Origin of the sequence: Pandoraea aquatica (assembly GCF_902459565.1) — a bacterium.
GTDB lineage: Bacteria > Pseudomonadota > Gammaproteobacteria > Burkholderiales > Burkholderiaceae > Pandoraea > Pandoraea aquatica.
Map to the genome: position 1 here is coordinate 459,480 of NZ_CABPSN010000001.1, position 230,686 is coordinate 690,165.

The window sequence follows — 230,686 nt, forward strand, 5'->3', positions numbered from 1 at the left end:
CACCCCCCGATATGTCGAATCAAGGAAATCCGTCCATGGCACAACTGTTCGTGACGCCCGGCACCCTCACGCTGGCGCAACTGCGCGACGTCTATCAGAACCCGACCACCGTTACGCTCGACGAGAAGGCGTACGCCGCCATCGACAAGAGCGTGGCCTGCGTGGAGGCCATCGTGGCCGAAGGCCGCACCGCTTACGGCATCAACACCGGCTTCGGTCTGCTCGCCTCGACGCGCATCGCACACGACGACCTCGAGAACCTGCAACGCTCGCTCGTGCTGTCGCACGCCGCGGGCGTGGGCGCGCCGCTCGACGACGCGCTCGTGCGTCTCATCATGGTCCTCAAGATCAACAGCCTCGCACGTGGCTTCTCGGGCATTCGCCGCAAGGTGATCGACGCGCTCGTCACGCTGGTGAACGCCGAAGTCTATCCGCGCATTCCGCTCAAGGGCTCGGTCGGCGCATCCGGCGACCTCGCCCCGCTCGCCCATATGTCGCTGCTGTTGCTCGGCGAAGGCCAGGCGCGCTATCGCGGTCAATGGATGAACGCCCGCGAAGCGCTCGCCATCGCCGGTCTCGAACCGCTGACACTCGCGGCCAAGGAAGGCCTCGCGCTGCTCAACGGCACGCAAGTCTCGACGGCCTACGCACTGCGCGGCCTGTTCGAAGCGGAAGACATGTATGCCGCTGCCAGCGTGTGCGGCGCGATGACGGTCGAGGCGATGCTCGGTTCGCGTGCACCGTTCGACGCCCGTATTCACTCGGCACGCGGTCAGCGTGGCCAGATCGATGCAGCGGCGGTGTTCCGTCACCTGCTTGGCGAGACGAGCGAAGTCGGCCAGTCGCACGCCAACTGCGAGAAGGTGCAGGACCCGTACTCGCTGCGCTGCCAGCCGCAAGTGATGGGCGCGTGCCTGACGCAGATCCGTCAGGCCGCTGAAGTCCTGGCCGTCGAAGCGAATGCCGTGTCGGACAATCCGCTCGTCTTCTGGGAACAGGGCGACGTGATCTCCGGCGGCAACTTCCACGCCGAGCCGGTGGCGATGGCGGCCGACAATCTCGCGCTGGCGCTGGCCGAAATCGGCGCGCTGAGCGAGCGTCGCATCTCGCTGATGATGGACAAGCACATGTCGCAACTGCCCGCGTTCCTGGTCGCCAACGGCGGCGTGAACTCCGGCTTCATGATCGCGCAAGTGACGGCCGCCGCACTCGCGTCCGATAACAAAGCCTTGGCACATCCGGCCAGCGTTGATAGTCTCCCGACCTCGGCCAACCAGGAAGACCACGTCTCGATGGCCCCGAACGCCGGTAAGCGGCTTTGGGAGATGGCCGATAACGTCAAGGGCATCATTGCGATCGAATGGCTGAGCGCCGCGCAGGGACTGGACTTCCGCGAAGGTGTGAAGACCACGCCGGCCCTTGAAAAGGCACGAGCACTGCTGCGCCAGTCGGTTCCGTTCTACGATAAGGATCGCTACTTCGCCCCGGACATCGAGGGCGCTAGCGAACTCATTGCGCAACGACAACTGAGCGCACTTGTGCCCGCCGGTACGTTGCCGAGCGCTTGATTCGCGTTTGAATTGGCCCCTTGCCGGGGCGAAACGAACAGTGATTCGCGCACCGGCATTGTGGCGTACCGGGTTGCCCCCTCGTTCGCCGGTCCACGGGTTCGCCCCTCGGACCGGTCCACGCACAACCCGAGTTCACCTGCCGCCCGCACGCGCGGGCCGGCTCATTAGGCATTCAGGAGACAGCTTGAAAAACCTGCAACGCAATCTGAGCGCGCGGCACATCCGCTTTCTGGCGCTCGGCTCAGCCATCGGCACCGGTCTGTTCTACGGCTCGGCGTCGGCCATCCAACTCGCAGGCCCGGCGGTCATTCTTGCGTACATCGTGGGCGGTGCCGCCGTCTATATGGTGATGCGTGCCCTCGGCGAAATGGTCGTTCGTCAGCCGGTATCGGGCTCGTTCGGTCGCTACGCCCGCGACAACCTCGGCCCGCTGGCCGGCTTCCTCACGGGCTGGACTTACATTCTGGAGATGGTGATCGTCTGTCTTGCGGACGTGACCGCCTTCGGGATTTACATGGGATTCTGGTTCCCGGACGTCCCCCAATGGATCTGGGTACTCGGCATCGTGATGCTGATCTGCGGGCTGAACCTCTGCAACGTCAAGGTGTACGGCGAGATGGAGTTCTGGCTGGCGCTGGTGAAGATTCTCGCCATCGTCGCGATGATTGTGGGCGGGGGTGTCATTCTCTTTACCGGTGTGCAACTGCACAGCGAGCACGCACCGGCGGTGAGCAACCTGTGGGCGCATGGCGGCTTCCTGCCCAATGGCTGGGGCGGACTGGTGGCCTCGCTGGCGGTGGTGATGTTCGCGTACGGTGGCATCGAGATCATCGGCATTACGGGCGGTGAAGCGAAGAATCCGGAGAAGGTGATTCCGCGTGCGATCAACGCGGTACCGGCCCGTATTCTGCTGTTCTACGTGCTCACGATGTGCGTGCTCATGACGATCTTCCCGTGGACCGGCATCGGCAGCCAGGGCAGCCCGTTCGTGCAGATCTTCTCGGGTCTGGGCATCAAGTCGGCCGCAGCGATTCTCAACGTGATCGTGATTTCGGCGGCGATCTCGGCCATCAACAGCAACATCTTCGGCGCGGGACGCATGATGTTCGGCATGGCCGAGCATGGTCAGGCCCCGGCGGCGTTCTCGGCGACGTCGCGTCATGGCGTGCCCTGGGTCACGGTGCTGGTGATGACGTTCGCGCTGCTCGGTGGCGTGGTGCTGAACTACCTGATTCCGGAAGGCGTGTTCCTGATCATCGCGTCCATCGCGACGTTTGCGACGGTCTGGGTGTGGCTGATGATTCTGCTCTCGCAGGTGGCGATGCGCCGTCGACTGTCGGCGGAGGAAGTGGCTGCGCTGAAGTTCAAGGTGCCGCTGTGGCCGGTGGGCCCGGCGCTGGCCATCGCCTTCATGCTCTTCGTGATCGGTGTGCTCGGGTATATGGAAGACACGCGCGTCGCGCTCTACGTCGGCGCAGGCTGGATCGTGCTGATGTCGATTGCGTATCAATTCGGTGTCAAACCCAAGGAAGCGCAACTGCGCAACCATATGAGTCTGGAATAAGCCTCACATGAAACGTACCTACTGGAAGCACTGCCATGTCGCGACGATGCGCGACGGCCGCTACAACACTATCGAAGACGCCGTGATCGTCACGCGCGGCAAGCAGATCGAATGGGTTGGTCCGCGCGGCGAGCGCTCGGCTTCTGGCGCGGATGAGTGCATCGATCTTCAGGGGGCGTGGGTCACGCCCGGTCTGATCGATTGCCACACACATCTGGTGTTCGGCGGCAACCGCAGTCTCGAGTTCGAGCAGCGCTTGCAAGGCGTGAGTTACGCGGAGATTTCGGCGGCGGGCGGCGGCATCAAGCACACGGTGCGTCACACCCGCGACGCCACGGAGGACGCCCTCTTCGAGTCAGCGCGCAAACGTTTGATCGCCTTGATGCGCGACGGCGTGACCACCGTCGAAATCAAGTCCGGGTACGGGCTGGATCTGAACAGCGAGCGCAAGATGTTGCGCGTGGCACGTCGCCTCGGCGAGACGCTGCCGGTCACGGTCAAAACGACGTGTCTGGCCGCGCACACGGTGCCGTCGGAGTTCGCGGGCAAGGCGGACGAGTATGTGAACTACGTCTGCTCCGAAATTCTGCCGACGCTGGCGGAAGAACGTCTTGTCGACGCAGTCGATGCCTTCTGCGAAACGATTGCATTCTCCCCGGCGCAAGTGATGCGCGTGCTGCTTCGTGCGCAAAAGCTGAAGCTGCCCGTGAAACTGCATGCGGAACAGCTTTCCCCGCTCGGCGGATCGAGTATGGCGGCAGAGCTTGGCGCTTTGTCGGCGGACCATCTGGAGTACATGACGCCGGAAGATGCCGCCGCAATGGGTCGCGCGGGCACGGTCGCCGTGCTACTGCCGGGCGCGTTCCATATGTTGCAGGAGACGCGTCGGCCGCCGGTGGATTTGCTGCGACGTCACGGCGTGGACATTGCGGTCGCCTCGGACCTGAATCCGGGCACGTCGCCCGCGTTGTCGCTGCGTCTGATGCTGAACATGGCCTGCACGCTGTTCGGGCTAACGCCGGAAGAAGCGCTTGCAGGCGTGACGCGCAACGCGGCCAAGGCGCTCGGCATGCTCGACACGCACGGCACGATCGAACCGGGCAAGGCGGCGGACTTCGTCGCCTGGGAAATCGAGCGTCCGGCGGAACTGGCGTACTGGCTGGGCGGCGAGCTGCCCTCGCGTACGGTGCGCAACGGCGAGTGGCGCGACCTGCCGACGCGCTGAGCATCCGCGAATTGGAGACCTCTTCATGGCAACACAATTGAAACCGGTATCGGGCGACACGCCGATCTGGCAGGGTCGTACGGACGTCGGCGAGCGCGGTGACACGCGCCGTCTCTTTAATGTCGTGCGCGAGATCGATACGCTGACGGAAACCCCGGCGAGCGGCGCGCCCGTGTTGCTCGGGTTCGCGAGCGATGCTGGCGTCAAGCGTAATCAGGGACGCGTCGGTGCCGCCGAAGGCCCGCTTGCGATTCGTCGTGCATTGGCGAATCTGCCCGCGCACGACATCGCCTGTCTGTATGACGCAGGCGACGTGATCTGCGACGGTGACGCCCTCGAAGCCGCACAACAGGCCCTCGCGGATGCTGTGCGTCGACAACTCGACGCCGGTGCACAGCCGGTCGTGCTTGGCGGCGGACACGAGATTGCATGGGGAACGTGGCAAGGTCTGCGCGCCCATCTCGATGCGCAGGGCGACCGTTCACGCGTGCTGATCCTGAACCTCGACGCGCATTTCGATCTGCGCACGGCCCGCCCCGGTACGTCCGGCACGCCGTTCGATCAGATCGCGCAGGCATGCGAGTCCGCGGGGCTTCCGTTTGACTATGCATGCCTCGGGGTCAGCCGGCTGAGCAATACGGCATCGCTGTTCGAACGCGCCAACGCGTTGAAAGTGACGTATGTCGAAGACACGGAGATGCAAGACCGTCATCTCGACGAACGTCTTGCCCAAATCGATGCGCTGATCGCCGACGTCAGCCACGTCTACCTCACCATCGATCTCGACGTGCTGCCCGCCCCCGTCATGCCCGGCGTCTCCGCCCCTGCGGCCTACGGCGTACCAATCTCCGTCATCGAAGCCATCGTCACCCATGTACGCCGCTCCGGCAAACTGCGCGTGGCCGATCTCGCCGAATACAACCCCCGCTTCGATCCACAAGGCACCGGGGCGCGTGTTGCCGCACGGCTGGCTTATCGGTTGTTCTGATTTGCCTTTCTGACGTCTTTCGCCGGGGCGTTGTCTTATGCCCCGGTGCTTATCTCTTCGCATCACCCGGCTCACCCGCCTCACCCACTTCCACCGCCCGCAGTCCGACGGACCGCCGCCCCCTTCCGCCTCTCAGACATAGACCCAACTCGATTCAGAAGGGGGCGCCGATCCGTCCCTCTCATCGCCCTCAGTCCCTCAAACGAAACCTCCCCCTCCATTTCTCTTTTCGTTGATTTCACCTACTGAGACCGACGTCCCCGCTTTTCCCCTTCCTTCTGCCCTCGATTCCCACCACCTAATACAAAGTATTAGTTTTACTTAACTTAGTTTTGTTTTGGCCCACCATATCCCTACAATCGCCAGAAATTCTTATACCGATTCATCGCAGCGCCTCAGGAAAGCCCTTCTCACCCCCTGATACACGCCGCCACGAATGGAGACACGCCGATGAAAAAACGCGCAGACCTCGACGTCCGTTCACTCCGGATTTTCGAAGCCGTCGCCAGCGCCGGCAGCCTCTCCGGTGCCGCCGAAACCCTCGGCGTCACCCAGTCCGCCATCTCGCAAGCCATCGCGCAAATCGAGCAAACCGTCGGCACCCGTGTGCTTGATCGGTCGCGCCGTCCGCTGAAACTCACGCCCGCCGGTCTGGCGCTTTCGCGTCACGCACGACAGATCGTCGATGACATGGATCGGCTCATCGCTCAGGTGCAGGACGCCGACGTCGCCAGCCGCGCCGCCGTGCGCGTCGGCATGATCGACTCGTTCGCCGCCACCGTCGGCCCCTCCATCGTCAAACAGATGTCTGGGAGCACCAGCGAGCTGCTTCTCTGGTCCGGTCTCGCCAACGGTCATGCCCAGGCGCTTCTCGCCCGTCAACTCGATCTGATCGTCACCAGCGATCCGATGCACGACATGGAACGCCTCGTGCGCCGTCCGATTTTTACCGAACCGTTCATCGTCGTGGTGCCGAAAGCGCGCGAAGCCGAGCTTGCGAACGCGGATCTCAGCGAGTTGATCCGGTCGATGCCGCTGATTCGCTTTTCCGGACGCTCCCACTTCGGCGCGGTGATCGAGCGACATCTTCGCCGCACCGGACACTCGCCACGCATGCACCTCGAAATCGATACGTCGGACGTGGTGATGTCGATGGTCGCCGCCGAGGTCGGTTTCACGATTGCGACACCGCTCTGTCTGCTGCAAGGCCGCGCTTCGCTCGCACAAGTTGCCGCGCTGCCGCTGCCCGGCCCCGCACTCTCGCGAACGATCTATCAGGTCTCGCGTGAAGGTGAAGTCTCGGAGATGGCGTCGCAATGCTTTCTTGCCGGACGTCTCGCGCTCGCGCAGGAAGCCTTCCCCGAACTGCGCCGCGTGATGCCCTGGCTGGGCGAGCGGCTGGCGCTTTGCTGAACCACAGCCCGGGGCGCCGGGCCAGATGAATTTCACACCGAACCTCACCTGAAGTGCGCCCACCGTTCAACGCGAATAACACACACCCTATAAAGGAGACACGCATGAACCTCTCACGTCGCAAGTTCCTTCACACCAGCGCCGCCCTCTCGGCTCTGCCCGCCGCGGCCGCCGTCGGCGGTCTGTCGCTGTCGGGCATCGCCCGCGCCGCAGACGCCACGACGGTCCAGTACGGTGGATCGGCATGGCTGGGCCACTATCCCGCCTATCTCGCGATGAAGTCGGGTGCACTGAGCGCAGCAGGCATCGACCAGCAATGGCAATCGTTCGGCACGTCGTCGGCCCGCATGAGCGCAGTGCTCTCCGGCGGCATTGACATCGCCTGCACGGGGATCGTCTCGGCACTGGCGCTGATGGCGCGTGGCTCGAAGCATTTCTCGATTGTGGCCGTGCCGGAAAGCTTCGGGCGCGTGGAAGGTCTCTTCGTGCGTGACGGCGTGAACTCGCTTCAGGACCTCAAGGGCAAGAAGCTGGGCGTGACGTTCGCGTCGAGCGCCCACCTGCTGGTGCTGGATCTGCTGGGCAACGCCGGGCTGTCGAACGACGTCACGGTGCTTAACGTTCCGGCCCCGGAAATTCCGGGCGCGATTCAGTCGGGTCAGATCGACGCCGCAGCCGCCTGGACGCCGCAGTTCAACCGCATCCGCGCAATGACGGGCATGAAGCTGCTGGCCGACGACACGCAGTTCTCGCTCTACAAGAAGTACAACGTGACGCCGGGACCGGACGTCCTGATCGTGCGCAACGCCTGGGCAGAAAAGAACGCCGACGTGGTTCGCAAGTATCTGAAGGTCTATTTCGACGCCTGCCAGACCCTGCGCGACAAGCCGGACGAAGCGGCACGCACGTTGGTCGGCCTCACCAGCATGTCGGCACTCGACCAGATCGAGACGATCAAGGGCGCGGAGTGGTACAGCCACGCGCAACAGACGCAGTTGCTGAAGTCGCCGGGCAGCTATGTCGACGGCCTCCAGCGTCTGGCCGAAATGCTCGTGACGTACAAGCAGATCGACAAGGCGCCTGCCGTGCGCCAGTGGATCAACACGTCGTATCTGTAAGCATCCGCGCGCCGGTACGTCCCTCTTTACACCCCCGACACGTACCGGCATCCGCCTGAGGAGTCTGATTGTGAATCATCGTCAACCGTCCCGCGCCACGCTGCTGAGTGTGGGATTTGCGTCTGTGGTCGTCTTCCTGCTGGCGTGGGAAGCGGCCTGCCGCACCGGGGTCATCGATCCCCTGTTCCTGCCGCCGCCCTCCGCTGTCGGTGAGCGCATCGTTGCCATGCTGAGCGACGGCACGCTGCTCTCGAACGTACTCGCCTCCACGCGTCGCGTGATGACCGGTTTCATCGCCGCAACGATCGTGGCGATTCCGCTAGGCATCGTGCTGGGGACGTCGAGCTACGCACGCGCCGCGTTCGATCCGATCCTGTCGTTCCTGCGCCCGCTGCCGTCAATGAGCTGGATCCCGCTCTCGCTGCTGTGGTTCGGCATCTCGGAGACGCAGAAGTACAGCATCGTTTTCATGGGGACGTTCGCCCCGGCGCTGGTCTACGTGATCGAAGCCACGCGCAACGTCGACCCTCTGCTGGTACGTGCCGCGAAGAACCTCGGCGCGAGCAACTGGCAGGTCATGCGCGAGGTCATCCTGCCCGCCAGCCTGCCGCAGATCCTCTCGGGGATGAAGATCATTCTCGGCCTGTCGTGGACGTGTGTGATTTCCGCCGAACTGGTCGCCGCGCGTGAGGGGTTGGGCTTTCTCATCATGAACGGCAAGGAGTTCTTCCAGACGGAAGTCGTCGTGCTCGGCATGGTGATGATCAGCGTCACGGTGCTCGTGACGGATATCGTATTTCGCGCCATCGAGCGCAAGGTGTTGAGGTGGCAAGCATGAACGATCGCATCGATTCCCACGCCGGTGCACAAGCGGCGCATCACGGCAACGACTCGTCCAACACGATGATCGCCATCGAAGGCGTATCGAAGCGGTACGGCGACTTTCAGGCGCTGGAGCGCGTCGACATGGACATCGCCCGCGGCGAGTTTGTGGTGCTGCTCGGCGCGTCGGGCTGCGGTAAGTCGACGCTGCTCAACCTGATCACCGGGTTCGACGAGCCCACGACCGGCCGCATCCGCGTGAATGGCCGTGAAGTGAAAGGCATCGACCCGCATTGCGGCATGGTGTTCCAGCAGTACGCGCTGTTCCCCTGGCTGAGCGTGCTCGATAACGTGGCGTTCGGCCTGAAGATGAAAGGCATCGACCGCGCCACGCGTTACGCCACCGCACGACGCTATATCGATATGGTCGGCCTCAAGGGCTTTGAGGACCGCTATCCGAAAGCGCTCTCCGGCGGCATGCGTCAGCGCGTGTCGATTGCGCGCGTGCTAGCGAACGATCCGGACGTGATTCTGCTCGACGAGCCGTTCGCCGCGCTCGACGCCATGACGCGTCAGGTATTGCAGGAAGAGCTGCTTCAGATCTATCAGAAGAGCGGCAAGACCATCGTCTTCATCACCCACTCCATCGACGAAGCACTGATGCTTTCGACGCGCATGGTGATCATGAGCGCCCGTCCGGGTCGCGTGGCCTGCGATCTGACAAACGATCTCCCGATGCCGCGCGATGCACAGGTGCAGCTCTCGCCACGTTACAACGAACTCAAATCGCAAATCTGGAACACGGTGCAAACCGAAGTCATGCGCAGCCTGGAGAGTCAGGCGGCTTAAGTTCGGCATAACGCGTCACTCCCTCAGCAACGTTTCGCAAGCCCCGCAATTCAATCGTCATGTCCAATCAAGTCACTCGCTCCCGCGCTTCGCGGGGTACTTTCCCCGCCTATCAGGCGGGCGCTGGCTGGAACGCGCTGCTGCCGTCGCGCGTCGCCCACACGCAAGCGCCGGTCGCGCGCAGCTTCGACGTCATCGTCATCGGTGCGGGCTTCACCGGGCTGGCGGCAGCGCGTCGCGTGGCGGAACTCCGCCCGGATGCCACGGTGCTCGTGATCGACGCGACCACCGTCGGCAACGGGTCGGCGGGACGCAACTCGGGCTTTCTGATCAACCTGCCCCACAACACCGGCATGGGCGGACACGGCAGCCCGGTCGAGGTCGCCCGCAAGCAGATCCACCTGTACGACCTCGGTCTGAAATGGCTGCACGAACTCGTGACGACGTACGGCATCGATTGCGGATGGAACCCGGTCGGCAAGTATCATGCGGCCGCCACGCCCGATGGCGAGCAGCGTCTGCGCGATACGCTCGCGCAGTACCGCGAATGGGGGGTGACATACCGTGAGTTGTCGCGCGACGCCCTGCGCAGTGAGATCGGCACCGACTACTACGGCTACGGCTACCACTCGAACAACAACGTTTTCGTGCAGCCGGCCGCACTCGTGCGCGGACTCGCCGACAGCCTGCCCGCGAACGTTCGTCTCTGGGAAAACGAGCCGGTGATGTCGCTCGACGGCACCGGCCCGTTCACTGTGACGACGGCGACCACGCAACTGCGCGCCGGACAAGTGATCGTCGCCAATAACGGCTTCGCCAGCAAACTCGGCCTCGCACGCGATCGCGTCTTCACGATCTACACGTATGCGGCGATGACGCCCGCACTGTCCGCCGACGAACTCGCCAAGCTGGGACCCGCCGCCGAATGGGGTGTGATCCCGGCGAACCGTCTCGGGACGACATTGCGCAAAACACTCGGCGGCCGGTTCGTCGTGCGTAGCGCGTACTCGTACGAGAAGGAGCGTCCGCTGGGCGACGTCAACGCCATGCTCACCGACGCCTACCAGCGCCGCTATCCGCAGATGGCTTCGCACAAGTTCGAGCATGTGTGGGGCGGTGTGACGGCGCTCACCCGCAACGGCGCGCTGTATTTCGGCGAGGTCCGTCAGGGCTTGTTCGCCTCACTCGGATGTAATGGCGCAGGCGTGCTCAAGGGCAGCATGTTCGGCAAGCTGCTCGGTGAGATGGCTTGCGGCCAGCAGTCGCCCGAGTTGGCGGACGCGCTGGGCTTCGAGCGGCCGACGTGGCTGCCGCCCGAACCGATCCGACGCGTCGCCATCGTCTCCGCGATCCAGTATCAGAAGCACCGCGCGGGGCTGGAGCGCTAGGGCCGCACTTCTTTCGTCCGTCCCCCGGTCACAGCGATAGCGGCCGCGCAGCAAATCGGTGCGCGCCGCCTTAATGCGACGTGCAGTTCGGATGCGGCCTCGCTAAAATGTCCGGCTTCACGTTCGCGTCTGCCATGTCATGTCAAACCATCGTTCTCAGCTCTCGTCCGCATTGGCTCAGGAAGTCATCGACGCTCACATCGCCATCGAACAGTGGCTGGGTGGCCGCGCGGAGCCCTCGGCGCTCGAAACACTGCTGGCCCGATTCTCACCGGCGTTTTCAATGATCGCGCTCTCCGGGGCTCGTGTGAATCGCGCCGCGCTCGACGCGTTGTTCGGTCAGGGGCACGGCAAGCGGCCCGGACTGCAAATCGTCGTCGACGAGGTCGACACGATTGCGCAGTGGCCGACGGGTGGTGTCGTGGGGTATCGCGAAACGCAAACCGACGATGAAGGCTGCACGACGGTGCGTCGCTCCACCGCGGTGCTGGAGCGCGAGGCAGACGGACACATCGTGTGGCGTCATCTGCACGAAACGCCTGTCACCGGCAGTTGACCTGCGTGGCGCGGCGACCGTCTGGCTCGCGCGCCCACAGGTGAATTGCTACACTGCCCATCAAGCGGCAATCGCCGTGTTTTCCTGATGGGGCACCCTGATGTACATCGTCGAACTGACCTACATTCAACCGCTGAGCGCCATCGATGCGCAGTTGCAGGCGCATCGTGCGTTTCTCTCCACGCAGTACGAGCGCGGGATCTTCATCGCCTCAGGCCCGAAGGAGCCGCGTAACGGTGGCATCTTCATCGTCTCCGGCAAGGTTTCGCGTGATGAACTCGACGCGCTCATCGAGCAAGACCCGTTCCGTATTCATGGCCTTGCCGACTATCGCGTCACTGTCTTCGATCCGGTCAAGTTCCACCCGCAGATCGCCGATCTGATCTGAGCGGTTTGCACGACCGGCCCGCGCTTTCGCCACGCTCCGAAGCGTGTTCGTCACGCGAGCCGGTTGACGTCCCGCTGTCACCACTCAACCATCCGTCGAGACCGTGACCGTCTCCCACTGGCTGAACTCGTACTCCAACGCCGTGAGATTTTCGCGCACGAGTTTAAGCGCGTCGCTACCGAGCAATAGGTGCGCGGGCGGATGTGCGGAGTCGATGGCGGCGAGCATGGCGCGCGCTGCCTTCACCGGGTCGCCAAGTTGCTTCCCACTCTTCTCCTCGCGAGCGCGACGCACCGGATCGAAGCTTGCGTCGTAGTCCGGAATCGAGCGCGGCGTACGGGCCATCGAGCGCCCCGCCCAATCCGTTCGGAACGACCCGGGCGCGACGGCCGTCACGGCAATGCCGAACGGCTTGACCTCTTTGCCCAGACTCGACGAAATCCCCTCCAGCGCGAACTTGCTGCCGCAGTAGTAGGCGATGCCCGGCATGGTGATGTGCCCGCCCATCGACGTGATGTTCAGAATGTGGCCGCGACGGCGCTCACGCATGAACGGCAGCACCGCCTTCATCATCGCCACCGCGCCGAAGACGTTGACGTCGAACTGACGGCGCATCTCGGACAGCGGGGACTCTTCCATAATGCCTTCGTGCCCGTAACCGGCATTGTTGATCAGCGCATCGATCGGACCGACGTTGGCTTCGATCTCCGCCACGACACCCCCGATCGCATCGAAGTCGGTGACATCGAGCAGGCGACCGAACGCCGATGACGGCGCAAGCGATTCGAAGTCGCGCTTTGCCTGCTCGCTTCGTACCGTTCCGACCACTTTGTGACCCGCTGCAAGCGCCTCTTGTGCCAGCGCGCGACCAAAGCCGCTGCTCACGCCCGTAATGAGCAAGATCTTTCCTGATGACATCGTTGCCTCTCCCAAACGTTAAACGATGGGTGCATACTAGTCTCATTGAAAACGACGTTTAAGTCGAAATTCGCTGATTTTCTTGCCTAAAACTATGAAACCCAAGATGCCTTCGCAGAAGCCATCGTCGGTGGCCACCGACGTGCGCTCGCGCACAATTGCGCTGTTGCGCGACCTCGCGCCTGCCGAGGGCTACAACCTGACGGCACTGCCCAGCGTCCGTATCCTGCGCTCTGACCGGGCGCTGTCACGCACGCCGGTCCTGTACGACCCGGGCATCGTGATCGTGTGTCAGGGGCGAAAGCGGGGATATTTCGGGGAGCAGTTGTACCAGTACGACGAAGACCACTATCTCGCGGTCTCGGTCCCCGTCCCCTTTAGCATGGAGACGGATGCGACGCGCGAACGGCCACTGCTCGCGCTCTATCTGCATCTGGACTTCACACTGGCCGCAGAACTGGCGTCGCAGATCGACCGGGAAGGGATTGCCGCCCATGAAGCCGCACCGCAAAGCATGATGTCCACGCCGATGGACGGGCGGATGCAAACGTCCGTGCTCCGATTTCTAGAAGCGATGCGCGACCCGCTCGAAGCTGCCGTCCTCGGACACGGTCTGCTGCGTGAACTCTACTTCCGGGTACTCACAGGTGCACAAGGTGGCGCGATGCGCGAGGCGCTTTCGATGCGGGGCCAGTTCGGCCGGATCGGCCGTTCGCTACGTCTGATTCATGCCGGTTATGCTCAACCGCTCGACGTGACGCAACTGGCCGACGAGGCAGGCATGAGCGTGCCGAGCTTCCACAGTCATTTCAAGACGATCACGCAGGTCTCGCCGATGCAGTACGTCAAATCGACACGCCTGCACCAGGCAAGGCTGTTGATGGTGCGTCAGGACCTGACAGCCGAAGCGGCAAGCCACGCCGTGGGCTATACCAGCCCGTCTCAATTCAGCCGGGAATTCAAACGACTATTCGGTCTGACACCCGCCGCCGAAACGAAACGCATGCGCGAGAGCTTTGCGATTCCGGAAGCGTTCGCCGGTGCGATATACGTGTCGTCTCACTGACGCATGTGGGTGCCATCGATGTCCCCACGCCGCAGTCGCAAGGGGCTACTCGCCGTGCGACGTCCAGCTCGTATTGGGATAGCCAGCGTTGTGCCAACCCTCGAAAGCCTCGTCCTTTGACGATTTACCCGGATGGTAATGGCCGCTTTCGTTGTCGAGCATGACCTCGTTCGCCTTTGATACAGCCAGCGGCTGACGATCGGCGTCGAGCTCTGCGAGTTGCCCGCTCCATTCTTCGATCTGCTCCAGCCCGGTCCTGTACGCCTGCACGTCTGCCTTTTCTTGCCCGGTGACATCGGGTTGTCTGGCCACATCCTCCAACGACATGTCCGGATATCGACCGCTCACGGCTAATGCAGCGACCTGATGCTGGTCTCTCAAAGCCGTAAATCGGACGATCTTCTCCTGATAATCCACCGCGTTTCCGTAGTTAATATTGGCCTGCGAGCGCCTGACGTGAGCGTGCCCTGCAGCCTTCACCGATTCATTGCCCGCGACAATAGCGTGTTTGATCGGTCCGGCATTGCTGCCGATTCTCAGCACGCTGTTCTTATCGTAGGTGTACAGGACGTTACCCTCGTGAAGCAGGGCATTAAAGGCCGCGCTGGTGGCAGTGCTGTAGGTAATGATGGTGCCGCTGGCGTAGGCGGATACTGCCGCCTGTTGCTGCTGAAGTTGAAGCTGAAATGCATGAAAGGTCGCCAGTTCGTTGGCGTAATTTGCCTTTTGCGAATTCTCGTAAATGGTTGGCTTGCTCGCCAGATAGCCCCCGATGCCGCCCACCACGGCACCGACGGCACCACCTATCGCAGTGCCGATCACGGGGACTACACTGCCGATGGCGGCGCCAGCCAGTCCGAGCGCGGTCGCACCGCCCAGCGTCCCCACCGTGTTCTTGAGCTTCGTCTTCTGAATGGTCACCGAGTTGGCGGCCACCACCCTACGACCGCGGCCATAGTCGACGCCATCCGCACGGCGCTGTACCAGCGCGTCGCCATGTTTCAACGCTTCTTCGCCCATCGTATCGGCCTCGCCTTCGAGACCGACGTCGTCGTTCACCGGCACTTCGCCTTTCATCTGTGCCGTGGCTTGGACACGCCCCTGCGCTTGCTGCACCACATGCCAGGCTTCGTGAGGTAAATGTCGTTCCTGCCCCGGTGCGAGGTGAATCTCGCTACCCTGCGCATACGCATGCGCCTGAAGCTGCGCGGGTCTGGACGAGTTGTAGTGCACGCGAACGTGACTCATGTCCATGCCGGAGAGTGATTCGATCCCTGCTTTGAGCGACGTAGGGAGACCGGTCTGGTTGCCCCGTATCTGATCCGCGAGGGCTTTGTGCTGCGCGTGGCGAGGGCTGCCTTGCGCAATCGCGTTCAGTTGTAGCGGCGGCGGACGGTGGTCCGCGATGTGGGCAGAACCGAGGCCAACGTCGTTCCCTTTGCGCACCTTGTCCGCATGTGCTTTGGCCTGCTTCGCTACCGGAATACGTTCGTGACTCATTGGGAACACCCTTGAGGAAGACGTCCGACTCTTCTGGAAACTTCACGCTTCGGCAAATGCCTGTCGCCAACTACGTTCGACCACCGACGTTCGCGATTCTACCTCCTGAACGTTAATGTGCCGATCTCCCCGGTCACCCTCTCGCCCAATGTGAAACGGGCTGAGATCTGCATGAGGCAGAACCCAGCCCGTTTCAGGCGAACAAGCCGCTCGACAATGCCGGGCACTTGTACCCGGCATCGCCTATTGATGCACTTCAGGCACCTCATGCGCCCTTGTACAGCGTCATGTTCAGGTGGTCGATCTGGCCCGAGGCTTCGGCACTCTTCAACTGCGCCTGCACTTGTGCCGTGCTGAGCGTCGGACCGTTGTCCGGCGTCCAGTGCGCGGCGGACAGGGAATTGCCGGTGCTCGTCAGGATTTCATCCGTGCCAGCAGCGTAAGCAACGCCAGCGGTGCCGAGGGTAGCGAGCGAAACAGCGATCAGAAGGGCTTTCATGGTGTAACTCCAAAGGATGTAGGTCATTAACAGTTAAGTAACGCGCGGTGTGGTGTGACTGCGCCGCCGTTGAAACCATTAGACCCATTGGAGGTATCTGGGATTTGTCCGCTGCGGTGTCGAGTGCAATCGTAAGTACCTGCGACACCGTCAGACACACTGCGATACAAAGTCGCCACCTAAGTCATCGTTCAGGCTCACGCCTTGAGCGATAACCGCGCCTCCAACCCGCCGCCCTCGCGATTGCGCAACGTGAGCGTCGCGTCCATCGCCTGCGCAAGCTGACGTGCAATGGCCAGCCCCAGCCCCGTGCCGCCGGTATGCCGGTTGCGCGACGTCTCCACGCGCACGAACGGCGCGAAGACCGCCTCCAGCATGTCCTCTGGAATGCCGGGACCGCGATCGGTGACGATCACGTCGATCCCCCCGGCACGTCGCGCCACGTCGAGATGCGCCTCACTGCCGTACTTGAGCGCGTTGTCCACGAGGTTGCCCACGATGCGGCGCAACGCCTGCGGACGCGTCACGATCGGCTGTCCCACCTGCCCCGTCAGTGTGACGGGCGACCCCGCATCGACGTAATCGCAGACAAGACTGTCGAGCAGCGAATCGAGGTCCACCTTGCAAGGGGCTTCCGAAGCACCGTGCAGCGTTCGGGCGTACGTCACCCCCTCCTTCACCAGCGACTCCATCTCCTTCAGATCCTGCTGGAGACGCACCGCCGAGGTTTCGTCGTCCATCGTGTCGACGCGCAGACGCATGCGCGTAATCGGTGTCTGCAAATCGTGGGAGATGGCCGCGAGAATCTGCATGCGCTCGGTCATGTAACCGCCGATGCGATCCTGCATCGCGTTGAACGCCCGCGCCGCGCGCGCCACCTCCGACGGACCGTCCTCGCTCAATCGCTCCGCACGCAAATCAGGCCCGAGCGTATCGGCCGCCTTCGCGAGTGCGTTCAACGGGCGCGTCGCCACTCGCACCGCCAGCCAGCAGCACCCGGCAATCAACACCAGTTGCAGGACCAGAATCGCGGGCAGCCAGCCTGAGAGCGGCAAGGTCGGCGTGGGGAAGACGTCGATAGTCAACGGCGAGCCGTCGCTCAGACGCAGATGCGCCTGAAGCTGATCCGGGTCGCCGGGCACGCTATTGACGGTCACGGGATACGACACCCCGATGGCATCTTCGATGACGCGTGCGACCTGCGCGGCCGCGCCTGCGTCGGGCTTACCGCCGGTCGCACCGGTGCCGAGTTCGAAGCGATAGCTGCGGCGCGCGAGACGCGGCAACCACTGCGCGCGCTCGGCGGCTGGCAGATGATCGAGCAACGCGACAGAACTGGCGACTTCGCTCTCGATGTACACGCTCATCATGTTCGACGTCACACGATTGCGCTCGGTCATGGTGAGCCAGAACGAGAGCGCCTGCGCGAGCGCCAGACCGACGAACAGGATGAGCGCGAGCCGCGCGAACAGCGAGCGCGGCCAGTGCCATTGGATCGCCCCGGGTGCGGGGCCTTGTGTCATGGTGGTAGTCATTCAGGCGCGCCGACGACGGTCACTGCCGCGCAGAACACATAGCCTTCATTGCGCAGCGTCTTGATGTAACGAGGCTCACGTGCGCCGTCGCGCAACCGCTGGCGCAACCGGCTGATGAGCAGATCGATGGACCGGTCGAAGGCGTCGGCCTGTCTGCCCTGTGTGAGATTGAGCAACTGATCGCGCGTGAGCACGCGTTGCGGATGATCGAGCAATACACGCAGCAGACGATACTCCGCGCCGCTGAGCGCGACCTGTGTGCCGTCGGTATCGAGTAAGTGACGCGCCGTCGTGTCGAGCTGCCATTCGCCGAAGCCCAGAATCTCGGCCGTCTCCGTGACTTGCATGCCCGGCGGCAACATGCGCGTACGGCGCAGCACCGACTTGATACGTGCCAGCAACTCACGCACGGCGAACGGCTTGGCAAGGTAATCGTCCGCGCCCATTTCCAGGCCGACGATCCGGTCCGTCTCTTCGCTGCGTGCCGTGAGCATCAGCACCGGCACCGCCTTGAACTTGCCCGCGCGAAGTTCGCGGCACAGCACGAGGCCGTCGTCGCCGGGCAGCATCAGGTCGAGGACGATGAGATCGGGCGCGCCGTCGGCCAGCACGGTGCGCATCTCACGTCCATTGGCGGCCACGCTCACGCGCATGCCGTTCTTTTCCAGGTATTCAGCGAGCAACTCCCGAATCCCGCGATCGTCGTCGACGATCAGCACATGATCGATTTTTTCCATGTGAACGATTATAGCGACGAGCCCTCACACTCACGACCGGCACCGACGCCCGTCAGATCGGGGGTTTTGCGACGTCGCGCGCGCTCCGTCTCAGGCATCGAACGACGGCTTGCTGGCGCGAGATCGCATTGCAACGGATGGACGACCTCGGTACTGAGACCGCCCGCCAGAAATGCCAGCAGGCTAAGCAGGCGCCTCATGCGTCCTCCACCACGGAGTGTTTTTGACCGTCGGACACCGAGTACTCCAGCGCATACGGATCCACGCCTTCCAGACAGCCGATGTTCGCGCGCCACATCCCCGGCATCATGCGTGACGCATGGAACGGGTAAATGCCGCAGTGCTTGCAGAAGTAGTGTTGCGCCTGGCGAGTGTTGAACTGATAAAGGGTCAGATCGTCCTTGCCGGACAGAATACGCAGATTCGCTTCGGGAAACGGCGGCGTCATCAGTGCGCCCTTGCGGCGGCACAAGCTGCAATTGCAGCGGGCGGCCGGCTCGACCGGCGTAACAACTTCAAATCGGACGGCCCCGCAATGGCAGGAACCTTGCAACGTTTCAGACATGGATCAACTCCCGGAGTCAGTCCGCGCCGGCGGCACGGTCGTTGAGAGCTTTATAGCGCAATCGGCCCTCGCCCCCTATCCCCGTTTGTATCTCAATGTATCTGGACCCCACCCCGATACACGTTATTGCCGAAATGCTGCATTTTGCACACATGGCAGATACGCGCGGACAGTCAAATACGGCTACCGACTCACCAAAACCGTTGCACTGTTCCCAGGAGAAGAACTGCCATGTTGACGCTACTCAGAAGTGCCTTCGTCGCCCTCGCCCTCAGCGGCCTGACCGCTTGCGCGCCGTCGCAGGCCCGGCCGCTCTCAGGGGGCACCGCGCCCGAATTCACCGGCATCGATAACTGGATCAACAGCCAGCCGCTCACGCTGTCGCAACTGCGCGGCAAGGTCGTGCTGGTCGATTTCTGGACGTACTCGTGCATCAACTGTATCCACACGACACCATATGTGAAGCAGTGGTACGAAAAGTACAAGGACAAGGGGCTGGTCGTGGTCGGGGTGCACACACCGGAGTACGCCTATGAGCGCGACACCAAGAACGTGCAGGACGCGGTACGCCGTGCAGGCATCACGTACCCGGTCGCACAGGACAACCGCTATGCGACGTGGAAGGCCTACGACAACCTCTACTGGCCCGCGTTCTATCTCGTCGACAAGTCGGGCAAGATTGTCTACACGCACTTCGGCGAAGGCGACTACGACAAGACGGAAGCGGCTATCAAGGCGCAACTCGCAGCGCAGCCGTCGTAAATCGGTCGCAAAAGAGCCAAATCCATAAGCGCAAACCCTTCCGTGGCGAGAGAGTAGACAGCTCTCGCCACATTCTTTTGGAGGGTTGTATGCACGGAATTCAGGGGGCGTTCCCCACCAACATCGTCGCCATTCGCGATAGCGCGGACGACGTTGCTATCAAAACACTATCCATCACGCTAAAGGACGCGATCGAAGCGCGGCCTTCGCCCGGCGAGCCTTGGACGCCACACGACGCCGCGTGGAATGCACTCACGGAACTCGACAGGCGTGCAAAGCCGCTCGCCCCAACCGAGACCCGCAACTTCGCAGACAGCATTCGGCAATGGCTGAACGAGGTTCCAAGATTCTCACCAGACGTCCTGCTGCTGGACCGAATTCTCGATAACGCCCTCGGCAATACGCAAAGACCGCTGAAGCAGTATCTCGGGGAAAAAGCCTTCGAAAGTCTGGAATTGCCGCGCCTGAACGTGCTTGAGCCGGGCGAAGTCGAACCGAACTCACGAACATTCGATAGCGTGCTGCCGTCACTCGCATTGGGCGTCCATGAATACGGACCGTTCGGACGCACGTTGCTTTGGCATGGCGCACGTCATTTGCTCGCTGGCCCGTCCGGCGACGCGTCCGAATCGAGGGTCGAAGCCTTGCAAAAGGTGATGTTCTCGTTTCCCAACAAGTCGCATCTCGGGGATTCGGAGGTGCCGACAATCCAAGAATTCGTGGCTGAACTAGATTTGCTGGACAGCCGCGAGGGCATCTACGAGGGCACCCACTTCGATGCCGGGCTCCCCCCAATCATCGTTTAATTCGCTGTCGCCTCATGCTGTGCGCACAGCACATCGAAGTTCTGCGCCAGATCGGCGAGCGACACGGCGCCGAGCCTCGCGATAAGGATCGCTTCCGCTTCACGCAACGCCCCGTCGAGCGCCGCATTCACTGCGCGCTCGACAGCGCATTCTGGGTTATCGCTCTCCACGCCGATGGCGAAGATGTTCGGGCCACCCACCGCGCGGTGGATATCGAGCAGCGTCACCTTGTGCAAATCGCAGGCGATCGTCCAGCCGCCCCCATGTCCTTTATCCGAGCGAACGTATCCCGCATCACGCAACCCAGCCATCGTGCGACGGACCACGACCGGATTGGTGCGCAGCATTTGCGCAAGTTGCTCGGAGGTAAACGGGGCGTCGTGCCGCGCCATATGCAGCAACACGTGGAGCATGCGTGAGAGTCGGCTGTCGCTTCTCATCGTCGCCTCCGCTCACAGCGCCTGACGCGCAAACCACGCGTGAATCAAGCCGCTCTGGAAGAAGCGCACCGGCTCGTCGAAACCGCCTTCCCAGATGATGTCGTCCATCGCCTCCGGCGGCACAACAGCCACCAGCGTCCCATAGATGGCCTTCGCGCGATCACGCGCCTCGGGTGACACCGACATCATGCTGAACCAGACCTCCAGCAGGCGTCGCCCTGCCTCGGACGTCATGTCGCACGCCAGATCCGCACTCGCGAGATAGCCGCCCGGTTTCAGCCGGTCGGCAATCGCACGGAAGAATGCCCGCCGCTCAGTCGGGTCCGTCACGAACTGGGAGACGAGGATCGACGTCGCGCCATCGAACGGTTCGCTCTCGGGCAATGCGTCGAGAAATCCCTGATGGAAGACGCACCGCGACGCAATGCCCTGCGCCTCGGCTTTGCCGCGGAAGACCTCCAGCATCGGCCCCGACGGCTCGACCGCCGTGAAGCGCCAGCCCGGATGGCGCTCTGCAAGATACAGAATCTCAGCGCCCGTGCCCGCGCCGACACACAAGACGTTCGCCTCCGACGGCAGCGGCGCGAAAACGTTATCGAGCACCATTTGCAGCGCGTCGCGCAAAGGCGTCATCGCGCTCCAGGTCTGGTCGTACGTGGCCGCGTGCTGGTCGAACATCGCGATGGTGTCTTGTTGCATGGCCGGCTCCACATTCATGTAACTTTTGATGTTTCATCATGCCATGGGAGATGCGACGGATGCAAGCGCCTTGTGCGACAAGGCTGCGCCGAGACCGCCACCCGGGCCCATGCAATTTGAGGGGTACCGCTAAATATTGGCGACTTCGGGTCGTTAATGCATAGGATTGGCCTGATTTCCTTACCGGGCCTTACCAGAACCCTTTCGACGACACGCCCCCCGATGACGTCTATCAACACAGCAACGAACCTGATTCCTCTGACGACGAGCGACATTGCCTCGCGGGCCGCCAGCCCAAGCGCGGTGTCCAGCACGGGTGCCGCTGGATCCGGCGCTTCGGCCGTCGCCGAATCCACCCGCGTCACGCTCACGCAGACCCCGCCGGTCGCTAACTGGCCGACGTACACCCAGCCGGTCGCCAACGGTGCCGCGCTGAACTGGCGGCAGTTGCCCTCGGACGCGATCTCGCTGCTGATGTCCGGCAACCTGTCGACGACTTCGCTCGGTAATCGCCTCGATCAGCTCGGATCGAAATTGATGTCCGCCATCGCGACGGGTGCTACGTCGTTCTCGCAAAGCGTGGTGCGCTCAACGTCTGCCACGCCCGCCACCGACGCCGACCTCGCATTGCAACAGTTCAAGCTGCAAACGAGCGCCGACAATCAGTTCGCGCTGACGGTCACGACCGCGAGTGGCGCTCAGGTCAACGTCAAGTTGGGCAGTAGCGACGACGGCCTGTCCGTCGAGTTTTCCGTCACGAAAGGTACGCTGACCGACGCCGAACGCGATCAGCTCGGCAAGCTGGGCGACGCTTTCCAGAACGCCGTTAACGGCCTCGCCAAGCAGCCACCGGTCGTGGACTTCAGCGCACTCACAGGCTTCGACACCTCGGTGCTCACGTCGGTGGATCTGTCGGCGACGCTTAACGCCAACGGCACCACGCCGCAGAACTTCGTGTTCCATGCGGACGCCACGCAACGCTCGATGCATGTCGACGGAGCAAGCGGCAAGTTCGACGTCAACGTCGACCTGAAGAACCTGCAAGCCATCGGCAGCCCGAAGGCGCAAGCCGCCGCACTCGACGCCTGGCTCGGCCGCTTCGACACGGCGCAGGCGCGAGGCAACGGCGATAAGTCGCTCATGAACATGTTCAAGGCCGCATTCACCGGTCTGAACAGCCATTACCCGCCCGCGCCCACCCTGCCGCGCATCACGCTTAGCAACGCGGACAAAGCCACGCTGAGCGGTCTGGCAGACTTCAGCGCCTCGTTGTCGCAAACCAAGACATCGCCGAACCCAATGCGTCCGTCGGAAGTCGACGGCTTCGATTACCAGATCTCGCAGAGCACCCAGATCGGCGGCACCGACACGCTGAACCGCAAGATTGCGCAGCAAACGCAGGCCTCGCTGACGGCGAGCTATCACCGCTCGCTCTGGGCTGGGGTGCCGTTGCAACTGACGAGCGATCCGAAGTCGCAGAACTACGAATATGTGAAGGTGCAGGATTCGGCGTCGAGCAATGTCGACGTGAGCTATCGCGACGGCCTGCTCGCCCACGCTCAGGTGAGCCGTTCGGCCAGCCAGAAGACGCAAGTGCAACGCTATGAGATGGCCAAGCTGGTGAGCGATGTCACCACGCCGCTGTCGGCGTCGAGCACGTCCGATCTGATGACGTTGCTTCAGTCCATCATGCAAAACGATGCGGCGCATGCGGCGCGTCCGTCCGGCAGCGATACCGGCGATACCGGCGATAACGCAGCTACGGAAGCCGTACGCAAGCGCACTGCGCTGGAGATCGATCCACTCCAGCTGGACGGCGCACATAAGGCATAAGCCCGTCAGTCGCTCCGCCGTCTCCACCCTCGCTTGACGCCGCGCTGCTGTCCACAGCGCGGCGCGATCCTTCCTGACGCTTTCCTAATACTTTCCCGGCGGCCTCAGTGGCTCTGCTCGCGCGCCGTGACGGCGGCAGCGCCGTCACGCTGGCGGTACCAGACGGCATACACCACCGACAACGCAATGACGAACGGCACGCCGTAGACCAGCGTCATGCGGAACTCGTCGGTGAAGTAGGTCGTGACGAGCGTTGCCAGCATCAGCAATGCGCCCGCCAGACTGGCGTACGGATACCCCCACATGCGGAAGCTCAGCGATTTCGCGTCGTGCGCACGGCGGAAGAACAGGTGCGTGACGAAGATCATCAGCCACGTGAACATCGCGCCGAACATCGAGACCGACATCATCAGCGTGAACGATGCCTGCGGCGCGAGCACGTTGAGCGCCACGGCCAGCGCAATGCCGATGGTCGAGAGCATGAGCGCGGCGACCGGCACACCGTTGCGGCTGACTTCACCGAAGCGGCGCGGTGCGTAACCCGCACGCGAGAGCGAGAACATCATGCGCGTCGTGATGTAGAGCTGGCTGTTCATCGCGGAGAGTGCCGCGACCAGAATCACCAGATTGATCACGCCCGCTGCGCCCGGAATATGCGTCGCGGCCATCACCTTCACGAACGGGCTGCCGTCCTCACCTGCGGCGTTCCACGGCACGATGGCGAGCGTCAGCGCCAGCGTGAGCAGATAGAAGAACACCAGACGGAACATCGTCGCGCGGAAGGCTCGCGTGATCGCACGCTGCGGGTCCTGTGCCTCGCCCGCCGCCACGGCAATCATCTCGATGCTCAGATAGCTGAAGATCGACACGATCACCGCCACCCACATGCCCCACGCCCCCTTCGGGAAGAAGCCGCCGTGCGACGTGTAGTTCGCCAGTCCAATGCCGCTTTCCGCCGGGGCGCGGAACACGATGTACGCGCCGAGGATCAGGAACGCGACGATGGCCACGATCTTGAGCATCGAGAACGCATACTCGACGGCGCCAAACACCTTGACGCTCGCGGCATTGATCGCAATGAGGCCAACCGAGAAGCCGACGATCCAGTACCAGCCCGGCACGGCCGGAAACCAGTACTTCATGTAGACGGCAATCGCCGTGACTTCCGTGCCGACGGCAAAGACAATCGACGACCAGTAGCCGTAGCGCACCAGAAACCCGGCCAGCGGCCCGATGTAGTGCTCGGCATATGCGCCGAACGAGCCGGACGTCGGATGCGCCACGGTCATCTCCGCGAGGCAGCCCATGAGCAGCAGCGCAATCGCACCGCCAATGGCATAGCTCAGCAGGACGCTCGGCCCGGCAAAGCCGATGGCGAACGCGCTGCCCAGAAAGAGGCCAGTGCCGATGGCACCGCCAATCGCAATCATCGATAGCTGCCCGCTGGTGAGGCCGCGGTGCAGTCCCTTTTCTCGCTCGACAATGCTGTCGAAGCCCGGTTGTGTCGTACTCAAGATCGTCTCCTATCTTCCTTGCGTTACTTCGCTATTGCGGTATTGAAATGACTAAAAAGTGTGTTCGATGCCGAAGCCGATGCCCCGGTAGTGCGCCCCTGGCGGCGCGGCACCGCCATTGGTGGCGCTAAAGTTCGGACGTGGCGAGAAGCCATAGCTGCCCCACGCCCGGTTGATGACCTGGTAATAGGCGAGGTAGACGTCGGTGCGTTTCGAGAAGTCGTAGCGATAGCCGAGGTTCATTTGCGTCGCGCCGAGGTCAGCGGTGCTGCACATCGCACCGCCCACGCGCGAGCACGAGCCGTTCATGGCATAGCCGCCACCGAGCCAGACCGAATGGCGGCCACCACCGAAGAAGTGCTGGACCATCGCGTAGACGGCGTCGCGTCGGTAGTGGTTGAGGTTGCCGCTGGTGCCGTCGTCCGTGCGATAGGTCAGCCGGTCCCAGCCCGCCACCCACTTTGTGTTGGCGTACGTGAAGACGACCAGCACTTTGTGCCCGTCGTCGCGAGAGCCCGTGGCACGTGAGCCGGCGTTGGACGGATTTGCACTCGCCGGTGCGCCGAGCCACGCGAGACCGAAGTAGTCCTTGTGCATCTCGTACGCGTAACGCACGCGCAACGGACCGTTCACGTACTCCAGCCCGGCACCGAAGACCTGTGGCGAAATGCTGCCTGCCGGTGTCGACACGCTGCCGTTCGACAGCGAGTACGAGAACCGCATTTGCAGCCCGTACCACTCGGGTGTCCAGTACTGAAGGCTGTTGCCCTGACGCCGGTTGAACGTCGCATCGGATGCGTTGTTGACGCGCCCCGATTGCGTCGTCGTATTCGGCACGTTGAAGCCGGGATTGCTCAGGATCGTGCTGAGGTCGCCCGTGTAGGGATTACGCACCGGCGAGCCGACAGAGAGCGTCGACCATTGATACGGCGTATCCCAGTTGCCCATAAACGCCGTGCCGAACGGCCCCTTCAGCCCGACGTTCGAGTTGCGCCCGCCGATGGAGCCCGTAGCTTTGCCGTCGATGGAGACCGGCGTTTCGATCTGCCAGATCGCGGAATAGCCGTCGCCGAGATCTTCCTTGCCTCGCATACCGAAGTACGAAATGCTCGAGAGCATGCGTGTGCCGCTCAACTCGGGCACGTTGATCGCGCCTGCGGGCGCTTGCGTCGGACGCGGCGCGGAGGCCGGCACCTGACGTCCGCTCACGCTGACCCAGTCCGTCATCGGCGTGAGATGTCCATAGATCTGCACCTGCGCCTGCGACATCTCGCAAGCGCCGAATCCGACGGCCATCGCCAGCACCGCACCGGGCATGCGCGCGCCAGCGCGCGCAGACCCCGAACGTGCCGTATGACTCATGTTCCGTCGACGTGAGAACCAATACCGCAACGCGCCGCGCATCGTCGCTTAACCCGGCAACGCGAAACCACAAGCGGCCAACTGCGCAAGCAGCCGCTCGTGTTGCTCATCCGACAACGGCGTGAGCGGCGGACGCACGCGCGACCACGAGGGGTCGTCGCGATGCGACGCCAGCACCGCCTTGAGCGCCGGAATCATGGGGTACGACTGCACGATGCTGCGCACGGCGTCCGCTTGCGCCTGAAGCGCTGCGCCCCCGTCACCCGCCCACTCACGGCACAACCGTCCGATGATTTGCGGATTGACGTTGACCGTCGCCGAAATGCACCCCTTCGCGCCTTTGGCCGACGCGCGCGACACGAGCGACTCGGACGCCGGGAAGATGCCGAAGCCGGAGAAGGCGTCGAGCATGGCGTTCAGGTTGTTCCAGTCGCCCGAGCTGTCCTTGATGCCGACAACCGTTTGCGGAAAGTCGCGAATCAGCCGCTCGATCACCGGCAGCGTGATCGGCACGCCCGACAGCGCGGGGATGTGATACAGGTACAGCCGCAGACGCGCATCGGCCACTTGCCCGATCACGCGGGCGTAGTAGTCGTACAGACCGCCGTCCGAGATGCCCTTGTAGAAGAACGGCGGCAGCATCAGCACACCAGCGCAGCCGCGCTCGACCGCATGACGCGTGAGCGCCACCGTTTCCGGCAACGAGCAGCAACCGGTGCCCGGCAGCATGCGGCGCGTGTCGAGACCGTTGTCGACGAGCAGGTCGAGCAACGCCATGCGCTCGCTGAGTCCGAGCGAGTTCGCTTCGCTATTCGTGCCGAACGGCGCGAGACCGACACCTTGCGAGAGCAACCATTCGCAATGCGCGAGAAAACGGGGGGCATCCGGCGTCAGATCCGCGTGAAACGGCGTGACGACGGGCGCAAACGCCCCGGTCAATTCGTGATCGACCATGACAGTTCCTAAGAGAGAGGGAGAGAGTTGCGGCGCTGCCGTCGCCGAACGTCCCCGTTCAGCGATTCAGGCAGGCACGGACCGCATCAGGGCGATGGGTTGATTTCGTGCAGGAATTGCAGAATTTCGCGGCCGAGCGAATCGTCGCCCGTGTCGAGATGCGCAACGACCGACGTGTGGTTGTGGTCGTGCACTTGAATGAAGCGCGGCGCGTGCGCATCGCGCTTGGCGAGCCGATGACAGAATTCGAGCGCGTAAGTGTCGAGATGGGGATTCTCGAACTCGGCAACGACCGTCATCACCGGCACCGGCATGGCATCGACGTGCGCCATCGGCGCGTCCGCTTCATAACGCGCCGCGTCCTCGCCGTAGTAAGCGATGACGCCCGGCGCGTTCGGATTGTCCGGCAATACGTCGGCACGCAGCCGCGCGCTGATCAGCACGGCCCCTGCCACTTCAGGTGCCGCCGGACGAACACGCGGATCGCACAGATAGCTGGCGACGTGCGAGCCGCCCGCCGAATGTCCGATCAACAGGATGCGGGACAAGTCCGCGCCGCCCTCGCCTGCGTAACCGGCGATGTGCTCGCGGACCCATCGCATCGCCAGCGCAACGTCCTGCGCGCCGCCCGGGAACGTGGCTTCCGGTGCGAGCCGATATTCCACGTTGACGGCCACGCAGCCGTGACGCGCGAAGTAGCGCGGCACGTTGCCGTAGATCTGCGTGTTGGCGTTCATGTCACCGCGCACGAACCCGCCGCCATGAACGAACACCACGACGGGTGCGGGGGCACGCGTCGGTCCGTCCGGTGCTGTTGATGCTGTTGGACGGTAGACGTCGAGCCGGTGCCGCGTATGCGGGCCGTAGGCTATATCCCGCACGACGGTGAAGTCTTCCGTCGACGCCTTCGCCAGCAACGGCGTGTAGGTGTCGAGCACAGCGCGGCGTCCGGCGGCGATATCGTCGGTCCACGAGGGACCGAGCACCCGCATGAGCGCACGCGCGACTTCCCACTCGGCGGCGGCTGACGTCTGTCCGTCCATCAATAGACCCCCATCAACTGCGAAAGCTGTGCGATGTACCCGGCGTAGCGCGGATGCTGCTTGATCGTCTGCGGCGAGCGCGGACGCGGCAGATCGATCACCACTTCCTGCTCGACCTTGCCCGGACGCGCCGACATCACGATCACGCGATCCGACAGGAACACCGCTTCCTCGATGCTGTGCGTGACGAGCAACACCGTCTGCCGATGCTCCTGCCAGATGCGCAGCAACTCGACGTTCAGGTTGTCGCGGGTGAGCGCGTCGAGCGCACCGAACGGCTCGTCCATGAGCAGCACTTTGGGTTCGAGCGCCAGAATCTGGCCGATGGACGCGCGCTGACGCATACCACCGGACAGCTCATGCGGATGGTGGTCGGCGAACTGCGCGAGTCCCAGCATCTCCAGCAGCGCCGCCACGCGCGGCTCGCTCTTCTCCTTCGGAATCTTGCGCAGGCTGGTGCCGAGCAACAGGTTCTGACGCACTGTGAGCCACGGCAGCATGTTGCTCGTCTGGAAGACGACGCCGATCTCGGGCACCGGACGCGACACGCGCTGACCGGCCACACGCACTTCGCCGCCGTCGTGCGCCACCAACCCCGCCACGATGCGCAGCAGCGTGCTTTTGCCACAGCCGCTCGTGCCGAGGATCGACACGAACTCCTGGTCCGCGATGGAGAGCGACACGTCGTCGAGAATCTTCACCGGCGCAGTCTTGCGGTTCTTCGCCGGAAAGGTCTTGTCGATGTGGCGCACTTCGATCATGGCGTCCGACGTCTGGGGGGCCGCAGACGGCGCTTCAGCAGCGCGCGTCGAATGCAACGGCGTCACGATAGTCGCCTTCGAATTAGTCAGACCGCTCATACGTTGATCCCCCGCCACCAGACAAACCGCGCCAGCCGTTCGATGGCCCAATACAGCACCACCGCCAGCAACGTCACCATGAGAATCGCCGCGAACATCACGTCGGTGCGTGCGGCAGCCGATGCGAACACGATCAGATGCCCCAGCCCTTCTTCCGACCCGATGAACTCACCGACGATGGCGCCGATGACCGCGAGCGGCATGGCGATCTTGAGACCGTCGGCAAACGCAGGCAGCGCCGCCGGGAGGTACAAGCGCCAGAACGTGTCCCACGGGCTTGCCCCCAGCGCACGGAAGTGCTCGTCGAGATTGCGGGCAACGGACGCGAGACCGCCCATCGTCGCCACCACGACAGGGAAGAAGGCGAACAGGAACGTCGACGCCAGCTTCGACCCGAAGCCATAGCCGAACCACACGATCATGAGCGGTGCGAGCGCGATCTTCGGCATGCTCTGCAATGCGGTGACGAGCGGGTACAGCGTGCGGCGCGCGAACGCGCTGTAGCTGATGACCACACCGATCACGAGTCCGCCAACGACGGCCGCGACGAACCCTGTCAGCACTTCGACGGTCGTCACCCAGGTGTCCGCCAGCATCTGCGGATGCACTTCCCACGCGGCGCGAAAGATGGCCGAGGGCGGCGGCATCAGGTACGACTGCACCTTGAAGTACGTCACGGCCATTTCCCACAGGGCGAGCAACACGCCCCAGAATACGATCGTCTGTGCGATGCGTTTCATTCGAATGTCTCCTCCGGATGGGCGAGGCCTTAAGCCTTGCCGCCCGACTTCTCCTTGACCATCCCCGGCGGGGGCGGCACGACGAAACGCTCGAAGCGGAACCGGTCGAAGCTCTCGATGTTGCGCTCCCACACCTTCGCCTCGTAGGGATGCTCGGCGTCGATCTGCGTCATCTCGCAATACAGCTCGACGTTGTTGCCGTCCGGATCCTTGAACACAAGGAAGTAATTCGCGCCGGGGCCGTGGCGACCGATGCCGCGCACGATCTCGACCTCGTGCGCACGCAGCACTTCCACCGCCTTCTCCATCTCTTCGACGCTGTCGACCAGATACGAGAAGTGCTCCATGCCGGGACGGCCGTAGCGCGGCAGATCGTCGATATCGGGCGAGTTTTTCGGAATCTGCGAGAGCGCCAGATCGTGGTGATCGCTGCCCGCACGCAGGAACACCATCTGGTCGTCAATCCAGTCGGAGACCGTGAGGCCGAGCACTTCGGTATAGAACTTCACCGACTTCTGAATATCGCGCACGACCAGCACCAGATGGCCGAGACGCTTCGGATTGAGTTTGGGTTTGGGGCTTGTCATCTCCACTCCTTGCATTGCAACAGTTCAACCATTCGCGTGGGATCTCGATCGGATTCCCAGCAACCGGGAATCACTCGACGAACTGATTGGTATAGATGTCGGTGGCTTTGAGCGTCGGCGCGAGATTGAAGGCATCGCGCACGAACTTCGCGGTGGACTCCATACGCGGCACCGGCAGCCAGCCCGGCTTGTGACCCTTCGTCTCGCTATCGGTCTCCAGCACGCCGATCTGGCGAATCTGTTCGACCATGACCTGCTTGTCGAGCATCGGGTACTGCGAGACGATCACACCGGCGGACTCATCCGGGTGCTCGCGCATCCAGGCATAGCCCCGGTAGGTCGCCTGCACAAAGCGACGCACCACGTCCGGCTTCTGCGCGATCATCGTTTCGGTCGTGACGATGCCGTTGCCGACCATGTCCAGCCCGAAATCTCGGTAGCGCAGCGAACCGATCTCGCGGCCCTGCTTCGACGCCAGTGACTTGAGCACCGGCAGATTCGCGCCTTCCCAGCATTCGGTCAGATCCACACGCCCTTGCAGGAACGAAGGATTGATCGTCGACGGATCGAGACGGAGCAGCTTCACGGCGGTGGGCGGCAGGCCATTCGCCTTGAGCCACGCCGGCACGATGTTCTGCAACGGCGACGCGCCGCCACCACCCATCGACATGCCTTTCAGGTCGGCGGGTTTGGTGATGGTGCGTCCGGGCTTCGCGAGGTAGCAGATCGCGCCGGGCCAGACCGCGTTGATCGAACCGACCATGCGAGTCTTGCCGCCCTGTGCGCGATTGAGCATGACGCTGATCGGATCGCCGTAGCCGAATTCGAACAGACCCTGATCGACTTCATTGACGGTGCGTTGCCCGCCGTGACCGACGATGGCCGACACCTCCAGCCCCGCCTCGCGGTAATAGCCCTTGTTGATCGCGACGAGCACGCCGCCGGTACTGCCCTGCGGCAGCCATGAGAGGTTGAACTTGACCTTGTCCTGTGCGGCGACCGGCGTCGCCCACAACGCGCCTGCGCCGACAATCCCTGCCGTGCCGATCGTGCTGGCACATGCGAGCGCCGTCCACCAGCGCCGGGTCCACTGCCACTGCTGCATTGCTGCCTCCTCCTGACCGCCACATGAGCGGTCTTTCTTATTTGCGTTGTGCCACGACGCGGTTCTCGATGGCGCCGATGCCCTCGATACCCGCCACCATCACGTCACCCGCCTTGAGATACACGCCACGCCCCATACCCACGCCGGTCGGCGTGCCCGTGGCGATCAGATCGCCGGGCTTGAGCGTGAGGATTTCCGACAGGTAAGCGATCTGCTCCGCAATGTTGAAGATCATTCCTGCCGTCGTGTCGTCCTGCATCGACTCGCCGTTGACCGACAGCGTCATGCGCAGGTTCTGGGGATCGCGAATGACGTCGCGCGGCACAAACCACGGCCCCAGAGGAGCGAAGGTATCGAAACTCTTGCCGCGAAACCAGTCGTGCGTGAACGGATAGTCGGTGCGACGATTCAAATCCCGCGCGCTCACGTCGTTGATGACGGTGTAACCGGCGATCCATTCATGCGCCCGTTCGACCGGCACGTGACGGCCCGGACGGCCGATCACCACGGCCAGTTCGACCTCCCAGTCGACGCGCTCGGCATGCGGCGGCAGGACCACGTCGGTGCCCGTCGCGGTCACGCTTGTCTCGGCCTTCATGAACATGTACGGCGAGCTTTCGCTGCGCGGCGCGAGCTTGGTGCCCATTTCCGCCGCGTGTTCGTAGAAGTTGGACGCCGTGGCAAAGATGCGGCCCGGCTGATACGGCACGCACAGGCGGTAGCTGTCGGTGGCCAGCGCGCCCACCTTGGCCGGAACGCCCGCGTCCAGCGCACGACGCACAGCGGCCGACACGGCTTCGCCATGCACGTACCAGTCCGAGAGCAACGCCGTCAGGTCCTGCGCCGACGCGAGGCCGTCTTCTGCACCCGCGCCCATGTGGCGCAGCACCGCTTCGAGGTCATACAGACGACCGTGCTGCACCAGTGCCGTACGACGCGCGGCCACGGCGCCCGGCGCCAGCGATTCATAAGTTGCCAATCCAAACCAGGTCACACCTTCCTCCTTGTCTTCCATCGGTAACCGATCTCGTTTTCACGCATCGGTTGTCTTTTTGATTGCTATGTTGAAACACAATACATAGCATATGTATACATAGCAACTGATTTGTATTTTATTTTTCAATCCATCTCGTCGAGACGATTAAGACCCATGAACGACACGCCGCTGCTGCTCAATCTCATCCCGCTCGAACCCCTCGCCCGCGCGCAATTGCTTGCTGCCGGATTGCGTTTGCACGACCTCGACGCGAGCCAACTTTGCAACGCTGGCGACCCCGTCACGCCGCACGTTCGGCTCGCGCTGACCAACGGCACGACTGGCCTCACGGCGGCGCAAATGGATGCGCTACCGCAACTCGAACTCGTCTGCGCCTTCGGTGCGGGCTTTGAAAACATCGACGTGGCCGCGGCGACGCAGCGCGGCATCGCCGTAGCCCACGCGCCGAACACGAACGGCGAGACCGTCGCCGATCACGCGCTCGCGCTGATGCTTGCCAGCGCACGCGGGCTCGTCACGCTCGACCGCGCGGTGAAAGCCGGCGGCTGGGCGAAACATCGCGCACCGCGTCCCACGCTGAGCGGCGCACGACTCGGCATCGTCGGCCTCGGCAACATCGGACAAGCCATCGCAACACGCGCAGAAGCCTTCGGCATGACCATCGGCTATCACACGCGCACGGCGCGCACGGACTGTCGCTGGCAGCACTTCGACGACATCGGCACACTGGCCGACATGAGCGACTTCCTCGTACTCGCTTGTCCCGGCGGCCCGGCCACGCATCACCTCGTGAACACCGACGTGCTGGCACGTCTGGGCGCACACGGCTTTCTCATCAATGTGGCCCGAGGCAGCGTGGTCGACACCGTGGCACTCATCGAAGCGCTATGCGATGGCGTAATCGCCGGTGCCGCGCTCGACGTCTTCGAAACCGAACCCGAGGTGCCTTCCGCCCTGCGCATGCTTGAGAACGTGGTGCTGACACCGCATATCTCAGGCCGCTCTCCCGCCGCACAGCAAGCACAGATCGACTTGCTGCTGGCCAACGTACGCGCCCATCTCGCTGGCACGCCGCTCCCGGCCGCCGTCAACTCCGTCGGACATCGCAACGCGTCGAAATAAGAAAGAAGCAAAAAAAGAAGCGGGCAACCGGGAGACCATCGGAGGTTGCCCGCTTCAACACTTCACGCTTTGGAGGCCCTGTGAAGTCGGCGGTGACGGCACGAACCTATGCATCCGGTCGCGCCGTCCTTGACGTCGAATCGTTCGATAGTCGTTCGTTAGCGTGCCGGGTACGGCTTCGCCGGCGCACCCATCACCGGCTCACCCAGCAACGGGCTCGACAGCGCGTAGGCACCGTTCTCGGTGAAGGCCCACATGATGTTGCGGTCGTACTCGGTGTACATCGCAAACACGCCCTTACCCAGCGTGTAGACCGGCAGTTCCGTCTCGTCGGCCAGACCCGGCACGAAGTAACCGGCGATGCGCGGCTTGGTCGGATCCTTCACGTCGAAAATCTGCACGCCCGCGTTGTAGAACGAGTACGGCACGATGCCCTGACGCCACGTGCCAGGCTGACCGATGGAGTTCGAACGCTTGGGACCGTAGTTGCCGCCACGCTGACAGAAGCTGGTGAACGGCGCGCCTTCCGGCACTTCCGGCTCGGGCAGCTTGCCGGCCACTTTCATCTTCGCGGGATTACGCGCGTCGACGACGAAGATGTCCTTGTACGGCTCGTAGCAGTCGCGATTCATCGGGTAGCCGCTGGTGAGCACGTAACCGGTGCGCTCGTACTGGCTGACGTCGGCGTTGTCGTACTCCGTACCGGCGAAGCTCGGTGCCGTGTTCACGTTGCCCACGACCTTCGGATGTGCCGGATCGCTCAGGTCGAACGACCACAGTCCGAGACCCCCCATCGCGCCGAAGCCCACCTTGCCACCCTGCTCCAGCGGCTTGGGCAGGAAGATCGGCATACGCGAGCCCATCCACGACGTACGGTTGCCAGCGCGCGGGTTTTGCAGATAGGCCTGCTCATGCTCCTCGTTGCCGAGAATCTGGCCCGGCACGGAAATCTGCGAGATGAACTTCGGATTCGCGGGGTCCGACATATCCCACACCTGGTAACCCGGCGAGTAGAGATAGTTCGGATATTCCGTGAGTGCGTAGCTGTCGTCCGGCGCGGACGAGAGAATCATGTACTTGCCGCCGTAGAACTCCGGCGAGTCGAGCGAACCCGAACCCTGCTGCTGGCCGACGGGCGCATTCGGATGCTTGTAGTCGGTCGTGCGCGTGGCGATCAGCTTCCAGTCGGACGGCAGCGGGCCATCCATCACGAAGACCTTGAAGCCCTTGAGCGAGTTGTAATTGCGTTGCGCCGCCACCTTGTCCGGTTGCTTCGACTTGTCCTGCATCAGTCCATAGCGGCCAATTTCGAACGACGCGACGAGGATCGGCTTGCCCAGCTTCTTGTTCCACACGATGGTGGCACCGCCGAGGTAGTCCTGTACGTTGTTGGCGTCGAACTTCTCGCTCGATCCCTTCGGACCCCACACGCCGCCCTTCGAATAGACGACCTTGCCGTTGGCCGGATCGGTCACGTCCATGATGCGCAGATAGTCGCGGTCGTGGATGTACAGATAGCGCTTGCCGTTGAAGTCGGCGATGTTGTTCCATGCGTGGAACGGCGAATCGACGCCCGGATAGAACGCCAGCACCTTCACGTTCTTCGAATAGCTCTTCTTGTCCCACGTGGTCAGTTCGCCGGGGAAGCGCTGGCCCGTGTGAATTTCGGGCGACGCCTTCGGCCAGATGAACTTGCCGGTGGCCGGGTCCATCCCATAGTCGACGCCTGCCTTGAGCGGCTTCGGTTCGCGATCCGGCGTGAGGCGCAACCATCCGGCCAGATACGGGTCCTTGACGTTCGGCGTGCCGGGCGTGCCCGATGGATTCTCTGCGGCGGCCGGCTGTGCGACCGGCGCGCTCTCAGGGGCCGAAGCGTGCGCGGCGAGCGTCATCGTGAGCGCCGCGAGCACTGCCGTGGCTGTCAACATGGCGGGGGCTGCACCGCGTGTCTGCATGCGAAACATGTCTTCCTCCTTCGTCTCAAAAGTCTTCTCGCCGGCGCTGTGAACGACCCTCGCCGGCGGCGTATTACTGAAAAGCGGATGGCGTATGACGTCTGCGTCAGAACGCGTGACGAATACCGAACTGCACGCCCGACGGGTTCTGCGTGCCGGTCGGCGTCACCTGGAACGTCACCGGGTAATGAACCGTCGTGTCGTTGCTGTGCTGCACGCGAGCGTAGGTCGCGTAAAGCGTGGTGCGCTTGGACAAGCCGTACATGTAGCCGACGACGAAGCCGTTGGCGTTGGAGAGCGCCTTGTTGTCGTCGTCCTGACGGTGGACAAAGCTCGCGTAGAAGCGATGGCGGTCGGTAAGCGCATAACGCACGCCTGCCTGAATGTCCCAGCCGCGCACGTTGAAGGCGACGTACGGGGGATAGGCGTAGTAACCGTTGTACGTGTGATAGATCAGGGTCGGCTCGACGCTGCCGAATTTGTACGTCGCCGCGAAGTAGTTGTCGCGCGACGAACGGATCTGGCTCGACGAATAGATGTCACGCGTGTATTGCAACTCGCTGACCGCACCGAGGAAAATGCCGCCCTGGCGATATTCGAGTGCAGCGGAGTAGAAGCGGCCGGAGCGTGTGCCGTCGCCCACACCGGTCGTCGCCATGAAGCGCGCGTTCAGGCCGTACCAGGTCGGCGTCTTGTACTGGATGGAGTTGTCGACGCGATACGACGCGTAGAAGAACTCCATGTTGTTGACCATACTGAAGTCGGCCGCCCAGCTCGGATCGGCATAACCCGCGATCCAGTACGACGGCGTGAACTGACGGCCCAGCGACAGATCGCCCCACGGCCCCTTGATCCCGACGAACGATTGACGCGCCTGCGCCGATTGTGTGCCGTTGTTGGCCGAGAACATCGGCTCGTACGTGAAGAACGCGCGGTTTCCGCCACCGAGTTCTTCATAGCCGCTCAGGTTGAATCGCGAGTTGTTCAGCCCACCACTGGACATTCTCGTGACCTTGCCGCCATTTGCGCCCGACCCCCACAGCTGCTCCATGTTCAGGTCGATAAACCCCGAGAGCGTGACACCCCCGGAAGCCTGCGCATACGCACCGCCCTGCATTGCACCCAGCAGCAATGCACACAACACTCGCTTCTTCATGCTGTCTCCTGATGTTTCTCGTTTTATTTGCGACGCCTCCCCTGTTTAACTGCCGGGATGTCTGCCGCTCGCCCGTTGTATGTATACAATCTTTCGATGGATTATACATATCAAAGAAATTGAATTTCTACTGCTATTTGCTTATACAAACGGGCTATTTTTTTATAGCGGGTTACCCCTTAGGACTTCGGATGATGAATCGCCGCCGAGACACCAGGCGCGATGCACGCGAGGTGGCCGGCGGCGATTTGAGGCACTAACGTGGGGAATATCGAGATGCGCAGCGCGCGGATCAAAGTCCGCTGCGGTCGGCCTGGAGGCCTTCGTGGCGCAGCTTCGGTGCGTTGTCGTTACCCGTGCCGTCTTTCGAAGCGCCGCCCCAGCCGTGCGCGGTGACGTCGAAGATCACGCCGTTCGGGTCGAAGAATTTGACCTCGTAGAAGATGTTGCTCTTCACCGGCACTTCGCCCATGTAGTAGCGCCCACCGGCCGCTTCGATCTTCGCGCGCGTGGCGGCTACGTCTTCCACCCAGATCCCGATGTGATGCAGGCCGACGAACTCGCGTCCGCGATCGCCTGCCGCCTCGTCGTTCTTATAGTTGAGCAGCGCAAGATTGATGACGCCGTCCGAGAGGTAGACGCCTCGGGCGAGCGAGGAGTCCGTCTCCCCGACCTTCTTGAAATCGAATGCCTGCATATAGAACTCGGCCGCCTTCCAGGGGTCCGGCACGGAAAGCGCAATGTGACGCAGTTTGGCCATGATGAATGTCTCCTTCGGATTGAGGTGATAGGCCTCGCCGGCTCCTCCGGCGAATGGCTTATGTATACTATCTCAGCACATTGCATTCAAAAACGTATTTTTGAATGCACGTCGAGCTTCCCATCGTTCCGAAAATCGATCAGACCCCGTCCCTTATGGCGTTGCGCCCTTTTTACACGAGAACATGAGGAAAAATACTCGTATAATCCGCATGTATACAATCCGACCCAAACGACGCATCTACGGAGCGAGATAAACCAGCATGGCCGAAACCATTGCCGCACGGATCTGCCGCGTATTGACGGGCGAAATCATCGACGGCCGGCTGCCCCCCGGTCAGAAGCTTGAAGAAGTCGTGCTGGCCGAGCGCTTCAAGGCGTCGCGCACGCCCATTCGCGAAGCGCTGCGCGAGCTGAACGCCCGCGGCCTCATCGAACTCACGCCGCACAAGGGGGGGGTCGTCGCAAGCATCAGCGTCGACGACCTGTCCGACATGCTCGAAGCGATGTGCGAACTCGATGCGCTTTGCTGCCGACTGAGTGCACAGCGCATGAGCGCCATGCAGAAGAAACAACTGGAGATGATTCACGTCCAGAGCAAGCAATGCATGGACGCGGGCGACGAAGCCGGATATCTCGCGCTCAACCGCGAGTTCCACCAGTTGCTGAGCGCTGGCACGCAGAACAAGACGCTGATGGCCCTGATCGACAGCCATCGAGAACGGCTCGCCCCGTTCCGGGCGGCGCAGTCCGACGTCGAAGAGCGTTTCACCGTGTCGTTCGACGAACACGACCGCGTGGTGGAAGCCGTGCTGGCCGCCGATGCCGAAGCGGCCTATAACGCAATGCGCAGCCACACGGCACGCCTGAGCATCCACGTACTCGAACGTCTGCAACACAGCCGCAAGGACGACTGATCTCGCGCGCGCACCACCCGTCGCCCGCACCCAGCCCATGCCCGCCCCGCGCGCATGGGCTTTTCTTTTGTCTGTCCCCTTCCAATTCGTCGATTGGTCAGCGCCCGGGCCGCAAGTGCCAATCCAGACGCGACGCCGCTTCGCGCGGAGGTGTCACTAATAGTGCGCATCCGTCGCGAGGTTGAACATCCGCCACCGCTGCCTACCCTCCACAACAGAAACGCTCCGTCGTTTCGTCAATTCGGCGCCGTCGTCGTTCTCATCGACGGCATTCAATTCAGCCTTTCGTGGAGACTCACATGTCGCAAATTACCGATGTGCTGGTAAGCATCGACACCAAGACCATCGTCGACCGGTACGGCAAGAATTCCAGCATGGCGAATCCGCCGGTCATCGACTTCAAGCACGTTTTCATGATCGTGACGCAGGGCAATGTGGTCAGTGGGCAGGCCGGCGGCGAACTGGACGTCGCGGCCACGGTCGGCGATGTCATCCGGTGGCGCGAATGCTCGCTCTCGCTGGGTTTCGAACAGTCGTGCATCTTCTACAAGTTCGTGGGCAATCAGGGCAACGAGCTGATCTCTCCGCCCTCCCCGCGCGAGGCCGAGGTCACGATCCCCGTGCCGAACCCGCCGGACCCGACCAAACCGAAGAAGCAATCCTGCTCGAACTACTTCTGGTCGAGCGAGACGCTCAAGACCGGACGCGTCACCTACCACTTCCAGTTCATGATTCTCGACCGTAGCGGCAATGTCTGCGGCTGCTATCAGTGGGATCCGTTCATCACCATTCGCAACCATTGAGTCGCCACGTCATCATGCCGGTCCGCCATTTGTTGTGCGTCTTTAGCGCTTTATGGCGCGCAACGAGTGGCGGTCGTCGCGGCCCACAGCAAGGAGCCTCCATGTCCGAAGCGAAGCCCTGCGGCGATACCGGGGACGATGCCCGCAGCGCCGCCGGCACCGACGTCTTGCTCGTGGTCGATACGGTGACGCTACTCGACCGCGCATCCGTGAGTGACGGGAAGCCCCAGTCCGCCCCGGACGATGCTTACTACGCACTGGCGCCGAACGCCGAAGCGTTGAGCGGTACCCACGGCGCAAAATGGGTCATCGATGCGCAACCCGGCACCCGGCTGAAGCTGCGCTGGACACCGCTCGCGATGCGCGGCGAACACGCGGCGTTACTGCAATTCGTGCTCGCCGACGAAGCCACCTTGGGACGAGCGAGCCTGCACGTCGAAAGCCACGCCTCGCGGTACGCGCCTCAATCGGGAAAGCCCGAGGAACCTGTTGCGCGCGAAGCGCCGGACGCCTACTGGGCGGCGGAGGTGATCGCCCGTGGGACAGCCGACGTCAATGTCGAGGCCACGGTGACCGACCGCGACGCCAACGTCCTCGGGCGCTTCATTTTGTCGCTGCAAATCGTCGTGCCGTGATGCGTTCGCCTGTCGCCCATCGCGCAGTGCAGCACCTCCGCCAACTATTTAGAAATTGAATGGCATGCATTTTGATATTTAATTTGTCGATGCTGGATCGGTTCGCTATCTTGTAAGTCTTACCCCGCAGTTTCACCCCCCACGAGACCCCGCAGCGCAGCTGCACCCCTCCACACGACCGGTTGACATGACGCGTTGTGAGGCAGCGCCAGCGAGGCCCCGGGCAGCATAGAGGCGTTTCCAATGACTCACCGCGTTTTCGTCGGCGCCGTCGGTGCCGACGGCAACCCCATCACCCTCGCTGTGCGCGACGGACGTTTCACCTACGTCGGCGCGCCCGAGTCGTACACCCCCGACGCCACCGGCGCACAGATCATCGATCTGCAAGGCAAGCTCGTGCTGCCCGGTTTCGTCGACGGCCACATCCATCTCGACAAGAGCTTCGTCGGCGATCGCTGGCGGCCGCACCGCCCTGCGGCGACCCTGCGCGAGCGCCTTGCGGCCGAGAAGCAGGAAATCGCCGCCGCAGCGCCAATGGCTCAGCGTGCCGACACGCTGATGCGTCAGACGGTGTCGTTCGGCACCGTCGCCATGCGCTGTCACGTGGACGTCGACGCCAGCACCGGCCTCACGCACCTGAACGAAGTCCTGGCTATGCGCGAAAAATGGCGTGAATGGCTGGATATCGAACTCGTCGCCTTCCCGCAAGCCGGTGTGATGACGTGCCCCGGCACGGTCGAAGTCCTGGAAGACGCCGTTCGCGCCGGTGTGCAGGTCGTGGGCGGCATCGACCCGACCACGCTCGATGGCGACCCGCACGGGCAATTGAGCGCGATCTTCGGCATCGCCGAGAAGCACGGCACGAAGATCGACATCCATCTGCACGAACCGGGCGACATCGGTCTGGCGCAGTTGCACCGCATTGCGGCGCGCACGCAAGCGGCCGGTTTGCAGGGACGTGTTTCCGTCAGCCACGCCTACGGTCTGGGTGACATCGGCCCCGAGGAACTCGACACCATCGCCCGTGCCCTGGCCGACGCAGACGTCTCGATCATGACCAACGCGCCGGGCGACCGCGCTTTCCCGCCGATTCTGCGCTTGCGCGAAGCCGGGGTGCGCGTCTTCACGGGCAACGACAACATTCAGGACAGCTGGTGGCCTTACGGCAACGGCGACATGCTGCAACGGGCGATGCTCATCGGCTATCGCTCGGGTTTCTATACGGATGAAGATCTGCACGTCGCACTGGACATGGCGACGACGGCGGCGGCGGCCGTGATCGGCAAAGCCGACTACGGCCTGCACGCGGGCAACGAAGCCAGCTTCGTCGTCTTCGAGGCACCGAACGCGGCCGCCGCAGTCGCGGCCGCACCGGCGGCCCGCGCAGTGATTCGTCACGGACATTACTGGGGCGGCCCAGCGCAACTCGCGCTCGACCCCGCCCTGCTCAAGGACACAGCAGGGACCACCCCGACCTGACTGTCATGCGCGACGCTGCCGCCTGCGCGAGGCGACGGCGTCGCATGCGTTCGTCGCACCGAGGTGAAGCGATCCGTGCGCGCCCCCAAGCGTGGATCGAGAACCAGGAACCCGGCGGCGGACGATGGGGAGAAAAAACAGAACGATGCATCGGAAACATCAGGAGCTAACAAGCATGTCGAAGACTACGTATTACGCGCCGCACGGCGGGCATCCGGCTCAGACGGAACTGCTCACCGACCGCGCCATGTTCACCGAAGCCTACGCCGTCATCCCGAAAGGCGTGATGCGCGACATCGTGACCAGCCACCTCCCGTTCTGGGACAACACGCGTCTGTGGGTGTTGGCACGTCCGCTCTCGGGTTTTGCCGAGACGTTCGCGCAGTACATCATGGAAGTGGGTGCCGGCGGCGGTAGCGACAAGCCCGAGCAGGACGACAAGGCCGAAGGCGTGCTGTTCGTCGTGGAAGGCGAAATCACCGTGACGATTCAGGGCAAGGCGAACACGCTCACTCCTGGCGGCTACGCGTTCATTCCGCCCGCGACCGACTGGCAACTGCGCAACAACAGCCAGAGCACCGCGCGCTTTCACTGGGTCCGCAAGCACTATCAGGCCGTGGAAGGTCTGCCGTATCCGGAACCGTTCGTGAAGAACGAGCAGGACGTCGAGCCGATCGCGATGCCGGGCACCGAAGGCCGCTGGGTGACCACGCGCTTCGTCGACATTCAGGACATGCGTCACGACATGCACGTCAACATCGTGACGTTCCAGCCGGGCGGCGTCATTCCGTTCGCGGAAACGCACGTGATGGAGCACGGCCTGTATGTGCTCGAAGGCAAGGCCGTCTACCGTCTGAATCAGGACTGGGTGGAAGTCGAAGCCGGTGACTTCATGTGGTTGCGTGCGTTCTGCCCGCAGGCCTGCTACGCCGGCGGCCCCGGTCCGTTCCGCTACCTGCTGTACAAAGACGTCAACCGTCACATGAATCTGACGCTGGGCGCTCAGCCGAAGTAAGCGGCGTTCATTCGTCGTTCAGCCGCGTGCGCCGTGATCACTTCGACGCACGCGGTTTCGATTCCAGCATCCCGACAAGCACCTTGGCGAGCGCGACCACCATCGGGTCGGCCGTCGGCCGGTGAAAGATCGCCAGCTCGAACGAGTCGACGACAGGCAGTCCCTGCGCACGACCGAGCACCACATGCCCCGGCAGCACCGCGCGCGGCGGCACCAGACTGATCCCCATGCCATCGGCCACGGCGCCCTGAATGCCGCTCAGACTCGAACTGGTGAAGCTGATGCGCCAGTTACGCCCCATCGCTTCGAGCGCATTGATCATGTCGTCGCGATACAGCCCACGCGTGGGGAACGTCACGAGCGGGACCGGATCGAGACCGAACGACGGATGCTTCGCGCTATCGATCCACGCGAGCTTTTCCGGGCTGCTCGCCACCGACTCGCGACTGTTGCGGCGCTGCTTGACCAGCACCAGGTCCAGTTCGCCGTGATCGTAACTGCCTAGCAAATCGCGACTCAGGCCACTCGTGACTTCGAGTTTGACCTGCGGATACTGACGATTGAAACGGGCAAGCACCTGCGTCGTCGCGCCCGTCGCAAAATCCTCCGGCACACCGAGGCGCACCGTCACGGCCACCACCGCCCCCGAGAGTGCCTCGAACATCTGATCGTTGAGCGCGAGCATCTGGCGCGCGTAGCCGAGCAACAGTTCGCCCGCGTCGGTCGCGTGCACCTCGCGATTGCCCCGGTCGAGCAACTTGTGGCCGACCATGTCCTCCAGGCGCTTCACCTTTTGACTGACGGTGGACTGCGTCGAATGCAGACGGGCGGCCGCCGTCGTGAAGCTGCCGCAATCGGCCACCATGATGATCGAGCGCAAGAGGTCCAGATCGAACAGCGGTCGATTCGATTTCGCACTGCCAGCCATGTCTCGTATTTATTTTTGCGATGAATGGCTGAACTTGTATCACGCGCGACGAACGCCCGGCAACTGGGGTTTTCGGCGGTGCCAGCGCCACGATGACTACCGGCACCGCGTCGTGCTTGTCGCGTGGGTCAGACGCCCAGCGCGCGTCCGTCGCTACGCGGATCGTGTGCGCCGCTCATCTGGCCTTGCGGGCCGATGCGAATCGCGCCGGGGTGCCCGGCCAGTTGGCTTTGCGGCGGCAACGGGCTCATCTCGTGCCCACGCGCGGCGAGCGCAGTGAAGACGCCCGGCCCCGCATCCTGCTCCAGCTTGAGACTGTCGCGCGAATCCGAGAACGTCTTGCCCAGCAGGAAGCGCGGACGCTTCAATGCCGTCAACGGGTCCATGTCGTAGTCGATGAGGCGGGTGAGCACCGCCGCAAGCGTCTGCGGCTGCCCGTCGGCACCCTGCGTGCCGTAGAGCAATTGCGGACGTCCACCCTTCAGGTACATACCGGGATTGAGCGTATGGAACGGGCGCTTGCCGCCACGCAGTACATTGGGACTCGTCGGGTCCATGCTGAACGACGCACCGCGGTTATGCCACAGCACACCGGTGTCACCCAGCACCACACCACTGCCCCAGTCGAAGTAGACGGTTTGCAGCATGCTCACGCAGTTGCCCTGACTGTCGGCCGCACCGATGTACACGGTGTCGCCCGTCTTGAAGACGTGCGGCCACGGCATCGCGCGGTCCATGCGAATGCTGCGCGCATGGGCGTCGAGATTCGCACTGGACAGCAGACGATCCACGGGCACGTCGACGAAATCCGGATCGGCCACGTAGCGGTTGCGGTCGAGAAACGCGAGCTTCACCGCTTCGACCAGCACGTGATAGTAGTCGGCGCTGCCCTCCGGCATCGACTTCAGATCGAAGCGATTGAGGATGCCCATGATCTCAAGCGTCGTCACGCCTTGCGTCGGCGGACGCAGCCCGAGCAACTCGCCGTCCCGATATGCCACGCGCAATGGCACTTCCTCACGCGCCTGCGCACGCGACAGATCGCTCGCGCGCAATGGCGAGCCCACCTTCTTCAGGCCGGCGGCGATGCGTCCGGCCAGATCGCCTTCATAGAATTCACGGCCGCCATGGGTGGCGATGCTGTCGAGACTTCGCGCCAGTGCAGGCTGATGAAAGCGCTCGCCGGCCTGCGGGATGCGGCCGTTCGGCATGAAAGTCGACGAGAAGCCCTCCCAACCAGACAACTCGTTGGCACGGAACGTCTGCCAGAAGTGCTGCGACGGCGTTACGGGAAAGCCGTTCGCGGCGTACTCGGTCGCACGCGAAAAGAGCGACGGCCACGATTGCTGACCGCCCCACTGCGTGCGACTCAATTCGAATGCCTTGTCCCAGATGGCGACGGTCGCGGCTGTCGTCAGCGTCGCACCGGGGCCGCGCACAGGAATCGTGCTGCCGTACTCGGGTGGCTGCGCGGCGGCCTGACCAATGCCCGAGAGCGTGCGCACGTTGCCGTCACGATCGCTGATGACCATGAAGGCGTCACCGCCCAGGCCGGTGAAATGCGGATACGTCACGCTCAGCACCGCACCGATGGCAATTGCGGCTTCGATGGCGTTCCCGCCCGCGCGCAGCACTTCCAGCCCCGCTTCGCTTGCCAGCTCATGCGGACTGGTCACCATGCCGCGCGACGATTGCGCGAGACGTCCATCCGGCTTCGTGTTCGTCTCGGCTTTGGCCGTCACCGAGGGTGCGGCCGCTACGGCTTCGGCGGCTTCCACTGCCGAGAGCGGCAGAACGGCACTGCCGGCCAGCGCCGCCGTGCCCATCAGAAAGTGGCGACGCGCGTTGCTGCCGGTCGCGTCGCCGCTGGTAGACGGCGTCGATTGAGGTGGTGTCGGAGTGAGGCCATTGGCCAGTTTTGGTGCGAACGTCATGCCGTCTCCCTTGGGGATGTCATTGGAAGGCGAAGCGCACCCGACACTGGCAGCGCTTCGCCCTTACATCGCTAGATCGTCAAATCGTCGATGGATTGGCGCTCAGACTTCTGCCTTCCAGCCCTTCCAGTTGCGCTGATGCGAGACTTCCGGGGCGGAGTAGCGCTCCTTGACCCAGGCGTAGACCGGACCGAGGGCGTTCATCGCCACGGCGGCGGCCAATGCGGCCAACGGGTCCTGAGCCACTGGGCCGAAGCCGCCGAACAGCGTCGCGAAGTAAGTCGCAAAGCCGAAGAACATGCCCGGAATGAAGTTCAGGCCGGGGAAGAAGCGCGCCAGCGCCATCATCGAACCGTTGCCTGCGAACAGAATCACCATCTCCGCGACCACCAGCGTGTTGCCGCTGAATTGCGTGGCGGCCTGCTTGAAGCCCAGCACGATCAGGAACGCGAAGAACGATCCGATCGGTAGCGTCGCCCAGATGCGTTTGAGGTTCACCAGCGTCGGGCCGCCCATGGCGAAGGTGGCCGCCCAACTGATGAAGATCGCCCATGGCGGCAGATGCAACGGCAGCATCGCAATCGGGATGGTGGTGACAGCAAGTAGTGAGGCAACGACTTCCGCAGGCAGCTTCTTCATGATTGTCTCCTTGAGTTTTATAAGAACTTCATTGCGCACAACAACATGAATGCCGGTGAATCTCGCAGCTGTGCTGCGTCACGACCGTAATGCGGCCGCGTTTGATGACCCACAGACGTGGCGGGATATCGAGCAGCGCGTCGGCCACCCGGAACGTATCGAGAATGATCAGATCGGCCTGCTTGCCCACGGCGATGCCGTAGTCGTGCGAGAGCCCGATGGCACGCGCAGCGTTATGCGTGCCCATGTCCAGAATCGCCTGCTGATGCTCGGGCACACCGAACTGCGCCACATGCGCGAGCAGATTCCCGATCTGCAACATGTCGGCCTTGCCGAACGGCGTGAACGCGTTGCGCACGTTGTTCGACGAATACGCGACGTTCACGCCCGCGCTGTGCAACGCCTTCACAGGCGTGAGACCACGACGCTGGTTCTGCGCATCCTTGCGTCCGCCGAGATACAGATCCGTCGCAGGCAACGTGACGATGCTGATGCCCGCCAACCGGATCTGCTCGATCACCGGGGCGAGTTCGTCGTTGTCGAGTGCGCCCAGACTGGTCACGTGGCCGAGGGACACCCGTCCCTGATAGCCCGTGTCGATGGTCCGCTGTGCGATGTAGGAAATCGCCGCGAAGCGCTGATCGCTGGTGTCGTCCGCAAAGTCCGCGTGCATGTCGATGGGCGCATCGAAGCGCTGCGCCAGCTCGAAGACGATGTCGATGTGGCGCTTCGTGTCTTCCCAGTTCAATTCGTTGTACGGGCAACCGCCCACGACATCCGCGCCCATGCGCAGCGCGTCGATCATCAGTTCATAGGTGCCCTTCGACTTGAGAATGCCCTCCTGCGGGAACGCCACGATCTGCAGGTCGAGCAGGCTGTCGTATTCGTCCTTGAGCGTGAGCAGCGTTTCCACGCCGATGAGGCCCTGAATCAGGTCGACGTCGGGGTGCGCACGCACGGCGACGGTGCCGTTCTTGACCGCCATGTCGAGCACCTGACGCGAGCGGTCGAGCACGTCTTCGCGCTCCTGCTTGCTCTTAAGGATGCCGGTCACGCGGATGGCCTCGTCGAGCGTGCCGAAGCGCGCGGGCAGACGACGGTGCAGCAACGCCTTGTCGAGATGCAGGTGCGCTTCGACGAGGCCGGGAATCGCGGCCCGGCCCTGCGCGTCGATCTGCTCATCGGCGCTGGCATCGATGCCCGGCTCTATCGCGGCGATGCGTCCGCCCTTGATGGCGATATCCACGAGCGGCGCGTCGTCGCGAATGCACACGTTGTTGATCAGCAGGTCCACATGCATGGTTCGGGTCTCCTTACGTCACGAAAAGCACTTGCGAACGGCGTCGCAGAGTGAGGTTGATGGACTTGGCCGGAATGCGTGGAATGCGAGCGATGCATCGGCGGCCGGGGTGGCAAAGGTTCTGAAAGGCTTGAACCAAGATTAGAAGAGCGCCCGAGTACGGGGCATCGGGATTTGCTGGTTTTCGTCTAAGAATTTCCCTAGACGCGGTGCAGCAATCAAAACGTGGGGAAGGGTTTGACCGGACAGAAGGTCCGGTCAGGGGAATCCTGCGCCTGATCAGGCGTCGGTACCGGCAACGATCAGGCCGTGTTCGATGGCGTAATGCACGAGCCCCGCCGTCGAGGGAATGTCCATCTTGGTGAGGATGTTGGCCTTGTGCGTGCTGACGGTCTTGGCCGACAGCGACAGGCAGCGCGCGATGTCGTTGATGCCGTTGCCCTCGACCAGCATCTGGAAAATCTGAAACTCGCGCGCCGTCAGACGCGTATGCGGCAGCGCCTCGGCCGGTTGCTGCAACTGACGCACGAGCTTATCGGCCACCAGCGGCGAGACGACCGTGCCGCCGCGCGCCACACGCCTGATCGCGCTCATCAATTGCTCGGACTCGGCGTTCTTCGTGAGATAACCCGATGCACCTGCGCGTATGGCCTGCACGGCGTACTGCGACTCGCGATACATGCTGAGCACCAGTATCGGCAGCGACGGATAGCTCGCCTTGATCTGAGCAATGAGCGCGATGCCGCTCTTGCCTGGCATCGACATATCGAGCAACAGCACGTCGACAGTGGTCAGGCGCAGTCGCTTCAGGACATCTTCGCCATCCACCGCCTCGGACACGACGGCCATGTCGGGGGCCATCGAAATGATCTTTTTCAGACCGTCGCGAATGATCGCGTGGTCGTCGGCAATCATCACACGCATGGCCACCCCGCGTCGTGAGTCGCCGGAATCGTCGAAGCGTGCGTGGCAGGCCGCGCCGGAATCCGTACGACAATGCGCGTGCCCTGCCCCGGTGCGCTTTCGATGTCGAAGGCACCGCCCAGCATCAGCGCCCGCTCGCGCATGCCCATCAGGCCAAGCCGCTGGCCGTGCCCGGCGCGCGACGGGTCCATGCCTCGGCCATCGTCGCTGATGCACACGTGGCAGTGACCGTCGCGCAATTCAAGCGTCACGCGGACTTGCGTCGGTTGCCCGTGCCGGCTCGCGTTCGTGAGCGACTCCTGCACGATGCGGAAGATGGCCGTGCTGCACTCGCTGTCGAGACACGCCGTCACCGCTTCGGGCATCACCAGCTCGCATGGCAAGCCGTGACGCTGCGCAAACGATTCCGTGAGCCATTCCAGCGCAGCATGCAGCCCGAGTTCGTCGAGCACCGCCGGGCGCAGGTCTGCCGCAATGCGATGCACGGCGTCAATGGTCTCGTCGACCAACGCCTTGAGCATCTGGATCTGGGCGGACTGGTCGGCTGCTGGCAGGTCCGGTTGCGTCTCCAGATAGTTCAGACCGAGACGCAGGCCGCCCAGCCACTGGCCGAGTTCGTCATGCAACTCTCGCGACAGGCGCGTGCGTTCGGCTTCACGCACGGTTTGCAGATACGCAGAAAGTTGACGCAGTTGTGCACGCGAATCGAGCAACGCCATCTCGGAGCGCTTGCGGTCAGTGATATCGCGTGAGATGCCGACGGTGCCGACGATGCGTCCGTGTGCATCGCGCACGGGCATCTTGACGGTGTCGAACCAGCGCGGTGCGCCGTCCGCGCCGGGGCGGCTCTCTTCGTAGCGACGCCGCACGCCGCTCGCGACGACAGCACGGTCGGTGGCGAGGTACACACGTCCCCACTCCGAGGACCAGACCTTGTCCGGCGTGCTGCCAATGATGTCAGCCTCGGTGCGCCCGCATGCGGCCATGAAGGCGTCGTTGACGAGGATGTAGCGCGACTCGGTGTCCTTGAGCCACGCCTGATCCGGGATGTTGTTCAGAATCGCCCGGTGCAGTTCGCCATGCGTCTCCACTGCGTCTCCTTGCCGTACCGATGAAATGGCGCGGTGCAGCACAGTCAGAGGCTTGCAAACAAGGCGTGAGCCTTGCCAGAGGTACGCCATGACGTCGGCACCGGTCCGCAACCAATATAGCCAGACCGGCGCGCGGGCGCGCCTCTAGTTTTCCCGCATATCGGCATGCTGCGGCGTTTCATGATTATTTCTGATGGTTGCCGCAGCGTGCCGCGAGCGACAGGCAGGTGTCGTCCCCCTTCAGCCGAACAGCGCCTGCGGCCAGCCGACGATCTGCTTGCGGCGCGGCGGCGCATACGTGCGCACCTTCGACGTGCTCAGGCCGAGCCGCACCAGCGACTCCGCGAGGGCGACGGCCGCGGACACGCCGTCGACGACCGGCACGCCCGTGCGCTCGCGAATCTTCGCATCGAGCCCCGCCATCCCGCCGCATCCGAGGCAGATGACTTCGGCATGATCGTCGCGCACGGCGATCTCCGCCTGTGCGACAACCGCCTCGATGGCGCGCTGCGGATCGCGCTCCAGCTCCAGCACCGGCATGCCGCTCGCACGCACCGAGGCACAACGGGCGTCGAGTCCCGCCAGCTTCAGGCGATCTTCGATGAGCGGCACCGTACGATCGAGCGTTGTGACGACCGAGTATCGGTGACCGAGCAACATCGCCATACTCGCGGCGGCTTCGGTAATGTCGACGACGGGCACGTGCAGCAACTCCTGCAAACCTTCGCGTCCGTGTTCGCCGTAACCGGCCTGAATCACGGCGTCGTACGGCTCGTCGTAACTCATCACGCGCTGCATCACGGCAATCGCCGCGAGATAGCTTTCGAAATTGCCTTCGACGGATTCCGCACCGAAGTGCGGCGTGAGTCCGACGATTTCCGTGCCCGGCGACGCGCTCGCACGTGCATGGTGCGCGATGGCGTCGGTTATCGCGGCCGTCGTGTTGACGTTCACGACAAGGATCTTCATAAACACTCCAGAAGAGATGAATGCAGAGGTAAGACTCGCCTGCGCTACCGGCGCAGCGCAGGCGGGGGATCAGTGTGCGGCGCTGTCGACGGCGAAGTGCTCGCCCGAGCAGTCTTCGAACGCGCGGCGACGGTCCGAGATTGCGTAGTACATGCCACCGGCAATGCCTGCACCGAGCAGCCAGGAGAACGGCGTGAGTGCACTGAACGCAGGGACGAGCGCCGCCATGACCGCCACCAGCGCCGAGGGCACCAGCGCAATCACCGCCTTCGGGTTCACGCCGCGCACATAGTGGTAAGTGCCGTCGCGCAGTTCGCTGTACAGATGCGGCACGTGCACGCACGTCTTGCGAAGCAGCCAGTAGTCCACGGTAATGATGCCGTAGAGCGGTCCGAGCAACGCCCCGAGACCGGACAGGAAGTACACGATCACGATGGGGCTGTTATAGAGATTCCACGGCAGGATGACGACGGCAATCGTGGCGCTGATCAGACCTGCACGTCGGAACGTCAGCCGGTGCGGTGCGAGGCTCGTGAGCACGAACGCCGGGGCGACGAAGTTCGCCATGATGTTGACGGCGACCGTCACCACGAGGAATGCGAGGCAGCCGAGCACGAGGAACGTCTTGTCGGGAATCGTGGCGATGATCTCCGTCGGGCTGTGGATGATCTGACCGTTCAGGCTGAACTGTGCACCGGCGAGCACGAAGCTGATCACCGCGAAGATCAGAATGTTGACGGGCAGCCCCCAGAAGTTGCCGGTACGAATGACCTTGCGGCTGGGCGAAGCCCGCGTGAAATCGCAGAAATTCAGCACCAGCGTGCCGTAGATAGCGAGCCATAACGCGCCGCCCGCGAAGACCTTCGTCCACATCGCGACACCGGTGAGCGGCGTGCCGACCGACATGGCGATATGCCCGCCGGCACGGTGGTACATCCACACCGCAAGACTCGTGACGGTGACGAGAATGATCGGGCCCGCGAACGCTTCGTACTTGCGCACCATCTCCATGCCGTACGCGAGGATCGCGAGTTGCACGAGCCAGATGGCGATGAAGCTGATCCAGCCGAGCGTCGACAGACCGAGCATGCTGTTGTGATCGAAGGCGTCCACCGCAGGCCACACAGCCACGAGCAACACGCGCAGCACGACCGACGCGAGATACGTCTGAATGCCGAACCACGCAATCGCGATGACGGCACGCACGATGGCAGGAATCTGCGCACCAAAAACACCGAAGCTCATACGGCTGATGACGGGGAAAGGCACGCCCGTCTTCTGGCCCATGTAGCCCGTCAGGTTCATGAAGACGTAGACGAGTGCCGCGCCGATGCCGAGCGACGCGAGCATCTGCCAGCCCGTCAAACCCAGCGCAAAGAGTCCGATAGCGAAGGAATAGTTGGCGATGTTGTGCACATCGTTGGTCCACAGCGCAAAGATGCTATAGCGGCCCCAGCGCCGTCCTTCGGACTTTGTCGGGGCCAGATCGGCGTTGTGCAAGCGCGGGCTGAGTCCGTGCGTTGCATGATGCGCCTGATGCGCGGGAGTTTGGGCATGAGCATGCCCGGTCGTGGGCATACCGCCCAGGACCTCGTTCGAAACGTCCAATTGCATCCGCATTGTCTCCTTGATTGAAGCAAGGGCGACCTGACCATTCGGTCTGACCGCTTATTGGCGCGGTCTATGCATCGCCCTTGCTGAATGCGTGTTGGTGCAATGGAGTATGGGTGGGACGTTTTGAATTGGGAAATTAAATGTTTGGTTAGTGGGTATTCGAAAAATGGATGCGAACAGGTGGCGCAAACGTCAGGCGTCGTAGCCACGGAACAGGCCGCACAAGCGGAATACGTCTTCCGTGTAAGGCAGCTGCTTGACCTTGCAGTAGCGGCTCGCGAGTTTCATCAACTCCTTGATGTCGCGCCCGCTCGCTTTCGGATATCGCGCTGCCAGTGTCTCGATCAGCCCGTCGTCGAGATACGCGCCCACCTGCTCGGCCTGCATACGCCAGAGCCTGCGCGCATCCGCCGCCGACGGCACTTCGTAGTGAATCGTCGCAATGCAGCGCGAGAGGATGGCGTCATCCACGTCGCCGATCCGGTTCGTCGTCATGAACAGCAGCCCGTGGAAGTACTCCAGCGAGCGCAGGAATTCCGCGACGATGGCGTTGTGCTCCAGATCGTTGTCGCGACGCCGGATGTACACGTCGGCTTCGTCGAGCAACAGGATCGCGTTCCAGCGCATGGCGCGTCGCAAAATGCTCATGAGCGTCGCACCCACGGACGCCGCCGTCGTGCCCAACTGCCCCGAGTGCACACGGTACAGCGGCTTGCCGACCACTTCCGAATAGATCTCCGCCGTCAGCGTTTTGCCCAGCCCCGGTGCCCCCTGACACAGGATCGTCGCGCCGCCCGATTTTCCCGGGACGAAGTCCGGCATCATCGCGTCCATATTCGACGTCAGGATGTCGATCAGGTCGTGGTGGTGTGCGGGCAACACCAGCTTGTCGCGCAGACTCGGCTGATATTCGTACTCGGTCATGTTCTGCACGTGGACCCAGAGATTGCGGTGCCAGTCGAGATGGAACACATGCACGTAGCAGTGCAGCGGAATCGTCTCGAATGCCTGCCCGATCTCGGCGTTACGCCAGAAGTCGGCATCGCACGCCATCTCGAAGTTGCGCTCCAGCCGCTCTTCGTCGTTGACGCACTTGGCCGTCACGCCGTCGCCCACACGAATCAGTTCCGTGACGCCCTTCGGATCGACGGAGAACGCCGCGCGGCTCAACACGAACTGTGCGCCGAACGCTCGCTGCACGCGCAGGAAGCGTTGCGCATGCTGCTCGTATTCGGTCTTGAACTCCGCGCACTCTTTGTAGAAACCGAACTCCGCAAGCAATTCGGGAATCGTGCGATTCGCAATGTCGTCGCGGGTGAAAACGAGCGACGTGGTCATGCCCGAGCGACGCGGACGGTGCTCCGTCGGACTCAGGTTCGCCGACTGCATCGTGTTCGCCAGCATGTCGACGACCACATACGGCGAGCCCTGATCCGGCTCCACATAGCGCAGACGTCGCACCAGCCACGGCAACAACGCACCGTCGCGATGACGCTGATACAGCCAGCCGTCGATCACGTCGCGTGCGAGGTAGGCGACCAGCCCCGGCACGAGTTTGTCCAGACTCGGAATCACGCGCGCTTGCGGCGCGTTGTAGACGTTATCGAGCGCGAGCATCTGGAACATCAATGCGCGCTCGTTCTGCGACTTACTCAGCACGTAGAGCGTGTTAAGCGACTTCGCGTCGAACCATTCGCTGGAGACCAGCATGTTGCCGCGACACACGCCGTAGGCCGTCAGTTGCTTGCCCAGCGGCGAGTCGGTGCCGATCAGTTGCATCAGCGGATGAATCAGTGATTCAGGAATTTCGAAATCCATGGACGGCACTCCCCGTATGGCGTGTCGGTTCAGGCGAGGAAGAAGTCGATGGCACGCGCCACGACGCCCGGCTCAATGATGTGCAGCCCGTCGAATTCGACGTATTGCACATCGTAGCCCGCCGCTTTTAGCTTGTTTGCGTTTTGACGCCCGCTCGTGGCGATCGGCAATTGCTCGTCGATCAGCCCATGCGCGATGAACACTTTCGGCAGCCCTTCCTGCACGAAGATCGACATGAAACCGCCCGAGAACGCGATGACGTGGCTCGCAATGTCGCCGTTCGTCACGCCAATCGACAACGCGTAGCTCGCACCGTCGGAGAATCCGGCGAAGGCCACACGCTGCGCGTCGATGCGATAGCGTGCGGCAACAAGGCGCAGCGCCGCTTGCAAGCGTTCCAGATCGGGACCGTTGCCGCCGATCACGATGTCCCACGTTGGGAAGGTCGAATGCGGCGCGAGCACGAGAAACTTATGCTGATCGGCGTGCGGCTCGATGAACGGCAATACCTTCTCCGGGAAACCGCCCGCGCCGTGAAACATCACGAACAGCGGCACCGGTTTGTCAGTGGGCAGATCGGCAGGAACGTATAGGACTGCGTCGCGTGTCTCGCTCAGGCCCAGCGAATGGCGGCCAGGTGCGAACGGTTCAGGCGAAGGATTGGAAGATGCGGATGAAGCAGAGGCCGACGCTGGCGCGCTCGGGGCGGTGGACGCGATGACGTCCGGTGGCATGCGTCCGAACAAGGAAGGGTCGAACATGGCGCGTTGATTGTCCCGTAATCGTTGATGTTATTGATATATTGTATATCACACTCTTCTTCGATTACGTCGGTAATTTGCCCCGTTGCCGACTTCTCCGCGACTTATCCGGCCATGTAGGTGGTTAATCCGGCCACCAGCGCGTCGAACGCGACTTTGCAACGCGGGTTGGCACGCAGATCCTCGTGCATCGTGACCCACGTCTGTAGCCGGAATCGGAAAGCGCTCGGCAACAGGCGCACCAGTCGCGGGTCACGTCTGGCCAGCGGCACCTGACACCCGCCTATCCCGTATCCGGCGCGAATCATCGCCAGTTGCGCCAGATCGCTGTCGGCCCGAAATGCGAACGTCTCGCGCGCCCACATCGGCACGCCTTTCGTCGCGTCTCGCAGGAACGGCGTCAACTTGTCGAATCCGATCACGGTGTGATGCGCGAGATCCGCCAGCGAGGCCGGTACGCCATAGCGGGCGACATAGTCGTCGCGCGCGTGCAGGCCAACGTCGACGACGCCGACGCGACGTGCAATCAGTGCGTCCTGCTGTGGAGGCGCCATGCGAACGGCAATGTCCACTTCGCGATGCAACAAATCCTGAATGCGGTTCGTCGGTACCAGTTCGATGGTCAGATCCGGGTGCGCGCGACGCAGCGCCGTCAGGATCGGCGGCAAGACTTCCACCCCGACGACCTCGCTCGCCGAGATGCGCACCACTCCATTCACGCCGTCGCCATGACTCGCTGCGGCACGCTCGAAGGCCAGCGCCGTGTGCTGCATCGCCTGCGCGTGCGAGCGTAGCGACTGCGCCGCATCCGTCGGCAGCAAGCCCGTTTGCGAGCGCGTGAAGAGCGTCTGTCCTAGCGCCTGCTCAAGCGCTGCGATATGCCGGCCCGCTGTCGGCTGTGTGATGCCCAGCGCGCGCGCCGCGCCCGAGAGCGAGCCCTCTGTCAGCACGGCAAGAAATGTCCGATAGAGATCCCAGCTGAGATTTGACGTCATACAAAAATGTATAGTCGATAGATTGTTTTAGGCAATTTTATTCTAATTGCCTCGCGTGGAGAATGGCATTACCGACAACGAACGAGGAGCCTCCTCATGAGCCATTCCACTCAACAGACAACATCCCGTGCGCTGGTGCTAGGTGCTACGGGCGGCATCGGCGGCGAAGTCGCGCGGCAGTTGCTCGCGGCAGGTTGGCAAGTGCGTGCGATGCGTCGAGGGGGTGCCCCCACCTCGGTGACGGACACTGGCCTCGAGTGGATCGACGGCGACGCCATGCGCGCCGACGATGTCCTCGCCGCCGCCCGCGATTGCGCCGTGATCGTGCATGCCGTCAACCCGCCGGGATATCGCAACTGGAACACGCAGGTGCTGCCCATGCTGGACAACACGATTGCTGCCGCCAAGCGCTTTGGCGCGACCATCGTCCTGCCGGGTACCGTCTACAACTACGGCCCGCATACGTTCCCTGTGCTGCATGAAGACGCACCGCAACGGCCGCTCACCCGCAAGGGCCGCATTCGCGCGACGATGGAGGGTCGTCTGCGAGATGCCAGCCAAGCCAGCCAAGTCAGCGGCAACGGCATGCAGACGATCATTGTGCGTGCGGGCGACTTCTTCGGCCCGCTCACCCGCAATAGCTGGTTCGCTCAGGGACTGGTGAAGCCGGGACAAACGCCCCGTGTGGTGCAGATCCCTAACGCTCCCGGCGTCGGCCATCAGTGGTCGTATCTGCCCGACGTGGCCCGCGCGATGGTCATGCTGATCGAACGTCGCCACACACTCGACGCGTTCTCAAACTTTCACATGGCCGGGCATTGGGATGCCGACGGCACGGAGATGGCCGCAGCGATCACGCGCGTGATGTCGCGTCATGGCGTCAACGTCAAGACGCGCCGTTTCCCGTGGTGGCTGATGACGCTCGCGTCGCCCTTCGTCACGACGCTGCGCGAGTTGCAGGAGATGCGCTATCTCTGGAAGCAGCCGGTTCGCATGGACAACGCGCGTCTCGTCGACGCCCTTGGCGAGGAGCCGCACACACCGCTCGACGACGCCATCCGCACGACCCTCGAAGGCCTCGGATGCCTGCCGGGGAAGCCGTCCACCAAAGGCTTCGCATACCCCTGATTTATACAAGTGTTAACTTGCATAAATAACGATGCGCTCCTATCCTTTGGCCTACTTCCCCATGCTCGTCTTTGCGAAGACGTGCGATCCCAAACCCCAGGAGCCGTTATCGATGCCCGGTGCTGCCAGTGTTCTTGATGCCTTCGATGCTTTCGTGATTTTCAAGTTGGTTCTGGTGACCGGTCTGACGTTATGGTCGGCCATTGCCGCGCTGAACAATGTGGTGGCATTCGGCGCGTCGTCGTGGGCCATCGGACGAACGCTGAACATGTCGCCCTTGCGCGAAGCACCGGCCATCGAGATTCCGTTGCTGCGTCGCGCGCTGCATGCGAAGGGCTGGTCGGTGTTGGCGTTGCTCGTATTGATCGCGCTTCAGCTCGCGGCGACCCTCTGCCTGGGATGGGGTGGCATTCAGTTGGCGGGCGCCATCGGTGTGGGTGCCGCGCATGCCACCCACACCGCCATTGCATGGGCGACGCTGGGCCTCTCGGCCCTGAGCGCCGCGTGGCTGATGATGATGATCGGCGGCTTGTGGTTCGGCTACTGGATTCGTCAGGAGGGCCTGCAACTCACGCACATGATGTTGCTGACGCTGACGATCGCCGCGGCCGCCGTCTTACGGATGTAAGTGATGTAGGTGATGTGAGGGATGTGAACGCGGCGCTCAGTTGCCGCGTCCGCTCCCGAGCAAACGCGAGATGCGCCGTGCCGCGTCGGTGAGCGCTGCGACCGTCTGCGGATTCGGGTGCGCCGGCAAGTAGTGAATCGAGCCGACGATGGCGAGCGTGCCGAAGAGCGAACCGTCGTCCTGCACAATCGGTGCCGCCAGCGCGTTCACGCCGAGAAACACTTCTTCGGGCGCATCCGCCCAGCCGCGCTCGCGCACCAGCGCGAGTTCGTGCGATAAGCGCATCGCGTCGGTGATGGTGTGCGGCGTACAGGCGTCGAGCGGGCCTTCGAGCACGGCGTCGCGCCGCTCTTGCGAACCGAACGCAAGGGCAATCTTGCCCTGCGCCACGCTATGCAGTTTGAACTGCGTACCGGGGTGCAGCAGGATCTCCAGCGGACTGCGACCACGCATCACATCGAGCACGACCACATCGGTTTCGGTGAACGAGCTGATGACGATGGTCTGCCCCACGGCGTCGCGCAATTCTTCCATGACCGGGCGCGCCAGCCCCACCACGTCGAACTGTTTGACGAGCTTTTGTCCGAGCAGAAAGAGACGCCAACCGATCCGGTAACGGCTCGTGCGCGGGTTCTGCACCACATAGCCTTCCTGACGCAGTGCCGTGAGATGCCGGTGAACCCGCGCTTTGGGCACACCGAGCGCTTCAGCCAGATGCGTGACGCCGCACTCGGCATTGCGCTCGGCCAGCAACTCCAGAATGCGCAACGAAATGACCGAAGTCGACGACGTGTTGATTTCGTCGCCGCCCGGCTCGTCGCCGACGGCACTCGGCACAGCGGCGGCGCGCGGGCGACGGATAACGTCGTTCGGGGTGTCCTTCGATCCTTTCACTGCGTGTCCTTTGTCACTGTCGTCGCGCGCCGGTTACTGTGCGTCGAGCGAGATGAAACGCTCGCCGAACACGTGATAGCGCTGCGGCTTGTTCTTGTTCGCGTCCTCGGGGCGCACGTAACGAATCGAGCTGCGATTACGGCACGCCCGCGGCAGGATGAAGCAGCGGATGAACGTCGTATCGCGGGCTTCGGTCGTCGGCGCCAGCACCGGTGCATGACCCAGTTCGAGCCAGGCTTGCCCTGCCGCATGGGTATGCGACGCGCCTAACGTCTCGATCGTGATCTCGCCTTCGAGCGTGCAACGCACGCCGGGCCCCTGATGCACGTGCGTGTGCGCCACGCCGCCGGGGGGGAATTGTACCTTGTCGCAACGCATGAGCCACTGTTGGCGCGGGTCCAGCTCGACAGGCGCATCGAGCTTGAGCGTCGACGACGCCCCCGGTGCCGAAGCGATCTCACCCGGCGTCGGCTCATTGCCCGACATCAGTTCCCAACGCCACAACGTCGCCCCTTCACTCCCCGCGATCAGCGCGACGCTGTCGTCGCCCAGCCAGGCACTCTCGGCCGGATGATGCTGCGCGCCCGTGTCGAACTCGACAGCGACGTCGCCACGCACGACATAAATCGCGCGACGCGCGGACGGCAGATACACGGGCGGATGGTTCGGTGCGATGACATCCTCGTACAAACGCAATTGAAACGGCTTCACTTCGATCTCCTGTGACCAGTCGATTGCCCCGACCATCGAGACAACACTGGCATTGAGTATCGATTATCGATACGCAAAGCACCATTTATGGTTTACCACGAGACATGACTTTGAAATGTCCTGCTACCATTCAAACGAAATCATTCCCATGCGTATCGATAGTCGATACACGAGGTCTGACATTAGGATGGTTCCATGAAGGAGACAAGAATGGACACTGGCACGACCGCCCTGAAAGCGGCGGGCACGGCACGCCGACCGTGGTATCGCGGCGCGAGCCCTGCGCAATGGCGGGCATTTGGTTCGGCCTATATCGGCTGGATGCTCGACATCATGGATCTGATGCTGTTCGCGATGGTGATTCGCTACATCAGCGTCGACCTGCATTTCGACAAAGGCGTGGCGGGCATCATCGCTTCGCTTACGTTGCTGGCAACGGCCTTCGGCGGTTTGTTCTTCGGCTTCCTCGCAGATCGCATCGGCCGCACGAAGTCGATGATTCTCTCGATCCTGTGTTACTCCATCGGTACCGCGCTGTGCGGCTTCGCCGATTCGGTGACCTCGCTCCTCATTTTCCGTTTCCTGCTGGGTCTGGGCATTGGCGGCGAGTGGTCGGCGGGCGCTGCGCTGATTACCGAAACGTGGCCGGCCGAGCACCGCGCCAAGGTGATGGCCTGGGTGCAGAGCGCGTTTGCCGTGGGTTATGCAGTCGCAGCCATCGTGGCCGCCGTTATCCTCCCGCACTTCGGCTGGCGCTGGGTGTTCGCCTTCGGTCTGGTGCCGACGGTGCTGGCGTTCTGGGTGCGTCGTCACGTGGAAGAGCCCGCGATCTGGCGCGAGCAACGCGTGCGTCTCACGCTCGGTCAGACACTCGGCATGCTGTTCGGGCCGTATGCACGCAACACGATCGTCGGCCTCGCCTTCACGGCGGCGGCGATGTGCGGTTACTGGGGGTTGTTCACGTGGATCCCGGCGTATCTGTCGACGCCGGTCGATCAGGGCGGCCCGGGCTTCGATCTGATGCGCTCGACGACATGGATCGTCATCATGCAGATCGGTGCTGCGGCAGGGTTCGTGTGCTTCGGCTACATTGCGGATCGCATCGGTTGCCGCAAGTCGTTCCTGCTCTTCTTCATCGTGTCGGCAATTACTGTGCCGCTTTATGTTGCGATTCGCGAACCGATGCTGTTGCTCGTGTTCGGCCCGGTCGTGGCGTTCTTCGGCACGGGCTTCTATAGCGGCTTCGCCCCGACGTTCGCGGAGATGTTCCCGACGCAAGTGCGCGCCACGGCGCAAGGCTTCATCTACAACACGGGACGCGCCGCGAGCGCCCTCGCCCCGGCTGCTGTCGGCCTGCTGTCACGCGGCGAGAACGTCAGCGTTGCGCTGGGTGCCACGGCCGGCTTCTTCCTGCTGGCCGCCATCATCGTCTACTTCTTCCTGCCGGAAAGTCACGGCGAAGCACTCGCCTGATCGCCTGGCGCAGGCGCACAGCGCTGGCGATTTGGCGCGCCGGTGGCATTCCCCGCCACCGGCGCGCCGTCGCTCTCACTTCCCCCATCTCTCGAGTTGTCGCATTTACCTCATGATGACGATAAGCGAATGACCGACGGGCAGTCCGAGTAAAGCCGTGTGACGTCGTCGGCGCGCAGCGTCAGCACCGCGCGCTGATTCACGTATCCCTTGTCTGTGATCTCCCCTTGTTCCAGTGACGGCGACGACGCCAGGATGGCCGCGCGCGCCGCGCGCTGCGAACTCCCGGCGTCATGCGCCAGTTGTGCGAGCGCCTGTGCGATGAACGAGCGGACGTCGTCGTGCATCGCGAGTGTCTTGCCTGCGTGATCGTCTGCGGACACTAGGGCGGATGCCGCCTTCGCCCGCATCGCCGGACTCGGGAAGATCAGCAATCCGATTTCGTCGCGATCATGCCCGGCGATCACCACATCCGACGCATAGGGGGCCAACGCCGTCACCGCACGCAGTCTCAATGCGCCCACGGAAACCCACGTGCCGCTTGTCAGCTTGAAGTCCTCCGACACACGGCCGTCGAAGATCACGCCCGCGCCGGGATCGTCCACATCGGACAGACGGCCCGCGTCGCCGGTGCGATAGAAGCCCTCTTCGTCGAACGCTTGCGCCGTCGCCTCCGGATCGCCTGCATAACTACGAAACACCGACGGGCCACGCACACGCATCTCCAGCTTGTCGCCGTTGGGCACGAACTTCAGCTCGTTACCCGGTGCGGGCAGACCGATGTTGCCCGCGCCCGGGATCGGGAAGTGAACGCTGGTGATCAATGGCGACGTCTCGGTTGCGCCCCATGCCGACGTGAAGAACGGCAGCGTTTCGCAGTGCCGCGACGCCAGTCGCTCGAAGCGCTGCCAGACCGCCGGGGGCAAACTCGCCGCCGCGTAGAACAACACTTGCAGACGACCGAAGAAGCGCGCAGCGAACGCGTCGTCGTCTTCGAGAAACGGGGCGAGCGCTTCGAACCCTTTCGGGACGTTGAAGTGCAACGTGGGCGACACATCGCGTAGCGCCTCGACTGAGCGCCCCACGAGTTCGGGCACCGGGCGACCATCGTCCACGTAGAACGCCCCGCCGTTGCGCAACGCCATGTGGAAGTTGTGATTCGCGCCGAACGTATGACTCCACGGCAGCCAGTCGACCACGACCGGGGGTGTCTCGTCGAGGAAATGCCAGCACTGCGCAATCATCTGCTGATTCGCCGCCAGCATACGGTGCGTGTTGACGACGATCTTCGGCTTGCCTGTCGAACCGGATGTCAGCAACAGCTTGGCCGTATCCTCCGGACGCACTTGCGCAAAAACGGCATCCAGCGCCGCCGATGCCGACGTCGATGCAAGCGTGTCGAAGCGCAGCCAGTCCGCACGTGCATTACGCGTGGCGACGACAGGGCAACGGATCGGCGCACCGTCCAGTGCCCGTGCGTAGGTATCGCCGTCTTCGACATACACGAGCGCCGGATCGAGCCGCGCGAGAATGCCGTGCAGCTTGCCCATGTCCTTGGCGATGCGCGAATACGCAGACGACACGATGGCCGTCTGACGCCCCGCCATCATCGCGCCGAGCACGAGCAACGCGTGATTGACACTGTTATCCGACAGAATCACCACGGGACGCTCGCGCGGCACGCCGAGGTCGAGCAACGCCTGCCCGATGCCGCGCGCCATCGCCAGCCCCTCGCCGTAGGTGACTTCACGCCAGAGGCCCGTGCCGGACACGGCATCGCCAGGCTGTCGACGCTCGGCGACGAACACCGCGTCCGGCGTCCTCGATGCCCATTGCACGAGCCAGTCGGCCGGGCTGCGCGCGAACTCGCCGAGCACCGTGCGCGAGCGAATCACGAAGCTGCCGTCCGCGCGCACCTCGCGTTCGATATCGGGCCGGGCGAGGCGGCGCGCGCCCGCCGCCGCGAGGCTTACTCGATGGTCCACTTTCCGCCCTTCACCGTGACGAGCACGCGACCGTCTTCGCCATAAGCCGAGTGGTCCTGTGCGTTGACATTGATCATGCCGTGCGTGGCCGCCAGACCGCGCGTCTGTTCGACGGCGGCGACGAGCGCATCGCGAAACGCCTGCGTGCCCGGTTGTGCCTGCTTCGCCGCCACTGCGACGGCGCGGTCGAGAACCAGATAAGCGTCGTACGCATAACCCGCAAACAGATTGCGCGAGCCTGCCCCGTACTGCGCTTCGTAACGTTTCGCGAAGTCCGTGGCGACGGCCTTGCCCGGATGGTTCGCCGACAATTGCTCAGCCACCAGAATGTTGCCGACCGGCAGAATCGCGCCCTCGGCGCTCTTGCCCGCGACTCGCAGGAAGTCGTTGTTGGCGACACCGTGCGTCTGGTAGATACGCCCCTTGTAGCCCCGCTCGCGCAAGGTACTCATGGGCAGCGCTCCCGGCGTGCCGCTCGCCGCGATGATGACGGCGTCTACGTTCGACGACATGACCTTGAGCACCTGCGCTGTCACGGACTGATCGTTGCGCGCGTAACGCTCGACCGGTGCGACCTGAATCTGACGGGCGACGGCGCGTGCCTGAATGTCCTTGAGCCACGCTTCACCGTAAGAATCGTTAAAGCCGATGAAGCCCAGCGTCTTCACCTTGTGCGCCTTCATGTCGTCGAGCACGGCATCGGCCATGACGGCGACCGATTGCGGCAGCGAGAAGACATAGCGCATCTGCGTGGCGCTCGGCACGAACGGACACAGGCCCAGTTGCGGTGTGCGGGTATCGGCCGCCACGGCCGCGACGGCCAGACACGCAGGCGTCGTGGACGAGCCGATGATTGCGTCGACCTTGTCTTCCGTTGCGAGACGGCGCGCGTTCTTCGTCGCCGTGGTCGGATCGGTGGCGTCGTCGAGCACGATGTAACGTGCGGGCAAGCCACCAAGCGTGGGCGGCAGCATGCCGATGGCCTGCTTCTCCGGAATGCCGAGCGACGCGCCGGGGCCGGTCGTCGAGAGCGTAACGCCGACGGTGACGCCCGCCGGTTGGGCGCTCGCCGGCGAGGTCGCGCAGAGCATCGCCACACCGGCGAGCGTCGACAACGAAAGCATGCGAGATAGCGCGAAACTGCGTGTGAACCTGTTTGCCGCCATGTGACTTGTCTCCTGGGATTTTTTCGTTCTAGACAGCTTGCGACGCACACCCGTTCGTTAGCGCACGGCGAACTCCGGCAGTACTTCGCGATTTCGCGGCAGGCCCATGATTTCGCGGGCTTCGGTCGGTGTGGCCGGTTCGTAACCCATCTCTCGCACGAGGCGCACGACGCGCTCGGTGAGTTGCTGGTTCGTCGCGGGCACGCCATGCTCGTAGTACAGGTTGTCTTCCAGACCCACGCGCACGTGCCCACCGAGCAGCAGCGAATTCATCGCCGACGGCAGTTGCGCCGGACCGATGCCGCTCACGCAGAAGATGCTGCCCTTGGGCAACAGGTCGACCATCGACTGCAACACGCGCGGCGTGTACGGCATGGCGTTCTGGAAACCGCGATGCACACCGAGCACGAGGTTGACGAAGAACGGTTCGTCGTCGAATCCGGCGGCTGTCAGCGTGGCAAGGTCCTGCACGATGTGGGTGGGACTGAAAACCTCCCACTCCGGCTTGATGCCGCGCTTCTTCATCTCGATGGCGAGATGCTTCGAGCGCTCCGGCGAGGTGTGCATCAGCAGCTCCTTGCCGCCGAAGCTCGCGATGATGGTCGTGGCATCGAGCGTGCACATCTCGGCACCGGCATCCATGCCTTTCAGACGTTCTTCCCAGAGGATTTCCCAATAGCCGTTGTCGGCCTGCCCGATCATGTCGCCGTGGACACCGCCGCCCGTCGAGTTGTTGATGACGATGTCGCACTTGTCGCGAATGCGGCGGTTGATGTCGCGATAGATCGCCGGATCGCACGTCGCACCGTCGTCGCCCGGACGCCGCGCGTGAATCGCCACGACGCTCGCGCCAGCGTTGTAACAGTCGTAGACATCGCGCGCGATTTCGTCCGGCTGCGTGGGCAGATGGGGGTTCTGCGACTTGTACGCCATGCCGCCGGTGGGCGCGATGGTGACGATGACTTTGGGTTTGCTCATGCGTGTCTCCTTCTTCGAATCAAACGTTCGTTGGATCGGAATGCGTTCGGGTACGGGGGTCAGGGCTTGCTCGCGAGAATGCCGAGGATGACGGCGTCGCGCTGCGCTTCGAGTCGCGCGTTGCCCCGCCCGGCCAGTTCGGCTTCGACACCCGCGGTGATTCGCGCCTTGAGGTCGTCCGTCAGCACCGGCTCGCCAAGGTCGGCCCACCACGACTCGATGGGCGGACCAAGGTGGTCGAGCAGATGGGCAATGCCGCCCGCGCCGCCGGACAAATGAAGATTCAGAAACGGCCCCAGCGCCGCCCAGCGCAGACCCGGGCCGTAAGCGATGGCGTCGTCGATATCCGCGACCGAGGCCACGCCGGTGTCCACCAGATGAATCGCCTCGCGCCACAGCGCCGCTTGCAGGCGGTTCGCGATATGCCCCTTCACTTCCTTGCGGACGTGGATCGCGCGCTTGCCGATGGCGCGATAGAACTGCATGGCGGTGTCGATCGCCGCTTGCGACGACTGTTCGCCACCGATCACCTCGACGAGCGGAATCAGATGCGGCGGATTGAACGGGTGCCCGAGCACCACACGCGCGGGGTGCGCGCACACCGACTGCACCCGGCTCATCAACAAGCCCGACGAACTCGACGCAATCACGACCGACGGCGGCAACGCATCGTCCATCTTGCGGAAAAGATCCTGTTTGAGGTCTTCGCGTTCGGGGCCGCTCTCCTGGACAAAATCGGCCCCTTCGAGCGCAGCGTCGAGCGTGTCGTGAAACGTGAGGCCGTCGCGCGTCGCCCCCGCCGTCAGCCCGATGCGGATAAGCGTGGGCCAGTGCGCATCGACGGCTTCACGCAGGCGCTCGCGGGCGCCCGGTGCAGGGTCCCACGCGCTTACGCGCAGACCGCGCGCCAGAAAGTACGCCGCCCAGCTCGCGCCGATCACACCGGTGCCGATGACGGCGACCTGCTCAATGTTGTCGTATTTCACATTCGTCTCCGTGGGGTGGCCGGACGGCTAGCGTGCCGCGCGGCCCAGAAAGCTTTCCATACGCTCGCGCGCTTCGGGCGTGGCGAGCATGAGTGCACTCGTCACCGATTCGGTGAAGAGGCCGTCGGCCATCGACATATCGTGAATACGCGACAGCGCATGTATCGTCGCCCAATTCGACAGCGGACTGTTCGCGGCCGTGTCGCGCGCCAGTTGTGTCGCCAGCGCGAGCCCGTCGCCGACGTCCGCCAGATAGTGGCCGAGGCCCAGACGTTCACCGTCGACGGCGTCGTAACGGCGACCCGTGAGCATCATTTCCGTCATGCGGTCCGGGCCGAGAATGCGCGCCACACGCACCGAAGCACCGCCGCCGACAAAGATCCCGCGCTTGCCCTCGGGCAGTTGGAAGAACGCGTTGCGCTCGATCACTCGAACGTGAGCAGCCAGCGCCAGTTCCAGCCCGCCGCCAATGACCGCGCCTTGCAGAACGGCGACCACCGGACGTCCGCCAAACTGAATCTCGTGGAAAACCTTGTGCCAACGCTGGGAGACGCGCAGCACGTCAATGGGATCGCGCGTGCTGTTCTCCGAGAGATCGAGTCCGGCGCAGAAGTGCTCGCCGGCACCGCTGAGCACAACGGCTCTGACGCTGTCGTCGAAATCGCGGAAGGCGGCTTCAAGCGAATCAATGGCCGCGTCGCATAGCGCGTTGCGCTTCTCGGCGCGGTCGAGAGTGACGAACGCGATGGCGTCTTCGACGCGCACACGCAGGTGGGGATAGGTCATGGTCTGCATCGCTCCAAATCGTGAAAAGTATCTTATAAGATATTTTTCACGTTGCGCAGCTTGTGCAATGCAATTCAGGGTTAACAGGGATATTTCGGCACAAAAGGCAATTTAATGCATATTTTCCAATCTCAATGCAGGGAGTGCGCAGCGGGATGCTTCTGCATGTGCTATCTCATAGTATATTTATCACCAACTACACCCTGCCTCGTCCGTTCATGAAAAAACCGCCTTTCGACACGCCACCGTCCGATCCGGCCGAAGACGCCGACGCCGGGGTGACGTCGCGTCTGGCGTCGCTCGCCCGGCAGGTGCGCATGCTGCGCGCCCAGCGCGGCATGACACGCAAGCAGCTCGCCGCACAGTCGAGCGTCTCGCTGCCGTATCTCGCCCGTGTGGAAGCCGGTACCGGCAATGTGTCTCTGGCGGTGCTGCACAAGCTGGCCGAGGCCCTGAACGTGGGCATCGAAACATTGGTCGCCGAGCGTTCCATTCATGACGGCGATCTGCTCATTCTGATCGAGTACCTGCGGCAACAATCGCCGGAGGTGCTCTCGCGGCTGCGCCGCCAGCTCGTCGTGCCCGTCTCGGCCGACGCAGGACGCATGGGCCGGCGCATTGCGCTCATCGGTCTGCGCGGCGCGGGCAAGTCGACGCTCGGGCCTCAACTCGCGCAAGCCATCGGCGCGCCGTTCATCGAACTCGATAAGGAAGTCGAACGAGAAGCCGGCATTGCCATCGGCGAAGTCATCACGCTTTACGGGCAGGCCGCGATGCGTCGCATCGAGCGGCAGTGCATCGAACGGATCATCGGCGAGCATGAGCATGTCGTGCTGGCCACCGGCGGCGGCATCGTGTCGGAAGCCCCGACCTTCGAGCGCGTGCTGCGCGCATTCCGTACGGTATGGCTGCGTGCGCGGCCCGAAGTCCACTTCCAGCGGGTAATGCAGCAGAACGATGCACGCATCGCCACCGAAGCCCTGCGCAACGAGGCCCTCGATCACATCCACCGGATGCTCGACGCCCGCGAGTCGCTGTATCGGCTGGCCGACATCACGCTCGACACCTCCGACATCACGCCCGAAGCCGCGCTTGCAGACCTCCAGGCCCGCCTGTCCCCTGCCCGCGCGGCCTGAATTCCGGACACGATTCCCAGCCCCGTGTCACGCCTATTGCGTTGCCCCACGATTCACGCTTAGAATTAATAAGAATCATTATCATTTGCGGATCAACGTCCTTTCGTGAGCGGCATTGCCCGTGGAGTACGCCGCATGTGAATACGGGCAAACACGGGGAATCATGGAAAGTCATTTTCAGCGCGAGATGGGCGCGCTTTACCGCGATCATCACGGCTGGCTGCGCGGCTGGTTACGCAAGAAGCTCGGCAATGCGTTCGACGCCGCCGATCTTGCGCACGACACCTACCTGCGCGTGCTCTCCACCGGACGTGCGCCGCACGACGACGATTCCCGTCGCTATCTGGCGCGCATCGCCAACTGTCTAGTGATCGATCTGTTCCGGCGGCGTCACATCGAGACGGCCTATCTCGAGACGCTGGCCGCCCTGCCCGAGCCGGTCGCGCCCTCACCCGAGACACGCGCCCTCGTGCTCGAAGCGCTCATCGAAATCGATACCCTGCTCTCGCGTCTGCCCGCCAAAGCGCGCACCGCGTTCCTGCTGTGCAAGCTCGAAGGGCTGGGTTATCGGGAGATTGCCGAGCAGTTGCAGGTCTCTGTCTCGTCCGTCGAGAAGTACATCGCACAAGCATTGCGTGAGTGCTATGCCGTGCAGTTCGGGAGCGACGCATGAGCTTGCCGACTGCTGCCACACCCCTCGCGCCGGAAGTCGTTGAGCGCGCCAGCCTCTGGCTCGCGCGGCTCTGGTCCGAAGCCGTGACCTTAGAGGACATCGCCGCGTGCGAGCGCTGGCGCGCCGCGCATCCCGATCACGAGCGCGCGTGGCAACGACTGGGCATCATCGGCCAGAAGTTCGAAGCGCTCGACAAGCTGCCGCCACGTGTGGCTTTCGACACGTTGACCGCCCGCCCGGCCCCTCGTGTGAGCGATGCCGGACGCCGCCGCGCGCTGCGCGTTTTCGGTGGTCTTATCACGCTGGCGGGCGCGGGTTACACGCTGCGTCGCTCGCCGATGTGGGACACCGTGACAGCAGACTATTCGACCGGCGTGGGCGAAGTGCGTCGCGTCATGCTGGCCGACGGCACGCAGCTGTGGCTCGATACTGCCTCGTCGGTCGACGTGCGCTTCTCGGTGGACGAGCGACGCATCTCGTTGCGACGCGGTCGTATCTGCATCGAGACCGGACCATCGAGCAACAGCCACGGCGCGCCGCTGGCCGTCACGACCCGCCAGGGCGAGATTCGCGATATCGGCACGCGCTTTACCGTGCGCGACGAGGGCGCACATACACAGGTCGCTGTCTTCGACGGCATCGTGCTCGTGCGTCCCACGCACGGCGCACACACGCAACGGCTCGACGCCGGGCAAGCGGCAAGCTTTTCGTCCAGCGCCATCGAGCCGTTGGTCGAGTCCACACCGTTCGACGAAAACGCCGCGGCATGGACGCGCGCGCAACTCATCGTCGAACGCATTCGCCTTGGCGATCTCGTCGAGACGCTCTCGCACTACCGGCGCGGTGTCCTCCGCTGCGATGCCGCCGTCGCCGATCTGCGGGTAAGCGGCGTGTTCTCGCTCGCCGACACCGACCGTGCGCTGGCAAGTCTGGCCGTCGGCCTGCCCGTGGAGACGGTCTATCGCACGCGGTACTGGGTGACGGTCAAGGCGCGATAAAAAGATTTTTTCAAATCGGTTGAGGGTTTGCCGATCTCGTTCGGAATACCTGTATGCGCCGGTGCGACATGACCGCACTGGCATCCCTTTCCGAACCTTCTGGCTCTCCAGACCCGACCACCGTGTTCACAACCGTGTTGACTCCCGAAGCCGCTTTGCTGCGTCCGACGCTGCGCTTGAAGCCCTCTTCCGCAGCCCTTCGTCCCGCTGTCGCCCTGCTCATCGGCCTCGCAGCCGCAAGCGTTGCCGAGCGCGCCACCGCTGCTCCCGCAGCCACGCCCTCGCCCGTCGCGCAGAGCGCCGCCGATGCGCATCGCGCGTGGCAGATCGCCCCCGGCACACTCGACGCCGTACTCAACCGCTTTGCCAACGCAGCCGGCATCGAGCTGGTCATCGATGCGTCGCTCACACAAGGACGTCAGAGCACCGGCCTGCACGGCGATTACACGTTGACGCAGGCGCTGTACCAACTGCTTTCGCCGCACCAGTTGCAGGCGATGCGCAGCAGTCAGGGCGTCTATACCCTGCGCGCCGCGTCGCAGGACACTGGCGCGGCGGTCGCGGGCGACGGCGTGTTGCTGCCGACCACGCACGTCGTCGCGCAGGCCGTCGGTCTACCGGAGGCGTACGACGGCGGACAGGTCGCGCGCGGCGGACGTCTCGGCCTGCTCGGCAACAAGGACTTCATGGATGTGCCGTTCAACGTCACGGCATACACCGCGAAGACGATTCAGGATCAGCAATCGACCACGCTGGCCGACGTGCTCGACAACGACCCGTCGGTCCGCTTCACGACGTCGAGCGGCCACATGTACGAGAACTTCAGCGTGCGCGGCTTTCCGCTGACGGCCGACGAAGTCTCCCTCAACGGCATGTTCGGCCTGTCGCCGTACGGCCACGTGCCGACCGAGTTCATCGAGCGCGTCGAAGTGCTCAAGGGACCGAACGCGCTGCTCAACGGCATGTCGCCCTCGGGCGCAGTCGGCGGCGCGATCAACGTGGTGACGAAGAAGGCGGAAAGCACACCGCTCACGCGCGTGACGGCCGACTACCTGTCGGACTCGCAATTCGGCGTGCAGGCCGACATCGGCCGACGCTTCGGCGACAGCGAACAGATCGGCATTCGCTTTAACGGCGCACTGCGCGACGGGCGCACCACGCTCGAAGGTCAGAACAAGCGCCGCGAGTTCGGCTCCGTCGCACTGGACCTGAAGACGGATCGCGTCCGTATCGGCCTCGACGCCTACACCGACTCGGAGAAGTACACCGGCGGCAGTCCGTGGATGGCGACCTTCGCAACGAAAGTCGTCGCACCGCCCGCCTCCGGCACCAACGTGCTGCGCGGAGAATTCGGCAATCTGGAAAGCACCGGCGTGCAGTTGCGCGGTGAGGTCGACGTGACCGAGGCCATCACGGCCTACGCGGGCATCGGCGCGCTCAGCTACCGCTACTCCGGCTTCATCACCGGCACCCGCACCGGTCCGATCAAGGCGGACGGCAGCTACACCGGTGCGACTTATTTCCAGCGTGGCTGGACCGATACCCTCTCGCTCGACGCGGGCGTGCGCACGCGCTTTCGCACCGGCCCGCTCAAGCATGAGCTGACGCTCTCGGCCACGTCGCTCGACACGACCAGCGGCAACGTCTTCACGACGAGCGCGAACTACAACTCGAACATCTACGCCCCGGTCAATCCGACGCTGGCGAAGGATCCCGGATCGGCACCGAAAACCGCCGAATCCACGCTGTCGAGCTTCGCGCTGGCCGACACGGTCTCAATGTTCCAGGACCGCGTGACGCTGATCGCCGGTTTGCGAAGCCAGCGCGTTCGCGCAGCCGCTTTCTCGGCGACGACAGGTGCGCGCACGTCCAACTACGACGAGAACGCGATCACCCCGGCCTTCGGTCTGGTGCTCAAGCCGTTCGGGCCGAACGTTTCGCTGTACGGCAATTACATCGAAGGCCTCACGCAAGGCGGTATGGTCACGGACGTGAGCGCCGCCAACTACGGACAGGTCTTCGCCCCGTATCGCAGCAAGCAGGCCGAGTTTGGCGTGAAGTGGGACGCCGGCAGCTTCACGAACACGCTCTCGTTCTTCCAGATCACCAAGCCAGGCATGATCAAGGACGTCGCGACCAACACCTACAACCCGGACGGCGAACAGCGCAACCGTGGCGTGGAGTGGAACGTCTTCGGCGAATTCACGCCGCGCTGGCGTGTGCTGGGCGGTGTGGCCTACACGCGCGGCGAGCTGACCAAGACGGCAGGCAATCTCTACAACGGCAACACCCCTTATGGCGTGCCGAAGTGGACAGCCAACCTCGGCACCGAATGGGACTTGCCGTGGGTGCCTGGCGTGACGCTCACCGGTCGCATGATCACGACCAGTTCGCAGTACGTGAACTCGGCCAACACACAGCAGATCGGTGGGTGGACACGCTATGACGTCGGTGCGCGCTATGCCACGCGCGTCTACGGCAAAGGCGTGGTGTTCCGGGCCGCCGTCGAGAACGTGACCAATCGCATTGCATGGTCGGGCACGTTCAACGACGGTTACGTGATCCAGAACGCGCCGCGCACGTTCAAGCTCTCCGCCAGCGTCGACTTCTGAGGTCCACGATGACACTCCTGAAATTCACTGCGATTCGGGCGACGGCTGCGGCTGTCATGCTCGCAGGTTTCGGTGGCGCATCCGGCATGGCGTTGGCGGGACCGGCAACGTCCGACGCCGCACGTGCGGCTTGCACAAGCGATCCTCAAGCACCTCAGTACCGGCTCGGACTCGTGAGTCCGCGTCTGCTCGCGTTGAATGCGACGCTATGCGCTGGCGGCAATACGGACGCCTTCTGGCAAGAAGTCAGTGCGACGGGCACGCCGATGATCGAAGCGGCGGCACCGGGTGCCATCACCGGCGACGAAATGGCCTCACCGCTCGCGCCGCCGCCCGGCAAGGTGTCGCTGATGACCTTCCTCTGGCGCGGTCACCCGCACAATGTGCGCATTCTGGGCGCGCCGTCCGGCGATCACGACGACATGCGCCAGCTGGGCAACAGCGACGTCTGGTATCGCAGCTATGTCGTCCCCGACAGCACGCGGCTGTCCTACCAACTCGCGCCGGACGTCCCCGACATCGAAGGCACGCCCATGGAGCGTCGACGGGCCGTCATGAAGACGTTGCAGGTCGACCCGCTCAACCGCCATCCGTTCACGGTGGAAGGCTTCGACGGCAAACGCAGCGTGAAATCGTCGGTCGTTCTGCCCGACGCTCCGCCGCAGCCGTGGATCGAACGTCGTGCCGACGTACCGGCGGGCACCCTGCAAGCCACGCGCTTCACCAGCAAAATCCTCGGCAACACGCGTGACGTCTACCTCTATCGTCCTGCGGGATATCGCGTGGATGACGCTTCGCGAGGCCTGCTCGTGGTGTTCGACGCGCACGCCTATGTGAACACCGTGCCCACACCGGTCATTCTCGACAACCTGATTGCCGAGGGACGGATTCCGCGAACGGCTGCGCTCATCGTCGGCGTAATCGACGGCAGCACCCGGGGCAAGGAACTGCCGCCGAATCCAGCATTCGCGCGCTTCCTGGCCGACGAACTGATGCCGTGGGCCAAAGCGCAGGGCGTCTCGGCGTCCGCCGAACACACGGTGGTCGCCGGGTCGAGTTACGGAGGATTGGCGTCGGCATGGGCGGCGCGTGAAGCACCGCAGTGGTTCGGCAATGTGCTCTCGCAGTCGGGGTCGTACTGGTGGGCACCGTCGACGGGGGACGCCGACGCGCGCGAATCCGGCTGGTTGATCCGTCAGTACGCCGAAGGCCCACGCTTGCCGGTGAAGTTCTACCTTGAATCCGGGTTGTTCGAAGATCGGCGCGGGCCGACGGGCATCGGCACGTCCGGCCGTCACATGCGCGATGTATTGCGCGCGAAGGGCTATCGCGTGACGTACACGTCGACCGCCACCGGACACGACTACCTGCACTGGCGCGGCTCGCTGGCGTGTGGGTTGATGGCGCTCATCGGCACACCTGACACGCAACGCGCCTTGCAAGCACGCCCGGCCGCACCGGGAAGTCTGGCGGCCGTGTGTTCGATGGCGTCGTTCGGGAACGGTGCCGACCGGCCGTAGCCTCACACAGCTTCAGCCTGCCTTCGTGACCTTGCCGGACCGGGGCGAGCGCGTCTCCAACGGGGATGCGTTCGTGCCCCTCGACGCCTTGATCCCCTTCACTCCCTTCATGCTGGCAAGCCGCATCAGGCGCTGAAACTGCGGGCATGCCAGATGCTCCGTCGCAGGGCACTCCGCCGCGTGGCGCAAGCCGTCACGCAATGCGCTCAGTTGCCGGATCGTCTTGTCGATGTCCTCCGCCTTCGCCTGCAACCGCTCGCGGTCGATGTTCGCCTTGCCTTGCGGCAGCAACATCTCCGCGATGTCGTCCAGCGAGAATCCTGCGGTGCGGCCCAGCGCGATGAGCGACAGGGTCTGCAAGACCGACTCGTCGTACTGCCGTCGCAAACCGCGTCGGCCCGTCGCGGCAATCAGCCCCTTCTCTTCGTAAAACCGCAGCGTGGACGGCGGCACACCCGCACGTGCGACGACGTCGCCAATGTCCAGTGTCATGTCGAGACTCCCGCTTGACTTCAAGTTGACTTGAATTCGTATAGTGCCCTAATCGCGCACTCGCCGTCTCGGCGCAGAGGCACTATCGATTCAGGAGATTGACAATGACAACGCTCACACTCGCCGCGCAGATCCTTGCGATCGGCGTATTCGCCACGGTCGTGATGGACCTCTGGGCGCTGCTGCTTCGCCGGGTCTTCGGCATCGCATCGCTCGACTTCGCGATGGTTGGACGTTGGCTCGGGCATATGCGTGCCGGTCGCTTCACGCACGCGGGCATCGCCCGTGCGACGCCCGTCGTCGGCGAGAAAGCACTCGGGTGGTTCGCGCACTACGCCATCGGTGTCGGCTTCGCGGCCGGCCTCGTGATGGTCACGGGTGCCGCGTGGCTGGACGCGCCGACGTGGCCCCCGGCGCTCGCGGTCGGCATCGCCACCGTCGTGATGCCCTTCTTCGTCATGCAACCTGCGTTCGGTGCCGGCGTCGCGGCGAGCAAAACGCCGAAACCGGCACAGGCACGACTGCGAAGTCTGCTGACGCACACGGTGTTCGGGCTGGGTCTGTATGCAGGCGCATGGATGATCAGCGCCGCAACGACCATAATCGCCGCCTCGGGCTGAACGTAAGTCTGCGCGAACGGCCCCTTCGCGCTTGAGCTGTCACGGACGCCGTACTATAGTGGCCGACGCCATGTCGCACTCGCTGCGCCTTGGCGTCCTCACAAAAATCGCATGGCGGCACAGGGCACCGTGGCACGCCGACTCAAGGATTTCGCCCACTATGGACACCACCGTCGTCGAAAGCTGGAAGGATTTCATGGAGCTGTCCTCCCGCTTCGAAGGCTGGGCGTTTCGCGGGCAGCAAGACGCTCGCTGGCATCTGCAAAGTTCGCTGTCCCGCTACCTGCACGCCTACGTGTCGGACAAGGAACAGTGGCGCAGCCGCGAGGCCCGCGCAATTCGCATCTTTCGTCGCAAAGCGCACAACCATGTGCCCTGGCCCGAACTGCTGCACGACGATCTGCGCTGCCTTGGGCTGATGCAGCACCATGGCGCACCCACCCGTCTGCTCGATTTCACCAAGTCGCCGTTCGTCGCGGCGTTTTTCGCCCTGGAACGCGCAACGTCCGACTCCGCGATCTTTGCGCTGAACACCCCCGCGCTGTACGACGACCGCGCACGCCCGCGCCATGCGCCGTGGCTCACGCGCGATACGATCGACCCGCGCGTCAAGGGCAATATGGAGAAGTACTTCCTCGGCAACGACAACGAGGTGGTCTGGTTCGGCGAGCCGGAGGAAATGGATGGCCGCCTGATTGCGCAGTCAGGCACGTTCGTCGTGCCGGGCGTGATCGACCGGCCGATGCATCGCATTCTGGACGGCTACGAGAGCGACGAACCGCTGCTGCGCAAGATCGTGCTGCCGGTCGCGCTGCGCGCCGACGCCATGAAATGGCTCTACCGGATGAACGTGACGAACGCGTCGCTGTTTCCGGACCTCGACGGTCTCGCGCGCTCGATTGCCGTCGAAATCGAAATGGTCTGGCCGACGCAGACGTTGGGATAACACTGGGGGCATGCAGGCGACGCGGCACAACGAGGTTCAGTGCGGCGTCACATCAGCCGTTCGAGAAAACTGGCGCCACCTGACTTGCGCGCTGCCTTGTTGGCGTACATGCGCTGATCGGCCACGCGGATCAGTTCGCTCATCGACTCGCCATCGTCAGGGAACACGGCCACGCCCACGCTCACCCGCACCGTCAGGCTCGCATCGTTGACCGAGATCGCCCGTTCGATCTCCGCGCGTAGCCGGTTCACGGCGAAGTCGATGCGCTCGACGATCTCGGCGTCCTGCACGATAGCGACGAACTCATCGCCCGAATGGCGCGCCACAAAGCCGCAGTCGGTCACTCCGGCCTTCATGCGGCGTCCGATCTCCTTGAGCAGCAAATCGCCGGTCGCGTGCCCGAGGCTGTCGTTCACGTCCTTGAATCCATCGATATCGGCAAAGAGCAGCGCCAGCTTGCCGTTGGTGCGCTGCGCGCGGCGTACCGCTTCGCTGGCGAATTCGCCGAACGTGCGGCGGTTCGGCAGTCCGGTCAGCTCGTCGAACCGCGCCGCCTTGTAGAGATCGTCGATGAGCTGCTTGCGCTCGATGGCCAACGCCGTCTGATCGCAGACGAACGCCAGCAGCCGCTGTGCCGCTTCCGCCTGCAACGCCTTCACGGGACCGTAAATCATGAGCGTGCCGACGGCGCGGCGCGCCGTATGCATGGGCAATACGGCCAGCGCGTGCCGTGCGGCTTCGACGCCGTCGTGCAATGCGTCCAGTGAGAGCGGTTCCGTGCGCACGTGCACGGCGTCCGTCGTGGGGTCGGTATCGGGCACCGTCTCGATCAATTGCCAGAGCGGTTCCTGCGCATTGGTCGCGTGCGTCGAGAGCGATTCTGCCTGCGTCCAGTCGAGCAGCGGGACCTCCGTACTGTCGCGGTACTGATATGCCTTGTCCCACACGCGCAGCTCGGCGTCGCAAGTCGCGACGACGATAGCGTCGATGGGAAACAACGTGCCGAGCGTGTCGTGGACGGCCTTGCAGAGGGAGCGGATGTCGGCGGCGTCGTGAGCCGCTTCGGAGATCGAGTAGGTGGCGCGCTGTAAGGCTTCGGCCCGCTTGCGGGCCGAGACGTCGCGGGCGACGCCGATACGCATGCCGTGCTCTTCGGACCAGCGCGCCGACCACATGATGTGGACGTAATGGCCGTCCTTGTGGATGTAACGGTTTTCGAACCCGATCCGCGGGCGTCCCGCCATGACCAGCTTCGATTCTTCGATGGTCCTGTCGCGGTCTTCTTTCGCCACGAAATCGATCATCGAGCGCCCCATCAACTCTTGCGAGCTATAGCCGAGAATAGCTTCGCAGGCCGGACTCACATACACGAGAGTTCCGGACCGATTGACGAGAAATACGGCGTCCAGCAGCAACTCCATGCAACTTGCCAGGACGTCTTTTGTTACGAATTCCATTTATTTCGAACGGCCATGAAGCGCCCTGCCCGCATAAGGCAATCTCAACATGTGAATATTTCATCACCATGACAACGCAAGACTTGCGATTGCCTTCCTGCGACGGTCATTGCCCGGACCGGCCGGCCGGGCTGACCGAATTCGCTTAAAAAATCAATTGTTTGACCCAACGCGGCGTGACGACATCGGCCGCGCATTCCGCCTGCACCCTGTTGCATGCCGCCGCGTACTCGGTGCGCAGCAGCTTGATTCTTGCCGCCACCAGATGACGGAATTCCAACTCCCGTTCGCTGAAGCCCACCCGGTCGACGTATCGCGTGCCGTCCGGTAAAGCGCCTCGAATTTCGTAATAAATTACCCCGTCGCGCGAATACTTCACTACTTTGGCTGCCATCTTGTCCCGATTCTTATTCGTTATTGCCCGCCCTTCTTCCCCCCGATATTTTTGACTGCCCGGGTTTCGGTGATTGTCACTTGGACTTTTCAAATAAGCAACCGGCAAAACAGACCCGTGGCGCCCGCGCGACGGGGCTTTCCGGGCGACGGAGGTCACCAGTTACCCCACGGTCCATCGATTGATATCGACGCGATGACCCCGAGAATTCATCAATTATTTTTATTCTCTTAACTACATCGGAATACGAATTAAGTACCCTGCGAAGATCAACGACTCACCACCGATAGCTGTTCTGCGTTGCGATATAGTGATCGCTCGATGCCTTCGCAGGACATTCAGGAGAACGATTCATGGTCGACCGACGTGATTTTCTTCGGATTTCCGGGCACCTTGCCGGGGCCACCGCAGGTGCCACACTCCTCGCAGGCACGCCGGTGCGCGCCCATGCGGCGACGGACCCGGCCTACCTCAGCGCGACCGATCTGATCGCGCAATTTCGGCGAGGGAGCCTCTCGCCGCTCGACGTCCTCGACGCACAAATCCGCCGCATCGAGGCACTCGACAGCAAGGTGAACTGCATCACCGTCCGGCATTTCGAAGACGCTCGCGCCGCTGCCCATGAGGCCGCCGCGCGCTATCGGCGCGGCAATCCCCGGCCACTCGAAGGCGTGACCATCGCGGTCAAGGACGAATATGCCGTCAACGGCTGGCGCACGACGATGGGCTCGACCCTGCTCAAGGACGCGCCACCCGCATTGGATGACGGCCCGGTTGCCGAACGCCTTCGCGCGGCAGGCGCGATCTTCCACATTCAGACCACCGTGCCCGAGTTCTACGTGTGGATGACGACGGCGACGAAGCTGTGGGGCACCACGCGCAACCCGTGGAATCTCGCCTACACGCCGGGTGGCTCGTCCGGTGGGTCGGGGGCCGCACTGGCCGCCGGATTCACGACACTCGCACTCGGCTCCGACATGGGCGGCTCGATCCGTATCCCGGCGTCCCAATGCGGTCTGTACGGCTTCAAGCCCCCCTTTGGCCGCGTGCCGACGAGCGAAGTGCCGTATGAAGCCGAGGGACCGCTCGCCCGAACGTTCGACGACATGAATCTGCTCACCGACGCGATGGTCGGCCCGCATCCGCTCATTCATAGCTCGTTGCGTCCGCGTCTGCGCTATCCGTCGCGGTATGAAGGCGTGTCGGGTTGGAAAGTCGCCTACGACCCCGCCACGCATCTGACGCCGCTCGACCCTGCCGTCACCCGCGCGATGGAACAGGCCATCGCCACGCTGCGCCGCCTCGGCGTGACGGTCGAGACGGTGGACATCGGATTCAGTGCCGACGACATGGAGACCTACCTGATCGGCCTGATGTCGTCTAGCATGGGAGGCATGATGACGGAGGCGATGCAGCACCCGGATCAGCTCATGCCCTACACCCGCATGATGTTCGAACGGATGCGGGGCAAGACCGGGCCACAAGCGCTGGTGCGAGCGGAGGAATTGCTCAACGAGTACCAGCGCCGCGTGCAGGAGACTGTGTTTCTGAAGGGCTATCGCGCGCTCATCATGCCGACGCTGGGCACACCGCTCATCCCTGCCGAACACGGTCTTCAACCGGGGACCGACGCGGTCAAGATCGGCGGCCAGCCAAGCACCGGCCTGAAGTTTGTGATGACGTGGGTATGGAATCTGCTAGGCCTGTATCCGGTGGTCTCTGCGCCCGCCGGTATCGGTCCGGGCAACGTCCCGATAGGCATGCAGATCGTGTCCAACACGCTAGACGACCTCACGGCTTTCCAGCTGGCGGCGGCGTACTCACGCGCGGCACCGTCGCTCTACACCGGCCGTGGGATGCCCGACTTCCGCAACGAACCGGTGTAGTAACCTGACTCACCTTCGCCCGCTTTTTAGCCCGCTTTTTTAGCCCGCTTCTTCGCGTTGGCGAATCACGACAGGAGACATTCATGACGAAGCTCGTCACATGTGTTTGGTTCAACGGCGAGGCCCGCCAGGCCGCCGAATTCTACGCAGCGACCTTTCCCGACAGTCACGTTCAGGCACGCCACGTCTCGCCCATTCCGGGCATTGGCGCAGGGCAGGAACTGACGGTCGAGTTCACCGTGCTGGGCCAGCCGTTCGTCGGCCTGAATGGTGGTCCTGAGTTCAAGCCGAACGAGGCAATCAGCTTCATGGTCGTCACAAAGGATCAGGAGGAGACCGACCGCTACTGGAACGCCATCATTGGCAACGGCGGCGCCGAATCGGCTTGCGGCTGGTGCAAGGACCGCTGGGGATTCTCGTGGCAGATCACCCCGAAGCGGCTGCTCGACCTCATGGCCGATCCCGACGTCGCCAAAGCGCGCCGTGCGATGGAAGCGATGATGACCATGCACAAGATCGATATCGCCACGCTCGATCGCGCCGCAGCAGGCTGATTTGCTTGACGTCCCACGCGCATTGCGTATAGAGTCACCGCATGACGAATTCCGCCACCCACCGCTCGCAGGCTTTGCGCGTTGTCCTTTCGGGACAACGGGGTGCGTTCGTCAAAAGCAAAAAACAGTCGCTCAACTGACCGGAGCGTGCTGTTCCGTCAGTTGAGCGACGGAATAGCCACGTGGACCGGCAGTCCCGCCCAGCGCCCAGTGCGCGCCTGCAATACCTGCACCGCCCCGCATCACCGGCCAATCTGCCCCGAACACGCGTCAAATCTTGCGTCGCCCTGCTGAACGGTTTCCGTACAAGGTCACCCCACGTTCATCGCATTCGTATCAGGGAGACACCATGCAAGACACGCAATCGCCTAACGCCGCCGCCCAGCCGGCCTCGCTTTGCGCACCGTCCGGGTTCCGAGGAATCTGGCTGCCGCTCATCACGCCGTTCAAGCGCGAAGGCGCACACACGCCTGTTGATCACACCGCACTGCGACGGCTCGTCGCGCACTATCGTCACTCGGGGATTGCGGGCTTCGTGATCTGCGGCACGACCGGCGAAGCGGCCGCGTTGGAAGACAACGAACAAATTTCCGTGCTCGAGACCGTATTGGCCGAAGCCGATGGGATGCCGGTTATCGCTGGGCTCGCAGGGAATCACCTCGGGCATACGCTCACGCGCATGGACGCCCTGAACGCGCTGCCGCTTGCGGGCGTGCTGACGCCTGCGCCGTATTACATCCGCCCGTCGCAGGCGGGGCTCGTCGACTGGTTCCACGCGCTGGCCGACCGTTCGGCCGCGCCGCTGGTGCTCTACGACATTCCGTATCGCACAGGGGCCACGCTCACCTTGGAGACATTGCTCACGCTGGCCGGTCACGCCAATATTCGTGGCATCAAGGACTGCGGCGGCAACGCGCACACAACGCAGGCGCTGATCGCCGACGGGCGTCTATCTGTGCTCGCCGGTGAAGATCATCAACTGTTGTCGACGCTCTCGATGGGCGGTCATGGGGCAATCATTGCGTCGTCGCATTGCCGTCCGGCCCATTTCGCGGCGCTTTATCGTGCCGTACGCGCGCAACAGCTCGACGTCGCACGTGTGCTCTTTCATGCGCTCATGCCGGTTGTGAAGTTGCTGTTTGCCGAAGCGAACCCCGGCCCGGTGAAGGCGTGGCTCGCGCGCGAAGGCTGGTTGGAAGACGTGCTGCGCGCACCGATGACGAGTGCGTCGCCGGCGCTTGCGCAGCAGTTGGTGGAGGCTGTCGCCGCCATCGACACCGCGTTCGGTGCGAAGGCGGCTGATGGCGCGACGGTCGCCGTCGCCGCTTGACGAGAAGACGGCGGTGCGCGCGTCGTCAGGCGACGGCGCGCAGATGCCTGTCGTCCGGGACTGCGAGTCGCGGCGTCGTCGACGCCTGGCGATACGCAGCTTCGCCGCGTGCGCCGACACCGCTATCCACGCGGAACTTCGACGTCTCGCTCACAAGGTCGGCGGCCTGCTGGCGCATATGCTCGGCGGCCGCCGCAGCCTCTTCGACGAGCGCAGCGTTCTGCTGCGTCACCTGATCCATCTGGGCGACGGCCTGATTGACCTGTTCGATACCGCGCGCCTGCTCGTCGCTCGCCGCGGCGATTTCCGTGATGAGTTCACTCACACGACGCACGGACACCACGATCTGATCCATGGTGCGACCGGCGACTTCCACACGCGTCGAACCATCTTGTACCTGCTGAACGGATGCTGCGATCAGCTCACGAATGTCCTTGGCCGTGCCCGCCGAGCGCTGCGCGAGTGTGCGCACTTCACCAGCCACAACGGCGAATCCGCGACCTTGCTCGCCCGCACGCGCCGCTTCCACCGCCGCATTGAGCGCAAGAATGTTGGTTTGGAAAGCAATGCCTTCAATAGCGGTGATCATCTCGCTCATGCGGGCCGAGGCGCTGGCCATGGCCTGCATCGTTTCCACGACGGCACGCACGCTGTGCGCCCCGGCATCGGCCACGCCCGACGCCTCTTGCGACAGACGCTTCGCCTCGACAGCATGCTCGACGTTCTGACGCACGGTCGACGTCAGCTCTTCCATCGATGCCGCCGTCTCCTCAAGCGACGCGGCTTGCTCTTCCGTACGCTGCGACAAATCCGTGTTGCCCTGCGCGATCTCGCGCGCTGCGGTGTCGATGGCGCCCGATGCACCCTGAATGTTGCGCACCAGATGACTCAGTTGTGCGATGGCCGTATCCAACGCGTTGGCCATCTCGCCAATTTCGTCGCGGCTTTCCACTTGCACGCGATGCGTCAGATCGCCGTTAGCGAGCGCCGAAGCGCCCTCCGAGACGGCGCGCACAGGACGCGTCACCGAGCGTGCGATCGCCACACCGGCCACCACGGACAACGTCACCGACAGCAACAACGTGGCGAACAGCCACACGCGTGCGGACAGATAGGCGTCGTTTGCATCGGCGGCTTCCTTCGCACTGACCGCCTTGCCGACGCCCATCAGGTCGTCGAGCGGCGAGAAGAACGCCAGTTGTGCCGTCTGGAGACTGCCCAGCAGTTGCGCCTTCGCGCCGGCATAGTCGCCGTTGTGCACGAGCGTTTTGAACGTATCGAGCTGCTTGCCGTACTCCGCGCTGGCCTGTGTGAGCGTCTGATAGAGCGCCTTGCCCTTCTCCGTGTAGAACATCGTCGCCATGCCGTCGATGCTCTTCAGGTTCGCCTGACGCAACTCGTCGATCTTCTTCAGACGCGCCTCGAGCTGCGACGCATCTTCGGACATCGCGATGTCGCGCAGCAGCACAGCCACATAGGCCGCGCGATCCTTCAGGTTATGGAATTCGAGAATCTTGTTGTTCAGGTCGGACACGATGAGCTGCGTGTTCGTGTCCATCGTCGCCATCTTCGTCACGGCGACGACCGCCACGACCAACAGCATGAGAACGTTGAGGGAAAAGGCGGCGGCGAGCCGTTTGCTGATACTCAGATTCTTGAACATCGGTGGTTGTGCGATTCGTCCTGGGGGCTTGTTTTCAACCTGCCGTCGGCACGCGCGGCAGGTCACTGTCTCTCTCGTACCTCAGAGGTACCGCTTTCGGTACCTCTGACGAGACTTAACGAGTGCTTTTGACGAAACTTGAGCCTTGCATCGACAAATTCGCGCGAGGCCCCGCAAACGCCCGCCAGACAAGGCGTTCCACCGGTGGAAACATGCAGCGGAATGGGGGCAGACACCGCTAATTGCGTATCCATCACATATATCAAGCCACCTGACTACATCGACGTTGAATGCAATGCCGAACGGGTGACGACGATGCGGGTGGTGCGTCCCTCAGGAAACGACAGACTTCGCCGCGACCGACCCTGCCGAACCGGCCGACGCGGTCGACGCAGCACGCGTTCCCCATTGCACGACGAGCATGCCGAGGACAATGAGCGCGACACCTGCAATGCGCGCGAGATTGACCGGCTTGGTGGCAAGTCCCATCAGCCCGAAGTGGTCGATGACCAGCGACGCGACAACCTGCCCCGCGACCACACAGACGATGAAGTTCGCCGCCCCCAGACGCGGCGTGAGCACCAGCGCCGCCGTGATGTAGGCGACGCCGGCAATGCCGCCGATCCAGAGCCACCACGGCCCGCGCGCGGCGGTGCCGATGTCCGGCAAGCCGGCCCGCATACCGATCAGCACGGGGAGCACCACAATGAGGCTGACGAGCAACGACGCCACCGTCGCCCACAGCGGGTGCCCGAGCGCACGCCCGAGCGCCGCATTACTGCCAGCCTGAAACGGAACGACAGCGCCCGCCAGCATCGCGATGACGAGCGGCAGCAGGACTGTCGCGGGGATTTGGGGGGTTAGGGATGCATTCATGAGGTGACCTCTCTATTCGTAAATTTCGCTTGCCTTCAGCATGAATCATCCATTTCAATAATGGAAATTCGAATTGGTCACACAAACTATTCGTGAAATGGATGATCTGCGTCGAATCGACCTCAATCTGTTGCTGACGCTGCATGCCTTGCTGGCAGAGCGTCATGTGTCGCGCGCGGCGCTGCGGCTGCATCGCAGTCAGCCGGCAGTAAGCCATGCGCTCGCGCAGTTGCGCGGCATCTTCGACGACCCGCTGCTGGTACGGCGCGACGGTGGCCTCGCACTGACTTCGCGAGCGCTGGAACTGCAACGTCCGCTCGAAGACGCACTCGATCAGTTGCAAGGACTGTTGCACGCACCGGCATTCGATCCTCGCCGGGCGAAGCGGACGTTTCGTATCGCGCTATCCGATTACGGCTCGCGCGTCTCGCTGCCGCAACTGACGCGTCGCGTGCGCGAGCAGGCACCGGGCATCGATCTCGCCGCCACACAGGCGAGCCGCGAAGCGATGCTCACCCAGCTACTCGACGGTGAAATCGATTTGGCGTTGGGTGTGTTTCACGAGTTTCCGGGAGAATTGGAGACGCAGACGCTGTTCAAAGAAGCGTTTGTCTGTCTGGCGGATCGCGCAACGTTGCCTGCGCGTGGCGCCCTGACGATGGAGGCCTGGCTGGCCCGTCCGCATGTGCTGGTCGCGATGCGTCCGGGGGCGGACAACGAAATCGATCAGGCGCTAGGGGAACTGGGACACACGCGGCGCGTCGCTGTTACGTTGCCGCACTGGAGCATCGCGCCGGAGCTGATTGCGGGGACGGATCTGATTCTGACGGTCGCGCAAACGGCCGTCGCGCATCTGCGCCACGACCGTCAGTTGCGACGCTTCGCCGCGCCGTTTGCGATCCCGCCATTTCTGTTTCAGGCGGTATGGCACGCCCGACGCGACGTCGACCCCGCGCACCGATGGCTGCGCGAGCAGATCGCGGAGATCTGTCGCTAGATTCGGCCGCTAGATTCCGACGCCAGCGGTCAGTTGTCTTCGAGGAAGCCGCTGTCGATAGCGTCGGCGATCATCCGGTCGGCGAGTTGGCCGAGCGCGGGAGATGCGTCGCCGATCACATGCATCAGCTTGCGCACCTGCGACGCCTTGATCGAGCGCTCGCTCCAGACACGACCGTGCGTGTGATAGCTGTGAAGCAACGGCTGAAGCCGGTCCATTGCGCGCGCGAACTTGGCGTCCACCGTCTCGCGCGCTTCGAACTCCTCCCACAACGCACGATACGATTTCGCCTGATCCGAGGGCAGCAGATTGAAGATGCGGTCGGCCGCGGCCTGCTCGCGTTCGTGCTGATCCTGAGCTGCCACAGCGTCGTACGCATACGTGTCGCCTGCGTCGATCTCGACCAGATCGTGAATCAGCAGCATCAGCATGACGCGGGCAATCTGCGTGCCCTGCGGCGCATACTCGGCCAGCACCGTCGCCATCAACGCCATTTCCCAGCTGTGCTCGGCATCGTTCTCGAAACGCTTGCCGGTGATCAGCAACGTGTTGCGCCAGGTCTCTTTGAGCGCATCCACTTCGCGCATGAACAACAACTGCTCCTTGAGACGCGCGGGCACCTCAATTCTGCTGAAATCGCTCGGTACGTTCACGCTCACCGCCTCCGGCCCCGCGTGCGCTACATCGTGTTGATTGCGCTTGTCCATCTGATGCTCCATTGGGTAGCCCACGATTATCGCCGCGATTCCCGTTCACGGCGCATCAACGTGAGCGCTTATCCCTTGCCCAGCGGCGGACGGCTCGGAAAGCCCGCCATATTGCTCAGTTGCGCCAGCTCGTTGGCCGCTTCGAGCATCAGTCCCGAGAACTCGTGGATCTTCTTCGCGGTGAGCCGCACGCGGGGCCCGGCGAGACTAATGACGCCCACGCAACGCGAACCGCTCACGACCGGCACCGCCACCGCCGCCATCCTTGGTGCGAAGACTTCGTCGATCATCGCGTAACCCCGCACGCGTGCGGCATGCAGAAAACCCAGCAATGCCTTGAGCGTCGTCGGTGCGTTCGGTCCGAACTCGTTCGGCGGCCCGAAGCCTTGTTTGAGCACGAGCGATGCCGCCTGTTCGTCGGTCATCGTCATGAGCCACGCATGGCCCGTCGACGTGCACGAGAGTTGAGCCGCATGCCCCATGTCCGGATCGTAGCGAAAGCCCGTTCGCTGCCCGTCGGCGCGGCCGACCCAGATGATCGCGTCGCAGTCGACCAGCGACAAGCGCACCAGCCCGGCCGTCTGCGCGGCGAGACGCTCGATGATCGGCTGTGCGATGTCCGCAATGCCCGTCAGACTCAGGAATTCGAGTCCGTTCGACGTCATGCGCATCGTGAGGATGTAGCGGCCGTGATCGACCAGTTGCCTGACGTACCCGCTCTCGACCAGTTCGGTCAGCACGCGATGACAGGTGCTACGCGGCAGCGACAGCGCTTCGGCAATCGCGACAAGGCCTGCGCCCTCACCTTCCGACGCCAGCAAATCGAGAATTCTCAGCCCGTTCTTTAGTGACATCCGACGTCATCTTCCATAATGTGGAATGGAGTTCCGGTCTGGAACGACCTCTCCGGTGCGCGCAAACAATAGCACTTGTTCGTCGCCAGAAACGAACGTTTCAATATATCGAGAACTCAGGAGACAACATGTCAACTTTGGTGGATTCGGACCTGAACGTGGAAGCACAATCCACGCAGGCCCAATTGATGGCGCGTCGGGCGGTCGCGGGGGCGACGGTCGGCACGGCGCTCGAATGGTTCGACTTCGCGCTCTACGGTGTGGTCGCGGCCACGATCTTTCCCAAGCTATTCTTTCCGTCGCTCGACCCGACGGCGTCGCTGCTCGCTTCGCTGGCGAGCTTCTGGGCCGGACTGGCAGCACGCCCGCTCGGCGCAGTGATTTGCGGCATGCTCGGCGACCGCTGGGGACGCCGCAAGCTGATGCTGATCACCGTGTCGGTGATGGGCGCTTCGTCGTTTCTGATGGGGCTGCTACCCACGTACGCGCAAGTCGGCATCATTGCACCGACGCTGCTCGTGACGCTGCGCATCATTCAGGGCTTCGCCCTTGGCGGCGAGTCGACCGGTGCGCAACTGATGGCCGTGGAACACGCAAGCGCCGAGCGGCGCGGGTGGTATTCGGGGTTACTGGGCATCTGCTCGCCGCTGAGCCAGATCCTCGCCAACTTCTCGCTCTTCGCGCTGGCCGGTCTGCTCTCGCCGGACGCCTTCGAGTCGTGGGGATGGCGCGTGCCGTTCCTCGCCAGCTTCGTGCTCGTGCTGCTGGGGATCTACATTCGCCGCAAGGTCAGCGAGACGCCTGCGTTCGAAGCACTCAAAAAGGATGGACAGCGCGCGCGCGTGTCGAACCCGCTCGGCATCGTCTTCAAGCATCACTGGCGCACGGCGCTTCGTCTGACGCTGTTCTTCTGTGGCCCGGCTGCGCTGTTCTACCTGATCGTGGTGTTCTCGCTCAGCTACCTGACCAAACAGCTCGGCGTGCCCAAGCAAACGGGGTTCATGCTGTTGATGGTGGCGAACGTCTGCGCCATCGTGGGTGCGCTGGCAGGTGGCTATCTGAGCGACCGGATCGGACGCAAGCGCGCGCTGCTGCTCGGTTCGTTCTGTACGCTGGTCTGCTGTCTGATCTACTTCCCGATCCTGGGCCAGAACTCGCTGGCCCTGACGATGGCCGTGATGGGCGCGTTCCTCGGTTTCACGCAGTTCCAGAGCGGCATTCAGCCCGTGTGGTTCGCGGAGTCCTTCCCGACCGAAGCCCGTTACACCGGGTCCGCCCTGTCGTATTCGGGAGCCAATCTGCTGACGGGCGGACCGATGCCCATCGTCGCCGTGGCGCTCCTCAATGCCTTCCACGGTTCGCCCTGGGCCATCGTGGCGGTGTGCGGCTCACTGAACCTGCTTTCCTTCCTGATGATCGCCATCTCTCCCGAGACGAAAGGCACGCCCCTGGACCGATCATCCACTCACTGACGTCATGACCCGAAAACTCTACATCCTTAACGGCGCCAACCTGAACATGCTGGGTTTGCGAGAGCCGCAGCTCTACGGCACCACCACGCTGGCGGACATTGAACAGAACTGTCTGAAGCTGGCCGCGACGCTCGAATTCGACTGTGTGTTCCGTCAAACGAACAGCGAGAGCGAACTGGTCGACTGGATTCAGGAAGCGTTCCTTCAGGACGCTGCGTTGATCCTGAATCCGGCCGGATTTTCCTTCGGACGGATTCCAGTGCTCGATGCGGTCAAGCTACTGGTGCGACCGGTGGTGGAGTTGCACATCACCAACATTCACCGGCGCTCGGAGGAGTATCGCCATTCGACGATTTCGGTCGCGGCGACAGCGGTGATCTGCGGTGCGGGGGCGAACGGGTATCTTCTCGCCATCCGCGCGATCGACGACCTGTGGAACGCCCCGCGCTGACCTCAGAGACCGAGTCCCGTCAACAGGCCATCGATCTGGCGCACATAAGCCGGTTTGTCGTACTTGACCAGCGCCATGCGCCAGAGGCCTTGCAGGAACGTCACGAGGATCTGAGCGATGGTCTCGACGTCCAGCGTCGAAGGTAATCTGCCCAACTTGCGATCCTCTTTGAGCCGTTTCACCAGCGCCGAGCGCAACTGATGCAACCCCAGCTCGGCGCGCTCGCGTAGCTCCGGCTCGGCCAGCACCTCGTCGACTTCCATCGCCGCCAGCATGCAAAGACGCGGCGTCTGCGGGTCGTCGAGGCAGTCGAGCACGGCGGCAAAAAATGCGCGTATGCCCGATGCGGCATCCGGCGCAGCGGCGAGCGCATGCATGCGCGTGCTCACGACCTGATCCTGATAGCGCTGCAAACACAGCAGATACAGGTGCTTCTTGCTCTTGAGCGTGTTGTAGAACGAGCCCTCCCCGATCTCCATCACTTTCAGAAGATCGCGCAGCCCGGTCGCGGCGTATCCCCGTTGCCAGAACAACGTGGTCGCGCGGTCGAGCGCCTGCTCGTAGTCGAATGCGAGTTTGCGTGCCATGACGCGAAGTGTACTCCAAATGTAGCGACCGCTAAAAAACACTTGATGCGCGTGCCGTCGCATGTTTAATATTGTGGCACTCGCTACATTTTAGCGTCCATTCCCCCTTTTCGATGTCGCTCACTTCGCTGATCGACATCGGTTCATGGAGTTTTTCATGTCTGTTTTGCCGCAACTCCTGACGCTGCCCGAAGCGACCGAAGCCGTCACGCCGTTCGAAGTTCATGTGCCCGACGCCGCCATCGACGACCTGCACCGCCGTCTCGCCAGCATTCGCTGGCCCGATCGCGAACTCGTGGACGACTGGTCGCAAGGCGTTCCGCTGGCCGCCGCACAGCAACTGGTCGAGCACTGGTTGCATCGCTACGACTGGCGACGCTTCGAAGCACGACTGAACGGCTTCCCGCAATTCCGCACGCGTATCGACGGCGTTGGCATCTACTTCATCCACGCCCGCTCCCCGCACGAGAACGCCATGCCGATTTTGCTCACGCACGGATGGCCGGGATCGGTCGTGGAATTCGTCAATGTGATCGAGCGGCTGACCGACCCGGTCAAGTTCGGCGGCAAGGCGGAAGATGCTTTCCACGTCGTCGTCCCGGCGATTCCCGGCTACGGCTTCTCCGACAAACCGCGCGATCTCGGATGGAACCCGGCGCGTATCGCACGCGCCTGGGGCGTGTTGATGACGGAACGTCTCGGCTATCGACGCTGGGTCGCACAAGGCGGCGACTGGGGCTCCGCCATCACGACGGCACTCGCCGGTCAGAAGCCCGACGGACTGCTCGCCGCGCACGTGAATCTGCCGATGGTGGTGCCTGCTGAACTGCCCGAGCACCCCACCGAAGCGGAAGCCCGAGCGCTTGCAGGCATCGAATACTTCGTGACCAAAGGCACGGGTTACGCCGACCAGATGAACACGCGTCCGCAGACCATCGGCTACGCGCTGAACGACTCGCCACTGGCCCTCGCGATGTGGATGTACGAGAAGTTCTGGGACTGGACCGACAATCAGGGCAAACCGGAAGACGCGCTAAGTCTCGACCAGATGCTCGACGACATTTCCCTCTACTGGTTCACCGGCACCGGTACATCGGCATCGCGGTTGTATTGGGAAGGGGTCGGCGAGACGATCCGCAGTCACGAATTCTTCTCGCCGGGCCGCTCGGGCGGCGGCAAGATCGAGATTCCGATGGGCGCGAGCCTCTTTCCTGCGGAGACGTTCAACCCGCCGCGTCACTGGGCCGAGCAGGCGTGGGAGACGGTGTTCTACTGGAACGAAGTCGCCGCAGGCGGACACTTTGCCGCGTTCGAAGAACCTGAGCTTTTCGCGCAGGAAATGTGGCGCGCTTTCCGCTCGTTCCGAGGGCAAGTGCTGGGGCAGTAAACGATCCGACGTCGCTCGTGGCGAGGATGGCCGTTAGGTCTTCGCCGTAAGCGACGTCACAAAGTCGAGAAACGCCCGCGTCTTGGCGGGCGGATGATGACGCGACGGATGATAGGCGTAGAGTGGAAACCGCTCGTCCGGCCAGTCTGGAAACAGATCGACGAGTTGGCCGCTCTCACGCCAGCTTTCCGTGCCGAAGCCCATCACCTGCGCAACGCCGTAACCGGCCAGACAGGCGCTAAGTAGCGTACCCGCATCGTTCACGACGAGTCGCCCGTTCGTCGGCACGACCAGACGTTTGCGTTTGCGATGAAACTCCCAAGGGAACGGACGTCCTGTGCGCGGATCGCGAAACTCGATGCAGGTGTGCGCGTCCGACGCCAGTTCCTCCGGCTTGAGCGGCCGCCCACAGCGCTTCAGGTAGGCGGGGGCGGCGACCGTCAGAATCGGCGTGTCGAGCAGTTTGCGCGCGACGAGCGTCGAGTCGGGCGGCACGCCGAAACGCACCGCCAGATCGAAGCCGTCCGCAATCATGTCGCCCAGACTGTCGCGCGTGATCAGTTCGAGGTGCAACGCCGGATGTTGCGTGAGGAACGCCTCAAGACTCGGCCCGAGAATCAGACGCGAGAAGAAGGGATCGATATTCACCCGCAGACGCCCGCGCACGGCCGTGGCACCGCCGGACGCCGTCGCTGCGGCATCCTCCAGACCGGCAAGTAGCGGTGTGACCTGCGCGTAGAAGCGACGCCCTTCGTCCGTGAGCGACACCACGCGCGTCGTCCGGTCGAAAAGCCGGATGCCGAGCCGCCCCTCCAGTCGCGACACGGCGCGACTCACACCCGGTTGCGACATATCCAGCCGCTCGCCTGCGGCCGCAAAGCTGCCCGCCTCCACAATCGCCACGAACACGCTCATGCCGTTGAGCATGCGTTCATCGAATCCGGCCACGTCGCACTCTCCAGCATCGGATGCCAAATTGGCATGAATCAAATGCCATTGATGTTATCGCGAAATGCACGACATCTGTCGAGAATAGCGACCAGCGCGGTAGGGACCGCGACCTCTTCAAGGATTCGAGATGTACGCCATTACAGGAATTACCGGACAAGTCGGCGGTGTCGTCGCACAAACGCTGCTCGATCGGGGCGAGAAGGTACGCGCCGTAGTGCGCAGTGCCGCCAAGGGCGCGGCATGGCAAGCCCGGGGCTGCGACGTCGCCGTTGCCGATGTGGCCGACGCCGACGCGCTCACCCGCGCATTCACCGGTGCGCACGGGGTGTTCGTGCTGTTGCCGCCACACTTCGATCCGTCGCCCGACTTCGCCGAGTCGCGCGCCAATATCGCGGGGATCGTCAAAGCACTTCAGGCCGCCCGGCCGGCGCGCGTGGTCTGCCTGTCGACCGTCGGTGCGCAGGCCACCCAGCCCAGCCTGCTGTCTCAACTCTCGCTGCTGGAACAACACCTCGGCGCACTCGACCTGCAGGTGACGTTCCTGCGCGCGGCATGGTTTATGGAGAACGCGGCGTGGGACGTGGCACGCGCCCGCACCGACGGCGTGCTGGAGAGCTACCTGTCGCCGCTCGACCGGGCGATCCCGATGGTCGCCACCGCCGACGTCGGCACGACCGCCGCTCATTTGCTCCGCGAACCGTGGGAGAGTAAGCGCGTCGTCGAGTTGTGCGGGCCCGAACTCGTCTCGCCCGACTTGCTGGCGAAGACGCTGGGTCACGCACTCGGCCGCGACGTCGCCGCGCAAGTCATCGCCCGCGACGAATGGGAAGCCCGATTCCTTGCACAGGGCATGCGCTACCCCACGCCGCGCATGCAAATGCTCGACGGCTTCAACGAGGGTTGGATGACGTTCGAGGGCACACCGCGACGTGGCACGACGTCGCTTGCCGATGTCGTCAGGACGCTCGCCGCTTGCCACTAAGGCGACCTTGCCGCTTGCCATTGAGGCAACGTTTGCCCGACACTGGCTGCATTGCATCGCGTCCGGCCGTCTGCGTGGTCGGCGCGACGCGCCCTCAGGGAGCGTCGAATGGCGAACGGCAAGCGCGTCAAAGCTGGCAAGAACAAGCAGTGGGCCACACCGAAGGCTCGGTTGGAACGACTCACGCGTGAGCGTGATCGCAAGATGGCGCGATCACCCCATGCGTATGTGCGGGGCAGCACCGCGCGATTCTACGAATGGCTGGACGAAGCCGACGTCAATCTGCCGCAAGGCCCCGCGATCTGGATTTGCGGCGACTGTCACACCGGCAATCTCGGCCCGCTCGCGGACGCCCACGGGCACGTCGACGTGTTGATTCGCGATCTCGACCAGACCGTCATCGGCAACCCCGTGCACGATCTCATCCGCCTCGGCCTGTCGCTGGCCAGCGCCGCACGCGGTTCGGCGCTCTCCGGGCTGACCATCATCCACATGCTCGAAGCGCTCACGCATGGCTATATGGCAGCGTTTGAGCGAGGCGACGGCAAGGACGATCCGAAGCGCGGCAAATCGCGTGGCACGAAGGCCGACAAGGGGCGTGGCAAGTCGCACAACGCGAAGCGACAGGACGAGCGCCCGGAGATCGTCGATCTGATCATGCGGCGTGCGGTCAAACGCTCGTGGAAGCATCTGGCGCTGGAGCGCATCGAGGACATCCGTCCAAAGATTCCGCTGGGCAGACGCTTCTGGCCACTCAGCGCGACGGAGCAAAAGCAGATCGACGCGTTGTTTCAGCTCGACACCATCGCCAGTCTGGCCACGTCGTTGCGCGGACGCCCCAACGACGGCACCGTCGAAGTGCTCGATGCCGCCTACTGGGTAAAGGGATGCAGCTCGCTCGGGCGTCTGCGCTACGCCGTGTTGCTCGACGTGGACGGTGGCGTCGTGCAAGGCGACGACCTCTGTCTCATGGACCTGAAAGAAGGCGTGAAGGCGGCCGCACCTCGCTACGCGGGCGTTCGCATGCCGCGCGACAATGCCGAGCGTGTCGTCACCGGTGCGCGGCATCTGTCGCCGTCGCTTGGCGAGCGCATGCGCGCAGCGCGTCTGATGGATCGCTCCATCGTGATTCGCGAGCTGCTACCGCAGGACCTGAAGCTGGAGATCGACACCCTCACGCAGCACGACGCCTCCGAAGTGGCGCAGTACCTCGGCGGTGTCGTCGGTCACGCACACGCGCGGCAAATGGACGATGCCACCTGCCACGCGTGGCTAACCGACCTGCAACGCAACCGCTCGAAGACCATCGACACGCCGGTCTGGCTCTGGAACAGCGTGGTCCAGCTCACGAGCGAACACGAAGCCGCTTACCTCGAACACTGCAAACGTCTGTTCTCCGGCGACGCACCCGGCTAGCGCCGCCGCGCGCCGCCAAAGCGGCCATCAGAACATCGAATTGCCGCTGACGGTCTTCGCGGGCGTTTGCTGCGAGACGTCCCAATGCTCGACGATCTTGCCCTTCTCCAGACGGAAGATGTCGACGATGGCAATCGGCAGATCGCCGGGATGCGGCACCTTGCGCACGTGCAGGATGACGAAGTCGCCGTCGGCAAATGCACGCACGATGTCGCTGTGCGAGTCCGGCTGATTCTTGCGCAGGAAGTCGACGAACTTGCCGAATCCCTCGACACCGTCAGGCGCATTCGGATTGTGCTGAATGTACTTGTCGCCCAGATACTGACGCGCGGCAGCGAAGTCCTTGCGGTTCAGCCCCGCTTCATAGAAGGCCAGCACGGCCTGCTTGTTCGCGGCCAGTTGGGACGCGGGCACAGCAGGCGTAGCACTGCCGGATGCCCCAAGCCCTTCGGTGGCAGCCGCTGAAATCGCTGAGCCGGGTAACGGCGCCATGCCTTCGGCAGCATGGACGGACGCCGTTGCGACAAGGCAGACGGCGGCGGTGGCGAGCAACGAAGCGATCGGATTTTTCATAACGTTTGGCGGATGTGTGGTGTGACACAGGCGGGCAATCAGCTTAGCAGTTCGTAAGGACCGCCGCGCGTCAAGGCACGCTGATAGGCGTCGCGAGCATGGATACGTTCGAGGAAATCGGTAATGGCGGGCCAGCGACCTTTCGCGTCCCCACGTGCCGCAGCGGCCTCTAGCGGAAAACTCATCTGAATATCGGCCGCGCTGAAGGTGTCGCCGACGAACCATCCGGTTTTGGTCAAGGCATCGTTGACATACCCGAAATGCAGCGCCAGTTGCGGATCGACGAAACTCGATTGCAGCGTGCCGCTGATCTTGCGTGCGATGGGCCGGACGAAGAACGGCATCGGCGCGCTGGCAATGCGCCGCGCGACCAGCTTGAGCAGCAACGGCGGCATCGCGGATCCTTCGGCGTAATGCAACCAGTACGTCCAGCGCAGACGCTCAGGCGTGTCGCGCGGCGGCGCGAGACGCCCCTGCCCATAGCGGTCGGTCAGATACTCGATGATCGCGCCCGATTCGGCCAGCGTCAGATCGCCGTCGGTGATGACGGGGGATTTTCCAAGGGGATGAACGCGGCGCAGTTCCGGCGGCGCAAGCATCGTCCTGGGATCTCGTTCGTAGCGTTTCAGATCGTACGGCACCCCAAGCTCTTCAAGCATCCACAGCACGCGCTGTGAGCGGGAGTTGTTCAGGTGATGAACCGTCAGCATGGTGTCTGGCTCCGGCGGGAAATCCGCACGCCATTGTCGCCGCATTGGCCGGTTTCGGGGGTTTCGGGTACGCTTGGCCGTCTTCGCCCTCATCTATCGCTCATATCGCTCATGGACCGAATCGACGCCATGAAGGTCTTCGTCGCCACCGTCGACGAAGGCAGCCTCGCCGGCGCTGCCCGGCGTCTCGGACGCTCGGCGGCCGCCGTGAGCCGCGCCATCGCCTATCTCGAGACGCACACCGGCACCGCGCTACTCCATCGCACCACGCGCACGCTCAAGCTGAGCGCCGCCGGAGAACGGTATGCGGCCGCCTGCCGGCGCATTCTGCTCGACCTCGACGAAGCCGACGTCATCGCCGCCGGTGAGCGCTCTGCCCCGCGCGGACAACTGACCGTCTCCATGTCGCTCGCCGCGGGTGAGACGTTCATGCGCGAGATCGCCGAAGCGTTCATCGAGCGCTACCCCGACGTCGTGGTCCGTCTGCAAATGAGCGACCTGCCGGTGAACCTGATCGACGAAGGCGTCGATGTGGCGGTACGCGTGGCGCACCTGCCCGACTCGTCGCTGGTGGCGACGCAGGTGGGAGAAGTGCGACGCATCATCGCCGCTTCCCCCGAATATCTCGCCTCGCACCCGCCCATCGAGACGCCTGCCGATCTGTCGAAACATCGCATCGTTTCCATGACGTACTTCGGCATCGACTCGTGGCGCTTCCCGCCCACGGGGCGCAGCACCGTGCCGCAGATCGTGCAGTTCACGCCGCGTCTGATCGTCAACTCGATCCGGGCGGCCATCGCATCGGTCGTGGCCGGGCACGGCGTGGCGCGCATGCTTTCGTATCACATCGTCGACGAACTGGAGCGCGGGACGTTGAAGATCATCCTCCAGAACTACGAGCATCCGCCGATGCCGGTGCACGTCATCACGCCACAGGGACGGCTGGCGGTGCCCAAAGTGCGTGCGTTCGTGGACTTCGCAGTGCCGCGTCTGCGCAAGCATTTCTCGCATGCGCACAAGCTGGCGGCGGGCAAGCGTTAAGGGGTGACCGGCCCCGTTGGACGGACAAAATGCGCGCCGATTCGTACGCCGTGCGGAAGAATGACTTCCGACGCACAGCCGTTCTCTGACGCACCGCAGCAACCTACACTGACTCCATCGCCTTTGCGCGCCGCGCCGGTTGATGCGCGACGCAGCGTCCCCCGGAGTCATCATGTCCAACGCAGTCCTCGGCGGCACATCGACCGCCCCCTTCAACGCCTGGCGCGCCACGCTTTGCGCCGCCTGCGCGAGTCTCATCGGTATCGGCTTTGCCCGCTTCGCTTACACCGCCCTGCTGCCCGCGATCATCGGCGCGCACTGGTTCGCACCCTCGACGGCGGCGTATCTGGGGGCCGCGAATCTCGGCGGTTATCTCGCCGGTGCGCTGGGTGCTCGCGTGCTGTCGCGTCATGCGTCGAACGTGACGATCCTGCGCGTGATGATGCTGCTGGTCGTCGCGGCATTCTTCGCCTGTGCGTGGCCGCTCTCGTTTCTGTGGTTCTTCGCGTGGCGTTTTGTGTCGGGCTTCGCGGGCGGCGTGTTGATGGTGATTGCCGCGCCGTCCGTGCTCGCACACGTCACACCGTCGCGACGTGGCATCGTGAGCGGCGCGATCTTCGCGGGCCTTGGGTTGGGAATCGCCGCATCGGGCACGCTCGTGCCGCTGCTGCTGCGCCAGGGACTCGCGCAAACGTGGATCGGGTTGGGCGTGTTGTCGCTGGTCCTGACAGTCGTCGCATGGCGCGGCTGGCCAGCGAGTGCCCCAGCGGCAGCAGCGACGGCCGCGCATCCGAAACATCGCCCAGCCGCCCCGATCACGCTGCGCTCGCTCTACATCGAATACGCGCTGAACGCCGTAGCGCTGGTGCCGCACATGATCTTCCTGGTGGATTACGTGGCACGCGGGCTGGGCAAAGGACTCGACGCGGGCGCGAATTACTGGGTGCTGTACGGACTGGGGGCCATTGTCGGTCCGCTCTTCGTCGGGCACCTCGCCGATCGCATTGGCTTTGCGCGAGCCTTGCGGGTCGCGTACGTCGCGCAGATGTTCGCCGTGATCCTGCCCGTGCTTGGCCTCGGACTGCCTGCGCTGATCGTCTCCAGCATGGTGATGGGCGCATTCACGCCGGGCATCGTGCCGTTGGTTCTCGGCCGTGTGAACGAACTCCTCGCCCATCATCCCGCCTCGCAGAAAGGCGCGTGGAGCACCGCGACGACCAGCTTCGCCACCTTTCAGGCAGGCGCTGCGTACGGGCTGTCGTTCCTCTTCGCGGCGACGTCCGGTAACTACTCGCTGCTGTTCGTCGTGGGCGGCGTCGCCATGACGCTCGGGTTGGCGGTGAACCTCGTCGCGGCGAGGATGGCACGGGCCTGACGCATCACCTATCGGTCTCGTACGCGAGACCGTACGCGCCCTTCGCACGACGAATCCTCGCGAAGCCGGGTTCGCCCAGATGCATCCCTGCGATCAGCACGCCGTCAGCGCTGACGCTATCGAGCAACCGCGAGCGGGTTATCGCTGCGAGCGACGCATCCTGATCGAACGCAATCGTGACGTCGGGCCGCTGGATCTGGATATGCGGGAAGTGCACGATGTCGCCCCAGACGAGCAACCCCGCCTCACGCGATTCGACGAGAAAGCCGGTGTGGCCTTCCGTGTGCCCGGGCAGCGACATCGCCTGAATTCCGGGGAGCACTTCACCGCCGCTGAAGGTGCGCAGTTGTTCGCGGTAGCCGTCGAACACGCCGCGCGCGATCTGGAAGTTGCCCCGCGCCCGCTCACTGGCGCGCGCTAGATTGGCATCGTCCTGCCAAAACGCCATCTCTCGCTCGTTGACGACAAGCTCTGCGTTCGGGAACGCCCGCTGTCCATCCGACGTCATCAACCCTCCGACATGATCCGGATGTGCGTGCGTGAGCAGCACTGTGTCGATGGCATCCGGTGCGATGCCCGCATGCCGAAGATTTGCGTTCAGATGGCCACCCCATTGCTTGATGCCGCCCGCCCCGCTGTCGATGAGTACAGTGCGTCCGCCGCCTTGCACCACGTAGCAGTTGATGTGGATGACAGCGGGATCGGATTCACCGGCAGCACGCTGGATGCTGTCGGCGTCGACGGCGTCGATGTTCGACAGGAAGTCGAAACTCGCCGTGAGATAGCCGTCGCTGATGGCTGTCACGGTGAAGTCGCCGATCTGCTGGCGCGGCAGGTGCTGAACGTGGGGGAAAGACATCTTGCGACTCCTGAACGGGTAGTTACGCGTGCCGAAATTCGGCGCGCCTCAGCGGGGCATTCAGCGGGACAATTCGCTGCGATTAAGTTGTTCGCCCATCGGCACGTAGAGATGCACGCCTTGCGGCGGCTCCGCGAGACGCATGGCTTCGTCCGCCGACACCACGGCAAGCCAGCGGTGCGCCGGCGCTTTCTCCAACGCCACCGCTTGCATGGCGATCGGCTTCAGCCCCATGTCGATCAGCGGCTCGGGTCCGCTCGCGCAGAGCGCCAGGCGCTCGCTCATCCGCACGGCAGGGGCCAAGCCGATGTCGCTGTACAGATTTCGATGCCAGTCCGTGATGTGTTGCTGCCACCGTGCGAAGTTGCCGCCGCCTTTCTGGCGGTATTCGTCGCCGGTCAGCACGTCCAACCCGTCGACCGTATGCATGGCGAGATACACGGGGCATCCCGCGGTGACGGCCTTGAATCGTTGTGACGATTGAAAGCCCGTCACCGAAATTAGGGCGGGCAGCTTTTCGCGACTGTAGAAGTCGTTCCATTCGGCTTCGCTGGCAGCGTCGGCGAAGGTGCACTCGACGGTGTAGATCATGGTGTGTCGTCGCTCCCGGAGGTTGAGCATTCGCGCGTGACTTGCGCGGGATTTGTGCGTTTTCATTGCATGAACGTAATGCTAATCTGGCGTTTTCGACGTCCATAACGACTTCCGATCAGTCTTCAGTGATATTTAATCAAGCTGACGACCATTACCCTCCCACCGACCGAACCCAGATGCGACGCAAGATCCCGAGCCACTCCGCCCTACTCGCCTTCGAGGCCGCTGCTCGACACGGGAGCTTCGCGCGTGCTGCCGACGAGTTGGCCCGCACCGAAGGTGCCGTCAGTCGTCAGATCGGACGGTTGGAGGACTTTCTGGGCGTGACGTTGTTCGAGCGCATCGGCAACCGTGTGCGTTTGCTGCCCAACGGTGCGCGATACGCCGCGCAGGTGCGCGAAACGCTGGACCGGCTGGAGCGGGACAGCCTGTATCTGATGGGGCAACCGTCCGAGGGCGCGAGTCTCGATATCGCCGCGACACCGACTTTCGCCACGCGCTGGCTCATCCCCCGGTTGGCGCGCTTTCAGGATAAACATCCGAACATTACCGTCCACCTCTCGGAATGTATGGCGCCCTTCCTACTGGCGGGTAGCGGGTTCGATGCGGCGATCCATTTCGAGCATCCGGCATGGGCCGGAATGCACGTACACCGTCTGCTGGAAGAAGTGTTGATTCCGGTGTGCAGCCCGTCGCTGTTGGCCCGTGCGGGGGAAGGCGCGTCGCTGGACGACTTGCCGCGTCTGCATCGTCGCCAGAATCCGGACGCCTGGCAGCACTACGCGCAGGGCACCGGCATCATGCTGACCAACTCAGCCGTAGGCGCGCGTTACGACCTTCACTCGATGCTGATCGAAGCCGCATTGGCAGGTCTGGGCGTGGCGCTGGTGCCGCGTCTTTACGTCGGGGCCGAGCTTGAGAAAGGCCGTCTGGTCGCGCCGTGGCCGCAGGACAGCGCTGTGGCGAAGAACTTCTGTCTCGTGCTACCCGAGCCGCTCGCATTGGCTCACGGACCGATTCGCACGTTCTCGGATTGGCTGCTTGATGAGGCTGGTGCGACACCTTCCTGAGGCTCGAAGCGCCCTCACTCAACTCATCGCCACGCCGCACTCAACATCACGCCGCCGGAGACGATCAGCATCGTATCGAGCAAGCGCTGGAAGACGCTCGGCGTAATGCCGAGGACGAAGCGCTTGCCAAGCATGGTGCCCAGCATCAGCGTCATGCCGACGATCAGGCCATTGGCCCAGGCTTCGGGCGGCAGCGCACCCAGCCCTGAGAACATCAGCACCTTGGCGACGTAGATGAAGACGGAGCTGGCCGACTCAGCGCCGAGGAACGCACCGCCCGACAAGCCGTACGCGGCGAATGCCGGAACGCTGAGCGGCCCCGTCGACAGCACGATGCCCGTCAGAAAGCCGATCACCGCGCCCACCGCCGCCAGTTGCCACAGCGTCAGACGCCACTGATGGCGTCGAAGGAAATGACGGGTCGGCACCATGGCGATAAAGAACGCCCCCAGCGCGATATCGACGGCGGTCGACGGGAGGCTCCAGAGTGTCTTCGCACCGAGGGCGGCCGCCGGTGCACCCGGCACCGAGTAGGCGAGCACGGCGCGCCAGTCGATCTCGCGCCACCACGCCACCACCTTCGAGAGATTGCCGACGATGGCCGCAACCGCCATGATCGGCACCGCCTGTTTCGGGCCGTACGTGTACACCAGCACCGGCAGCAGCATCATCGACGATCCCGTGCCGACCACCCCGCTGACCGCCCCCGCCGCCGTTCCGACGATGGCGATCATGACCATGCCCCACGCGTGTCCCGCCAAGAATCCTGCCAACATCCGTGCCTCGCGATTTACCGATCCCTTCACGCTATCGAGCCGTCTAAGTATCAAGCCCTCTAAGTATCAAGCTCTCTAAGTATCAAGCTCTCTCAGGCAGCGTGAACCCTAGCCGCGACGATAAAGCATGATGCATGCTCACACCATCGACGAATTCGCCGCCCTTCTGTGATAAAAAGTCACAGTTCATTGACGACGTCGCCTTTCAGAGCCCCAACATGTCGCGCCAACTACCGCCGTTGCATGCCCTGCGTGTTTTCGAAACCGCCGCACGCGCCGAGAGCCTCAGCGCCGCCGCGCAGGAATTGTCGATCACACATGGTGCCGTGAGCCGTCAGATCGCCTTGCTCGAAGAGTGGCTGGGGCAAACGTTGTTCGTCCGTCAGGGCCAGCGCAATGTCGCGACGGACCACGCGCGGGCATTCGCCGCAGAGATCAGCGCCGCGTTCGACCTCATTGGCGACGCGGCGCTGCGCTTCGGTAAAGCACCGCAAACGCGCGTGGTACGCGTCAACGCGCAGACGACGCTTGCCATGCACTGGCTGATCGCGCGGCTGCCCACGTTCCATGCGGCTCACCCGGATGTGCAGGTGGTCGTCACCACCTCGAGCGGGGCCGATCCGGCATTTCGCGGCGGGTTCGACGTCGCCATCCGGCGCGATCCGCCGCCGCGTCCCGAATGGCAGCCTTACGAGAGAACGCTGTTGTTCTCCGAACGCGCGAGCGTCGTGGCCGCGCCCTCGCTGCTGGAAGCGCTCCCGTTACGACGGCTGAAGGATCTGGCGAAGCACACGTTTGTCGCCACGCAAACGCGCGTCGGTGCCTGGGAAGACTGGTTGAGCGTTGCCGGTGTGCCCGCGCTTCGGCCGGTGCGATTCCATCGCTTCGACCACTATCACGTGAGTCTGCAGGCGGTTGTAGATGGGCTGGGGCTGGGCATCGGCTGCACACCGACGCTCGATCGCGAACTGGCTGCCGGTCGCCTCGTCATGCCGTTTCCGGACATTCAGGCCGACGGCGCGACCTACGTCACGCTCGTGCCGCGCGATGCCGACAAATCGAGACCGTTACGGGATTTTCTGACGTGGGTGCATGAAGCCACGCATGAAGTTGCAAGCGCCCCTGCGACCGAGGTTACGCCCCCGGCCCGACGCTCCACTTCCCGGGCGACACGCCGAACGCGCGACGGAAGTACCGGGTGAAGTGCGACAGGTCGTTAAACCCCTGTGCGAGCGCGACGTCGGTCGCCGAGGCCCCGGCGCGCAATGCGGGCAACGCACGCACGAGACGCAACTGATTGCGCCACGCATGCGGCGCGAGCCCGGTCTCGCGCGAGAACAGGCGCGCCGCATGGAACGGCGAAAGATCGACGGCTTCGGCGAGTGCCGTGAGCGATAGCGATTCGGTGAGATCCGCCGACAGACGCGCCTTCATCGTCTCGACGCGCACGGCGTCGCGATGCATGGTCAGCGTCGGCACACTCGCCTGCGCGTGACGGACCAGCATCATCGACACGGCGTCGATCAGCACGCTTTCAGCCAGCAGCGGATCGGCACCGATCTGAAGCAGCCGGTGCGCTTCGAGCAACCGATCCAAGGCCTGCACGTCGTAGATGACCTGCTCGCCGAACCACGGCATCGCATCGTCGACCGACGCCGGTCCGATCGGCACTTCCAGCGGACTTTCCAACTGACGTTGCACGCCCTGCACGAAGCCGACCGGCAGGTAGAACACGCGGTAGCGCCACCCGAAGTCTGTCTCCCGCGCGCCCGTATGGACTTCGCCGGGATGGATGATGGCGATCGACCCGGCGTCCGCCACGTGCTCGCCGCCTCGATAGGCATAGCGCTCCGCCCCGGCCACGATGCACGCGAACGTGTACGTGTCGTGCCAGTGCGGCGCGAACGTATGGTCGTTGTATTCGGCCGTGAGCATGTCGCCTCCGGGTACGAGCGTCGAGCGCCAGTACAAAGGGGCATTGCGGAACGGCTGAAATGGTTGAACGGGCTGAAACAAGGCATCCATGCCCGCTACTTTACACTGGGCCGCACACGGCCGTCCGGCACGCACCGGACAGCCGGGGCGCGGCAGCAGTCACCGCCATCGCGGCTCATTGCGGCCCATTGCAGCTATACGTCCGCCCACATCCGCAACAGGTTGTGATAACTGCCGGTCAGCTGCACCAGCGATTCGCCGTAGACCTGATCGGCCCCCTGCTGCGTCATCCGTTGAATCGCCACGTCCATGTCGAACAACACGCTGCGCTGGGCGTCGTCACGCACCAGACTTTCGATCCAGAAGAACGACGCCAGCCGCACGCCGCGCGTGACCGGATTGACCTTGTGCACGCTCGTGCCCGGGTAAAGCACCATGTGACCGGCTGGCAGCTTGACGGCGCGCTCGCCGAAGCTGTCGCGCACCACCAGTTCGCCGCCGTCGTAGCTGTCCGGCTCCGCGAGGAAGAGCGTAGCGGACAAGTCCGTGCGCACCCGTTCGCGCACGCCCTTGATGCCGCGCACGGCGTTGTCGACGTGATAGCCGAACGCCTCGCCGCCTTCGTACCGGTTGAACAGCGGCGGATAGATCCGACGCGGCAACGCGGCCGACATGAACACGGCATCCTGCGACAGACGTCGCAGAATCTCGTCGCCGAGACGACGTCCCCACGGGTCGTCCTCAGGCAACTGCCGGTTCTCCTTGGCCTGCGCCGACTGCATGCCCGCCGTCGCTTTGCCGTCGACCCACGTTTGCGCCTGCAATTGCTCGCACAGGGCACGCGCTTCGTCGCGGCTGAATACGCCCGGAATCTCGATCATCATGGTGCTGACCCCTGCGCTTAAAACGCGATGTCGGCGCTAACCGTCACCGTGCGTCCTGCGCCCGGCACGCCGTACAACTGGAAGCCGTCGAGCGACGCACCGATCTGCGCGTAGTAGAACTTGTTGAACACGTTGTTCAGGTTCAGGTTGACGTGCACGTGGCGATTCACGCGATAACGCGCCGCGAGGTTATGCACCCAGTAGCTCGGCGCTTTCTCGTTGTCCGCCGTGTAGATCGGGTTCACCCCCGACGGACCGGACGCGTTGCTGCTGTTGTTGTTCTGGCCGCCGACATAAAGGTTGTCCGTATAACGGCGATGTCCCACGTACTGCACGCCATAGCTGAGCGCGAGGTCCGGCGTGACCTTGTAGGACGTCCAGATCGAGCCGCTCCAGTCCGGCACGTTGGCCGCCTCGGCGCCCTCGTTCGCCCCCTTGGTGATACGGCTCTTCATGCGCGAGATGCCCGCGAAGATCGACCACTTGTCGGTGATGTTGCCCTGCAAGCCGAGTTCGATACCGTCGACGCGCTTGGCCGGCAGCGCACGCACGGGCGACGTGTCGTCGCTCGTGTACTGCCACGAGTTGCTCAGCTCGGTACGGAAGACGGCCGCCGTCAGGCCGAGTGCGCCGCCCGCCAGATCCCACTTCGTGCCCAGTTCGTAGGTCTGCGAAGTAGCCGGGTCGTACTTGGCCGTCGTTGCCGTGCCGTAGATCAGGTTGTTCGTGCTCGCGCCGATGGCGGTCGGCTGCGTCGCGCGGCTGTACGACACGTAGATGCTGCCCGGCTCGACCGGCTTGTAGACGAGACCCGCGCGGCCGCTCCACGCGCCGTTGGTGCTCGACGTGAGCGTGGCACCCGTCGGCGAGTTCGTCTCCGCACGCCAGCGGTCGTAGCGCAACGACGCCAGGACCTGCCAGTGCGGCGACAGCGTGATCGTGTCGCTGGCGAAGATGGCCGCATCGTTGACGGTCGAACTCGACTGGTTGTTGCCTTCCATCGACCACGTGCCCGCGAACGAATTCGACGGATTCGCCATGTTGAAGAACATGTCGCCCGCCGGGATGTAGGCCGCGCGCGGGTTGCCGCCGTAAGTCTCGCGATACAGCTCGAAGCCGGTCACCACGTCGTGCTTGAACGGCCCGGTGTTCGCCGTGAACTTGAGATCGGTCTGGTTATCGAGAATCTGATAACGCGTGGAGTTACCGAAGTTACTGCCGCGCAGAATGCCGTACTGCGCGCCCGTCAACGTGTAATCGGTGTACGAATTCACGCCGCCGATGCTCGATAGCGGCCCGACACCCGCATAGCCGAGCGTGGCGCAACGCGTGCCGGTGCAGACCTTGCTGCCGTTGGCGTTCGCCGCAAAGAAGCGCGCGGGCGACAGCACGGAGAAGTTGTCCGTACGCTGCCAGCGCAATTGGCTGCGAATCCGTGTGGTGTCGTTGAAATCATGCTCGACGCGGCCTGACAGCGACGTGCTTTCAGTCTGCTGCGTGTAGATGCCCGCCGCGCCGTACCAGTTGCTCTGCTGCACCCCCGGCATCAACTGACCGCCGGTGCCGCGCTGAATCGGCAATCCCGTATCGGGCACGTTGTTGTCCTTCTGATGGAAGACGTCGAAGATCACGCGCGTGCTGGTGCCCAGCCCCAGCCCCAGCGACGCCGCAATGCCATAGCGGTCGTTCTTCACTTCGTCGCGCCCGGCTACGCCGTTGTGGTGCGACATGAGGTTCAGACGCAGCGCCGTGGAATCGCCGAGTTGCTGATTCAGGTCGGCGGTCATGCGACGGTAGTTGTCGCTCCCCAGTCCGAACGAAGAACGATAGAAGCTGCCGAGTTCGGCTTCCTTCGACACGAGATTGACGGAGCCGCCCAGCGCCGCCACGCCTGACTCGATGGTGCCAGTTCCCTTGTAGACCTCCACACGATCCAGATCGAACGTGTCGTTGCGGCTCGACAGACCGGCGTCGCGCACGCCATCGATGGTGATGCTCTGCTCTGCGGAGAAGCCGCGAATCGAGAACAGATCGCCCCACCCCAGATTGCCCTCGCCCGACATGAACGTGATACCGGGGACATTCTTCAGAATGTCCTGCAACGACTGCGCGTTCTGCTCTTCGAGCACCTTTTTGGGCACCACCGTGATGCTCTGCGGGATGTCGCGCAACGGTGCCGTGTACTTCGACGACGAGACGGTTTCGGCCTTGTACGGGGCATCGACTGTGGCCGTGACCGACGTTGCGGGTAGCGCCACCGCGTCTGCGGCGACTTTCGCCGGGGCTGCGCTGCCGTCGGCGGATGTGGCGGCCGGTGCGGTCTGTGCAGCGGCATGCAACGACGCGGCGGCCAGCGCGGCGGCGAGCGTCAGACGGGTATTCAGCCGCAGGCGGGATTGACGCGAGACTGTCTGCGTCGCCGCCCCCAGCGGCAAGGCAAACGTCAATGTGGTGCCGGTGGCGTCGGGTTCCATCGAATTCAAGTGCTTCATCTGGTGTTGTGCGTTATGAGATGAATAGACAAAAAGCGTCCCCGCGCGCCGGGGTGTGCGACACCACCGATGCGTTCGGACTGACTCGGACTACAAGGAAAAAACGACGCGGCCGGCGTGGCGATGTGGCTGGGCGCGCCGGTGCTGAGGCTGCTGTGGAGATAAGGCTTGAGCAGCGAAGCCCGGCGGGCCGCGTCGTGGTGGCGAACGGCGTCTAGACGGGTGTCACGACGTCGTCCACGATCAGTTGCGGCAAGCCGCGCGAGCAGCGCTCGACCCGGGCCTGCACGTCGAAAACGCGGGCGATGGCGTCGGCCGTCACCACGTCCTCGACATTGCCTGCGGCGACCACGCGTCCGTCGCGCAGCATGACGGCCGCATCGGCGTGCCGCATGGCAATCGACAGGTCGTGCATGACCACCACCGTGATCATCTGACGCGCCACAGTCTCACGCGCAATCAGCCGCATGACCTGAAACTGGTGGTGCAGATCGAGCGCCGAAAGCGGCTCGTCCAGCAGCAAGATGCGCGGCGCACGAATCAACGCCTGCGCCAACCCGACGAGTTGCCGCTGGCCGCCGGAAAGTTCGTCGAGAAAGCGCATGGCCAGCGCTTCGATCCCCAGTTGCGTCAGCAAGGCCATGACGACGGCAGGCGTGGGGGCGGTCGCACTGACCGAGTCACGCGCGGCACGGCGCGCGCCGTGGCCTGCGGCCAGCACCGATTCGAGCACGCGCAGATGCACGCCCGCAGGCAGCGCCTGCGGAAGATAGACGACATCGCGCGCGGGAGCGCGGCCCGTGCAGCGGTGCAGGACTTCACCACCGAGCGTCACGTCACCGCGCCCGGACACGAGTCCGGCAAGCGTGCGCAGCAGGGTCGATTTCCCCGAACCGTTCGGGCCGAGCAAGGCGGTCACGCTGCCAGCAGGCAGCGGCGGCAGCGACACGTCATGCAGGATGTGACGACGGCCGAGCGTGACGTCGATGCCCGTCGCCGACAAGACAAGCGCTTGAGATGAGGTGATCACAGGGACCTCCCGCTCGAACGCACCACAATCACGAGGAAGAATGGAATACCGACGAGCGCCGTCACGATGCCCACGGGAATGATCACGCCAAGCAGCAGCGTCTTCGACGCGATCGATGCAAGCGACATGACCAGCGCACCGACGATCACGCAACCCGGGAGATAGAAGCGATGGTCTTCGCCGAAGATGCCGCGCGCGATGTGCGGTGCAACCAGTCCGACGAAGCCGATGGTGCCGACGAACGACACCGTCAGCGCCGAGAGCAACGACACGCGCATCAGCGTGACGAGCCGCAACCGCGTCACACGGATACCGAAGCTCGCTGCGCGGTCTTCGCCGAGCCGCAGTGCCGTCATCGCCCACGACTGACGCCATGCGAACACCGCCATGATCACGAGCACGGCGCCCAGCACGCGCACCTGTGTCCAGTCGCTGCGCGTGAGGCTGCCCAGCGTCCAGAACACGAGCCCCTGTAAGGCGTCTTCCGTGGCGACGAACTGCATCAGCGAGACGAGCGCATGGAAGACGAATACGAGCGCGATGCCCATGAGCACCACGCCCGAGGTCGGCAGACCGCGCCAGCGCGCCACACCGTCGAGCACCAGCGCGGAGATCAGCGCGAAGATGAAGGCGTTCACGGGCACGACCCACACGTCCGGCACGCCAGGCACGTGCAGATTGAGCACGATGGCCAGCGCCGCGCCGAAGGCCGCCGCCGCCGACACACCCAGCGTGTACGGACTGGCGAGCGGGTTGTCGAGGATCGTCTGCATCTCGCCGCCGGCCAGCCCCAGCGCGCCGCCGACCAGCACCGCCATGAGCGCGTACGGCAGACGAATCTGCCAGACGATGACCTGCGCGTCGGGACTGGCGGTCGCAGGCGATACGATCGTTCGCCAAAGATCTCGCCAGCCCAGCGCGGACGGCCCGTGCGTGAAGTCCATCGCCAAGGCGAAAACGATCAGCGCCGCCAAGGCAACGAGCCAGAGGGCACGACGCAGATTCAACCGGCGATAACCACTCGCCACGCCCGCGTGCAAAACGTCTTCTGCCGCCAGCTTTGCCGACGAATCACCCGACAGCGCGCGCTCGGATGCGTGAGACATATCCGCAACTTCCCCTGCAAAACTCACGGCTTATCTCCGTCGGTCCAGTAGGTGCCGTTGAACGGTACCGCGAGAAAGCGCTTGTGGATCTCGGCAAACGTCGCGTTCGCATCGATCTGTTTGAAGCGGCCCGGATAGAACCAGTTGAGCATCGCTTCGACCGCCACGATGTTGTACGGCGAATCGTAGAAGTTGTGCCACAGCCCATGCGTGCGGCCGTCGCGCACGGCCTTGATCGACGCGATGCCCGGCGACTTCACGAACGCGTTCAGCGAATCACGCGCATCGCGCGCCGATGTCTGCGCCCCAACATGAATGCGCAACTGATTGGCGTTGCCGCGCGTGCCGGTTGCGATGTAGACGTCCGGCTGCGACGCAATCACATGTTCGATATTCAGGTCGCCGATCACGCCGGGCAGCAAGTCGCGCGCGATATTCACACCGCCTGCCGCGTCGACGAACTCGCCGATGTTGCCGTTGCCGACCGTGTGGCAGCAACCGGGCCAGACGCCTGCAAGCATCTGCACGAAGACCTTCGGATGTTCGTTCGCCGGGATCGTCGCCACCGCGTCGCGCACGGCTTTCAGGTGCGATTCGTAGAGCGAGATGTACGCCTCGGCCTGCGCTTCGCGGTGCATCGCTTTGCCCATCAGGCGCAGACTCGGCACCGTGTCTTCGAGCGGCTTCTGGCGGAAGTCGACGAAGATCACCGGCACGCCCGCAGCGGCGAACTCCTTGACCAATGCGTTGTGTCGCCCGGGACCGTGACCGCCGATGCTGAAAATGGCGAGGTCTGGCTTGAGCGCCAACGCCTTCTCTGCACTGACGGTCGCTTCCGACGACTGACCGATCTTCGGAATGGTGTCGATCTTCGGGAAGATCTTTTCGTATTGCTGCCACGTCTGCGGGTCGAGCGACTGCAACTCGCCCTGCCAGCCGACGATGCGTGCGAGCGGCTGTTTGCCTTCGAGCAACGCCACGGCATAGAGCAGTCGGCCCTCGCCGAGCAGAATCCGATCGACGTGGTCGGGCAACGTGACCTGTCGTCCGGCCATGTCGGTGACGACTTCGCCCGCGTGGGCCGGGGTGACAACCGCCGATGCGGTCATGGCCGCGAGGGTTGTCGACAGTACGACGCTCGCCGCGCACACAGTGCGTCTGACGGCCTGAGAGAAAAACATCCGCATCACGGTGACATCCATCATAGAATCAAGAACCATTCTCATTTCCATTAGAATGTAGCGTTGCGTTGTGTTGGCTTCGTGTTGACGGAATTTCGGTATGTATTGGTTTGTATTGGCGTGTATCGGTATATGGGCGAGGCTCGCAAAACGGGCGTCCGCCGGTAGACTCCCGTTCTTTGGAATGTCCTTGTGATGTCGTCCGCCCCCTCTTCCTCCGCTGTTTCCCCTGTCGCTGCCGCGCATCCGGTTGCCCGGTTGCTGATCGTCGACGACGATCCGCAGATTCGCGACCTGCTCTCGGACTATCTGCGCGAGTCGGGCTTCGATGTCGCGACCGCCGCCGACGGCGTGCAGATGTGGGCGCAACTCGCCGCGCAACCGACCGACGTGGTGGTGCTCGATCTGATGCTGCCGGGCGAAGATGGCCTGTCGCTTTGCCGACAGTTGCATGCACGCGGCGACGTCTCGGTCGTGATGCTGACGTCGCGCAGCACGTTGCTCGATCGCATCGTCGGCCTCGAAGTCGGTGCGGACGATTACCTGCCCAAGCCCTTCGATCCGCGTGAGTTGCTCGCGCGCATCAAGGCGGTATTGCGGCGCGGGCCGCGTCTGCCGCCGGGGAGTGCACAAACGGTGACGCCCGAGAGCGTAACGGCAGCGCGCGCTGTACCGCTGTCATCGCCTCCCGCGCCGCACCACACCCCGCCCCAGCCTTCACAGGCGGCGTATTTCGATTTCGATGGATGGCGGCTCGATACGCTTGCGCGCCAGCTCATCTCGCCGGAAGGACGCGTGATCACGCTGGGCGGCTCCGATTACCGCACGTTGCAAGCGCTGGTGATGCATCCGCACCGGCCGCTCTCGCGCGACTTTCTGCTCGACTGCGCATTCGGTCGTCATGGCGCGGCCAACGATCGCGCCATCGACGTGTGCGTGAGTCGGCTGCGCGCGCATCTCGATACGCGAGCAAGACCGTCGCCGCTAATTCGCACCGTTCGCAACGAGGGCTACATGCTCGCCGCCGACGTGGTGGCCTCGCATGTCTGAGGGGTCGCGCACGCAAACGGCACGTCCGTCTGTCGGCCAGTCGTCTACCTCACGATGGGCACGCTATGGCCGCTATCTCGGCTGGCCGAGCACACTCTCCGGCCGCCTCGCGCTGATTCTCGTCATCGGGATGCTCGCGACGCAACTCGTCACGGGCACTGTCTGGTTCGACGCCCGCTACGGGCGCGTGGCCGAAGTACCGGTGCGCTCGGGCGGCGCACGCATCGCCGACGCCGTCAAATTGTTCGACGTCGTACCGCCCGCCGAGCGTAGCGCGCTCATGCAGCGACTACGTGCGACCGGCGTCGAGGTGCGCAATATCGACGCCCCCGCCGCGCAGCACCGCATGTCGCACTTCTCCGACGATCTGTTCGACAGCGTGCTTACGTCGCAACTCGGGCCGATGCATCCGTTCGTCGCGCATCCGGTCGTGCTGTACGACGACACCGGCGAACCGCTAGCACTCGCCACGCTGCTCCGTGCGCACGCCCCGACCGCGCACCTCGCCGCCGACGTGCGTCTGCAAGACGGTCAATGGATGTCGCTCGCCGTGGTGGCCGGTCAGGCCGGGCTCGATCTGCGTCCCGGCGCAGCGTTCGCGGATTACTTCGTCCGTATCTATCTCGCGCGCATTTTTGCAGTGATCCTGATTGCGGTGATCGCCGTGCGTATCGCGTTGCGTCCGCTGGCGCGCATGTCGGCGGCGGCCGACCGGCTCGGACGCGACATTCACAGTCCGCCACTCGATGAGAGCGGCCCGATAGAAGTGCGACGCGCAGCGCAGACGTTCAACGCCATGCAGCATCGGCTGATCGAAGCGATGCAAGCGCGTACGGCGTTCCTCGCGTCCGTCTCGCATGATCTGCGCTCACCGCTCACTCGCCTGCGGCTACGCGCGGAAACGCTCGGCGACCCGACCCAGCGCGAACGCTTTCGTCAGGATCTGATGGAAATGGAAGCGATGATTGCCGCGTCGCTCGATCACGTGCGCGGCGTGCCGAGTGGCGAGGCGTTGCGCGACGTCGACATCGAAGCGTTGTTGCGCGCAGTGGCCGAAGACGCGCGAGAAACAGGCGGCGACGTGCGCGTGCGCGACCAGAGCGCGAGCGGCACGGTACGCGGCTATCCGCGCACATTGCGACGCTGCGTGCAGAACCTTGTCGACAACGCGTTGCGCTACGCCGGTGGATGTCGGCTGTCGGCGCATCTGTCGGCCCAGGGCACGCATCTCGAAATCGTGGTGGAAGATCGCGGCCCCGGCATTCCGGAGGCCGAGCTGTCTGCCGCTGTCGAGCCGTTCGTGCGCGCCGGGGTCCATCGTCGGGGCGCTGAGCAGGGCCATGACGGCGTGCCTGGCGGCCCGGACGGCGCCGGTCTGGGCCTGGCCATCGCCCGCACCATCGCACAGGCGCACGACGGCTCGCTGATCCTGTCGAACCGCCCCGGTGGTGGGCTTCGCGCCGAACTGCACCTGCCGGTCGCCGGTCCGGACATCACACTCGACATCCATACGAAATAATCATAAATATCAACGCAACATTCATTTCTCTTATGTTGCGTCGCGCCATACACTCCGGGTATTCCCTGATTAACGGGGATGACCTCAGTATCCGGAGTTAAGGCGCAGCACGATGAACACCCCGCAAGCCACGCAAATCCCAACGCAACAGACCGGGCAAACGACCCCGCGCATGGCCGTCGCACCGGCCGGCCGCGAGATGGTGCAAACGGCGCAGACGGAGAGCGTGCGAGCCACGCCGCTCGTCACGCTGGCCGTCGTCACTGTGCTGACGGGGATTGGCGCGGGCATCGGCGGCACACTGCTCGCCGCCCTGCTCCACATCGTTCAGCATCTGGCTTTCGGCTATGCCGAGGATCAGGTCTTCGGTGCGCAGAGCTTTTTAAGCGGTGTTGCAGCCGCCTCGCCCGAGCGCCGCTTTGCCGTGCTGACGGTGTGCGGCGTTGTTGCCGGGCTTGGCTGGTATGCCGTGCACCGGTACGGCGCAAAGCTCGTCTCCATCAAGGAAGCGGTCGGACGCTCGCGCCCGATGCCCGTCGGCAGCACGCTCGCCCATGCGCTGTTGCAGATCGTGACGGTTGCGCTCGGTTCACCGCTCGGCCGCGAAGTCGCACCGCGTGAAATCGGCGCGCTGATCGGCGACCAGTTGGCGCGTCGCGCCGGGTTGTCTGCCGAACAATGCCGTCTGCTTGTCGCGTGCGGCGCAGGCGCGGGACTCGCCGCCGTCTACAACGTGCCGCTCGGCGGCGCGATCTTCGTACTGGAAGTGCTGCTCGGCTCGTTCGCGTGGCGCGCGGTGCTGCCCGCCTTTGCCACCTCGGCGATTGCGGCCGCTGTCGCATGGATCGGCATGGGGGCGGAACAGCAATACACCCTCCCCGCGTTCGACGTCACCGCGCCGCTCGTCGGTTGGGCGCTCGTGTGCGGCCCGCTCGTCGGGGTCGCCGCGTGGGCGTTCGCACGTCTGACGGAAAGCGCCCGGGCCGCTGCGCCGCGCGACTGGCGTGCACCGGTCTTCGCACTGGCGAACTTCATGGTGCTGGGTCTGGTGATCGCCTGGTACCCGCAATTGCCGGGCAACGGCAAGGGCCCGGCATCGCTCGCGTTCAACGGTGAACTGGTGACGGCACTCGCCTTCGTGCTGCTCGTGCTGCGCGTGGTCTTTACATGGAGTAGTCTGCGCGCCGGGGCGGCAGGCGGTCTGCTCACGCCGGGACTGGCGAACGGCGCGTTACTCGCGGTCGTGCTGGCGGGATTGTGGAACGGCGCGCTGCCGCAGGAGATGGAAGTGGCGCTCGGCGCGGCAGCCCTCATCGGGGCCACTGCTTTCCTCGCCGTGTCGATGCGCATGCCGATCACGGCCGTGGTGCTGGCGCTGGAATTCACGCACGTGAATCAGGATTTCCTCGCGCCGATGTTGCTGGCCGTGGCCGGTGCCGCCTGCACGGCGCGCTGGCTCGATCAGCGTGTGGCGACCACGAAGAGTCGCGGGAACGGCAGCAGCACCGTACCGTCGGCCAGCGCCGGATAAGCCTTCGCGATTTCGTCCGTGTAACGCGCGAGGAAGGCCTCGCGCGACGCATCGTCCAGCTTCGTCAGGAACGGACGCAGGGCGCTTCCCTTGAACCATTCGACGACAGCCGGTGCGCCACCAGCGAGTGGATGATAGTAAGTCGTGCGCCAGATATCGACACGCGAGCACAGGCTGCGCAGCATCGGGTAGTAAAACGATGCGCCATGACGCGCCGTGCGTTCCGTGCCCTTGAGCGTCTCGGCCCAACGCGGGTCCGCGGCGACTTCGCGCATCAACTGGTGCGCCGGTTCGTCAAGATTGTCGGGCGTCTGTACCGCGAGCGAACCACCGGGCGCGAGGCACTCGACGAGACGCGGGTACAGCACCTCATGATCGGGCAGCCATTGCAGCACGGCGTTCGCGAGAATCACGTCGAACGGACCGTCTTTCCACGCGCCGATATCCGCGACGTCGAAATGAAACTGCGGCAGACGTTTGCGCGCCGCATCGACCATATCCTGCGAACTGTCCAGCCCGAGCACTTGTGCCTGCGCATAACGCGCGGCCAGCACTTCGGTCGAGTTGCCGGGGCCGCAGCCGATATCCACGACGCGCGTGGCATCGCGACCGGGAAGCTCAGGAATGGCGGCGACGAGATCGCGCACGGGACGCGTGCGCTCGTCTTCGAACTTGACGTACTGCGACGCTTGCCACGCCGGGTTGGTCGGGGCGTGCGAAGTATTCGACGGCTGGTTTTGCGACATGAATCACTCCATCGGGGGGCTATCGATCAACAGCCGTCACGATATCAGGTCGCCGCCTGCAACGCCTCCACGAAGACACGCAGATGCGAAGGCTCCGCGTCGGTGATCGCCCAGTACGTCATGCCGTTGCGTCGCCAGCGGGCAATCGCATAGCCGTCGCTGCCGGTGATCATGGGCGCTGCCGACGCCTTGTCGCGTGCCGGATAGACGTACACATCGATCGGATGCTTGTCGGTGTGATAGATGAGCACCGACACTGTGCGCCCCCCGACGTAGTCCAGACGTCCGCCTGCCAGCGGGAACCCTTTGTCCGCCAGATCGACGACCGGCGGTGCGTAGTCGAGGCGTCCGTTGAACCACGGCTTGACCGTGTGCTGGTCCGTCGAGATCACGTCGATCGGATGCTGCGACAACAGCGCACGCACGTGACTCGACACGATTTCCTGCGGCTGCAAGCCCGTTTGAGCGACCGGGTCCTGCACCTGCGCAGGCGCAGGCGGACGCGTCACCAGCAACGCCATCGCCACGGCCAGCCCACCGAGGATCGCACCGCCCGCGCCACCGAACAGCCACGGCGCGAGACTCGGCCCCCATGCGGCTTCCGTGCCGGTGGACTTGGCGGGTTTCGAGGGTCGGGTCTCCGGCTTCGCTTCGTGCTTTGCGTCTTGCCTCGGCTCGCGCTGGACGTCAGACGTCGACGACGCGCTCACCGTCTCCTGAGCAACGGCATGGCGCTCGGCATTCGCCAACTCGTCGCGAAGCCGTTCACGCAACGCCTGCGGCGCTTTGTGATGCAACGAGCCGTCGCGCAGCATCTTGCCGAGCGTGGTCGTTTCGCTTGTCGTCGGCGGGTCGTTGGGCGCGACGTGCTTGTCGTCGTGCATATCGTCATCCTTACTCATCACGTCCTCCCCGGGTCGTGCCATCGGCAGGCAAGCGTGTCAGACGCGTCACTTGTGCAGACGAGGACGAGGGCGCCGACGAAGAAGATGACGTCGCCCCGCTCTCCTGCGTCGCGCGCAATGCGGCCGCGAGCATCTGTCTGCCGCGCGCGAGCCGCGACATGACCGTGCCCGCGGGCACGCCGACGATCGTCTCGATTTCCCGGTAGCTCATATCCTCCATCTCACGCAACACCAGCACTTCGCGGAACACGACAGGCAAGCCTGCGAGCGCTTCGCGCACCCGCGCGCATTCATCGCGCCGCACGGCCAGCATTTCCGGATCGCCCGACGAGGCGTCATCCCAGCCCGGAAGACGATCCGCCTCGTGCAAACCGTGCATGGCTTCGTCGAACGGCGTGCCATCGGCGGCGTCGGAGCGGCGTCGCCACTCGGTCATCCAGGTGTTGCGCACGATGGCCAGCAGCCACGCCCTCGCGTTCTCGCCACGAAAGCCGTCGAAGAAGCGCAGCGCACGCAGATAGGCCTCCTGCACGATGTCATCCGCATCACTGGCGCTGCCCGAGAGCCAGCGCGCAAGGTTGTACGCCGCATCGAGGTGCGGCAAGGCCAGTGCTTCAAATCGTCCTGACGGTCCTGACGCCTGAGCGCCGGGGGTATCCGCATCGGTCACCGGGATCTCCCGAGATCGGGCCACACTGTGCCCGCGTGAGTCGGACTGACGCTGCACTCGGCATCGCGAAAGGTATCGCAAGTATCCGCAAACAACGTCAGTGGGCTCATTGAATCACATCTGCACGTGCGAACGGTCATTTCACGACGATGACCCCCGTCATATGGGGATGAATCGCGCAGTAGTACGGGTACGTTCCCGGCTTGTCGAAAGTGAACGCGAATGTGCCGTCGGTATCGAGTGCGCCCGACGCAAACGTGCGAGGGTTCGACGAACTCGTGACGGTATGCGGCTCGTCGTCGCGATTGGTCCACGTCACGCGCGTGCCGGCTTTGACGGTGAGCGTCGCGGGCGAAAAGGTGAAGTTGTCGATGTGGACTGCGCCCGGGTCTGTGACCGCCGCGGCAGCCTCGGTTCGTCCGGCGAGTGCGAGCATACCGGTCGCTACGACGGCGAGCCCCGCCAACAGCGTGCGACGTTGCGCGGCATGCGACCCCAGGCGGGAAGACGGAAACGAATGAGACGATTTCATGGCAGCCCCCCCGAGTCATGACGCCAGCGTGGTATCGCCCAGCAGCGGCGCACCGTCCAGCGAGGTGAAATCGACGCGGCGAATGCCCAGCGTCTGCCGCAATTGCGATGCGTCGACCTTCAGCGGCCCCGGGCCCGGGCCGCCACCCGGCGCGGGCTGCGGAAATGCCGTCGACATCGCCGTCTGCAATCGCACGTTGCCTTCGACCTTTTGCAGCACCTGATGGATGTGGCCATTGAGCACCGTCACCGATCCGAACGGACGCAGCAACGCGAGCGCACGGTCACCGTCGTCGGTCCCCCATCCCCACGCCGGATAGACCGACCAGAGCGGCATGTGGGTGAACACAACGAGCGGCGTGCTACGGGAGCGGCCCTTGAGATCTGCGGCCAGCCAGTCGAGCTGTGTGTCGCCGAGATAGCCCATGCCGCCCGCCTTGAGATTGAGGACGTTCACGAGCGCGATGAAATGCACGCCCTGCTGGTCGAAGCTGTACCAGCCGTTGCCGCCGCTACGCGGGGAAAAGCGCGAGAAGAAGGCGCGACCGTCGTCGCCGATGACGTCGTGTTCGCCCGGGACGTAGTGGGTCTCGAGACCCGCGCCGTTCACGATCTGCTGCGCCGTGTCGAACTCTTCGGCCCGGGAAAGATGACTGACGTCTCCGGTGTGCAGCATGAACGCGGGCCGCTGCGCGGCACTGCGGATGCGCTCGATGGCGGATTGCAGCGTAGCCGCCGGGTCGGGGTTCGGGGCCTTGTTGAAACCGATGTGGCTATCGCTGATCTGGACAAACGAGAGCGTGCCGGATGACGGATTCTCGGCAGCGGAGGCCGTCGTGCCGCCCAGCACCGTCGCGAGCGGGAGCCCGCGCGGCACACCACCGTCGAGCGTCCACAGAATCCCCGCCCCAGCCCACGCCAGGCAGGCCATGGCACGCCGACGCGACATCGCTGGCGCGTCGGCAACGTCTTTCCCATCGTCCTTTGGATCCCGACCGCTCATGGCACACCTCCATAGAATGAGGGCGCCCGGTTCGTCACCATGACGGGGTATCGCGTGCGCCGTTATTCGTAATACCGGCGCACACGACGATTTATTCCCGAACGTCTCCGAAACGTTGCGAAGGAACGAACTTTGAAGGGATCAGAGCGGTGCGTAGTTCCAGCGAGGCAGTGCGCCGGTACGACCATGCGTGTGCCACGACGGCACGACATTGAGCACGCTTTGACAACCGTTGCCGGGCGCGGCATGCGCATGCTTTTTGACGATATCCGCATCGCGCACGGTCAGCAACTGACTCGGGTCGACCGGATTGCCGTTACGGCGTAGCTCGAAGTGGAGATGCGGACCGGTCGCCATGCCCGTCCGACCGACCTCACCGATCTTCTGGCCAGCCACGACGGTATCCCCGACGCGAAGGCCACGCTCGGACGCGGACAAGTGCGCGTAAAAGGTCTCGCTGCCGTACCGGTGCGAGATCACGACGTAACGCCCGAACCCGCGACGCTCGAACCCGATGAACTTCACCTGACCGTCGGCCGCCGCGCGCACCGGGGTCCCCGTCGGCGCCGCAAAATCGACGCCGCTATGCGTGTGCGACACGCGTCGGACCGGGTGACGTCGCTTACCGAATTCCGATGTCAGGCGCGCGCCGACCACCGGCATCACGAAGAACTTCCCCGATTGCGGCGCGCGGGCGCTTGCCGGTGTGTTCAGGGGAGCAAACAGATTCGGGCGGCCCTGCAATGCCGACATGTGCCAGCGGCTCGCCGCGGACACAGGGATCGGCGACAAGGGCGTGATCTTGCCGCAGACCGACTGGCTGATCGACACAGCCGGCAACGTGGTGGGTGGCAAATGTTGACCAAACAGCGGCGTGGTGAGACGCGGATGCAGATGCAACGGAGCCCCGGCGGCAGCCACAGCCGTTAGCGGCACGACCGTCCAGAGACCGAGGATAGAGACCAGCGCAGCGCGGCATAAGGCGACGTGAGCGCACCTGCTCTGCCCTCGCAGGCTTTGCGCGCCGCCGTCCAACGTGACGCGCACGCGCCCAACGAAAGGAGTAGAGAAAGACATCGCTCGACAGACTGAATCGGAAACGACGCAGTCTACGGGGCGCAGGGGCGAAAATTGGTGGGAAATGCCCCAATTTGACCGCAGATCACGGCCAAAACCGGGCAAATTGGGAATTTACACAACGCAACGTGCGGACTTCCGGGCACCGAGCGCGGCACCCGGGGGCCCATCAGCGGCGCGTGCCGGGACGCGTGCGCTTAATCGCGTACATCGCCTCGTCGGCGTGGTCCATGAGTTGCGTCATATCGGTGCCGTCGTCGGGCAGCATGGCAATGCCCACACTCACGCCCAGTTCGAGCGACTTGCCTTCGAATTCGAACGGCGCGCCCACTTCCTGTGCCAGTCGCTGGCTGTGCGCTTCGGCGTCCTCGCGCGAGTGAATGCCACACAGAATCATGCCGAACTCGTCGCCGCCGACGCGTGCGATCGTATCCGAGCGGCGCGCCGTGGCGTTCATGCGCTCGGCGGCGGCACGAATGGCTGCGTCGCCCGCACGATGACCGTAGCGGTCGTTGATGGGTTTGAGCCCGTCCATATCGATGTTCAGAATGCCCAGCCGCGACGACGAACGCAGCGCCAGATGCACAGCCTGACGCAGGCGGTCGTAGAACAACGCGCGATTGGGCAGGCCGGTGAGCGCGTCGTGCGTGGCTTGCAGATAGAGCTGACTCGTCTCGAAGCGCGCCGCGTGGAACATCGCCGCCGCAATCAGTTCGCTCATCAGTTCGAGCGTGCGGACGTCGGCATCCGGGAACGCCGACGGGGTCGGCGCGAAGACCTTGAGCACACCGACGGTCGTGTCCAGATGCTTGAGCGGCGTGACGATCATCGAGCGCAGGCCGACCTTGCGGCAAGCATCGCGGTCGACACGCGGATCGGTCTCGGAATCGTCGCAGCGAAGAATCTCGCCTGTCTTCACGCACTGGCCCGAGAGTGAGCCGTCGCGCGAGAGGCGCATGCCCAACAGGTTCGCCGCGACACCGGACGCCGCCCGGTACACCATGTCGTCGCCCTCGGCCAACTCCACGACCGCGCCGTTGGCCTGCGTCAGATGCTGCACCCGCTCCGTCACAAAGGCCATCACGCCGCCGAGATCCAGGCCGAGTTTGGCAATTTCGGTTTGGGTTTTGACGATCTCCAAAAGCGTATTGCTTTCGGGCATAACGGCGACGGCATGTTGGCTCACGACCTATCCTGTTCTTCAAAAAGCGTGAACCCGCAATGTACCATCGCGCGTTTGGAATTTCATTTCAAAACGCGCGACGCGGCACCGCAAGCGTCGGCGAATCACAACGCTGCGGCTGGCGCTGTGCCTGGCTGACGCGGCAGTAGACGCCGTGCGGCCGGTCCGCTCACATGCCGGTGCAGCGCGCCGCCGAGCAATGTGCAGACGATTAGCACGGGGACGTAGACGAGGAAAGTCCAGCGCATGTCGTCACCCGCGAGGGCTCGGTACGCCGGCGTCACGGCCAGCACGACGAACATGTGGCTGAGGTAAATCTCGTAACTCCAGCGGCCCATTTGTGTCAGCCAGCCGAAGCCTCGCGGTAGGGCGCGTGTCGAGCCATGGGCGGCCGCGAGCCACAGCGCAGCACTCACGCACAGCAGCAACATGACGTGATCATGCAAACGCGGCCACAACACATCGTTGAAAAAAACCACAGCGAGCAACCCCGCCACACCCAGTACGCCAAGGCCTCGGGCCACTCCGCGCGAGAGCGTCACGCGCTGCATCAGCAATGCCGTGAGCACGCCCCAGGCGATCGCCGCCATGCCCGGAAGATAAGCCTTCTCCTGCCAGATCTCGTTGCCCGCCAGCGCCGCGCGCGTCCACGGCAGCGAGACGGCAAGTGCTGCGAGCGCGAGCACGCGCCATGGCCCGCGCAACACCAGACAGAGCACGGGAAACGCCAGATAGAAACACTCTTCGATGGAGAGCGACCAGAGCACGTCCCATCCGCCCGGTAGCCAGTTCGTGCGGCCCTCGTACCAGTTGAGGGTCATCGTGAGCGCGGACGTCACGGCACCGACCAGCGATTGCCCCGGCTTATTAATGACGAACGTCGGCACGCCAAGCAGGTGCATCACAGACAGCACCGCTAGCAGCAGGAGCAGCAATGGGAAGATGCGAACGGCGCGCAACGCGTAGAAGTGACGCCAGCGCATGGCATCGAGCGAGCCGTAGCGTTCCAGCGAACGACGCGTAATCACAAAACCGGAAATCACGAAGAAGACGAACACGGCTTCGTAACCGTTGAAGCTGATGCCCTTGATGATCCGTGCCGGCAACACGTCGCCCAACAAGCTGGGGCCGAGCGGCAGACGAAACTTCAGGGCGAGGTGGTGAACGACCACGAACAGAATGGACAAGCCGCGCAGCAGGTCGATGCCGTCGTTGCGCGTGCGCAGCGCAGGCGCTTGCGCCGGGGGTAAAGCCATGAAAACTCCGGAAGGTGTGCGGGGGGTCACACCGCAGACATCGTACTATGGCGTTGTCCCGGTGACACCCCATCGAATTCGACGGGGTTACCGGGTGCATATTACGCGGTGACAAACCGGTACCTTCCGGTCGAACGAACCGCCGTCGGCGCTGTCCGATGCCTTTCGATACCCAAGATCGCGCCGCCACATGACAATTTGGTTTCGTCACGGCGGCACGCGTAAGATAGCGCTTTCGCCCGGAGCGCCCTGCTCCCGGGCCGTCATTCGGCAGTCATGTCTAACTTCTGGATCACCATTACCGATTTCGGTAGCGCCGCCGTCACGGTGCCGCTGGCCGCCGCGCTCATCCTCTGGTTGCTTTCGGCACGCGCATGGCACGCCGCCTTCGCCTGGATTGCGCTGTTTGGCGCCGGCTCGCTCGTCGTAGCCGTCTCGAAGGTCATGTTCCTCGGCTGGGGGCTCGGCGTTCGTGAGATCGATTTCACCGGCGTCAGCGGTCATACGTTTTTTGCCGCGACGGTCTATCCAGTCATGGCGTGGTTGTTGCTGAGCAAGCTGCCGTGGCCGTGGCGGGTACTCGGTACGCTGGTGGCAGCGGCCGGGAGCGTCGCGGTGGGCGTCTCACGGGTCGCGCTGTCGGCGCATTCGGTCTCGGAGTCGATTGCAGGCTGCATCGTCGGCTTCTCGGTCTGTGCGGCGTTCGCGTGGTACACGCGCGGCGACGACGCGCCCAAGCTGAAGACGCTGCCGATGGCCGCGAGCCTGTTCGTGCTCATGATGTGGCTGCATGGCGAGAGCGTGCCGACACAACGCTGGATCACCGACATCGCGCTCATCATGTCGGGCCGCGAACAGCCCTTCAAACGCTATAGCTGGCTGGCCCGCAAGCCCGCGTCCGCTCCGGCCATACCGGTGACGCCTGCGCTTCCGACGCCAAGCCCAGCCCCAGTGCGCTAGGCGGTCGCTGCGTCCTGGCGCAACTTGTCGTAGATCAGAGTAGTCATACGTGGCGTGCGTTATATTCAGTGAAACGCACGACCCACGTCGTGCGACCGAACGGAGTCCGCCATGCCTGCTCGCAGTGACAAGACGTCCCGCTCCACGACTTCCCGATCCACCAAGCCCCGCAAGACGGCGGATGTACCGCCGCCGTCCGTGTCGTCCACCGCATCAAGGTCTCGCGGCGCACCGAAGACGGCTAACCCACCCACGCGTCGGACTGTGCCGCATGGGGCGACGGCTGACTCCCCGGTGACGCATAAGGCAACGCCGGCCGCACCGGCATCGAAACCACAAGCCACGCCTGCGCCTTCCCCCTCAACGTCGTTCACCGATCATCTGGATCGCGCCGCCATGGCGACGACCGCGCGTTTCACCGGCAACGTCTCGCCCGCCGCCGTCGCCCTCGCGTGGGCCGACTGGGCCATGCACGCAGCGACCGCCCCCGGCCATCAGCTGAATGTGTTCAAGGCGTTCGCCGCTATCGACAAGCCTGCAAGCACCGATGCCACGAACGCCGGTGGTCCGCATGAGACCGACCGGCGCTTTCGCGATCCGTCATGGGACAAACCGCCGTTCTCGTGGTGGCGCGAGCGATTCCTGCGCACGCAGGCGTTTGTCGATGAGATGACCGGCGAGATTCCGGGCGTCGATCCGCATCATCGCGACGTCGTGCGCTTCATGGCGCGGCAGTGGCTCGACGTCTTCTCGCCGAGCAATCAGTGGTGGGCGAATCCCGAAGTGCTCGCATCGATTCGTGAGACGCAGGGACAGAACCTCGTCAAGGGTGCGCAACGCTGGTGGTCGGATCTGCGGGATATGGCGGCGGGCAACGCCCCCGGTGCAGGCCCCGAGGCGTGCAAGGCGTTTCGCGTGGGACACAACATCGCCGCCACGCCGGGCAAGGTCGTCTATCGCAACGCGTTCTTCGAACTGCTGCAATACGCGCCTGCTCAGGCGCAGACCTGGCGCGAACCCATACTGATCGTGCCGTCGTGGCTGCTGAAGTACTACATCCTCGATCTGGAGGCGCAGCATTCGCTGGTTGCTTATCTCGTGTCGCAAGGCCATAGCGTCTTCATGATCTCGTGGCACAACCCCGCCCCGGAAGACCGTGACCGGGGCCTCGAAGACTATCTGGAGTCGGGCCTGTTGACGGCCTTGCGCGAAGTGCGTCGCATGACCGGAAACGTACCTGTGCATGCCTGCGGCTACTGTCTCGGGGGCACGCTGCTCGCCATCGCAGCGGCGACGCTGGCGCGTGAATCGGGGTCAGCCGGTCAGTCCGGGCAAACGAAGCGCAAGACAGGCGATGCCGACATGCTGGCCAGCGTCACGCTGCTCGCCGCGCAAACCGACTTCAGCGAACCGGGGGAGTTGGGCCTGTTCATCGACGCGAGTCAGGTCGCTTATCTCGAAGCGATGATGTGGCGGCAGGGATTCATTGGCGGCGAGCAACTTGCCGGCACCTTCCAGTTGCTCAATTCGCGCGACCTGATCTGGTCGCGCCTCATGCGCGACTATCTGCTCGGCGCCCCCGCCCAGACGACCGACTTCACCGTCTGGAACGCGGACACCACACGCATTCCCGCGCGCCTGCACAGTCAGTGTCTGCGCGAACTGTATCTGAACAACGCACTGGCGACGGGCACGCTCAAAATCGGCGGGCAACCGGTGGCACTCTCGGATATTCGTGTGCCGATGTTCGTCGTGGCGACCGAGCGCGACCACATTTCTCCGTGGCGCTCCGTCTACAAGATGCATCTGCTGAACCACGGCGATCTAACGTTCGCCCTCGTCTCGGGCGGGCATAACGTGGGGGTGGTGTGCGAGCCGGGACACGCACGCAGCCATCACCGAGTCGCTACGCGCGCGGCAGGCTCGGCCTATCGCGACCCGGACGAATGGTTCGACACGACCCCCGCGATGCAAAGCTCATGGTGGCCCGCATGGCAGGCATGGCTGCTGGCACAAGGAAAACACGGGGGCGGCGACAAACCTGTCGCCGCCCCCTGGCCGCCGACGACTTCGCTCGGCGACGCGCCCGGCACTTACGTGCTGGAACGCTGAGCGTGACCACCGCCGCGCTTGGGCGGCACGCGACCGTTAAGCGGCGACTGCTGCGACACCGCAGCTTCGGTCGCCTGGACGGCTTCCGTCGACATGCGACGCCATGCATCCATCGTGCCCTGCGTCGCCTCGTTGAACGCCTGGAACCACTTCTGCAACGGCGCTTCAGCCGCCTGCGTCGCCGCACCTGCGGCCGTACCCGCACCGATCAGATCGGGCAGCGTCATCGCTCCGGCCATGCCGTGCTGTAGCTCTTCGCCCGTCTTGCGGCAATGCTCCGCCCACAGCAACTGGTTGTTCGCACACACGGCCAGCCACTCGCGCCAGAACTCGTTCTGCTGAGCGATCTGACCGTTGAGCAGTTGCAGATGAGCCGTCAGCAGACCGTTGAAGTCCTTCGCGCCGCCCAGCGATTTGGCGGCTTCCGAATGGGCCTTGAGCAACTCGCCGTCGCGCTCGACTTGCAACTGATGCGTGCGTTGCGCGGCTTCGAGCAGAATCCCGTAAGCACCCAGCGCGCTCGCCGTACCCAGTTTGACCAGCGCCAGTGCCGGATTCGTTTCCTTTGACATCGTCAATCTCCTAAGTCAGTAGTTTTGATGCGTCGCTGCACGTCACTCCATATGCATGCCGCCATTGATGGCGAGGTTGCTGCCAGTGATGAAACCTGCGTCGTCCGACACAAGAAAGGCGACGAGCGCAGCCACTTCGTCGGGACGACCGAGCCGGCCGACCGGAATCTGCGGAAGAATGCGCGATTCGAGCACGTCTTGCGGCACGGCCGTGACCATCTTCGTCGCGAGATACCCGGGCGAGATCGTGTTGACCGTCACGCCCGACTTGGCGACTTCCAGCGCGAGCGCCTTGGTGAAACCATGCATACCCGCCTTGGCGGCCGCATAGTTCGCCTGCCCGAATGCGCCGCGACTGCCGTTGACCGAGGAAATGTTGACGATGCGTCCCCAGCCACGCGCGACCATGCCGCCAAACAGCGGCCGGGTCATGTTGAAAACGCTATCCAGATCCGTGCGCAATACCGACTGCCAGTCTTCGGCCGTCATCTTGCGCATGGTGGCGTCGCGCGTAATCCCCGCATTGTTGATGAGAATATCCACCGGACCGGAGTCCGATTCGACGGCTTTCGCACAAACCTCGCAGGACGCGAAGTCGGCAACGTCGACACGATAAGCGGCGAAGTCGCGGCCGGTGGCGCGCATGCGCTCGACCCATCCTTCGCAATCGTGATTTTGGGGTGAGCGGGTGACCGCCACGCGGTACCCGGCATCGGCAAGACGCAGGCTGATTGCCTCGCCCAAACCGCCCATGCCGCCTGTCACCAATGCTGTTCGTGTTGTCATGGCTATCCGTCTCTGGTTAACGTCTGTCGTTAAACTTCGGATACATCCAGCATAGTCGCGAACGACCGACCTGCTGTAGCAATCGACACCCCGGCAAAGACTTCGCTTGACCCTGGTCAAGCCGCAGCGCTACTCGGCACCGTCAGCATCGAAAATGCGTGCTGTCGGCATCGACCTCCTGTGCTGCTCTTGTTATGAACTGCCGGGTGTCGACGCTGCGATGTCGCCAGTCGTTGCAACTGGCCCGAGTGCGACTCGATGCGCGTGACAATGTTCCTCGCTTGTGACAATTTGTCCCGGAGAGTAGCCTTTCTGACATGCGCGTCAGCACGCACCATCACCGCGTCGATTGCATGCAATGTGACGATCTGCTGACACCACAATCGCGTACACGCTTGCGCGCACGCCTGTCAGGCATCGTACTCCAAAATAATTTGTTGGTTGGTCATTCGCACCTCATCAACAACAATCCAATGACCCGCCCCTATCGATAGTCACAGGGGTGCGCGTCGAGGGCTTTCATGCCCGTTGCAGCGCACCGGCAATCCATATATCATCGCCCGTAGATTTTTTACGGATCGCGCGGAGACGGCCGTCCTCGGGGCGGACACCAGCATTGCGATCACGTCGTTAAAGTCGTCGTAACTCGTTGTTTTTCCTACCCGAATTCCTATCTTGTGGGTCACGAGCGCATGATGTCCTTTCTGCCCGATACCGCTAATATCGCTCCCCGACGCCGGCTCGCGCTGGCTGTCGCCACCACCGCCATTGCCGCCGCCGCATTAGCCGCCTGCTCGCGCAAGGCACCGCCGGAACCGCCACCGCGACCGGTGGTCGCTGTCGCCGCGAAGCTCACCGAACAGACGCCGATCGCATCGCTGCCCGCCCAGATCGAAGCGCGCTACACCACGCCGCTGTCGTTCCGCGTGGCAGGCAAGATCGTCGACCGCTCGGTGCGACTTGGAGACGCCGTGAAAGCAGGCCAGGTCGTCGCCAGACTCGACCCCGCCGACTTGTCGAAGAATGCTGCCAGCGCGCGGGCACAGCTCGACGCCGCACAGCATCAACTCGATTACGCGACGCAGACGGTCAACCGCGACCGTGCGCAGGCGCGCGAGAATCTGATCGCGCCCGCGCAGCTCGAACAGTCCGAGAACGCGTATGCCAGCGCCCTCGCGCAACGCAATCAGGCCACGCAACAAGCCGCCCTCGCGGGTGATCAGTTGAGCTACGGCAATCTCAAGGCGGACCGTGACGGCGTCATCACCGCTGAGCAAGCGGACACAGGACAGAACGTCAGTGCCGGTCAGCCGGTGTATCAGTTGGCCTGGACGGGTGACGTCGACGTAATTGCCGACGTCCCCGAAGTCGCGCTCGGCGCGTTCCGCATCGGGCAGACGGCCACCGTTTCGCTCCCGGCGATTCCGGGCAAGACGTGGCAGGCACGCGTGCGCGAAATCTCGCCCGCCGCCGATCCGATGAGCCGCACGTATCGCGCGAAGCTTTCGCTGCTGTCGCCCGGCCATGAGGTCAAGCTCGGCATGACGGCCAACGTCGCCTTCGCCCAGCCGCTGCCGGCGGGCGCGGCCCCCGTGGCCAATGCATCGGCACCTGCTGCGGCGTCCAGTGCGACGGCTGCGACTGTCGCCACCGCCGCCACCAATGCACAGCCCATCACGCTGCCCTCCACCGCACTCTTCCACGATGGCAATCAACCGGCCGTGTGGGTCGTCAAACAGGACGACACCCTCGCGCTGCGCCGTGTGACGATCGTTCGCTACGGCGAGCGCACCGTCACGGTCGCGGGCGGCATCGAGCCCGGCGAGCGCATCGTCTGGCAAGGCGTGCACACCGTGACCGCCGGCCAGAAAGTGCGCGTGGTCGCGCCGCTGCATCCTGAGGACTTCGCGTCATGAGCACGCTGGACGGGAAGCCGCCCGTACCCCAGGACCCGCAAGCGGCGCCAGCCGCCCCGAACGATAACGATGCACCGAAGGACTATCGTCACGAAGAAGGACATTTCAACCTTTCCGCGTGGGCGCTACGTCACAAGTCGCTCGTGATCTTCCTGATCGCGATGGCGACGATCTTCGGCATTCTGGCCTACTCGCGTCTCGCGCAATCGGAGGATCCGCCGTTCACCTTCCGCGTGATGGTGATCCGCACGTTCTGGCCGGGTGCAACCGCCAAGCAGGTGCAGGAGCAGGTCACCGACCGGATCGCACGCAAGCTTCAGGAGATGCCCAATATCGACTTCCAGCGCAGCTATTCGCGCCCCGGCGAGTCCTTGTTGTTCTTCTCGATGAAGGATTCGGCACCGCCCAACGAGGTACCCGAGGAGTGGTATCAGGTTCGCAAGAAGGTCGGCGACATTGCCTACACGCTGCCGCAGGGCGTGCAGGGCCCCTTCTTTAACGATGAGTTCGGCGACGTCTACACGCACATCTTCACGCTCGAAGGCGACGGTTTCGGCCCGGCCCAGTTGCGTGACTATGCCGACGCGTTACGCACCGTGCTGTTGCGCGTGCCCGGCGTGGCGAAGGTCGATTACTTCGGCGATCAGGATCAGCGCATCTACGTCGAAATCAGCAACACGCAACTCACCCGTCTGGGCATCTCACCGAACCAGATTGCGCAGGCCGTCAACGGTCAGAACGCGGTCTCGCCGGCCGGCACCATCGAAGCCCCGAACGATCGTGTGGTCGTACGCCCGAGCGGTCAGTTCCGTAATGTCGACGAACTCGCCGACACGCTCATCCGTGTGAACAACCGCACGTTCCGTCTCGGCGACATTGCGACGATCAAGCGTGGCTATGTCGATCCGCCCGTCTCGGAAATGCGCTTCGGCGGCAAGCCTGTGCTCGGCATCGGCATCACCATGCAAAAGGGACAGGACGTCATCCACCTCGGCAAGGCCCTTGCGGACACCATGGGCGAGTTGCGGGCACAGTTGCCTGCCGGGTTGAAGCTGACGGAAGTCGCGAGCATGTCGCAGTCCGTGTCGCACTCGGTCGACGACTTCCTCGAAGCCGTGGCCGAAGCCGTCGCGATCGTGCTGGTCGTGAGCCTCGTCTCGCTCGGCTTCCGCACGGGCATGGTGGTGGTGATTTCGATTCCGGTCGTGCTCGCCGTCACGTCGCTGTTCATGTACATCTTCGACATCGGGCTGCACAAAGTCTCGCTCGGCACGCTGATTCTCGCGCTCGGTCTGCTGGTGGACGATGCGATCATCGCCGTCGAAATGATGGCGGTGAAGCTCGCGCAAGGCTGGGATCGCAAGCGCGCCGCCGCGTTCGCGTACACCAGCACCGCGTTCCCGATGCTCACCGGCACGCTCGTGACCGTCTCCGGCTTCCTGCCGATCGCGCTCGCGAAGTCGAGCACCGGCGAATACACGCGCTCGATCTTCGAAGTCTCGGCCATCGCGCTGCTCGCCTCGTGGCTCGCGGCCGTGGTGCTCATTCCGCTGCTCGGCTACAAGATGCTGCCGGAGCGCCCGCGCGAAGCGCATCACGGCGACGATCACGAGCACGAGGTCTATGACACGAAGTTCTACAACCGTCTGCGCGGCTGGCTCACGTGGTGCATCGAGCGCAAGTTCATCGTGCTCGTCATCACTGTGGTGCTGTTCCTGATCGCGATGGCGGGCTTCTCGCTCGTGCCGCAGCAGTTCTTCCCGAGTTCCGACCGGCCCGAACTGATGGTGGACCTGCGCTTGCAGGAAGGCGCGTCGTATCAGGCCACGCTGCGCGAGACGGAACGCCTTGAAAAACTGCTCGAAGGCCGTAAGGAGATCGATCACACGGTGAGCTTCGTCGGCACCGGTGCGCCCCGCTTCTATCTGCCGCTCGACCAGCAACTGCCCACGCCGAACTTCGCGCAACTCGTGATCACCGCCAAGTCGGTGGAAGAACGCGAGGCGCTCGCGCAGTGGCTCGAGCCGAAGCTGCGCGAGACCATGCCGGGCGTGCGCACCCGTCTGTCGCGTCTCGAGAACGGCCCGCCGGTCGGCTTCCCCGTGCAGTTCCGCGTGAGCGGCGACGACATCGGCACCGTGCGCAAGATCTCCGAGCAAGTGGCGGACGTGATGCGCAATAACGGCGATACCGTCGACGTCCAGTTCGACTGGGACGAGCCGTCGCAACGCTCGGTGCGCTTCGAAGTGGATCAGCAAAAAGCACGCGCGCTGAACGTCAGTTCATCGGACATCGCGAACTTCATCGCCATGACGCTCACGGGCTACGACATCAGTCAGTATCGCGAACGCGACAAGCTGATTTCGATCACGCTGCGCTCGCCGAAGGCCGAACGCATGGACCCGGCGAAACTCGCAACGCTGGCCATGCCGACGCCCAACGGCCCGGTGCCGCTCGCCACCCTCGGCCGTGTGGTGGACGAACTGGAATACGGCGTGATCTGGGAGCGCGACCGTCAACCGACGATTACCGTTCGCTCCGACGTACGCGCCGGCAAGCAAGGCATCGACGTGACCGAAGCCGTCTACAAGAAGCTCGGCGATATCCGTCGCGCGTTGCCGGTCGGCTATCGCATCGAGATCGGCGGGTCGGTCGAAGAGTCGGGCAAGGGACAGGCGTCGATCAACGCGCAAATGCCGATCATGGTGATCGCGGTGCTCACGCTGCTGATGATTCAGTTGCAGAGCTTCGCACGCACCATGCTGGTCGTGCTGACCGCGCCGCTCGGCATGATCGGGGTCGTCGCCACCCTGCTGCTGTTCGGCAAACCCTTTGGCTTCGTTGCGATGCTCGGTGTGATCGCCATGTTCGGGATCATCATGCGTAACTCGGTGATTCTGGTCGATCAGATCGAGCAGGACGTCTCGGCCGGTCATCCACGCTTTGACGCCATCGTCAGTGCAACGGTGCGACGCTTCCGTCCGATTACGCTCACCGCCGCTGCCGCCGTGCTCGCGCTGATTCCGCTGCTGCGCAGCAACTTCTTCGGGCCGATGGCGACTGCGCTCATGGGCGGCATCACCAGCGCGACCATTCTTACCGTGTTCTTCCTGCCGGCGTTGTACGCGACGGCGTTCCGTGTCCGTCACGACGAACGTGCCGATCATCCGTCACACGCCTCATCCGGCAGTTCGCAAGGAGACCGCTCATGACCTCGCGCATCGTTTCTCGCGCCCTGCGGTGTGCCCCGCTCGCCCCCCTCTTCTGGCTGAGCGCCTGCTCGTTCACGCCGGGCGACAAACCACCCGCGATGCCGTCGCCGTCGCACTACGGCGCGAACGCACTGCCCGAGCGCACCGTCACGGCGCAAGGCGCTTCGCAACGCTTCGAAGTCGGTGCCCCGCCGGTGAAAGCCTGGTGGCAAGCCTACGAGTCGGACAAACTCAATGCACTGGTCGACGAAGGCCTGCGCAACAGCCCGAATCTTGCGGCGTCCGACCATGCGCTACAAGCGGCGCGTGAGCAGTTGAAGGCGCAGATCGGTTCGTCGCTGTTCCCTTCCATCGACCTTGGCGGGGAAGTGGCCCGCGAGCGCAATCTCGGCATTCCGAACATCCGTCCGCCGACAGCGCTGTACAACATGTTCGTCGGACAGATTCAGGCGCGCTACACGTTCGACTTCTTCGGCGCGTCGCGCTTCGCCAATGCGTCGCTCGCCGCGCAAGTCGATCAGCAGGCGTTCCAGCTGGAATCGGCGCGTCAGGCACTCGCGGCCAACATCGTCTCCGGTGCGATTGGCGCGTCGGTGCTCGGTGCGCAGGTCAAGGCGACCGAGCGGCTCGTTGAGCTGGCGCAGGCGGATGCCACCGATATGGCCCGACGCGAAGCCCTCGGGGCGGTGTCGCGCGCCGATGCACTGGCGTCGGCCCAGAATGCCGAATCGCTTGCCGCGTCGCTGCCGGGGCTGCGCGCGCAGTGGCAGTCGACACGCCATGCGCTCGCCGTCCTGCTCGGCCGTACGCCCGATCAGGCACCGGACGATCTGGCGTTGGGTGAGCTGAAGGTGCCACGCACCGTGCCGGTATCTGTGCCGTCGACGCTGCTGCAATCGCGTCCCGACATTCAGGCCGCGGAGATGGCGCTCAAAGCGGCATCGGCCGAGGTCGGCGTGGCGACGGCGCAGATGTTCCCGAGCTTGTCGCTCAGCGCGTCGATGGGCAAAGGCGGCTTCAACTGGCCGACCGTCATGTCCAACGCCGGGTCGCTGTGGAGCATCGCGGCGTCGATCTCGCAGCCGATCTTCCACGGTGGTGCGTTGCTTGCGCAGCGCCGCGCGGCACAGGCGACGTATGAGGCGGCCGTCGAACAGTACAAGCAGACGGTGCTGACGGCGTTCAAGAACGTGGCGGACACCCTGGCGTCGCTCGAAGCGGACAATACCTCGCTGTTGCACGCCGATAGCGCCAGTGCAGCGGCCGAGCAGATCTATCGCGATACGGCGGCACGGGTGCGTCTGGGGGCCTTGCCGGTGTCGTCCGCGCGCGGACGCGAGCAGCAGTACTGGAATGCCTACCTGACGACGGTGCGTGCAACCGGCGCGCGTTTGTCGGATACTGCGCTACTGTTTTACGCGATGGGCGTGCCGCCCGAGCCCGCCGCCGATGCTCCGGCGCAGGCACCGGCAGCGGCGCAACCGGCCCCGTCGCAAGACGTAGCCAGACGATGACCACCCGAACGACGACCCGGGGCCGACGCCCCAAACACCTCCCCGATGGCCGCGCCGCCTTGCTCGACGCGGCCATTGACGCTTTCTCGCACCTCGGCTACGACGGCGCGAACCTGCGCGGCATCGCGGCGGCCGCCAAGGTCGACGCGAGCCTCGTGCGTGTGCATTTCGGCTCGAAGGAGCAGCTTTGGCGCGCCTGTGTCGATACGCTCGAAGCCGCGCTGGCCGCCCCTGTCGAAACACTCCGTGCGATTTCGGTCGACGAAACACGGCCGGTCAGAGACCGCCTTCGCGACGCCATCGGGCTCATCGCGGCCTACGCGGTGCAGCACCCCGAACACAAGTGCTTCATTTCGCTGCATGCGTCCGAGACGGGCGAGCGTGGCGCGGTGCTTTACCGCCACCTGCTCGAACCGGTCTATAACTGCATGGAAAAGCTCATCGTGGAAGGGATGGCCGCAGGCGTGATTCGCGCCGAGCATCCGGCAATGTACTTCTGCGTACTCGCCCATGCGCTGCATCCGCCGCCCGGCTCGCCGGTGCTCATGCAGGTGATTGCACCGGAAGTCGGCGGCGAAGCGTTCGGCCCGGCGTTGCTCAAGCAAGTCGAGATGGTGTTCTTCACGCCGCCACAAGCAGACGAGCGAACCGACGGTTGAACGTGAGTGCGGTGCATGCCGGTGCAGTCATCTCCGGCACGCACCCATCGCTATCGCGTCAGTGCGACATCGATGCGCCCGGTGGCATCGCCCCTGCCTGCGGCGTGTCGGCACCGGTACCCAGCACCACGCCGCGCCGCTCGCGTCCGAAGTAGATCATGACGGCGATCACCACCGCGACCGTCCCGGCCACGAGCGCCATCGCCAGGCCGAAGTTGCCGTCGTGCGCCTTCGCGATGGTCGTCTGCAAATTCCCGTTGACCGACGCAAACAGATTGCCCAACTGGTAGACGAGCCCCGGGAACGTGGCGCGAATCTCGTCGGGCGACAACTCGTTGAGGTGCGCCGGAATCACGCCCCACGCCCCCTGCACCGAAATCTGCATCAGGAACGCGCCGATCGCCAGCAACACGGCACCGCTGGAGAACGCCCACAACGGCAGCACCGGTAGCGCAATCAGCGACGCGATGATGATCGCGCGACGCCGTCCGATCTTCTCCGAAATCGCACCGAAGAACAGCCCGCCGATAATCGCGCCGATGTTGTACGTGATGGCGATCCAGCTCACGGTGTGGGTATCGAACTTGTGCTGCACTTGCAGGAAGGTCGGATACAGATCCTGCGTGCCGTGCGAGAAGAAGTTGAAGGCCGTCATCAGCACGATGGCGTACAACGCCAGTTTCCAGTCTCGCGACAGCACCTGCACGAAGTTGGCGCGGGGTGCGGCGCTGGCCGCTTCGCCTTTGCGCCAGGCGGGCGACTCGGGCACGTGCCGTCGGATGTAGAGCACGAGCAACGCGGGGAGTACGCCGACGAAGAACATGCCGCGCCAACCGATGCTGTCGTAGAACAGCCCGTAGACGACCGACGCCAGCAGATACCCGCTCGGATATCCCGCCTGCAACAGGCCGGAGACGATGCCACGCGAGTGCGTCGGCACACTCTCCATCGTGAGGGCCGCCCCCACGCCCCACTCACCGCCCATCGCGATACCGAAGAGCGCGCGCAGAATCAGCAGGACGGTGAGACTCGGTGCGAAACCGGAGGCCAGTTCAAGCAACGCGTACAGCAGCACGCTTGCCATCATGGCCGGGCGGCGTCCGACTTTGTCGCCCAACCGACCGAAGACGAACGCGCCGACCGGGCGCATCGCCAGCGTGAGCAACAGCGCGAACGCCACGCTGCCCAGCTCGGTATTGAACTCCTTCGCGATGTCCTTGAGCACGAACACCATCAGGAAAAAATCGAACGCGTCGAGCGTCCACCCAAGATAGCTTGCCGTTACCACATGCTTCTGTTCTTTAGTCCAGGCCATGGTGTCCCTCCATCGGCGGCAATGTTGCGCGACGAAATCACTCTACGCCTGAAAACCGACCATCATGCAAGCGGCCGTGAAACCGGCCCGCAGCCCGCATGGATGCTTGAACACCTTGAGATGACGGGGGTTTTGTCTGACCAAACCGGTCTGCGATGCGAGCGAAAAGCGTGCCGTCGGACCACCGCCGACATCTGCCAAATCGAGAGACGCAAGCGCCATCTGACGGTATCCGAGACGCCTTGATGACGCCGATGCATTACACTGGCGGCCAAATTCACTCGCTTTGTTCAAGCTTCCTACGTTTCCAATTCCATGTCCGAAGCCACCTCCACCACCGTCATTCTCGGCGCCGGTCAAGCCGGCGGCGAAACCGCCCTCGCGCTGCGTCAGCTCGGCTACACCGGCCGCATCGTGCTTGCTGGCAGCGAAACGCATCTGCCGTATCGCCGTCCGCCCCTCTCGAAAGCGTTCCTCGCCGGTCAGGCCGACGAAGCCAGTCTGCTGATCCGCCCGGCCGACGCGTATGAGAAAGCCGAGATCGACGTACGCCTCGGCGTGACGGCCACCGCCATCGACCGCACGGCGCGCACCGTCTCGTTCGACGACGGCCAGACGCTCGGTTACGACCACCTCGTGCTCGCCCTCGGCGGCCGTGTGCGTCCCCTGCCGATTCCCGGCGGCGATGCAGCCAACGTCTACTACCTGCGCAACATCGCCGACGCACAGCGCCTGCGTGAAGCGCTCGCGCCGGGCAAGCGCGTCGTGGTCGTCGGTGGCGGTTATATCGGTCTGGAAGTGGCGGCAAGCGCCGTCAAGGCAGGCGCTTCGGTGACGGTGCTCGAAGCCGCGCCGCGTCTGCTCGCGCGCGTGGCCGAAGCGGATCTCGCAGGCTTCTTCGCAACGCTGCATCGCGAAAACGGTGTGGACGTGCAAGTGGGCGTCGGTGTCACCGCCCTCGAACAGGATGCCGCTGGCAATGTCGTGGCCGTGGTGGCCGGTGAGAAGCGTCTGGAAGCAGACGCGGTCGTCGTCGGCATCGGTCTGATCCCGAACGCCGAACTCGCGCAAGCCGCCGGTCTGGCCGTCGAGAACGGCATCGTCGTGGACGAATTTGCCCGCACCAGCGATGCGGCAATTCTTGCCGTGGGCGATTGCGCGCATCACGAACACCCGGCGCTGGGTCGTCGCATTCGTCTCGAATCGGTGCCGAGCGCCAGCGAAATGGCGAAGGTGGCCGCCAGCGTCGTGCATGGCGACGCGCCGAAGGCCGTGGCGACCGCACCGTGGTTCTGGTCGGATCAGTTCAACGCGAAGTTGCAGATGGTCGGGATGACCGACGGTCACGACACCGTGATCGAACGCCGTCTGCCCGACGCGCAAGGTGCCGCCGTCTTCATGCTGTTCTACCTGCGCGATGGCGCGATCGTGGCCGCCGCGAGCATCAACCGCGCGCAGGAATTCATGACGGCACGCGAACTCGTCGGCCGCCGTGCGGTGGTCGATCCGGCGCGCCTGGCCGATGCCGCCACGCCGCTCAAGACGCTGCTGACCGAGCTCGGCTGATCGCGACCGCCTCGCGCCGCCGGCCTTACTTGGCGGACGGCGCGTGGGCGGGTAACAGCAGTACCGGACGGCCCGCATGACGGGCCGTATCTTCTGCCACGCTGCCCAGCGTGAAGCGCCGGAATCCGCGTCGGCCGTGCGTGCCCAACACGATCAGGTCGACGTCGGCATCGCGGCCCGCAGCGATGATCTGATCGGCCACGCCCTCACCCACCGGCTGAATCTCCCGTATCTCGATTTCACCGGGCACTTCCGCCTCTTTCAATCGCTTCTGCGCCCAGCTTCGCACCTGTTCGGCCACGGCACGCACAGCGTCGAGCAACGGCTCCGGATCGAAGCCTGCGAGGAACGGTCCCGGCAAGTCCAGCACGTGCACCACCCGCATCGACGCGCCGTGCGTGCGCGCCAAGGCCAACGCATATTCGAAGGCGAGCCGCGACGTCTCGCTGTCGTCCAGCGCAACGAGAATACGTTCGTAATGGCCGCCCGCGCGCAGCGGCTGATGCGGACGCGCCTCGCCCGCCACCAGCATCACCGGCACTTCCGCGCTGCGCAGGATCTGTTCCGCAACGCTGCCGAGCATCGCCCGACGCACGCCACTGCGGCCGTGCGTGCCGACGACGATGATGTCTGCCCCCCACTCGATGGCCTCGCGCGTCATCGCTTCGGGCACGGTTTCGCCCGTGGTGCGCAAGTCGAGCAAATGCGCCTGCGCGTCGAAGCCTTCTTCGCGCAAATACAGCACCGCCCGTGCGAGATGTTCTTCGCCTTCGCGCTGCATGTCGCGACGCACCTGTTCCAGATCGATGAGTTTGCCGAAGACCAACGTCAGCAGAGTGACGGGGTCTTCCACGGTGTGAATGACGCGGATTACGTCACCGCGACGCGCAAAGGCGGCAGCCTCGCGCAATGCGCGGCGTGACGACTCGCTACCGTCGGTCGCCAGCAGAATGCGTTTTGTCATGAGCAGCCTCGCGTTGAGAGTCGAAGGAATGCCATGCGCGTGTCCGGCCATCCCCATGTTTCATCTGACGAACCTTGCACGACGCTTCCACTATACCGCCCGATAGGGCGCAAAGGCCACCCTCCTCGCGCCTTGTCAGGCCGAAATGGGCATCGGACTTCGCTTCCTTTGACGCGACGCAAAAACGCCACAGGCCCGGCATAGCGGGCCTGTGGCGTCAGGGTGAGACGAAGCTTGCGGCGACGGCTCAGCGTGCGGCGTCGCCCCAGCGATAGGCATGCGACGCGTCGTCGAGCTTGGCCTTGAGTTCCGGCGGCAACGTGTAGTCGATGGTGCCCAGCGTCTCGGTCAGTTGCTCGACGCGGCTCGCGCCGATGATCGCCGAGGTCACCGTCGGGTTCGACAGCACCCATGCGAGCGACAGACGCGTGAGCGATTCGCCGGCGTCCTTCGCAATGCCCTTGAGCGCTTCGATGGTCTCGAACTCGCGTTCGTGCCAGTAGCGTTGCTGGTACATCGCCCCTGCCTTGCCCACGGTGGCCGACGTGAAGCGCCCTTCGGTCGGCGCAGCGTCGTGGCGATACTTACCGGTCAGCAAGCCGCCTGCGAGCGGGTTGTAGGGGATGACAGCCAGCCCTTCTTCGCTCGCCAGCGGCAGCAGTTCACGTTCGATCTGGCGAAACAGCAGGTTATAGCGCGGCTGAACCGACACGAAACGCGCGACGCGCAGCACGTCGGCGCGGCCCAATGCGCGGGCCAGACGATAGGCGAGATAGTTCGACACACCGACGTAACGGGCCTTGCCCGACTTCACGATGATGTCGAGCGCTTCGAGCGTCTCGTCGATGGGCGTGTCGGTGTCGTCCGAGTGGAGTTGATACAGGTCGACGTAATCGGTGCCGATGCGGCTGAGCGACGCGTCGATGGCGCTCAGCAAGTGCTTGCGCGACGCGCCTTTGTCCCACGGGGACGGCCCCATCTGACCGCAGGCCTTCGTCGCCACGATGAACTGATCGCGACGGCCCTTGAGCCAGCGGCCCACCACTTCTTCGGTACGGCCGACGAGCGAATTATCGGCCCCCAGCGGATAGACGTCGGCGAGATCGATGAAGTTGACGCCGGCCTCTGCGGTGCGGTCGAGAATGGCGTGGCTGGCGGCTTCTTCGGTTTGCAGACCGAACGTCATGGTGCCCAGGCACAGGCGGGAAACAGTCAGGCCGGTGCGGCCGAATTTCGTGTATTGCACGGTAACTCCCGGAGGCAAGTACTGGTGAATAGCGATGCCCGACGTCGCGGACAAGGTGCACAGTATGCGCGATTCCAGGAAAACGCGTGCGCCGCCCAACGCTATCGCGGCGCACGCGCATCAAACGTTATTCCAGCGACTTCAGATCGAGCCAGACACCGTCCGCGCCGCGGATCATCATCTTGCCGCCGTACTTCATGACGGTCGTCTGTTCATTCGCCGACACGAAGGCCGTCTGCGGCAGATCGTTGGCGTACTGCGCCAGATCCGGCGTGCCCGCGAACGGGTTGTTCGCGATCAGATGCGAGATGAGCGTCATCATCGCCAGATAGCTCGTGGGTGTCGAGATCGTCACCGGCGTGCCGTGCGAGGCGGCAGCGCCGTCACCGAAGCCGACGAGCTTCACCGCCACCGGCACGTGCGTAATCTCCGGCAACGGGATCTCGCGCATGCCAGAGATCTGCAACTTGCTGCCGCGTATTGCTGCGCCGTGCTCAGGCACGAATACGACGACGGCCTTACGTCCCGACTTGGCAATCGTGTCGATGAACTGGCCGAAGTCGTCGAACATCGTCTTAGCGCGCAACGGGTAGCTCTGCACGCTGCTGAGCTTCGAGCCTTCGAGACGGTTGCCGTCGTGCAGCGAGATCGTGTTGTAGTACAGCGCGACACGCTTGTCCGGCATGGCCGTGCGTTGCTTCCACCACGATTGCAGCACGTCGCCGTCCGAGCGGATCGGCGTCTCGTCGAACGCGCGCATCGCCACACGGGCATGCGTGTTGTCGAAGGGCGTGACGCCCTGCACGTTGAAGTTCTGTTGCACTTCCTGCATGAAGTTGTCGAAGTGACCGTCGTGGTTCATCGCGAGCGTCGGCGTGAAACCGAGGTTCTTCAGATCGCTCATGACATAGCACTGCGGTCCTGCCGGGTCGTACAGCGCCTTGTGTTCCGGCTGCCCGCAACCGGCGCGCAGCACACGAATCGCTGCCGGGCCGCTGTAACTCGCCGCCGAGTTGAAGTTCTTGAAGACGAAATCGAACTTCGAGAGCAACGGCAGGTTGTCGAGATTGTCGACGTCGAGATCGTCCTGCGCGAGCGAACAGATGTGCAGGAAGATGATGTCGTAATCGGGGCCCGCACCCGCCTGCGCAGGCAACGAGACGGAGCGCGTGAGTTCGCGCGAATAGAAGCTGTTGAGCGCCGCGTTCGGGTTCGCACCCGGTGGCACCTCGCCGTCGCCGGTCAGGAACTCGCTGCTGCCGCTGGCCGCACCGGCTGCGGGTGCCCCCGTCGCGGCACCGGACGCCAGCGCCGTGGTGTCGCCCTGCGCAGCCACGACCGGCGAGACGGACACAAGCGTGCCGACGCGCAGCACCCCCGGCACGATCAGCAAGGCCAGCAGGACGAACGTCGTCACGCGCACCCAGCGGTTCACGATCCAGTACGCCAGCACCATGATCGCGAGCAGCAGCCAGTCGCGTGCCGACACGAAGCGGCCGAGCAGCTCGATGATGTACGAGAAGCGGAACTGCAACAGCGCGGGCAACTGCTCGATGAAGCGCCCGAACGGCGGCAGATTCGAGTCGTAGTACAGCAGCGCCGCGCCGACCGGGATGGCGATGACCTGTCGCGTGATGCGCGCCCAGCGCGGTCGTAGGCGCACCACGAGGCACAGCGCGAAGACGAAGTTCAGCAGCACGTGGAAGCCAAGGATGCCTGCCCACAGCAGCAACAGCTTCAGAATGAAATAGAGGTTCCAGATGCCCATCGTATGGTTCCCTTGGTGCCGGATCGCCCCGGCTCACGTCCCGCTTATGTCTTTGTGTCTCGTCCGTGGGCCGACTCAGACGCGCGTATCCGTCGTATCGCGCCACGACTGCCGTGCCCCGCGCAGACTGTTCTGCCAGCGCGTCACCAGCTTGCTCAGCAGGTAATTGGCCAGCACCTGATACCCTCGCAGCCCCATCGCCAGCATTTCGAACAGCGCCTTGATCGGTTCGTCGCGCGTGCGCTCGGCGTCCCAGTCGCGCCAGGCATCGGCACGCCCGAACGTGAACTGCACGAGATGCTTGTCCTGCTCGGCGGTGAGCGGCATGAACGCGAGGAAGAGCTGATTGCCGCGCGCACCGACGACACTCACCGGGAAGCCGTACTCGGTCGCGCCCCGTGCGAGCGCCACGTGCGCCTCGGTCCCCACGGCCGGATCGACCGCCACCGGCAACACCAGCGCCAGCCCGCCGCCCGAGAAGTCGCGGGTGTGACAGGCCACGGTGCGGCCGTCCGGCAGATAGAGCGTGGCGGGCATGCGCATCGACACCCGGTGCGTGCGTCGCACCTGCTTCACTTCCGTCGCCACGGCCACCGCCGCGCCCAGCACGGCGAGGTTGAACATCACCCAGAGCAGGTTGAACACCAACGCACCCGACTCGTGGGCGGGACCGTAGAAGTAGCGCAGAATGCCCGCGAGAAAGCCCGCGACGTTAAAGCCGAGCAGCACCAGATACGGCTTCGAGATGCTCCAGTCGAAGAAGCTCTGTTCGATCAACCCGCCCTTCGCGGTCACGTTGAACTTGCCGTAACGCGGGTTGATGAAAGCGACGGTCGTCGGCAGCGCGACGTACCACGCCAGCACCGCTTCGTAGACATCCGACCAGAACGAGTGGCGGTACTTCCCTTGAATGCGTGAGTTGGCGATGTTCGCGTGCGCGATATGCGGCAACACGTAGGCACAGATGCTTAACGCTGCCGCCTGCACGATATGCAGCCCGAAGAACAGGTAGCAGATCGGTGCGAGCAGGAAGATGATGCGCGGAATGCCGTAGAAGAAGTGCAGCATGCCGTTCGCGTAGCAGATGCGCTGACCGAGCTTCAGACCGCGTCCGAACAGCGGATTGTCGACGCGGAAGATCTGCGCCATGCCGCGCGCCCAACGAATGCGTTGCCCCACGTGGCCCGACAGCGATTCCGTCGCCAGACCTGCGGCCTGCACGACCTTGAGATACACCGTGTTCCAGCCGCGACGGTGCATCTTGAGCGCCGTATGCGCGTCTTCCGTCACCGTCTCGACGGCCACGCCCCCCACCTCGTCGAGCGCCGTGCGACGCAGCACCGCGCACGAACCGCAGAAGAACGAAGCGTTCCAGAAGTCGTTGCCGTCCTGCACGATCCCGTAGAACAGACGCCCCTCGTTCGGCACCGCACCGCGTGTGGCGAGGTTGCGCTCGAACGGGTCGTCTGAGAAGAAGTGGTGAGGCGTCTGCACGAGCGAGCAACGTTCGTCCTTGAGGAACGACCCCATCGTCGTTTGCAGGAACGAGCGCACGGGAATGTGATCGCAGTCGAAGATCGCGATGAACTCGCCCTGCGTCTTGCCGAGCGCATGGTTGATGTTGCCCGCCTTCGCATGACGATTGTCGGGGCGCGTCATGTAATGCACCCCGGCTTGCGCGGCGAACTCGCGCATCTCCTCGCGGCGTCCGTCGTCGAGCAGATAGATATTGAGCTTCTCGGGCGGCCAGTCGATACCGCATGCCGCATATACAGTCGGGCGCACCACATCCAGCCCCTCGTTATAGGTCGGGATGTAGACATCGACGGTCGGCCATTCGCGGGTGTCCGGCGGCAGCGGCGTGATGCGGCGATGTAACGGCCAGATCGTCTGGATGTAACCGAACAGCAGAATCATCCACGTGTACATCTCGGCGGCGACGAGCGTGTAGCCGACGGTGGCTTCCGCCACGGTGTCGAACGCGAGCGACTGCGTGAGACGCCACCACACGTAACGCACCGTCGAGGTGAGCGACAGGCCGATCAGCACCAACACCGAGTACTGGCTGTCGAGCCTGCGGAACACCAGCGCCAGCGTGAGCGTGCAGATCGAGAACAGCAACTGCGAGAACGGATCGAACGGCGTGGTGACAATCCAGAACACGCCGAACAACCCCAGCAATGCAACGATGGTCGACGTCACACGCCACTGCATGACCTTTTCCAGTTTGCGGTCGAACTTATGCGCGAGTTCGGCCGGTGTATCGGGCGGAATGCCGAAGAGCGACTGCACGAGCCACAGACGCAGCCGCTCGTTGCCTCGTCGGAACGCGAGCCATGCGGTGTAGGGTGGAAATGCCGGACGCCGGTCGGCGCGGCGCCACAACATCGCCCCCACGACCTGCCAGAAGCCCGCATCGGCAGGCACGTCGAGCCGTTGGGTCAGACGTTCGTTGAGCCAGGAGAAGGCTCGACCCGGATAGTCGGGACGACCGGCGCGCGCCGGTTGAAACACGGCGCGAAGCCACCAGTCGCGCCATTGGTCGAGCTGACGGACGTCGAGCCGCACGGCCAGACGCGCCACGACATGATCCGACATCTGCGAGATCCACAACCGGTGCTGCGGCGAGCGCACGGTCGCCGCCAGTATCCACTGCATGACGCCCGGTGCACGCCCGTCCGGGCGATGCGGCACGACCAGACGCACCGCGAGGATGTCGCGTCCGAGCCGATAGAGGGAGCGCAGCGCGTCGCTGATCATCGGCGAGTGCCTCCCTTGGCGCTGCCTTCGGGGCCGGCGTTTGCGTCGTCAACTTCTGTCGCGCGCTGCAACCACGCCTCGAGATGAATGAAGTCGAGGGCGGCCTGCGAACCGTTGCCCGCTTTGGCAAGCGTCACACCGTTCGCCGCCGCCATGCCCACGGCGATGTCGCGATGAATGCGCACGGGGACGACGGCGTCGCCACCACGTCCCTGAATCAGATTCAGCAGATCGTTGTTGAGCGACGAATTGGCGGCCGCCACGTTCGGCACGATCTGCACGCGACCGGCGCACGCGGTCATCAGGTCCGGTTGCGTCACATAGCCTGCCGTCGTCACGGGCACTACACCCAGCACCAGATCCGCCGCCGCTACGGCGGCCAGCGCGATGGCATCGGGCAGGCGTTGCGTGTCGATGAGAACCCGCGCGCCTTCAGGCAAGCCGACGGACATCAACTGACGACGCAATCCACCGACATCGCCCTGCAACCATTGCGCCATCGCAGACAGATTAGCGACGCTCGTGCGGCCCGCAGGTAACAACGGCACCCCGGCGGGCGTCTCGCGCAACACTGCGCGCCAGCCGTCCGGTGCCACGTCGGACGACAGCACGCCTGTCTCGCACGTCACTTGCAGTCCGAGCAGCGCACCGATGGCGTTCTGCGCGTCGAGTTCGAGCACGGCGACAGGCTGTCCGGCGTGGGCGAGCTGCGCAGCGAGATGGGCCGTCACGGTGCTTCGCCCCGCGCCGCCGGCCGTGGAAACGATGGCGATAAGCGTCAGCATGCACCCTCCCCGGCCGAAGCCTCAGGCCGGACGACGTCATCCGTCATCATGAATTCGGTATCGACGCGAGCGCTCATATGTCAGTAACTCCAGATCGGGCGAACCGGCGACGGTGGCATCGGCACGTCGCCACGGCGGGCGTCGAAGTGATAGCGCATGTAGACGAGGAAACGATTCGGCGCGTAGTAGTCGGAACGCTCGAACTGCACCTGGCCGCCGATCACCCAATGGCGATTGACCCAGTACTCGGCGCGTCCCGTCACGGAAAAGCCCACGCCGAAGCCGCCGCCGGAGCCGTAGGTCAGATCGCCGCTCGCGGCCTGCAACGCGCCGTTCGTCGGGAAGTACGGCATGGCCTTTTCCTGACTCTGCGAGAACGACACCGAGCCGCGCAGGTAATACGACCAGCGTTGCGTGCGTCCATACCATTCGAGCGGCAGTGTGAGCGACACATAGGTCTGCGGGCTGTAGTAACCGCCATGACCATACGTGTAATAGCGCTCGTTCTGCGCGAAGCTGTCGAAGAACAGCGTAAGGCCGGTATTCAGGCGCATATCGCGCTTGTAGATCAGCGGCAGGTCGACACCGGCGCGGGCCGACACTTCCGAGTTGTTCAGCACGTTCTCGCCCGTGAGACGCGCCACGCTCGCCTCGCCGAAGATGCCCCACTTCGTGAAGTCGCGCGACGCGTGGAACGTGATCGCGTCGCGACGCACACCGCCCCACTTGCCGTCGCCGAACACGTCGGGCAACGGCAGATACGCACCGGCGTAGGACACCATGCTGCCAGTCATCGGTCGACGTGACGCGTCGACCCAGTAGTTGTAGCGCCCGAGATTGCCGAACAGTCGCACGCCGCCCGTCACATAGGAAATCGGGAAGCCGACCGGCGTGTGGCCGATATCGGCGCGAATCCAGTCGTTCTCATAGCCGAGCATGAGCGCCTGCCCGTGCGCCTTCTGACGCTTCGTGCCGTAGTCGCTCAGCACGCCGGGATTCGCCGCTCGGAACGACGGCACGTTCAGGAACGGCAGCGTGCCGAACTCGGACGTGCCATTGAGCGGCAAGTCGCCCGAATCGGCGCTGACGTAATCCGTCTGCGCGAAGACATGGCCGTCGTAACCCACGGCGTACTGACCGTAGAGCGGGACTGCGCGGGCGTTGAACATCGAGATGCCACCGTCGCCCTTCTTCTGGTCGATTTCGTAACCGGCCGCGACGTAGCTGTTGCGGCGCGACTCCAGCGAATCGATGGCCGACTGGGCCGACGTCATACCGTCGTACCCCGGCAGCGCGCCCTGCACGATCTCCTCTTTGCGCGCCTGGTCGTACCAACCCTTCGCTTCGTTGTAGTGACGTTGCGACTGGGCAATGCGCCCGCGCTGCACGGTGACGGCCGAGGTGTCGGGGAACTGCGTGCGCAGCCGGTCGTTGAGCGCGATGGCTTCGTCGTAGCGCTCCATGGCGGTCAGACGCCGCACGGCGGCGAGTTGCGTCCAGACGTCGTCCGGCGAGGCTTCGGCGAGCGCACGGTCGAGTTCGCGGTTGGCTGCTTCGTCGTCCTGCTGTTCGTAGAGCACGCGCACGAGCGACAGACGCGCATCCTGATTCGTCGGGTCTTGCCGGATCTGGTCTTCGGCGATCTTGCGGGCGTCGTCGAAACGGCGTTCGTCGAAATAGATGTCGCCCAGCGTCGACAGGGCACGCTTGTCCGGCGGCTGCCGCGAGAGCAACGGTTCGAGCTTTTGCTGCGCCGTATCGAAGTCGCCCAACGCGCGGGCGCGGTCCGCCTGACGCAATGCCAGCCGGTCCTGAAGATCCTGCCATTCGTCGCGCTGATCGGCACCGAGCGTGGACGGGTCCATGCTCGCGAGGAAGGTGCCCAGTTCCTCGTCGCGCTCGGCGGTGCTGAGCAACTCGGCGTAGCGCAGTTGCGCGTCGGGTTGCGGCTTGTCGGCGTGCGCCGCGAGCCAGTTGCGCATGAGCGCTAGTCCCTGATCGGGCTGCCCCGCCGACACGCGTGCCCGTGCGACCTCGCCGATCAGCTCGGGATCGTCGCCCGCCATCGCGAGGGCTTCGCCATAGCGGCGTTCGCTCTCGTCTTCGTTGCCCGCCGCATGCGCCTCGCGCGCCAGACGCGCCGTGTCGCGAATCGCCAGCGTCGTCTGCATGCGCTTGATCGACGGCGTGACGTTCGCCGCCGGAATCTGCGCAAGCGATTCGCGCGCACCGGCTTCGTCGTCGATCACATTGAGATAGATGGCCTGCGCGTAGAGCATCTGCGCACGGTCGTCGGCCTCCATTGGCTGACGCATGCCCTCGGCCATCACTTCGCGACCGATCTGCGGCAGACGGAGTTTGCGATAGAGGCTGGCGAGCGAATAACGCGTCCACGCATTGCCCGGATCGAGGGCGACGGCACGCTCCAGCGCGGCCAGTGCGGGGCCGTTGTGACCTTCGGCGATGGCACGGTCGGCGTCGTCTGATAGCGCCGCCGCTTCGGCCTTGTCGAAGCGTGCTTTGTCCTGCGGAAAACGACGCCGCAGATCGCCCAGCAGGTTCGCCAGCTCCGTGCGGCGTTGCTGACGCGAATACAGCGTGATCATGCCGCGCAGCGCCGTGTCGTTGTCCGGCTCGATCTTCAGTGCTTGCTGGAATAGCCGCTCGGCATCCTTATCGCGCTTGTCGTCCAGCGCAATGTCGCCAAGCAGCGCCAATCCATCGGGATTGTTTGGATCACTGGCGAGTGCTCCGCGCACGAGGCGGTCTGCTTCGTCCAGACGTCCGGCGTCACGGGCGTCGCGCGCCTGCGACATCGCGCCCCAGAATTGCGACGTCTTTAGCAGGCCACGCCATTTGCCCGCGTTATCGGGGTCCTTTCGCAACGCCTGCGCGAACAGTTCCTGCGCGCCTTTGTGATCCCCCTGACGCATCTTCACCAGCCCCAGCGAGCCGAGCAGTTCGCCATCGTTGGGACGCTTGACGCGCGCGGCATCGAGCGACTTCTCGGCATCGCCCAGACGCCCCTGATCCAGCGCCTTGATGCCCGCCTGACGCGACTTGTATGCGGGATCGTTGAGCATGCGCGTGCGCGCGGCCTGCTGGGCGTTCAGCTTATCGTAGCCGGCACGGATGTCGGCGTCGTTCGGTGCGAGCGCGAGGTAGCGCTGATAGAGCGGCAGCCATGCGAGATTGCCGTCGGCCTTGGAAAGCCCCTTTTGCCAGAGCGGCAGCAAGGCGTTCAGGTCGGCGTTCGGACGCGCCGCCAGATCGGCCACCATCCGCGTGCCCGCCAGACGGCTCGACGGCCGGTCGATCATCAGCTCCGCCAGCGACTGCGACGCACGCGAATCCTCGGGCGATACCTTCGACAAATTTGCCAGCCCCTGCTGCGCCGCAGGCCAGCCGTTGGTGGCGTTGGCCTGCGCCCGGTAGTACTCGACGCCGAGATCGCCACTGGGTGGACCGTCTGGGAACAACGCCTTGTATTCTGCGAACGCGGCATCCGCCTGACCGCTGCGTTGCAGCAGCCGCGCACGGGCGATACGAGATTTGTCGACGGTGTTGATGCGAATCACATCGGCCAGCGCTTTCGTCGCCGGGGCGTTCGGATAGCGCGCGCGCAGCGTCTGCAACGCCTTGTTTGCTTCCGCTGGTTTGTTCTCTTCGATGTCGATCTGGCCGAGCAACGACAGGACGTCCGGTTGCTCCGGCTGCACGAGCAACGCCTTTTCCAGCGCGGCGCGCGCGAGATCGTTGCGATGACGCGAATGCCACAGCGTCGCGCTCGAGAGCAGGTTGCTGACGTCGCGGTTTGCGGCGACGGTCGGCTTGGCCGCGGGGTTTGCAGGCGCAGGCGCAGCACGCACGTGCCCACCGCCTGCGGCCATCAGCAGGCACGTCATGCATGCGGAGCGGATCAACGTGTCGCGCAAACCGCCTCCCAGGGCACCAGCAACGTGCCGTCAGCCGCAAAGCGGAATCGCGCTTCATGCCATCCCAGTCCGAACAGCGAGAGCACGGAACTGTAGTAGCCGGGAGGCGACTGGGCGTCCAGCGAACGGGCGCGGTCAGCTTGCCCCCGTGCGAGCGCGGTATCGCCGACGGCTTGTAGCAGCGGCACGAGCGCCGCCGAGAACCCTGACCCGCCGTCTTGCTTCGCCGTGCCGTCGCGCGTGTTCACCCGCTCGGGCGGCGCGCCATGCGCACCCACGTACTTCAGCATGCCGGGGAAGGTGTTCATCAGTGCCCGAAAATCGTCGCTCCCCGGGGCGAGCATGCCCGCCCACAGGTAGACGCGAATGGCGTTGTAACTGCCCTCGCCCTGCGTCTCGGGATCGATGTCGAAACCGCGTCCCGCGCGATACATCGCCCATTCCGGCGCGAAGCCCAGCGGCGGCGCCGTCAACGTAATCTGCTTGAGGGAGGACGCAATCAATTGTCCCCAACCGCTCTCGGGAAAGAGCCCCGCCAGACGACGCACGACTTGCATCGGTAGGTAGCTGGGATTAAGACGCCAAAGGTCTTTGGCCGGATGGAAGCCCACGGGCGCGGGCAACAGCGTGCGCCCGAGTCCGGGGATGAAGTCGGTTTCTTCCGACGCAATGCGGCGGGCGACGAGCGCGCCAAGCGCCGTATAGCGACGCACGTTCCAGAGACGTCCCGCCTCGCCCAGCGCATAGGCGATCCACATATCGGCATCACTCGCCGGATTGCTGTCGAGCACGCCCCACTGACCGTCATCCTTCTTGCCCCATAGCCAGGCGGGCAGATGCGCCGTGAGGTCGCCCTGTGCGAGATTGTTGATCGTCCAGTCGAGGACTTTGTCGAAGGCGGCGCGATCGTTGGCGATGACGGCGAACGTCAGTGCGTACGCCTGCCCCTCGGAGACGGTGCGCTGGTCGGCCATGCTGTGATCGACCACACGGCCATCGTCGCTCAGAAAGCCGGTCTTGAAATGCGTCCACGCGGGCCAGTCTACCGGCGGGCACGCCTTGCCACCGGCGGCTGGCGTAGCCCCCGGCGCAGATGCGCCTGATGGCTTCGCTGCCGCAGCGGGAGCGGCATGCGCGACGGGCGTGAGACCAGCAAGCGCCGGCCCCGCACCACAGGCGACCAGCGCCCGCAGCACGGCCCGACGGCGCCGTCTGTCAGCATCGGCGCGTGTCATTTACTTCTCCAGTCGACGCGCGGCGCGACGCTGCAACCAGCCGAAACACTTGAGCGCTATCGCGAACGCCGCAAGCAACGCGACGAGACCGACCAGAATCGGATGACTCGAGAGGTGGTAACGAATGCGTGTCCACCAGCTCACGTCGCCCACGAAGTACGTCTTGCCCAATCGGTACGACGCCGTGCGGTCGCCGTTGACGACAGCCAGATCACCGTGGATCGCATTGCCCTGTGTGTCGATGGCATCGACCACGCTCAGCAGTCCGTCGTCGCTCGACGCGTTGATCGCCACCACCGAGCGCGAACTGCTCACCGGCGACTCGAAGCCGACCAGCGCCGCCAGCGGGCCTTGCGAGACCGCGTCCATGCGCTGCGGGCCGATGCGGCTGGCTGCGAGCGCAGAGCCGGTCGCGCCGTCACCTCGGTAGCCCTGAGGCTCAGCCTGCATAACGCGACGCGTCTGGTCGATCACGAGCGGCAGGTTCTTGCCCCACTTGGTCAGCAGATCCGCGGCGTCTTTACCGCCGACGACCAGCAGGTCGCGATCCTTGAAGCGGTCCGTCTGCGTGGTATCGAGCACTTCGAAGCGATCGGCATACACGCCGGTGGAGCGGCCGAACTGACCGAGCGCCGAGAACACCGTTTCCAGCTCCGCCTTGTCCGGCGTCTTCGACATCACGACAGCCGTCTGTGCAAGGTCGGCGTACTTGGTGAACGGGAAACCGCTGCCCGCGAAGAAGCTCAGATTCGGCAGCTCGGCGTAATGCGGCAGGTCGCTGAAGTCGATGGTCGAATCGGCGTCGATGGCCGAGCGCGCCGCATTGGTGATGGTCTGGCTGCACATGCCCTCCTTGTGCGGCTCCATCGCGAACTGGAACGACAGCGAGTTGCGCGAAGCGACCTGGAACGCCGGGATGCGCACTTCCTTACGATCGGCCATCGTGCCGTCGGACAGCAGTTCGACGAGCATATGGCTCTTGTCGCTGCTCGCACCCGCCGAACGCAGACGATAGGCGCGCACGAACTGGTCGTTGATCGACACGCTCATCGACGAGTCGTCCGGCTTGACCGGCGGCGTGTAGCGATACTTCAGATCCATCGGCACGCCGGTGTTTTGCCACGTCAGCAAATCGGCCGGGAGATTCAGTTGGATGCGGATCGGCCACGGCATATAACCGTTCGCCTGTAAGTCACTCGGGTTGTCGACCAGCTCACCCAGCTTCACCGGGCGGTCGGTGCGCACCCAGCGCGGCGCGTCGTAGGCCGGACGCGGCGGCAATTGCTGAAGCTCGGCGATGCGCGTCGCGTCGCCCGAGAGCGCCGCCCGGCCCGACACCAGCGCCAGCGCAGCCGTCTCCAGATCCTTGGCGTCGCGCCCCTGAATCACCAACAGCTTGAGCGACGGATCGTTCGGATTCGACACCATGCGCAACGTCGGCGCATCGACCTTGGGCAGATCGAGGCCGGGCAGCATCGTGTCGTTCGTCACGAACGCAATGCCATGCTTGGACGGGAACGCATTCACGCTGACCGGGAAGCGCGTACGACGGTAGTCGCCAATCGCGCCCGCCCATGTCGCCACCACGCCCGCGGCGTGGACCACCGCCAGCGACGGCGGCGCGCCGAACACGAACGGCACGGACTGATCGCGGTTGTCGTGACGGTCGAAGAACGGCGCGGGCAGCGTCGACAGATCGTTGCGCAGCGTGAGCGGCTGCGTGCTCGTGACGATCTCGCTCTGCGGGCTGATATCGGCCCACAGGCTCGAATGCATCGGATCTTCGCACTCCATCGTGTAATGCCCGATGAGCACGAGACGCACACGATTGAAGCCCGAGAGCATGCGCGCGTCGAGCGGAATGTCGCGCACGAGATTCTTGCCGCCGTCCTGCTTGTTGAACGGCAACGTCGCGATCAGCTCTTCGTTCAGATAAACCTTGAGCTGCGAGAGATCGGGAATTAGCGCGGGGGAATAGGTGTAGCGCAATCGGAGCAAGGCCGATGCGACCGACTGATCGAGTCGGATTCCGAAGTTGACGTCGCCCGACCCCTCGGTGCCGCGCAGACGCAGCCCGTTCGTCTGCCCCAGTTGGGCGAACGTGACGGTGCGCTGACTGGTGCCGGGCACAGGCGCGATGACCGCCGCCGTTGCGCCGGACACATCCGCTGCCGCACTCGCGCCAGAGGCGACTTCCGGTGCGGCGGCCGGTGCCGGTGCTTTGCCTGTTCGGCCTCCGGTGGGCGCTGCTCCCGCAAGCATGACACCACCGGGGTCCATCGCTGCGGCAACCAGCAGACAGATGGCTGAGACCTTCGTGTAACGCGACCAAGACGCTCGAAGCTGCATGTGTGATGCCTCGTCTGTTCTTGCGCTGCATGTTCGCCACATCCACACAAACGACGCCCCATTGACCCGACGTCACATCACGTCGTCACGCAATCCGAAGATTGCCGAGGTCCGGCGGGACAGCGCAGTTCATGTGTCTGGAAATGGCACGTTGCGCCATGCTAGCTTGCCTCGGTGGGAGTGAGCAAGCAGACGTTAGGGTCTGTTCACATTAATACGGGCTCGTGAACGTGTTCTACCGGCTGGCTGGCAAGGCGCTCGCAGCGCAGCTTGGTCGCCCCAAGCAAGCTGCGGGCAACGCCGCCAGACGGCCGGTAGGGCACGTTCCCTTCGGGTTGTCCACCCAAAGGGGCGATCGCGGCGTCATGATCCTCACGAATATTACCGATATTCGCTTCGGCTCATTCCTTGCGCTCGCCCCTTTGGCCGGGCAACACGAGCCCGTATCAATGTGAACAGACCCTAGCCTTCAAGTGTCGTGCGGCGGGTACATCGGTCGACCGGCCGGCATGGGAATTGCCCTGTGTGCGACGCACCGTATAGAATGCCCGGCATGAGCCAGACCGAACTCTCCTCCTCCGCTGCCGGCCCGTCCGACGCGCGCATGGTCGAACATGCGGCTGGGTCTGTCGCCGCCCCTGGTGCCAGCCTTCCCGTGGCTGAAGCCGCGGATCAGCACGCAGATGGGCACGCGGCAGAGCATGCCGCCGATGCGATGATCGAGCGCCGTTATCCGTCGGATATCGACCGGTTGCGGGAAGTCGTCGGTACCGACGTGCTGCCCCACTACCGCGACGAGCAGGCCATCGTCGCGAGCGAGCAGGCCAGCGAACAGTGGCCGCATCTGGTGGCCGTCGCGAACGCCCGCGCAGGCGCTGCATCGGCCTCGCCACTCTCTCGATCTTCGAAGCATTCAAGCCGGACGAGCTGACCCCGCATGCGAGACGCTTCCATCGTCGCCGCGTTCGATTTCGACGGGACCATTTCCACCACCGATAGCCTGCGCGTGTTCGTGCGCCGCACCGTCGGCACACCGCGCTTCGTCACGGGCGCATTGCTCGCGTCGCCCTGGCTGATCGGGGCTGCCCTGAAATTCATCGACCGGGGCACGGCCAAAGCGGCGTTCCTGCGCGCGGTCTTCGCGGGACGCTCCCGAACGCAACTCGAAGCGGACGCACAAGAATTCATCGCACATCAGTTGCCCAGCCTGCTCCGTCCCGAGATGCTCGCGCGCGTGCGTCAGCACCGGGCGCTAGGGCACCGAATCGTGCTCGTGAGCGCTTCACCCGGCCTGTATCTGCGTCCGTGGGCGGCAAGCGTCGGTTTTGAGACCGTGCTCAGTACCGAACTGGCCTTCGATGCACAGGATCGCTTCGCCGGGACCTTCGCCCAGCCGAACTGCTGGGGCCCCGAAAAGGTGCGACGCCTCGAAGCGTGGTGGGGCAACACGCCGCCGCGTGTGCTCTTCGCTTATGGCGACAGCCGGGGCGACAAGGAAATGGCCGAGCGCGCAGACCATGCGTGGATCCGGGGTCAGGGCAAGCTGATGCCGCTCACCGACGCCGACGCCCCTGCGCGCGCCCTGTGAGTGCCGGAGCGCTTGCATCGCGATGACGCCCACGCCGCCGACACCGCCGCCCCCTGAATTGCCGCCGCCGGGACGCCGCGTCGCATGGATGTCGCGCCTGGCACGTCTGGAGCCGGTGGCATTCTCGCGCTGGGACGCCGTTCACGCCGCCCTGTCCGTCGCCGTCCCGACGGCCATCGGTGCTGCCATCGGCTACGGCGCCGACGCGTCGCTCATCGCGCTCGGCGCACTGCCCGCCATCACCGGTGACCGCACCGGCCCTTACCGCTCGCGCGCCCGCTCCATCCTGATCACTATCGTGACGGGCGTGCTCGGCTTTCATGCCGGGATGCTGATCCACAGCGTAGGCGAGACCCATCCGTGGCTGGCCCACGTGCTGCTGCAAATCGCCATCCTGCTCTTCAGCTTCATCGGCACGTTCGGCAACGTGGCGTCCGCCGCGACGTTGCAGGGCGCGGTCTACTTGATCGTCGGCTGGGGTCTGGCGCTGCCGCCGCCCGAATGGCGCGCGCCGTTGCTGCTCGCCGCCGGCGGCATCTTCAGCATGCTGCTCATGGCCGTGCATTGGTTCCGGCACCCCGGCGCGGCCGAGCGCGATGCCGTCGCGGCCATCTACCAACAACTGGCGAACGTGCTCGACGCGAGCGGCACGCCGCGCGTGAGACTGGCCCGACGCTCGCTCGAAAACGCCATTGCCGCCGCTTACGACACCTTGCTCACCGCACGGGCGAGCACGTCGAGCGGCTGGGAAGTGCTGGAGCGCCGCGCCGCGCAGATCCTTGCCGCCGAGCCGATTACGTCAGCCGTGATCGGGCTGGTGCAGAGCGGACAGCCAGTGCCCGCGCCGCTGGGCAAAGCGCTCTATGGTGTGGCACGCAGCATTGCGCGGGACCGGCCAGTGGCGCTCGACACCGCCGTCTCGGCAGCCAAGGAGAACGACGCACCGACGCTGGCTGCCGCCTTGCATCGCTCCGAACCGCTGCTCACCGGCGTCGTGCATGCGTCCGAAGCCCCGCTTGTGGCACTGGCCCGTCATCAGGCGCGCGCCGCCGTGCATCCGAGATGGATGCCCAAATGGCCGTGGCCGGACGTCTGGCGTTACCTCGTGCGCATTGGTTTGTGCGTGCTCGTCGCGCAGATCTTCATCGCCGTGACGGCGCTGCCGCGCTCGTACTGGGTGCCGCTGATCGTCGTGGTCATCTTCAAGCCGAACTACGGCTCCGTGTTTGCACGCGCGTTGCAAAGCGGTGTGGGCAGTATCGTCGGCGTGGCCGTGTCGGCGGCCGTCGTCGCCATCGACCGCAACGGGTGGTTCAATCTCGTCACGCTGATACCGCTGGCGGCGTGCTTACCGTGGGCTTTGCGACGGAACTACGGGCTGTTCAGCGCGTTGCTCCTGCCGATTCTGATGCTGGTGATGGGGGCGTTGCAGCCGGGCAATCAGGACATTGCGCTGGCGCGCTTCATCGATGCTGTCGCGGCCTGCGCCATTGTGCTGCTCGTCGGCTATCTGCCGTGGGCGAAGTGGGAGCGCCGTCAACTGGACGAGCGGGTCGCGAACGCGCTCGATGCGCTTGGCCGTTACGCGGCCCTGGCGGACACGCATGACGCCGACGCGGCGTTTGCGGCGCGACGCGCGGCATACAAGGCACTGGACGACACACGCGTCGCCTTGCAGCGGGCGCTGTCCGAACCGCCGCTGGTGAGCCGACGCGCCGCGCGTTGGTGGCCGGCGCTGGTGTCGATGGAACGCGTGGCGAATGCGATCACCGACACCGTCCCGCATGGGGATGATCACGATGCGCCGGTGCATCCCGGCGCGGCGATTCTCACGCACATGGCCGCGGCGTTGCGTCATGGTGGCCCCGTGCCCGTGCTGCCCGACGGGCCCATCGACGGCGTCGACCCGATCCTCGACCGCGTGCTGCGTGAGGCCATCGGCATGCTCTTCGGCGCACCGGACAAATCCGACTGAAAGACCGGCTTTCGGTTCGCTCTCGGCCGGCTTTCGGCCCGGACACGTGCCAACGCAGGCATAATGCGGGCTTACGGCGCGCCCACGGTGTGCCGCCACGCCTTTCAGAAGACCTCGCATGAACAATACCCCGACGCTAGACTGGACCGAAGACGGTCGCCCCGTCACCGCCCGCTGGCGCTCAGAAGCCGGCGTCACGCCGCCGCGTCGCGTCGAAGTCGTCGACGACACCGTGACGGCCGACGAAGCCTATCAACTCGCCTGCGGCGGCACCGCTCTGCTCTATCGCGGCGATTACCAGAACGCACGTCAGCTGATGCAAGCGATGGCACGTCGCGTGGACCGTCCGCCGCATCGCCCGCGTCGCAAACCGGCTGCCAAGGATGCCCCGGCCCCAAGTCCGGCCGACGCGTTCCACAAGCACCGCATGGCACAGGCGCAACGTGCGCGCATTCTCGGCATGGTGTTGATCCCGCTGGACGCCGACTACGGCATCCCGCTGCGTCGCGCGCCGGAAGTTCGTGAAGCCTGCACCGAAGCATGGGGCGCACCGGACGCTAACGCCTCGGTCGCCTCGCTGCGTGAAATTCTCGGTCTGATCGGTGCGCACGAGTGGCGCAAGAAGGGTGTCGCGATCCCGGCACTGGGGGCTTCCATCCACCCGTGGTACGGCGTGTTCTCGCCCGTGCGCGGCGAGTATCTCCAACTGATCGATCAGGCGCCGCTGCCCGCCACGTCGCTCGCTTTCGACGTCGGCACGGGTACGGGCGTAATTGCTGCGCTGCTCGCCCGTCGTGGCGTTCAGCAGGTCATCGGCACCGACCGCGACGCCCGCGCACTGGCCTGCGCGCGGGAGAACATGACGCGTCTTGGTTACGACCGCTCGGTGAAGATCGTCGACGCCGACCTGTTCCCGGAAGGCAAGGCACCGCTGATCGTTTGTAACCCGCCGTGGCTGCCGGCGAAGGCCAACGCGCCTATCGAGCACGCCATCTACGATCCGGACAGCCAGATGCTCAAAGGCTTCCTGAACGGGCTCGCTGCGCACCTGAGCCCGGGCGGCGAAGGCTGGCTGGTGATGTCCGATCTCGCCGAGCATCTGGGCTTGCGCACGCGTGAGACGCTGCTGTCGTGGATTCACGGTGCGGGGCTCGTGGTGCAGGCGCGTCACGACGTGCGCGCGAATCACCCGAAGGCGGCCGACGCCAACGATCCTTTGCATGCAGCCCGACGCGCCGAAGTAACGTCGCTGTGGCGTCTGGGTGTGCGTCCCGCCTAAGCTCGGGGACGCATGACTGGTGCATGACTCGTAAGTGATCCAAGAAGATCCGACGGCGAACGCCGTCGGTGAACATCGGATCAGCGGTGCGCTTCAAGGTAAGCGGCCGCGCCATCGCCCGCGACACAGGCGCTCGCAAAGCAGGCCGTCAGCAGATAGCCGCCAGTGGGTGCCTCCCAGTCCAGCATCTCGCCTGCGCAGAACACGCCGGGCAAAGCCTTCACCATCAGGTGGGCATCCAGTGATTCCAGCGACACACCACCGGCGCTGCTGATGACTTCGGCAATCGGCCGGACCCTGAGCAACGTCAGCGGCAAACGCTTGATGCCTACGGCCAGCGAAGCGGGATCGTTGAACGTCTCGCGAGACAAGCATTCGCGCAGCAGTGCCGCCTTCACGCCCGCGATACCCAAACGACTCTGCAAGTGGCTCGCCATCGAACGTGACCCGCGCGGACGCGCCACTTCACCCGCCACGCGCTCTGCGCTCCAGTCCGGCAGCAAGTCCAGATAGACCTGCGCGCTGCCGCTCGACCGGATGGCATCGCGAATCGGCGCGCACATCGCATAGACGAGACTGCCTTCGATACCGTGTTCGGAGATCACGAATTCGCCCTGCCGCGTGGTGCCATCGGGCAAGGTCATCGTGACGGACTTCACGGGATGACCCGCGAAGCGCTCGCGCATGTGCGGCGTCCAGTCCGCCTCGAAGCCCGCATTCGCCGGAATCAGCGGTGCGACGCTAACACCGTGCTCGCGTAGTGACGGCACCCACGCGGCGTCCGAGCCCAGTTGCGGCCAGCTCGCTCCGCCAAGTGTGAGCACCACCGCTTTCGCACGGACCTGACGCTCGCCGGACGGCGTAGCAAAGCGCAGATGATTCGGCCCCGCAGCGGCGTTCTCGTCCCACCCTAGCCAGCGATGCCGCACGTGCAGACGCACCCCCGTCGCGCGCAGGCGCGATAGCCACGCGCGCAACAAAGGTGCCGCTTTCATGTCGACGGGAAACACTCGACCGGACGTGCCCACGAACGTGTCGACCCCCAAGCGGTGAGACCACGAACGCACGTCGTCCGCGCTGAAGCGACGCAACCACTGACCGACAGCCCCGGCGCGCTTGCCGTAGCGCGCCACGAACGGCTCGGCGGATTCGCTATGCGTGAGGTTCATGCCGCCCTTGCCCGCCATCAGGAACTTGCGCCCGACCGAGGGCATGGCGTCGTACACGTCCACGCGCCAGCCCGCTGCCGACAGCACTTCGGCCGCCATCAGACCGGCCGGTCCCGCGCCGATCACCGCCACATCGACAACATCGATGGTGTCGGTCGGTGCAGCGTTCGGATCGTCGGATGCGGAATGGAGTGCGTTCAATGGGGGCATGCTGGAATAGGAGGAAAACCGGCGCGGGAAACCCACGCGCCGAAGGCCGTTATTGTCCCACATCGGTGACGTATGGCGACGTCAAAAGCCCTGTCGATGTGACGCAAGAGCGCACTTTCGACGCGTTGGCGTTACAATCGCTCCCCCCGCATTTTTCATCCGTCCTGTCGCCATCGACACGCCTGTCCGGCAACCGTTGCCAGTGCATGCGCGTCGTTCATGCTCAGGACGTTCAAACGTGGAGTCGCGCATGTCGTCATCCGAACCGTCGTCGATGGGACGTACCGCTTACGCCAGTTTCGCCGAACGTTACGCCGAGATTGCCGTCACCAAACCGCACAACGCGCTGTACGAGCGCCCTGCCACACGCCAGTTGCTGGGCGACGTCACGGGTCTGCACGTGCTCGATGCGGGCTGCGGACCGGGCATCAACAGCGCATGGCTTGTCGAGCAAGGGGCGACCGTCCATGGCATCGACGTGACGCCCGAAATGATCGAGCTTGCGCGCAAACGCTGTCAGGACATGACCGCCGACTTCGACGTGCAGGATCTCGGCACGCCGTTCGGCACACTCGCTGACGACAGCTTCGACGCGATCGTCAGCGCCCTCGCACTCGATTACGTGGAAGACCTCGGGCCTACGTTCCGTGAATTCGCACGCGTCGCCAAACCCGGCGCAACGCTGGTCTGGTCGATGGGACACCCCATGCGCGACTGGCTCGACGAGCGCACGCGACGCAACCGCAGCTACTTCGAAATCACACGCTTCGGTATGTACTGGAGTGGGTTCGGCGAGCCGAAGCCCTTTGTGGAGTCTTACCGTCGTCCGCTGGCAGGCATTCTCAACGCCGCCGCCGCGGCTGGCTGGCAGCTCGAACACATGGTCGAGCCGCTCCCGCTGCCGGAGATGAAAGCCGTCAGCCCCCGGCTCTATGACGAGCTATCCCTGGCCCCCGCGTTCATGTGTCTGCGGGCACGGCTGGAGAAGCCCGCGCGATAAATTGGGTGCGGGTTTGGGCGCAGGCCACGCTCAGTTGAATCGTCACGATTCGTCGCGCGCACCCCACGGAATCAGCATCGTGGCGGTGCACGTCGCCCCCGCCAGTACGGCGGCCACGCCGTAGCGGGACACCTCGGGCAGGTTGAAGAGCAAACCGTGGATTGTGGCGAAAATGCCGCCCAGCATCACGAACGCGGCGATGGAGGCAATGCAGACGCGGGTATCGGAGCACATACGGCACCTCGCAACGAGGCCACGCCCGTTGCGAAGCCAATGCTTCAATCACGAGATTTCACGAGACCGGCGGCGACGCCACATCGGCGCATGCCGGGGCCGCGCGAACTTCGGATGGCTTCGACGGCGTCCCTCGATTTCAGTGTAGGACGCCGTTTCGCAAACGGTAAGCCGTGCTTATACGGCCCGGCCTTCGTGCAGCGAAAATATCGGAAGTCAGGACTTTGACTTGGTCTCGGCCTCGCTGTCGCGCGGCCAGGGGGTGAGCATCACAACGACAAACAAGATGCCGAACATCACTGTGATCACCCCGCCATGCATGACGTGGGTTTTGTCGTAGAGCAAACCGTGGATGGTGGCGAATGCCCCGCCAAGCGTCATGAAGGCCGCAATCGAGGCGATGACGACGCGAAATTCCGAGCCCATAGCGACTCCTTATAGTTATCGGCAATGGTGCCGCGCGCGAAGCTTCGTCAGTTCGCTACATCGGTTTGCTTCGTAACTTCTTGCGGCAACACCAGTGTACGCCGAACGCCATGACTCGCCAATTGAGTCGTATGCCTAACCATCCGGGGTTTGATGCGCGTCAATATCACGGCTCTTTGTGGTCGTTTTCGGCCATGAGGCAGCCCGCCGAACCCCACCTTCACCTCATGGGAAGAAGGCTGCCTGGCGGGCAGTTGCTCAACTGTCGCTCGGCGGTCGCTTAGCGACGCGCGCTCTGACTTTGCGCCCAGCGGAAATGCCCGCTACGTAGCAGGACGGGACCGGGAAGTCCCATCGCCAGATATTCGCGCGTGAGGGCATGGATGCGGCTGCGGCCGTGTTCGAACGCGTGAAGCAGGTCGTCGGCGCGTGCCGAGTGGGCGTGGAAGTGGGATTCCAGCGCTTCGGCGGAGACGGCACAATCGATCGGCCGACCATTGACGACGACAGCAAACTCGATCGTCAGCTCTTCGTAATTGAACATGGGACGGTGATCCGGAAACTCGATCTGCATGGCGGCACCCCCGGGTTGACGAAAGGACGCAATCGACGTGTCGGCCGACACGTTCCATCCAGCATAGTGCATCGCTGAACGATCGGAAAATTGCATCGCTTATCGGTTCGTCACGATCGATTGGGGAAGGTTCCGGATCACTCGAATTTCGACATTTAGCGTTAATTAATCATCGCAAGCTCATGATTACCAACAAGTAACTCAACCAGCGACGTTGCGCCGACCGAGAAACTCAACGAAGCCTGCGACAAAATCCCGCAGTTGCTGACGCACGGCGTCGTCAACAAGATTGCCGTCCGCGTCGACGGCCTTGTTCGCGTGCGACACCATCAACCGCCCCTGCCACCACGGCGTGGTTTGCAACGTATGTAGCACCGGCAACCAGGCGTTCTGGCTGAGGATGGTGCCGAAGCCACCGGGCGATGCGCCCATGATCGCCACCGGCTTGTCGCGGAACACCCGCGCACTATCCGCCGGCGGACGCGATAGCCAATCCAGTGCATTCTTGAACACGCCCGGCATGCCGTTGTTGTACTCGGGCGTCGCGAGCAGCAGGCCGTCGGCCTGTGCAATGGCGTCCTTGAGCGTCGTCACAGCCGACGGAATCCCGTCGCTCGCTTCCAGATCGCCGTCATATAGCGGAATGCCGTGAAGCGTTCTGACGTCTAACGTGACGCCCGCCGGTGCTACCGCCTTGGCTGCCATCAGCAAGGCCGTGTTGTAAGAGCCCTTGCGCAGGCTGCCGGACAAACCAATGATCGTCGTCATCGAATCGACTCCTTTCGTTGCAAAGCGGAATGGGTTGACGGTGGCGTGATGCTCGGTGCGGCTCAGGACACGCGTTGGAAGGGGTACAGGCTGCTGCCGAGACCGAGCAGTTGCGTGAGTTCGTCAAGCGCGGTGCGGCACTCGTTCAGCAACGCCGGATCGGCCAGATCGGCCACCGCTAGCCGGTCGCGGTAGTGACGTTTCACCCAATCGGTCAACGTGGCGTAACGTGCGTCGTCCATCCACAGCCCCGCGTGCGTCGCCTGACGCTCCTCGTCGGTGAGCACCACGCGCAGCCGCAGACACGCGGGCCCGCCGCCGTTACGCATGCTTTCGCGCAAATCGAAGACGTGCAGCTCGCGAATCGGCCCGCCGCTGGCGACCAGCGACTCCAGATAACGCCATACGGCCGGGCGCTCGCGGCATTCCTGTGGCACAACCAGCCGCATGCCGCCGCCCGCCTTCGGCGAGCGTGCCAGCAACTGGCTGTTGAAAAGGTAACTGCCGACGGTGTCTTCCATCGACACGTCGGCCGCCGAGACCTCGACGACTTCGAGCGACGTGCCCTGCGTGGCCAGCCGCTCGCGCAGTGTGGCCAGCACGGCGGCCTGATCGAGGAACGCCTGCGCATGGCAGAACAGCACGTTGCCGTTGCCTACCGCGATCACGTCGTTATGGAAGACGCCTGCGTCGATGGCGTCGGGATGTTGCTGGGCGAAGACGACATCTGCCTCGTTCAACCCGTGCAGGCGAGCGATGGCCTGACTCGCTTGCAGCGTTTGACGCGCAGGAAAGCGCCGGGGCGCTGCGGCGGTGGCGAGGTCGTCGCGACCGTAGACGAAGAATTCGACGCCGCGCTCGCCGTACGCGCCGCACAGCCGCGTGTGGTTGGCGGCACCTTCATCGCCGAGCGACGGCCAGCCGGGCAAAGCATCATGATGGGCAAAGCGAGCCTCGTCGGGAAACGCGGCACGCAGCACGCGCGACGTGGTTTCGTGCTCGATGGCGCGATGCAGCTTGCTGCAAAGGTTCGCTGCGGTGAAGTGCACGCGGGCGTCGGACGTGTCGGCCGACGGACTAACGGTGGCGGCATTGGCCGTCCACATACTTGCCGCCGAACAGGCAGCCCCCAACAACGCCGGCGCACTGCGGGCGACCTCGCGGATGACGGTGCCGTCGTCCCCCGAAAACCCGAGCGTGCGCAACAACGCAACCGACGGACGCTCTTGCGGCGGCAACACGCCCTGCGCATAGCCCATGTCGGCCAGCGCCTTCATCTTGGCAAGCCCCTGCAACGCGGCCTCGCGCGGGTTCGACACCCGATTGGCGTTGTTAGCCGACGCCACATTGCCAAACGACAAACCCGCGTAGTTATGCGTGGGGCCGACCAATCCGTCGAAGTTGGCTTCGAGGGCAAAACGCGTCATGTGAAATCCTGAGAGAAAAACCCAAACCCGGAGACGTATATCCTACGGCACTGCGTACAGCAATCTGCGGCATTGTGCCCGAATCAGGCCGTGCCAAAATCCAGTCCCGGACTCAGTCGCTCCGGCATCACCGCGCGTTCGGCCTCCATCGACGCTATCGGGTACGCGCAGTAATCGGCGGCGTACCAGGCACTTGGCCGATGATTGCCCGACGCCCCCACACCACCGAACGGCGCGGCCCCCGCCGCTCCTGTCGTCGGACGGTTCCAGTTGACGACGCCCGCCCGTATCTCGGCGAGAAACTGTTCGTATCGTGCGGGATCGTCGGACAGTAACCCGGCGGCAAGTCCATAACGGGTGCGGTTCGCGAGCTGGATGGCGTCGTCGAACGTGTCATAACGCAACACCTGAAGCAACGGCCCGAAGTACTCCTCGTCGGGTAACGCATCGCGTTCAACAAGGGCGGTCACGTCGATCAGACCCGGCGTCAACAATGCCGAGCGACCATCGGGCTGGGACAGCGGCAAGATGGCACGCGCCCCCATCCCCAACAAGTCGGCCTGTGCGGCCGTCATGCGTCGTGCGGCCTGCAACGACACCACCGCGCCCATGAACGGCTGCGGTTCGGCGTCGTAGCGTCCGACGCTGATACGTTGCGTGACGGACACCAACCGCTCGATGAATGCATCGCCCTGCCCGCCTTTGGGTACCAGCAACCGACGCGCGCAGGTGCATCGCTGTCCGGCGGATAGAAAGGCCGACTGAACGGCGACGTGTACTGCCGCATCGATGTTCGCCGGCGTGTCGACGATCAACGGATTATTGCCCCCCATCTCCAGCGCAAGCATCTTGTCCGGCCGGCCCGCGAATTGTTGGTGGAGGGCGCGCCCCGTGGCGGAACTGCCGGTGAAGCACACACCGTCGATATCGTCGTGCGCGGCCAGCGCAACACCAGTGTCGCGCGCACCTTGCACAAGATTGAGAACACCCGGCGGCAAGCCGGCTTCGATCCAGCATGCCAGCGTGCGCTGTGCGACGCCGGGTGCCAGTTCGCTCGGCTTGAACACCACGGTATTGCCTGCGAGAAGCGCTGGCACGATGTGTCCGTTGGGGAGATGTCCGGGAAAATTGTACGGACCGAAGACGGCCATTACGCCGTGGGCGCGGTGCCGCACGGCACTTTCGCCGTCGGCGACGGGACTGCGGCGCTCGCCGGTTCGCTCCTGATAAGCCCTCGCCGAGTTGACCACTTTGGCCGACATCGTTGCGACCTCGGTGCGTGCTTCCCAGAGCGGCTTGCCGGTCTCGCGGCCGATGGCGTCCGCCAGTGTTTCCGTGCTCGCTGTGACGATAGCCGCGAAGCGTTGCAACACGGCCAGACGCGCATCGACGCCTAGCCGCGCCCAGTCGCGTTGGGCACGACGCGCCGCCTTGACGGCTGCATCGACGTCGGCAGCATCGGCGGCATGCCCACGCCAGACGACGTCACCCGACATCGGATCGAGAGAGCGGAATTGCGCACCGTTGCCAGCACGCCAGACACCTTCGATGTACAGATCGGTCATGAGTCGCAATCCCGGAGGCCACGCCCGATGATGCGGCGTGCGATGCGGACCATGATGACACGGATTCGACAGACGGAACAATGCGCAGCCGTTGGATGCGGCGGCAAACGCTTGTCCCCGGGTATGCGCGACGTCACATGACAGTCACGCCATGGACACGCATAGAATACGAGTCAGCTTTAGGAGAATGCTCATCATGACCGACGCCAAACGTTCGGCCCTTCGTCATTGGCTCAGTGACGTACGCGAATCGCGAGATCATCCCCATGACGCCGGCATCGATCCTTGTGGTGTGCGCTGGCAGCGACACGCAGAAGGCGTGTTGGAACTGACGCCGCCCGGACTGGCGGCTAACGCCGACACGTCAGATGCGTCGGATTCGTCCGATGGCACCTCCCCATCTGCGGCAGGCTATCGTTATGACGCGATCCTGTCCTGCGGCATTCACGGCGACGAGACGGCCCCCATCGAAATCGTCGACGGTATTTTGCGCGACATCGCCGACGGAAAGTTGACGCTGCGCGAGCGTGTGCTCGTCGTGCTCGGCAATCCGGATGCCGTGCGTGCAGGTAAGCGCTATCTTGAATACGATCTCAACCGCCTGTTTCAGGGTGCGCATGCCAAACGCGCCGAGTCGCCCGTCGTTCAGCGCGCACGCGAGCTGGAAGTCATCGTGGCGCAGTTCTTCGCAGGGGTGGACGGCGTACGCCGTCAGCGACGTCATGTCGACATGCACACTGCGATTCGCGCTTCGCTGTTTCCCCGCTTTGCCGTCGTTCCAGGCACCCCGGAGCGTCCCCCTCAGGCGACTTGGTTCGACGCCCTTGCCGCCGCCGATATCGAAGCGACGATGCGCACCGAACAGCCGTCCGTCACGTTCTCGTACTACACCTGCGCGCGTTTCGGGGCCGAGAGTTGCACGCTGGAACTGGGCAAGGTCGCGCCCTTCGGCGAGAACCGGCTGGAGGACTTCGCGGGCATCGACGCCGCGTTGCGCCGATGGTTGTCCGGCGGCGACATGGCCGCGCGCGACGATGGGCAGGTGTTGCAGGCGAAGCGCTTTCGCGTGGCGGCCGAAATCGTGCGTCGTACGGATGCCTTCGTCCTCGACGTGCCCGCCGACACGCCGAACTTCACGGCGTATCCCGCAGGCACCGTACTGGCGCGCGACGGTGAGAACACCTACACCGTTTCGCACCCGGAAGAACGCATCGTGTTTCCCAATCCGAATGTGGCGAACGGCCTGCGTGCAGGCGTCATGGTCGTGCCCGAGTGAATGAGGTGCGGGACATCCTGACGATTGGCGACGTTTTGCGTGATGACCCGTGTCGTGTCACAGGTCACGCTCGACGGCACCTACGCAGGATTGCGAATGAACGTTTTTAAACGCCTGTTCAGGCGTCGTCGTCGCGCAGGGATACAGGTAGCATCGCCCACTTCATTTCTCCTGCGAAACGGCCGCGGGCGGCGCGGGTAAAGGGAATTGGGAAAGCGCGCGTGTCCGGCCGTCCACCGACGACATGCCTTACGAACTCTCGCTCGCCTCTCCTTACTTTTCACGCGTCAACGCGTTGAGCGTCGACCGCGCGACGGCCACACCATCGACCGAACCGGGGTGTCATCTCGTCGACGATTTCACTCGCGCGCAGCAGGCCGCCCGCCTTCTGACGCAGGGCCATCGCGCCGCCCGGATCACCGCTGTCGCACAGGCGATTCCCCGTGAACAGGGTGACGAACTCTCGCTGGTGCTGCGCCGCACCGCCAACCTGGCATCGTCGCGTAGCGCACAACGGGAACGCACCTTTGCGTCAGGCATCTCCATCGCACGGGACGCCCCCGGCGCGGCCGATCAGATCTACACGATGCTGCGTGACGAGGTCGCCGTGCCTGCCCTTCGCCGCTTTGAGCGCATGCACGGCAATGACGCGTCACGCGCCAGGTCCGTAGCGCCCGCATCGCGCAATGCCGCACGGCCCAGCACGATGACGGCCACACCGCCGTGGTTCGATGAACTGCTCCCGCATCTGCGCACGGAATCGCAACTGCTGGCGCAGCGCGGCCTGTGCGTCGACAAGGTCCGGCATCGGCTCGATGCGCTCTTTCGTCATGAACATCCCGGCATCTCCTGGCGCGCGATGCAAATCGGTCTGGCGCGTGACGCGTTTCCTTTCGCCCTAGGCTCCACGGTGCTCTCCGTACTCGCGGACACCGTCGATCCTCAACGGCGTCTGGCGCTCATGTGGCCCCCCGTCGAAGCGATGGGGGTCGTGCTGATCAACCTGATCGGCATGGCGCGCTTTACCGCCGGGCACCCGGAGCTGGCGAGCCGGTTGGGGCACCTCACCCCCACGCAATCGCTCGAAGCCGTCAGCATGATGCTGCGCCATCCGGTACGCGACGTGGCGGCACATGTAATCGGCTTCGTGTTTTGCTACGGCGTCGTGCGCAATCTGGCGCGAATCGCTGCGGAAGCCGGGCTGTCGACTGCCGTGCCGGGCATCATGGCGTATCGGTTCGGCAACACGATCCACGCCGCGCTCGAGATCTTGTTGTGTCCGATTCCCGGCGCATTCCTCGGCCCGATCATCGACCGCATCGCGCTGGACCCGGACCATGCCCGGCTCGAACCGCTGTTGCAGGATCGCTTTGCAGACCTGATCTGCAAGATGAGCGACGACGTCCCGCCGGCGGGCGGCGAGTCGTTCTGGCCCGCGTTTCAGGCCGCCTTCGGGGGATTGCTGCGCTCCGGTGCCCCCAAGGCCATCTGGCTCACGCTGACCCTCGGCTTCTATTTTCTATCGACGTTTCACGGTGCGGCCTCGACGAATGCGGAGATCGACGATGCGCTCGCCCCTTCCGGCACCGACGAGACTGTCTGGGAAAACGCGCTTGCGCTGCGCGCTAACACGACCGCGTCCCCGGAGACAGGCAGCGCTGCGGGGGGCGGCGTCGACTGGCACACGCAGGCGGTGCTCAGCGTGCTCTACGGACTGATCGCGTCCTTCGTGTCGATGCAGGGCATGGCGTCGCGGCATGAGGCGATTACGATGGCCTACACGCGTCGGCGGGGACGCCCGAAGATCAGCACCGTCACACTGACCTCGCAGGGTGATTCGGGGCATTCATCCGGCAGCTCACACTCCGATCTGCCTGACAGTCCGGTCAGCTCAGTCAGCCCGGCCAGCGCCCGCGTGAACGCCTTTTCCGTCGCCAATGGGCAACACGCCGATGCCGACGACACCTCCGGCGACGACGCCGTCTTCCTGCCGATGAACGACGCTATCAGCACGTCGTCGGGCAGCGACGTCAGTAGCCCCGCGTCGGCTGGCCCCCATGATCCGCACCCCGGACTTCAGAGCTTTCAGGGACGCAAGCGAGGGACGTCGATCCCGCCCGCCGGTGTGTCGCCGCCCGCGAGACATAAGACTGGCATGGTCTCGGACGAAGACGGCGGAGGCAGTGAAGGCGAGGTCTTTCAGACGGCTTTGTGACGAAGTGTTGCGTGCACTTGCCGTGAGTGCCCCGGCGTGGCATCGTGCTCTCCAAGCGCGTTCTTTGCGCATGACACTTCAGACGGACGCACCGCACGACGCGTCATCCCCTGCCTGCCGGAGCGCCTATGCTTAATTCCACGCCGAGCGAACTCGCTCGTAACCTGCTGATCGTTCTGGTCCTCGGACTGCTGATCGTCGGCACTTTATGGGTGTTGCTGCCGTTCCTGCCCGCCTTCATCTGGGCCGTGACGATCGTCGCCTCAACCTGGCCGTTGCTCATCGGCCTCCAGCGTCGCCTATGGGGCAAGCGGTGGCTCGCCACGACGATCATGATCGTCGGCATGCTGATCATTGTGGTGGCGCCGCTCTCGGCCGCGATCGGCACGCTGATCGGACACGCCTCGGACATCAGCGATCAGGTGCACTCCTTCGGTCAGAACGGACTGCCCATGCCCCCCGACTGGCTCGCGCGCATTCCCGTAGTCGGCCAGCGCGCCAGCGAAGAATGGCAGTCGCTCGCGGCCGCCGGTCCCGGTGGCCTGGTCTCCAAGGTTCAGCCGTATGCCGTCAAGGCAGCCTCGTGGGGCTTCTCCAAGTTGGGGTCTATCGGCCTACTGGTGGTCCACCTTGGCCTCACGCTGATCATCTCAGGCATTCTTTTCATGCAGGGTGAACGCGCCGCACGGGCGCTGATCCGCATTGCGCGACGCCTCGGTGGCGATCGCGGCGAGGAGTCGGTGCGGCTGGCCGGCATGTCGATTCGCGCAGTCGCGCTCGGGATTGTCGTGACGGCCGTCACGCAGTCGTTGCTCGGCGGGCTCGGCCTCTGGCTCACCGGCGTGCCGCTGCCGGGCTTCCTGACGGCGCTGATGCTGGTGTTGTGTATCGCGCAGATCGGGCCGTTCCCGGTACTGCTCTCGAGCGTGGCGTGGCTCTATTGGCAAGACAGCCCTACGCTCGCCACGTTGCTGCTGGTGCTGTCGATCTTCATCGGCATGCTCGACAACGTCATGCGTCCGATGCTCATTCGCCGGGGTGCCGATCTGCCGATGACGCTGATTCTTGCGGGGGTACTCGGGGGAATGTTGACGTTCGGCATCGTCGGACTGTTTGTCGGCCCGGTGATTCTCGCCGTGACGTACACGCTGCTGATGGCGTGGATCAATGAGGGACTGAACCGCCCGGCAACCGCGCCTAGCGGTGCCCCGCTGGCGTCGCCTGCGGGTGGGAAGGCCTTGCCTGAAGGTGGGCCGGACACGGCACCGAAGGCGCTCTCGACGGCCGCATCGGACGTCAAGAAGCCTCGCTGAGCACGCTGTCAGCGGACCGAACGCGGGGCGCGTACGTCACGCGCCCCGTACCCATTTTTCGGATTCCTTCACCTGTCGCGCATCACCGCGACGTGGCTAAATGGCTCCCACACCCACCCGCCTTCGGGAGCCATGCAATGCCATCGACCAAGCCCACCCTCCAGACCACCCCACGCACCCGGCGCTCGCTACGCGTGCCGCGTCGCGCCCGCCTGGGGGATCCACCGTTGCTGCGGCGCGTCGCCAATGAACTGGCCTACACGCCGACACGTTGCCGTGTCACCGCAAGCCTGCTGGTGGGACGCGTCAATCCGTGGTGGCAACGCTTCCCCGCATAACGTGATCAGGTGGGCATCAGGTCGGGATCAGACCAGAACCAGGCCTGCCTCGTGCGCTCAGCGCGCCTTGGCCGGCAGGATCTTGCCGGACACGTTGCCGAAGCCGACCCGATAGCCGTCGCCCTGACACCAGCCGCTCATCACGACGGTGTCGCCGTCTTCGATGAACGAGCGCTTCGCGCCGCTGGCCAGCGTGATCGGATTCTTGCCGTTCCACGTGAGTTCGAGCAGGCTGCCGAAAGAGTCCGGCGTCGGGCCGCTGATCGTGCCCGAGCCCATCAGATCGCCCACACGTACATTGCAGCCCGAGACCGTGTGATGGGCAAATTGCTGCGCCATGCTCCAGTACATGTGACGGAAGTTCGTGCGGCAAATCGACGTTGCCTCGGCATCGCCTTCAGCTTGCAGCAGGACTTCGAGTTCGATATCGAACGCGTGCTTGCCTTGCTGTTGCAGATACGACAGCGGCTCGGGCGATTGCTCAGGGCCGGCCACGCGGAACGGTTCGAGCGCTTCCATCGTCACGACCCACGGGGAGATGGACGTACCGAACGTCTTCGCGTTGAACGGACCGAGCGGAACGTATTCCCACTGCTGAAGATCGCGGGCGGACCAGTCGTTGAGGACCACCATGCCGAAGATCGCGGCGTCGGCGTCTTCCACATTCAGCGATTCGCCAATGGCCGTTTCGCGACCGACGATGAAGCCGGTTTCCAGTTCGAAGTCGAGCTTGCGGCAGGCGTCGAAGATCGGGCGCGGCTGATCCGGCAGCTTGATCTGGCCGTTCGGACGGTGCAGCGGCGTGCCGCTCACCACTACCGAGCTGGCCCGGCCGTTATAACCGATCGGAATTTCGAGCCAGTTCGGCAGCAACGCGTTAGCCGGGTCACGGAACATGCTGCCCACGTTGGTCGCGTGTTCTTTGGACGAGTAGAAGTCGGTATAGCCCGGCACCTGCACCGGCAGATGGAGCGTGGCTTGCGCCAGCGGCACGAGCGCTTGCGCCTTGAGCGCGGCGTTCTCACGCAGTGCGGCGTCACCGTCGACAGCCAGCAGCGATGTCAGACGAGCACGCGTGGCGCGCCAGGCGGCACTGCCGAGCGCCACGAACGCATTGATCGACGGTTGGGCGAAGACGGCCGTGTCACCCGCCTTGAGCACGCCAGCGGCTTCGAGCGCCGCGAGATCGACCACCTGATCGCCAATCGCGACGCCGACGCGCGGCGTGGGCTGTGCTTGCGTGCTGAACACACCGTAGGGCAGGTTTTGCAGCGGAAAGTCCGTCACACCGGTGTTGGCGGACGCGACCCAGCTTTGCAGGAGAGCAGACATGTGGAATTCCTTGTTCGAGGTAACGCTTCGGCCGACCGTGCGCGAGAGAAGCGCCGGGCCGGCCGTCGGGATGATCAAAGGTGTCGTGGCGCGACGGCGTTCATGCCCTTCCCGCCGACAACGTCCCTTACTTCTGGTTGGGGTTGAAGTGCTTCTTCAGGTCCTGCCAGCAGGTGTAGTAGTTGTCCTGCAACTGCTTGGTCTCAAGTGCAAAGCGCGTCGGGCGAATGACCGCCGGCGTTTCGAACATGAAGGCCATCGTGGCATCAACCTTGTGCGGCTTGCTCGTGTCGGCCGCCGAGGCCTTCTCGAACGTTCCCGCATCGGGGCCATGGCCCGACATGCAGTTGTGCAGGCTTGCGCCGCCCGGCACGAAGCCCTCGGCCTTGGCGTCGTACACGCCATGGATCAGGCCCATGAACTCGCTCGCGATGTTGCGGTGGAACCAGGGCGGGCGGAACGAGTTTTCCATCGCCAGCCAGCGCGGCGGGAAAATCACGAAGTCGATATCGTCGACGCCCGGCGCATTGCTTTGCGATTGCAGCACCAGGAAGATCGACGGATCCGGGTGGTCGTAGCTGATCGAGCCGATCGTGTTGAAGTGACGCAGATCGTATTTGTACGGCGCGTAGTTGCCGTGCCAGGCCACCACGTCCAGCGGCGAATGGCCGATATCGGCACGCCACAGCGCCCCGCCAAACTTCGCCACCAGCTCGAAGTCGCCCTCCACGTCTTCATAGGCCGCCACAGGCGTCAGGAAGTCGCGCGGGTTTGCGAGACCGTTGGAGCCGATCGGACCCAGATCCGGCAGACGGAACAATGCGCCGTAGTTCTCGCAGATGTAGCCACGGGCACGGCCGTCGGGCAGCGTCACGCGGAAACGCACGCCGCGCGGAAGCACCGCAATCTCAAAGGGCTCGACTTCCAGCACACCGAATTCGGTGGCGATACGCAGACGCCCTTCTTGCGGCACGACCAGCAATTCGCCGTCGGCGTTGTAGAAGAAGCGGCCGTCCATCGACTTGTTGGCGGCGTACACGTGGATACCGCAGCCGTGACCGGCGTCCGGACCACCGTTACCGGCCATCGTGACCATGCCGTCGACGAAATCGGTCGGCGCTTCGGGCATCGGCAGCGGGTCCCAACGCATCTGGTTCGGCGGCGTGGGCACCTCGTCGAACCGGCTCAGCCAGCGCGTGTTCTCAATCGCCGTGAACGGCTTGTGCATGGCGGCGGGACGAATGCGATACACCCACGAGCGGCGGTTGTGACCGCGAGGTGCCGTGAACGCCGTGCCGGAGAGTTGTTCCGCGTAGAGGCCGTACGGCGCACGTTGCGGCGAGTTTTGCCCGATAGGCAGCGCGCCCGGCAATGCCTCGGTCGCGAACTCGTTGGCGAAACCGGACAAATAGCCCAGCTCCCCCTGAATTTGGTCTGCTTGACGCATGAGTGCCTCGTCTCCTGTTTTCGAATGGAACAATTGTCCGCCAAGCGACCACATTTTGCGATATAAATAGACAAATCCACTATATTCACAATGCGAATATCACTTCGGTGATCCGCGGATGCTTCCTCCATGATTTCCTTACGCGACGTCGATCTGAACCTGCTGGTGGTGTTCCATGCCGTGCTCACGCACCGGAGCATCTCTCAGGCGGCACGAGAACTGGGGCTATCGCAGCCCGCCGTCAGCAACGGCCTTGCCCGGCTGCGGCAGACGTTCGAAGACGAGTTGTTCACGCGCACAGGCGCAGGCATGCAGCCCACGCCGTTCGCCGAGGCGCTGGCTGAGCCGGTGTCGGCCGCCCTGGCAGGCATTTCGAGGGCCATCAACCACCGGGAGGCGTTCGATCCGGTGAGTAGTCAGCGGGAATTTACGTTGGCGATGACGGACGTCGGTGAGGTGTACTTTTTGCCCGCGCTGATCGATTTATGCACGCAACTGGCACCGGGGGTGCGTATCAGCACGGTTCGGGCGTCGTTGCCCGATCTGAAGGAGGCGATGGCCGCAGGGCGCATCGATCTTGCGGTGGGGGCTTTCGACGATCTGACGGGGCCGTTTTTCCAGCGACGGTTGTTCCGGCAGCAATACGTGAGCATGTTTCGCATCGGCCATGCACTCGACTCGCCGGACGCGGGGCTGGCCGAATTCAAGGCGGCTCGCCACCTGTTCGTCGCCACGGGCGACAACCCCTACGCGCGTGTCAATCAGCTTCTCGCACAGGCTGGCTTCGGCTGCGACGCCAACTTCTGGGTGCCCCACTTCATCGCAGTGCCCTATATCGTCAGCACGAACGATCTGGTGGTGACGGTGCCGCAGAAGTTTGCCGAACGCGCCGCCGCACCGTTCGGGCTGCACTTCGTCAAACCGCCCCTGCGCCTGCCGGCGCTGCAAACCAATGTGTTCTGGCATCGTCGCTACCATCAAGACGCCGGTAACCAGTGGCTACGTCAGCTGATATCTGAACATTTCGTGGAATAGCGCGGCGGGGCCACCCGTTTCCGTCGCCGCCCGCCGCCCTTCTTTCCTCCCCCACGCTCACGCGTCGCTGGCGATGGCGTGCCCTTGCGAGCGCAGCCAGTCGTTCCAGGCCGTATCGAGCGCATCGAAAGCGGCCTCCATCTGTCCGACCGACGCCTGCGGCGCTAGATGCTCGACCTGTGCGGCCAGCGATGCCAGCGAACTCAGACCAAACGCCATGAAGCCGCCACGCAGCCGGTGCGCCGAGTGGCGGAGTGTCTCGCGCGAGGACTCGGCGAGCGCCGCCCGGCAATTCGCGATGTCCTGATCGGCGATCTTGACGAAGGTGTCGAGCATTTCCGACAAGGGCAAGCGCCAGTCCTTGGAAGACGCCGCCTCAGGGGCAGGCTTGGGCGCGTTCTCGATCAGTCGCGACGACGCCGGCAACGGTGCGATCTCCACGCAAAGCGACGGATAGCGCGAACGAACCAGTTCGATGACGCGTAGTAACGAACGGGCGTCCACGGGTTTGTAGACGACCGCATCGTAAGGCGATTTCGCCTCGCGATCGTTGCGCAGCGTGACGTCTGCGGTGGCCACCACCACCGGCACATGCGGAGCGCGTGCCTTGATCTCCGTCGCCAGCGCATGCCCGGAAATGTGGGGCATGTTGGCGTCGGTGATGACCAGCATGTGCGATTCGGCGTCGAACGCGTCGAGTGCTTCGCGCGGGTCGTGGTAGCAATCCACCATCGCGCCGAGCCCTTCCAGTTGACGTGACAGCAACATGCCGCTGATCGGATGATCGTCTGCGACCAGCACGTACCAACCGGCCAGCGGCCTTACGCGCGTCTGCGCGCTTGCCGTGCCCGGTACCGGCAGGTCACCGCCGCTCGACAAGCCCGGACGCGGCGTCGAGCCCAGCGCCTCCCAAAGTTCGGCTTGTTGCAGCAGTGCAATGTCGCGCGGCCATGTCGGCGTGCTTCCGGCCGGACGATCCACTGGCGTCGCGCGCAGCAAGTAGACTTCCGCGCCCGCCATGCCCCGCACCGGCCATTCGTCCGCGAACATCAGGAGTCCGGAATCTTCCTCGCGACCGGTCCCCGTCGACCACGACACGGCGTCGTCATAACGGACAGGGACGAAACCCGCACGACGAATCAACGCTTCGAGGTACCAATGACGACGCGACAATGCGCTCACATAAGCGAACGTCTCCTGCGAATCCACGACAGGCGGTGCGTCGCTATCGGGTGCCCACGGCAGATGCAGCGTGAAGCGCATGGTCGTACCTTGCCCCTCCTCGCTGTCGACGGCGAGAACACCGCCGAGCATGCCGACGAACTGATGCGAAATCGCCAGCCCCAGCCCGGTACCATGCTGCATCCCAGGCTCGGTGGTGCTCTTGCCGAATGGCCGGAACAGATCGGCCAGATCCGCCGCCGCAATCCCCACCCCGCTATCGCCCACCGTAAAGGCCACGTCGCAACCCTGCATGTCCGAGCGCGTCACCATCGCACTGAACGCTACATGCCCCTTTTCCGTGAACTTGATGGCGTTACCGACGAGGTTGGTCACGACCTGTCCAAGACGCAGCGCGTCCGTATGTACCGCACGCGCGAGCAGCGGATCGATCATCCAGTCCAGCGTGAGGCCCTGCAAACGCGCACGGCCCGTGAACGACAGCCCCACCGCCTCAAGCTCCTTGAGCAGTGAGCAATCGCGCGAATTCAGTTCGAAGCGGCCCACCTGAATGCGCGAATAGTCGAGAAGATCGTTGATGAGATCGAGCAGATTGCGCGTCGAACTCTCCATCACGTCGACGTAATAACGGTGATCGTCGCCAAGGTTTTGCGCGCTGAGCAATTCGAGCGACGCCAGCGTGCCATACAGCGGCGTGCGCATTTCATGGCTGACGGTCGTGAGGAACACGTCCTTCGCGCGATTGGCGCTCTCCGCAGCGAGACGCGCCTTGCGTTGCTCCAGCTCGAAGCGGCGCTGCTCGGTGACGTCAGACAATGTGCCGATCAGCACCGGTTGCTCACGAAACACCGTATCGACGAAGCTCACCGCGTAATGACGCTCTCCCGCGTCGTCGAGCGCACTGAGCAGGCGCCGCACGGGTCGCGCCACCACGCCGCTGTGCAACTGACGGTACATCCGCGTCAGCTCGCCGTCGCCGAGATGTCTGAGCAAATCGACTGTGCCGGCGTAGGCCGGATTGCTCATCACCACGGCCGGCTCGAACGGGTCGATGATCGCCATTCCGACGGGCGCCGTCTCGATAAGGGTCTGGGTGAAGGCATCGCGTTCGAGCAACGCCGTCGTACGCTGACGTGCCGGCTCGATGATGCGCTGACGCATATAACGCATGCCCGCATAGACGCCGCCCGCGTACAGCAGCAACAGCAACGTCGCGCCGAGCAGCAACGTGGCGTTCTCTCGCAGCAACTGCGCGGGGCGCACGGCGTAACGCACGAACCATGGCGTCGACACCAATCTGCGCTCGAATACCAGACGCTGGCCGTCGGAGCGCAGCGTCATCTGCGCGCCACCAAAGAGCGGCAGCGTGACCAGCGTACGCAAGTGCCCCAGAGACGACATCGGAAGGCCGGCGCTCGCGATCACAAGCCCGTCCTCCGAAATCAACTGGAGCGCTTCGCCGGAACGTTCGAGGTTGCGCATGCGCGGCGGCACGATCATGTCGGGTGACATGCTGGTGCCGACATAAAGCACAAGATGACCGTTGAGATCGCGGATCGGCACGAAACTCGAAACCGTCTTCAGATGCGTGACGGGATGCTTGTAGTTGTACGTCCAGAACGGACCTTCACTGTTGCCCCGCACACGCGCGTGATAGCGCTCGACCTTGTTGATTTCCGCGAGCATTGCCTGCGTGTCGCGCGCGAGATCGGCCGGACTGAAAGCCTCCCGGCCAACGGCGGGACGATACGTGGCAAACGCGCCGTCCGCTGAAATGATGAAGGTTTCGTCCTGCGCGTCGAGCGGGCTCCAGAAGTTGGCATCGAGCACCATGAGCCGCAGCGTGAGCCGCGCGAGCAACGCGGCACGCTCCTGCGTGATGTCCGCGAGTTTGACGATTTCGAATTCGCTGTCCCAGCCCACCCCGCTGATGCGTCGCGCGGTGCCCACCGGCATGGAGACGAGCGGCTTGAGAATGCGATCAGTCAGCGCCTGCGTGGCACCGCCGGGACGCACGGTACTTGCCTGGGTGGCCTGCGCCATCGCGCGGGCCTGTTCGTTGAAGATTTCGAGATCCCGGATTTCTCGCCCGACAGCCGCAAAGAACGACTCCGTCTTTTGTCCGCTTTGCCAGAGTGTGCCGAACAGCGCATAGGAGACCGCTGCGACCCACACCGACAAACCGAACAGCAGCGCCAGCAGGCCACCAATGCGAAGCAGGCGACCGGCGATCGCGATGTCGCGCGTCATCGTTCTGGCAGGCATAGACTCCAACGTCTGTGGTCGGGGCGGACTCAGGCGGCACTCGGCGCTTCGGCGTCGCCGTCACGCGAAAACTGAACCGGGCTCGACACATGCAGCTTGAACAACTCCATGTCGGTGCGGCAACCCAACTTGCACATGGCCATGCGCTTCTGGTTGTTGATCGTCTTGGCCGAACGCTTGAGCGCGCCCGCGATCTGCGACACGTTCTGACCATCCAGATACATGCGCAGCACTTCCATCTCCTTGGGCGAGAGCGGGCGTCGTGCCGTCGGCTTGCGGCGCATCTGCTCTTCCAGAATCTGCTCGGCACGCCCGCCGCGATAACTCATGCCGCGACGGCAGCGCTCCACGCACACGGTGATTTCACGCAGATCGTCGGACTTGGTCATCACACCCAACACCCCACAGCTGTCGAGCGCGTGAATGATGGCCGGCTGTTCGATCGACGTGAACACGATGATCTTGACGTCCGGATACTTGCGGCGCACGCGGTTGATCATGACGAGGCCATCGCCGAATGCGCCACCGGGCATGCAGTAATCGGTAATGAGGACGTCGACCGAATTCGTTTCGAGCGCCTTGAACAACTCGGTCGAATTCGAGACAGGAGGCAGCACGTGAAAACCCGGGTCCGGGGACAACATTTCACGTAGTGTGGAGGCGACGATCGGATGATCGTCCGCAATCAGAATCTTTACCATCATCTGCTGGATCCTTTTAAAAGAAGTCAGCCGTGGGCGCGCGCGATCCCTCGCCGTGTCTTCGCGTCATGGCTTCCCAAAAGAGGAATGTGCGTCTTGCCGACGCACGCGTTGGTCACGAAGGCGTGACCGCATTGCTGCTGGGCGACGAGCGGGGGCGACAGTCCGGCGCGCGGGCCACACATGGCCCCTCGCCCGCTGCCTGCCTTATCCGGCACGCTCGACACTCCCGCCGACGACCGCACCCGGTCCATCGACGGTGGTCCACGCCGAGCACGTCTTGTGCCCTGTCAACTGGGTTGTGCCCGTGCCGATGACCGGCTTGACACAGTAACGAATGCGAACGCCGCGCAAACCTGCCGAGGGCATCATCTCGCGCGCCCGTCCGACAACGCGAATGCGTGTCGGTCCGGCGGCCGCTTCCCACAGATGCACGCTATCGGTCTCAGGCCAATCCGCCATCCAACGGTACGAACCGCTCACGACAGTGCCCACCCTCGGCGTATCGCTCAGCTTCACCGCTGCCGCCACCGGACGCATCCGCGTTTCGACCTCTCGCGATGACGCAACCGGAGGCTCCACCCGCGCCAGCGAAGCCCCATCGCTTTCCGATTCCAGCGTGGGGCCCGTCATGTTCGCTGTCGACGCTTTGTATTCGCTACATCCCGCAAGCAGCGCCATCGCCAGCGCGCTGCCCAAGCTTATAAGTGTCGTCATGGCGCGCCATCCCATCGCCGGTGTAGCACCTGGGCGAGAGCATTGGCTGGGCAGGGAAGCGTCAACGTGGTTGGTGTCATCGGTCCATTACCAATCGTCTCGCCGCGTGACAATGAAACGTTACGCGTCGTTTTTACGACCAGCGGAAATATAGGATAAATCTACAAAATCCTACCGTTTTGGATCTCTTTATAGGAAACATCCTAGTCCAAATTAGGAGGAATACCGTTCGCACCTTACACAGCCCGCGCATCGCCATCGAATTCAATGCGGAAATAACTCAGATGACGTAGCGCGGACGCTCAGGCAACGTTCCAATTGACACGCATGTGACGAAAAGATTCATTTGAAAGATGCCAATCGTGTCAGCCACAGGCCGCACGAGGCGTGGTACGTGAGTGCCGAAATGGCAAAAAATCACTCGAAAGACGTTGCGACTTTCGAAATACTTTTCACCTTTTGGATGTGAGACGTAAAGCGCGTCAACGCTATTGATGACGTCATCGATTAAACGCCATTAAAGCGGGAGATAAGCCGGAGGAAATCCATAAGCGCAGATACTTCTGCGACTTTGAATAAATGGATTCAAACGCCAAGGGCTTTGGCGAACATGCCGAATGCTACGACGGCCATCAACGCGGAGAAGATCTGCTGAAGCCGTGACGCGGCCAGACGCGGCGCGAGGGCGCGCCCCAGCACCATACCCACCACTGCGCCCACGACGAACGTCCATCCCTGCGTTCCCGGATGCATGCCATGCCACCACGCATTGGCGACGGTGCCCGCAGAAATCAGGGCGATGACAAAGAGTGACGTCGCCACGACGCCATGCACCGAAATGTCCGTGAAGCGCCGCAACGCGGGCACGATCACAAAACCGCCCCCAACGCCGAGCAACCCCGACGCAAAGCCCGACACCGCACCGATGACACCCAGCGTACTTGCCACTTGCCGCGTCCAGTGCAAACGTCCCGTCGAGGGATCCATCCGGCACGGCGGCAACGGTGCACACGCACCCGCAGCGCCACCCGCGCCCGCACTCCCCGTCCCGCCTCGAGACGCCCGGTACATGCGTGCAGCCACGACCAGCATCGCCATGGCGAACAGCCCGACGAGCCACCGCTCCGGCAGCCGATGCGCCATCCACGAGCCCAGCGGCGCGAGACAAACACCGATGCCTGCCATCAACATCGCCGCACGATAGCGAACGATACCGGCCCGCAAACCTTGCGCACTGCCCACGGCGGCACTCGCACCGACCGCGAGTAACGCGACGGGCCCCGCCTGCGGCACGCCCCAACCAAGCCCGAACACCAGCGCCGGCACCGCAAAGATGCCTCCACCCGCGCCCGTCAAACCCAACACCAGTCCGACCGCTGCACCGAGCAGGGCGGCCGTGGGCGAAGCACTCGAAAGGTCGGGGAACATGGGCGATATCCAGCAGAAAGCGACCTGACACCGAAGCCAAATCACTATTTTTCATAAGCTTATGACGCTGAATTATATAGAAACGTCAGACGGCAGAAAAGAAAAGCGGCGCTACCTGAGCGCCGCCGTGTCTGAAAATGCGGGGAACGACAAAAAATGCCTACGACGAGGATGTCCGAACAGTGACGTCGACCGGGCGCTCGCCGGTATCGCGTTCTGCATCGAGCCCTGCGTCGAGTTCCGCGATGATGTCCCCGGTGTGCGCGCCCGGTGCGGGCGGATCGAGACGCGTGACGGGGCTTTGTCCGTTAAGACGCACCGGAGATACGATCGTGTGGGTCGTCTCGCCGCTGGGCAGCACCATCGGACGCACCCAGCCCATATGGGCCACTTGCGGATCGGCCAGCACGCGGGAATAGGTGCTGATTTCCGTGCACGGGACACCGACGGCCACCAGCCGGGCGAGCCAGACATCGCGGTCATCCAGCACGAATACGGCTTCGAGCACATCGCGCAATGCCGCCTGATGGCGCGCCCGCTCCCGCGCACTGCTAAAGCGTGAGTCGTCGAGCAGATCCACCCGATGCACGAGGGCGCAAATCGCCTCCCAATGCGTCTGGGCATCCAGATCCATGCCGAAGTAACCATCGCGCGCCCGGAAGGTCGGCCAAGGGGCCGACGGGCCGCCAAAACGCTCGCCCTCACCGGGCAGCGGCGCGGCCAGCGGCGACACCTTGCCATGGCCCGATGCATCGGCCAGCGCCCGGCGCTGACGCGCCACGGCCGACATCTCGGCGTCGGTCGGCATCGTGTCACCCGCCGCCGATCCGGCGATGGTGGCCATGGCGGCCGCCGGCACAAGGCCGGCGCGATGGGCCGCCTCGGCCCCGGCATCGCCCGCGCGCAACGCGGCAATCGCCAGCGTCGCACCGAGCATCGGCACGTCGATGTGCACCCCTGTGCCCTGCTGCTTCGCCGCGACGAGCGCCGCAGAGACGGAAAACGCGGCGTACAGCCCCGCGGCCAGATCGGCAATGGGCAGATCGCGTGGCGGCTCGGCACCGCTTGGCGCCACCCCCAGCATGCCCCGGAGCGCCTCAAGCGCGGGCACCCCCGACTGCGGCGTGGAGCGCGGACCATCCTGCCCAAAGGCGGAAATGGAAACGTAGACGAGATGCGGTTGCACGGCCGACAGGGCGTCGTAGCCGAGCCCGGCGCGCGCCAACGTGCCCGGCGGCAGGCACTCGATCACGACGTCCGCCCCGCGCACCAGCGTGTGAGCGAGGCTACGGCCTTCGAGCGTCAGCAGATCCAGCGCGACGGAGCGTTTGTTGCGACGCAACCCGACCTGCGCCGATTCGCTGATCGTGCTTTGGTGTTCGTTGGAAATATCGTCGACCGGATCGTCGACCATGATGACGTCCGCGCCCATGTCGGCAAGCAGCATGCCGCAATAGGCACCCGCCGCGCCACGACAGAACTCAATGACGCGGATCCCCGTAAGTGGTGCATTCAATATCTGACCCCTATTTGCTTGCCTGGCGGTTTGTTGTTGTTCTCAACCCTTGGCAGCCGTCTGACGCGGCATTGAGCGCATTCTAGAACAGTTATTCAACGCCGGTCACTGCGAAAAAATGGAGGTCGCACCACACGTTGCCACCGGGCAACAACCCGGGTGGCAACGCCCGCCGGGACACGCGCCTGACACAGACAGCGCGCCCGAGCCCTCATCCGTTTTTCATCCTCTTTGGCCCGCGAAGGCCGTTACAGCCACCCGGCCTTGCGGAATTTCATGAACAGCAAGACATCGATGACGACCATCGCGGCAATGCAGACCGGATACCCGTATTGAAACTTCAGTTCGGGAATGTCGGCGAAATTCATGCCGTAGATCCCGGCAATCATCGTCGGCACGGCGAAGAGCGCCGCGAACGACCCTAGCCGCTTCGTCGTTTCATTCTCGGAGAGCGAAATCATGCCGAGATTGACCGAGAGCGCGGTCGTGACCATTTCACGCAACAGATCGATGTTCTTCGTAATGCGCTGAAGATGGTCGAAGACGTCGCGGAAGTACTCCTGCATGCCGCCGCACAGCTTGGGCGCCATGGCCCCGAACAACTTGCTGACGGCCTCCATGAGCGGCACGCACGCGTGTTGCAGCGTGATGAGCCGGCGCTTGAGCTGATACAGATCCTCGATGATCGCGCGCCCCTTGTTCGGCGCGTTCGGCGTAAAGATTTGCTCTTCGATGGCTTCGAGTTGCGCCTCGAGGTCGTCAAACACCGGGAAGTAGCTGTCGACGATGGCGTCCATCAAGGCGTAGAGGACGAAGATCGAGCCCTGGCGTAGCAGGTGCGGCTCCTTCTCCGCCCGTGCGCGCACCGCGCCCAGCCCCTGTGTCGCGTTCGAGCGCACCGAGAGCACATAGTTGTGCCCTGCGAAAATCGCGACCTCGCCAATCGTGAAATCGCCGTCGGCGTCCTTGTTGAGCACATGCAACACGGCAAAGAGCGAATCGCCATACTGCTCGATTTTCGGACGTTGGTGTCCGTGCTGGGCATCTTCGACAGCGAGGTCGTGCAGGCCGAACTCGTGCTGCATCTGCGCCAGTTCGCCCGGCCCGGGGTCCTTGAGCGCCACCCAGACAAAACAGTGCGGACGTTCGAGATAGTCCGAGATTTCATCGGGATGCAGATCGGCAATCTTGCGGCCATCCTCATAGGCCACACAGTTCACTAGCATGCGTCTTCCTGGTCGAGGCGACCGCCCTGCACTCGGCGTCTGGCGCGAGCGCCGGACACCGCGCACGCCACCGCCGCCACCCTCGCGACCGTCAGCCCTTGCGTGTCTCCCGCGCCTGCGCCGTCTGTTGCAGCGGCAGCCGGATATGAACGATGCCCGCCTCCATCTCCTTGTCTTCGACAAAGCCAAGATGACGGGCGAGTGTCAGCATACGCGTATTTGCCGTGAGCACATAGCCGATGAGTTCCCCGGTGCCCCGCTTGCGGCTGTAGTCGACGATATGCTCCATGAGGGCGCGCCCCAGTCCTCGCCCCTGCGCCGCAGGACTCACCGTCACCGCGAACTCGGCCACGGTATTGTCCGGGTCCGCCATCGCCTGCACCACGCCCAACAACCGCGTATTGCCCGCCTCGTCCTTTTCCGTGGCGACGAACGTCATTGCGCGGTCGTAGTCGATCTGCGTGACGCGCGCCATCTGCGAATGCGACAGCTCCTTGATCAGACCGAAGTAGCGGAACTGCACGTCCTGCGGTGTCAGCGTGTGGAAGAACGCGTTGTAGGCCGGTTCGTCCTCCGGGCGGATGGGACGCACGCGCACCGGCTTTCCCCCGGCATCGACGGTGCTTTCCAGCTCCTGCGGATACGGCGCAATCGCCAGACGTCCGTGCCCGGGAAGCGAAGGTTTGCGCGCCACGATGCGCGCGTCGAGCGCCAGCACGCCATGCGCATCGGCAAACAAAGGATTGATGTCCAGCTCGGCGATCTCCGGCACATCGCACACCAGTTGGGAGAGCTTCACCAGCGTCAGATATATCGCCTCGTGATCGGCGGCCGGACGGCTGCGATAGCCCGCGAGCAACTTCGACACACGGGCGCGCGCCACCATGTCGCGTGCGAGGTTCAGGTTCAGCGGCGGCAGGCCGATGGTACGATCGGCGATGACTTCGACGGCCGTGCCGCCCTGCCCGAACAGCAACACCGGACCGAAGACGTTATCGGTCGCCACACCGACGATCAGCTCAAACGCCTCGGCACCGTTTGCCATGCGCTGCACCGAATAACCGGTCACGCGCGCGTCGGGCTTCGCGGCCAACGCACGTTTGCGAATCTGGCGCGCGGCGTCGCAAGCCTGCTCTGCGGTTTCAATGTTGAGCACCACGCCGCCCACATCGGACTTATGCGTGATGTCCGGCGAAATCAATTTGACGGCGACGGGAAAGCCGATGCCCTTGGCCACTTCGCCTGCCAGTTCGGGCGTCTCGGCCACGAGCGTCTCGACCACCGGAATGCCGTAGGCCGCGAGCACGCCTTTCGCTTCCGGCTCGGTCAGCAACTCGCGCCCCTCGCGCATGGCGCTGTCGACGATGGCGCGCACACGCGCGACATCCGGCGCAAAACCCGGCGGGATCGACGGCGGCGTTTCCATCAGCAGGGCCTGGTTGCGTCGATAGTTGACGGCTTCGAGAAAGGCGCGCGCGGCGTTCTCCGGCGTGTCGTAGGTCGGCAACCCGGCCTCACGGCAAATGCGGCGGGCGCGCTCGGCCGTCTCGCCGCCGAGCCAGCAAGTAAAGACGTTTTTCGATGGACGCGGCAACGCCGCCAATGCGTTCGCCACGTCGAGACTCGGCATCACAGCCGTCGGTGCCTGAATGAAGAGGACGGCAGCCGTCTCAGGGTCTTCGCACAGCGCTGCGAGCGTGGCCGTGTAGCGTTCGAGATCCGCGTCGCCGCCGATGTCCACGGGGTTCGCGCGGCCCAGCGTTTTCGGTAGCGCAGCGTCGAGCGCGGCGCGTGTCTTGTCCGTCAGATGGGCGAGCTTGCCGCCTTCCAGCACAAGTGCATCGGTCGCCATCACGCCGGCGCCCCCGCCATTGGTCATGATCGACAGCTTGTCGCCGGGGAACGGCCGCAGGCGTGCCAACGTCTCGACCGCCGCAAACAGTTCGTCGGTGGTATCCACACGCAACATCCCCGCGCGACGAATCGCGGCGTCGTACACGTCGTCCGAACCGGCCAGCGCGCCCGTGTGCGACGCCGCCGCCTGCGCGCCTTCAGGCACGCGTCCCGACTTGATCACAACGACCGGCTTGTTGCGTGCTGCGGCGCGCGCGGCGGACATGAACTTGCGCGCATCGCGAATCGATTCCATGTACATCAGAATGGCGTCGGTGCCGGGGTCGCTCGCCAGATAGTCGAGCATGTCGCCGAAATCGACGTCCGCACTGTCTCCCATCGACACGAAGTGCGAGAAGCCGATTTCACGCGCGTCGGCCCAGTCGAGCACGGCCGTCGTCAACGCCCCCGACTGGGAGACGAACGCGAGTTTGCCCGCGTGTGCACCCATGTGCGCGAAGCTGGCGTTCAGACCGATGCAGGGACTCAGCAGCCCGATGCAATTCGGACCGAGGATGCGCAGCACGTGTGGCTTCGCATTTTTGAGCATGCGGTCCTGCAACGTCACGCCGTGACGATCCTTTTCTCTGGCAAGACCGGAAGTCAGCACAACCACAGCGCGTGTGCCACGCTCACCCAGTTCGCGAATCAGATCGGGCACGGTCGAGGGCGGTGTACAGATCACCGCGAGGTCAGGTGCCTGCGGAAGATCGCCGACGTCGCGGTAGCACTTGAGATCGGCGAGCGTCGAATATTTCGGATTGACCGGATAGATGTCGCCCTTGAAGCCCCCGTCGACGATGTTTTGCAGCACGGTCGTCCCTACGCGTCGCTCGCGATTGGACGCGCCGATCACGGCGACCGACTTCGGCTGGAACATCTGGCTCAGGTTACGGGTGGTCATGGCGACTCCGGGGGATGAGTTAAACAGTGCGAAAAATAAGGCGGAGAACGTGAGAACGCGCGCCCCGGCTCAAGCGGCGCGCGCGTTCTTCGTCGTCTGTGATGCGGAACGATCGGCGGAATCGTCGACGTTCAAAGAAAGGGGCGTAGCACGAGCGCCCGAACAGGCGCCCGGCCGCGTCGTCACTCGCCGCGCAGGTGCGCCTCCACCTTCCACAGGTGATCGTCGACACCGCGCGAGATTTCGGTAAAGACGTCCGACGTGGTGGCGTCACCGATCTCGGCGGACGCGTCGATCAGGCCGCGAATGATTTCGCCGTAGGCCGCGAGCGCTTCGGCCAGTGCAGCGGCATGATCGAGTCCGCGCTTGAACTCGTTCTTGTACGTCGGCAATTCGGTCTTTTGCGCGACGGTTTGCACCCGGCCGTCCGCCACGCCACCCAGCGCCACCAGACGCTCGGCGCACAGATCGGCCCACTCGATGGCCGCGTTATAAACGTCGTCGAAAAGCAAATGCAGCTCGATGAAGCCCGGGCCGTGCACGTTCCAGTGCGCCTGCTTCGCCTGACGCTGCACGTCGATGCCGTTGATCAGTCCGCGATTGAGCTGGTTGACCGATTCGATACGAATCTTTTCACCGAGGGTGTTACGCGTATGGTTCAAAGCCATTTGACACTCCTGACGTCTGGCAACCCGCAGGTTGCCGGGGGGAAGCCGTCGGCGAGGGGCGCTCGGCGCCCGTGCGGACGAACGGAGACAATGCGACTACGACCTGAGGTGTCCCGGCGGCGCATGCGGCACGCCATGCGCGGCACCTCGCAATTTGAAACCCGCCAACACCAGCAAAGCGCCCCAGATGATGGCCCACGACCCGATGGCCCAGATCAGCGCCAACGCGCCCGCGCCCGGCTGCCACATGATGAAGATGGCAAACAGGATGCTGAAGGCGCCGGAGAGAATGACCCACAGTTCGCCCTTGATCTCGCGACGCAACGCGATACCGGCGGCCACCTGCAACACGCCGGTGACGAAGCTCCAGGCCACGATATAGATAAGCAACGCAACGGCGGTCAACGCCGGGTTGAGATAAGTCAGGACTCCGATCACTATGCCCGCGATGCCTTGCAGCAACGGCAGCCACCAATCGGCATGCTCCTGGCGCGCGCTCCATGCGCCGCTGAGCGAGAAGACCCCGTCCACGAACGAAAACGCGCCGAAACACAGCACCAGCACCGCAATCGTTACGCCGGGTAACGCAAAGGCCGCGATACCGAAGATCACGGCCAACACACCGCGCAGCACAAGCAACCACCAGTATTTCGACAGAAGTCTGAGCATGGCATCCCTCTCGTGAAATATCCGCAGGTAGCGAATCCGGACTACGGGCACCTATCACACCTTGCATACATTTGGTGCGAATGAGCGCGCCCGATGCGCGTCAAGAACCCATTCTAGAGACGGCTTCGACGTGAGATCAAGTGAAATATACGCGAATGCTTGTGTCATCCGCACGCGCTTTGACAGACGTCATCCGACCTCGATTCTCTGCCCCGCACGCCCACCGGCACTTCCGCACCGACACCCGCGATCGCCCCGCCTTCGCTGCGGCAATGGGTCGCATTCGCACGCCATTCACCCCCGTTACCCCGCCATCGTTGTCCGCAATCATCGATCGCATGCGCAATGCGTCCTTCGAAAGCATGCGCTTTGCGCGTATGTCCCCGAGACGCCAAACGCGTCGCTTCGTCACGCAATTGGGATCATTCCGAAAGTCCTTAGTACGCTCGTATTTCGGGCAAATGCCTTCATAAACTACGTAAAAAGCGTCCGAAATGCTGTGCGTGTACGGACGTCACAAGAACGATATCTACGTAGTTCCCACGGTGAACCATCGCACTTTCGAATAGGACTCCAAAGGAGAAACATCATGAACCGACCGTTGCTTTGTCTGGCCCTCACGGGCATCGTCGCCGCGCTTGGACAGAGCGCGCCGGGCCATGCCGCCGTTTACTCCAACGGGTCGGCGACCGCCCAGATGCGCGTGCAGCTGACGATCCTGCCCGGGTGCACCATCGCCGCCACGCCGCTGACGTTCAACGCCGTACAGGGCTCGGCGACAGGACCTGTGGCAAGCACCTCGTCGCTCACCGTGATCTGTACCGCGTCGACGGGTTACAACATCGGCCTGAATGCGGGCACCGTGCCGAACTCCACGGAGACGAACCGCCTGCTGGCGGGCACGCTCACCGGCAATACCACGACCATCCCGTTCGGGCTTTTTCAGGACGCCGGCTATGCCACGCCATGGGGCAACACGCAAGGCTCGAACACGCTCAGCGACTCGGGCACAGGCGTGGTCAAGACGTACACCGTCTATGGTCAGGCAACGCTCTCGGCCACCATGCCTGCGCCGGACGTCTACTCGTCGACCGTCACGGCGACCGTCTACTTCTGAGAGGTCAGGTGAATCATGACGCTCATGAGTCCTCCCAGACCCATCGCCCGCCGACCGACCGCGTATGCCTGCGGCGGCGCGTTCGTCGCGCTGGTCACGCTGTGTGTGACCGACGGCAACGGCGCGACGCTGCAAGTCTCGCCCGTCATCGTCAACATCCTGCCGACCCAGCCCGCGACCACGCTCACGCTCGGCAACTCCGGCGACCTGCCGATTCACGGCCAGTTGCGGCTGTATGCATGGACGCAACGCAACGGCGACAACGTCCTCACCCCCACCGATGCGCTCATCGCCAGCCCGCCGATCGTGCGTATCGAACCGGGCGACCGGCAGATCGTGCGGCTGGTGCACGTGGCGCAAAAAGTCGAAGGGAGCGAGCAGAGCTACCGGCTGTTGGTGGACGAGTTGCCGCCTGTCGATGGCACGCCGTCGGAGGGCGTCTCCATCCGTCTGCGCTACTCGCTGCCGGTGTTCGTGCAGGCGAATCAGACGCGCTCGCCTTCGCTGCATTTCGATGTCCGCATGACGCAGGGCGAACTTGAGGTGCGCAATGACGGCGAGCGTCACGCGCAGTTGGGGGCGACACGGGTCCTCGACGCTTCCGGGCGCAGCGTGGAACTCACGCGCGGCTTGCTCGGCTATGTGCTTGCCGGACAAACGCGTCGTTTCGCCGTGCGCTGGCCCGCCGGTGCGCCCCCCGTTGCACCGTTCACGGTGGAGTCACGCGTCGACGCGGTGCCGATGCGCTTTGTCGCAGGCGTCGCGCCGGACGCACAGCGCTAGGCGTGTCCGTGGGTGTCGCCACGCCGATGAGCGTCGCACTTGCCACGCTAACGACGATTGGCGTGCTTGCGCCGGCCCCACTATCGGCCGAGCCACGTGCCGTCGGTGCGGCCCTGTTCGACGACGTATCGCTAGCCGCCTCCGGGGTCGCGGACGATTTCCGCTCAACCACTGCGTCGTCGTCCACCGCCGCCCCCACGCGAACAGCAGGTCCGGCAGGTATAGCGGGCACCGTAGGCATTTCCCGGCTCGATGGGCCCTACGTACTGGAGGTCATCATCAACGGCGAATCGACCGGGCGCATTGCCCCATTCGCGCGACGGCAAGGCCGCTGGTTCGCCCGCGCAGGCGACTTGCGCGCGCTCGGACTGACGTCCTCGTCCGGCGGCTTGCCCGACAACGATGCGACCGACGTCGCGCTCGATTCGCTTAAGGGCATCCGCGCGTCCTACGACGCTACGCACCAGACACTCTCGCTTCGGGTCGACGACGCGTGGCTCTCGCCCTATCGTTTGGGCAGTTCGGGTAGCCCGGCACCGGTGGCGATCGGCGCGACGGCCGACCCCGGTCTGATCGTCAACTACGACGGCTATGTGCAGCGCGATCGCTTCACGCGGGCCTCCGTCTGGAGTGAAGTGCGTGGCTTCTGGTCGGGCGGCACGCTGCAACAGACCGGTCTCGCGGAGCATTCGCGGTGGCGTCGTGGCTACCGGCGCTACGACACCTGGTGGCAACACGACGACCCGTCGCGCCTGACCACTTGGATCGCGGGCGACCTCATCACCGGCTCGCTTTCCTGGAGTCGGTCGCTGCGCATCGGCGGCTTTCAGTGGCGTCGCAACTTCGCGCTGCGCCCCGATTTGGTGACGTTCCCCATCCCCGCGTTGCATGGAAGCGCCGTGGTGCCCTCCTCCGTCGATCTGTATCTCGACGGCGTGCGCCGCATGGGTGGACGCGTACCGCCGGGTCCGTTCGTCATTCAGGAGACGCCGGGCCTCACGGGCGATCTGCAAGCGAGCGTCGTCACGCGCGACGCGCTCGGGCGCGAGCAGATCACCACCGTGCCGCTCTACATCGATCCCCGCCTGCTCGCCCGTGGCCTGTCGAGCTTTTCCGTGGAGGCTGGCCTGCCGCGCGACGACTACGGCGTGCGCTCGTTCTCGTACCGACGTCACCCTGTGGCGTCGCTGGCCGCGCGCTACGGCGCGACGGACACCCTGACCGTCGAAGCGCAGGCGCAAGTCGGGAGGCGGCTCGCCCTCGCGGGCGCAGGCGCGCTGATGGCGCTGGGTCAGGCGGGCGTCGTCAGCGCATCCACCGCAGTCTCAGGCGGACGCGGCACCGGCAGCCAGTGGAGCGCGGGTTATCAGTACCTGTCGCGCCGTGTGAGCATCGACGCGCAGATGATCCGTACGACCGGTCGCTACCGCGATATCGCCACATTGGACGGCGCGCCCGTGCCGCGTGCGAGCGATCGTGTGAGCGTCTCCGTGCCGTTCGCGCGGGGTAGCACTGCGTCGCTCGCCTGGTTCGCGCAACGCGTGCCGCGTCAGTCGGCAACGCGTGTGCTGTCCGCCAGCCTGACGCTGCCCGCAGGCACGCGCGGCATGCTCTCGATGGGCGGCTTTCGCGACTTCGCGCGGCGTCGTTCGCACGGTATCTTCGCGATGCTCAGTGTCCTGCTCGGCGGTGGCAGCGAGGGCGCGAGTGCTGTGCTCGGGAACGCATCGTTCAGTCAGCAGGAGGGACAAACGCAGGCGTGGGCGGGCGCAAACCGCACGCCCGACTACGCCGGTGGCTGGGGCTGGCAAGTGCTTGGGGGGCGGGCCTTCTCGCAGCGCACGATGCAGGGCGAGGTGCAGTATCTCGGACGTCACGGTCAGGTCTCGGCGCTGGCGCAGCAAGTGGGGCGGCAGTCTGGCGTCGGCGTGGGTATGACCGGTGCGCTCGTCGTCATGGACAACAGTTTGCACGCCACGCGCCGCACTTACGACGCCTTTGCGCTCGTCAGCACCGACGCGCAGGCCAACGTGCCTGTGATGCGCGAATCGGTACCCGTCGGCCGTACGGACGCGCGTGGCTACTTCCTCGTGCCCGATCTGAACGGCTTCGAAGCGTCGCGCATCGGCATCGATCCCATGCATCTGCCCGCAGATCTGGAAGTGACGACGACCGAGCGTCGCGTGGCCCCGCAGTCGCGCAGCGGCGTGCTCGTGCATTTCCCGGTGCGACGCTATCGCGCGGCACTCGTCACGCTGGTCGACACTTCGGGGCAACCGTTGCGCCCGGGTACGTCGGTTCGCCATGTACAGAGCGGCATGGTGACGGTGGTGGGCTACGACGGTGAAGTGTTCATCGACGCGCTCGGCCCGCGCAACACCCTTGAATCGCGCGACGCACGGCAGCGCTGTCGCGTCTCGTTCGACTGGACGACGCCGCCAGAAGGACGCATCGCCCGTGTCGGTCCGCTGGCGTGCGTGGCGTTCGGCACGCTCGCGGGGGATGCATCGGTGCGGGCGGCGGGATCGGTGGGACCGCCAGAGGCAACGCCGACATCGGATTGGCTTGCACCGGCAGCGCCAGCGAAGTCCTCCGTGCGGGAGGATCGGTCATGAGGTTCACGATGCCTCTTCGCCTCGTATCGCGGCACTGTGCCATTTCGGCGGGCTGTCTCTCGATGTCGCTGAGTGCGCTGGCACAGACGTGCTCCGTCGGCACGCCAACGCTTGCGTTCGCCGCGTTCAGTCCGATCTCGGGCTTCGCGCTTTCGGCGACCGGTACGATCCCGGTGTCATGCAACTGGCCTGTGCTCACCGGCAATCCGAACGTCAAACTCTGTCTCGCGCTGAATGCCACTCAACCGCTCACGTTGACGAATGCGGCTAATGCCATCAATTTCGGACTCTTCACAGATCCTGCGTACTCAAACGCGTGGGGCAGCAGCACGAGCAGCGTGATCTCGCTGACGATGGCGCGGCCACTGCTCGGCGGTACGGTCACTCAGAATGTGAACTTCTACGGCAGGATCGCGGCGTCGCAAACGACGGTGCCCACCACCGGCAGCAGCAACACCGTCTACACACGGGCGTTCGCGTCGACGGATACTTCGCTGCAATACGCGTCCTATGCCGCCCTTTCGCCCGCGCCCGCGTGCGGCACGGCCATGACAGCCGCGCCCGGCTCGCCGTTCACTGCGAACGTTACCGTCATCAACAACTGCACCATCGCGGCTGCCAACATCACCTTCGCCACGCAATCGGCGCTCGCCAGCCCTGTCACCAGCAGCGGGCAACTCTCGGTGCAATGCACGAAGAACGACGCGTATCGCGTGAGTCTGTCGGGCGGACTGCTAGGGACGGTCACGTCGCGCACGATGACAGGCCTCACGTCGAGCGTCGCCTATCAGCTGTATCTGGACAGCGGCTACGCCACGATCTGGGGGGACGGCACATCGGGGACGTCGCAACTGACCGGCACCGGCACGGGGCTCGTGCAGTCCATTCCGATCTACGCGCGTGTGCCATCGCAATCGACGCCAGCCCCCGGGGTCTATACCGACACGGTCACGGCGACGATTCAGTTCTGAAGTGATGCGGCGACGGCGCCGGGCAAGGTCAGACCGCTTCGGCCCGCGGCGGTTTGAGCGGCAAGACCTGAAGGCGATCGCCTGTCTTCACGCCCAACGCCTGCGCAGCCTGCGGGCTGAGGGCGAACGCGCGGCGCTCGGGGCGACCGGTTACAAGCGTTGCACGAAAACCTTCGAGGCCAAGGCACGCCACGAGATACGGTTCCGCGTTCGGCGTCGCGGGTACGGGGCTGCCCTCATCGCCCGTGGTCGCGACGACGTTCGCCGTCAGGTAGCGGCTGTCGCGCGCCGCGCGCAAATCGGCCACGCGCGCTTCGAGCACCGGCCCGCTGTCGAAGATGTCCACGTGCGATCCGGAGCGCATGCCCTCCTGTTCCAGCAGACGCCGGGCGGGAAGCGTGTCGCGGTGCGTCACGCCGATGGCGGCTTGCGCTTGCGGCGACAGGAAGTCGACGTAAATCGGGTACTTGGGCATCAGCTCCGCCACGAATGACTTCTTGCCGATGGACGTGAGGTAATCCGCCTGATCGAAGTCGATCTTGAAGAAGTGCTGTCCGAGCGACTGCCAGAACGGGCTCTGCCCCTCGTCGTCGAAGAAGCCGCGCAACTCGGCGCACACGTACGGGCCGAACCGCTCGGGGAATTGCGCCATGAACAGAAAGCGTGCCTTGGACAGCAACGCGCCGTTGCCATGACCGCGCCATTTCGGGTCGAGCAGCAACGAGCAGAGTTCGCTGTAGCCCGTGAGGTCGTTCGAGAGCGAGAGCGTCAGCATGCGCGACCAGACGTTCAGCTCCCGGCTCGCGTGGACAATCGTGTCCTTGCGATAAGTGTAGAACGGCTGGTCGAGACCGACGGCGGCTTCCAGCCCGCAAACCCCTGCGATCTCGCCCGTGTCGACGTCTTCCATCACGAACAGGTAGCCCTGCTCCGCCGTAGGTGCATGCCCTTCGACGGTCGCCGCCACGCGCGCCAGACGCGCTTCGAGCGCTGCCCGGTCAGGTTTGAACGACGTCATTCCGGGGCCAGCCAGCGCCGCCAGCGCAAGGAGCGCGGGCAGATCGCCGGGACGCGCCAGACGCACCACGCGTAGCGAATTCGCGACGATGTCGTCGGGGGAGGCCGCAGCAGATACACCGGAGGTCGCCGTCGCTTTCGATTGACGCGTCATGGAAGCATCCCGAGAGTTGGATAAAACAAGGGCCGGAGCGACGTCATCCGTCGGTCCGGCCCGAAGTCCTGTGCATGGGCGCAGGTCTTGATACGTTCGTCGCGCGCTTACGCGGCCTTCTTAAGCAGCCTTCGCCGTGGCGGCCACCGTGGCGACCGCCTTCTCCAGCGAAGCGAGACCGGCGTCGATGTCGGCAAACGGGATGTTCAGCGACGGCGCGAAACGCACCACGTCACCGCCCGCCACCAACAGCATCAGACCGTTCTTCTCGGATTCGACGACGATGTCCTTGGCACGACCGGCGAACGCCGGCTTGAGCACGGCACCGATCAGCAGGCCCATGCCGCGCACCTGATCGAACACGCCATGACGCGCGTTGATCGCTTCGATGCCTTTGATGAAATGATCGTGACGCGCCTTCACGCCGTTGAGCGTCTCAGCCGTGTTGATCAGCTCAAGCACGCGGCCGGCGATGGCCGTCGCGAGCGGGTTGCCGCCGTACGTGCAACCGTGCGTGCCCGGCGAGAAGCTCGCAGCAATCTTGCTCGTCGTGAGAATGCCGCCGATCGGATAGCCGTTGCCCAGCGCCTTGGCGGTGGTCAGGATGTCCGGCGTCACGCCGTATTGTTCGTAGGCATACAGCGTGCCGGTGCGACCGACGCCCGTCTGCACTTCGTCGAAAATCAGCAGCGCACCGTGCTGATCGCACAGCTCGCGCAGCCCCTTCAGGAATTCCGGATCGGCCGGCAGCACGCCGCCCTCGCCCTGCACCGGCTCGACGATGACAGCGGCCGTAGCGTCCGAAATCGTCGCGCGGACGGTTTCCAGATCGTTGTACGGCAGATGCATGATGCCGGTCGGAATCGGACCGAAACCTTCGGTGTACTTGGCCTGACCGCCCACGCTCACGGTGAACAGCGAACGGCCATGGAACGAGTTGTAGAACGAGATGATCTCGCTCTTTTCCTTGCCACCGCGCTCAGCGGCGTGGTCGTAGGCGTAGCGGCGCGCCAGCTTCAGTGCGGCTTCGTTCGCTTCGAGACCCGAATTGCAGAAGAACGCCTTGTCGGCGAACGTCGCTTGCGTGAGCGCCGTGGCCAGACGCAGCACCGGTTCGTTGGTGTAACCGTTACCGATGTGCCAGACCTTGCGGGCCTGCTCTTCGATCACCTTCACCAGTTCCGGATTGGCATGGCCGAGCGCGTTGACCGCGATACCGCCGGTGAAGTCGACATACTCGCGACCTTGCTGATCCCACATGCGCGAGCCTTCGCCGCGCACGGGCACCATCTGGGCAGGAGCGTAATTGGGCACCATCACGTCGTCGAACGTCTGGCGGGTCACAGCGATTTGCTGGCTCATGACTACCTCGTGAAATCGGAGTGCAATCTGCGATTGCGGGGCAGGCCCGGACAAAGGTCACTGCCCTGTGAAAAAACCTGGCTGGGCGCTCAGGGTGCCTGCGACGCGCCGATGTGCGGAGTCACTCGGCGCGCGTACCCTCGCATTGTAATCAGATGCGGCGCGCGGATATACCTCTGCGCGCACCGCGATCATGAGAATTACAAGACTTTGCGCAAGAATTCGCGCGTGCGCTCGTGCTTCGGCGCCGTGAAGATCTGCTCGGGCTGACCTTCTTCCATGATCACGCCCTGATCGATGAAGAACACGCGGTCGGCGACTTCACGGGCAAAACCCATTTCGTGGGTCACGACGACCATCGTCATCCCTTCTTCGGCGAGCGACTTCATGACTTCCAGCACTTCGCCCACCAGTTCCGGGTCGAGCGCCGAGGTCGGTTCGTCGAACAGCATGACCGTCGGTTGCATGGCGAGTGCGCGGGCAATCGCCACACGCTGCTGCTGACCGCCGGAGAGCTGATTCGGGAAGGCGTCGATCTTCTCGATCAGGCCCACCTTCCTCAACAACTGTTCGGCGATGGTCACCGCTTCGTCACGCTTGATGCCGTTGACCTGCATCGGCGCGAGAATCAGGTTCTCCAGCACCGACATATGCGGGAACAGGTTGAAGCGCTGAAACACCATGCCGACGCTGGCGCGCATGGCATTCATGTCCGTCTTCGGATCTTCCACGTGGAAGCCGTTGACCAGCACTTCGCCGCCGCTCACGTCTTCCAGGCCATTCAGGCAGCGCAGGAAGGTGCTCTTGCCCGAACCCGACGGTCCGATCACGCACACGACTTCCTTTTCTTCGATGCGGCAGGAAATGCCGCGCAGTACGTGCGCCTCGCCGTACTGCTTTTGCAGGTTATTGACGACGATCACCTTTGCCGTACCTCGTTTCAAGATGTTGAACAAATGCCGACAGCACCAGCGTGATCACCCAATAGATGAGCGAAATCGTCAGATACGGCTCCCAGTAGCGCGCGTAGGCACCCGACACCGTGCGTGCGGCGTACGCCAGTTCGGCCAGACCGATGGCCGATGCGAGCGACGAGTCCTTCACGATGGCGATCGCGTTGTTGCCCAGCGGTGGCAGCATGCGGCGGAACGCCTGCGGCAGCACCACCTTGCGCAGCGTCTGCATGTAAGTCATGCCGAGCGAGCGGGCCGCTTCGGCTTGTCCGCGGTCGATCGACTGAATACCGGCGCGGAAGATTTCCGACACATACGCGCCGGCGTTCAGCGAGATCGCCAGCACGGCCGACATGAACGCACCGTACTGCGAACGGATTTCGCGGGCGAAATCGCCACTCACGAGCAGGCCGCCCGACGGGTTGATCAGCAGCGGCATCAACGCGAAGTGGATCAGCAGGATCTGCACGAACAACGGCGTGCCGCGGAAGAAGCTGACGTAGAAGCGCACGGGGAATTGCACCGCGTAGCGCAGGAAATACTTATAGAAACCGTGACGCGCTTCGGCCAGACGGCCAACGCCAAGCACGAGCCCAAGTAACGTGCCGGCGATCACACAGATCACCGTGCACTTGAGCGTCATCAGCGTGCCCTCGACGAACAGGGGCATGTATTCGCTGATGATGTTCCACTGGAACCCACCCATGAAGCACCTTTCTCACAAAATGAAACGGACCGGTCCGACCGGCAGAAAAACGCTCGCGGCCCGGGGGTTGACGTCGTTATTGACGATCAGCTCACGGGCCGCGAGTGGCCAGAATCTCTGGCGCGCGTGGCGCGAATCTTACACGCGTTGATTACTGTTGCGGCAGGGTCGGGACGTCAGCGTCGAACCACTGCTTGTAGATCTTGGCGTAGGTGCCGTCAGCCACGATCTTCTTCAGACCGGTGTTGATCTTGTCGAGCGCGACCTTGTTGCCCTTCTTCACGGCGATACCGAAGTACTGGCGCTTGAACTTGTTGTCGTAGACGAGCTTGAACGGCTTTTCCGGATGGCTCTTGATATAGAACTTGATCACGCCGACGTCGCCCACGGCGGCATCCACACCACCGCGATACAGCTCTTCGAGCATGAGCGGCGTGTTGTCGAAGCGGCGGATGGCGGTGCTGGCCTTGCCCAGCTCTTCCGAAACGGCGATGTCGCCCGTGCTCGAATTGACCACACCGACCTGCAGCTTCTTCAGATCGGCCAGACCGGCGACCTTCGCGCCCGGCGAGGTGATGATGACCTGATCGGCCGGGAAGTACGGGGCCGAGAAGTCGACCATTTCACGACGCTTGTCGGTAATGGTGATGCCGGAAATGATGATGTCGCGGTCGCCCTGATCGAGCGTGGCGAAGATGCCTTCCCACGGCGTGCTGACCAGCTTGGTGTTGAAACCGCCAGCCTTGCCGATCGCCTTGATGATGTCGATATCGAAGCCGACCAGTTCCTTTTGCGGCGTTTCGAACTCGAACGGACGATACGTGCCGCCTGCACCCACGGTGTAGGTCGGATCGGCGGCCTGCGCTGCCGGCAGCGCGGCGAAGGTCGTCAGAATACAGGCGGCAGCCAGCACCAGGCGCTTCGTCAACATATTGATTTCCTTGGCGAGAATTCTTGAAAGAGCGCAATGATACTCCTCGCCGCCCTTGAAACGTAAAAAACCCGCCGAAGCGGGTTTTCTAGTTGCGATCTCGCGACGTGAAGGCGAATTCTCACGGGATGAAAATGTCTGGTTGCGCGGGCGCGAGACCGATCCCGAGCGACGCCTGCGGCGCTGCCCGGGCGCAAGCGCCGTCGCGCAAACTCAGAATGCGCCCGCAGCAATCGGCCCGGCGGCCTGCCCCGGTCCGAAGACAACGTCGCGATACGTTTTACCCGCCGGAATCATCGGGTAGACGTCGTCTTCGCGGGCGACGAGCACGTCGAGCAGATACGGCTCGCTCGGGTCCGCCAGCATGCGCGCCAGTGCGGCAGGCAATTCCTCGGCACGGGTGACACGTGCGCCTGCGACGCCATATCCGGCGGCAATCGTCACGAAGTCCGGGTACGGACGGCCGTCGTCTGCGCCATCGGGCACGTTCGGATCGACCAGCGACGACGCCACCCGGTTGCGCGCATAAATCATGTCCTGCCACTGCCGCACCATGCCCAGCCACTGGTTGTTGATGACCAGCACCTTGACGCCCAGGCCGTAACGGCGGCACGTCGACAGCTCGTTCACGGACATATTCAGGCTGCCGTCGCCGTCGATATCGATCACCGGCACGGTCGGCAACGCGACCTTCGCGCCGATGGCCGCCGGCAAACCGAAGCCCATCGTGCCGAATCCGGCGCTGGAGAGGAACGTGCGCGGCTCGCGCAAACGCAGGTGCTGCATGGCCCACATTTGGTGCTGCCCCACGCCTGTCGTGACCACCGCTTCCGGCGGCAGCAGCGCCGCCAGCGCGGCGATGACGTCCACGCCGGTCAGCACACTGGCGTCCTTGCCTGCATCCGTCTCGCCTGCCGTTTGAGGTGCACGCAGCGGGTGGGCGTTGCGACGCTCACGCAGATACGTATGCCATGCCGGAACGTCACGACGTTTGGCGTGCGCCAGCAGTCCGGTGAACGCGTCACGCAGATCCGCATGCACGCCCAGCGTGACCGGCTTGTTCTTGCCGATTTCGGCGGCATCCACGTCGATATGGACGATCTTCGCGTGACGCGCGAACGACGCCGGATCACCGATCACCCGGTCGTCGAAGCGCACGCCGAGCGCCAGCACGAGATCGGCCTCGTTGACCGCGACGTTCGCCGCATAGGCACCGTGCATGCCCAGCGGGCCGAGCAACAGCGGATGATCGTCGGGCACCGCGCCCAGTCCCATCATCGTGAGGGCGACCGGACAGTCGAGCGCTTCGGCCAACGCGACCAGTTGTGCACTCGTCCCCGACGCGATCACGCCGCCACCGGCGTAGAGCACCGGTCGCTCGCTCTGCGCGAGCAATGCGGCAATGCGTTGCGCCGTCTCGTCGCTCATCCCCGCAGGCACAGCGGACGTAAAACGCTTGTCCGTCGGCTGATCGGGACGTGCCTGTTGAATGTCCTTCGGAAAGTCGAGCAACACCGGGCCGGGACGTCCGGCCAGCGCACACGCTGCCGCTTCGCGCAGTGCGGCCGGGATGTCACGTGCTTCGCGCACCTGACGCGCAAGCTTTGTGACGGGCTTGGTAATCGCGACGATATCGACTTCCTGGAAGGCGTTCTTGCCCAACCAGTGCGTGGCGACGTTGCCGGTGATCGCCAGGATCGGCACCGAATCGCTCGCGGCATCGGCGATGCCCGTCACCAGGTTGGTCGCCCCCGGACCGGACGTCGCGAGACAAACGCCCAGTTTGCCGGTCGCACGCGCATAGCCCTGCGCCCCAAAGACGGAGCCTTGCTCATGCTCCGTACGCACCAGCGTGATCGATACGCGCGAGAGTGCATCGAGCATTTCGAGGTTGGCCCCGCCCGGGTAGCAGAACACCGTATCGACACCAATATCGACCAGCGTGCGCGCAATGAGGTCTGCGCCTTTGGCAGACAGCGGAGCAACGGGCTGGGCGACGGCACCGGTCGCGGTTTCGGCAGCGGGCAGAGTCAAATCGAGTTTCATGGGTACGTGTTTTCCTGCTGATTCAGTCGAACGGAAGGGGATTGTTGCGGCGAATATCACTAATAGGGATGAAGTTTACGGGGATCGACAGGTAAATGCTTCGCGTATCGTTGACAAAATCCCGTCAATTTCACATGATTCATTCAAATTTACCTACGAAGAGGAATAAATCATGCAAATTGACGAATTCGATGAAAAGATCCTCGCACTTTTGCAGGAAGACGCCTCACTCTCCGCCGCGCAGATCGGCGAGCGCATCGGGCTCTCGCAGTCGCAATGCTGGAGACGCATCGACCGGCTCGACGCCGAAGGTGTGATCGAGCGGCGTGTCGCACTGGTCGACCGCAAGAAGGTCGGGCTGAACGTCATGTTGTTTGCCCACGTAAAACTCGCCGGACACAATCGCAACGCACTGCCCGAGTTCTCCAAGGCGATTCAGGACTTTCCCGAAGTCCTGGAATGTCATGTGCTGATGGGCAACGTCGACTTTCTGCTTCGCATCGTCACGCGCGACGTCGACGCTTACGAGCGGTTCTTCTTCGAGCGGCTCTCACAACTGCCGATGGTGCAGGAAGTGAACTCGATGATTGCGCTCTCGCAGATCAAGTCCACCACGGTGCTACCGATCGGCAGCGGCCAGCCCGGCGCGCATGGCAATGCCGCGTAAGGCAACACGCACCATTCATGACGCAGTACTGACAGATTCATGTCACAGAGCCAACCGTAAACTGTCGGCCGCTCGCTAAACAGCAGGTACCCGTTGATCGTCCTGATAAACATCGCTCGGTTCGCCAGTTCGCTGGGCGCAAAAGCCCGTGTGAACGGCGCGACGCACGTTGGACAGCGCCCCCGCAAGCCTCTATCCTTAAGCATCCACTTCGGGAGCCTCGCATGAAACGTTGGTTAGGAATGACCGCTGCTGCCGCGATCGTCGGTGTGACGGCCTGGTGCATGATCCCCGCCCATGCCGCATTGAAGGATGGTGCAGCGGCGCCGGACTTCAAGGCGCAAGCCTCGCTCGGCGGCAAAGTCTTCACGTTCTCGCTCGCGGACGCCCTCAAGCAAGGCCCCGTCGTGCTGTACTTCTACCCCGCTGCGTTCACTACCGGATGCACGATCGAAGCGCATGACTTCGCCGAGGCAACCGACAAGTTCAAGGAGATGGGTGCAACGGTGATCGGCGTTTCGCACGACAACATCGACACGCTCAACAAGTTCTCCGTGTCCGAGTGCCGCAGCAAGTTTGCCGTGGCCGCCGACACCGATCAGAAGATCATGAAGGCGTACGACGCCGTACTCGCCCTCAAACCAGACATCGCCAATCGCATCTCCTACGTCATCGCCCCCGACGGTAAAGTGATCTACAGCTACGTCAGCATGGATCCGGACAAGCATGTCCAGAACACCATGGCTGCCGTTCGCAAGTGGCACGAGACGCATCACTGAGGCATCACTGAGGCATCACAAGCGCATCACTTTGGCATCACTGACGACTCCCCGATGAGGACGGCATGACCACGGCTACACCGACGGCGAGGACCATCGCCCGCGCGCAGACCCGCAGCGAAGAACTCGCCAACAGCCTCAGCCACGGCCTCGCCTGTCTGGCCGCGCTCGCAGCGATCCCGTTTCTCTTCACCGCCGTACGCCCGCCGATGCCGAGCACCGTGCAGCAAATCGGCATCGGCGTGTTCGCCGTCACGATGGTCGTGGTCTATCTTGCATCCGCGCTGTATCACGGGCTGCCGGACGGCCGGGCGAAACGCGTGTTCATGCGCGTCGACCATTGCGCCATCTTTCTCTTCATTGCCGGCACTTACACGCCCTTCACCGTCAAGATCCTGCACGACCCGTGGGGCTGGCCCTTGCTCACCGGCGTCTGGACGATGGCGATCGCGGGGCTCGTCGCCAAGTCGCTCGGCTGGCTCGACCGCCCGCTCGTCTCGACGTTGCTCTACATCGGGTTAGGCTGGATGGCCGTCCTGGTCGCCGGTCCGGTGCTGGCCGCCATTCCCGGCCCCGGTGCAGGATGGCTTTATGCCGGTGGTGCCGCCTACACCGTCGGGGCGATCTTCTATTCGCTCGACGGACACATCAAGTTCGGGCACCTCGTCTGGCACATCTTCGCCATCGGCGGCACCGTCTGTCATTACCTCGCCGTTTGGCGCTATATCTGACGCCTCTCGACCTTCCCGATCCCTCTCATCCTTTCCGATCACCCGTCGTCCCCCTGACCCAGCGCGGTGCACCGGCAGCTCGCCAGCTTTTCGGCGAGCCGGTCGCATCGCTCGGTCAACTCAGGATCGCCGAACATGCGGCACGCGCCCCGCATGCGATGAATAAGGCCCTGAGCAGCTTCGAAGTCCTCGCGACGGCGCCTCGCCAGCAGACGGCGAAAGCGGGCTAGATCCTTCGCCATTTCATCTCGCATCATGCGGCGCGCGTAGGGGTCATCCCTTAGCGCCGACCGCGATTTCGGTGAACTGTTCTCGTGGCTGAACGGCAGGACCGCCTCCGATGTCGCGTTGCTGACGTCGCGATGCATCACATCGGGCACGAGATCGTCTTCGCCCTGCGTCAACGCAGGCCACCGCACCGCCAGTGTTTGCGACAGTCGTTGACGCGAAACCGGCTTCGTCAACACGCCATCCAACCCAGCTTCCCGGGCGGCACGCGCCTCCACGACCGAACCCGTCACCGCGAATACGACCGGCTCACGACGGCCCAGCATCGGGGCGAGCGCATGCAGTGTCTTCGCCAGCGCCAGACCGCTCACGCCTTCGAGGTGAACGTCAGTCAGCACGACATCGACGTCGAGCGCAATCCATTGCACGAGCGCGTCTGTCAGGTCTTGCGCACTGGCGACGTGACATCCCAGCGACGCCAACTGATCCGCCAGAATCCTCCGATTCATTACGTGATCGTCTACGACTAACGCTTGCAATCCGGGACGCACGGCCACTTCGACGACCTCTTTGTCGGGCCGCTGCGTCGGTGCCCTCGGCAACGTTGCCCTTCGCTCGGCCAGCGCGTCATCCCTGGTCTCGACCTCCGCACCGCCCCCCGGCAAAGCGAGTGGCACCGACAATCGGAATCGCGCACCGGACGCGCACGGCTCGGCACAGAGCGTGCCCCGCAGACGCGACGTCCACTGTCGCGCGACCCAAAGCCCAAGCCCCGTGCCCTTCACCGACGTTTGCTCGCGCGAAAACGCGGCGAAAACCGCGTTTTCCATCCCTGCCGGAATGCCCGGCCCCGTGTCCGTGACGCAAATGGTGAGATGCGGGGCGCGGGCGGTGTCATCGTCAGCAGGCAGATAGGCACTATCCTCCCCCGCCTCGCACGCCCACGCGACCCGCACCGCGACACCACCGAACACGGTGTACTTCAACGCGTTGTCGATCAACGCACGCAAAATCTGGCGCAGACGCGCGCCGTCGCCCCACAAAAAGACGGGCACTGCGTCTGCAATCTCACACGTCAGATCGAGCCCTTTGCGACGCGCCAACTCGGCAAAGGCATCGACTTCGGCGTCGAGATTCTGGCGTACCTCGAACACCGACTCTCGCAGCGGCAACTGCGTCACGTCGTCCTGTCCGAGGGACAGGACATCGTCCACGGCCCCGGCGAGCACGTCGAGCATGCTTCGCATGTTGCCCAGCCGTTCGCGCGGCGCGGACGTGCCTACTGCGCCTACTGCGCCTACCGCGCCTAAAGCATCTACCGCCCCAGCGAACTCCCCAGCGTCGTCCCACAGCGCATCGAGATGCCCCTGCAACACCTGAAGTGGCGCACGCAACTCGTGCACCAGCGCCATGCGGAACGTGCCGGCGTCTGCCGAGCCACATTCGGCAGCGTTCCTTACCAAGCCTTCCGGGAGGCAATCACCCTCCGATTCATACGCCTGCGAATCGGGGCTTGCGGGGTTGGCATGACGTCCATCACTTCTGTTTCTGAACTTGAATTTGTCGGGATTCATCGGGTCATTGACGCCGCATCACGATTCACGCGCTTCGGCGTACTGAAGAAAGTGAAACAGCCTTTAAGTCTGGCCGTTTGCATGACATTTGCGACTGCGCAAATTCCGAACTTTTTCCCGCGCACGCCCACTTTCGGAATCCCCCGAGGCCGAATGGCTCAAGTTCTGCTTCTCATATGCCGATAATCCCTATGCCCTGTCTTGCACTCACCGATGGACGGGGAGGCCCGCAATCTCCTGGCGCGGCCTGGGCATTCAATCCATCGATCAATATGTATAAGAACATTACGATTCGGGCCAGCCTGACACTGGTCCTAGGTTTGCTTGGTGCACTTCTCGTCCTCGCCAGCGTGCTGGGCCTCTGGGCGCTCGGCTCCAGCAACGATTCCCTGAGCAAGATGGCCACGGAAGATACCCCCGCCCTGGCCGAACTCAAGGGAACCGGCGAGCAAATTCTCCGGACCCGCCTGTCGATGGCGACCTATGCGTCGTACGTCAGCCTCGGAGCCAACCCCGAAGAATCGGACAAAGTCCTCAAACGAGGCACCCAGTACATCGCCACTTCGGACGCCCTCTGGAACGATTATCTGAAACGTCCCAAAGAAGATGCGCACGAAGCGGAGTTGGCCAAGTCGGCCGACGAAAAGCGTAAGGCCTTTTTCGAAAAGGTGATCACGCCCGCGCTCAACGCACTCAAGCAAGGCGATGTCGCCGGCTTCCATCAAATTCAGGCACGCGTCGCACCGGCCGCTTATAACGGTGTCGATTCGCTCATGCGCGAGCTTCAGGACATCCAGGTCGCACGTCAGAAAGCGCGCTACGACGCCGCTCAGCAACGCTACAACGTCATGCGCATCGCCATGGGTGCCACGCTCGTCTTCGCGCTGCTGCTTGCCCTGTGGGGCCGCGCCATGCTGGCACGCGCCGTCCTGCGCCCGATCCGCGAGGTCATTGCGTACTTCGAGCGCATGGCCGCCGGCGATCTGAGTCAGCGCATCGAGCAACGCACGCGTAACGAGATGGGCCAGCTTTTCGGCGCACTCGGTCGTATGCGCGACGGGTTGGCCAGCACGGTCGGCACGGTGCGCGAGAGCACGGAAGCCATTCACGGCAGCGCCCGCGAGATCGCCGACGGCAATGCCGACCTGTCGCGTCGCACGGAATCGCAGGCGTCGTCGCTGGAGCAAACGGCCGCGAGCATGGAAGAGCTGACCGCCGTCGTCAAACAGAATGCCGAGAACGCACGCGCCGCAAGCCAGTTGGCCGTAACGGCCTCGGAAACCGCTTCGCGCGGCGGCGACGTCGTTCAGGAAGTCGTGACGACGATGCGCGATATCGCCGAAGCCTCGCAAAAGGTCTCGGACATCCTCACGGTCATCGACGGCATTGCCTTCCAGACGAACATCCTGGCGCTGAACGCAGCCGTCGAAGCGGCACGTGCGGGTGAACAGGGTCGCGGCTTTGCCGTGGTCGCGGGTGAAGTGCGCACGCTGGCGCAGCGCAGCGCGTCGGCCGCCAAGGAAATCAAGGGATTGATCGAAGCGTCGGGCAATCGGGTGGAGGTCGGAACGCGTCTGGTCGAGCGTGCCGGATCGACGATGGCGGAGGTCGTACAGTCCGTCAAACGCGTGACCGACATCATGGGCGAGATCTCCGCTGCCAGCGTAGAGCAGTCGAGCGGTATCGAGCAGGTCAACATGGCCGTCACGCAGATGGACGAGATGACGCAGCAGAACGCGGCGCTCGTCGAAGAAGCCTCGGCCGCCGCAGCCGCGCTCGAAACGCAGGCCGCACGCCTGCGCGAATCGGTGGCGCTGTTCCGTTTGTCGTCGCACGAGGCCAGCCATGCGCCGTCGCACAGCGCAGGTGGCACGGCTTCGGTCGGCGCGCCGGGCGCGTTAGCACTCGCCGCCTAAAAGTCCTGAGGTACCGCCCCGCCCTGCCCGCCGTTGCTTCGGTGGGCTCGCGGCGGGGCCTTCGAATGCTACAGGTGTGGTGAAACGTCAGATGCTGGCGCGCTGCTCGAAACCTTTGAGCGGCGACTCTGCCACCCACGCCTTGTCGACGTCACACGACGACACCTGCGCCCCTCGCGGCCCCTCACGCATCCATTCGCACAGCGCCAGCAACTGCGCAGCCTCGCCTTGAGCGATGGCTTCCACGGTGCCGTCGCGACGATTTCGCACCCATCCCGCCAGACCGAGCCTGCGCGCCTCGACCACGCACGCCGCGCGGTACCCCACGCCCTGCACCAGCCCGTGCACCACGATTTGCCACGTTGTCGTCATTGCGCCTCCTGCAGTCACCGATGTGCCGATGCGTCGATGCGTCGATGGAAAAAGGGCCCGATAAATATCGAGCCCTTTCACTACGTTAGCACACCACCGGTAGACGTCTAATAGATGTCGCGGCGATAGCGTCCCTGTGCCGAGAGGTCCAGCAGAACGTCCGCGCCGATGGCCTCGGCCAGTGCGGCGTCGACCGCGGGTGCCATGCCCGCAAGGCTGCCGCAGACGTAGATCGAAGCGCCATCGGCCACCCATCTAGCAATCTCTTGCGCCGACCGGCGGACATGGTCCTGCACGTAGATCCGCTCGGCCTGATCGCGCGAATAGACGCGATCCAGACGCGCGATGCCGCCTTGCGCCTGCCACGCGCGCAACGTCGCGTCGTGGAAGGCATCGTGACTCGCCTGACGCTCACCGAAGATCAGCCAGTTGCGAACCTGGCCCTTGGCGATGCGCGCCGAGAGATGGGCACGCAGCCCGGCGAGTCCGGTACCGTTGCCGATCAGGATCATGCCCTGCGCGTCTGCCGGACCGTGGAAGCCCGGATTCGGACGCACGCGCATCGTCACGCTATCACCCAGCCCCATGCCGTCCGTCAGCCAGCCGGAACCCAGCCCCAGCGTACCGTCGAGATTGCGCGTCTGGCGAACGAGCAGCATCAGATTGCCCTCGTCCTGCGTCGACGCAATCGAATACTCACGCTCGGGCAGCGGTGCCAGACGTTCGAGCCAGTCCTGCAAGTCGACGCCAGCGGGCGGTGCAGCGTCGGGCAGCACGCGCTCGCGCAGCGCCTCACCCAGCAACGCCTCGCGCCCCGCCACACTCACGCGAACATCCGACGCCCACACGCTGCCCGCGAGGAACGCGTCGATGCGTGCGGCCGTATGGCGCGGCAGTACCTCGACCAGATCGCCCGCAACCCACTGCGCGCCTTGCGGCGGTGTGAACGCGAGATGGTAGGCAGGCAAACCGGTGCTGCCCGGATTGAGCACTTCGCGCTCGGCAAGCGCCCAGGACGCGAAGCGCGGACTGTCTTCTGCCTTCGTCGCCACCAGCGGACGGCCGAGCCATTCGCCCAGACGCTCTTGCCAGCTTGCCCAGGCCCCCGGGTCGCCGCGGTCGACTTCAATCGGTTCGAACGCCGCCACGCCGCCCTGCGCACGCAGCCAGCCATCGAGCTTGCGGCCGAAACCGCAGAAGGTGTCGTAATGACTATCGCCCAGCGAGAGCATGGCAAAGCGCAGCTTGGGCAGCGCCATTGCCTGATTCATCAGTTGTTGGGAGAAACGACGGGCGCTATCGGGCGGCTCGCCGTCGCCGAACGTGCTGACGATGAACAGCGCGCGCTTGGCCGCGCCGAGCTGGGCCTGTCCGATACGCGCCAACGGCTGAATCTGTGCGGGCACACCGGCCCCTTGCAACATACCGGCCGTCTGCCAGGCGAGACCTTCGGCCACGCCGCTCTGGCTTGCGTATCCAATCAACACGCCTTCGTCAGCGAACGAACCGCCGCTCGACGGTGCTTTCACGCCATTCGCACCATTTGCACCGTTTGCGCCATTCACGCCATCGGCACCCTGCGCCGGGCGCGACGCCGCCAGCGCACGCTTCTTCTTGCGCCGGTCGAGATAAAGCATCCAGCCCGTGACGAAGAACACCGGCATCATCAGGCTCGAGAGCATCATGACGACGATGCCCACCGGCCCGAAGAAACTGCCACGGTGCAGCGCGTAGATGCTCGTCATCAACTGGCCGCCGGTCGTCTTCTGCGCGTAACGCTCTTCGTTACGAATCGTGCCCGACAACGGCTCGATGTCCATCCGGCTGAACGCACGCTCATGCGGCACGGACTTGTCGAGCCATGTCATTTGCAGCGGACCACCCGGCTTCTGCGACGGACGCAGATAGACCTTCGTGTAATCGGGCACGCGCGCGACGAAGCTGTCCCACACGGTGCTCATGTCGTCTGCGGAGGTCGACGCGAGATCGGGCAGCGCCTTCTTGCGCTCGCCCTTGGCATTCGCATCGCCCTGCTTCGCCATCTTCGGCTTTTCGGGCTGTTTGTTCCGCACAGGCTGCTGAACACCGGCCATCGAGAACAGCATGCCGCGCCACCAGTCGTACGACCAATAAAGGCCCGTCGTCGCCGACAAGAGATACGGCACCAGCACGACCGTGCCGATCACGGCGTGAAGATTCCACAGGAACGGACGTCCCTGCTTCTTGAAATCGATATGGAACCACGCACGCCAGTTGCCGATCCGGCGCGGCCAGCGCAAATACAGGCCACTGAGCGCGAGCAGGAACAGCAGCAACGTTGCAGCCGCCGTGATCTGCTTGCCGATGCCGTCCACCGTCAGGAAACGATGGATGTCCATGATGAAGCGGAAAACGACATCGGCCTGCGAACGGCCGAGCATCTGTCCGGTATACGGATCGACGAAATAGGTCTCGCCGCGCGTGCCATCACCGATGGAGAGCCGCACACCGACGGCGTCCTCCGGATTACGCATCACCGTCATCAGCAAAATGCGGCGATCCGGTACGGCCTCATGCACGCGTGCGACAAGTTCGGGAACGGTCAAAGGCGCAGTGTCGCGCACGGCCACGGTCATGACACCCGGGCTAAAGGCTCGGGTGAGTTCTTCGTAGTAGGAAAGCAGCGCGCCGGTCAGGCCAACCACCGCAAGCACCAGCCCGGCCGTAATGCCGAAGAACCAGTGCAGTTGAAACCACAGTCTTTTCATCATTGTTGTCGTCCGACGCACGTCCGTGCGCCGGTGGTGGCGCGTGCGTGGCAGGTGTGCCGTGCCGCAATCCCCGGATGGAGCACTATGCGGCAATTATCGAATGTTATTGCAAACGATTCTCATATTCAATACCTACTTACCTTTCTTCGTCTTGAAGACCACGTGAAATGTCCGCCGCGGCCCCTGTAGGTGTCATCTGACAGGAATTTCATACATCGGACGACGCCTTGTCGCTTTTTGAGCGGTTAGGATGAATACATCCCGCGCGGATGTCCGCGCTCCCGCCCTTCAAATACCGCCGCGCGTCACGCCTCGTCTGCCCAATCCCTAGCCCTCCTGCTGGCCCTGGAACGACCTGTCGCCCCGCGGCACGACAGCGACGGAGAGCCATGCAACCCACCACGTCTTCCCCGCCCGTCACCAGCGTGACGCCAACGGCCCCCTCATCAGCAGCGTCTGCGCCTGCGTACGCCGCCCGACCGCCTGAGCAGCACGCCGTGAACATTGCCACGGTGGCATTCTTCTTCGATCTGGATGGCACGTTGGCACCGCTGGCGGCGCGTCCGGACGCGGTCAAATTGCCCCACGACACGGCTCGTGTGCTCACCCGCCTGATCGAGCGTACGAAAGGTGCAGTCGCTGTCGTGTCGGGGCGCGCCATCGATGACATCGACGGCCTGCTCGCCCCGCTGCATGTCCCGGCTGCGGGCCTGCATGGTGCGGAGATTCGTCATGCAGACGGCAAACTCGCGCGTGCTGAAGGCCACGCCGCCGACACCGAACGCATCGCCGCCATGGCCGCACCGCTGCAAGCGCTGGTCGCGCAGCATCCGGGGCTGTTACTCGAGAACAAGGGCTGTGCACTGGCGTTGCACTATCGCGGCGCGCCCGAACTGGCCGGTGTGGCGCGCGACACCATGCGTGCGCTGGCCGATCTGCACGCCGACCGGTTCTCGCTACAGCCGGGCAAGCTCGTATTCGAATTGCGCCCGCGCAATGTCAGCAAGGGCCGCGCCATTACGACACTACTGAACGAGGCCCCGTTTGCGGGTCGAACGCCGTTCTTTGCCGGTGACGACCTCACCGACGAGGCCGGTTTTGCGGACGTGAATGCGCTGGGTGGCATCACGATCAAGATCGGGGACGGAGAGACCTGCGCGCAGTATCGGCTTCCTTCGCCGGAGGCGCTCACCGCCTGGCTGCTCACGCTGCACGGAGACACCTCCCCGGCCCCGCCTCAACCTTCACAGGAGACAGACGTATGAGTCGCTTAGTCATCGTATCGAACCGGGTTGCGCCCATGACCGAGGGCAAACCCACTGCCGGCGGCCTGGCCATCGGCGTGTTCGATGCGCTCAAGGACACCGGAGGCATGTGGTTCGGCTGGAATGGCGAGATCGACGCGGAACCCGCCACCGCCCCTGAGATCGCGCATCGCAACAACGTTACCTTCGCCACCGTGCCGCTCACCCGTCGCGACTACAACACGTACTACCGCGGCTTCTCCAATGCGACCCTGTGGCCGACGTTTCACTACCGCGACGACCTCACGCGCTATCAACGCGACGACTACAACGGCTATCGCCATGTCAACGCGCGCTTCGCCGCGCTGCTCGCACCGCTCCTCAAGAAAGACGATCTCATCTGGGTGCACGACTACCATCTGCTGCCCTTCGCGCAGGCGTGCCGTCAGATCGGGCTGAAGCAGCGGCTCGGCTTCTTTCTCCACATTCCGTTCCCGTCACCGCAAGTCCTGATGACGGTGCCGCCGCATGAGGCGCTCGTGCGCGCGATGTGCGAGTACGATCTGGTCGGCTTCCAGACCGAGACGGACCGCACCGCCTTCACCGACTATCTGGTCCGGCACGCCGGGGCCACGTTGGGCAGCGACGGCACGATCACCGCGTACGGACGGACCCTGCGCACGGGTGTTTATCCGATCGGCGTGTATCCGGACGAGATTCAGAAACAGGCGACCGCACGCGCGACCGTCAAGCACATCCTCGATCTGAAGCAAGGGTTGCAGGAACGCAAGCTCATCATGAGCGTGGACCGTCTGGATTATTCGAAGGGGATGCTGGAACGCTTTCGCGCGTTCGAACGACTGCTGGAGCTGTGGCCGAACCAGCAAGGAACGGTGAGCTTCGTTCAGGTCGCGCCCCCGAGCCGTTCCGACGTGGCGGGTTATGGCGAAATCCGGCGTCAGTTGGAAACGCAGGCCGGTCATATCAACGGCCGATTCTCGGACCTGGCGTGGACACCGCTACGCTACATCAACAAGCGCTACGATCACGAAGTTCTGATGTCGTTCTTCCGCGCGTCGCAGGTGGGGTACGTCACGCCGTTGCGCGACGGCATGAATCTCGTCGCCAAGGAATACGTCGCCTCGCAGGATCCGGCCGACCCGGGCGTGCTGGTGCTGTCGTGTTTTGCAGGGGCGGCACAGGAGCTCGACGGCGCACTGATCGTGAATCCCTACGACATCGACGGCATGGCCGAAGCCCTGCGCTCGGCGCTGAACATGTCGCTGTCCGAGCGTCAGTCGCGTCACGAGAGCATGATGAGTACCTTGCGCGAGCACAACCTGTCGACGTGGCGCGACCGATTCATTACCGATCTGCGCGCGCCCGCGGCCGCGACACCGGCCTTGTTGCGCTGCGCACAACCCGCCGCGGCCTGACTGCCGGTCCTGCACCGGTCCGACGCAAACGGATTCGGGCAAAACGTAGGACGTGCAGGACGGCCGTGCACGACGCCCACGGGAGGCATGCCATGCGCCAACGGAGCCACACCTCACCCCCTGCCGACACCCCGCTCGTCGAAGTCGAGACCGACGGGCCGGTGACGCTCATCACGCTTGCCCGCCCGACCCGTCGCAACGCTGTCGACCGTCCCATGGCGGCGGCGTTGCGCGACGCGCTCCTCGCCTTCGAACAGGACGAGAACGCAAGCGTCGCGGTGCTTTGCGGCAAGGGGGCATCGTTCTGCGCCGGCGCGGATCTCTCCGCCTTCGACGATCCCGAACGCCGCAACGACGTGACGCCCGACGGCAGCGGCGATGGCCCGATGGGTCTTACGCGGCGTCATCTGGACAAGCCTGTGATTGCGGCGGTCACGGGTCATGCCGTGGCGGGCGGACTGGAGCTGGCGCTATGGTGCGACCTGCGCGTCGCGGACGACTCCGCCACGTTCGGCGTGTTCTGCCGACGCTTCGGGGTGCCGCTCATCGATGGGGGAACGGTTCGTCTGCCAAGGCTGATCGGCATGAGCCGCGCGCTCGACATGATCCTGACCGGCCGCGCAGTGGGCGCGCAGGAGGCATTCGAGATCGGACTGGTGAACCGGCTGGTGCCGGAAGGCATGGCGTGTCACGGCGCGATTGCGTTGGCGCATCAGCTTGCCGAGTTACCGCAAGGCGCACTGCGCGCTGACCGCCGGGCGGCCTACGCACAGTGGGATCTGCCGCTGGACGCCGCGCTACGTCAGGAAGGGGCTGCCGGACACGAGGTTGTGTTCTCGGAAGGCGTCGCCGGTGCCCGGGCGTTTCTCGCCGGTGCCGGCAGGCACGGCGCGCCGCACAAGACGCCTTAGTGCCCCGAAACTGCCCCGAAACTGCCCCCGGCGATCCCGGGGGCAGCGGGTATATCAAAGGGGCGCTTATCGGGCCGGTGCAGGCAGCGGCGGCAGTTGCGCCAGACGCTTGCTCAGACCGTCCGCAATTTCCTTCTGATTGGCCTGCTTCGCAAAGTCGATGGCCGTCATCTTCAACTGGTTCGCGAGACGAACGTCTGCCCCACCGTCGAGCAACACCTTGCACGTGCTGATGTGGCCGCCGCGCGCTGCCATCATGAGCGGCGTCGTGCCGTTCGGCGATTCCGCATCGACGTAAGCCGACGCATCGAGCAGCATTTGCACGATGTCGTCATGACCGTTCGTCGCCGCGTAGTGCAACGGTGCCCAGCCCTTCTTGTTGACCTCGGCGTCCTTGTCGATCAGGAGCTTCACCATCGGCGTGAGGCCTTGCAGCGACGCGATCATCATGGCGTTCTCGCCCGCGTGATTCGTGGCATCCAGATCGGTACGCTTGTCGTCGATGAGCAGTTTGGCGACGCCCACAGACTTTTCGCGCATCGCAATCACCAGCAGCGGATCGCCCTTCTCGTCGCGCGTATTCGGATCGACACCCGCTTTGAGGGCCTGTTGCACGGCCTTGGTGTCGTCGAACACCACCGCTTTGACCAGCGACGTATTGGAGGTCGCGGCCGTAGCACATGCCGTCAGCCACAACACGCTCAGCAGCGTGAAGACGTGGATCATCGAAAATTTACGCATCGGAGGCTCCTGTCGGTCGTCCGGGAAATTCGGGAAAAGGCGTCGGCTAAAGCGTCGGCAAAAACGTCAACGAAAAAACGTCGGTTCGAAAGCTACGCGCGATGCGAGTTCAATGCTTCGCCGTCGAAAAGAGACGGAAGAAGTTCTCGCTGGTCGCCTCGGCAATCTTCTGCAACGGTTCACCGCGCAAATCCGCGATGAATTCCGCCACATGGCGGACATACCCCGGCTGATTGAGCTTGCCGCGATACGGCACCGGCGCGAGATACGGCGAGTCCGTTTCGATGAGCATGCGCTCGAGCGGCACGCGACGCGCAACGTCCTGTAAATCGCGCGCGCTCTTGAACGTGACGATGCCGGAGAACGAGATGTAGAAGTTCTGATCGAGCGCGCCCTTCGCGACATCCCAGCTTTCGGTGAAGCAATGCATCACGCCGGCCGGTTCGCCCGCCTCCTCCTCACGCATGAGGCGCAGCGTGTCGTCTGCGGCCGAACGGGTGTGAATGATCAGCGGCTTGCCGGTCGCGCGTGCGGCTCGGATGTGCGTACGAAACCGCTCGCGCTGCCATTCCATGTCTTCGATGCTGCGGCCTTCGAGCCGGTAGTAGTCGAGACCGGTCTCCCCGATGGCGACGACCTTCGGTGTGGCCGCGAGACGCACGAGATCGTCGACGCTCGGCTCGGGCGTGTCCTCATAGTCGGGATGCACGCCCACGGAGGCATAGACATTCTCGTGCTGCGCCGCGATCTCCAGCACCTGCGGCAGCGTCGGCAAATCGACGGAGACACACAGCGCGTGGCTGACCTTGTTCTCGCGCATGCGGGCAAGCAGGTCCGGCATCTGCTCGGCCAGCTCCGGGAAATTGATATGACAGTGCGAATCGATGAACATGATGTGCGATCGGTTGCCGGTGCCTGGCATCAAAGCGATGCTGGGCCACCGAACAACTGTTTGTATTGCAGGAAAAGCGCTTCGAGCAGCACGCGCGTATTGAGCGGGTGATTCTGCACCTGACGCTGTTGCGCCAGTTCGCGCAGGAAGCCCAGCAGACGGACGTCGTCGGTCGCATCGCCGCAGCGACGCAACGCCTGTGCCTGCGCGGGGAAGAAACGAACGGCACCGGCCATGCGCTCGGCGAGTACGTCGAAACACCAGCGTTGCAACGTCTCCAGAATGCCCGGCAGGCTGCCCTTGTGCAGTTGTTCGGCGCAGGCGAAAGCGTCGATAGCGCCACCTTCCGCGAGCTGCCCCAGCAGCCAGTCGCGCCAGCCACGCTCGTCGGGCTCGGCCAGCGCACGCGCGGCTAGAGGTGCGCCGCCGGCTTCCGCGAGCACAGCGGCGGCCGTGGTGGCGTTGAGGCCCGCCTCACCCATCAGCCATTGCGTGGCTTGAGCGCCGTCGGGACGTGTAAGCACCAGCCGGCGGCAGCGCGACAGAATCGTCGGCAGCAGGCGGTCGGGTTGCGTCGTCACCAACAGGAACACCACACCTTCGGGCGGCTCTTCCAGCGTTTTGAGCAAGGCGTTCGCCGCATGCACGTTAAGCGACTCGGCCGGATACAGCAGCACGACGCGACGGCCCTGACGATGCGAGCCAAGGCTCGCGAAGTCGATGACCTCGCGCACCTGCTCGATCTTGATTTCCTTACTCGGGGTTTTCGTCTTCTTGTCGCCGTCGGCCTCTGCCCGCGCTTCAGCGCCGGGGAGCGTCTCGGCCAGCGCTTCGGGGCAAATCACGCGGAAGTCCGGGTGATTGCCGCTCGCGAACCACTGACATGCGCCGCAAGTACCGCACGGCAGATGATCGGCGCGCGGCGATTCGCACAGCAGTCCCTGCGCGAACGTCCGCGCGAGCGCCACTTCGCCTATGCCCGGCACCGCCTGCAAAAGCAGCGCGTGCGGCATCTGGGTACGCAGGTCGTTAAGGCGTGTCCAGTCCTCTGACTGCCACGGATACAGCATGTGGGCTCCTTGGCCGGATGTTGCAGATATTTCGGGTGCTGCATCGATGCGGATACCCGAATTATGCGCGCGTCGGGGAAAACCGGATGAAGTCCGTCCCTTCCCGGAAGCGTGCTCAGTGTTGCGTAGTGTGGCTTAGTGCCCCGGCAATCCCAGCCGGGCGAATACGTCGGCGAGTTGTTCGGCAATGGCGTCGATGCTTTGCGCCGCATCGATCAGCACGATGCGTCGTGCCGACTCCTCGGCACGACGCAGATACTCCTCGCGCACCCGGGTGAAAAATGCCGCCGACTCGCGTTCGAACTTGTCGGGCGCACGAGCGCCGGCGAGTCGCGCGGCGGCAATCGCCGGATCGAGATCGAACAGAATCGTCAGATCGGGCTGACGCGTGCCCTGCACCCAGCGCTCGAGAATCGACAACTTCTCGCGCGACAGGCCACGCCCGCCGCCCTGATAGGCAAACGTCGCATCGGTAAAACGATCTGAGACGACCCAGTCACCGCGTGCGAGCGCGGGCTCGATCACCTTCACCAAATGTTCGCGGCGGCCCGCAAACATCAGGAGCGCTTCGGTTTCGATATCCATCGGCTCGTCGAGCACGAGCTTACGCAGCGCTTCGCCCAGCGGCGTGCCACCCGGCTCGCGCGTCGCCACTACGTCACGGCCAACGGTGGCAAGGCCCTGACGCAGTGCGTCGACAAAGGCGTTCACGTGCGTGCTCTTGCCCGCACCGTCGATGCCTTCGAAAGTCACGAACTTGCCCGGCACCGTGGCCGATGCGTCCGGGGAATTCGTCATTGCTCACCTCGCTGATATTTGTCCACGGCGCGATTGTGCTCCTGAAGATTGGTCGAGAAGTGGCTCGTACCGTCGCCGCGCGCCACGAAATACAGGGCGTCGGTCGGCGCAGGGTTGAGCGACGCCGCCAGCGACGCCACACCCGGCAGCGCAATCGGCGTCGGCGGCAGGCCGGCGCGCGTGTATGTGTTGTACGGCGTATCCGTTTGCAGGTCGCGCTTGCGCAGACGCCCCGTGTACAGATCGCCCATGCCGTAGATCACTGTCGGGTCGGTCTGCAGCAACATGCGCTTGCGCAGTCGGTTGACGAACACCGCCGCCACTTGCCCGCGCTCCACCGCCTGCCCCGTCTCCTTCTCGACGAGCGAGGCCATGATAAGCGCCTCATACGGCGTGGCGTACGGCAAGCCCGGTGCGCGCGACGCCCAGGCTTCGTCCAGACGCTTCTGCATCAGGCGATAAGCCCGCTTGTAAATATCGACATCGCTGGTGCCTTTCGGAAAAAGGTACGTGTCGGGGAAGAACATGCCCTCGGCTTCCGCGCGATCTGCGCCCACGAGTTGCATCAGGTCGGCATCCGGCAGCCCGGCCGTGTCGTGACGCAATGCCGGGTTGGCATCGATCTCCGAGCGCATCTTCTTGAAGGTCCAGCCCTCGATGATCGTCACCACGTACTGGTTGACGTCGCCGCGTGCGAGCTTGTCCATGACCTCCATGGGCGTAATGCCGGTCGCAAACTCGTAGTTGCCCGACTTGAGTTTGGTGCCCACGTCCATCACGCGGGCGAGCAGATTGAACAGCAGCGGATGCACCGGCACGCCGCCCGTGCGTAATTGCGTGGCGACACTGCGCACGGAGCTGTAAGGCTTGATCGTGACGTCCAGCGTCGGCTTGCCCAATTGCAGCGGCGCTTGTGCCCAATAATAGAAAGCGCCGCCGGCCGCCAGTGCCGCGACGATCAACAGGACAAACAGACGTTTGATGAAGTACATGAATTGCAGAATAAGTCGCGCGATGACGACAGCGGGTTCGGGGGACTCATCTGCCGGGCGCGCGTGGCGGCATCGGTGTCGGGTGGCGCATTTTGCGCGTCGAACCGGGCTCGCACGTCCTGGCGGAAGACCCAATATAATACTTTGACTTGCCGAACCCTCACAGATTGACAGGCACTTTCGTTTATGACCACCACATGGCGTGATCTTCTGCCGCACGCGGCAGCCGCTTCTCTTTCCGATATTTCGCCCGACGCACGCGCCGCACAGTTCGATGCGTTGCGCACGGGCAGCTTTGTCGCCCTGGCGAGCGACACCGGCCTCATCGCCGTGAACGGTGCCGACGCGGCCGCGTTCCTGCACGGTCAGCTGACCAGCGACGTCGAACGACTGTCGCCCGTGCAGGCACGTCTGGCGGGCTATTGCTCGGCCAAGGGACGCCTGCTCGCGACCTTCCTGATGTGGCGCGACACGTCTGCTGACGCCACGATCTATCTCGCCAGCGACGCCACTGTGCAGGCCGCTGTCCAGAAACGTCTTTCGATGTTCGTGCTGCGCGCGAAGGCGAAGCTGACGGACGGCACCGCCACGCACATCCTGCTGCAAGTCGGTGGCCCGGCCGTTGAGGCCGTGCTCTCGCGTACGTTCGCGTCGCTGCCCGCCGCCGCGCTGGCAGCCGTACACGCCACGATGAGCGACGCCCCCGGCAACGGCACCAGCCTGATTCGTCTGCCCGACGCCGGTACGGCCCGCTCGCTCTCGCGCTTCCTTTGGAGCGTGCCGGTCGCGCAGGCCGCCGAAGTCTGGAACTCGCTTGTCGGCACGGACGGCGTCGTCGCCGTCGACGCGACGCTTGTGTCCTGGCTCGACGTGCAAAGCGGCGTGGCCCGTGTCACCACGGCAACGCAAGAACAGTTCGTGCCGCAGATGATCAACTGGGAAGTCGTTGGCGGCGTGAACTTCCGCAAAGGGTGCTACCCCGGGCAGGAAGTCGTCGCACGCAGCCAGTATCGCGGCACGATCAAGCGCCGGCTCCATCTGGCCCATGTTGACGGCATGCTGCCCGTGCCGGGACAGGAACTGGTCGAGACGAGCGATACCGAGCAGCCCTGCGGCATGGTCGTGCAGGCGGCACCGGCACCGAATGGCGGTTATGACGTCCTCGTCGAGCTGAAACTCGCCGCGCGCGAAGCCGACGATGTCCGCCTTGGCACCGTCGACGGCCCGGCGCTGGCATTCAGTGAGCTGCCTTACGAGATCATCGATCCGACGGAAGCGCCGGCACCTTCGGCCGCGGCCTCCTGAGTCGACCGCACGGCCCGCGCCGATGGACTGTTACGTCTACTACCGTGTCTCGACAACGCAGACCGACGCCGCCCGTGAGGCAGTCGCGCGCCTCTTTGCATTGACGGCCGGACGCTTCGGCGTCTGCGGCCGCATTCAATGGCGCGCCGACGTCTCGGCCAACGATGTCGCTAAGGGCGGCACGACCTGGATGGAGCGTTACGACGACGTCGATGCAGACTTCGTCGAGGCGCTGCCGCAATTGGTCGTCGAATCCGGTCTGGCATCGCTGCTGGCGGGCGAGCGCCACGTCGAATGCTTCGTCGATATCCCGACGCCCTCCTCCCCATGTGCCTGATCGTCTTCTCCTGGCAGCCTGAGGCTGCCACCCCGCTGATCGTGCTCGCCAATCGCGACGAATTCTTTGAGCGCGCCGCGGAGCCGCTTCATTGGTGGTCTGATCGACCCGAAGTGCTTGCCGGGCGCGATCTGCGCGGCGGCGGAACGTGGATGGGCGTCAATCGGGCGGGACGCTTCGCCGCGCTGACCAACTTCCGCGACGGCCGGGCACCGATGACACCGAAGGACTCGCCGTCGCGCGGGCTGCTCGTGTCCGCCATGCTCGATGCGACCTCGTTCGACGACGATCTCGCACGCGTCGAGAAGCATGCCCACGAATACGCGGGCTTCAACCTGCTTGCCGGCGATCTGCCGGCGGGCAAATTGTATTGGTTGGGGAATCGGGACACGCTCGCACGCAATGCGCAGACAGCGGAGCGAGTCGGGGGCCAAACGGCACTTCCGGTGGCCCACGCGATCGCGCCGGGCTTTCACGGTTTATCGAACGCGCTGCTCGACACGCCGTGGCCCAAGCTGGTCAGTCGACGCAATGCACTGCGCGAAGCGCTGGAGCATGGTGCCGACGACCTCGCCCTCATGGAAGTCATGCGCGACGCCGCCGAGGCCGCCGACGAGACACTTCCGGAAACCGGTGTGACGCGTGACTGGGAGAAAAAACTCTCGGCAGCGTTTATCGCATCGCCCGCCTACGGAACGCGCTGCACGACTTTGCTGCGTTATCGGCGGGACGGCGTCATCGAAGTGACTGAATCGACCGTCTCGCCTGCGCAACCCGCGAGCGAATTGCGCGATTTGCGACATTACCGGTTCGACGTCAAAAGCGCCTGACCGTGGGTGATCCGGCGGCTTCGCCGGCTCACCCGCCTCAATGATCGGACCGCCCCGGCCACCTCGCCGTAGGCTTACACCAACCGCACGATCTGCTTGCCGAAGTTCTCGCCCTTGAGCAATCCGAGGAATGCGGCGGGTGCGCTCTCGATGCCCTGCGTCATCGACTCGCGATAACGCAACTCACCGGCCGAAATCGCTTCGGTCAGTTCCTTGAGCGCCTGCGGCCAAATGTCCAGGTGTTCCATGATGATGAAGCCTTCGAGCTTCACACGTTGCGTAAGCAGCAGCGACGGGTACTTCATCGGAATTGGCTCACCGTTGTAGCCTGCGATCATGCCGCACAGCGCGATGCGCGAATGCGCGTTGAGGTTGCGCATCACAGCGTCAAACACCTCACCGCCCACGTTTTCGAAGTAGCCGTCGATGCCGTCAGGCGCCGCGCCACGCAATGCGTCGTAGACGTTGCCCGCCTTGTAATCGACACACGCATCGAAGCCGAGCGTCTCCACGACGTACGCACACTTCTGCTCGCCACCGGCGATACCGACCACACGGCATCCTGCCCGCTTCGCCAACTGCCCCACCACACTGCCCACCGCACCGGAAGCCGCGCTCACCACGACCGTCTCGCCCGCCTTCGGCGCAATGATCTTGTTCAGACCGTACCAGGCGGTCACGCCCGGCATACCCGCAGCCCCCAGATAGGCGCTCATCGGCACGCTGGTGTCGTGAAGACGGCGCAGATTGCTGCCGTCCGAAATACCGTACTCCTGCCAGCCGAACATGGCCGTGACGGCATCCCCTGGTTGCCAGTCGGGATTTCGCGATTCGATCACCTCGCCGACCGTCGCACCGATCATCACCGTATCGAGCGGCTGCGGCGGTGCGTACGACTTGGCGTCGCTCATCCGGCCCCGCATGTAGGGATCGAGGGAGAGGTAGAAATTGCGCACCAGCACCTGTCCGTCGCCCAGTTCCGGCAGTTCAGGCGCGGCAAGGTGGAAGTTGTCGAGCGTGGCTTCCCCCGTCGGGCGGGAGACCAGCAAAATCTGGCGATTGATCGTCATGAGACTTCCTCCGCATCAATGACATGCATGAGTGACATGCATGAATTACGTGACTGCGTTCCGTGGCTGCAATACGTGACAGCACTACGTAAACGAGTGACCGGGCCGCACGGTTAAGACGCGCCCGATTTTGGTGACATCCGGCATTCTCCGCCGAGCGTCAGTCCCCGCTGGGCTCGCCCGGCCGACGTTGCTCGTGCACTTCGCGTCCGACCGCCAGACGTCGCAGATACTTGAACGTGCCCATCGCCTTGGCGACGAGCTTACCGTTGGCATCGCGCACTTCACCTTCGCAATACGCCATGGTCGTCGAGCGATGCAGTAATCGGCCGAACGCGCGCATTTCGCCCGAACCGGGCTGCATGAAGCTCGTCTTCATTTCGATGGTCACGACACCGGTACCCTCCGGTGCGACGCTGCGGCTTGCGGTACTCAGCGCAACATCGAGCAGCGCCATCGTAACGCCGCCATGCATCACCTCCCAGCTATTGAGGTGCTTGGCCGACAAATCGAGACGCAACTCCGACTCGCCGTTCTCGGCGCGCAACAACTCGACGCCCAGATGATCGATAAACCCCGAACGAATCGTCAGCGCACTCATCGGGAACCCCGGCCGCATTGGCCTTTACGGTAAAACTTGTCCATCGTCCTGTCTTCAACTAATGACGTCGCACATGCGTGCGCGACGTCTGATTCTCATCGGTGATCCTACGGTCGCGCTGAAGCGCGACTACTCACATCTATCCACATCTACTCGCGTGATACGCCCGCTGCAGCCAATGCCGTCCATGCCGCAGCCAACGAGCCGTGCAGGTCGATGGCGCGACAGGCATGCTCGATCACACACGCATCGAAGCCAGCGGCTTTGGCGTCGAGCGCACTCCACGCCACGCAGAAATCCGTCGCGAGTCCCACGCAATGCACGCGCCTGACACCCTTCTCACGCAAATAACCCGAGAGGCCCGTCGGCGTCTTGCGGTCGGCTTCCAGAAACGCCGAGTAACTGTCGACGCTCGTCTGATAGCCCTTGCGCACCACCGCCTGCGCATGCGGAATATGCAGATCCGCGTGTAACGCTGCGCCCCACGTGTTCTGAACACAATGCGCAGGCCACAACACCTGCTCCCCGTACGGCAACGTGATCGTTTCGAACGGCTGACGCCCCGGGTGATTGTCTGCAAACGACACGTGCGCCGCCGGATGCCAGTCCTGCGTGATCACCACATGAGAGAACTGACTCGCCAGCGCGTTGATCGCGGGAACCACCTCGTCCCCATGGGGAACGGCCAGCGCGCCGCCCGGCATGAAATCGTTCTGCACGTCGATCACGAGCAGCACTTCGTCCATTGGCTTCATGTCACGTCCCTTCCCTTAGCCGTTGAAGCGCTTCCCGGCGTCGGCCAGTTCAACCAGCCGTGCGGCAGGTGCCCAGTCCTCGCCGTGCTCGCCGCCCTCGAAAGTCTTCACACGGGCGAGCACCTTATCGAGTCCGACCGTATCGGCGTAGAGCATCGGGCCGCCGCGCCACAGCGGGAAACCGTAGCCGTTCAGATACACCATGTCGATGTCCGACGCGCGCGCCGCCGTTCCGTCGGCCAGCACTCTGGCCCCTTCGTTCACCAGTGCGTACACAAGGCGATCAACGATCTCGTCGTCCGAAAAGACGCGCGGCGTAATGCCGTTCGTCTTGCGATAGTCGTCGAGCATTTGTGCGACTTTGGCGGACTCGCGCGGCGTACGGTCGCCTTCTGCATAGTCATACCAACCGGCGTGCGTCTTCTGACCATAGCGCCCGGCTTCGCAAAGCACGTCGGCAATTTTCGGATACACGATCCCCGGTTGCTCGGCGTGACGGCGCTTGCGAATCGCCCAACTGACATCGTTGCCCGCCAGATCGCTCGTGCGGAACGGCCCCATCGCGAAGCCGAAACGTTCGATGGCAGCATCGACCTGCGCGGGCGTCGCGCCCTGCTCGACCATCCACTGCGATTGCTTGAAATACGGTTCGAGCATGCGGTTGCCGATGAAGCCGTCGCACACGCGCGCCACCACCGCCAGTTTGCCGATACGCTTGGCGAGCTTCATCACCGTCGCAAGCACATCCTTGCCCGTATGCGCGCCGCGCACGACTTCGAGCAGGCGCATGACGTTCGCCGGGCTGAAGAAATGCATGCCGATGACGTCCGCCGGGCGCGAAGTGGTTTCCGCCAGCGCATCGAGATTCAGCGTGGACGTGTTCGATGCCAGAATCGCACCGGATTTGGCGACCTTATCCAGCTCGCGGAAAACGACCTGCTTGATCGCCATGTCTTCGAAAACCGCTTCGACGATCAGGTCGGCGTCGGCCACCGATGCGAAATCGATGCTGCCGTGAATACGTGCCAGCCGCTTCTCCGCCTCGTCGGTCGACAGCTTGCCGCGCGTGACAGCCCGGGCGTAATTGCTACGCATGGACTCGACGCCGCGCGCCAACGAGGCTTCGGTCGTATCGACCAGCGTGACCGGAATGCCCGCATTGGCAAAGGTCATCGCGATGCCGCTCCCCATCGTTCCCGCGCCGATGACGGCCACGCGCTCAATGCTCCGCACCGGCGTATCGTCGGGCACATCCGCAATCTTGGCCGCCGCGCGCTCACCGAGAAAGGCATGGCGCAGCGCCTTCGATTCCGGCGAACTTACCAGTGCGACGAAACACTCGCGCTCGAATTTGACGCCTTCGTCGAAAGGACGCAGCAACGCCGCTTCGACGGCTGCCACACATTTGTGCGGTGCCGGAAAATGCGGTTGCTCGCGCTGCACCTTGTCTCGTGCGGCGTCGATGGCCGATTGCGCCGAGCCGTCAGTGTCTTCGATCGCCACGTCGCGCAATCGCGGCAGCGTGTTCCCGGCGTCGGCGACGTCACTGGCAAACGCGATGGCGCCCGCCAGCAGATCGTCGTGATTGCCCTCAAAGACATCGGCGAAAAGCGTACCGACGAGCGTTTCGGACTTCACGACGCGCCCCGTGACCACCATGTCGAGCGCACGCGCGACACCGATGGCACGCGGCAGGCGTTGCGTGCCGCCGGCCCCCGGAAGCAAGCCCAGCTTCACTTCCGGCAAGGCAATTTGCGCGCCCGGCAACGCCACGCGGTAATGGCAGGCGAGTGCCAGTTCCAGACCACCGCCCATGGCGACAGCATGCACTGCGGCGACGACCGGTTTGGTGCACGCATCGAGCGCATTGATCACATCGACGAGCAGCGGGCTCTGCGTGGCTTTCGGCGTATTGAATTCACGGATGTCGGCGCCACCGGAGAAAGCTTTTCCGCCGCCGATCAGCACAATGGCACGCACCTGTGCGTCCGACTGGGCTTGCGTCAGTCCTTGCGCTATGCCGGCACGCGTTGCATGCCCCAGGCCATTGACCGGGGGATTCTCCAGTGTGATGACGGCCACGCCGTCACGAACCTCATAAGCCGTGCTCATCCTTGTCTCTTTCCTTATAGTGTTGGCGTCGTTTGGGGGTGCCGCGATCCCGCAAGTTGCGGCAAGACGATCGTTCGATTCTAGCGCAGCGCTACACCTCAAGCCATTCGCGGCGGATCTCGTGCGCGGCCGCCAGCGCTTCCGGTGTGCCCTCGAAAACCAGCGCTCCGCGCCCCATGACGGCAACGCGCTGCGCACAACTCAGCGCGAGCGAGAGCTTCTGTTCGATCAACAGAATGGCGACACCGGTCGCCCGCAGATCCGTGAGAATCCGACCAATACGCGCCACCACGCGTGGCGCGAGTCCCTCGGTCGGTTCATCGACGATCAACAAGTCCGGCCCCGCCATCATGGCCCGGCATAGGGAAAGCAATTGCTGCTCGCCGCCCGATAGCGAAGCGGCCGGTGCATCGCGGCGCGGTGCCAGTTCTTCAAAGCGATCAAAGGCCTCCGCAACCGTCATGGCCCGATCGGCGTCGCTCGCCCCCGTGCGCTGCTTTACCGCGCGCTGACCCAGTTGCAGATTCTGGAGCACCGTCAGCGGCCCGAAGACATCGCGCGTCTCCGGCACATAACCGATGCCCAGTCTGGCGATCTGGTGTGACGCCAGTGCGCTCAGCGATTGCCCGTGCCAGCGGATGTCTCCCTCGCGGGCCACTTGCCCCATGATGGCGCGAGCCAGCGTGGAGCGTCCCGCTCCGTTGCGCCCAAGCACCGCCACAATCTCGCCCGGTGCGACCCGCATCGTGACGCCGTGCAACACGCGACTGCCGCGATAACCGGCTTTGACATCGATCAACTCAAGCATCGCGACCCTCGCTCGTCGAGTCGACGTCGAATCTGTCCGCGAATTCTCCGAGATATGCCATCCGTACATCGGGATGGCTGCGAATACGGTCCGGTGTGTCGCACGCGATCACGGCACCACGCGCCAGCACGGCGATCCGGTCGGCAAGCGAGAACACGACATGCATGTCGTGTTCGATCATGAGCAGCGAACGCCCACGGCTCAGTTCAGCGATCAGGGACACCATGCGCACCGACTCCGACTGGCTCATGCCGGCGGTCGGCTCGTCGAGCAGCATCACGTCGCCCGCCGATGCCGCACACAAACCGACCTCCAGCACACGCTGCTCCGCGTAGCTCAACGCGCCCGCGGGCACGTCGCGCCGCGCTTCGAGCCCAAGACGTTCGAGCCATGCCTCGCTGTGCCGGGTCACATCGTCCAGACCGCGCATACGCCGCCAGAACGTGTAGCGATGACCGCTCGGCCAAAGACCCGCACACCGCAAATGGTCGATCACGCTCATCTGGCCGAACAATTGCGACGTCTGAAAGCTGCGAGACAGTCCAAGCCTGCTGATGACATGGGGCGGGCGGCCCGTCACATCGCGCTCGTGCATCAGCACACGCCCACTGTCGGGACGCGTTCTTCCCGTAATGACATCGAACAACGTACTTTTCCCCGCGCCATTGGGGCCGATGATGGCAAGCCGCTCTCCGGGCGAGAGCGTGAGGTCGACCCCGTTGAGCACCTGCGTGCGTCCAAACGCTTTACCAACGCCTCGAACGCTCAGCGCCTGTGCCGAGGTCGCCGCCGGATCTGTGCGCTTAACGAATGGCCTCATCGCCGATCCTCCGCCGTCACGGCAATGTCACTGACCTTGCGGCGAAGACGACGCCCTGCAAACGTCAAGATGCCCCCACCCACAAGCCCCGCGACGACGACGAGCATCCAAGCACCCGCGCCCAGACGATGGCTCAGGCCGCCGGTCGACACGCCATCGACGGCAAGACGCGCGTCATAGATCATTTCGATCATCGCAACACCGGCAGACATTGTCAGCGCGACACCCACACACACCGCCGCATAAGGCTTCCACAGCCTGCGAAGTGCGCCGTCACGCCAGGCATGCCAATGCGCCGCGAGCAGGCCGGCAATGCCACCCGGTGCGAACACCACAACAACCAGAAACCCCACGCCGAGATAGAGCTGCCACGCCCGCGTCATCGTGGCGAGCACGACCGTCGCAAAGACGCCGACAACAGCCCCGAGCATCGGCCCGGCGAAATACGAGACCCCGCCCAGTACGGTGAAGACGAGCACAATGCCCGAGCGTTCCAGACTGAACGTGTCGGCGCTCACCAGTTCGAAATTCATCGCACCCAATGCGCCGGCCACGCCGGCGAACGCAGCCGCGAGGATCTGCATGCGGTATCGCACGGCGGCTGGCGACTGCCCAAGGAATGCGACCCGCGCCGGGTTGTCGCGCACAGCGCGCGCCAAAAACCCCAGCGGCGTGCGCGTCACGCCAAACATCAGTCCCGCGCAGACAAATAACCAGAAGGCGACCAGCCCATAGACTTCGCGCTGCGTCGCAAACGTCACGCCGAACCATGCGGCACCCAGCGTGCGGTCGGTGGGAATACCCCGCTCGCCGCCGAACCACTCGGGCAGCATCGCAGCCATCACCCAGACAAGCTCGGCAACACCGAGCGTGATCATGGCGAACGTCATTCCGGCGCGACGCGTCGTGACATACCCAAGCGTGGCGCCCGCTCCTCCCCCGGCCAGCGCCCCCGCGAACGGCACGAGCGCCATCGACACCGGCAACCCCTGCATGCCGATGCGATTCATGCACCACACACCGGCATACGCGCCAATGCCCGCATAAGTCGCATGACAAAAGCTAAGCAGCCCCGTCGAGCCGAGCAGCAGATTGAAGGAAAGTGCAAGAATCACAGCGGTCCCCATTTGCGTCATCAGGGTCAGCGCCGCGTCGGACGGGAAACACCAGGGCGCCGCACACAGGAGGGCGGCAAAGGCAGCCCACACGGCGGCCCGGCAACGCCATGACGCGCGGCTCGCGCGCGGCGCATGCGGCACGTTCACGATCACGTCGTTCATCACCCCTCCCTCACGCCGAATAGCCCGCGCGGCCGCCACAACAACACCGCAACCATAAGCAGATAGGGGACGGCCGGTGCCAGTTGTGCAACGCTCAGATGCAACACGGGTGAGAGGAACGACAGCGGCGAGACGGCGTCACCGGCCCCGCCGCGCGGCCACCATTGATCGAGTGTCGCGTCGCTGGTCACCGCCCAGGTTTGCAACAACCCGATCAGCAACGACGCAACGAACGCACCGCCCAGCGAGCCGAGCCCCCCGACGACCACGACGACGAACACCACGCTGCCGACCGTCGCGGCCATACCCGGCTCCGTCACCAGCACATTGCCGCCTGCCGCACCGGCAAGGGCTGCCAGCGCCGCACCGCACGCGAACACCCCTGTGTACAGGGACGGCACGTCGTAGCCGAGCGCCTGCGTCATGGCCGGCTGCGAGAGCGCCGCCTGCAGGATCAGCCCGGTGCGGGTCGCACGAAATGCCACCCAGACGAGCAGCGCAATCGCGCAGGCAAGGCCCATCAAGAACAGACGATAGGCGGGCACCGCTATACCGCCGACATGAACGAGAACGCCGTCGAAGACTGCCGGCACACCATAGTCGACCGGCCCACGCCCCCATGCGAGTTGCACCAGCTCCACCACGACATAGGCCAGCCCGAACGTGGCGAGCAGTTCCGCGAGCGCGCCACGCGCACGCAGACGTCGCAGGACAGCGCGCTCGAACAGCGCGCCCGCGACGCCGACAACCAGCGGCGCGACGATCAGCGCTGCCCAGAAGCCGACCGCGCCCGATAACGCATAAGCAAAGTACGCGCCGAGCATGTAGAAACTGGCATGCGCGAAGTTCAGCACGCCGAGCATGCTGAAAATCAGCGTGAGTCCGCTCGACAGCATGAACAGCAGCAAGCCGTAGCTCACACCGTTCACCAGCACGAGGCCTGCGGTGGCACTCAGCAGATGCACTGCGTCTCCTTCGGGAAGCCAATGAAAGACGCGGCGCAAGCGCCGCATCGGGGGAAATTCAGGGTGACATTATAGAGGGGACGTGCAGCCGGAATGGCCCGGGATCGCCCGAAAAACGGCGTCAATGCTGGATTTCGGACGGAGAGCATCGCTGCGTCGGAAGATTCCGATCCGGCACACGGTGCACGCCGCCCTCAAACCGGAAACGTCACGTCGACACCTCGAAATCGCGGAATTTCTCCCGCAGCTTGAGCTTGAGCATCTTGCCTGTCGCCGTATGCGGAATCTCGTCGACGAAGACCACGTCATCTGGAATCCACCACTTCACGACGCGCCCCTGATAGAACGCCAGCACGTCTTCACGGGTAAGTGTGGAACCCGGCTTGCGCACGACCACCAGCAAAGGCCGCTCCTCCCATTTGGGATGACGAATCGCGATACACGCGGCTTCGTGAATCTCCGGATGCGCCATGGCGACGTTTTCGACGTCGATCGAACTGATCCACTCGCCGCCGGACTTGATGACGTCCTTGCTGCGGTCCGTGATCTGCACGTAACCTTCGGGGTCGATGGTGGCCACGTCGCCGGTCGGGAACCAGCCGTCGACCAGCGGCGACGCGTCCGCGCGGAAATAGCGATCGAGCACCCAGGGCCCGCGCGCATACAGATCGCCGAACGCTTTGCCGTCCCACGGTAACGCCTCGCCGTCGGGCCCCACGATCTTCAGATCGACGCCGTAGATGGCCGTCCCCTGCTTTTCCAGAATGTGCTGCTGTTCCGCCTCAGGCAGATCGCGATGATGCTTGCGAAGGTGGCACAACGTACCGAGCGGCGACATCTCGCTCATGCCCCACGCGTGAATCACGCGAACGCCGTAATCCTTTTCGAACGATTGCAGCATGGCGGGCGGGCAAGCCGACCCGCCGATCACCGTGCGCTCCAGCGTGGAAAAACGGCCCCCAATCGACTTCACGTACGTCAGCAACCCGAGCCAGACCGTCGGCACCCCTGCCGAGAACGTAACGCCCTCGGCTTCGAAGAGTTCGTAGAGCGACTTGCCGTCGAGATCCTTGCCGGGGAACACCAGCTTCGCGCCGGTGAGTGCACTGGAGTACGGCAGGCCCCACGCGTTCACATGAAACATCGGGACCACGGGCAGGACGGCGTCGCGCGCCGACATGCACATGGCATCGGGCAGAGACGCCCCGAACGCATGCAGCACCGTCGAGCGATGGCTGTAGAGCACGCCCTTCGGATTGCCCGTCGTGCCCGACGTGTAGCAAAGCCCGGACGCCGCGTTCTCGTCCATCGACGGCCACGCGAAGTCGCCGTCTTCGGCGGCGATCAGGTCTTCATAACAAAGCAACGGCAAATCGGACGCAGGCAGATGCGCACGGTCGGTCATCGCGATCCAGCCCTGCACGCCCGGACACTGCGGCGCGATGGTCTCGACTAACGGCAGGAAGTTGATATCGAACGCGACGAAACGGTCTTCAGCGTGATTGACGATGTAAGCGATCTGCTCCGGAAACAGTCGGGGATTGACGGTGTGCACCACGCTGCCCATGCCGGAGACGGCGTAGTACAGCTCAAGGTGCCGGTAGCCGTTCCATGCCAGCGTGCCCACACGCTCGCCGTCGCTCACGCCCAGACGGCGCAGGGCCTGAGCCAGTTGACGCGCGCGCTGCTCGGCGTCGCGCCAGGTATATCGATGGATATCGCCCTCGACACGGCGCGACACGATCTCGGTGTCGCCGTGATGGCGGGCGGCATGCGTGAGCAGCGAGGAAATCAGGAGCGGCGCGGCCATCATCTGACCGAGGAGCGGTGTTGCCATACGTCGAATCTCCAGAAAAGTCGGAAAAACCGGAATTACGGGGATGCGTCGGGGAACATCGATTGAAAGGCTGAACAGCGAACGAATGAGCAGCGGCAAGAACGTCGACAAGAAAGCCGTGTTCGGAAATCATTCTTGACGTGCACGCTCGCCCGGTCAACGCTCATCGCTTGTGCGGCGCAACACGGGCAACGTCCCGCCAGTGTACGCAAGCCGGCAGCAAGCAACGGACACCTCAAGTAGAATGTTTGTTCACCATCAGGAACGTCCCCAATGCCGGCCACCGACCGCCCCGCCTCAGTTTTCGCATCACTCAAACCGTTCGGACCGCTACCGTTGGCGAACCGTTTCGCGACGCTCGGCTCCGAGTTCTTTACACGCCTGCCGCCCCAACCGCTCCCGGAACCCTACCTCGTCGGTTTCTCCGCCGATGCCGCGCGTCTGCTCGGCTGGTCGCCGGAGGCCGCGCGCGATCCGGAATTCCTTGCCACGTTTGCGGGCAATACCCCGCTGGCCGGCGGCGATTCGCTCGCCAGTGTCTACTCCGGGCACCAGTTCGGTGTGTGGGCCGGTCAGTTGGGCGACGGCCGGGCGCTGTTGCTCGGTGAATCGGACGGCCCCGGCGGGCGCTGGGAGATTCAGCTCAAGGGCGCCGGTCTTACGCCGTATTCGCGCATGGGCGACGGACGCGCCGTGCTGCGCTCGTCGATCCGCGAATTTCTCGGCTCCGAAGCGATGTTTCATCTCGGCGTGCCGACCACGCGTGCGCTGTGCGTCATCGGTTCGGACGCCCCCGTGCGCCGCGAGACGATCGAGACCGCAGCGGTTGTCACGCGTTTGTCGCCGAGCTTCATCCGCTTCGGCCATTTCGAGCACTTCTGGGCGGGCGATCAGTACGAAGCCTTGCGTCAGCTTGCCGACTTCACGATCGATCACCACTATCCGCATTGCCGCGAGGAAGCCAACCCGTATCTCGCCCTGCTGAGCGCCGTGTGCGACGCGACAGCCGAGCTGGTGGCGCACTGGCAGGCCGTGGGCTTCTGCCACGGCGTGATGAACACCGACAACATGTCGATTCTCGGTCTGACGATCGATTACGGCCCGTTCGGTTTTCTCGATGGCTTCAATGCGCATCACATCTGCAATCACTCCGATACGCAGGGACGTTACGCGTATCAAGCGCAGCCGAACGTCGCGTACTGGAACCTGTTCTGTCTGGCGCAATCGCTGCTGCCGCTGTTCGGTGAAGGCGAAGCGGCCGTCGAGCAGGCGAAATCGGTGCTGCCCGTTTTCAAGACGCGCTTTGCCGAAGAAATCGACCTGCGCATGCGCGCCAAGCTGGGCCTGCGCGAGTCGCATGCCGACGACGAAGCGCTTATCAACCGACTGTTCAAGCTGATGCACGAAGGACGCGTCGATTTCACGCATCTGTTCCGCACACTCGCAACGTTGCAACTGGACAACCCGGACGCAGACGCCCCGCTGCGCGACATGTTCATCGACCGTCCGGGATTCGACGCGTGGGCGGGCGATTACCGCGCGCGCCTGCGTCACGAGGCCAGCACCGACGCCAAACGCGCCGTGGCAATGCGGCTCGTCAACCCGAAGTACATCTTGCGCAACCATCTGGCGGAAGTCGCCATTCGTCGCGCCAACGAGAAGGACTTCTCCGAGGTCGACACGCTGCTCAAGGTGCTTTCGCATCCGTATGACGAACAGCCCGAATTCGAGCGCTACGCCGAGCTGCCGCCCGACTGGGCCGGTCAGTTGGAAGTCAGTTGCTCGTCCTGAATTTCCTGGGTTTGGCGCGAAGCGGACGTGGCGTGTGCCCGTAGTTGCAAAGACGGGTTTCGTCCCCACATTGGCTACCTGACGCGCTAAATCCCTTTGAACCCGACTGAACGTATGCGACGCACGGTGGCCAACACCGTATCGGCGCGCCACAGGAGACTTCTATGAGCAAAGTGGAAAAGACCGACGCCGAATGGCGTGCCCAACTCGACGACGTCGAATACCAGATCACCCGCCACGCGGCGACCGAGCGTGCCTTTACGGGCCGTTACTGGGATCACTGGAAGGACGGCACCTACCGATGCGTGTGCTGCGGCGCGCCGCTGTTCGAATCGACCGAAAAGTTCGATGCCGGATGCGGCTGGCCGAGCTACTCCAAACCGATCGAAGGCGCCGGTATCGACGAAATCGCCGATTACAGCCATGGCATGGTGCGCGTGGAAGTGCGCTGTCACAATTGCGATGCCCACCTCGGGCACGTTTTTGAAGACGGTCCGCAGCCGACCGGCCTGCGCTATTGCATCAACTCGGCGTCGTTGAACTTTGAGGACAAAGCGGGCGAGTCCGACAAGCCGAAAGACGATTGAGGGTAATCTTCCGGATAGCGGACGCTGCGGCGTCCGCTTTCAAAAAGCGGCTACGCGCCGCTGAAACACGGTGAAATGGCGTGAATTTCGCCCATTTTCTCCGGCAATTGGCAACTTCTGGCCTTAGTCTTGCGTCCACCTGACTTTCTACTGGGAGCCCATGTCATGTCCAAGAAATCTGATCGTCGCCTTAGCCTCGCCGTCGCCGCCTCGCTGATTGCCGGCGGCGTCATGCTGAGCGCCCCCGCACACGCGCAAATCAATGTGCCGCAAGCCGGCGCGACGGCCGGCGGCACCATCGCTGCGCCGACGGTCATGCCACGCGCCGTGACGGTCGAGCAAGCGCTCAAGGCCCCGAAGGATATGGAGGCCGTCATCGAGGGCCACATCGTCAACCGGATCAAGCACGAGCACTACACGTTCCAGGACGCTTCCGGCTCGATCGAGATCGAACTCGACGACAAATATCTGCCGACGAATCAGCAGATCACCCCCGAGACGCTGGTGCGCATCATCGGCGAGGTGGACACCCACCGCATGAAGCCGAACGATATCGACGTGAAGCGCATCGAAATCGTCAAGTAACCGACACGCTTCTCCGTTCCCGGCACGGGCCTTTGAAATATAATGCGGGTTTGCGCCCCGGCCTTCGGCCTTTAGGCCGGGCGCGGAAACCTCCGAAGCCCCCAAGCCGAGACTTCATGAAATTTCTCTTCGACCTGTTACCGGTCATCCTGTTTTTCGTCGCCTTCAAATTCGCCGGCATCTACGTGGCGACCGGCATCGCGATCGTCACGACGATTGCTCAGGTTATCTGGATGTGGTTTCGCCACCGCAAGGTGGAACCCATGCAGTGGGTGAGTCTGGCGATCATCGTGGTGTTCGGCGGCGCGACCATGCTGCTGCACGACGAAACCTTCATCAAGTGGAAGCCCACTGCGCTTTACTGGCTCTTCGGCATCACGCTGTTCGTCGCCGAACTCATGTTCGACAAGAATCTGATTCGCGCGATGATGGAAAAGCAAATGGCGCTACCCGAGCATCTGTGGCGCGCCGTGAACTTCAGCTGGGCGCTCTTCTTCCTCGCGATGGGCGTGCTCAATCTGGTCATCGCCTATCACTTCTCCACGGACACGTGGGTCGACTTCAAGCTCTTCGGTGGCATGGGCCTCATGGTCGTGTTCATCGTCGTGCAGAGCCTGTGGCTCGCGAAGTACATCAAACAGGACGAGTAACGTCGTCTGTCAGGAAGCCTCTGCCATGACCATGGAACAGCAAATCGAAGCGCGGCTCACCGCTGCGCTCTCCCCGCTCGAATTCACGCTCGAAAACGATAGCGCGCGGCACGCCGGGCACGCCGGTGCCGCGTCGGGCGGTCATTACAACGTGCGTATCGTATCTGCGGCATTTACCGGACGTAACCGCGTTGCGCGTCACCGCCTGGTGTATGATGCGCTAGCCGATTTGATGCAGAACGGCATTCACGCCCTCGCCATCGTTGCGCTCGCCCCTGGCGAAGCGTAACCAGCCTGCGACGCGTCCCCCGTCGATTAATCTTGCCTTCGTCATTCGTTAGGAAAAACAGCATGGCATTGAAACTCGCCCGCACGGCACTGGCGCTCGGCGCTGCCGTGTCGCTGACCGCCGTCTCTCTCCCCGCCCTCGCCCAGAACGTTGCCGTCGTGAACGGCACGCCGGTGCCTGTGGCGCGCGCCGACGCCATGTTGCGCGAAATGGTCCGTCAGGGTCAGCCGAACTCGCCGCAACTGCAACAGCAGGTGCGCGAAGAACTGGTCAAGCGCGAAGTGCTCGCGCAGGCAGCCATCA

General features: G+C 64.0%; 203 protein-coding genes (1 of these 203 running past the window's edge). 84 read left to right on the top strand and 119 right to left on the bottom strand.

The genetic code is table 11. The features are described 5' to 3' along the window. Positions 1–11 precede the first annotated feature (11 nt). The 11 genes from hutH to PAQ31011_RS01920 all read left to right on the top strand — a co-directional run bounded on the left by hutH (position 12) and on the right by PAQ31011_RS01920 (position 11,882). Positions 12–1,568 (top strand): histidine ammonia-lyase, encoded by a 1,557-nt coding sequence (gene hutH, locus PAQ31011_RS01870; RefSeq protein ID WP_425495073.1) that lies wholly within the window; start codon positions 12–14, stop codon positions 1,566–1,568. Positions 1,569–1,755: 187 nt separating this feature from the next. After that, on the top strand, positions 1,756–3,135 hold the full coding sequence (locus tag PAQ31011_RS01875) for an amino acid permease (protein WP_150574222.1): 1,380 nt from the start codon (positions 1,756–1,758) through the stop codon (positions 3,133–3,135). A gap of 7 nt (positions 3,136–3,142) precedes the next feature. After that, entirely contained in the window at positions 3,143–4,360 is a 1,218-nt protein-coding gene (hutI, locus tag PAQ31011_RS01880) for an imidazolonepropionase (protein ID WP_150574223.1), read from the top strand. Between the two features lie 25 nt (positions 4,361–4,385). Further along, a complete protein-coding gene (gene hutG / locus PAQ31011_RS01885) occupies positions 4,386–5,348 on the top strand; it encodes a formimidoylglutamase (protein WP_150574224.1) in 963 nt (320 codons plus the stop codon). Between the two features lie 450 nt (positions 5,349–5,798). Continuing rightward, positions 5,799–6,761 (top strand): LysR family transcriptional regulator, encoded by a 963-nt coding sequence (locus PAQ31011_RS01890; RefSeq protein WP_150574225.1) that lies wholly within the window; start codon positions 5,799–5,801, stop codon positions 6,759–6,761. A gap of 104 nt (positions 6,762–6,865) precedes the next feature. Next, positions 6,866–7,879, top strand: a complete 1,014-nt coding sequence (locus tag PAQ31011_RS01895; protein ID WP_039398256.1) for an ABC transporter substrate-binding protein — start codon at positions 6,866–6,868, stop codon at positions 7,877–7,879. A gap of 70 nt (positions 7,880–7,949) precedes the next feature. After that, the gene (locus tag PAQ31011_RS01900) at positions 7,950–8,717 is read left to right on the top strand and encodes an ABC transporter permease (protein ID WP_174989872.1); all 768 of its coding nucleotides are present in this window, start codon (positions 7,950–7,952) and stop codon (positions 8,715–8,717) included. A 65-nt stretch (positions 8,718–8,782) separates the two neighbouring features. Beyond that, the gene (locus PAQ31011_RS01905; protein WP_150574856.1) at positions 8,783–9,550 is read left to right on the top strand and encodes an ABC transporter ATP-binding protein; all 768 of its coding nucleotides are present in this window, start codon (positions 8,783–8,785) and stop codon (positions 9,548–9,550) included. Positions 9,551–9,609: 59 nt separating this feature from the next. Beyond that, the gene (locus tag PAQ31011_RS01910; protein ID WP_150574227.1) at positions 9,610–10,938 is read left to right on the top strand and encodes an NAD(P)/FAD-dependent oxidoreductase; all 1,329 of its coding nucleotides are present in this window, start codon (positions 9,610–9,612) and stop codon (positions 10,936–10,938) included. Positions 10,939–11,077: 139 nt separating this feature from the next. After that, entirely contained in the window at positions 11,078–11,494 is a 417-nt protein-coding gene (locus PAQ31011_RS01915; protein WP_150574228.1) for a DUF4440 domain-containing protein, read from the top strand. 100 nt (positions 11,495–11,594) lie between these two features. Next, the gene (locus tag PAQ31011_RS01920; RefSeq protein WP_150574229.1) at positions 11,595–11,882 is read left to right on the top strand and encodes a YciI family protein; all 288 of its coding nucleotides are present in this window, start codon (positions 11,595–11,597) and stop codon (positions 11,880–11,882) included. 84 nt (positions 11,883–11,966) lie between these two features. On the opposite strand, the gene PAQ31011_RS01925 is transcribed toward PAQ31011_RS01920, so the two are convergent. Continuing rightward, positions 11,967–12,800, bottom strand: coding sequence for an oxidoreductase (locus tag PAQ31011_RS01925; RefSeq protein ID WP_150574230.1), 834 nt, complete (start codon positions 12,798–12,800; stop codon positions 11,967–11,969). A gap of 106 nt (positions 12,801–12,906) precedes the next feature. Here PAQ31011_RS01925 and PAQ31011_RS01930 point away from each other — a divergent pair, with 106 nt between their 5' ends. Then, positions 12,907–13,866 (top strand): AraC family transcriptional regulator, encoded by a 960-nt coding sequence (locus tag PAQ31011_RS01930; protein ID WP_246179289.1) that lies wholly within the window; start codon positions 12,907–12,909, stop codon positions 13,864–13,866. Between the two features lie 45 nt (positions 13,867–13,911). On the opposite strand, the gene PAQ31011_RS26550 is transcribed toward PAQ31011_RS01930, so the two are convergent. The 6 genes from PAQ31011_RS26550 to PAQ31011_RS01960 all read right to left on the bottom strand — a co-directional run bounded on the left by PAQ31011_RS26550 (position 13,912) and on the right by PAQ31011_RS01960 (position 18,702). Then, positions 13,912–15,366, bottom strand: a complete 1,455-nt coding sequence (locus tag PAQ31011_RS26550; protein WP_150574232.1) for an eCIS core domain-containing protein — start codon at positions 15,364–15,366, stop codon at positions 13,912–13,914. A 265-nt stretch (positions 15,367–15,631) separates the two neighbouring features. Beyond that, positions 15,632–15,865, bottom strand: coding sequence for a DUF4148 domain-containing protein (locus PAQ31011_RS01940; RefSeq protein WP_039398243.1), 234 nt, complete (start codon positions 15,863–15,865; stop codon positions 15,632–15,634). A gap of 197 nt (positions 15,866–16,062) precedes the next feature. Continuing rightward, a complete protein-coding gene (locus tag PAQ31011_RS01945; protein WP_150574857.1) occupies positions 16,063–17,388 on the bottom strand; it encodes an ATP-binding protein in 1,326 nt (441 codons plus the stop codon). A gap of 8 nt (positions 17,389–17,396) precedes the next feature. Beyond that, a complete protein-coding gene (locus PAQ31011_RS01950; RefSeq protein WP_150574234.1) occupies positions 17,397–18,137 on the bottom strand; it encodes a response regulator in 741 nt (246 codons plus the stop codon). A gap of 8 nt (positions 18,138–18,145) precedes the next feature. Then, positions 18,146–18,337: a hypothetical protein gene (locus PAQ31011_RS01955; protein ID WP_150574235.1), complete on the bottom strand. Its 192-nt coding sequence runs from the start codon at positions 18,335–18,337 to the stop codon at positions 18,146–18,148. Beyond that, positions 18,334–18,702 carry a GFA family protein gene (locus PAQ31011_RS01960; RefSeq protein WP_150574236.1) on the bottom strand — a complete coding sequence of 123 codons (369 nt, stop codon included), beginning with the start codon at positions 18,700–18,702 and terminating at the stop codon, positions 18,334–18,336. Before PAQ31011_RS01960 ends, PAQ31011_RS01955 begins: the two co-directional genes overlap by 4 nt. Positions 18,703–18,933: 231 nt before the next feature. Here PAQ31011_RS01960 and PAQ31011_RS01965 point away from each other — a divergent pair, with 231 nt between their 5' ends. Together PAQ31011_RS01965 and PAQ31011_RS01970 are read left to right on the top strand one after the other, a co-directional pair. Further along, positions 18,934–19,464 carry a thioredoxin family protein gene (locus PAQ31011_RS01965; RefSeq protein WP_150574237.1) on the top strand — a complete coding sequence of 177 codons (531 nt, stop codon included), beginning with the start codon at positions 18,934–18,936 and terminating at the stop codon, positions 19,462–19,464. Between the two features lie 89 nt (positions 19,465–19,553). After that, the gene (locus tag PAQ31011_RS01970) at positions 19,554–20,270 is read left to right on the top strand and encodes a hypothetical protein (protein WP_150574238.1); all 717 of its coding nucleotides are present in this window, start codon (positions 19,554–19,556) and stop codon (positions 20,268–20,270) included. On the opposite strand, the gene PAQ31011_RS01975 is transcribed toward PAQ31011_RS01970, so the two are convergent. Further along, positions 20,267–20,710, bottom strand: a complete 444-nt coding sequence (locus tag PAQ31011_RS01975) for an Rrf2 family transcriptional regulator (RefSeq protein WP_150574239.1) — start codon at positions 20,708–20,710, stop codon at positions 20,267–20,269. The genes PAQ31011_RS01970 and PAQ31011_RS01975 overlap by 4 nt on opposite strands. A 12-nt stretch (positions 20,711–20,722) precedes the next feature. After that, positions 20,723–21,409, bottom strand: a complete 687-nt coding sequence (locus PAQ31011_RS01980) for a class I SAM-dependent methyltransferase (RefSeq protein WP_150574240.1) — start codon at positions 21,407–21,409, stop codon at positions 20,723–20,725. 222 nt (positions 21,410–21,631) lie between these two features. Between PAQ31011_RS01980 and PAQ31011_RS01985 the strand changes: the two genes are divergently transcribed. After that, positions 21,632–23,242, top strand: coding sequence for a hypothetical protein (locus tag PAQ31011_RS01985; RefSeq protein WP_150574241.1), 1,611 nt, complete (start codon positions 21,632–21,634; stop codon positions 23,240–23,242). A 104-nt stretch (positions 23,243–23,346) separates the two neighbouring features. Here PAQ31011_RS01985 and PAQ31011_RS01990 read toward each other — a convergent pair whose 3' ends face one another. The 9 genes from PAQ31011_RS01990 to PAQ31011_RS02030 form a co-directional block, all read right to left on the bottom strand. Further along, on the bottom strand, positions 23,347–24,756 hold the full coding sequence (locus PAQ31011_RS01990) for an amino acid permease (protein WP_150574242.1): 1,410 nt from the start codon (positions 24,754–24,756) through the stop codon (positions 23,347–23,349). A gap of 51 nt (positions 24,757–24,807) precedes the next feature. Then, on the bottom strand, positions 24,808–26,118 hold the full coding sequence (locus tag PAQ31011_RS01995) for a porin (protein WP_174989874.1): 1,311 nt from the start codon (positions 26,116–26,118) through the stop codon (positions 24,808–24,810). 48 nt (positions 26,119–26,166) lie between these two features. After that, on the bottom strand, positions 26,167–27,072 hold the full coding sequence (locus tag PAQ31011_RS02000; protein WP_150574244.1) for a dihydrodipicolinate synthase family protein: 906 nt from the start codon (positions 27,070–27,072) through the stop codon (positions 26,167–26,169). Between the two features lie 86 nt (positions 27,073–27,158). Beyond that, positions 27,159–28,115: an alpha/beta hydrolase gene (locus PAQ31011_RS02005; RefSeq protein ID WP_150574245.1), complete on the bottom strand. Its 957-nt coding sequence runs from the start codon at positions 28,113–28,115 to the stop codon at positions 27,159–27,161. Continuing rightward, entirely contained in the window at positions 28,115–28,975 is an 861-nt protein-coding gene (locus PAQ31011_RS02010; RefSeq protein ID WP_246179291.1) for an ABC transporter ATP-binding protein, read from the bottom strand. Before PAQ31011_RS02010 ends, PAQ31011_RS02005 begins: the two co-directional genes overlap by 1 nt. Next, positions 28,972–29,715, bottom strand: coding sequence for an ABC transporter permease (locus tag PAQ31011_RS02015; RefSeq protein ID WP_150574246.1), 744 nt, complete (start codon positions 29,713–29,715; stop codon positions 28,972–28,974). The genes PAQ31011_RS02010 and PAQ31011_RS02015 overlap by 4 nt, the downstream gene beginning before the upstream one ends. A 29-nt stretch (positions 29,716–29,744) precedes the next feature. Next, on the bottom strand, positions 29,745–30,302 hold the full coding sequence (locus tag PAQ31011_RS02020; RefSeq protein WP_150574247.1) for a VOC family protein: 558 nt from the start codon (positions 30,300–30,302) through the stop codon (positions 29,745–29,747). Between the two features lie 70 nt (positions 30,303–30,372). Next, positions 30,373–31,407 carry an ABC transporter substrate-binding protein gene (locus tag PAQ31011_RS02025; protein ID WP_150574248.1) on the bottom strand — a complete coding sequence of 345 codons (1,035 nt, stop codon included), beginning with the start codon at positions 31,405–31,407 and terminating at the stop codon, positions 30,373–30,375. Between the two features lie 37 nt (positions 31,408–31,444). Beyond that, positions 31,445–32,401 carry a fumarylacetoacetate hydrolase family protein gene (locus tag PAQ31011_RS02030; RefSeq protein ID WP_150574858.1) on the bottom strand — a complete coding sequence of 319 codons (957 nt, stop codon included), beginning with the start codon at positions 32,399–32,401 and terminating at the stop codon, positions 31,445–31,447. A gap of 156 nt (positions 32,402–32,557) precedes the next feature. Between PAQ31011_RS02030 and PAQ31011_RS02035 the strand changes: the two genes are divergently transcribed. Then, a complete protein-coding gene (locus tag PAQ31011_RS02035; RefSeq protein WP_150574249.1) occupies positions 32,558–33,526 on the top strand; it encodes a 2-hydroxyacid dehydrogenase in 969 nt (322 codons plus the stop codon). A gap of 158 nt (positions 33,527–33,684) precedes the next feature. On the opposite strand, the gene PAQ31011_RS02040 is transcribed toward PAQ31011_RS02035, so the two are convergent. The 3 genes from PAQ31011_RS02040 to PAQ31011_RS02050 all read right to left on the bottom strand — a co-directional run bounded on the left by PAQ31011_RS02040 (position 33,685) and on the right by PAQ31011_RS02050 (position 37,397). Then, positions 33,685–35,490, bottom strand: coding sequence for an LVIVD repeat-containing protein (locus tag PAQ31011_RS02040; RefSeq protein WP_150574250.1), 1,806 nt, complete (start codon positions 35,488–35,490; stop codon positions 33,685–33,687). Positions 35,491–35,587: 97 nt separating this feature from the next. Further along, positions 35,588–36,637 (bottom strand): porin, encoded by a 1,050-nt coding sequence (locus PAQ31011_RS02045; RefSeq protein ID WP_150574251.1) that lies wholly within the window; start codon positions 36,635–36,637, stop codon positions 35,588–35,590. Positions 36,638–36,929: 292 nt separating this feature from the next. Beyond that, entirely contained in the window at positions 36,930–37,397 is a 468-nt protein-coding gene (locus PAQ31011_RS02050) for a VOC family protein (RefSeq protein WP_224786775.1), read from the bottom strand. A gap of 262 nt (positions 37,398–37,659) precedes the next feature. On the opposite strand from PAQ31011_RS02050, the gene PAQ31011_RS02055 reads away from it, so the two are divergent. The 5 genes from PAQ31011_RS02055 (at position 37,660) to PAQ31011_RS02075 (ending at position 42,245) form a co-directional block, all read left to right on the top strand. Next, positions 37,660–38,313, top strand: a complete 654-nt coding sequence (locus PAQ31011_RS02055) for a GntR family transcriptional regulator (RefSeq protein WP_150574252.1) — start codon at positions 37,660–37,662, stop codon at positions 38,311–38,313. 299 nt (positions 38,314–38,612) lie between these two features. Then, positions 38,613–39,116: an inclusion body family protein gene (locus PAQ31011_RS02060; protein ID WP_039398209.1), complete on the top strand. Its 504-nt coding sequence runs from the start codon at positions 38,613–38,615 to the stop codon at positions 39,114–39,116. A 101-nt stretch (positions 39,117–39,217) separates the two neighbouring features. Next, positions 39,218–39,751 (top strand): AidA/PixA family protein, encoded by a 534-nt coding sequence (locus tag PAQ31011_RS02065; RefSeq protein ID WP_174989876.1) that lies wholly within the window; start codon positions 39,218–39,220, stop codon positions 39,749–39,751. Between the two features lie 243 nt (positions 39,752–39,994). After that, positions 39,995–41,230 carry an amidohydrolase family protein gene (locus PAQ31011_RS02070; RefSeq protein ID WP_150574254.1) on the top strand — a complete coding sequence of 412 codons (1,236 nt, stop codon included), beginning with the start codon at positions 39,995–39,997 and terminating at the stop codon, positions 41,228–41,230. 175 nt (positions 41,231–41,405) lie between these two features. Then, positions 41,406–42,245, top strand: coding sequence for a bifunctional allantoicase/(S)-ureidoglycine aminohydrolase (locus tag PAQ31011_RS02075; protein ID WP_150574255.1), 840 nt, complete (start codon positions 41,406–41,408; stop codon positions 42,243–42,245). A gap of 37 nt (positions 42,246–42,282) precedes the next feature. Here PAQ31011_RS02075 and PAQ31011_RS02080 read toward each other — a convergent pair whose 3' ends face one another. The 11 genes from PAQ31011_RS02080 to PAQ31011_RS02130 form a co-directional block, all read right to left on the bottom strand. Then, entirely contained in the window at positions 42,283–43,173 is an 891-nt protein-coding gene (locus PAQ31011_RS02080; RefSeq protein WP_150574256.1) for a LysR substrate-binding domain-containing protein, read from the bottom strand. 128 nt (positions 43,174–43,301) lie between these two features. Further along, positions 43,302–44,852 (bottom strand): gamma-glutamyltransferase family protein, encoded by a 1,551-nt coding sequence (locus PAQ31011_RS02085; protein ID WP_425495080.1) that lies wholly within the window; start codon positions 44,850–44,852, stop codon positions 43,302–43,304. 357 nt (positions 44,853–45,209) lie between these two features. Then, entirely contained in the window at positions 45,210–45,746 is a 537-nt protein-coding gene (locus PAQ31011_RS02090) for a DUF1097 domain-containing protein (RefSeq protein WP_039398196.1), read from the bottom strand. A 28-nt stretch (positions 45,747–45,774) separates the two neighbouring features. Next, entirely contained in the window at positions 45,775–47,046 is a 1,272-nt protein-coding gene (locus PAQ31011_RS02095; RefSeq protein WP_150574257.1) for an amidohydrolase family protein, read from the bottom strand. A 279-nt stretch (positions 47,047–47,325) separates the two neighbouring features. After that, positions 47,326–47,970: a response regulator gene (locus PAQ31011_RS02100; protein ID WP_150574258.1), complete on the bottom strand. Its 645-nt coding sequence runs from the start codon at positions 47,968–47,970 to the stop codon at positions 47,326–47,328. Next, positions 47,961–49,061 (bottom strand): PAS domain-containing sensor histidine kinase, encoded by a 1,101-nt coding sequence (locus PAQ31011_RS02105; RefSeq protein WP_246179293.1) that lies wholly within the window; start codon positions 49,059–49,061, stop codon positions 47,961–47,963. The genes PAQ31011_RS02100 and PAQ31011_RS02105 overlap by 10 nt, the downstream gene beginning before the upstream one ends. A 240-nt stretch (positions 49,062–49,301) precedes the next feature. Then, a complete protein-coding gene (locus tag PAQ31011_RS02110; RefSeq protein WP_150574259.1) occupies positions 49,302–50,030 on the bottom strand; it encodes an aspartate/glutamate racemase family protein in 729 nt (242 codons plus the stop codon). Positions 50,031–50,099: 69 nt separating this feature from the next. Further along, positions 50,100–51,644 carry an NCS1 family nucleobase:cation symporter-1 gene (locus tag PAQ31011_RS02115; RefSeq protein ID WP_150574260.1) on the bottom strand — a complete coding sequence of 515 codons (1,545 nt, stop codon included), beginning with the start codon at positions 51,642–51,644 and terminating at the stop codon, positions 50,100–50,102. A gap of 192 nt (positions 51,645–51,836) precedes the next feature. After that, positions 51,837–53,462 (bottom strand): AAA family ATPase, encoded by a 1,626-nt coding sequence (locus tag PAQ31011_RS02120; RefSeq protein WP_150574261.1) that lies wholly within the window; start codon positions 53,460–53,462, stop codon positions 51,837–51,839. A 29-nt stretch (positions 53,463–53,491) separates the two neighbouring features. Next, positions 53,492–54,223, bottom strand: a complete 732-nt coding sequence (locus tag PAQ31011_RS02125) for an alpha/beta hydrolase (RefSeq protein WP_246179294.1) — start codon at positions 54,221–54,223, stop codon at positions 53,492–53,494. Between the two features lie 104 nt (positions 54,224–54,327). Further along, positions 54,328–55,218: a LysR family transcriptional regulator gene (locus tag PAQ31011_RS02130; protein ID WP_150574262.1), complete on the bottom strand. Its 891-nt coding sequence runs from the start codon at positions 55,216–55,218 to the stop codon at positions 54,328–54,330. 96 nt (positions 55,219–55,314) lie between these two features. Here PAQ31011_RS02130 and PAQ31011_RS02135 point away from each other — a divergent pair, with 96 nt between their 5' ends. Continuing rightward, positions 55,315–56,346, top strand: coding sequence for an NAD-dependent epimerase/dehydratase family protein (locus tag PAQ31011_RS02135; protein WP_150574263.1), 1,032 nt, complete (start codon positions 55,315–55,317; stop codon positions 56,344–56,346). A gap of 31 nt (positions 56,347–56,377) precedes the next feature. Continuing rightward, positions 56,378–56,974 (top strand): DUF2165 family protein, encoded by a 597-nt coding sequence (locus tag PAQ31011_RS02140; protein WP_217424828.1) that lies wholly within the window; start codon positions 56,378–56,380, stop codon positions 56,972–56,974. 36 nt (positions 56,975–57,010) lie between these two features. Here PAQ31011_RS02140 and PAQ31011_RS02145 read toward each other — a convergent pair whose 3' ends face one another. Together PAQ31011_RS02145 and PAQ31011_RS02150 are read right to left on the bottom strand one after the other, a co-directional pair. After that, positions 57,011–57,868 (bottom strand): IclR family transcriptional regulator, encoded by an 858-nt coding sequence (locus PAQ31011_RS02145; RefSeq protein ID WP_150574264.1) that lies wholly within the window; start codon positions 57,866–57,868, stop codon positions 57,011–57,013. Between the two features lie 33 nt (positions 57,869–57,901). Beyond that, the gene (locus tag PAQ31011_RS02150; RefSeq protein WP_150574265.1) at positions 57,902–58,579 is read right to left on the bottom strand and encodes a cupin domain-containing protein; all 678 of its coding nucleotides are present in this window, start codon (positions 58,577–58,579) and stop codon (positions 57,902–57,904) included. Positions 58,580–58,789: 210 nt separating this feature from the next. Here PAQ31011_RS02150 and PAQ31011_RS02155 point away from each other — a divergent pair, with 210 nt between their 5' ends. Further along, the gene (locus PAQ31011_RS02155) at positions 58,790–60,052 is read left to right on the top strand and encodes an MFS transporter (RefSeq protein WP_150574266.1); all 1,263 of its coding nucleotides are present in this window, start codon (positions 58,790–58,792) and stop codon (positions 60,050–60,052) included. Between the two features lie 110 nt (positions 60,053–60,162). On the opposite strand, the gene PAQ31011_RS02160 is transcribed toward PAQ31011_RS02155, so the two are convergent. From PAQ31011_RS02160 to PAQ31011_RS02180, 5 genes are read right to left on the bottom strand one after another with little or no spacing between them, the layout of a single operon-like run. Then, a complete protein-coding gene (locus PAQ31011_RS02160) occupies positions 60,163–62,037 on the bottom strand; it encodes a feruloyl-CoA synthase (RefSeq protein WP_150574267.1) in 1,875 nt (624 codons plus the stop codon). Continuing rightward, complete coding sequence (locus tag PAQ31011_RS02165) at positions 62,022–63,203, bottom strand: ABC transporter substrate-binding protein (RefSeq protein ID WP_150574268.1); 1,182 nt, start codon at positions 63,201–63,203, stop codon at positions 62,022–62,024. Before PAQ31011_RS02165 ends, PAQ31011_RS02160 begins: the two co-directional genes overlap by 16 nt. A gap of 57 nt (positions 63,204–63,260) precedes the next feature. Beyond that, entirely contained in the window at positions 63,261–64,181 is a 921-nt protein-coding gene (locus PAQ31011_RS02170) for a beta-keto acid cleavage family enzyme (protein ID WP_039398173.1), read from the bottom strand. Positions 64,182–64,240: 59 nt separating this feature from the next. Beyond that, entirely contained in the window at positions 64,241–65,167 is a 927-nt protein-coding gene (locus PAQ31011_RS02175) for a 3-hydroxyacyl-CoA dehydrogenase NAD-binding domain-containing protein (RefSeq protein WP_150574269.1), read from the bottom strand. A 27-nt stretch (positions 65,168–65,194) separates the two neighbouring features. Continuing rightward, positions 65,195–65,953: a crotonase/enoyl-CoA hydratase family protein gene (locus PAQ31011_RS02180; protein ID WP_150574270.1), complete on the bottom strand. Its 759-nt coding sequence runs from the start codon at positions 65,951–65,953 to the stop codon at positions 65,195–65,197. A gap of 218 nt (positions 65,954–66,171) precedes the next feature. Between PAQ31011_RS02180 and PAQ31011_RS02185 the strand changes: the two genes are divergently transcribed. The 5 genes from PAQ31011_RS02185 (at position 66,172) to PAQ31011_RS02205 (ending at position 72,892) form a co-directional block, all read left to right on the top strand. Beyond that, positions 66,172–67,089 carry a helix-turn-helix transcriptional regulator gene (locus PAQ31011_RS02185; protein ID WP_150574271.1) on the top strand — a complete coding sequence of 306 codons (918 nt, stop codon included), beginning with the start codon at positions 66,172–66,174 and terminating at the stop codon, positions 67,087–67,089. Positions 67,090–67,252: 163 nt separating this feature from the next. Beyond that, positions 67,253–67,762: a sigma-70 family RNA polymerase sigma factor gene (locus tag PAQ31011_RS02190; protein WP_150574272.1), complete on the top strand. Its 510-nt coding sequence runs from the start codon at positions 67,253–67,255 to the stop codon at positions 67,760–67,762. Then, positions 67,759–68,760 (top strand): FecR domain-containing protein, encoded by a 1,002-nt coding sequence (locus tag PAQ31011_RS02195; protein ID WP_150574273.1) that lies wholly within the window; start codon positions 67,759–67,761, stop codon positions 68,758–68,760. Before PAQ31011_RS02190 ends, PAQ31011_RS02195 begins: the two co-directional genes overlap by 4 nt. A 134-nt stretch (positions 68,761–68,894) precedes the next feature. After that, positions 68,895–71,372 carry a TonB-dependent receptor gene (locus tag PAQ31011_RS02200; RefSeq protein ID WP_246179295.1) on the top strand — a complete coding sequence of 826 codons (2,478 nt, stop codon included), beginning with the start codon at positions 68,895–68,897 and terminating at the stop codon, positions 71,370–71,372. An 8-nt stretch (positions 71,373–71,380) separates the two neighbouring features. Continuing rightward, entirely contained in the window at positions 71,381–72,892 is a 1,512-nt protein-coding gene (locus PAQ31011_RS02205; RefSeq protein ID WP_246179296.1) for an enterochelin esterase domain-containing protein, read from the top strand. Between the two features lie 12 nt (positions 72,893–72,904). On the opposite strand, the gene PAQ31011_RS02210 is transcribed toward PAQ31011_RS02205, so the two are convergent. Next, positions 72,905–73,384, bottom strand: a complete 480-nt coding sequence (locus PAQ31011_RS02210; RefSeq protein WP_150574276.1) for a helix-turn-helix domain-containing protein — start codon at positions 73,382–73,384, stop codon at positions 72,905–72,907. Positions 73,385–73,488: 104 nt separating this feature from the next. Between PAQ31011_RS02210 and PAQ31011_RS02215 the strand changes: the two genes are divergently transcribed. Both PAQ31011_RS02215 and PAQ31011_RS02220 read left to right on the top strand, forming a co-directional pair. Then, positions 73,489–74,004: a DUF2938 domain-containing protein gene (locus tag PAQ31011_RS02215; RefSeq protein ID WP_150574277.1), complete on the top strand. Its 516-nt coding sequence runs from the start codon at positions 73,489–73,491 to the stop codon at positions 74,002–74,004. A gap of 160 nt (positions 74,005–74,164) precedes the next feature. Continuing rightward, positions 74,165–74,950 (top strand): FRG domain-containing protein, encoded by a 786-nt coding sequence (locus PAQ31011_RS02220; RefSeq protein WP_150574278.1) that lies wholly within the window; start codon positions 74,165–74,167, stop codon positions 74,948–74,950. Positions 74,951–74,997: 47 nt separating this feature from the next. Here PAQ31011_RS02220 and PAQ31011_RS02225 read toward each other — a convergent pair whose 3' ends face one another. Beyond that, positions 74,998–76,371, bottom strand: a complete 1,374-nt coding sequence (locus PAQ31011_RS02225; RefSeq protein WP_174989878.1) for a GGDEF domain-containing protein — start codon at positions 76,369–76,371, stop codon at positions 74,998–75,000. Positions 76,372–76,552: 181 nt separating this feature from the next. Beyond that, positions 76,553–76,801, bottom strand: coding sequence for a hypothetical protein (locus PAQ31011_RS02230; protein WP_150574280.1), 249 nt, complete (start codon positions 76,799–76,801; stop codon positions 76,553–76,555). Positions 76,802–77,154: 353 nt separating this feature from the next. Here PAQ31011_RS02230 and PAQ31011_RS02235 point away from each other — a divergent pair, with 353 nt between their 5' ends. The 3 genes from PAQ31011_RS02235 to dapA all read left to right on the top strand — a co-directional run bounded on the left by PAQ31011_RS02235 (position 77,155) and on the right by dapA (position 80,571). After that, positions 77,155–78,687, top strand: coding sequence for an amidase (locus PAQ31011_RS02235; protein WP_150574281.1), 1,533 nt, complete (start codon positions 77,155–77,157; stop codon positions 78,685–78,687). An 83-nt stretch (positions 78,688–78,770) separates the two neighbouring features. Beyond that, entirely contained in the window at positions 78,771–79,241 is a 471-nt protein-coding gene (locus PAQ31011_RS02240) for a VOC family protein (RefSeq protein WP_039398153.1), read from the top strand. A gap of 349 nt (positions 79,242–79,590) precedes the next feature. After that, positions 79,591–80,571 (top strand): 4-hydroxy-tetrahydrodipicolinate synthase, encoded by a 981-nt coding sequence (gene dapA, locus PAQ31011_RS02245; RefSeq protein ID WP_150574282.1) that lies wholly within the window; start codon positions 79,591–79,593, stop codon positions 80,569–80,571. 25 nt (positions 80,572–80,596) lie between these two features. Here the strand turns inward: dapA and PAQ31011_RS26840 are convergent, their stop codons facing one another. Further along, positions 80,597–82,234, bottom strand: coding sequence for a methyl-accepting chemotaxis protein (locus PAQ31011_RS26840; RefSeq protein WP_150574283.1), 1,638 nt, complete (start codon positions 82,232–82,234; stop codon positions 80,597–80,599). A gap of 333 nt (positions 82,235–82,567) precedes the next feature. Continuing rightward, positions 82,568–83,110, bottom strand: coding sequence for a DMT family transporter (locus tag PAQ31011_RS02255; RefSeq protein ID WP_150574284.1), 543 nt, complete (start codon positions 83,108–83,110; stop codon positions 82,568–82,570). A 97-nt stretch (positions 83,111–83,207) separates the two neighbouring features. Here PAQ31011_RS02255 and PAQ31011_RS02260 point away from each other — a divergent pair, with 97 nt between their 5' ends. Further along, positions 83,208–84,107: a LysR family transcriptional regulator gene (locus PAQ31011_RS02260; protein ID WP_150574862.1), complete on the top strand. Its 900-nt coding sequence runs from the start codon at positions 83,208–83,210 to the stop codon at positions 84,105–84,107. A gap of 29 nt (positions 84,108–84,136) precedes the next feature. On the opposite strand, the gene PAQ31011_RS02265 is transcribed toward PAQ31011_RS02260, so the two are convergent. Together PAQ31011_RS02265 and PAQ31011_RS02270 are read right to left on the bottom strand one after the other, a co-directional pair. Further along, on the bottom strand, positions 84,137–84,814 hold the full coding sequence (locus PAQ31011_RS02265) for an HD domain-containing protein (RefSeq protein WP_150574285.1): 678 nt from the start codon (positions 84,812–84,814) through the stop codon (positions 84,137–84,139). Positions 84,815–84,882: 68 nt separating this feature from the next. Next, complete coding sequence (locus tag PAQ31011_RS02270; RefSeq protein WP_150574286.1) at positions 84,883–85,668, bottom strand: IclR family transcriptional regulator; 786 nt, start codon at positions 85,666–85,668, stop codon at positions 84,883–84,885. A gap of 128 nt (positions 85,669–85,796) precedes the next feature. Here PAQ31011_RS02270 and PAQ31011_RS02275 point away from each other — a divergent pair, with 128 nt between their 5' ends. Both PAQ31011_RS02275 and PAQ31011_RS02280 read left to right on the top strand, forming a co-directional pair. Beyond that, on the top strand, positions 85,797–87,140 hold the full coding sequence (locus PAQ31011_RS02275; RefSeq protein ID WP_425495074.1) for an MFS transporter: 1,344 nt from the start codon (positions 85,797–85,799) through the stop codon (positions 87,138–87,140). A gap of 4 nt (positions 87,141–87,144) precedes the next feature. Then, positions 87,145–87,591, top strand: coding sequence for a type II 3-dehydroquinate dehydratase (locus PAQ31011_RS02280; protein WP_150574287.1), 447 nt, complete (start codon positions 87,145–87,147; stop codon positions 87,589–87,591). Positions 87,592–87,593: 2 nt separating this feature from the next. Here PAQ31011_RS02280 and PAQ31011_RS02285 read toward each other — a convergent pair whose 3' ends face one another. Next, a complete protein-coding gene (locus PAQ31011_RS02285; protein WP_150574288.1) occupies positions 87,594–88,178 on the bottom strand; it encodes a TetR/AcrR family transcriptional regulator in 585 nt (194 codons plus the stop codon). Positions 88,179–88,335: 157 nt separating this feature from the next. Here PAQ31011_RS02285 and PAQ31011_RS02290 point away from each other — a divergent pair, with 157 nt between their 5' ends. Beyond that, entirely contained in the window at positions 88,336–89,565 is a 1,230-nt protein-coding gene (locus PAQ31011_RS02290; RefSeq protein ID WP_217424829.1) for an epoxide hydrolase family protein, read from the top strand. A 33-nt stretch (positions 89,566–89,598) separates the two neighbouring features. Here PAQ31011_RS02290 and PAQ31011_RS02295 read toward each other — a convergent pair whose 3' ends face one another. Next, positions 89,599–90,513 carry a LysR family transcriptional regulator gene (locus PAQ31011_RS02295; protein ID WP_246179297.1) on the bottom strand — a complete coding sequence of 305 codons (915 nt, stop codon included), beginning with the start codon at positions 90,511–90,513 and terminating at the stop codon, positions 89,599–89,601. Positions 90,514–90,643: 130 nt separating this feature from the next. On the opposite strand from PAQ31011_RS02295, the gene PAQ31011_RS02300 reads away from it, so the two are divergent. Both PAQ31011_RS02300 and PAQ31011_RS02305 read left to right on the top strand, forming a co-directional pair. Continuing rightward, positions 90,644–91,498, top strand: a complete 855-nt coding sequence (locus PAQ31011_RS02300; RefSeq protein WP_150574290.1) for an NAD(P)H-binding protein — start codon at positions 90,644–90,646, stop codon at positions 91,496–91,498. Between the two features lie 51 nt (positions 91,499–91,549). Then, a complete protein-coding gene (locus PAQ31011_RS02305) occupies positions 91,550–92,914 on the top strand; it encodes a DUF2252 family protein (protein ID WP_150574291.1) in 1,365 nt (454 codons plus the stop codon). Between the two features lie 27 nt (positions 92,915–92,941). Here the strand turns inward: PAQ31011_RS02305 and PAQ31011_RS02310 are convergent, their stop codons facing one another. Further along, complete coding sequence (locus PAQ31011_RS02310) at positions 92,942–93,406, bottom strand: nuclear transport factor 2 family protein (RefSeq protein ID WP_150808821.1); 465 nt, start codon at positions 93,404–93,406, stop codon at positions 92,942–92,944. A 119-nt stretch (positions 93,407–93,525) separates the two neighbouring features. Continuing rightward, positions 93,526–94,197: a glutathione S-transferase gene (locus PAQ31011_RS02315; protein ID WP_150574293.1), complete on the bottom strand. Its 672-nt coding sequence runs from the start codon at positions 94,195–94,197 to the stop codon at positions 93,526–93,528. 111 nt (positions 94,198–94,308) lie between these two features. On the opposite strand from PAQ31011_RS02315, the gene PAQ31011_RS02320 reads away from it, so the two are divergent. Both PAQ31011_RS02320 and PAQ31011_RS02325 read left to right on the top strand, forming a co-directional pair. Next, the gene (locus PAQ31011_RS02320) at positions 94,309–95,238 is read left to right on the top strand and encodes a LysR family transcriptional regulator (RefSeq protein ID WP_150574294.1); all 930 of its coding nucleotides are present in this window, start codon (positions 94,309–94,311) and stop codon (positions 95,236–95,238) included. Positions 95,239–95,410: 172 nt separating this feature from the next. Next, positions 95,411–96,613, top strand: coding sequence for a YbfB/YjiJ family MFS transporter (locus PAQ31011_RS02325; RefSeq protein WP_150574295.1), 1,203 nt, complete (start codon positions 95,411–95,413; stop codon positions 96,611–96,613). 4 nt (positions 96,614–96,617) lie between these two features. Here the strand turns inward: PAQ31011_RS02325 and PAQ31011_RS02330 are convergent, their stop codons facing one another. Next, on the bottom strand, positions 96,618–97,472 hold the full coding sequence (locus tag PAQ31011_RS02330) for an MBL fold metallo-hydrolase (RefSeq protein WP_150574296.1): 855 nt from the start codon (positions 97,470–97,472) through the stop codon (positions 96,618–96,620). 60 nt (positions 97,473–97,532) lie between these two features. Then, positions 97,533–98,063, bottom strand: a complete 531-nt coding sequence (locus tag PAQ31011_RS02335) for a sugar ABC transporter (protein ID WP_150574297.1) — start codon at positions 98,061–98,063, stop codon at positions 97,533–97,535. A 179-nt stretch (positions 98,064–98,242) separates the two neighbouring features. Between PAQ31011_RS02335 and PAQ31011_RS02340 the strand changes: the two genes are divergently transcribed. Beyond that, the gene (locus PAQ31011_RS02340) at positions 98,243–99,136 is read left to right on the top strand and encodes a LysR substrate-binding domain-containing protein (RefSeq protein WP_150574298.1); all 894 of its coding nucleotides are present in this window, start codon (positions 98,243–98,245) and stop codon (positions 99,134–99,136) included. A gap of 23 nt (positions 99,137–99,159) precedes the next feature. Here the strand turns inward: PAQ31011_RS02340 and PAQ31011_RS02345 are convergent, their stop codons facing one another. Then, complete coding sequence (locus tag PAQ31011_RS02345) at positions 99,160–99,912, bottom strand: sulfite exporter TauE/SafE family protein (RefSeq protein WP_246179298.1); 753 nt, start codon at positions 99,910–99,912, stop codon at positions 99,160–99,162. A 218-nt stretch (positions 99,913–100,130) separates the two neighbouring features. Between PAQ31011_RS02345 and PAQ31011_RS02350 the strand changes: the two genes are divergently transcribed. Next, positions 100,131–101,114 carry a LysR substrate-binding domain-containing protein gene (locus tag PAQ31011_RS02350; protein ID WP_150574299.1) on the top strand — a complete coding sequence of 328 codons (984 nt, stop codon included), beginning with the start codon at positions 100,131–100,133 and terminating at the stop codon, positions 101,112–101,114. Here PAQ31011_RS02350 and PAQ31011_RS02355 read toward each other — a convergent pair. From PAQ31011_RS02355 to PAQ31011_RS02380, 6 genes are all read right to left on the bottom strand, one after another. Then, the gene (locus PAQ31011_RS02355; RefSeq protein ID WP_246179299.1) at positions 101,047–101,847 is read right to left on the bottom strand and encodes a helix-turn-helix transcriptional regulator; all 801 of its coding nucleotides are present in this window, start codon (positions 101,845–101,847) and stop codon (positions 101,047–101,049) included. The two genes, PAQ31011_RS02350 and PAQ31011_RS02355, sit on opposite strands and share 68 nt — an antisense overlap. A 194-nt stretch (positions 101,848–102,041) precedes the next feature. Continuing rightward, positions 102,042–102,731, bottom strand: a complete 690-nt coding sequence (locus tag PAQ31011_RS02360; RefSeq protein ID WP_150574301.1) for a Fe2+-dependent dioxygenase — start codon at positions 102,729–102,731, stop codon at positions 102,042–102,044. Positions 102,732–102,748: 17 nt separating this feature from the next. Then, a complete protein-coding gene (locus PAQ31011_RS02365) occupies positions 102,749–105,223 on the bottom strand; it encodes a TonB-dependent receptor (protein ID WP_246179300.1) in 2,475 nt (824 codons plus the stop codon). Between the two features lie 214 nt (positions 105,224–105,437). After that, positions 105,438–106,250: an ABC transporter ATP-binding protein gene (locus PAQ31011_RS02370; protein WP_246179375.1), complete on the bottom strand. Its 813-nt coding sequence runs from the start codon at positions 106,248–106,250 to the stop codon at positions 105,438–105,440. Next, a complete protein-coding gene (locus tag PAQ31011_RS02375) occupies positions 106,250–107,359 on the bottom strand; it encodes a FecCD family ABC transporter permease (protein ID WP_150574302.1) in 1,110 nt (369 codons plus the stop codon). Before PAQ31011_RS02375 ends, PAQ31011_RS02370 begins: the two co-directional genes overlap by 1 nt. A gap of 23 nt (positions 107,360–107,382) precedes the next feature. After that, the gene (locus tag PAQ31011_RS02380; RefSeq protein WP_246179301.1) at positions 107,383–108,579 is read right to left on the bottom strand and encodes an ABC transporter substrate-binding protein; all 1,197 of its coding nucleotides are present in this window, start codon (positions 108,577–108,579) and stop codon (positions 107,383–107,385) included. 156 nt (positions 108,580–108,735) lie between these two features. Between PAQ31011_RS02380 and PAQ31011_RS02385 the strand changes: the two genes are divergently transcribed. The 3 genes from PAQ31011_RS02385 (at position 108,736) to PAQ31011_RS02395 (ending at position 112,640) form a co-directional block, all read left to right on the top strand. Further along, positions 108,736–109,590: a response regulator gene (locus PAQ31011_RS02385; protein ID WP_150574303.1), complete on the top strand. Its 855-nt coding sequence runs from the start codon at positions 108,736–108,738 to the stop codon at positions 109,588–109,590. Then, entirely contained in the window at positions 109,583–111,109 is a 1,527-nt protein-coding gene (locus tag PAQ31011_RS02390; RefSeq protein ID WP_150574304.1) for an ATP-binding protein, read from the top strand. Before PAQ31011_RS02385 ends, PAQ31011_RS02390 begins: the two co-directional genes overlap by 8 nt. Before the next feature lie 199 nt (positions 111,110–111,308). Then, positions 111,309–112,640, top strand: coding sequence for a chloride channel protein (locus PAQ31011_RS02395; RefSeq protein ID WP_150574869.1), 1,332 nt, complete (start codon positions 111,309–111,311; stop codon positions 112,638–112,640). On the opposite strand, the gene tam is transcribed toward PAQ31011_RS02395, so the two are convergent. The 8 genes from tam to PAQ31011_RS02435 all read right to left on the bottom strand — a co-directional run bounded on the left by tam (position 112,571) and on the right by PAQ31011_RS02435 (position 120,011). Beyond that, complete coding sequence (gene tam, locus PAQ31011_RS02400; protein WP_150574305.1) at positions 112,571–113,386, bottom strand: trans-aconitate 2-methyltransferase; 816 nt, start codon at positions 113,384–113,386, stop codon at positions 112,571–112,573. The genes PAQ31011_RS02395 and tam overlap by 70 nt on opposite strands. A 44-nt stretch (positions 113,387–113,430) precedes the next feature. Then, complete coding sequence (locus PAQ31011_RS02405) at positions 113,431–114,288, bottom strand: anti-sigma factor family protein (RefSeq protein WP_150574306.1); 858 nt, start codon at positions 114,286–114,288, stop codon at positions 113,431–113,433. Then, positions 114,281–114,961 (bottom strand): RNA polymerase sigma factor, encoded by a 681-nt coding sequence (locus PAQ31011_RS02410; RefSeq protein WP_150574307.1) that lies wholly within the window; start codon positions 114,959–114,961, stop codon positions 114,281–114,283. The genes PAQ31011_RS02405 and PAQ31011_RS02410 overlap by 8 nt, the downstream gene beginning before the upstream one ends. Positions 114,962–115,097: 136 nt before the next feature. Then, entirely contained in the window at positions 115,098–115,493 is a 396-nt protein-coding gene (locus tag PAQ31011_RS02415; protein WP_217424830.1) for a cupredoxin domain-containing protein, read from the bottom strand. A gap of 15 nt (positions 115,494–115,508) precedes the next feature. Then, positions 115,509–116,495, bottom strand: a complete 987-nt coding sequence (locus PAQ31011_RS02420) for a metallophosphoesterase family protein (protein ID WP_174989880.1) — start codon at positions 116,493–116,495, stop codon at positions 115,509–115,511. 141 nt (positions 116,496–116,636) lie between these two features. After that, complete coding sequence (locus tag PAQ31011_RS02425) at positions 116,637–117,572, bottom strand: M23 family metallopeptidase (protein ID WP_150574308.1); 936 nt, start codon at positions 117,570–117,572, stop codon at positions 116,637–116,639. Positions 117,573–117,741: 169 nt separating this feature from the next. Next, the gene (locus PAQ31011_RS02430; RefSeq protein WP_150574872.1) at positions 117,742–118,734 is read right to left on the bottom strand and encodes a sensor domain-containing diguanylate cyclase; all 993 of its coding nucleotides are present in this window, start codon (positions 118,732–118,734) and stop codon (positions 117,742–117,744) included. A gap of 125 nt (positions 118,735–118,859) precedes the next feature. After that, positions 118,860–120,011: an acyltransferase family protein gene (locus PAQ31011_RS02435; RefSeq protein ID WP_150574309.1), complete on the bottom strand. Its 1,152-nt coding sequence runs from the start codon at positions 120,009–120,011 to the stop codon at positions 118,860–118,862. A gap of 276 nt (positions 120,012–120,287) precedes the next feature. Between PAQ31011_RS02435 and PAQ31011_RS02440 the strand changes: the two genes are divergently transcribed. Further along, positions 120,288–120,971, top strand: a complete 684-nt coding sequence (locus PAQ31011_RS02440) for a phosphatase PAP2 family protein (protein ID WP_150574310.1) — start codon at positions 120,288–120,290, stop codon at positions 120,969–120,971. Between the two features lie 111 nt (positions 120,972–121,082). Further along, positions 121,083–123,083 (top strand): PHA/PHB synthase family protein, encoded by a 2,001-nt coding sequence (locus PAQ31011_RS02445; RefSeq protein ID WP_246179302.1) that lies wholly within the window; start codon positions 121,083–121,085, stop codon positions 123,081–123,083. Here the strand turns inward: PAQ31011_RS02445 and PAQ31011_RS02450 are convergent. Both PAQ31011_RS02450 and phbB read right to left on the bottom strand, forming a co-directional pair. Then, positions 123,065–123,655 (bottom strand): hypothetical protein, encoded by a 591-nt coding sequence (locus tag PAQ31011_RS02450; RefSeq protein WP_150574311.1) that lies wholly within the window; start codon positions 123,653–123,655, stop codon positions 123,065–123,067. The two genes, PAQ31011_RS02445 and PAQ31011_RS02450, sit on opposite strands and share 19 nt — an antisense overlap. Positions 123,656–123,697: 42 nt before the next feature. Continuing rightward, entirely contained in the window at positions 123,698–124,441 is a 744-nt protein-coding gene (gene phbB / locus PAQ31011_RS02455; protein ID WP_150574312.1) for an acetoacetyl-CoA reductase, read from the bottom strand. A gap of 695 nt (positions 124,442–125,136) precedes the next feature. Here phbB and PAQ31011_RS02460 point away from each other — a divergent pair. The 4 genes from PAQ31011_RS02460 to PAQ31011_RS02475 are packed head-to-tail and all read left to right on the top strand — an operon-like array spanning position 125,137 to position 131,742. Next, the gene (locus tag PAQ31011_RS02460; protein ID WP_150574874.1) at positions 125,137–126,357 is read left to right on the top strand and encodes an efflux RND transporter periplasmic adaptor subunit; all 1,221 of its coding nucleotides are present in this window, start codon (positions 125,137–125,139) and stop codon (positions 126,355–126,357) included. Beyond that, on the top strand, positions 126,354–129,569 hold the full coding sequence (locus PAQ31011_RS02465) for an efflux RND transporter permease subunit (RefSeq protein WP_150574313.1): 3,216 nt from the start codon (positions 126,354–126,356) through the stop codon (positions 129,567–129,569). The genes PAQ31011_RS02460 and PAQ31011_RS02465 overlap by 4 nt, the downstream gene beginning before the upstream one ends. Next, complete coding sequence (locus tag PAQ31011_RS02470) at positions 129,566–131,083, top strand: efflux transporter outer membrane subunit (protein WP_150574314.1); 1,518 nt, start codon at positions 129,566–129,568, stop codon at positions 131,081–131,083. The genes PAQ31011_RS02465 and PAQ31011_RS02470 overlap by 4 nt, the downstream gene beginning before the upstream one ends. Further along, positions 131,080–131,742: a TetR/AcrR family transcriptional regulator gene (locus PAQ31011_RS02475; protein WP_150574315.1), complete on the top strand. Its 663-nt coding sequence runs from the start codon at positions 131,080–131,082 to the stop codon at positions 131,740–131,742. The genes PAQ31011_RS02470 and PAQ31011_RS02475 overlap by 4 nt, the downstream gene beginning before the upstream one ends. A gap of 58 nt (positions 131,743–131,800) precedes the next feature. Here PAQ31011_RS02475 and PAQ31011_RS02480 read toward each other — a convergent pair whose 3' ends face one another. Then, entirely contained in the window at positions 131,801–133,057 is a 1,257-nt protein-coding gene (locus PAQ31011_RS02480; protein ID WP_150574316.1) for an MFS transporter, read from the bottom strand. A gap of 315 nt (positions 133,058–133,372) precedes the next feature. Between PAQ31011_RS02480 and PAQ31011_RS02485 the strand changes: the two genes are divergently transcribed. Beyond that, a complete protein-coding gene (locus tag PAQ31011_RS02485) occupies positions 133,373–134,623 on the top strand; it encodes an NAD(P)/FAD-dependent oxidoreductase (protein ID WP_150574317.1) in 1,251 nt (416 codons plus the stop codon). A 25-nt stretch (positions 134,624–134,648) separates the two neighbouring features. Here PAQ31011_RS02485 and PAQ31011_RS26265 read toward each other — a convergent pair whose 3' ends face one another. The 8 genes from PAQ31011_RS26265 to bcsB all read right to left on the bottom strand — a co-directional run bounded on the left by PAQ31011_RS26265 (position 134,649) and on the right by bcsB (position 149,665). Further along, positions 134,649–135,587 carry a universal stress protein gene (locus PAQ31011_RS26265; RefSeq protein ID WP_174989882.1) on the bottom strand — a complete coding sequence of 313 codons (939 nt, stop codon included), beginning with the start codon at positions 135,585–135,587 and terminating at the stop codon, positions 134,649–134,651. A gap of 247 nt (positions 135,588–135,834) precedes the next feature. Further along, positions 135,835–136,833, bottom strand: a complete 999-nt coding sequence (locus PAQ31011_RS02495; protein ID WP_150574318.1) for an aldo/keto reductase — start codon at positions 136,831–136,833, stop codon at positions 135,835–135,837. 127 nt (positions 136,834–136,960) lie between these two features. Further along, complete coding sequence (bcsG, locus tag PAQ31011_RS02500; protein ID WP_150574319.1) at positions 136,961–138,601, bottom strand: cellulose biosynthesis protein BcsG; 1,641 nt, start codon at positions 138,599–138,601, stop codon at positions 136,961–136,963. 75 nt (positions 138,602–138,676) lie between these two features. Continuing rightward, the gene (bcsA, locus tag PAQ31011_RS02505; RefSeq protein ID WP_150574320.1) at positions 138,677–141,361 is read right to left on the bottom strand and encodes a UDP-forming cellulose synthase catalytic subunit; all 2,685 of its coding nucleotides are present in this window, start codon (positions 141,359–141,361) and stop codon (positions 138,677–138,679) included. Further along, positions 141,358–142,146, bottom strand: coding sequence for a cellulose synthase operon protein YhjQ/BcsQ (locus PAQ31011_RS02510; protein ID WP_150574321.1), 789 nt, complete (start codon positions 142,144–142,146; stop codon positions 141,358–141,360). Before PAQ31011_RS02510 ends, bcsA begins: the two co-directional genes overlap by 4 nt. 80 nt (positions 142,147–142,226) lie before the next feature. Further along, positions 142,227–146,051 carry a cellulose synthase subunit BcsC-related outer membrane protein gene (locus PAQ31011_RS02515; protein WP_150574322.1) on the bottom strand — a complete coding sequence of 1,275 codons (3,825 nt, stop codon included), beginning with the start codon at positions 146,049–146,051 and terminating at the stop codon, positions 142,227–142,229. A gap of 14 nt (positions 146,052–146,065) precedes the next feature. Beyond that, positions 146,066–147,316, bottom strand: a complete 1,251-nt coding sequence (gene bcsZ, locus PAQ31011_RS02520; protein WP_174989884.1) for a cellulose synthase complex periplasmic endoglucanase BcsZ — start codon at positions 147,314–147,316, stop codon at positions 146,066–146,068. Continuing rightward, on the bottom strand, positions 147,317–149,665 hold the full coding sequence (bcsB, locus tag PAQ31011_RS02525) for a cellulose biosynthesis cyclic di-GMP-binding regulatory protein BcsB (protein WP_174989886.1): 2,349 nt from the start codon (positions 149,663–149,665) through the stop codon (positions 147,317–147,319). 553 nt (positions 149,666–150,218) lie between these two features. Here bcsB and PAQ31011_RS02530 point away from each other — a divergent pair. From PAQ31011_RS02530 to PAQ31011_RS02545, 4 genes are all read left to right on the top strand, one after another. After that, complete coding sequence (locus tag PAQ31011_RS02530) at positions 150,219–150,596, top strand: hypothetical protein (RefSeq protein ID WP_150574324.1); 378 nt, start codon at positions 150,219–150,221, stop codon at positions 150,594–150,596. 6 nt (positions 150,597–150,602) lie between these two features. Beyond that, entirely contained in the window at positions 150,603–151,253 is a 651-nt protein-coding gene (locus tag PAQ31011_RS02535; RefSeq protein WP_150574325.1) for an HAD-IB family hydrolase, read from the top strand. Between the two features lie 22 nt (positions 151,254–151,275). Next, complete coding sequence (locus tag PAQ31011_RS02540; protein WP_150574326.1) at positions 151,276–153,228, top strand: FUSC family protein; 1,953 nt, start codon at positions 151,276–151,278, stop codon at positions 153,226–153,228. 118 nt (positions 153,229–153,346) lie between these two features. Continuing rightward, positions 153,347–154,507: a methyltransferase gene (locus PAQ31011_RS02545; RefSeq protein WP_150574327.1), complete on the top strand. Its 1,161-nt coding sequence runs from the start codon at positions 153,347–153,349 to the stop codon at positions 154,505–154,507. Between the two features lie 80 nt (positions 154,508–154,587). Here the strand turns inward: PAQ31011_RS02545 and PAQ31011_RS02550 are convergent, their stop codons facing one another. Then, positions 154,588–155,886, bottom strand: a complete 1,299-nt coding sequence (locus PAQ31011_RS02550) for a TIGR03862 family flavoprotein (protein ID WP_150574328.1) — start codon at positions 155,884–155,886, stop codon at positions 154,588–154,590. A 250-nt stretch (positions 155,887–156,136) separates the two neighbouring features. Between PAQ31011_RS02550 and PAQ31011_RS02555 the strand changes: the two genes are divergently transcribed. After that, entirely contained in the window at positions 156,137–156,886 is a 750-nt protein-coding gene (locus PAQ31011_RS02555; RefSeq protein WP_150574329.1) for a class I SAM-dependent methyltransferase, read from the top strand. 42 nt (positions 156,887–156,928) lie between these two features. Here the strand turns inward: PAQ31011_RS02555 and PAQ31011_RS02560 are convergent, their stop codons facing one another. The 6 genes from PAQ31011_RS02560 to astD all read right to left on the bottom strand — a co-directional run bounded on the left by PAQ31011_RS02560 (position 156,929) and on the right by astD (position 161,880). Further along, positions 156,929–157,120: a DUF2964 family protein gene (locus tag PAQ31011_RS02560; RefSeq protein ID WP_150574330.1), complete on the bottom strand. Its 192-nt coding sequence runs from the start codon at positions 157,118–157,120 to the stop codon at positions 156,929–156,931. A gap of 216 nt (positions 157,121–157,336) precedes the next feature. Further along, entirely contained in the window at positions 157,337–157,546 is a 210-nt protein-coding gene (locus PAQ31011_RS02565) for a DUF2964 family protein (protein ID WP_150574331.1), read from the bottom strand. Positions 157,547–157,826: 280 nt separating this feature from the next. Further along, entirely contained in the window at positions 157,827–158,120 is a 294-nt protein-coding gene (locus PAQ31011_RS02570) for a DUF1488 family protein (RefSeq protein WP_039403045.1), read from the bottom strand. A gap of 201 nt (positions 158,121–158,321) precedes the next feature. Continuing rightward, entirely contained in the window at positions 158,322–158,888 is a 567-nt protein-coding gene (locus tag PAQ31011_RS02575) for an NADPH-dependent FMN reductase (RefSeq protein WP_150574332.1), read from the bottom strand. Between the two features lie 62 nt (positions 158,889–158,950). Further along, positions 158,951–160,315: an N-succinylarginine dihydrolase gene (gene astB / locus PAQ31011_RS02580; RefSeq protein ID WP_150574333.1), complete on the bottom strand. Its 1,365-nt coding sequence runs from the start codon at positions 160,313–160,315 to the stop codon at positions 158,951–158,953. A gap of 83 nt (positions 160,316–160,398) precedes the next feature. Then, entirely contained in the window at positions 160,399–161,880 is a 1,482-nt protein-coding gene (gene astD / locus PAQ31011_RS02585; protein WP_150574334.1) for a succinylglutamate-semialdehyde dehydrogenase, read from the bottom strand. A 196-nt stretch (positions 161,881–162,076) separates the two neighbouring features. Between astD and astE the strand changes: the two genes are divergently transcribed. The 4 genes from astE to PAQ31011_RS02605 all read left to right on the top strand — a co-directional run bounded on the left by astE (position 162,077) and on the right by PAQ31011_RS02605 (position 167,022). Next, the gene (astE, locus tag PAQ31011_RS02590) at positions 162,077–163,156 is read left to right on the top strand and encodes a succinylglutamate desuccinylase (RefSeq protein WP_150574335.1); all 1,080 of its coding nucleotides are present in this window, start codon (positions 162,077–162,079) and stop codon (positions 163,154–163,156) included. A 244-nt stretch (positions 163,157–163,400) separates the two neighbouring features. Then, positions 163,401–165,371: a hypothetical protein gene (locus tag PAQ31011_RS02595; protein WP_150574336.1), complete on the top strand. Its 1,971-nt coding sequence runs from the start codon at positions 163,401–163,403 to the stop codon at positions 165,369–165,371. Between the two features lie 128 nt (positions 165,372–165,499). Continuing rightward, a complete protein-coding gene (gene ydiK, locus PAQ31011_RS02600) occupies positions 165,500–166,684 on the top strand; it encodes an AI-2E family transporter YdiK (RefSeq protein ID WP_246179303.1) in 1,185 nt (394 codons plus the stop codon). Positions 166,685–166,821: 137 nt separating this feature from the next. Next, entirely contained in the window at positions 166,822–167,022 is a 201-nt protein-coding gene (locus PAQ31011_RS02605; RefSeq protein WP_150574337.1) for a hypothetical protein, read from the top strand. 57 nt (positions 167,023–167,079) lie between these two features. Here the strand turns inward: PAQ31011_RS02605 and fahA are convergent, their stop codons facing one another. After that, a complete protein-coding gene (gene fahA / locus PAQ31011_RS02610) occupies positions 167,080–168,354 on the bottom strand; it encodes a fumarylacetoacetase (protein ID WP_150574338.1) in 1,275 nt (424 codons plus the stop codon). A gap of 127 nt (positions 168,355–168,481) precedes the next feature. Then, positions 168,482–169,801 carry a homogentisate 1,2-dioxygenase gene (gene hmgA, locus PAQ31011_RS02615; protein WP_150574339.1) on the bottom strand — a complete coding sequence of 440 codons (1,320 nt, stop codon included), beginning with the start codon at positions 169,799–169,801 and terminating at the stop codon, positions 168,482–168,484. 129 nt (positions 169,802–169,930) lie between these two features. On the opposite strand from hmgA, the gene PAQ31011_RS02620 reads away from it, so the two are divergent. Next, a complete protein-coding gene (locus PAQ31011_RS02620; protein ID WP_150574340.1) occupies positions 169,931–170,836 on the top strand; it encodes a LysR family transcriptional regulator in 906 nt (301 codons plus the stop codon). 57 nt (positions 170,837–170,893) lie between these two features. Here the strand turns inward: PAQ31011_RS02620 and PAQ31011_RS02625 are convergent, their stop codons facing one another. From PAQ31011_RS02625 to PAQ31011_RS02665, 9 genes are all read right to left on the bottom strand, one after another. Further along, entirely contained in the window at positions 170,894–174,283 is a 3,390-nt protein-coding gene (locus PAQ31011_RS02625) for a hybrid sensor histidine kinase/response regulator (RefSeq protein ID WP_150574341.1), read from the bottom strand. 29 nt (positions 174,284–174,312) lie between these two features. Further along, a complete protein-coding gene (locus tag PAQ31011_RS02630; protein ID WP_044455942.1) occupies positions 174,313–174,987 on the bottom strand; it encodes a response regulator in 675 nt (224 codons plus the stop codon). A gap of 204 nt (positions 174,988–175,191) precedes the next feature. Next, complete coding sequence (locus PAQ31011_RS02635; protein WP_150574342.1) at positions 175,192–175,701, bottom strand: hypothetical protein; 510 nt, start codon at positions 175,699–175,701, stop codon at positions 175,192–175,194. Positions 175,702–176,286: 585 nt separating this feature from the next. Next, positions 176,287–177,129, bottom strand: a complete 843-nt coding sequence (locus PAQ31011_RS02640) for a sulfite exporter TauE/SafE family protein (RefSeq protein ID WP_150574343.1) — start codon at positions 177,127–177,129, stop codon at positions 176,287–176,289. A gap of 160 nt (positions 177,130–177,289) precedes the next feature. Continuing rightward, positions 177,290–178,645, bottom strand: a complete 1,356-nt coding sequence (locus tag PAQ31011_RS02645; RefSeq protein WP_150574344.1) for a CaiB/BaiF CoA transferase family protein — start codon at positions 178,643–178,645, stop codon at positions 177,290–177,292. Between the two features lie 248 nt (positions 178,646–178,893). Further along, positions 178,894–179,871, bottom strand: a complete 978-nt coding sequence (corA, locus tag PAQ31011_RS02650) for a magnesium/cobalt transporter CorA (protein ID WP_150574345.1) — start codon at positions 179,869–179,871, stop codon at positions 178,894–178,896. 91 nt (positions 179,872–179,962) lie between these two features. Then, positions 179,963–182,668 carry a bifunctional acetate--CoA ligase family protein/GNAT family N-acetyltransferase gene (locus PAQ31011_RS02655; RefSeq protein ID WP_150574346.1) on the bottom strand — a complete coding sequence of 902 codons (2,706 nt, stop codon included), beginning with the start codon at positions 182,666–182,668 and terminating at the stop codon, positions 179,963–179,965. Between the two features lie 182 nt (positions 182,669–182,850). Beyond that, on the bottom strand, positions 182,851–183,336 hold the full coding sequence (gene dps / locus PAQ31011_RS02660) for a DNA starvation/stationary phase protection protein Dps (protein ID WP_150574347.1): 486 nt from the start codon (positions 183,334–183,336) through the stop codon (positions 182,851–182,853). A 96-nt stretch (positions 183,337–183,432) separates the two neighbouring features. Continuing rightward, a complete protein-coding gene (locus tag PAQ31011_RS02665; RefSeq protein WP_150574348.1) occupies positions 183,433–184,005 on the bottom strand; it encodes an HdeD family acid-resistance protein in 573 nt (190 codons plus the stop codon). A gap of 589 nt (positions 184,006–184,594) precedes the next feature. Between PAQ31011_RS02665 and PAQ31011_RS02670 the strand changes: the two genes are divergently transcribed. The 4 genes from PAQ31011_RS02670 to PAQ31011_RS02685 are packed head-to-tail and all read left to right on the top strand — an operon-like array spanning position 184,595 to position 189,491. Further along, positions 184,595–185,122: a Csu type fimbrial protein gene (locus tag PAQ31011_RS02670; RefSeq protein ID WP_150574349.1), complete on the top strand. Its 528-nt coding sequence runs from the start codon at positions 184,595–184,597 to the stop codon at positions 185,120–185,122. 24 nt (positions 185,123–185,146) lie between these two features. Beyond that, on the top strand, positions 185,147–185,905 hold the full coding sequence (locus tag PAQ31011_RS02675; RefSeq protein ID WP_150574350.1) for a fimbrial biogenesis chaperone: 759 nt from the start codon (positions 185,147–185,149) through the stop codon (positions 185,903–185,905). 26 nt (positions 185,906–185,931) lie between these two features. After that, positions 185,932–188,520 carry a fimbria/pilus outer membrane usher protein gene (locus tag PAQ31011_RS02680; protein ID WP_150574351.1) on the top strand — a complete coding sequence of 863 codons (2,589 nt, stop codon included), beginning with the start codon at positions 185,932–185,934 and terminating at the stop codon, positions 188,518–188,520. Between the two features lie 8 nt (positions 188,521–188,528). Beyond that, positions 188,529–189,491, top strand: a complete 963-nt coding sequence (locus tag PAQ31011_RS02685; protein ID WP_174989888.1) for a Csu type fimbrial protein — start codon at positions 188,529–188,531, stop codon at positions 189,489–189,491. 28 nt (positions 189,492–189,519) lie between these two features. On the opposite strand, the gene astA is transcribed toward PAQ31011_RS02685, so the two are convergent. The 6 genes from astA to ilvB all read right to left on the bottom strand — a co-directional run bounded on the left by astA (position 189,520) and on the right by ilvB (position 196,660). Continuing rightward, complete coding sequence (astA, locus tag PAQ31011_RS02690) at positions 189,520–190,662, bottom strand: arginine N-succinyltransferase (protein WP_150574353.1); 1,143 nt, start codon at positions 190,660–190,662, stop codon at positions 189,520–189,522. 120 nt (positions 190,663–190,782) lie between these two features. Next, on the bottom strand, positions 190,783–192,024 hold the full coding sequence (locus PAQ31011_RS02695) for an aspartate aminotransferase family protein (RefSeq protein ID WP_150574354.1): 1,242 nt from the start codon (positions 192,022–192,024) through the stop codon (positions 190,783–190,785). Positions 192,025–192,224: 200 nt separating this feature from the next. Continuing rightward, positions 192,225–192,947 carry an amino acid ABC transporter ATP-binding protein gene (locus PAQ31011_RS02700; RefSeq protein WP_150574877.1) on the bottom strand — a complete coding sequence of 241 codons (723 nt, stop codon included), beginning with the start codon at positions 192,945–192,947 and terminating at the stop codon, positions 192,225–192,227. Then, entirely contained in the window at positions 192,931–193,683 is a 753-nt protein-coding gene (locus PAQ31011_RS02705; RefSeq protein ID WP_039398029.1) for an amino acid ABC transporter permease, read from the bottom strand. Before PAQ31011_RS02705 ends, PAQ31011_RS02700 begins: the two co-directional genes overlap by 17 nt. 151 nt (positions 193,684–193,834) lie before the next feature. Next, positions 193,835–194,614 (bottom strand): basic amino acid ABC transporter substrate-binding protein, encoded by a 780-nt coding sequence (locus PAQ31011_RS02710; protein ID WP_217424831.1) that lies wholly within the window; start codon positions 194,612–194,614, stop codon positions 193,835–193,837. 213 nt (positions 194,615–194,827) lie between these two features. After that, positions 194,828–196,660, bottom strand: coding sequence for a biosynthetic-type acetolactate synthase large subunit (gene ilvB, locus PAQ31011_RS02715; protein ID WP_150574355.1), 1,833 nt, complete (start codon positions 196,658–196,660; stop codon positions 194,828–194,830). Positions 196,661–196,832: 172 nt separating this feature from the next. On the opposite strand from ilvB, the gene PAQ31011_RS02720 reads away from it, so the two are divergent. The 3 genes from PAQ31011_RS02720 (at position 196,833) to trhA (ending at position 198,837) form a co-directional block, all read left to right on the top strand. Continuing rightward, the gene (locus PAQ31011_RS02720; RefSeq protein WP_150574356.1) at positions 196,833–197,327 is read left to right on the top strand and encodes an Lrp/AsnC family transcriptional regulator; all 495 of its coding nucleotides are present in this window, start codon (positions 196,833–196,835) and stop codon (positions 197,325–197,327) included. Positions 197,328–197,551: 224 nt separating this feature from the next. After that, positions 197,552–198,106: a peroxiredoxin gene (locus PAQ31011_RS02725; protein WP_150574357.1), complete on the top strand. Its 555-nt coding sequence runs from the start codon at positions 197,552–197,554 to the stop codon at positions 198,104–198,106. 65 nt (positions 198,107–198,171) lie between these two features. Next, positions 198,172–198,837, top strand: coding sequence for a PAQR family membrane homeostasis protein TrhA (trhA, locus tag PAQ31011_RS02730; RefSeq protein ID WP_150574358.1), 666 nt, complete (start codon positions 198,172–198,174; stop codon positions 198,835–198,837). A gap of 38 nt (positions 198,838–198,875) precedes the next feature. Here trhA and PAQ31011_RS02735 read toward each other — a convergent pair whose 3' ends face one another. Next, on the bottom strand, positions 198,876–200,528 hold the full coding sequence (locus PAQ31011_RS02735; protein WP_174989890.1) for a hybrid sensor histidine kinase/response regulator: 1,653 nt from the start codon (positions 200,526–200,528) through the stop codon (positions 198,876–198,878). A gap of 383 nt (positions 200,529–200,911) precedes the next feature. On the opposite strand from PAQ31011_RS02735, the gene PAQ31011_RS26845 reads away from it, so the two are divergent. Beyond that, the gene (locus tag PAQ31011_RS26845) at positions 200,912–202,555 is read left to right on the top strand and encodes a methyl-accepting chemotaxis protein (protein ID WP_150574360.1); all 1,644 of its coding nucleotides are present in this window, start codon (positions 200,912–200,914) and stop codon (positions 202,553–202,555) included. Between the two features lie 87 nt (positions 202,556–202,642). Here the strand turns inward: PAQ31011_RS26845 and PAQ31011_RS02745 are convergent, their stop codons facing one another. Further along, entirely contained in the window at positions 202,643–202,927 is a 285-nt protein-coding gene (locus PAQ31011_RS02745) for an acylphosphatase (RefSeq protein ID WP_150574361.1), read from the bottom strand. A gap of 107 nt (positions 202,928–203,034) precedes the next feature. Beyond that, positions 203,035–205,677, bottom strand: coding sequence for a PepSY domain-containing protein (locus PAQ31011_RS02750; RefSeq protein ID WP_150574362.1), 2,643 nt, complete (start codon positions 205,675–205,677; stop codon positions 203,035–203,037). Positions 205,678–206,066: 389 nt separating this feature from the next. Between PAQ31011_RS02750 and otsB the strand changes: the two genes are divergently transcribed. From otsB to PAQ31011_RS02765, 3 genes are all read left to right on the top strand, one after another. Further along, the gene (otsB, locus tag PAQ31011_RS02755) at positions 206,067–206,942 is read left to right on the top strand and encodes a trehalose-phosphatase (RefSeq protein WP_150574363.1); all 876 of its coding nucleotides are present in this window, start codon (positions 206,067–206,069) and stop codon (positions 206,940–206,942) included. Continuing rightward, the gene (gene otsA / locus PAQ31011_RS02760; RefSeq protein ID WP_150574364.1) at positions 206,939–208,357 is read left to right on the top strand and encodes an alpha,alpha-trehalose-phosphate synthase (UDP-forming); all 1,419 of its coding nucleotides are present in this window, start codon (positions 206,939–206,941) and stop codon (positions 208,355–208,357) included. Before otsB ends, otsA begins: the two co-directional genes overlap by 4 nt. A gap of 92 nt (positions 208,358–208,449) precedes the next feature. After that, the gene (locus PAQ31011_RS02765) at positions 208,450–209,268 is read left to right on the top strand and encodes a crotonase/enoyl-CoA hydratase family protein (RefSeq protein WP_150574365.1); all 819 of its coding nucleotides are present in this window, start codon (positions 208,450–208,452) and stop codon (positions 209,266–209,268) included. A 66-nt stretch (positions 209,269–209,334) separates the two neighbouring features. Here PAQ31011_RS02765 and PAQ31011_RS02770 read toward each other — a convergent pair whose 3' ends face one another. From PAQ31011_RS02770 to mltG, 5 genes are all read right to left on the bottom strand, one after another. Next, on the bottom strand, positions 209,335–210,009 hold the full coding sequence (locus PAQ31011_RS02770) for an ankyrin repeat domain-containing protein (protein WP_150574366.1): 675 nt from the start codon (positions 210,007–210,009) through the stop codon (positions 209,335–209,337). A gap of 109 nt (positions 210,010–210,118) precedes the next feature. Further along, positions 210,119–210,901: a TatD family hydrolase gene (locus PAQ31011_RS02775; RefSeq protein ID WP_150574367.1), complete on the bottom strand. Its 783-nt coding sequence runs from the start codon at positions 210,899–210,901 to the stop codon at positions 210,119–210,121. A 29-nt stretch (positions 210,902–210,930) separates the two neighbouring features. Continuing rightward, a complete protein-coding gene (gene holB / locus PAQ31011_RS02780) occupies positions 210,931–211,971 on the bottom strand; it encodes a DNA polymerase III subunit delta' (protein ID WP_150574368.1) in 1,041 nt (346 codons plus the stop codon). A 135-nt stretch (positions 211,972–212,106) separates the two neighbouring features. Next, positions 212,107–212,769: a dTMP kinase gene (gene tmk / locus PAQ31011_RS02785; protein WP_150574369.1), complete on the bottom strand. Its 663-nt coding sequence runs from the start codon at positions 212,767–212,769 to the stop codon at positions 212,107–212,109. Further along, the gene (gene mltG, locus PAQ31011_RS02790; RefSeq protein WP_150574370.1) at positions 212,766–213,761 is read right to left on the bottom strand and encodes an endolytic transglycosylase MltG; all 996 of its coding nucleotides are present in this window, start codon (positions 213,759–213,761) and stop codon (positions 212,766–212,768) included. The genes tmk and mltG overlap by 4 nt, the downstream gene beginning before the upstream one ends. A gap of 186 nt (positions 213,762–213,947) precedes the next feature. On the opposite strand from mltG, the gene ygfZ reads away from it, so the two are divergent. The 3 genes from ygfZ to PAQ31011_RS02805 are packed head-to-tail and all read left to right on the top strand — an operon-like array spanning position 213,948 to position 216,233. Further along, positions 213,948–215,066, top strand: coding sequence for a CAF17-like 4Fe-4S cluster assembly/insertion protein YgfZ (gene ygfZ / locus PAQ31011_RS02795; protein ID WP_150574371.1), 1,119 nt, complete (start codon positions 213,948–213,950; stop codon positions 215,064–215,066). A 22-nt stretch (positions 215,067–215,088) separates the two neighbouring features. Then, positions 215,089–215,403, top strand: coding sequence for a DUF4936 family protein (locus tag PAQ31011_RS02800; protein ID WP_174989892.1), 315 nt, complete (start codon positions 215,089–215,091; stop codon positions 215,401–215,403). Beyond that, positions 215,394–216,233, top strand: coding sequence for an NRDE family protein (locus PAQ31011_RS02805; protein WP_150574373.1), 840 nt, complete (start codon positions 215,394–215,396; stop codon positions 216,231–216,233). The genes PAQ31011_RS02800 and PAQ31011_RS02805 overlap by 10 nt, the downstream gene beginning before the upstream one ends. A gap of 74 nt (positions 216,234–216,307) precedes the next feature. On the opposite strand, the gene PAQ31011_RS02810 is transcribed toward PAQ31011_RS02805, so the two are convergent. The 9 genes from PAQ31011_RS02810 to PAQ31011_RS02850 form a co-directional block, all read right to left on the bottom strand. Then, positions 216,308–217,303, bottom strand: coding sequence for an NADP-dependent oxidoreductase (locus tag PAQ31011_RS02810; protein WP_150574374.1), 996 nt, complete (start codon positions 217,301–217,303; stop codon positions 216,308–216,310). 160 nt (positions 217,304–217,463) lie between these two features. After that, positions 217,464–217,904, bottom strand: coding sequence for a PaaI family thioesterase (locus PAQ31011_RS02815; RefSeq protein ID WP_150574375.1), 441 nt, complete (start codon positions 217,902–217,904; stop codon positions 217,464–217,466). Positions 217,905–218,053: 149 nt separating this feature from the next. Further along, complete coding sequence (pncA, locus tag PAQ31011_RS02820) at positions 218,054–218,659, bottom strand: bifunctional nicotinamidase/pyrazinamidase (protein ID WP_150574376.1); 606 nt, start codon at positions 218,657–218,659, stop codon at positions 218,054–218,056. Between the two features lie 15 nt (positions 218,660–218,674). Continuing rightward, a complete protein-coding gene (locus tag PAQ31011_RS02825) occupies positions 218,675–220,771 on the bottom strand; it encodes a 3-hydroxyacyl-CoA dehydrogenase NAD-binding domain-containing protein (RefSeq protein WP_150574377.1) in 2,097 nt (698 codons plus the stop codon). 91 nt (positions 220,772–220,862) lie between these two features. After that, positions 220,863–221,579: an ABC transporter ATP-binding protein gene (locus PAQ31011_RS02830; protein WP_150574378.1), complete on the bottom strand. Its 717-nt coding sequence runs from the start codon at positions 221,577–221,579 to the stop codon at positions 220,863–220,865. Beyond that, positions 221,572–222,399: an ABC transporter ATP-binding protein gene (locus tag PAQ31011_RS02835; RefSeq protein WP_150574379.1), complete on the bottom strand. Its 828-nt coding sequence runs from the start codon at positions 222,397–222,399 to the stop codon at positions 221,572–221,574. The genes PAQ31011_RS02830 and PAQ31011_RS02835 overlap by 8 nt, the downstream gene beginning before the upstream one ends. Further along, positions 222,396–223,679: a branched-chain amino acid ABC transporter permease gene (locus PAQ31011_RS02840; protein WP_150574380.1), complete on the bottom strand. Its 1,284-nt coding sequence runs from the start codon at positions 223,677–223,679 to the stop codon at positions 222,396–222,398. The genes PAQ31011_RS02835 and PAQ31011_RS02840 overlap by 4 nt, the downstream gene beginning before the upstream one ends. After that, complete coding sequence (locus PAQ31011_RS02845; RefSeq protein WP_281349961.1) at positions 223,679–224,644, bottom strand: branched-chain amino acid ABC transporter permease; 966 nt, start codon at positions 224,642–224,644, stop codon at positions 223,679–223,681. The genes PAQ31011_RS02840 and PAQ31011_RS02845 overlap by 1 nt, the downstream gene beginning before the upstream one ends. A gap of 208 nt (positions 224,645–224,852) precedes the next feature. Continuing rightward, positions 224,853–226,481 carry a 3-(methylthio)propionyl-CoA ligase gene (locus tag PAQ31011_RS02850; RefSeq protein WP_150574382.1) on the bottom strand — a complete coding sequence of 543 codons (1,629 nt, stop codon included), beginning with the start codon at positions 226,479–226,481 and terminating at the stop codon, positions 224,853–224,855. Positions 226,482–226,754: 273 nt separating this feature from the next. Here PAQ31011_RS02850 and PAQ31011_RS02855 point away from each other — a divergent pair, with 273 nt between their 5' ends. From PAQ31011_RS02855 to PAQ31011_RS02880, 6 genes are all read left to right on the top strand, one after another. Then, positions 226,755–228,272: a protein adenylyltransferase SelO gene (locus PAQ31011_RS02855; protein WP_150574383.1), complete on the top strand. Its 1,518-nt coding sequence runs from the start codon at positions 226,755–226,757 to the stop codon at positions 228,270–228,272. A gap of 164 nt (positions 228,273–228,436) precedes the next feature. Beyond that, positions 228,437–228,859: a peptide-methionine (R)-S-oxide reductase MsrB gene (gene msrB, locus PAQ31011_RS02860; protein WP_150574384.1), complete on the top strand. Its 423-nt coding sequence runs from the start codon at positions 228,437–228,439 to the stop codon at positions 228,857–228,859. Between the two features lie 165 nt (positions 228,860–229,024). Beyond that, a complete protein-coding gene (locus tag PAQ31011_RS02865; RefSeq protein WP_150574385.1) occupies positions 229,025–229,444 on the top strand; it encodes a YgiW/YdeI family stress tolerance OB fold protein in 420 nt (139 codons plus the stop codon). 116 nt (positions 229,445–229,560) lie between these two features. Further along, positions 229,561–230,094, top strand: a complete 534-nt coding sequence (locus PAQ31011_RS02870) for a septation protein A (protein ID WP_150574386.1) — start codon at positions 229,561–229,563, stop codon at positions 230,092–230,094. A 25-nt stretch (positions 230,095–230,119) separates the two neighbouring features. Then, positions 230,120–230,383, top strand: a complete 264-nt coding sequence (locus tag PAQ31011_RS02875; RefSeq protein WP_150574387.1) for a BolA family protein — start codon at positions 230,120–230,122, stop codon at positions 230,381–230,383. A 62-nt stretch (positions 230,384–230,445) separates the two neighbouring features. Next, positions 230,446–230,686, top strand: partial view of a peptidylprolyl isomerase gene (locus tag PAQ31011_RS02880; protein WP_150574388.1) — the 5' end (the start) only. It continues 554 nt past the right edge of the window; only the first 241 of its 795 coding nucleotides appear in the window; the start codon lies at positions 230,446–230,448; the stop codon falls past the right edge of the window.

Bases quoted from the DNA above. Each gene is read 5' to 3' on its own strand.
- hutH (WP_425495073.1), top strand. From the start codon at position 12: ATGTCGAATCAAGGAAATCCGTCCATGGCACAACTGTTCGTGACGCCC.
- hutI (WP_150574223.1), top strand. From the start codon at position 3,143: ATGAAACGTACCTACTGGAAGCACTGCCATGTCGCGACGATGCGCGAC.
- hutG (WP_150574224.1), top strand. From the start codon at position 4,386: ATGGCAACACAATTGAAACCGGTATCGGGCGACACGCCGATCTGGCAG.
- PAQ31011_RS01890 (WP_150574225.1), top strand. From the start codon at position 5,799: ATGAAAAAACGCGCAGACCTCGACGTCCGTTCACTCCGGATTTTCGAA.
- PAQ31011_RS01895 (WP_039398256.1), top strand. From the start codon at position 6,866: ATGAACCTCTCACGTCGCAAGTTCCTTCACACCAGCGCCGCCCTCTCG.
- PAQ31011_RS01905 (WP_150574856.1), top strand. From the start codon at position 8,783: ATGATCGCCATCGAAGGCGTATCGAAGCGGTACGGCGACTTTCAGGCG.
- PAQ31011_RS01910 (WP_150574227.1), top strand. From the start codon at position 9,610: ATGTCCAATCAAGTCACTCGCTCCCGCGCTTCGCGGGGTACTTTCCCC.
- PAQ31011_RS01915 (WP_150574228.1), top strand. From the start codon at position 11,078: ATGTCAAACCATCGTTCTCAGCTCTCGTCCGCATTGGCTCAGGAAGTC.
- PAQ31011_RS01920 (WP_150574229.1), top strand. From the start codon at position 11,595: ATGTACATCGTCGAACTGACCTACATTCAACCGCTGAGCGCCATCGAT.
- PAQ31011_RS01925 (WP_150574230.1), bottom strand. From the start codon at position 12,800: ATGTCATCAGGAAAGATCTTGCTCATTACGGGCGTGAGCAGCGGCTTT.
- PAQ31011_RS01930 (WP_246179289.1), top strand. From the start codon at position 12,907: ATGCCTTCGCAGAAGCCATCGTCGGTGGCCACCGACGTGCGCTCGCGC.
- PAQ31011_RS26550 (WP_150574232.1), bottom strand. From the start codon at position 15,366: ATGAGTCACGAACGTATTCCGGTAGCGAAGCAGGCCAAAGCACATGCG.
- PAQ31011_RS01940 (WP_039398243.1), bottom strand. From the start codon at position 15,865: ATGAAAGCCCTTCTGATCGCTGTTTCGCTCGCTACCCTCGGCACCGCT.
- PAQ31011_RS01945 (WP_150574857.1), bottom strand. From the start codon at position 17,388: ATGACACAAGGCCCCGCACCCGGGGCGATCCAATGGCACTGGCCGCGC.
- PAQ31011_RS01950 (WP_150574234.1), bottom strand. From the start codon at position 18,137: ATGGAAAAAATCGATCATGTGCTGATCGTCGACGACGATCGCGGGATT.
- PAQ31011_RS01955 (WP_150574235.1), bottom strand. From the start codon at position 18,337: ATGAGGCGCCTGCTTAGCCTGCTGGCATTTCTGGCGGGCGGTCTCAGT.
- PAQ31011_RS01960 (WP_150574236.1), bottom strand. From the start codon at position 18,702: ATGTCTGAAACGTTGCAAGGTTCCTGCCATTGCGGGGCCGTCCGATTT.
- PAQ31011_RS01965 (WP_150574237.1), top strand. From the start codon at position 18,934: ATGTTGACGCTACTCAGAAGTGCCTTCGTCGCCCTCGCCCTCAGCGGC.
- PAQ31011_RS01970 (WP_150574238.1), top strand. From the start codon at position 19,554: ATGCACGGAATTCAGGGGGCGTTCCCCACCAACATCGTCGCCATTCGC.
- PAQ31011_RS01975 (WP_150574239.1), bottom strand. From the start codon at position 20,710: ATGAGAAGCGACAGCCGACTCTCACGCATGCTCCACGTGTTGCTGCAT.
- PAQ31011_RS01980 (WP_150574240.1), bottom strand. From the start codon at position 21,409: ATGCAACAAGACACCATCGCGATGTTCGACCAGCACGCGGCCACGTAC.
- PAQ31011_RS01985 (WP_150574241.1), top strand. From the start codon at position 21,632: ATGACGTCTATCAACACAGCAACGAACCTGATTCCTCTGACGACGAGC.
- PAQ31011_RS01995 (WP_174989874.1), bottom strand. From the start codon at position 26,118: ATGAGTCATACGGCACGTTCGGGGTCTGCGCGCGCTGGCGCGCGCATG.
- PAQ31011_RS02000 (WP_150574244.1), bottom strand. From the start codon at position 27,072: ATGGTCGATCACGAATTGACCGGGGCGTTTGCGCCCGTCGTCACGCCG.
- PAQ31011_RS02005 (WP_150574245.1), bottom strand. From the start codon at position 28,115: ATGGACGGACAGACGTCAGCCGCCGCCGAGTGGGAAGTCGCGCGTGCG.
- PAQ31011_RS02010 (WP_246179291.1), bottom strand. From the start codon at position 28,975: ATGAGCGGTCTGACTAATTCGAAGGCGACTATCGTGACGCCGTTGCAT.
- PAQ31011_RS02015 (WP_150574246.1), bottom strand. From the start codon at position 29,715: ATGAAACGCATCGCACAGACGATCGTATTCTGGGGCGTGTTGCTCGCC.
- PAQ31011_RS02020 (WP_150574247.1), bottom strand. From the start codon at position 30,302: ATGACAAGCCCCAAACCCAAACTCAATCCGAAGCGTCTCGGCCATCTG.
- PAQ31011_RS02025 (WP_150574248.1), bottom strand. From the start codon at position 31,407: ATGCAGCAGTGGCAGTGGACCCGGCGCTGGTGGACGGCGCTCGCATGT.
- PAQ31011_RS02035 (WP_150574249.1), top strand. From the start codon at position 32,558: ATGAACGACACGCCGCTGCTGCTCAATCTCATCCCGCTCGAACCCCTC.
- PAQ31011_RS02040 (WP_150574250.1), bottom strand. From the start codon at position 35,490: ATGTTTCGCATGCAGACACGCGGTGCAGCCCCCGCCATGTTGACAGCC.
- PAQ31011_RS02045 (WP_150574251.1), bottom strand. From the start codon at position 36,637: ATGAAGAAGCGAGTGTTGTGTGCATTGCTGCTGGGTGCAATGCAGGGC.
- PAQ31011_RS02050 (WP_224786775.1), bottom strand. From the start codon at position 37,397: ATGGCCAAACTGCGTCACATTGCGCTTTCCGTGCCGGACCCCTGGAAG.
- PAQ31011_RS02055 (WP_150574252.1), top strand. From the start codon at position 37,660: ATGGCCGAAACCATTGCCGCACGGATCTGCCGCGTATTGACGGGCGAA.
- PAQ31011_RS02060 (WP_039398209.1), top strand. From the start codon at position 38,613: ATGTCGCAAATTACCGATGTGCTGGTAAGCATCGACACCAAGACCATC.
- PAQ31011_RS02065 (WP_174989876.1), top strand. From the start codon at position 39,218: ATGTCCGAAGCGAAGCCCTGCGGCGATACCGGGGACGATGCCCGCAGC.
- PAQ31011_RS02070 (WP_150574254.1), top strand. From the start codon at position 39,995: ATGACTCACCGCGTTTTCGTCGGCGCCGTCGGTGCCGACGGCAACCCC.
- PAQ31011_RS02075 (WP_150574255.1), top strand. From the start codon at position 41,406: ATGTCGAAGACTACGTATTACGCGCCGCACGGCGGGCATCCGGCTCAG.
- PAQ31011_RS02080 (WP_150574256.1), bottom strand. From the start codon at position 43,173: ATGGCTGGCAGTGCGAAATCGAATCGACCGCTGTTCGATCTGGACCTC.
- PAQ31011_RS02085 (WP_425495080.1), bottom strand. From the start codon at position 44,852: ATGGTGACCAGTCCGCATGAGCTGGCAAGCGAAGCGGGGCTGGAAGTG.
- PAQ31011_RS02090 (WP_039398196.1), bottom strand. From the start codon at position 45,746: ATGAAGAAGCTGCCTGCGGAAGTCGTTGCCTCACTACTTGCTGTCACC.
- PAQ31011_RS02095 (WP_150574257.1), bottom strand. From the start codon at position 47,046: ATGCATGTGGACCTGCTGATCAACAACGTGTGCATTCGCGACGACGCG.
- PAQ31011_RS02100 (WP_150574258.1), bottom strand. From the start codon at position 47,970: ATGCGTGTGATGATTGCCGACGACCACGCGATCATTCGCGACGGTCTG.
- PAQ31011_RS02110 (WP_150574259.1), bottom strand. From the start codon at position 50,030: ATGAAGATCCTTGTCGTGAACGTCAACACGACGGCCGCGATAACCGAC.
- PAQ31011_RS02115 (WP_150574260.1), bottom strand. From the start codon at position 51,644: ATGCAATTGGACGTTTCGAACGAGGTCCTGGGCGGTATGCCCACGACC.
- PAQ31011_RS02120 (WP_150574261.1), bottom strand. From the start codon at position 53,462: ATGGATTTCGAAATTCCTGAATCACTGATTCATCCGCTGATGCAACTG.
- PAQ31011_RS02125 (WP_246179294.1), bottom strand. From the start codon at position 54,223: ATGTTCGACCCTTCCTTGTTCGGACGCATGCCACCGGACGTCATCGCG.
- PAQ31011_RS02130 (WP_150574262.1), bottom strand. From the start codon at position 55,218: ATGACGTCAAATCTCAGCTGGGATCTCTATCGGACATTTCTTGCCGTG.
- PAQ31011_RS02135 (WP_150574263.1), top strand. From the start codon at position 55,315: ATGAGCCATTCCACTCAACAGACAACATCCCGTGCGCTGGTGCTAGGT.
- PAQ31011_RS02140 (WP_217424828.1), top strand. From the start codon at position 56,378: ATGCGCTCCTATCCTTTGGCCTACTTCCCCATGCTCGTCTTTGCGAAG.
- PAQ31011_RS02155 (WP_150574266.1), top strand. From the start codon at position 58,790: ATGGACACTGGCACGACCGCCCTGAAAGCGGCGGGCACGGCACGCCGA.
- PAQ31011_RS02165 (WP_150574268.1), bottom strand. From the start codon at position 63,203: ATGGCGGCAAACAGGTTCACACGCAGTTTCGCGCTATCTCGCATGCTT.
- PAQ31011_RS02170 (WP_039398173.1), bottom strand. From the start codon at position 64,181: ATGAGCAAACCCAAAGTCATCGTCACCATCGCGCCCACCGGCGGCATG.
- PAQ31011_RS02180 (WP_150574270.1), bottom strand. From the start codon at position 65,953: ATGACCTATCCCCACCTGCGTGTGCGCGTCGAAGACGCCATCGCGTTC.
- PAQ31011_RS02185 (WP_150574271.1), top strand. From the start codon at position 66,172: ATGAAAAAACCGCCTTTCGACACGCCACCGTCCGATCCGGCCGAAGAC.
- PAQ31011_RS02190 (WP_150574272.1), top strand. From the start codon at position 67,253: ATGGAAAGTCATTTTCAGCGCGAGATGGGCGCGCTTTACCGCGATCAT.
- PAQ31011_RS02195 (WP_150574273.1), top strand. From the start codon at position 67,759: ATGAGCTTGCCGACTGCTGCCACACCCCTCGCGCCGGAAGTCGTTGAG.
- PAQ31011_RS02205 (WP_246179296.1), top strand. From the start codon at position 71,381: ATGACACTCCTGAAATTCACTGCGATTCGGGCGACGGCTGCGGCTGTC.
- PAQ31011_RS02210 (WP_150574276.1), bottom strand. From the start codon at position 73,384: ATGACACTGGACATTGGCGACGTCGTCGCACGTGCGGGTGTGCCGCCG.
- PAQ31011_RS02215 (WP_150574277.1), top strand. From the start codon at position 73,489: ATGACAACGCTCACACTCGCCGCGCAGATCCTTGCGATCGGCGTATTC.
- PAQ31011_RS02220 (WP_150574278.1), top strand. From the start codon at position 74,165: ATGGACACCACCGTCGTCGAAAGCTGGAAGGATTTCATGGAGCTGTCC.
- PAQ31011_RS02225 (WP_174989878.1), bottom strand. From the start codon at position 76,371: ATGGAGTTGCTGCTGGACGCCGTATTTCTCGTCAATCGGTCCGGAACT.
- PAQ31011_RS02230 (WP_150574280.1), bottom strand. From the start codon at position 76,801: ATGGCAGCCAAAGTAGTGAAGTATTCGCGCGACGGGGTAATTTATTAC.
- PAQ31011_RS02235 (WP_150574281.1), top strand. From the start codon at position 77,155: ATGGTCGACCGACGTGATTTTCTTCGGATTTCCGGGCACCTTGCCGGG.
- PAQ31011_RS02240 (WP_039398153.1), top strand. From the start codon at position 78,771: ATGACGAAGCTCGTCACATGTGTTTGGTTCAACGGCGAGGCCCGCCAG.
- dapA (WP_150574282.1), top strand. From the start codon at position 79,591: ATGCAAGACACGCAATCGCCTAACGCCGCCGCCCAGCCGGCCTCGCTT.
- PAQ31011_RS26840 (WP_150574283.1), bottom strand. From the start codon at position 82,234: ATGTTCAAGAATCTGAGTATCAGCAAACGGCTCGCCGCCGCCTTTTCC.
- PAQ31011_RS02255 (WP_150574284.1), bottom strand. From the start codon at position 83,110: ATGAATGCATCCCTAACCCCCCAAATCCCCGCGACAGTCCTGCTGCCG.
- PAQ31011_RS02260 (WP_150574862.1), top strand. From the start codon at position 83,208: ATGGATGATCTGCGTCGAATCGACCTCAATCTGTTGCTGACGCTGCAT.
- PAQ31011_RS02265 (WP_150574285.1), bottom strand. From the start codon at position 84,814: ATGGACAAGCGCAATCAACACGATGTAGCGCACGCGGGGCCGGAGGCG.
- PAQ31011_RS02270 (WP_150574286.1), bottom strand. From the start codon at position 85,668: ATGTCACTAAAGAACGGGCTGAGAATTCTCGATTTGCTGGCGTCGGAA.
- PAQ31011_RS02275 (WP_425495074.1), top strand. From the start codon at position 85,797: ATGTCAACTTTGGTGGATTCGGACCTGAACGTGGAAGCACAATCCACG.
- PAQ31011_RS02280 (WP_150574287.1), top strand. From the start codon at position 87,145: ATGACCCGAAAACTCTACATCCTTAACGGCGCCAACCTGAACATGCTG.
- PAQ31011_RS02285 (WP_150574288.1), bottom strand. From the start codon at position 88,178: ATGGCACGCAAACTCGCATTCGACTACGAGCAGGCGCTCGACCGCGCG.
- PAQ31011_RS02290 (WP_217424829.1), top strand. From the start codon at position 88,336: ATGTCTGTTTTGCCGCAACTCCTGACGCTGCCCGAAGCGACCGAAGCC.
- PAQ31011_RS02300 (WP_150574290.1), top strand. From the start codon at position 90,644: ATGTACGCCATTACAGGAATTACCGGACAAGTCGGCGGTGTCGTCGCA.
- PAQ31011_RS02310 (WP_150808821.1), bottom strand. From the start codon at position 93,406: ATGGCGCCGTTACCCGGCTCAGCGATTTCAGCGGCTGCCACCGAAGGG.
- PAQ31011_RS02315 (WP_150574293.1), bottom strand. From the start codon at position 94,197: ATGCTGACGGTTCATCACCTGAACAACTCCCGCTCACAGCGCGTGCTG.
- PAQ31011_RS02320 (WP_150574294.1), top strand. From the start codon at position 94,309: ATGGACCGAATCGACGCCATGAAGGTCTTCGTCGCCACCGTCGACGAA.
- PAQ31011_RS02325 (WP_150574295.1), top strand. From the start codon at position 95,411: ATGTCCAACGCAGTCCTCGGCGGCACATCGACCGCCCCCTTCAACGCC.
- PAQ31011_RS02330 (WP_150574296.1), bottom strand. From the start codon at position 97,472: ATGTCTTTCCCCCACGTTCAGCACCTGCCGCGCCAGCAGATCGGCGAC.
- PAQ31011_RS02335 (WP_150574297.1), bottom strand. From the start codon at position 98,063: ATGATCTACACCGTCGAGTGCACCTTCGCCGACGCTGCCAGCGAAGCC.
- PAQ31011_RS02340 (WP_150574298.1), top strand. From the start codon at position 98,243: ATGCGACGCAAGATCCCGAGCCACTCCGCCCTACTCGCCTTCGAGGCC.
- PAQ31011_RS02345 (WP_246179298.1), bottom strand. From the start codon at position 99,912: ATGTTGGCAGGATTCTTGGCGGGACACGCGTGGGGCATGGTCATGATC.
- PAQ31011_RS02350 (WP_150574299.1), top strand. From the start codon at position 100,131: ATGTCGCGCCAACTACCGCCGTTGCATGCCCTGCGTGTTTTCGAAACC.
- PAQ31011_RS02355 (WP_246179299.1), bottom strand. From the start codon at position 101,847: ATGCTCACGGCCGAATACAACGACCATACGTTCGCGCCGCACTGGCAC.
- PAQ31011_RS02360 (WP_150574301.1), bottom strand. From the start codon at position 102,731: ATGATGATCGAGATTCCGGGCGTATTCAGCCGCGACGAAGCGCGTGCC.
- PAQ31011_RS02365 (WP_246179300.1), bottom strand. From the start codon at position 105,223: ATGAAGCACTTGAATTCGATGGAACCCGACGCCACCGGCACCACATTG.
- PAQ31011_RS02375 (WP_150574302.1), bottom strand. From the start codon at position 107,359: ATGTCTCACGCATCCGAGCGCGCGCTGTCGGGTGATTCGTCGGCAAAG.
- PAQ31011_RS02380 (WP_246179301.1), bottom strand. From the start codon at position 108,579: ATGGTTCTTGATTCTATGATGGATGTCACCGTGATGCGGATGTTTTTC.
- PAQ31011_RS02385 (WP_150574303.1), top strand. From the start codon at position 108,736: ATGTCGTCCGCCCCCTCTTCCTCCGCTGTTTCCCCTGTCGCTGCCGCG.
- PAQ31011_RS02390 (WP_150574304.1), top strand. From the start codon at position 109,583: ATGTCTGAGGGGTCGCGCACGCAAACGGCACGTCCGTCTGTCGGCCAG.
- PAQ31011_RS02395 (WP_150574869.1), top strand. From the start codon at position 111,309: ATGGTGCAAACGGCGCAGACGGAGAGCGTGCGAGCCACGCCGCTCGTC.
- tam (WP_150574305.1), bottom strand. From the start codon at position 113,386: ATGTCGCAAAACCAGCCGTCGAATACTTCGCACGCCCCGACCAACCCG.
- PAQ31011_RS02405 (WP_150574306.1), bottom strand. From the start codon at position 114,288: ATGAGTAAGGATGACGATATGCACGACGACAAGCACGTCGCGCCCAAC.
- PAQ31011_RS02415 (WP_217424830.1), bottom strand. From the start codon at position 115,493: ATGAAATCGTCTCATTCGTTTCCGTCTTCCCGCCTGGGGTCGCATGCC.
- PAQ31011_RS02420 (WP_174989880.1), bottom strand. From the start codon at position 116,495: ATGAGCGGTCGGGATCCAAAGGACGATGGGAAAGACGTTGCCGACGCG.
- PAQ31011_RS02425 (WP_150574308.1), bottom strand. From the start codon at position 117,572: ATGTCTTTCTCTACTCCTTTCGTTGGGCGCGTGCGCGTCACGTTGGAC.
- PAQ31011_RS02430 (WP_150574872.1), bottom strand. From the start codon at position 118,734: ATGCCCGAAAGCAATACGCTTTTGGAGATCGTCAAAACCCAAACCGAA.
- PAQ31011_RS02435 (WP_150574309.1), bottom strand. From the start codon at position 120,011: ATGGCTTTACCCCCGGCGCAAGCGCCTGCGCTGCGCACGCGCAACGAC.
- PAQ31011_RS02440 (WP_150574310.1), top strand. From the start codon at position 120,288: ATGTCTAACTTCTGGATCACCATTACCGATTTCGGTAGCGCCGCCGTC.
- PAQ31011_RS02445 (WP_246179302.1), top strand. From the start codon at position 121,083: ATGCCTGCTCGCAGTGACAAGACGTCCCGCTCCACGACTTCCCGATCC.
- PAQ31011_RS02450 (WP_150574311.1), bottom strand. From the start codon at position 123,655: ATGTCAAAGGAAACGAATCCGGCACTGGCGCTGGTCAAACTGGGTACG.
- phbB (WP_150574312.1), bottom strand. From the start codon at position 124,441: ATGACAACACGAACAGCATTGGTGACAGGCGGCATGGGCGGTTTGGGC.
- PAQ31011_RS02460 (WP_150574874.1), top strand. From the start codon at position 125,137: ATGTCCTTTCTGCCCGATACCGCTAATATCGCTCCCCGACGCCGGCTC.
- PAQ31011_RS02465 (WP_150574313.1), top strand. From the start codon at position 126,354: ATGAGCACGCTGGACGGGAAGCCGCCCGTACCCCAGGACCCGCAAGCG.
- PAQ31011_RS02470 (WP_150574314.1), top strand. From the start codon at position 129,566: ATGACCTCGCGCATCGTTTCTCGCGCCCTGCGGTGTGCCCCGCTCGCC.
- PAQ31011_RS02475 (WP_150574315.1), top strand. From the start codon at position 131,080: ATGACCACCCGAACGACGACCCGGGGCCGACGCCCCAAACACCTCCCC.
- PAQ31011_RS02480 (WP_150574316.1), bottom strand. From the start codon at position 133,057: ATGGCCTGGACTAAAGAACAGAAGCATGTGGTAACGGCAAGCTATCTT.
- PAQ31011_RS02485 (WP_150574317.1), top strand. From the start codon at position 133,373: ATGTCCGAAGCCACCTCCACCACCGTCATTCTCGGCGCCGGTCAAGCC.
- PAQ31011_RS26265 (WP_174989882.1), bottom strand. From the start codon at position 135,587: ATGACAAAACGCATTCTGCTGGCGACCGACGGTAGCGAGTCGTCACGC.
- bcsG (WP_150574319.1), bottom strand. From the start codon at position 138,601: ATGGGCATCTGGAACCTCTATTTCATTCTGAAGCTGTTGCTGCTGTGG.
- bcsA (WP_150574320.1), bottom strand. From the start codon at position 141,361: ATGATCAGCGACGCGCTGCGCTCCCTCTATCGGCTCGGACGCGACATC.
- PAQ31011_RS02510 (WP_150574321.1), bottom strand. From the start codon at position 142,146: ATGCTGACGCTTATCGCCATCGTTTCCACGGCCGGCGGCGCGGGGCGA.
- PAQ31011_RS02515 (WP_150574322.1), bottom strand. From the start codon at position 146,051: ATGACGTGCCTGCTGATGGCCGCAGGCGGTGGGCACGTGCGTGCTGCG.
- bcsZ (WP_174989884.1), bottom strand. From the start codon at position 147,316: ATGACACGCGCCGATGCTGACAGACGGCGCCGTCGGGCCGTGCTGCGG.
- bcsB (WP_174989886.1), bottom strand. From the start codon at position 149,665: ATGCAGCTTCGAGCGTCTTGGTCGCGTTACACGAAGGTCTCAGCCATC.
- PAQ31011_RS02530 (WP_150574324.1), top strand. From the start codon at position 150,219: ATGAGCCAGACCGAACTCTCCTCCTCCGCTGCCGGCCCGTCCGACGCG.
- PAQ31011_RS02535 (WP_150574325.1), top strand. From the start codon at position 150,603: ATGCGAGACGCTTCCATCGTCGCCGCGTTCGATTTCGACGGGACCATT.
- PAQ31011_RS02540 (WP_150574326.1), top strand. From the start codon at position 151,276: ATGACGCCCACGCCGCCGACACCGCCGCCCCCTGAATTGCCGCCGCCG.
- PAQ31011_RS02545 (WP_150574327.1), top strand. From the start codon at position 153,347: ATGAACAATACCCCGACGCTAGACTGGACCGAAGACGGTCGCCCCGTC.
- PAQ31011_RS02550 (WP_150574328.1), bottom strand. From the start codon at position 155,886: ATGCCCCCATTGAACGCACTCCATTCCGCATCCGACGATCCGAACGCT.
- PAQ31011_RS02555 (WP_150574329.1), top strand. From the start codon at position 156,137: ATGTCGTCATCCGAACCGTCGTCGATGGGACGTACCGCTTACGCCAGT.
- PAQ31011_RS02560 (WP_150574330.1), bottom strand. From the start codon at position 157,120: ATGTGCTCCGATACCCGCGTCTGCATTGCCTCCATCGCCGCGTTCGTG.
- PAQ31011_RS02565 (WP_150574331.1), bottom strand. From the start codon at position 157,546: ATGGGCTCGGAATTTCGCGTCGTCATCGCCTCGATTGCGGCCTTCATG.
- PAQ31011_RS02570 (WP_039403045.1), bottom strand. From the start codon at position 158,120: ATGCAGATCGAGTTTCCGGATCACCGTCCCATGTTCAATTACGAAGAG.
- PAQ31011_RS02575 (WP_150574332.1), bottom strand. From the start codon at position 158,888: ATGACGACGATCATTGGTTTGTCCGGCAGCCTGCGCAAGGGCTCTTAC.
- astB (WP_150574333.1), bottom strand. From the start codon at position 160,315: ATGACGCGTTTTGCCCTCGAAGCCAACTTCGACGGATTGGTCGGCCCC.
- astD (WP_150574334.1), bottom strand. From the start codon at position 161,880: ATGACCGATCTGTACATCGAAGGTGTCTGGCGTGCTGGCAACGGTGCG.
- astE (WP_150574335.1), top strand. From the start codon at position 162,077: ATGACCGACGCCAAACGTTCGGCCCTTCGTCATTGGCTCAGTGACGTA.
- PAQ31011_RS02595 (WP_150574336.1), top strand. From the start codon at position 163,401: ATGCCTTACGAACTCTCGCTCGCCTCTCCTTACTTTTCACGCGTCAAC.
- ydiK (WP_246179303.1), top strand. From the start codon at position 165,500: ATGCTTAATTCCACGCCGAGCGAACTCGCTCGTAACCTGCTGATCGTT.
- PAQ31011_RS02605 (WP_150574337.1), top strand. From the start codon at position 166,822: ATGCCATCGACCAAGCCCACCCTCCAGACCACCCCACGCACCCGGCGC.
- fahA (WP_150574338.1), bottom strand. From the start codon at position 168,354: ATGTCTGCTCTCCTGCAAAGCTGGGTCGCGTCCGCCAACACCGGTGTG.
- hmgA (WP_150574339.1), bottom strand. From the start codon at position 169,801: ATGCGTCAAGCAGACCAAATTCAGGGGGAGCTGGGCTATTTGTCCGGT.
- PAQ31011_RS02620 (WP_150574340.1), top strand. From the start codon at position 169,931: ATGATTTCCTTACGCGACGTCGATCTGAACCTGCTGGTGGTGTTCCAT.
- PAQ31011_RS02625 (WP_150574341.1), bottom strand. From the start codon at position 174,283: ATGCCTGCCAGAACGATGACGCGCGACATCGCGATCGCCGGTCGCCTG.
- PAQ31011_RS02630 (WP_044455942.1), bottom strand. From the start codon at position 174,987: ATGATGGTAAAGATTCTGATTGCGGACGATCATCCGATCGTCGCCTCC.
- PAQ31011_RS02635 (WP_150574342.1), bottom strand. From the start codon at position 175,701: ATGACGACACTTATAAGCTTGGGCAGCGCGCTGGCGATGGCGCTGCTT.
- PAQ31011_RS02640 (WP_150574343.1), bottom strand. From the start codon at position 177,129: ATGTTCCCCGACCTTTCGAGTGCTTCGCCCACGGCCGCCCTGCTCGGT.
- corA (WP_150574345.1), bottom strand. From the start codon at position 179,871: ATGCTAGTGAACTGTGTGGCCTATGAGGATGGCCGCAAGATTGCCGAT.
- PAQ31011_RS02655 (WP_150574346.1), bottom strand. From the start codon at position 182,668: ATGACCACCCGTAACCTGAGCCAGATGTTCCAGCCGAAGTCGGTCGCC.
- dps (WP_150574347.1), bottom strand. From the start codon at position 183,336: ATGGCTTTGAACCATACGCGTAACACCCTCGGTGAAAAGATTCGTATC.
- PAQ31011_RS02665 (WP_150574348.1), bottom strand. From the start codon at position 184,005: ATGCTCAGACTTCTGTCGAAATACTGGTGGTTGCTTGTGCTGCGCGGT.
- PAQ31011_RS02670 (WP_150574349.1), top strand. From the start codon at position 184,595: ATGAACCGACCGTTGCTTTGTCTGGCCCTCACGGGCATCGTCGCCGCG.
- PAQ31011_RS02675 (WP_150574350.1), top strand. From the start codon at position 185,147: ATGAGTCCTCCCAGACCCATCGCCCGCCGACCGACCGCGTATGCCTGC.
- PAQ31011_RS02680 (WP_150574351.1), top strand. From the start codon at position 185,932: ATGAGCGTCGCACTTGCCACGCTAACGACGATTGGCGTGCTTGCGCCG.
- PAQ31011_RS02685 (WP_174989888.1), top strand. From the start codon at position 188,529: ATGCCTCTTCGCCTCGTATCGCGGCACTGTGCCATTTCGGCGGGCTGT.
- astA (WP_150574353.1), bottom strand. From the start codon at position 190,662: ATGACGCGTCAATCGAAAGCGACGGCGACCTCCGGTGTATCTGCTGCG.
- PAQ31011_RS02695 (WP_150574354.1), bottom strand. From the start codon at position 192,024: ATGAGCCAGCAAATCGCTGTGACCCGCCAGACGTTCGACGACGTGATG.
- PAQ31011_RS02705 (WP_039398029.1), bottom strand. From the start codon at position 193,683: ATGGGTGGGTTCCAGTGGAACATCATCAGCGAATACATGCCCCTGTTC.
- PAQ31011_RS02710 (WP_217424831.1), bottom strand. From the start codon at position 194,614: ATGTTGACGAAGCGCCTGGTGCTGGCTGCCGCCTGTATTCTGACGACC.
- ilvB (WP_150574355.1), bottom strand. From the start codon at position 196,660: ATGAAACTCGATTTGACTCTGCCCGCTGCCGAAACCGCGACCGGTGCC.
- PAQ31011_RS02720 (WP_150574356.1), top strand. From the start codon at position 196,833: ATGCAAATTGACGAATTCGATGAAAAGATCCTCGCACTTTTGCAGGAA.
- PAQ31011_RS02725 (WP_150574357.1), top strand. From the start codon at position 197,552: ATGAAACGTTGGTTAGGAATGACCGCTGCTGCCGCGATCGTCGGTGTG.
- trhA (WP_150574358.1), top strand. From the start codon at position 198,172: ATGACCACGGCTACACCGACGGCGAGGACCATCGCCCGCGCGCAGACC.
- PAQ31011_RS26845 (WP_150574360.1), top strand. From the start codon at position 200,912: ATGTATAAGAACATTACGATTCGGGCCAGCCTGACACTGGTCCTAGGT.
- PAQ31011_RS02745 (WP_150574361.1), bottom strand. From the start codon at position 202,927: ATGACGACAACGTGGCAAATCGTGGTGCACGGGCTGGTGCAGGGCGTG.
- PAQ31011_RS02750 (WP_150574362.1), bottom strand. From the start codon at position 205,677: ATGATGAAAAGACTGTGGTTTCAACTGCACTGGTTCTTCGGCATTACG.
- otsB (WP_150574363.1), top strand. From the start codon at position 206,067: ATGCAACCCACCACGTCTTCCCCGCCCGTCACCAGCGTGACGCCAACG.
- otsA (WP_150574364.1), top strand. From the start codon at position 206,939: ATGAGTCGCTTAGTCATCGTATCGAACCGGGTTGCGCCCATGACCGAG.
- PAQ31011_RS02765 (WP_150574365.1), top strand. From the start codon at position 208,450: ATGCGCCAACGGAGCCACACCTCACCCCCTGCCGACACCCCGCTCGTC.
- PAQ31011_RS02770 (WP_150574366.1), bottom strand. From the start codon at position 210,009: ATGCGTAAATTTTCGATGATCCACGTCTTCACGCTGCTGAGCGTGTTG.
- PAQ31011_RS02775 (WP_150574367.1), bottom strand. From the start codon at position 210,901: ATGTTCATCGATTCGCACTGTCATATCAATTTCCCGGAGCTGGCCGAG.
- holB (WP_150574368.1), bottom strand. From the start codon at position 211,971: ATGCTGTATCCGTGGCAGTCAGAGGACTGGACACGCCTTAACGACCTG.
- tmk (WP_150574369.1), bottom strand. From the start codon at position 212,769: ATGACGAATTCCCCGGACGCATCGGCCACGGTGCCGGGCAAGTTCGTG.
- mltG (WP_150574370.1), bottom strand. From the start codon at position 213,761: ATGTACTTCATCAAACGTCTGTTTGTCCTGTTGATCGTCGCGGCACTG.
- ygfZ (WP_150574371.1), top strand. From the start codon at position 213,948: ATGACCACCACATGGCGTGATCTTCTGCCGCACGCGGCAGCCGCTTCT.
- PAQ31011_RS02800 (WP_174989892.1), top strand. From the start codon at position 215,089: ATGGACTGTTACGTCTACTACCGTGTCTCGACAACGCAGACCGACGCC.
- PAQ31011_RS02805 (WP_150574373.1), top strand. From the start codon at position 215,394: ATGTGCCTGATCGTCTTCTCCTGGCAGCCTGAGGCTGCCACCCCGCTG.
- PAQ31011_RS02810 (WP_150574374.1), bottom strand. From the start codon at position 217,303: ATGACGATCAATCGCCAGATTTTGCTGGTCTCCCGCCCGACGGGGGAA.
- PAQ31011_RS02815 (WP_150574375.1), bottom strand. From the start codon at position 217,904: ATGAGTGCGCTGACGATTCGTTCGGGGTTTATCGATCATCTGGGCGTC.
- pncA (WP_150574376.1), bottom strand. From the start codon at position 218,659: ATGAAGCCAATGGACGAAGTGCTGCTCGTGATCGACGTGCAGAACGAT.
- PAQ31011_RS02825 (WP_150574377.1), bottom strand. From the start codon at position 220,771: ATGAGCACGGCTTATGAGGTTCGTGACGGCGTGGCCGTCATCACACTG.
- PAQ31011_RS02830 (WP_150574378.1), bottom strand. From the start codon at position 221,579: ATGCTTGAGTTGATCGATGTCAAAGCCGGTTATCGCGGCAGTCGCGTG.
- PAQ31011_RS02835 (WP_150574379.1), bottom strand. From the start codon at position 222,399: ATGAGGCCATTCGTTAAGCGCACAGATCCGGCGGCGACCTCGGCACAG.
- PAQ31011_RS02840 (WP_150574380.1), bottom strand. From the start codon at position 223,679: ATGAACGACGTGATCGTGAACGTGCCGCATGCGCCGCGCGCGAGCCGC.
- PAQ31011_RS02850 (WP_150574382.1), bottom strand. From the start codon at position 226,481: ATGGCAACACCGCTCCTCGGTCAGATGATGGCCGCGCCGCTCCTGATT.
- PAQ31011_RS02855 (WP_150574383.1), top strand. From the start codon at position 226,755: ATGCCGGCCACCGACCGCCCCGCCTCAGTTTTCGCATCACTCAAACCG.
- msrB (WP_150574384.1), top strand. From the start codon at position 228,437: ATGAGCAAAGTGGAAAAGACCGACGCCGAATGGCGTGCCCAACTCGAC.
- PAQ31011_RS02865 (WP_150574385.1), top strand. From the start codon at position 229,025: ATGTCCAAGAAATCTGATCGTCGCCTTAGCCTCGCCGTCGCCGCCTCG.
- PAQ31011_RS02870 (WP_150574386.1), top strand. From the start codon at position 229,561: ATGAAATTTCTCTTCGACCTGTTACCGGTCATCCTGTTTTTCGTCGCC.
- PAQ31011_RS02875 (WP_150574387.1), top strand. From the start codon at position 230,120: ATGACCATGGAACAGCAAATCGAAGCGCGGCTCACCGCTGCGCTCTCC.